201 protein-coding genes, 1 tRNA gene and 13 pseudogenes (2 of these 215 running past the window's edge) are annotated in these 225,625 nt (G+C 66.7%); 113 read left to right on the top strand and 102 right to left on the bottom strand.

Annotated features, from left to right (window positions below):
- The 8 genes and pseudogenes from ACVWZ8_RS07655 to ACVWZ8_RS07620 form a co-directional block, all read left to right on the top strand.
- A protein-coding gene (locus ACVWZ8_RS07655; RefSeq protein WP_426975394.1) for a LacI family DNA-binding transcriptional regulator crosses the window boundary here: on the top strand, positions 1 to 809 show its 3' portion. Its footprint begins 259 nt before the window's first position; the window shows 809 of its 1,068 coding nt (coding positions 260–1,068); its start codon lies beyond the left edge, outside the window; it ends in the stop codon at positions 807 to 809.
- Between the two features lie 410 nt (positions 810 to 1,219).
- The gene (locus ACVWZ8_RS07650; RefSeq protein WP_456504287.1) at positions 1,220 to 1,978 is read left to right on the top strand and encodes a LamB/YcsF family protein; all 759 of its coding nucleotides are present in this window, start codon (positions 1,220 to 1,222) and stop codon (positions 1,976 to 1,978) included.
- Positions 1,979 to 2,091: 113 nt separating this feature from the next.
- Positions 2,092 to 3,430 (top strand): annotated as a pseudogene (locus ACVWZ8_RS07645) (MFS transporter).
- Positions 3,431 to 3,476: 46 nt separating this feature from the next.
- The gene (locus tag ACVWZ8_RS07640; RefSeq protein ID WP_456504286.1) at positions 3,477 to 5,150 is read left to right on the top strand and encodes a 5-oxoprolinase subunit B/C family protein; all 1,674 of its coding nucleotides are present in this window, start codon (positions 3,477 to 3,479) and stop codon (positions 5,148 to 5,150) included.
- Entirely contained in the window at positions 5,150 to 6,904 is a 1,755-nt protein-coding gene (locus ACVWZ8_RS07635; protein WP_456504285.1) for an ATP-binding protein, read from the top strand. The genes ACVWZ8_RS07640 and ACVWZ8_RS07635 overlap by 1 nt, the downstream gene beginning before the upstream one ends.
- A 174-nt stretch (positions 6,905 to 7,078) precedes the next feature.
- Positions 7,079 to 7,990 (top strand): ATP-binding cassette domain-containing protein, encoded by a 912-nt coding sequence (locus ACVWZ8_RS07630; protein ID WP_456504284.1) that lies wholly within the window; start codon positions 7,079 to 7,081, stop codon positions 7,988 to 7,990.
- Positions 7,990 to 9,609: an ABC transporter permease gene (locus tag ACVWZ8_RS07625; RefSeq protein ID WP_456504283.1), complete on the top strand. Its 1,620-nt coding sequence runs from the start codon at positions 7,990 to 7,992 to the stop codon at positions 9,607 to 9,609. Before ACVWZ8_RS07630 ends, ACVWZ8_RS07625 begins: the two co-directional genes overlap by 1 nt.
- A 71-nt stretch (positions 9,610 to 9,680) precedes the next feature.
- Positions 9,681 to 10,961, top strand: coding sequence for a glycosyltransferase (locus tag ACVWZ8_RS07620; RefSeq protein WP_456504282.1), 1,281 nt, complete (start codon positions 9,681 to 9,683; stop codon positions 10,959 to 10,961).
- Positions 10,962 to 11,119: 158 nt separating this feature from the next.
- Here ACVWZ8_RS07620 and ACVWZ8_RS07615 read toward each other — a convergent pair.
- The 5 genes and pseudogenes from ACVWZ8_RS07615 to ACVWZ8_RS07595 form a co-directional block, all read right to left on the bottom strand.
- Positions 11,120 to 11,626: pseudogene (locus tag ACVWZ8_RS07615) on the bottom strand (Na+/H+ antiporter NhaA); the annotation flags it as partial.
- A gap of 65 nt (positions 11,627 to 11,691) precedes the next feature.
- A complete protein-coding gene (locus ACVWZ8_RS07610) occupies positions 11,692 to 12,981 on the bottom strand; it encodes an ArsB/NhaD family transporter (RefSeq protein ID WP_456504281.1) in 1,290 nt (429 codons plus the stop codon).
- On the bottom strand, positions 12,978 to 13,466 hold the full coding sequence (locus ACVWZ8_RS07605) for a hypothetical protein (protein WP_456504280.1): 489 nt from the start codon (positions 13,464 to 13,466) through the stop codon (positions 12,978 to 12,980). The genes ACVWZ8_RS07610 and ACVWZ8_RS07605 overlap by 4 nt, the downstream gene beginning before the upstream one ends.
- 292 nt (positions 13,467 to 13,758) lie before the next feature.
- On the bottom strand, positions 13,759 to 14,946 hold the full coding sequence (locus ACVWZ8_RS07600; protein WP_456504279.1) for an FAD-dependent monooxygenase: 1,188 nt from the start codon (positions 14,944 to 14,946) through the stop codon (positions 13,759 to 13,761).
- Between the two features lie 510 nt (positions 14,947 to 15,456).
- On the bottom strand, positions 15,457 to 16,173 hold the full coding sequence (locus tag ACVWZ8_RS07595) for a class I SAM-dependent methyltransferase (protein ID WP_456504278.1): 717 nt from the start codon (positions 16,171 to 16,173) through the stop codon (positions 15,457 to 15,459).
- Between the two features lie 27 nt (positions 16,174 to 16,200).
- Between ACVWZ8_RS07595 and ACVWZ8_RS07590 the strand changes: the two genes are divergently transcribed.
- The 4 genes from ACVWZ8_RS07590 to ACVWZ8_RS07575 all read left to right on the top strand — a co-directional run bounded on the left by ACVWZ8_RS07590 (position 16,201) and on the right by ACVWZ8_RS07575 (position 19,859).
- Positions 16,201 to 17,625 carry a dihydrolipoyl dehydrogenase family protein gene (locus ACVWZ8_RS07590; protein WP_456504277.1) on the top strand — a complete coding sequence of 475 codons (1,425 nt, stop codon included), beginning with the start codon at positions 16,201 to 16,203 and terminating at the stop codon, positions 17,623 to 17,625.
- A 339-nt stretch (positions 17,626 to 17,964) separates the two neighbouring features.
- Positions 17,965 to 18,276 (top strand): thioredoxin family protein, encoded by a 312-nt coding sequence (locus tag ACVWZ8_RS07585; RefSeq protein WP_456504276.1) that lies wholly within the window; start codon positions 17,965 to 17,967, stop codon positions 18,274 to 18,276.
- Between the two features lie 429 nt (positions 18,277 to 18,705).
- Positions 18,706 to 19,158 (top strand): hypothetical protein, encoded by a 453-nt coding sequence (locus ACVWZ8_RS07580; protein ID WP_456504275.1) that lies wholly within the window; start codon positions 18,706 to 18,708, stop codon positions 19,156 to 19,158.
- On the top strand, positions 19,155 to 19,859 hold the full coding sequence (locus ACVWZ8_RS07575; protein WP_456504274.1) for a Crp/Fnr family transcriptional regulator: 705 nt from the start codon (positions 19,155 to 19,157) through the stop codon (positions 19,857 to 19,859). The genes ACVWZ8_RS07580 and ACVWZ8_RS07575 overlap by 4 nt, the downstream gene beginning before the upstream one ends.
- A 190-nt stretch (positions 19,860 to 20,049) precedes the next feature.
- Here ACVWZ8_RS07575 and ACVWZ8_RS07570 read toward each other — a convergent pair whose 3' ends face one another.
- From ACVWZ8_RS07570 to ACVWZ8_RS07540, 7 genes are read right to left on the bottom strand one after another with little or no spacing between them, the layout of a single operon-like run.
- Positions 20,050 to 20,712 (bottom strand): TIGR04282 family arsenosugar biosynthesis glycosyltransferase, encoded by a 663-nt coding sequence (locus ACVWZ8_RS07570; protein WP_456504273.1) that lies wholly within the window; start codon positions 20,710 to 20,712, stop codon positions 20,050 to 20,052.
- Positions 20,712 to 21,377 carry a glycosyltransferase family 2 protein gene (locus ACVWZ8_RS07565; RefSeq protein WP_456504272.1) on the bottom strand — a complete coding sequence of 222 codons (666 nt, stop codon included), beginning with the start codon at positions 21,375 to 21,377 and terminating at the stop codon, positions 20,712 to 20,714. Before ACVWZ8_RS07565 ends, ACVWZ8_RS07570 begins: the two co-directional genes overlap by 1 nt.
- A gap of 57 nt (positions 21,378 to 21,434) precedes the next feature.
- Positions 21,435 to 22,439 carry an Rv1681 family radical SAM protein gene (locus ACVWZ8_RS07560; protein WP_456504271.1) on the bottom strand — a complete coding sequence of 335 codons (1,005 nt, stop codon included), beginning with the start codon at positions 22,437 to 22,439 and terminating at the stop codon, positions 21,435 to 21,437.
- Positions 22,433 to 23,245: an Rv1680 family SBP-like protein gene (locus tag ACVWZ8_RS07555; protein WP_456504270.1), complete on the bottom strand. Its 813-nt coding sequence runs from the start codon at positions 23,243 to 23,245 to the stop codon at positions 22,433 to 22,435. Before ACVWZ8_RS07555 ends, ACVWZ8_RS07560 begins: the two co-directional genes overlap by 7 nt.
- Positions 23,242 to 24,393, bottom strand: coding sequence for an Rv1679 family acyl-CoA dehydrogenase (gene fadE16, locus ACVWZ8_RS07550; protein ID WP_456504269.1), 1,152 nt, complete (start codon positions 24,391 to 24,393; stop codon positions 23,242 to 23,244). The genes ACVWZ8_RS07555 and fadE16 overlap by 4 nt, the downstream gene beginning before the upstream one ends.
- A complete protein-coding gene (locus ACVWZ8_RS07545; protein ID WP_456504268.1) occupies positions 24,377 to 24,787 on the bottom strand; it encodes an Rv1678 family membrane protein in 411 nt (136 codons plus the stop codon). The genes fadE16 and ACVWZ8_RS07545 overlap by 17 nt, the downstream gene beginning before the upstream one ends.
- On the bottom strand, positions 24,784 to 25,338 hold the full coding sequence (locus ACVWZ8_RS07540) for a DoxX family protein (RefSeq protein ID WP_456504267.1): 555 nt from the start codon (positions 25,336 to 25,338) through the stop codon (positions 24,784 to 24,786). Before ACVWZ8_RS07540 ends, ACVWZ8_RS07545 begins: the two co-directional genes overlap by 4 nt.
- 421 nt (positions 25,339 to 25,759) lie before the next feature.
- Between ACVWZ8_RS07540 and ACVWZ8_RS07535 the strand changes: the two genes are divergently transcribed.
- Positions 25,760 to 26,323, top strand: a complete 564-nt coding sequence (locus ACVWZ8_RS07535) for a dihydrofolate reductase family protein (RefSeq protein ID WP_456504266.1) — start codon at positions 25,760 to 25,762, stop codon at positions 26,321 to 26,323.
- Positions 26,324 to 26,453: 130 nt separating this feature from the next.
- On the opposite strand, the gene ACVWZ8_RS07530 is transcribed toward ACVWZ8_RS07535, so the two are convergent.
- The 5 genes and pseudogenes from ACVWZ8_RS07530 to ACVWZ8_RS07510 all read right to left on the bottom strand — a co-directional run bounded on the left by ACVWZ8_RS07530 (position 26,454) and on the right by ACVWZ8_RS07510 (position 29,808).
- Entirely contained in the window at positions 26,454 to 26,933 is a 480-nt protein-coding gene (locus tag ACVWZ8_RS07530) for an SDR family NAD(P)-dependent oxidoreductase (protein ID WP_456505915.1), read from the bottom strand.
- A gap of 450 nt (positions 26,934 to 27,383) precedes the next feature.
- Positions 27,384 to 27,538 (bottom strand): annotated as a pseudogene (locus ACVWZ8_RS07525) (aldo/keto reductase); the annotation flags it as partial.
- A gap of 35 nt (positions 27,539 to 27,573) precedes the next feature.
- A complete protein-coding gene (locus ACVWZ8_RS07520; RefSeq protein WP_456504265.1) occupies positions 27,574 to 28,458 on the bottom strand; it encodes an aldo/keto reductase in 885 nt (294 codons plus the stop codon).
- Between the two features lie 4 nt (positions 28,459 to 28,462).
- Positions 28,463 to 28,969, bottom strand: a pseudogene (locus ACVWZ8_RS07515) (FAD-dependent oxidoreductase); the annotation flags it as partial.
- Positions 28,970 to 29,214: 245 nt separating this feature from the next.
- A complete protein-coding gene (locus ACVWZ8_RS07510) occupies positions 29,215 to 29,808 on the bottom strand; it encodes a TetR family transcriptional regulator C-terminal domain-containing protein (protein ID WP_456504264.1) in 594 nt (197 codons plus the stop codon).
- 161 nt (positions 29,809 to 29,969) lie between these two features.
- Here ACVWZ8_RS07510 and ACVWZ8_RS07505 point away from each other — a divergent pair, with 161 nt between their 5' ends.
- Complete coding sequence (locus tag ACVWZ8_RS07505) at positions 29,970 to 30,722, top strand: MBL fold metallo-hydrolase (RefSeq protein ID WP_456504263.1); 753 nt, start codon at positions 29,970 to 29,972, stop codon at positions 30,720 to 30,722.
- A 466-nt stretch (positions 30,723 to 31,188) separates the two neighbouring features.
- Here ACVWZ8_RS07505 and ACVWZ8_RS07500 read toward each other — a convergent pair whose 3' ends face one another.
- The 5 genes from ACVWZ8_RS07500 to ACVWZ8_RS07480 form a co-directional block, all read right to left on the bottom strand.
- Positions 31,189 to 31,887 (bottom strand): response regulator, encoded by a 699-nt coding sequence (locus ACVWZ8_RS07500; protein WP_456504262.1) that lies wholly within the window; start codon positions 31,885 to 31,887, stop codon positions 31,189 to 31,191.
- On the bottom strand, positions 31,875 to 33,125 hold the full coding sequence (locus ACVWZ8_RS07495; protein WP_426975473.1) for a sensor histidine kinase: 1,251 nt from the start codon (positions 33,123 to 33,125) through the stop codon (positions 31,875 to 31,877). Before ACVWZ8_RS07495 ends, ACVWZ8_RS07500 begins: the two co-directional genes overlap by 13 nt.
- A 112-nt stretch (positions 33,126 to 33,237) precedes the next feature.
- Positions 33,238 to 33,624: a hypothetical protein gene (locus ACVWZ8_RS07490; RefSeq protein ID WP_426975475.1), complete on the bottom strand. Its 387-nt coding sequence runs from the start codon at positions 33,622 to 33,624 to the stop codon at positions 33,238 to 33,240.
- A 163-nt stretch (positions 33,625 to 33,787) separates the two neighbouring features.
- Complete coding sequence (locus tag ACVWZ8_RS07485) at positions 33,788 to 34,330, bottom strand: hypothetical protein (RefSeq protein ID WP_456504261.1); 543 nt, start codon at positions 34,328 to 34,330, stop codon at positions 33,788 to 33,790.
- 5 nt (positions 34,331 to 34,335) lie between these two features.
- Entirely contained in the window at positions 34,336 to 35,691 is a 1,356-nt protein-coding gene (locus ACVWZ8_RS07480; protein WP_456504260.1) for a DJ-1/PfpI family protein, read from the bottom strand.
- A 711-nt stretch (positions 35,692 to 36,402) separates the two neighbouring features.
- On the opposite strand from ACVWZ8_RS07480, the gene ACVWZ8_RS07475 reads away from it, so the two are divergent.
- On the top strand, positions 36,403 to 36,822 hold the full coding sequence (locus ACVWZ8_RS07475; protein WP_426975479.1) for an antibiotic biosynthesis monooxygenase family protein: 420 nt from the start codon (positions 36,403 to 36,405) through the stop codon (positions 36,820 to 36,822).
- 4 nt (positions 36,823 to 36,826) lie between these two features.
- Here the strand turns inward: ACVWZ8_RS07475 and ACVWZ8_RS07470 are convergent, their stop codons facing one another.
- Together ACVWZ8_RS07470 and ACVWZ8_RS07465 are read right to left on the bottom strand one after the other, a co-directional pair.
- The gene (locus ACVWZ8_RS07470) at positions 36,827 to 37,444 is read right to left on the bottom strand and encodes a DUF6919 domain-containing protein (protein ID WP_426975480.1); all 618 of its coding nucleotides are present in this window, start codon (positions 37,442 to 37,444) and stop codon (positions 36,827 to 36,829) included.
- A gap of 5 nt (positions 37,445 to 37,449) precedes the next feature.
- Entirely contained in the window at positions 37,450 to 38,001 is a 552-nt protein-coding gene (locus ACVWZ8_RS07465; RefSeq protein WP_456504259.1) for an SRPBCC family protein, read from the bottom strand.
- A 248-nt stretch (positions 38,002 to 38,249) separates the two neighbouring features.
- Here ACVWZ8_RS07465 and ACVWZ8_RS07460 point away from each other — a divergent pair, with 248 nt between their 5' ends.
- Complete coding sequence (locus ACVWZ8_RS07460; protein ID WP_456504258.1) at positions 38,250 to 39,242, top strand: ABC transporter substrate-binding protein; 993 nt, start codon at positions 38,250 to 38,252, stop codon at positions 39,240 to 39,242.
- A gap of 203 nt (positions 39,243 to 39,445) precedes the next feature.
- On the opposite strand, the gene ACVWZ8_RS07455 is transcribed toward ACVWZ8_RS07460, so the two are convergent.
- From ACVWZ8_RS07455 to ACVWZ8_RS07425, 7 genes are read right to left on the bottom strand one after another with little or no spacing between them, the layout of a single operon-like run.
- Positions 39,446 to 40,882 carry an NtaA/DmoA family FMN-dependent monooxygenase gene (locus ACVWZ8_RS07455; RefSeq protein ID WP_426975483.1) on the bottom strand — a complete coding sequence of 479 codons (1,437 nt, stop codon included), beginning with the start codon at positions 40,880 to 40,882 and terminating at the stop codon, positions 39,446 to 39,448.
- 10 nt (positions 40,883 to 40,892) lie between these two features.
- Positions 40,893 to 42,128, bottom strand: a complete 1,236-nt coding sequence (locus ACVWZ8_RS07450) for an LLM class flavin-dependent oxidoreductase (RefSeq protein WP_456504257.1) — start codon at positions 42,126 to 42,128, stop codon at positions 40,893 to 40,895.
- Positions 42,125 to 42,979 (bottom strand): DUF1684 domain-containing protein, encoded by an 855-nt coding sequence (locus tag ACVWZ8_RS07445; protein ID WP_426975486.1) that lies wholly within the window; start codon positions 42,977 to 42,979, stop codon positions 42,125 to 42,127. The genes ACVWZ8_RS07450 and ACVWZ8_RS07445 overlap by 4 nt, the downstream gene beginning before the upstream one ends.
- Entirely contained in the window at positions 42,963 to 44,063 is a 1,101-nt protein-coding gene (locus ACVWZ8_RS07440; protein ID WP_456504256.1) for an LLM class flavin-dependent oxidoreductase, read from the bottom strand. The genes ACVWZ8_RS07445 and ACVWZ8_RS07440 overlap by 17 nt, the downstream gene beginning before the upstream one ends.
- On the bottom strand, positions 44,060 to 45,088 hold the full coding sequence (locus ACVWZ8_RS07435; RefSeq protein ID WP_456504255.1) for a transporter substrate-binding domain-containing protein: 1,029 nt from the start codon (positions 45,086 to 45,088) through the stop codon (positions 44,060 to 44,062). The genes ACVWZ8_RS07440 and ACVWZ8_RS07435 overlap by 4 nt, the downstream gene beginning before the upstream one ends.
- 9 nt (positions 45,089 to 45,097) lie before the next feature.
- On the bottom strand, positions 45,098 to 45,958 hold the full coding sequence (locus tag ACVWZ8_RS07430; protein WP_456504254.1) for an amino acid ABC transporter ATP-binding protein: 861 nt from the start codon (positions 45,956 to 45,958) through the stop codon (positions 45,098 to 45,100).
- Complete coding sequence (locus tag ACVWZ8_RS07425; RefSeq protein ID WP_426975492.1) at positions 45,955 to 47,013, bottom strand: amino acid ABC transporter permease; 1,059 nt, start codon at positions 47,011 to 47,013, stop codon at positions 45,955 to 45,957. Before ACVWZ8_RS07425 ends, ACVWZ8_RS07430 begins: the two co-directional genes overlap by 4 nt.
- Positions 47,014 to 47,272: 259 nt before the next feature.
- On the opposite strand from ACVWZ8_RS07425, the pseudogene ACVWZ8_RS07420 reads away from it, so the two are divergent.
- From ACVWZ8_RS07420 to ACVWZ8_RS07390, 7 genes and pseudogenes are all read left to right on the top strand, one after another.
- Positions 47,273 to 49,233: pseudogene (locus tag ACVWZ8_RS07420) on the top strand (FAD/NAD(P)-binding protein).
- Between the two features lie 101 nt (positions 49,234 to 49,334).
- A pseudogene (locus tag ACVWZ8_RS07415) lies at positions 49,335 to 49,784 on the top strand (GNAT family N-acetyltransferase); the annotation flags it as partial.
- A gap of 86 nt (positions 49,785 to 49,870) precedes the next feature.
- Positions 49,871 to 50,482 (top strand): LacI family DNA-binding transcriptional regulator, encoded by a 612-nt coding sequence (locus tag ACVWZ8_RS07410; RefSeq protein WP_456504253.1) that lies wholly within the window; start codon positions 49,871 to 49,873, stop codon positions 50,480 to 50,482.
- Positions 50,483 to 50,609: 127 nt separating this feature from the next.
- Positions 50,610 to 51,287: a GntR family transcriptional regulator gene (locus ACVWZ8_RS07405; RefSeq protein ID WP_426975497.1), complete on the top strand. Its 678-nt coding sequence runs from the start codon at positions 50,610 to 50,612 to the stop codon at positions 51,285 to 51,287.
- A 209-nt stretch (positions 51,288 to 51,496) separates the two neighbouring features.
- The gene (locus ACVWZ8_RS07400) at positions 51,497 to 52,216 is read left to right on the top strand and encodes a DUF969 domain-containing protein (RefSeq protein ID WP_426975498.1); all 720 of its coding nucleotides are present in this window, start codon (positions 51,497 to 51,499) and stop codon (positions 52,214 to 52,216) included.
- Positions 52,213 to 53,184: a DUF979 domain-containing protein gene (locus tag ACVWZ8_RS07395; protein WP_456504252.1), complete on the top strand. Its 972-nt coding sequence runs from the start codon at positions 52,213 to 52,215 to the stop codon at positions 53,182 to 53,184. The genes ACVWZ8_RS07400 and ACVWZ8_RS07395 overlap by 4 nt, the downstream gene beginning before the upstream one ends.
- Before the next feature lie 27 nt (positions 53,185 to 53,211).
- Positions 53,212 to 54,246, top strand: coding sequence for a DUF2891 family protein (locus ACVWZ8_RS07390; protein WP_456504251.1), 1,035 nt, complete (start codon positions 53,212 to 53,214; stop codon positions 54,244 to 54,246).
- Positions 54,247 to 54,269: 23 nt separating this feature from the next.
- Here ACVWZ8_RS07390 and ACVWZ8_RS07385 read toward each other — a convergent pair whose 3' ends face one another.
- A complete protein-coding gene (locus ACVWZ8_RS07385; protein ID WP_456504250.1) occupies positions 54,270 to 55,277 on the bottom strand; it encodes a bile acid:sodium symporter family protein in 1,008 nt (335 codons plus the stop codon).
- 206 nt (positions 55,278 to 55,483) lie between these two features.
- Here ACVWZ8_RS07385 and ACVWZ8_RS07380 point away from each other — a divergent pair, with 206 nt between their 5' ends.
- Entirely contained in the window at positions 55,484 to 56,290 is an 807-nt protein-coding gene (locus tag ACVWZ8_RS07380) for an IclR family transcriptional regulator (protein ID WP_426975504.1), read from the top strand.
- Here the strand turns inward: ACVWZ8_RS07380 and ACVWZ8_RS07375 are convergent.
- Both ACVWZ8_RS07375 and ACVWZ8_RS07370 read right to left on the bottom strand, forming a co-directional pair.
- Complete coding sequence (locus tag ACVWZ8_RS07375) at positions 56,287 to 57,420, bottom strand: aromatic ring-hydroxylating oxygenase subunit alpha (protein ID WP_426975506.1); 1,134 nt, start codon at positions 57,418 to 57,420, stop codon at positions 56,287 to 56,289. The genes ACVWZ8_RS07380 and ACVWZ8_RS07375 overlap by 4 nt on opposite strands.
- Positions 57,421 to 57,490: 70 nt before the next feature.
- Positions 57,491 to 58,681: an NAD(P)/FAD-dependent oxidoreductase gene (locus ACVWZ8_RS07370; protein WP_456504249.1), complete on the bottom strand. Its 1,191-nt coding sequence runs from the start codon at positions 58,679 to 58,681 to the stop codon at positions 57,491 to 57,493.
- A 236-nt stretch (positions 58,682 to 58,917) separates the two neighbouring features.
- On the opposite strand from ACVWZ8_RS07370, the gene ACVWZ8_RS07365 reads away from it, so the two are divergent.
- The 8 genes from ACVWZ8_RS07365 (at position 58,918) to ACVWZ8_RS07330 (ending at position 70,371) form a co-directional block, all read left to right on the top strand.
- On the top strand, positions 58,918 to 59,268 hold the full coding sequence (locus ACVWZ8_RS07365; protein WP_456504248.1) for a bifunctional 3-phenylpropionate/cinnamic acid dioxygenase ferredoxin subunit: 351 nt from the start codon (positions 58,918 to 58,920) through the stop codon (positions 59,266 to 59,268).
- A 105-nt stretch (positions 59,269 to 59,373) separates the two neighbouring features.
- Positions 59,374 to 60,336, top strand: coding sequence for a formyltetrahydrofolate deformylase (gene purU / locus ACVWZ8_RS07360; RefSeq protein WP_456505914.1), 963 nt, complete (start codon positions 59,374 to 59,376; stop codon positions 60,334 to 60,336).
- Between the two features lie 77 nt (positions 60,337 to 60,413).
- Positions 60,414 to 62,921: a GcvT family protein gene (locus ACVWZ8_RS07355; protein ID WP_456504247.1), complete on the top strand. Its 2,508-nt coding sequence runs from the start codon at positions 60,414 to 60,416 to the stop codon at positions 62,919 to 62,921.
- Positions 62,922 to 62,980: 59 nt separating this feature from the next.
- Positions 62,981 to 64,726: a choline dehydrogenase gene (gene betA / locus ACVWZ8_RS07350; RefSeq protein ID WP_456504246.1), complete on the top strand. Its 1,746-nt coding sequence runs from the start codon at positions 62,981 to 62,983 to the stop codon at positions 64,724 to 64,726.
- Positions 64,723 to 66,252 carry an aldehyde dehydrogenase family protein gene (locus tag ACVWZ8_RS07345; RefSeq protein ID WP_456504245.1) on the top strand — a complete coding sequence of 510 codons (1,530 nt, stop codon included), beginning with the start codon at positions 64,723 to 64,725 and terminating at the stop codon, positions 66,250 to 66,252. Before betA ends, ACVWZ8_RS07345 begins: the two co-directional genes overlap by 4 nt.
- A complete protein-coding gene (locus ACVWZ8_RS07340; protein WP_426975515.1) occupies positions 66,249 to 67,283 on the top strand; it encodes a quaternary amine ABC transporter ATP-binding protein in 1,035 nt (344 codons plus the stop codon). Before ACVWZ8_RS07345 ends, ACVWZ8_RS07340 begins: the two co-directional genes overlap by 4 nt.
- Positions 67,283 to 69,316 (top strand): ABC transporter permease, encoded by a 2,034-nt coding sequence (locus ACVWZ8_RS07335; RefSeq protein WP_456504244.1) that lies wholly within the window; start codon positions 67,283 to 67,285, stop codon positions 69,314 to 69,316. The genes ACVWZ8_RS07340 and ACVWZ8_RS07335 overlap by 1 nt, the downstream gene beginning before the upstream one ends.
- A 77-nt stretch (positions 69,317 to 69,393) precedes the next feature.
- Positions 69,394 to 70,371 (top strand): ABC transporter substrate-binding protein, encoded by a 978-nt coding sequence (locus tag ACVWZ8_RS07330; protein WP_456504243.1) that lies wholly within the window; start codon positions 69,394 to 69,396, stop codon positions 70,369 to 70,371.
- Between the two features lie 24 nt (positions 70,372 to 70,395).
- Here ACVWZ8_RS07330 and ACVWZ8_RS07325 read toward each other — a convergent pair whose 3' ends face one another.
- A complete protein-coding gene (locus ACVWZ8_RS07325; protein ID WP_456504242.1) occupies positions 70,396 to 70,689 on the bottom strand; it encodes a DUF4287 domain-containing protein in 294 nt (97 codons plus the stop codon).
- Between the two features lie 150 nt (positions 70,690 to 70,839).
- On the opposite strand from ACVWZ8_RS07325, the gene ACVWZ8_RS07320 reads away from it, so the two are divergent.
- From ACVWZ8_RS07320 to ACVWZ8_RS07310, 3 genes and pseudogenes are all read left to right on the top strand, one after another.
- Positions 70,840 to 71,280: a protein-tyrosine phosphatase family protein gene (locus tag ACVWZ8_RS07320; RefSeq protein ID WP_456504241.1), complete on the top strand. Its 441-nt coding sequence runs from the start codon at positions 70,840 to 70,842 to the stop codon at positions 71,278 to 71,280.
- 313 nt (positions 71,281 to 71,593) lie between these two features.
- Entirely contained in the window at positions 71,594 to 71,878 is a 285-nt protein-coding gene (locus ACVWZ8_RS07315) for a DUF1540 domain-containing protein (protein ID WP_354238685.1), read from the top strand.
- Positions 71,879 to 71,914: 36 nt separating this feature from the next.
- Positions 71,915 to 73,640: pseudogene (locus ACVWZ8_RS07310) on the top strand (IucA/IucC family protein); the annotation flags it as partial.
- 71 nt (positions 73,641 to 73,711) lie between these two features.
- On the opposite strand, the gene ACVWZ8_RS07305 reads toward ACVWZ8_RS07310, so the two are convergent.
- Positions 73,712 to 74,818 (bottom strand): GTP pyrophosphokinase, encoded by a 1,107-nt coding sequence (locus ACVWZ8_RS07305; protein ID WP_426975523.1) that lies wholly within the window; start codon positions 74,816 to 74,818, stop codon positions 73,712 to 73,714.
- Between the two features lie 228 nt (positions 74,819 to 75,046).
- On the opposite strand from ACVWZ8_RS07305, the gene ACVWZ8_RS07300 reads away from it, so the two are divergent.
- From ACVWZ8_RS07300 to ACVWZ8_RS07250, 11 genes are all read left to right on the top strand, one after another.
- The gene (locus tag ACVWZ8_RS07300; RefSeq protein WP_354238681.1) at positions 75,047 to 75,838 is read left to right on the top strand and encodes an alpha/beta hydrolase; all 792 of its coding nucleotides are present in this window, start codon (positions 75,047 to 75,049) and stop codon (positions 75,836 to 75,838) included.
- A 61-nt stretch (positions 75,839 to 75,899) separates the two neighbouring features.
- Positions 75,900 to 77,291: a TrkH family potassium uptake protein gene (locus ACVWZ8_RS07295; protein ID WP_456504240.1), complete on the top strand. Its 1,392-nt coding sequence runs from the start codon at positions 75,900 to 75,902 to the stop codon at positions 77,289 to 77,291.
- A complete protein-coding gene (locus ACVWZ8_RS07290) occupies positions 77,284 to 77,979 on the top strand; it encodes a potassium channel family protein (RefSeq protein WP_426975527.1) in 696 nt (231 codons plus the stop codon). Before ACVWZ8_RS07295 ends, ACVWZ8_RS07290 begins: the two co-directional genes overlap by 8 nt.
- Positions 77,980 to 78,054: 75 nt before the next feature.
- Positions 78,055 to 79,416 (top strand): Na+/H+ antiporter NhaA, encoded by a 1,362-nt coding sequence (gene nhaA / locus ACVWZ8_RS07285; protein WP_456504239.1) that lies wholly within the window; start codon positions 78,055 to 78,057, stop codon positions 79,414 to 79,416.
- A gap of 153 nt (positions 79,417 to 79,569) precedes the next feature.
- Positions 79,570 to 79,872 carry a rhodanese-like domain-containing protein gene (locus ACVWZ8_RS07280; protein WP_456504238.1) on the top strand — a complete coding sequence of 101 codons (303 nt, stop codon included), beginning with the start codon at positions 79,570 to 79,572 and terminating at the stop codon, positions 79,870 to 79,872.
- Positions 79,873 to 79,906: 34 nt separating this feature from the next.
- A complete protein-coding gene (locus tag ACVWZ8_RS07275; RefSeq protein ID WP_426975531.1) occupies positions 79,907 to 81,271 on the top strand; it encodes an MBL fold metallo-hydrolase in 1,365 nt (454 codons plus the stop codon).
- A gap of 62 nt (positions 81,272 to 81,333) precedes the next feature.
- Positions 81,334 to 82,350 (top strand): carbohydrate kinase family protein, encoded by a 1,017-nt coding sequence (locus tag ACVWZ8_RS07270; RefSeq protein WP_426975533.1) that lies wholly within the window; start codon positions 81,334 to 81,336, stop codon positions 82,348 to 82,350.
- Positions 82,347 to 82,859 (top strand): YbhB/YbcL family Raf kinase inhibitor-like protein, encoded by a 513-nt coding sequence (locus ACVWZ8_RS07265; RefSeq protein ID WP_426975534.1) that lies wholly within the window; start codon positions 82,347 to 82,349, stop codon positions 82,857 to 82,859. The genes ACVWZ8_RS07270 and ACVWZ8_RS07265 overlap by 4 nt, the downstream gene beginning before the upstream one ends.
- 186 nt (positions 82,860 to 83,045) lie before the next feature.
- Entirely contained in the window at positions 83,046 to 83,864 is an 819-nt protein-coding gene (locus tag ACVWZ8_RS07260) for an HAD family hydrolase (RefSeq protein WP_456504237.1), read from the top strand.
- A gap of 117 nt (positions 83,865 to 83,981) precedes the next feature.
- Positions 83,982 to 84,230: a hypothetical protein gene (locus tag ACVWZ8_RS07255; RefSeq protein WP_456504236.1), complete on the top strand. Its 249-nt coding sequence runs from the start codon at positions 83,982 to 83,984 to the stop codon at positions 84,228 to 84,230.
- A 56-nt stretch (positions 84,231 to 84,286) separates the two neighbouring features.
- Positions 84,287 to 85,087: a glycerophosphodiester phosphodiesterase gene (locus ACVWZ8_RS07250; protein ID WP_456504235.1), complete on the top strand. Its 801-nt coding sequence runs from the start codon at positions 84,287 to 84,289 to the stop codon at positions 85,085 to 85,087.
- Here the strand turns inward: ACVWZ8_RS07250 and ACVWZ8_RS07245 are convergent.
- Positions 85,047 to 85,238 (bottom strand): hypothetical protein, encoded by a 192-nt coding sequence (locus ACVWZ8_RS07245; RefSeq protein WP_456504234.1) that lies wholly within the window; start codon positions 85,236 to 85,238, stop codon positions 85,047 to 85,049. The two genes, ACVWZ8_RS07250 and ACVWZ8_RS07245, sit on opposite strands and share 41 nt — an antisense overlap.
- Here ACVWZ8_RS07245 and ACVWZ8_RS07240 point away from each other — a divergent pair.
- Positions 85,237 to 86,361, top strand: coding sequence for a glycerate kinase (locus ACVWZ8_RS07240; protein ID WP_456504233.1), 1,125 nt, complete (start codon positions 85,237 to 85,239; stop codon positions 86,359 to 86,361). The genes ACVWZ8_RS07245 and ACVWZ8_RS07240 overlap by 2 nt on opposite strands.
- A gap of 57 nt (positions 86,362 to 86,418) precedes the next feature.
- Positions 86,419 to 87,932: pseudogene (locus tag ACVWZ8_RS07235) on the top strand (MFS transporter).
- Positions 87,933 to 87,976: 44 nt separating this feature from the next.
- Here ACVWZ8_RS07235 and ACVWZ8_RS07230 read toward each other — a convergent pair.
- Together ACVWZ8_RS07230 and ACVWZ8_RS07225 are read right to left on the bottom strand one after the other, a co-directional pair.
- Positions 87,977 to 88,639 (bottom strand): DUF6766 family protein, encoded by a 663-nt coding sequence (locus tag ACVWZ8_RS07230; RefSeq protein ID WP_456504232.1) that lies wholly within the window; start codon positions 88,637 to 88,639, stop codon positions 87,977 to 87,979.
- 60 nt (positions 88,640 to 88,699) lie between these two features.
- The gene (locus ACVWZ8_RS07225) at positions 88,700 to 89,200 is read right to left on the bottom strand and encodes a DUF6328 family protein (RefSeq protein ID WP_456504231.1); all 501 of its coding nucleotides are present in this window, start codon (positions 89,198 to 89,200) and stop codon (positions 88,700 to 88,702) included.
- A 380-nt stretch (positions 89,201 to 89,580) separates the two neighbouring features.
- Here ACVWZ8_RS07225 and ACVWZ8_RS07220 point away from each other — a divergent pair, with 380 nt between their 5' ends.
- Positions 89,581 to 89,994: a hypothetical protein gene (locus ACVWZ8_RS07220; RefSeq protein ID WP_456504230.1), complete on the top strand. Its 414-nt coding sequence runs from the start codon at positions 89,581 to 89,583 to the stop codon at positions 89,992 to 89,994.
- Between the two features lie 97 nt (positions 89,995 to 90,091).
- Here the strand turns inward: ACVWZ8_RS07220 and ACVWZ8_RS07215 are convergent, their stop codons facing one another.
- A complete protein-coding gene (locus tag ACVWZ8_RS07215; RefSeq protein ID WP_426975543.1) occupies positions 90,092 to 91,447 on the bottom strand; it encodes a uracil-xanthine permease family protein in 1,356 nt (451 codons plus the stop codon).
- A gap of 259 nt (positions 91,448 to 91,706) precedes the next feature.
- Here ACVWZ8_RS07215 and ACVWZ8_RS07210 point away from each other — a divergent pair, with 259 nt between their 5' ends.
- From ACVWZ8_RS07210 to ACVWZ8_RS07200, 3 genes are all read left to right on the top strand, one after another.
- Positions 91,707 to 92,312, top strand: a complete 606-nt coding sequence (locus ACVWZ8_RS07210) for a malonic semialdehyde reductase (protein ID WP_426975544.1) — start codon at positions 91,707 to 91,709, stop codon at positions 92,310 to 92,312.
- A gap of 263 nt (positions 92,313 to 92,575) precedes the next feature.
- A complete protein-coding gene (locus ACVWZ8_RS07205) occupies positions 92,576 to 93,088 on the top strand; it encodes a 2'-5' RNA ligase family protein (RefSeq protein WP_426975545.1) in 513 nt (170 codons plus the stop codon).
- Positions 93,089 to 93,270: 182 nt separating this feature from the next.
- Entirely contained in the window at positions 93,271 to 94,425 is a 1,155-nt protein-coding gene (locus ACVWZ8_RS07200) for a GGDEF domain-containing protein (RefSeq protein WP_426975547.1), read from the top strand.
- Between the two features lie 17 nt (positions 94,426 to 94,442).
- Here the strand turns inward: ACVWZ8_RS07200 and pgm are convergent, their stop codons facing one another.
- Positions 94,443 to 96,092, bottom strand: a complete 1,650-nt coding sequence (gene pgm, locus ACVWZ8_RS07195) for a phosphoglucomutase (alpha-D-glucose-1,6-bisphosphate-dependent) (protein ID WP_426975549.1) — start codon at positions 96,090 to 96,092, stop codon at positions 94,443 to 94,445.
- Positions 96,093 to 96,227: 135 nt separating this feature from the next.
- Between pgm and ACVWZ8_RS07190 the strand changes: the two genes are divergently transcribed.
- Complete coding sequence (locus tag ACVWZ8_RS07190; RefSeq protein ID WP_426975550.1) at positions 96,228 to 96,779, top strand: DUF4190 domain-containing protein; 552 nt, start codon at positions 96,228 to 96,230, stop codon at positions 96,777 to 96,779.
- Positions 96,780 to 96,813: 34 nt separating this feature from the next.
- On the opposite strand, the pseudogene ACVWZ8_RS07185 reads toward ACVWZ8_RS07190, so the two are convergent.
- The 6 genes and pseudogenes from ACVWZ8_RS07185 to ACVWZ8_RS07160 form a co-directional block, all read right to left on the bottom strand.
- Positions 96,814 to 97,338 (bottom strand): annotated as a pseudogene (locus ACVWZ8_RS07185) (mannitol dehydrogenase family protein); the annotation flags it as partial.
- Positions 97,339 to 97,447: 109 nt separating this feature from the next.
- Positions 97,448 to 97,570 carry a hypothetical protein gene (locus tag ACVWZ8_RS07180; RefSeq protein WP_426975551.1) on the bottom strand — a complete coding sequence of 41 codons (123 nt, stop codon included), beginning with the start codon at positions 97,568 to 97,570 and terminating at the stop codon, positions 97,448 to 97,450.
- A 4-nt stretch (positions 97,571 to 97,574) separates the two neighbouring features.
- The gene (locus ACVWZ8_RS07175) at positions 97,575 to 99,044 is read right to left on the bottom strand and encodes a peptide MFS transporter (protein WP_426975552.1); all 1,470 of its coding nucleotides are present in this window, start codon (positions 99,042 to 99,044) and stop codon (positions 97,575 to 97,577) included.
- A 167-nt stretch (positions 99,045 to 99,211) separates the two neighbouring features.
- Positions 99,212 to 100,324 (bottom strand): alcohol dehydrogenase catalytic domain-containing protein, encoded by a 1,113-nt coding sequence (locus ACVWZ8_RS07170; RefSeq protein ID WP_456504229.1) that lies wholly within the window; start codon positions 100,322 to 100,324, stop codon positions 99,212 to 99,214.
- 118 nt (positions 100,325 to 100,442) lie between these two features.
- Positions 100,443 to 101,882, bottom strand: a complete 1,440-nt coding sequence (locus ACVWZ8_RS07165; protein WP_456504228.1) for an amidase — start codon at positions 101,880 to 101,882, stop codon at positions 100,443 to 100,445.
- On the bottom strand, positions 101,875 to 102,729 hold the full coding sequence (locus ACVWZ8_RS07160) for a Type 1 glutamine amidotransferase-like domain-containing protein (RefSeq protein WP_426975556.1): 855 nt from the start codon (positions 102,727 to 102,729) through the stop codon (positions 101,875 to 101,877). Before ACVWZ8_RS07160 ends, ACVWZ8_RS07165 begins: the two co-directional genes overlap by 8 nt.
- A gap of 110 nt (positions 102,730 to 102,839) precedes the next feature.
- On the opposite strand from ACVWZ8_RS07160, the gene ACVWZ8_RS07155 reads away from it, so the two are divergent.
- From ACVWZ8_RS07155 to ACVWZ8_RS07145, 3 genes are all read left to right on the top strand, one after another.
- A complete protein-coding gene (locus tag ACVWZ8_RS07155) occupies positions 102,840 to 103,166 on the top strand; it encodes a rhodanese-like domain-containing protein (protein WP_426975557.1) in 327 nt (108 codons plus the stop codon).
- 18 nt (positions 103,167 to 103,184) lie between these two features.
- Positions 103,185 to 104,165: a prephenate dehydratase gene (gene pheA / locus ACVWZ8_RS07150; protein ID WP_456504227.1), complete on the top strand. Its 981-nt coding sequence runs from the start codon at positions 103,185 to 103,187 to the stop codon at positions 104,163 to 104,165.
- Positions 104,166 to 104,259: 94 nt separating this feature from the next.
- A complete protein-coding gene (locus tag ACVWZ8_RS07145) occupies positions 104,260 to 104,496 on the top strand; it encodes a hypothetical protein (RefSeq protein ID WP_426975561.1) in 237 nt (78 codons plus the stop codon).
- Here the strand turns inward: ACVWZ8_RS07145 and ACVWZ8_RS07140 are convergent.
- Positions 104,493 to 105,557, bottom strand: a complete 1,065-nt coding sequence (locus tag ACVWZ8_RS07140; protein WP_426975562.1) for a diacylglycerol/lipid kinase family protein — start codon at positions 105,555 to 105,557, stop codon at positions 104,493 to 104,495. The two genes, ACVWZ8_RS07145 and ACVWZ8_RS07140, sit on opposite strands and share 4 nt — an antisense overlap.
- Positions 105,558 to 105,635: 78 nt before the next feature.
- On the opposite strand from ACVWZ8_RS07140, the gene serS reads away from it, so the two are divergent.
- Both serS and ACVWZ8_RS07130 read left to right on the top strand, forming a co-directional pair.
- Entirely contained in the window at positions 105,636 to 106,916 is a 1,281-nt protein-coding gene (gene serS / locus ACVWZ8_RS07135; protein ID WP_456504226.1) for a serine--tRNA ligase, read from the top strand.
- Positions 106,917 to 107,021: 105 nt separating this feature from the next.
- A complete protein-coding gene (locus tag ACVWZ8_RS07130) occupies positions 107,022 to 107,891 on the top strand; it encodes an HAD family hydrolase (protein ID WP_456504225.1) in 870 nt (289 codons plus the stop codon).
- Between the two features lie 77 nt (positions 107,892 to 107,968).
- Here ACVWZ8_RS07130 and ACVWZ8_RS07125 read toward each other — a convergent pair whose 3' ends face one another.
- From ACVWZ8_RS07125 to ACVWZ8_RS07110, 4 genes are all read right to left on the bottom strand, one after another.
- Positions 107,969 to 108,568 carry a hypothetical protein gene (locus tag ACVWZ8_RS07125; protein ID WP_456504224.1) on the bottom strand — a complete coding sequence of 200 codons (600 nt, stop codon included), beginning with the start codon at positions 108,566 to 108,568 and terminating at the stop codon, positions 107,969 to 107,971.
- A gap of 116 nt (positions 108,569 to 108,684) precedes the next feature.
- Complete coding sequence (locus ACVWZ8_RS07120) at positions 108,685 to 109,440, bottom strand: DUF429 domain-containing protein (protein WP_456504223.1); 756 nt, start codon at positions 109,438 to 109,440, stop codon at positions 108,685 to 108,687.
- Positions 109,441 to 109,509: 69 nt separating this feature from the next.
- Positions 109,510 to 110,835 (bottom strand): carboxylesterase family protein, encoded by a 1,326-nt coding sequence (locus ACVWZ8_RS07115; RefSeq protein ID WP_456504222.1) that lies wholly within the window; start codon positions 110,833 to 110,835, stop codon positions 109,510 to 109,512.
- Positions 110,836 to 110,954: 119 nt separating this feature from the next.
- Positions 110,955 to 111,443 (bottom strand): inorganic diphosphatase, encoded by a 489-nt coding sequence (locus ACVWZ8_RS07110; RefSeq protein ID WP_426975572.1) that lies wholly within the window; start codon positions 111,441 to 111,443, stop codon positions 110,955 to 110,957.
- A gap of 142 nt (positions 111,444 to 111,585) precedes the next feature.
- Here ACVWZ8_RS07110 and dacB point away from each other — a divergent pair, with 142 nt between their 5' ends.
- From dacB to ACVWZ8_RS07035, 15 genes and pseudogenes are all read left to right on the top strand, one after another.
- Entirely contained in the window at positions 111,586 to 113,073 is a 1,488-nt protein-coding gene (dacB, locus tag ACVWZ8_RS07105; RefSeq protein ID WP_456504221.1) for a D-alanyl-D-alanine carboxypeptidase/D-alanyl-D-alanine endopeptidase, read from the top strand.
- Between the two features lie 110 nt (positions 113,074 to 113,183).
- Positions 113,184 to 114,302, top strand: a complete 1,119-nt coding sequence (locus tag ACVWZ8_RS07100; protein WP_426975575.1) for a zinc-dependent metalloprotease — start codon at positions 113,184 to 113,186, stop codon at positions 114,300 to 114,302.
- Positions 114,303 to 114,436: 134 nt separating this feature from the next.
- Positions 114,437 to 115,474 (top strand): tRNA lysidine(34) synthetase TilS, encoded by a 1,038-nt coding sequence (gene tilS / locus ACVWZ8_RS07095; RefSeq protein WP_426979781.1) that lies wholly within the window; start codon positions 114,437 to 114,439, stop codon positions 115,472 to 115,474.
- Between the two features lie 29 nt (positions 115,475 to 115,503).
- On the top strand, positions 115,504 to 116,055 hold the full coding sequence (hpt, locus tag ACVWZ8_RS07090; RefSeq protein ID WP_306907421.1) for a hypoxanthine phosphoribosyltransferase: 552 nt from the start codon (positions 115,504 to 115,506) through the stop codon (positions 116,053 to 116,055).
- Between the two features lie 210 nt (positions 116,056 to 116,265).
- On the top strand, positions 116,266 to 118,335 hold the full coding sequence (gene ftsH / locus ACVWZ8_RS07085; protein WP_426975577.1) for an ATP-dependent zinc metalloprotease FtsH: 2,070 nt from the start codon (positions 116,266 to 116,268) through the stop codon (positions 118,333 to 118,335).
- A gap of 9 nt (positions 118,336 to 118,344) precedes the next feature.
- Positions 118,345 to 118,993, top strand: a pseudogene (folE, locus tag ACVWZ8_RS07080) (GTP cyclohydrolase I FolE).
- A 9-nt stretch (positions 118,994 to 119,002) separates the two neighbouring features.
- A complete protein-coding gene (folP, locus tag ACVWZ8_RS07075; protein ID WP_456504220.1) occupies positions 119,003 to 119,920 on the top strand; it encodes a dihydropteroate synthase in 918 nt (305 codons plus the stop codon).
- 14 nt (positions 119,921 to 119,934) lie between these two features.
- Positions 119,935 to 120,294 carry a dihydroneopterin aldolase gene (gene folB / locus ACVWZ8_RS07070; protein WP_426975582.1) on the top strand — a complete coding sequence of 120 codons (360 nt, stop codon included), beginning with the start codon at positions 119,935 to 119,937 and terminating at the stop codon, positions 120,292 to 120,294.
- On the top strand, positions 120,291 to 120,830 hold the full coding sequence (folK, locus tag ACVWZ8_RS07065) for a 2-amino-4-hydroxy-6-hydroxymethyldihydropteridine diphosphokinase (RefSeq protein WP_426975584.1): 540 nt from the start codon (positions 120,291 to 120,293) through the stop codon (positions 120,828 to 120,830). Before folB ends, folK begins: the two co-directional genes overlap by 4 nt.
- The gene (locus ACVWZ8_RS07060; protein WP_426975586.1) at positions 120,827 to 121,354 is read left to right on the top strand and encodes a DUF3180 domain-containing protein; all 528 of its coding nucleotides are present in this window, start codon (positions 120,827 to 120,829) and stop codon (positions 121,352 to 121,354) included. The genes folK and ACVWZ8_RS07060 overlap by 4 nt, the downstream gene beginning before the upstream one ends.
- Positions 121,335 to 121,847 carry a PH domain-containing protein gene (locus tag ACVWZ8_RS07055; RefSeq protein ID WP_426975588.1) on the top strand — a complete coding sequence of 171 codons (513 nt, stop codon included), beginning with the start codon at positions 121,335 to 121,337 and terminating at the stop codon, positions 121,845 to 121,847. Before ACVWZ8_RS07060 ends, ACVWZ8_RS07055 begins: the two co-directional genes overlap by 20 nt.
- A gap of 39 nt (positions 121,848 to 121,886) precedes the next feature.
- Entirely contained in the window at positions 121,887 to 123,467 is a 1,581-nt protein-coding gene (locus ACVWZ8_RS07050; protein ID WP_456504219.1) for a PH domain-containing protein, read from the top strand.
- A complete protein-coding gene (locus ACVWZ8_RS07045; RefSeq protein ID WP_456504218.1) occupies positions 123,460 to 124,368 on the top strand; it encodes a Rossmann-like and DUF2520 domain-containing protein in 909 nt (302 codons plus the stop codon). The genes ACVWZ8_RS07050 and ACVWZ8_RS07045 overlap by 8 nt, the downstream gene beginning before the upstream one ends.
- Before the next feature lie 14 nt (positions 124,369 to 124,382).
- The gene (gene panC, locus ACVWZ8_RS07040) at positions 124,383 to 125,282 is read left to right on the top strand and encodes a pantoate--beta-alanine ligase (RefSeq protein WP_456504217.1); all 900 of its coding nucleotides are present in this window, start codon (positions 124,383 to 124,385) and stop codon (positions 125,280 to 125,282) included.
- 117 nt (positions 125,283 to 125,399) lie between these two features.
- Positions 125,400 to 126,887 (top strand): DHA2 family efflux MFS transporter permease subunit, encoded by a 1,488-nt coding sequence (locus ACVWZ8_RS07035; RefSeq protein WP_456504216.1) that lies wholly within the window; start codon positions 125,400 to 125,402, stop codon positions 126,885 to 126,887.
- 73 nt (positions 126,888 to 126,960) lie between these two features.
- On the opposite strand, the gene ACVWZ8_RS07030 is transcribed toward ACVWZ8_RS07035, so the two are convergent.
- Positions 126,961 to 127,794: an alpha/beta fold hydrolase gene (locus ACVWZ8_RS07030; RefSeq protein ID WP_426975597.1), complete on the bottom strand. Its 834-nt coding sequence runs from the start codon at positions 127,792 to 127,794 to the stop codon at positions 126,961 to 126,963.
- 60 nt (positions 127,795 to 127,854) lie between these two features.
- Positions 127,855 to 128,481: a thymidine kinase gene (locus ACVWZ8_RS07025; protein WP_426975599.1), complete on the bottom strand. Its 627-nt coding sequence runs from the start codon at positions 128,479 to 128,481 to the stop codon at positions 127,855 to 127,857.
- A 120-nt stretch (positions 128,482 to 128,601) separates the two neighbouring features.
- Here ACVWZ8_RS07025 and lysS point away from each other — a divergent pair, with 120 nt between their 5' ends.
- From lysS to dhaM, 11 genes are all read left to right on the top strand, one after another.
- Complete coding sequence (gene lysS, locus ACVWZ8_RS07020; protein ID WP_456504215.1) at positions 128,602 to 130,134, top strand: lysine--tRNA ligase; 1,533 nt, start codon at positions 128,602 to 128,604, stop codon at positions 130,132 to 130,134.
- A 2-nt stretch (positions 130,135 to 130,136) separates the two neighbouring features.
- On the top strand, positions 130,137 to 130,328 hold the full coding sequence (locus ACVWZ8_RS07015; protein WP_426975603.1) for a hypothetical protein: 192 nt from the start codon (positions 130,137 to 130,139) through the stop codon (positions 130,326 to 130,328).
- Between the two features lie 132 nt (positions 130,329 to 130,460).
- Positions 130,461 to 130,787, top strand: coding sequence for a histone-like nucleoid-structuring protein Lsr2 (locus tag ACVWZ8_RS07010; RefSeq protein WP_456504214.1), 327 nt, complete (start codon positions 130,461 to 130,463; stop codon positions 130,785 to 130,787).
- Positions 130,788 to 131,166: 379 nt separating this feature from the next.
- Positions 131,167 to 132,939, top strand: a complete 1,773-nt coding sequence (locus ACVWZ8_RS07005) for a PxKF domain-containing protein (RefSeq protein ID WP_456504213.1) — start codon at positions 131,167 to 131,169, stop codon at positions 132,937 to 132,939.
- 123 nt (positions 132,940 to 133,062) lie between these two features.
- Positions 133,063 to 135,555 (top strand): ATP-dependent Clp protease ATP-binding subunit, encoded by a 2,493-nt coding sequence (locus ACVWZ8_RS07000; RefSeq protein ID WP_426975609.1) that lies wholly within the window; start codon positions 133,063 to 133,065, stop codon positions 135,553 to 135,555.
- Positions 135,556 to 136,051: 496 nt separating this feature from the next.
- On the top strand, positions 136,052 to 137,254 hold the full coding sequence (locus ACVWZ8_RS06995; protein ID WP_456504212.1) for an IS30 family transposase: 1,203 nt from the start codon (positions 136,052 to 136,054) through the stop codon (positions 137,252 to 137,254).
- Between the two features lie 198 nt (positions 137,255 to 137,452).
- A complete protein-coding gene (locus tag ACVWZ8_RS06990; RefSeq protein ID WP_456504211.1) occupies positions 137,453 to 139,585 on the top strand; it encodes a prolyl oligopeptidase family serine peptidase in 2,133 nt (710 codons plus the stop codon).
- A 124-nt stretch (positions 139,586 to 139,709) separates the two neighbouring features.
- Positions 139,710 to 140,219: an amino-acid N-acetyltransferase gene (locus ACVWZ8_RS06985; protein WP_456504210.1), complete on the top strand. Its 510-nt coding sequence runs from the start codon at positions 139,710 to 139,712 to the stop codon at positions 140,217 to 140,219.
- A gap of 578 nt (positions 140,220 to 140,797) precedes the next feature.
- On the top strand, positions 140,798 to 141,799 hold the full coding sequence (dhaK, locus tag ACVWZ8_RS06980; RefSeq protein ID WP_456504209.1) for a dihydroxyacetone kinase subunit DhaK: 1,002 nt from the start codon (positions 140,798 to 140,800) through the stop codon (positions 141,797 to 141,799).
- Between the two features lie 2 nt (positions 141,800 to 141,801).
- Positions 141,802 to 142,428, top strand: coding sequence for a dihydroxyacetone kinase subunit DhaL (gene dhaL / locus ACVWZ8_RS06975; protein WP_426975617.1), 627 nt, complete (start codon positions 141,802 to 141,804; stop codon positions 142,426 to 142,428).
- Entirely contained in the window at positions 142,425 to 143,096 is a 672-nt protein-coding gene (gene dhaM / locus ACVWZ8_RS06970) for a dihydroxyacetone kinase phosphoryl donor subunit DhaM (RefSeq protein ID WP_426975618.1), read from the top strand. Before dhaL ends, dhaM begins: the two co-directional genes overlap by 4 nt.
- A gap of 46 nt (positions 143,097 to 143,142) precedes the next feature.
- On the opposite strand, the gene ACVWZ8_RS06965 is transcribed toward dhaM, so the two are convergent.
- Positions 143,143 to 143,841, bottom strand: coding sequence for a hypothetical protein (locus ACVWZ8_RS06965; protein WP_426975620.1), 699 nt, complete (start codon positions 143,839 to 143,841; stop codon positions 143,143 to 143,145).
- 141 nt (positions 143,842 to 143,982) lie between these two features.
- Positions 143,983 to 144,819 carry an A/G-specific adenine glycosylase gene (locus tag ACVWZ8_RS06960; protein ID WP_426979783.1) on the bottom strand — a complete coding sequence of 279 codons (837 nt, stop codon included), beginning with the start codon at positions 144,817 to 144,819 and terminating at the stop codon, positions 143,983 to 143,985.
- Between the two features lie 277 nt (positions 144,820 to 145,096).
- Between ACVWZ8_RS06960 and ACVWZ8_RS06955 the strand changes: the two genes are divergently transcribed.
- Positions 145,097 to 145,837, top strand: a complete 741-nt coding sequence (locus ACVWZ8_RS06955; protein WP_456504208.1) for a hypothetical protein — start codon at positions 145,097 to 145,099, stop codon at positions 145,835 to 145,837.
- Positions 145,838 to 145,863: 26 nt separating this feature from the next.
- Here the strand turns inward: ACVWZ8_RS06955 and disA are convergent, their stop codons facing one another.
- Positions 145,864 to 146,940: a DNA integrity scanning diadenylate cyclase DisA gene (gene disA, locus ACVWZ8_RS06950; protein ID WP_426975624.1), complete on the bottom strand. Its 1,077-nt coding sequence runs from the start codon at positions 146,938 to 146,940 to the stop codon at positions 145,864 to 145,866.
- A gap of 332 nt (positions 146,941 to 147,272) precedes the next feature.
- On the opposite strand from disA, the gene ACVWZ8_RS06945 reads away from it, so the two are divergent.
- Positions 147,273 to 148,886, top strand: coding sequence for a peptide chain release factor 3 (locus tag ACVWZ8_RS06945; protein ID WP_426975626.1), 1,614 nt, complete (start codon positions 147,273 to 147,275; stop codon positions 148,884 to 148,886).
- A 575-nt stretch (positions 148,887 to 149,461) separates the two neighbouring features.
- On the opposite strand, the gene ACVWZ8_RS06940 is transcribed toward ACVWZ8_RS06945, so the two are convergent.
- On the bottom strand, positions 149,462 to 150,664 hold the full coding sequence (locus ACVWZ8_RS06940; protein WP_456504207.1) for a PucR family transcriptional regulator: 1,203 nt from the start codon (positions 150,662 to 150,664) through the stop codon (positions 149,462 to 149,464).
- A gap of 99 nt (positions 150,665 to 150,763) precedes the next feature.
- Between ACVWZ8_RS06940 and ACVWZ8_RS06935 the strand changes: the two genes are divergently transcribed.
- Complete coding sequence (locus ACVWZ8_RS06935; RefSeq protein ID WP_456504206.1) at positions 150,764 to 151,846, top strand: ferredoxin reductase; 1,083 nt, start codon at positions 150,764 to 150,766, stop codon at positions 151,844 to 151,846.
- A 13-nt stretch (positions 151,847 to 151,859) separates the two neighbouring features.
- Positions 151,860 to 153,062, top strand: a complete 1,203-nt coding sequence (locus ACVWZ8_RS06930; protein WP_456504205.1) for a fatty acid desaturase family protein — start codon at positions 151,860 to 151,862, stop codon at positions 153,060 to 153,062.
- A gap of 172 nt (positions 153,063 to 153,234) precedes the next feature.
- Here ACVWZ8_RS06930 and ACVWZ8_RS06925 read toward each other — a convergent pair whose 3' ends face one another.
- Positions 153,235 to 153,996 (bottom strand): FadR/GntR family transcriptional regulator, encoded by a 762-nt coding sequence (locus tag ACVWZ8_RS06925; protein WP_456504204.1) that lies wholly within the window; start codon positions 153,994 to 153,996, stop codon positions 153,235 to 153,237.
- Between the two features lie 204 nt (positions 153,997 to 154,200).
- On the opposite strand from ACVWZ8_RS06925, the gene ACVWZ8_RS06920 reads away from it, so the two are divergent.
- The 5 genes from ACVWZ8_RS06920 to ACVWZ8_RS06900 all read left to right on the top strand — a co-directional run bounded on the left by ACVWZ8_RS06920 (position 154,201) and on the right by ACVWZ8_RS06900 (position 160,994).
- Complete coding sequence (locus ACVWZ8_RS06920) at positions 154,201 to 155,718, top strand: ABC transporter substrate-binding protein (RefSeq protein WP_426975634.1); 1,518 nt, start codon at positions 154,201 to 154,203, stop codon at positions 155,716 to 155,718.
- 48 nt (positions 155,719 to 155,766) lie between these two features.
- Complete coding sequence (locus ACVWZ8_RS06915) at positions 155,767 to 156,714, top strand: ABC transporter permease (RefSeq protein ID WP_456504203.1); 948 nt, start codon at positions 155,767 to 155,769, stop codon at positions 156,712 to 156,714.
- A complete protein-coding gene (locus ACVWZ8_RS06910; protein ID WP_426975637.1) occupies positions 156,714 to 157,595 on the top strand; it encodes an ABC transporter permease in 882 nt (293 codons plus the stop codon). The genes ACVWZ8_RS06915 and ACVWZ8_RS06910 overlap by 1 nt, the downstream gene beginning before the upstream one ends.
- A gap of 3 nt (positions 157,596 to 157,598) precedes the next feature.
- Positions 157,599 to 159,497, top strand: coding sequence for a dipeptide ABC transporter ATP-binding protein (locus tag ACVWZ8_RS06905; protein WP_456504202.1), 1,899 nt, complete (start codon positions 157,599 to 157,601; stop codon positions 159,495 to 159,497).
- A 72-nt stretch (positions 159,498 to 159,569) separates the two neighbouring features.
- The gene (locus ACVWZ8_RS06900; protein WP_456504201.1) at positions 159,570 to 160,994 is read left to right on the top strand and encodes an amidase; all 1,425 of its coding nucleotides are present in this window, start codon (positions 159,570 to 159,572) and stop codon (positions 160,992 to 160,994) included.
- A 75-nt stretch (positions 160,995 to 161,069) separates the two neighbouring features.
- On the opposite strand, the gene ACVWZ8_RS06895 is transcribed toward ACVWZ8_RS06900, so the two are convergent.
- The 3 genes from ACVWZ8_RS06895 to ACVWZ8_RS06885 all read right to left on the bottom strand — a co-directional run bounded on the left by ACVWZ8_RS06895 (position 161,070) and on the right by ACVWZ8_RS06885 (position 164,261).
- On the bottom strand, positions 161,070 to 161,858 hold the full coding sequence (locus ACVWZ8_RS06895) for a FadR/GntR family transcriptional regulator (protein WP_456504200.1): 789 nt from the start codon (positions 161,856 to 161,858) through the stop codon (positions 161,070 to 161,072).
- A gap of 105 nt (positions 161,859 to 161,963) precedes the next feature.
- On the bottom strand, positions 161,964 to 162,773 hold the full coding sequence (locus tag ACVWZ8_RS06890) for an SDR family NAD(P)-dependent oxidoreductase (protein WP_426975641.1): 810 nt from the start codon (positions 162,771 to 162,773) through the stop codon (positions 161,964 to 161,966).
- A gap of 39 nt (positions 162,774 to 162,812) precedes the next feature.
- Positions 162,813 to 164,261 (bottom strand): aldehyde dehydrogenase family protein, encoded by a 1,449-nt coding sequence (locus ACVWZ8_RS06885; protein WP_426975642.1) that lies wholly within the window; start codon positions 164,259 to 164,261, stop codon positions 162,813 to 162,815.
- Between the two features lie 282 nt (positions 164,262 to 164,543).
- Here ACVWZ8_RS06885 and ACVWZ8_RS06880 point away from each other — a divergent pair, with 282 nt between their 5' ends.
- Together ACVWZ8_RS06880 and ACVWZ8_RS06875 are read left to right on the top strand one after the other, a co-directional pair.
- Positions 164,544 to 165,260 carry a GntR family transcriptional regulator gene (locus ACVWZ8_RS06880; RefSeq protein WP_426975643.1) on the top strand — a complete coding sequence of 239 codons (717 nt, stop codon included), beginning with the start codon at positions 164,544 to 164,546 and terminating at the stop codon, positions 165,258 to 165,260.
- Positions 165,257 to 166,387: a 3-isopropylmalate dehydrogenase gene (locus tag ACVWZ8_RS06875; protein WP_426975644.1), complete on the top strand. Its 1,131-nt coding sequence runs from the start codon at positions 165,257 to 165,259 to the stop codon at positions 166,385 to 166,387. Before ACVWZ8_RS06880 ends, ACVWZ8_RS06875 begins: the two co-directional genes overlap by 4 nt.
- A 70-nt stretch (positions 166,388 to 166,457) precedes the next feature.
- Here ACVWZ8_RS06875 and ACVWZ8_RS06870 read toward each other — a convergent pair whose 3' ends face one another.
- Positions 166,458 to 166,763 carry a hypothetical protein gene (locus tag ACVWZ8_RS06870; RefSeq protein ID WP_456504199.1) on the bottom strand — a complete coding sequence of 102 codons (306 nt, stop codon included), beginning with the start codon at positions 166,761 to 166,763 and terminating at the stop codon, positions 166,458 to 166,460.
- A pseudogene (locus ACVWZ8_RS06865) lies at positions 166,747 to 167,109 on the bottom strand (aminotransferase class III-fold pyridoxal phosphate-dependent enzyme); the annotation flags it as partial. The gene ACVWZ8_RS06870 and the pseudogene ACVWZ8_RS06865, both read right to left, overlap by 17 nt.
- A gap of 262 nt (positions 167,110 to 167,371) precedes the next feature.
- On the opposite strand from ACVWZ8_RS06865, the gene ACVWZ8_RS06860 reads away from it, so the two are divergent.
- From ACVWZ8_RS06860 to ACVWZ8_RS06850, 3 genes are all read left to right on the top strand, one after another.
- Positions 167,372 to 168,805, top strand: a complete 1,434-nt coding sequence (locus ACVWZ8_RS06860; protein ID WP_456504198.1) for an FAD-binding oxidoreductase — start codon at positions 167,372 to 167,374, stop codon at positions 168,803 to 168,805.
- A gap of 83 nt (positions 168,806 to 168,888) precedes the next feature.
- Positions 168,889 to 170,250: an MFS transporter gene (locus ACVWZ8_RS06855; protein ID WP_426975646.1), complete on the top strand. Its 1,362-nt coding sequence runs from the start codon at positions 168,889 to 168,891 to the stop codon at positions 170,248 to 170,250.
- Positions 170,251 to 170,375: 125 nt separating this feature from the next.
- Entirely contained in the window at positions 170,376 to 172,250 is a 1,875-nt protein-coding gene (locus tag ACVWZ8_RS06850) for a helix-turn-helix domain-containing protein (RefSeq protein ID WP_456504197.1), read from the top strand.
- A 370-nt stretch (positions 172,251 to 172,620) separates the two neighbouring features.
- Here ACVWZ8_RS06850 and ACVWZ8_RS06845 read toward each other — a convergent pair whose 3' ends face one another.
- The 8 genes from ACVWZ8_RS06845 to ACVWZ8_RS06810 form a co-directional block, all read right to left on the bottom strand.
- Positions 172,621 to 173,190, bottom strand: a complete 570-nt coding sequence (locus ACVWZ8_RS06845) for a relaxase/mobilization nuclease domain-containing protein (RefSeq protein ID WP_456504196.1) — start codon at positions 173,188 to 173,190, stop codon at positions 172,621 to 172,623.
- 204 nt (positions 173,191 to 173,394) lie between these two features.
- Positions 173,395 to 173,985, bottom strand: a complete 591-nt coding sequence (locus ACVWZ8_RS06840; protein ID WP_456504195.1) for a class I SAM-dependent methyltransferase — start codon at positions 173,983 to 173,985, stop codon at positions 173,395 to 173,397.
- A 219-nt stretch (positions 173,986 to 174,204) separates the two neighbouring features.
- Positions 174,205 to 174,939, bottom strand: a complete 735-nt coding sequence (locus tag ACVWZ8_RS06835) for a maleate cis-trans isomerase family protein (protein ID WP_456504194.1) — start codon at positions 174,937 to 174,939, stop codon at positions 174,205 to 174,207.
- 7 nt (positions 174,940 to 174,946) lie between these two features.
- Positions 174,947 to 176,389, bottom strand: coding sequence for an amidohydrolase family protein (locus ACVWZ8_RS06830; protein ID WP_456504193.1), 1,443 nt, complete (start codon positions 176,387 to 176,389; stop codon positions 174,947 to 174,949).
- A gap of 10 nt (positions 176,390 to 176,399) precedes the next feature.
- Positions 176,400 to 177,218 carry an aspartate/glutamate racemase family protein gene (locus ACVWZ8_RS06825; protein WP_426975652.1) on the bottom strand — a complete coding sequence of 273 codons (819 nt, stop codon included), beginning with the start codon at positions 177,216 to 177,218 and terminating at the stop codon, positions 176,400 to 176,402.
- Positions 177,215 to 177,898: a GntR family transcriptional regulator gene (locus ACVWZ8_RS06820; RefSeq protein WP_426975653.1), complete on the bottom strand. Its 684-nt coding sequence runs from the start codon at positions 177,896 to 177,898 to the stop codon at positions 177,215 to 177,217. Before ACVWZ8_RS06820 ends, ACVWZ8_RS06825 begins: the two co-directional genes overlap by 4 nt.
- A 70-nt stretch (positions 177,899 to 177,968) precedes the next feature.
- Positions 177,969 to 179,309, bottom strand: a complete 1,341-nt coding sequence (locus tag ACVWZ8_RS06815) for an MFS transporter (RefSeq protein ID WP_426975654.1) — start codon at positions 179,307 to 179,309, stop codon at positions 177,969 to 177,971.
- Positions 179,310 to 179,802: 493 nt separating this feature from the next.
- Positions 179,803 to 179,946 carry a hypothetical protein gene (locus ACVWZ8_RS06810; RefSeq protein ID WP_456504192.1) on the bottom strand — a complete coding sequence of 48 codons (144 nt, stop codon included), beginning with the start codon at positions 179,944 to 179,946 and terminating at the stop codon, positions 179,803 to 179,805.
- A 259-nt stretch (positions 179,947 to 180,205) separates the two neighbouring features.
- On the opposite strand from ACVWZ8_RS06810, the gene ACVWZ8_RS06805 reads away from it, so the two are divergent.
- The gene (locus ACVWZ8_RS06805; protein ID WP_426975656.1) at positions 180,206 to 180,625 is read left to right on the top strand and encodes a VOC family protein; all 420 of its coding nucleotides are present in this window, start codon (positions 180,206 to 180,208) and stop codon (positions 180,623 to 180,625) included.
- A 57-nt stretch (positions 180,626 to 180,682) separates the two neighbouring features.
- On the opposite strand, the pseudogene ACVWZ8_RS06800 reads toward ACVWZ8_RS06805, so the two are convergent.
- Positions 180,683 to 181,138 (bottom strand): annotated as a pseudogene (locus ACVWZ8_RS06800) (hypothetical protein); the annotation flags it as partial.
- 401 nt (positions 181,139 to 181,539) lie between these two features.
- The gene (locus ACVWZ8_RS06795) at positions 181,540 to 182,991 is read right to left on the bottom strand and encodes a purine-cytosine permease family protein (protein ID WP_426975658.1); all 1,452 of its coding nucleotides are present in this window, start codon (positions 182,989 to 182,991) and stop codon (positions 181,540 to 181,542) included.
- A 140-nt stretch (positions 182,992 to 183,131) separates the two neighbouring features.
- Between ACVWZ8_RS06795 and ACVWZ8_RS06790 the strand changes: the two are divergent.
- Both ACVWZ8_RS06790 and ACVWZ8_RS06785 read left to right on the top strand, forming a co-directional pair.
- Positions 183,132 to 183,233: pseudogene (locus ACVWZ8_RS06790) on the top strand (LacI family DNA-binding transcriptional regulator); the annotation flags it as partial.
- A 28-nt stretch (positions 183,234 to 183,261) separates the two neighbouring features.
- A complete protein-coding gene (locus ACVWZ8_RS06785) occupies positions 183,262 to 184,134 on the top strand; it encodes a LacI family DNA-binding transcriptional regulator (RefSeq protein ID WP_456504191.1) in 873 nt (290 codons plus the stop codon).
- A 23-nt stretch (positions 184,135 to 184,157) separates the two neighbouring features.
- On the opposite strand, the gene ACVWZ8_RS06780 is transcribed toward ACVWZ8_RS06785, so the two are convergent.
- The 7 genes from ACVWZ8_RS06780 to ACVWZ8_RS06750 all read right to left on the bottom strand — a co-directional run bounded on the left by ACVWZ8_RS06780 (position 184,158) and on the right by ACVWZ8_RS06750 (position 192,286).
- A complete protein-coding gene (locus ACVWZ8_RS06780; RefSeq protein WP_456504190.1) occupies positions 184,158 to 185,204 on the bottom strand; it encodes a 2-hydroxyacid dehydrogenase in 1,047 nt (348 codons plus the stop codon).
- A gap of 20 nt (positions 185,205 to 185,224) precedes the next feature.
- On the bottom strand, positions 185,225 to 185,881 hold the full coding sequence (locus ACVWZ8_RS06775) for a histidine phosphatase family protein (protein ID WP_456504189.1): 657 nt from the start codon (positions 185,879 to 185,881) through the stop codon (positions 185,225 to 185,227).
- Positions 185,878 to 187,368 (bottom strand): FGGY-family carbohydrate kinase, encoded by a 1,491-nt coding sequence (locus ACVWZ8_RS06770; RefSeq protein ID WP_456504188.1) that lies wholly within the window; start codon positions 187,366 to 187,368, stop codon positions 185,878 to 185,880. The genes ACVWZ8_RS06775 and ACVWZ8_RS06770 overlap by 4 nt, the downstream gene beginning before the upstream one ends.
- On the bottom strand, positions 187,365 to 188,993 hold the full coding sequence (locus ACVWZ8_RS06765; RefSeq protein ID WP_426975663.1) for an FGGY family carbohydrate kinase: 1,629 nt from the start codon (positions 188,991 to 188,993) through the stop codon (positions 187,365 to 187,367). The genes ACVWZ8_RS06770 and ACVWZ8_RS06765 overlap by 4 nt, the downstream gene beginning before the upstream one ends.
- Positions 188,994 to 189,041: 48 nt before the next feature.
- Positions 189,042 to 190,298 (bottom strand): sugar ABC transporter permease, encoded by a 1,257-nt coding sequence (locus ACVWZ8_RS06760; RefSeq protein ID WP_426975664.1) that lies wholly within the window; start codon positions 190,296 to 190,298, stop codon positions 189,042 to 189,044.
- Positions 190,295 to 191,131, bottom strand: coding sequence for an ATP-binding cassette domain-containing protein (locus tag ACVWZ8_RS06755; protein WP_426975665.1), 837 nt, complete (start codon positions 191,129 to 191,131; stop codon positions 190,295 to 190,297). The genes ACVWZ8_RS06760 and ACVWZ8_RS06755 overlap by 4 nt, the downstream gene beginning before the upstream one ends.
- Before the next feature lie 75 nt (positions 191,132 to 191,206).
- Entirely contained in the window at positions 191,207 to 192,286 is a 1,080-nt protein-coding gene (locus ACVWZ8_RS06750) for an ABC transporter substrate-binding protein (protein ID WP_426975666.1), read from the bottom strand.
- 204 nt (positions 192,287 to 192,490) lie between these two features.
- Between ACVWZ8_RS06750 and ACVWZ8_RS06745 the strand changes: the two genes are divergently transcribed.
- Entirely contained in the window at positions 192,491 to 193,309 is an 819-nt protein-coding gene (locus tag ACVWZ8_RS06745) for a DeoR/GlpR family DNA-binding transcription regulator (RefSeq protein ID WP_426975667.1), read from the top strand.
- Here ACVWZ8_RS06745 and ACVWZ8_RS06740 read toward each other — a convergent pair.
- The 7 genes from ACVWZ8_RS06740 to ACVWZ8_RS06710 all read right to left on the bottom strand — a co-directional run bounded on the left by ACVWZ8_RS06740 (position 193,303) and on the right by ACVWZ8_RS06710 (position 199,697).
- Entirely contained in the window at positions 193,303 to 194,493 is a 1,191-nt protein-coding gene (locus ACVWZ8_RS06740; protein WP_426975668.1) for a cytochrome P450 family protein, read from the bottom strand. The two genes, ACVWZ8_RS06745 and ACVWZ8_RS06740, sit on opposite strands and share 7 nt — an antisense overlap.
- A complete protein-coding gene (gene bioD / locus ACVWZ8_RS06735) occupies positions 194,490 to 195,173 on the bottom strand; it encodes a dethiobiotin synthase (RefSeq protein WP_426975669.1) in 684 nt (227 codons plus the stop codon). The genes ACVWZ8_RS06740 and bioD overlap by 4 nt, the downstream gene beginning before the upstream one ends.
- Positions 195,170 to 196,339 carry an 8-amino-7-oxononanoate synthase gene (locus ACVWZ8_RS06730; protein WP_456505913.1) on the bottom strand — a complete coding sequence of 390 codons (1,170 nt, stop codon included), beginning with the start codon at positions 196,337 to 196,339 and terminating at the stop codon, positions 195,170 to 195,172. The genes bioD and ACVWZ8_RS06730 overlap by 4 nt, the downstream gene beginning before the upstream one ends.
- Before the next feature lie 8 nt (positions 196,340 to 196,347).
- Positions 196,348 to 197,715, bottom strand: coding sequence for an adenosylmethionine--8-amino-7-oxononanoate transaminase (locus ACVWZ8_RS06725; RefSeq protein WP_426975670.1), 1,368 nt, complete (start codon positions 197,713 to 197,715; stop codon positions 196,348 to 196,350).
- A complete protein-coding gene (gene bsaP / locus ACVWZ8_RS06720; protein ID WP_456504187.1) occupies positions 197,712 to 197,948 on the bottom strand; it encodes a biotin synthase auxiliary protein BsaP in 237 nt (78 codons plus the stop codon). Before bsaP ends, ACVWZ8_RS06725 begins: the two co-directional genes overlap by 4 nt.
- The gene (bioB, locus tag ACVWZ8_RS06715) at positions 197,945 to 198,970 is read right to left on the bottom strand and encodes a biotin synthase BioB (RefSeq protein ID WP_426975671.1); all 1,026 of its coding nucleotides are present in this window, start codon (positions 198,968 to 198,970) and stop codon (positions 197,945 to 197,947) included. Before bioB ends, bsaP begins: the two co-directional genes overlap by 4 nt.
- 349 nt (positions 198,971 to 199,319) lie before the next feature.
- Positions 199,320 to 199,697 (bottom strand): MarR family winged helix-turn-helix transcriptional regulator, encoded by a 378-nt coding sequence (locus ACVWZ8_RS06710; protein ID WP_354238499.1) that lies wholly within the window; start codon positions 199,695 to 199,697, stop codon positions 199,320 to 199,322.
- Positions 199,698 to 199,856: 159 nt separating this feature from the next.
- Here ACVWZ8_RS06710 and ACVWZ8_RS06705 point away from each other — a divergent pair, with 159 nt between their 5' ends.
- The gene (locus ACVWZ8_RS06705; RefSeq protein ID WP_456504186.1) at positions 199,857 to 201,275 is read left to right on the top strand and encodes an MFS transporter; all 1,419 of its coding nucleotides are present in this window, start codon (positions 199,857 to 199,859) and stop codon (positions 201,273 to 201,275) included.
- A gap of 211 nt (positions 201,276 to 201,486) precedes the next feature.
- Here ACVWZ8_RS06705 and radA read toward each other — a convergent pair whose 3' ends face one another.
- Positions 201,487 to 202,860: a DNA repair protein RadA gene (radA, locus tag ACVWZ8_RS06700; RefSeq protein ID WP_456504185.1), complete on the bottom strand. Its 1,374-nt coding sequence runs from the start codon at positions 202,858 to 202,860 to the stop codon at positions 201,487 to 201,489.
- 43 nt (positions 202,861 to 202,903) lie between these two features.
- Positions 202,904 to 204,031, bottom strand: coding sequence for an FUSC family protein (locus ACVWZ8_RS06695; RefSeq protein WP_456504184.1), 1,128 nt, complete (start codon positions 204,029 to 204,031; stop codon positions 202,904 to 202,906).
- A gap of 266 nt (positions 204,032 to 204,297) precedes the next feature.
- Here ACVWZ8_RS06695 and pstS point away from each other — a divergent pair, with 266 nt between their 5' ends.
- The 4 genes from pstS (at position 204,298) to pstB (ending at position 208,433) form a co-directional block, all read left to right on the top strand.
- Complete coding sequence (gene pstS, locus ACVWZ8_RS06690) at positions 204,298 to 205,419, top strand: phosphate ABC transporter substrate-binding protein PstS (protein WP_426975675.1); 1,122 nt, start codon at positions 204,298 to 204,300, stop codon at positions 205,417 to 205,419.
- A 141-nt stretch (positions 205,420 to 205,560) separates the two neighbouring features.
- Positions 205,561 to 206,493, top strand: a complete 933-nt coding sequence (gene pstC / locus ACVWZ8_RS06685) for a phosphate ABC transporter permease subunit PstC (RefSeq protein ID WP_456504183.1) — start codon at positions 205,561 to 205,563, stop codon at positions 206,491 to 206,493.
- Positions 206,494 to 207,603 carry a phosphate ABC transporter permease PstA gene (pstA, locus tag ACVWZ8_RS06680; protein ID WP_456504182.1) on the top strand — a complete coding sequence of 370 codons (1,110 nt, stop codon included), beginning with the start codon at positions 206,494 to 206,496 and terminating at the stop codon, positions 207,601 to 207,603.
- A gap of 50 nt (positions 207,604 to 207,653) precedes the next feature.
- The gene (gene pstB, locus ACVWZ8_RS06675; protein WP_426975678.1) at positions 207,654 to 208,433 is read left to right on the top strand and encodes a phosphate ABC transporter ATP-binding protein PstB; all 780 of its coding nucleotides are present in this window, start codon (positions 207,654 to 207,656) and stop codon (positions 208,431 to 208,433) included.
- A 99-nt stretch (positions 208,434 to 208,532) separates the two neighbouring features.
- On the opposite strand, the gene ACVWZ8_RS06670 is transcribed toward pstB, so the two are convergent.
- The 4 genes from ACVWZ8_RS06670 to ACVWZ8_RS06655 form a co-directional block, all read right to left on the bottom strand.
- Complete coding sequence (locus tag ACVWZ8_RS06670) at positions 208,533 to 209,618, bottom strand: ATP-binding protein (RefSeq protein ID WP_426975679.1); 1,086 nt, start codon at positions 209,616 to 209,618, stop codon at positions 208,533 to 208,535.
- A 168-nt stretch (positions 209,619 to 209,786) separates the two neighbouring features.
- Entirely contained in the window at positions 209,787 to 210,803 is a 1,017-nt protein-coding gene (locus ACVWZ8_RS06665; protein WP_456504181.1) for an anion permease, read from the bottom strand.
- A 1-nt stretch (position 210,804) separates the two neighbouring features.
- A complete protein-coding gene (locus ACVWZ8_RS06660; RefSeq protein ID WP_354238480.1) occupies positions 210,805 to 211,422 on the bottom strand; it encodes a DUF47 domain-containing protein in 618 nt (205 codons plus the stop codon).
- Positions 211,423 to 211,787: 365 nt separating this feature from the next.
- Positions 211,788 to 212,444, bottom strand: a complete 657-nt coding sequence (locus ACVWZ8_RS06655) for a hypothetical protein (RefSeq protein WP_426975681.1) — start codon at positions 212,442 to 212,444, stop codon at positions 211,788 to 211,790.
- Between the two features lie 211 nt (positions 212,445 to 212,655).
- Between ACVWZ8_RS06655 and ACVWZ8_RS06650 the strand changes: the two genes are divergently transcribed.
- Both ACVWZ8_RS06650 and ACVWZ8_RS06645 read left to right on the top strand, forming a co-directional pair.
- Positions 212,656 to 212,728 (top strand) — tRNA-Lys (locus ACVWZ8_RS06650).
- 298 nt (positions 212,729 to 213,026) lie between these two features.
- Complete coding sequence (locus ACVWZ8_RS06645; RefSeq protein WP_456504180.1) at positions 213,027 to 213,701, top strand: ScbR family autoregulator-binding transcription factor; 675 nt, start codon at positions 213,027 to 213,029, stop codon at positions 213,699 to 213,701.
- Here ACVWZ8_RS06645 and ACVWZ8_RS06640 read toward each other — a convergent pair.
- The 5 genes from ACVWZ8_RS06640 to ACVWZ8_RS06620 all read right to left on the bottom strand — a co-directional run bounded on the left by ACVWZ8_RS06640 (position 213,617) and on the right by ACVWZ8_RS06620 (position 219,602).
- Positions 213,617 to 215,197 (bottom strand): glycosyltransferase 87 family protein, encoded by a 1,581-nt coding sequence (locus ACVWZ8_RS06640; protein WP_456504179.1) that lies wholly within the window; start codon positions 215,195 to 215,197, stop codon positions 213,617 to 213,619. The genes ACVWZ8_RS06645 and ACVWZ8_RS06640 overlap by 85 nt on opposite strands.
- A 312-nt stretch (positions 215,198 to 215,509) precedes the next feature.
- The gene (locus tag ACVWZ8_RS06635) at positions 215,510 to 216,703 is read right to left on the bottom strand and encodes an ABC transporter permease (RefSeq protein ID WP_456504178.1); all 1,194 of its coding nucleotides are present in this window, start codon (positions 216,701 to 216,703) and stop codon (positions 215,510 to 215,512) included.
- On the bottom strand, positions 216,700 to 217,398 hold the full coding sequence (locus tag ACVWZ8_RS06630) for an ABC transporter ATP-binding protein (protein ID WP_426979786.1): 699 nt from the start codon (positions 217,396 to 217,398) through the stop codon (positions 216,700 to 216,702). The genes ACVWZ8_RS06635 and ACVWZ8_RS06630 overlap by 4 nt, the downstream gene beginning before the upstream one ends.
- 11 nt (positions 217,399 to 217,409) lie before the next feature.
- Entirely contained in the window at positions 217,410 to 218,600 is a 1,191-nt protein-coding gene (locus tag ACVWZ8_RS06625) for a hypothetical protein (protein WP_456504177.1), read from the bottom strand.
- Between the two features lie 675 nt (positions 218,601 to 219,275).
- Positions 219,276 to 219,602: a hypothetical protein gene (locus ACVWZ8_RS06620; protein WP_426975686.1), complete on the bottom strand. Its 327-nt coding sequence runs from the start codon at positions 219,600 to 219,602 to the stop codon at positions 219,276 to 219,278.
- A gap of 384 nt (positions 219,603 to 219,986) precedes the next feature.
- Here ACVWZ8_RS06620 and ACVWZ8_RS06615 point away from each other — a divergent pair, with 384 nt between their 5' ends.
- Both ACVWZ8_RS06615 and ACVWZ8_RS06610 read left to right on the top strand, forming a co-directional pair.
- Positions 219,987 to 220,367, top strand: a complete 381-nt coding sequence (locus ACVWZ8_RS06615; protein ID WP_426975687.1) for a VOC family protein — start codon at positions 219,987 to 219,989, stop codon at positions 220,365 to 220,367.
- 81 nt (positions 220,368 to 220,448) lie between these two features.
- Complete coding sequence (locus ACVWZ8_RS06610) at positions 220,449 to 221,135, top strand: haloacid dehalogenase type II (protein WP_426975688.1); 687 nt, start codon at positions 220,449 to 220,451, stop codon at positions 221,133 to 221,135.
- Between the two features lie 44 nt (positions 221,136 to 221,179).
- On the opposite strand, the gene ACVWZ8_RS06605 is transcribed toward ACVWZ8_RS06610, so the two are convergent.
- From ACVWZ8_RS06605 to ACVWZ8_RS06595, 3 genes are all read right to left on the bottom strand, one after another.
- Entirely contained in the window at positions 221,180 to 221,875 is a 696-nt protein-coding gene (locus ACVWZ8_RS06605) for a maleylpyruvate isomerase family mycothiol-dependent enzyme (RefSeq protein ID WP_456504176.1), read from the bottom strand.
- Positions 221,876 to 222,013: 138 nt separating this feature from the next.
- A complete protein-coding gene (locus tag ACVWZ8_RS06600) occupies positions 222,014 to 222,778 on the bottom strand; it encodes a YcnI family copper-binding membrane protein (protein ID WP_456504175.1) in 765 nt (254 codons plus the stop codon).
- Positions 222,779 to 222,897: 119 nt separating this feature from the next.
- A complete protein-coding gene (locus tag ACVWZ8_RS06595; protein WP_456504174.1) occupies positions 222,898 to 223,509 on the bottom strand; it encodes a hypothetical protein in 612 nt (203 codons plus the stop codon).
- Between the two features lie 314 nt (positions 223,510 to 223,823).
- On the opposite strand from ACVWZ8_RS06595, the gene ACVWZ8_RS06590 reads away from it, so the two are divergent.
- Together ACVWZ8_RS06590 and ACVWZ8_RS06585 are read left to right on the top strand one after the other, a co-directional pair.
- Positions 223,824 to 224,564, top strand: coding sequence for a response regulator transcription factor (locus ACVWZ8_RS06590; protein WP_456504173.1), 741 nt, complete (start codon positions 223,824 to 223,826; stop codon positions 224,562 to 224,564).
- Positions 224,561 to 225,625, top strand: the 5' portion of a protein-coding gene (locus ACVWZ8_RS06585) for a sensor histidine kinase (protein ID WP_456504172.1). The gene runs 84 nt beyond the window's last position; only the first 1,065 of its 1,149 coding nucleotides appear in the window; the start codon lies at positions 224,561 to 224,563; its stop codon lies beyond the right edge, outside the window. Before ACVWZ8_RS06590 ends, ACVWZ8_RS06585 begins: the two co-directional genes overlap by 4 nt.

Genomic DNA, 225,625 nt, shown 5'->3' with positions numbered 1-225,625 from the left:
CCAGGGGCATCACCGACACCGCAAAGAAGAGCGGCTTCAACGTCATCCTGATCAACACGGACGAGGATACGGCCGCGGAAGTGGATGCCGTCCGGGTCCTCCTGGACAAGCGCGTGGACGGCTTGATCGTGGCCCCGGCGTCCTCCGTGGACACACAACATTTACGCCGGGTTTACGAATCAGGCCGGCCGTTGGTGTTGCTGGACCGCAAGGCGCCGGGGCTGGGTGTGGATACCGTGGCGGTCGATATGGAGGGGATATCCCACGAGTCCACCAGCTACCTGATCCAGTCCGGGCACCGGCGGATCGCGTTCATCTCGACCCTCAAGGCGGTGGACGCCTACCGCGACGGGATGCAGCTGGACTCGTCCCAGATCTCGGACCGGCGGGACGGAATGAAACGCGCTTTCGAGGAAGCCGGACTGGTCCAGCCGGACGATCTGGTCCGGCTCAATGCCGGAGATGCCGAGTCGATCAAGAAGATCACACGCGGGCTCCTGCAGCGGCCGGACCCTGCGACTGCGATTATCGCCTCGGACGGGCTCATCGGCCTCAGCGTCGTGGAAGCCATCCAGGAGCTTGGACTGTCCATCCCGGAGGATGTCTCGTTCCTCATGTACGACGACTTTGCCTGGACGCGCCTGACGACCCCTCCGCTGACGGTGATCGCGCAGCCTGTCTACGAGATGGGCGTAGCCGCCGCGACGGCACTGATCCGGCAGATCGAAGGAAGGAAGGCGTCCGCGGCGGCGTCCGAATTCACGGCGACGCTGATCCGTCGAGGCTCGATCCGGGTTCGTCGCCCATAAAAAGTAACGCCCGATACCGCAGGCGGCTGCGACCCGGGTTGGCCCCCAAGAGGCCAACCCGCGTCGCTCATTTCTGCGCGTCGTGGGGCTGAATGTGCGTCGCGGAGCTTGCCCATCCAGCGAGCTCAGTCCCCGTGGACGGCGCTTTGCTTTCGCTTCCGAGCGGTCCAGGTACGCCAGCAGGGGCCCTCCGCCAGCTGCAGGCGAAGTTCGGCCGCCACTCGGTGGGCCACCGAGGGGACCGGCAAGCGCAGCCGGGCGGCTTCAGCCCGACCCCGGGCTCCTGCCCCGGAAGTCGTCACAGCGCCGAATCTACCCAATTGTTTCAACGTCGAAGCGACGGATTGTTGAACAATCTGCCAAAGTGATGCATCCTTATGTAGGGGGCTATCATGAGACGAGGATCACAAATGGCAACCATCGACCTTAACAGCGACGTCGGCGAGTCCTACGGACGCTGGACCTTGGGCGACGACACAGCGATGTTCCGCTCCGTGTCCAGTGCAAACGTGGCCTGCGGATTCCACGCCGGCGACCCCAGCGTCATCCGCCGGACCTGCCGCGAGGCGGTTGCCGCCGGCGTCATGATCGGTGCCCATGTCGGCTACCGCGACCTGGCCGGTTTCGGCCGCCGCTTCCTGGACATCGATCCGATCGAACTGGCGGACGACGTCGTCTACCAGATCGGTGCGCTGCAGGCGCTGGCCGCCGTCGAGGGCGGCAAAGTCAGGTACGTCAAGCCGCACGGCGGCCTGTACAACGCCATCGTCGCGCACACCGCCCAGGCGAAGGCCGTCGTCGACGCCGTGAAGTCCGTTGACCCGAACCTGCCGATCCTGGGCCTGCCAGGCTCGGAAGTGCTCCGGCTGGCCGAGGCCGCCGGACTCCGCCCGGTCACCGAAGCGTTCGCCGACCGGGCCTACAACCCGGACGGCACGCTCGTATCGCGTACGCTCCCCGGAGCCGTCCTGCACGACCTCGCGGAGGTCACTGAGCATGTGCTCCGGATGGCCTCCGATTCCGCCGTCCGCACCATCGACGGCTCCATCCTGAAAATCCGCGCCGAAAGCATCTGCGTCCACGGCGACTCCCCGGGGGCCGTCACGATGGCCGCCGCCGTCCGCGAAGCGCTCACCGCCGCGGGCATCACCACCGCCGCGTTCGTGTAGACACGGATTCGTCTCAACACGAGTCCAGGCAAGCCCGGCACCACCCGGGCTCACCGGGTTCACACGCACCTACATCCGAGCAACAGGCAGCACCCGCACACCTGGAGGAAACCATGACCACACCGCACCAGGCCACCCCGGCCGCCGCCAAAAAGAAGCTGCCGCCCGGCGCCCTCAAGGCCTACATCGCGAGCCTCACCGGCACCTCGCTCGAGTACTACGACTTTGCGATCTACTCCGTGGCGTCGGCCCTGGTGTTCCCCAAGAATCTTCTTCCCCGTCGGCGACGAGTTCGTCGGGCTCCTGCTCTCCTTCTCCACCTTCGCCGTGGGCTACCTCGCCCGCCCCATCGGCGGCATCCTCTTCGGCCGCCTCGGCGACAAGATCGGCCGCAAGCACGTCCTCGTGACCACCCTCTTGCTGATCGGCATCGCCACGGTGCTCATCGGCGCGCTTCCGGACTACGCGGTCATCGGCATAGCCGCCCCCATCATCCTCGTGCTGCTGCGCCTGGCCCAGGGGATCGGCGTCGGCGGGGAATGGGGCGGTGCCGTCCTGCTCTCCAGCGAATTCGGCGACGCCCACAAGCGCGGCTTCTGGTCCTCCGCCGCGCAGATCGGCCCGCCGGCCGGCAACCTGATGGCCAACGGTGTCCTGGCGGTGCTCGCCGCGACACTGAGCACCGAAGCCTTCCTGTCCTGGGGCTGGCGCGTGGCCTTCCTGGCGTCCGCCGTGCTGGTGGTCTTCGGCCTGCTGATCCGCCTCAAGCTTGACGAAACCCCGGTCTTCAAGGCCATCCTGGCCCACGGCGAGCAGCCGAAGGCCCCCATTAAGGAGGTCTTCACCAAGGAACCGCGCGCCCTCGTGGCCGCCGCCCTTTCCCGTGTCGGCCCGGACGTCCTGTACTCCCTGTTCACGGTCTTTGTGGCCGTCTACGCCACCAGGGAACTTGGTATGACCACCAGTAACGTGCTCGCTGCCATCCTGATCGGGTCCGCCTTCCAGCTGGTGCTCATTCCCGCGGCCGGCGCCCTCACGGACCGCATCAACCGCCGTCTCGTCTACGGCATCGCCGCCGTCGGCACCGCCGTCTACATCCCGCTGTTCTTCCTCATGGTCGAAGGCAAGTCCGTGCTCATGCTCACAGTGGGCGTAGTGATCGGCCTGGCACTGCATGCCTTCATGTACGGCCCGCAGGCCGCCTACATCACGGAGCAGTTCCCGCCGCGGCTCCGCTACGCCGGCAGCTCGCTGGCCTACACGCTCGCCGGGGTGATCGGCGGCGCCATCGCACCGCTGGTCTTCACGGCACTTTATGCTGCCTCCGGCAACTGGTACCTGATCGCGGGCTACCTTGCGGTCGCCTCGATCGTGACGATCATCGGACTGGCCCTCGGCCGGGATCCGCAGACCCAGGAAGAAGAGCGGCTCCTGCAGGATGCCCGCGCCTGAGCGGCGCGGATACTTTGACCGGCACCGGCAATGATGGAAGCAGCTGATGATTGAGACAGCGGGGGACACCTTGGCAGGACAGCAGGCGGAAGTTCACAAAGTGGGCTCGGTGCGGGCCGTGGGGACCCGTGCCATGCTCGCCGAGCTCTCCGGCACCCAGGACGTGCTTGCCCTGCAGGCGCTGCTCCTCGAGCACCCGCTGCCGGGCCAGGAGGACGTTCTGGCCGCGGCCGAGACGGTCCTGGTCAAGGCAGACTCGCCGGCCTCGGCACGGCGCATCGCCACACTCCTGCTGCGGCTGGACCTCACCGCGCCGGTGCAGCGGGACGGCGAGCTGGTGGTCATCGACACCGTGTACGACGGCGAGGACCTCGCCGAAGTGGGGAAGCTGACCGGCCTCGGAACGGAGGGCGTGATCGCCGCACACTCCGGCCAGATCTGGACCGTGGCCTTCGCCGGCTTCGCCCCCGGCTTCGGCTACATGGTGGGGGAGAACCAGGCGCTAGAGGTCCCCCGCCGGGCCTCGCCGCGCACCGCCGTCCCCGCGGGTGCGGTGGCGCTGGCCGGCAACTACTCGGCCGTATATCCGCGCAGTTCCCCCGGCGGCTGGCAGCTGATCGGCCACACCGGCGCGAAAATGTGGGACCTGGACCGCGAGCAGCCCGCACTGGCCAGCCCGGGGCACCGCGTGCAGTTCCGTGCCGTCCGTGATGTTGTGACCCTGGCTGCCGAACCCGCCGCGGTGCCCTCGGAGTCGCACGACGTCGCGTCCGGTCTCCGGATCGTGTCGCCGGGCATGCAGAGCCTGATCCAGGACCTTGGCCGGCACGGCCACTCGGCCCTGGGCGTCTCGGCTGCCGGGGCGCTGGACCGGGCGTCGCTGCGCCGGGCCAACCGCCTCGTGGGGAACGCGCCATCGGCCGCCGCCATCGAGACCGTCGCCGGCGGGCTCAGGGTCCAGGCCGTGCGGGACCAGGTTCTCGCGGTCGCCGGGGCGCCGTCGGAACTGAGCATCGAGTCGCCGCCGGACGTGGACTCAGAGCCGGTCCGCCGCACAGTGCCGATGGCCACCCCCTTTGCCCTGCTCGACGGCGAAACCCTGAGCATCGGTGCGCCGGAGAGCGGCTTCCGCAGCTACTTGGCCGTCCGCGGCGGCGTGGACGCCATGCCGGTGCTGGGCAGCCGCTCCACCGACACGATGTCCGGACTCGGCCCCGCACCGCTGGCCGCCGGCCAGCTCTTCGCCTCCGGCGGGGAAGCCGAGTCCGGCGTCGTCGGAGACCCCGAACTGCAGCCGGACTTCCCGGGCACCGGGGTGACCGTGCTCGACGTCGTCCCCGGCCCGCGCGCCGACTGGTTCGACGCCGAGGCCCTGGCGTCCTTCACAGGCCAGGACTGGGATGTGAAGCCGCAGTCCAACCGGGTGGGCATGCGCCTGGACGGTACCCCGCTGCAGCGCAGCCGCACGGGCGAACTGCCCAGCGAGGGCACCGTCGCCGGTGCCCTCCAGATCCCGCCCGAAGGGCTGCCTGTGCTCTTCCTGGCCGACCACCCGATCACCGGCGGCTACCCGGTGATCGCCGTCGTGGTCGATACCCAGCTGGACCTCGCCGCCCAGGTGCCGATCGGCGGCAAGATCCGCTTCCGCTGGGCCCCTGCCGAAACCACTGCACCCGCCACCACCGAACACATCACCCCCGAACGAAAAGCGAGCAACTGATGCGCAAGGTCCTGATCGCCAACCGCGGCGAAATCGCCGTCCGGATCGCCCGGGCCTGCGACGACGCGCAGCTGGCCTCCGTCGCCGTCTACGCGGACATCGACGCCGACGCCCTGCACGTCTCCGCCGCGGACGAGGCCTACGCACTGGGCGGCAATTCGCCCGCGGACACCTACCTGAACATCCGCAGGCTGCTCGGCGTCGCGGCCGAATCCGGCGCCGACGCCGTGCACCCCGGCTACGGATTCCTCTCCGAAAACGCCGAGTTCGCCCAGGCCGTCCTGGACGCCGGCTTGACCTGGATCGGCCCCACCCCGGACGCCATCCGGCTGCTCGGCAACAAGATCACCGCCCGCGAGGCCGCCGTCCGCGCCGGAGCCCCGCTCGTGGCCGGCAGCGACGGCCCCGTGGATTCCGCTGAGGAGGCCCGCGCTTTCGCCGAACAGCACGGCCTCCCCATCGCCATCAAGGCAGCCTTCGGCGGCGGCGGGCGCGGCATGAAGGTGGTCTGCGCCCTGGATGAGGTGGAGGAAGCCTTCGACTCCGCCGTCCGCGAGGCCGTCGCCGCCTTCGGCCGCGGCGAGTGCTTCGTGGAGCGCTACCTGGACCGTCCGCGCCACGTCGAGGCGCAGGTCCTGGCCGACGCGCACGGCAACGTAGTCGTCGTCGGAACCCGCGACTGCTCTCTCCAGCGCCGGCACCAGAAGCTCCTCGAGGAGGCTCCCGCGCCGTTCCTCAGCGAGGAGCAGACAAAACTGATCTACGACGCCGCAAAGGCCGTCTGCCGGGAAGCCGGCTACTCCGGCGCCGGCACGGTGGAATTCCTCGTCGCGGCCGACGGCACCGTGGCGTTCCTCGAGGTCAACACCCGGCTGCAGGTGGAGCACCCGATCACCGAGGAGACCACCGGGATCGACCTCGTGCAGGAGCAGTTCCGGATTGCCGCGGGGGAGCCGCTGCGCTTCGCCGAAGACCCCGCGCCGCGCGGCCACGCCTTCGAATTCCGGCTCAACGCCGAGGACGTGGGGCGCGGCTTCCTGCCCTCGCCCGGCACCATCGGCGAGTTCGCCGGCCCCACCGGCCCCGGCATCCGGCTGGACACCGGGGTCCGTTCGGGCTCCTTCGTCCCGCCGCAGTTCGACTCCCTGCTGGCGAAGCTGATTGTCACCGGCGCCGACCGCCAGCAGGCGCTGCGCCGCGCCCGCCGCGCCCTCGCGGAGATGAGCATCACCGGCGTGGCCACCGTCCTGCCGTTCCACCGGGCGGTGCTGGAGTCGCCGGACTTCACCTCCGAGAAGAGCCTGGGCATCCACACCCGCTGGATAGAAACCGACTTCGCGGACCGGATCCCGGCCGACCCGGACTACAGCACCGCCGCGCCCGACGGCGAACGCCGCACCATCACCGTCGAGGTGGACGGCCGCCGGATAGCTGTCGGCGTGCCCGCGGACCTGCTGGACGGCTGTGCCCGCTCCGGCGGGGCTGTTCCTCCTGGGGTTTCGCTGGATTCAGCGTCCGACGGCGGTGCTGCCGCGGCTGACCCGGCGGAGCTGCGCGCCGACATGGCCGGCACCGTGGTGAAATGGCTGGTCGAGCCCGGCGCCGAGGTGTCGGCGGGCGATCCCGTGGTTGTTCTCGAGGCGATGAAGATGGAAACCCAGGTCTCCGCGCACCGCGGCGGGACCGTCACGGACGTACGTGCCGAGGCCGGCGGCGTGGTCGCGGCGGGAGCGGTGCTGGCCTTGATCGGGTAGCTTTCTCGTGGGTCAAATGGGCCGTTTCCGCTGGGCGGAAGCGGCCCCATTGCCTTGCGCGCTCCCCGAAGGGCACGCTGACAGGATGACCAAACTGCAGCCCGCCGCCAACCGGCCGGATCACCCGTGGCAGCCCGCCTCGGGTGTTCGTTGCAACCAAGGAACGGACCGGCCATGCGCACTGAGTCATCTCCTGTCATTGAAACCACCGGCCTGGTGAAGAAATTCGGCCGGACCACCGCACTGGCCGGCCTCGATCTGGCCGTCAGGCAAGGGGAGGTCCACGGCTTTCTGGGCCCCAACGGTGCCGGCAAATCTACGACACTGCGGATACTTCTGGGCCTGATCCGCCCCACGTCAGGCACCGCCCGCGTGTTCGGCCTTGACCCGTGGGCTGACCCGGCCAGGGCACACCGGGACGTCGCTTATGTGCCGGGGGACGTGAGTCTCTGGCCGAACCTGTCAGGCGGTGAAGTCATCGACCTGCTCACCGGTCTGCGCGGCGGCGCGCAGGAACGGCTGCTCCGGGAACTGATCGGGGAGTTCGAGTTCGACCCGCGGCGGAAGTGCCGAACCTATTCCAAAGGCAACCGGCAGAAGGCGGCCCTCATCGCCGCGTTCGCCCGCCCGGCACGGCTATACCTCCTGGATGAACCCAGCGCAGGCCTGGACCCTGTCATGGACTCCGTTTTCCGGCGCCAGATCCGGCGCGTTACCGGCGACGGGGCGACCGTACTGCTCTCCAGCCACGTCCTGACCGAGGTCGAACAGCTCTGCGACAGGATCACCATCATCCGCTCCGGGACGGCCGTTGAAACAGGAACCCTGGCCGGGCTAAGACACCTGACCCGGACCCGTTTCCGGATCACCGCTGCGGCTCAACCGGCGGCATTGGCGGCCCTGCCGGGGGTGCATGATGTGCGCAGCGACGGCACCGGCACCGAGTTTGATGCCGACGCCTCGGATCTGGGCTCCGTCTTCGAAGGCCTCGCCGCGGCCGGCGTCACCACTATTAGCGCTGCCCCGCCGTCACTGGAGGAGCTGTTCCTGCGCCATTACAGCGACCGGAACGGCCAGGTCCGCTGATGCGCGGCGTCATCCGGCTGGCCTTGTTCCAGGCGCGCAGTGACCGCTGGCTCCTGCCGGTCTGGATCCTGGCAATCGCCCTCCTCGCCTTCGCCACGGCCGCCGCGGTGGCCGGGCAATTCGGTGCCGAGGGCGACCGGGCGGCCATCATCGCAGTCTCGGCGGTGAACCCGGCATTCCTTTTCCTCCGGGGCCTGCCGGACGGGACCGGCACCGGTGCTGTCGCGTTCTTCGGCGGATACGCCTTCACGGCGGTCCTGGCCGGGCTGATGAGCACTTTCCTCGTCATCCGCCACACCCGCATGGACGAGGAGCTGGGACGCGCGGAACTCATCGGCGCCGCTCCGCAGCCCCGTGCCGCGCCGCTGCTGGCGACCCTGGTCTTGGGCGTGGCCGCGAACCTGGTCCTGGCCCTGTCGGTGGCCGCCGCCTTCCTCGCCGCGGGACTGCCCGTCGCGGGCGCTGTTGTGGCAGGCGCTGCGGTGGGCGGTGTTGGTGTGTTCTTTGTCGCCGTCGCTGCGGCTGCGGCCCAGGTGCTCCCGTCCGGGCGGTCGGCCAACGGCGCCGCAGCCGGCCTTGTCGGTGCCGCTTACCTCCTGCGCGGTGTCGGGGATGCCTTCGGCATCCCGGATGCCGGCCTGTTGCACGTCACCCCGGCCTGGCCCTCACTGCTCTCGCCCATCGGCTGGGGCCAGCAGTCCCGGCCGTTCGTTACAGCCGACCCGATGCCCCTGCTGGCCCTGGTTGCCGCGGCGGCACTCCTGGGCGCTGGCGTGGTGCTGGTCCGCAACCGAAGGGATCTGGGCGCCAGCCTGCTGCCCCAGCGCCTGGGCAGGGCCCGGGCCGGGGCGGGCGGGATGTCGTTGCTGGGACTGGCCTTCCGTCTGCAGCGCTCAACCCTGGCCGGTTGGTGCGCCGGGGCCGCGGCCATAGGTGCCGTAGCGGGCGGTCTGGGCCCGCTGGCCAGTGAGGCGGTGGCCGGCAACGCGTCGCTGCAGGATCTGATCAGCCGGCTCGTGCCCGGCACGCCGGCGGTGGTGCTCGATCTGTTTATCACAGCCATGCTCGGTATCGCGGGCGTGCTCGCGGCGGCCGCGGGCATCCAGACGGTACTTCGGTTGCGCGCCGAGGAGGTTGAGGGCCGTGCCGAACTGCTCCTTGCCGCCCCGAGGTCCCGGGCGCGGTGGCTGAACGCGACCCTGGTCGTGGCGGTTACCTCCGTGCTGGCCGTCACGGCAACAGCCGGTGCTGCGGCCGCCATCGGCATCGGACTGTCCGGGGCAGGAAACGGACCGGCTGGATTGTTGGTGCCGGCGGCCCTGGCGCACGTCCCGGCCGCGGCAGTCTTCCTGGCCTTGACCGCGGTCGTGTTCGCCGCCACGCCACGGCTGTGCATTCCGCTGGGATGGGGATTCCTCGCCGCTGGCCTGATCCTGGGCGAGTTCGGCGGTCTTCTTGGCCTGCCGGTGTTGCTGCAGGACCTGAGTCCGTTCCGCCACTCCTCCGCCATGCCCATAGAATCCTTCGCTCCGGCGGGGGCTGTGGGCATGACCATCATCGCAGCCGCCGGGGCCGGACTGGCTGCCTATCTGATCCGGCAGCGGGACCTCACCGCTTAAGACATGAGCTGCGCAGGACGGGACTGCCGGCGGGCACACGCCCGCCGTCGCACCTGAGAGGAGACTCACCAATGAAAGTCCTGATCATGACACTGGGGACGCGTGGTGACGTCCAACCGTTCATCGCGCTGGCCCGCGGACTGCTCGTTGCGGGGCACGAAGTGGTGCTCGCGGCGCCGCACCGGTTCGCCGGGTTCGCCGCCGCGCATCGCGTGCCGTTCTCGGGCGTGGACGACGGCCCGATGCGGTTGATGGACGACCCGGCAAACGCCGGTGCGCTGATCGAAGGCGGGATCCGCGTCCGGCTGCGGCAGGCACGGACCATGCCGGCGATGTTCACCCAAGTGCTGGCCGACTGCTGGACCGTCGCTTCGCACGGCGCGGGCGCCGGAGCGGATGTCGTGGTGCACAACGGCCAGATCATCGCCGGGCAGCATGTGGCCGAGGCACTCGGTGTCCCGGCGGTGCTGGCTCTGCCGATACCGATGTACGTGCCGACCCGGGAGTTTGCCTGGCCAGGGGTGGACGTGCCGACGTGGCTGCCTTCCGCGGCCAACCGGACCACGTTCCTGGGGATGAAGGCCCCCGCTGCGATCTTCGGCCGGATCGTCGACCGGTGGCGCGAGGACACCCTCGGTCTCCCGTGCCGCCGCGGGCGGCACGACCCCTTGCGCCGGCCGGACAACGGCCGGGCCCCGGTGCTGCATGCGTTTAGTCCCGCGGTGCTGCCCCCGCCGTCGGACTGGCCGGACGCGGTGCACACCACCGGTTACTGGGTCCTGCCGTCCTCGGACGAGCCGCCGCCGCCGCACGTCGCGGACTTCCTCGGTGCCGGCGACCCGCCGGTGTTCGTCGGGTTCGGCTCGATGTCCGGCCGTGACCCCGCTCGCAGCACCGCTCTGGTCCTGGAAGCCGCACGCCTGGCAGGCAAGCGCCTGGTGATCGGCGCGGGATGGGGCGGACTGAACAGCACCCGAGGTGACGGCGTTCTGTCCGTGGAGGAGGTGGACTACCGGCGGTTGTTCCCCCACCTGGCTGCCGTGGTGCATCACGGGGGCGCCGGCACAACCGGCGCCGCATTCGCCTCCGGGCGCCCGCAAGTGGTGTGCCCGTTCGTCGCCGACCAGCCGTTCTGGGCCCGGCTGGCATACCGCCGCGGTGTCGCTCCCGCACCACAGCCGCAACGCCACCTCACCGCAGCCGGTCTCTCTGCTGCCATCACCGCGGCCACCACAGATGCCGGCATGGCCCGCGCCGCCGAACAGTTGGGCCGCCGTGTACGTGCCGAGGAAGGGGTATCGGCAGCGGTGGCTGCCCTGGAGCGCATTACCGCGGTACCCCAACGGGGTTGATCCGTCCCGTAACCGCTGAGCCCGCCAACCGGCACCGGAAACGAGGCTCCTTCCGTCCCCGGAATGGGCCTCGTTTCGTCCCTGTCGGGAATGGGTCACGTGCGTTGGTCGGTCTCGTAGACGGCCGGGATGCCGTCTTGGTCGGAGTCGACGGATTCCTAGGCTTCCGCGATGCGGTACTGGCGGTTTCTCGTGCTCAGCACGATGGAGGCCAGTGCGGCGGCCAGCAGCGAGGCCGTGAGGATGCCGACCTTGACGTGGTCATCGTGGGAACTGCCGTGTCCGAAGCTCAGTTCTGCCACCAACAGAGAAACGGTGAAGCCGATTCCGGCCAGCAGGGAAACGCCGAACACATCGATCCAGGTGAAGGGACTTGTCCAGGGATGCCCTGGTGGCCTTGGTGATGACCCAGGTCGTCCCGAGGATTCCTGCCGGTTTGCCCAGCACGAGCGCGGCAATGATGCCGACCGCCGGCGGGTCCGCAAGCGCGGAGCCCAGGCCGCCCCACCCGCCGACTGCGACGCCGGCGGAGAAGAACGCAAAGATGGGGACGGCGATCCCGGCCGATATTGGCCGGAAGCGGTGTTCGATGATCTCCGAGAGACCGGGCCCGGCGTCCGGCCCGCCGCTGCCTTTTTGGAACGGATCACGGGAATCGCAAATCCATTGTCAGAATCACCAGCAAACGACTGGCCAAGCAGGTTCAGGAACAGGCTCTTAGCGGACCGGTTCAGAACAGGTAGTACCGCAGGAGCAGGTAGGGCACGCACAAACCGATGGTGACGGCGGTGACCACCAGCCCGTATTTGGTGAACGTCCAGAACGAGATGGGGTGATCGTAGCGCTTCGCTATCCCGATGACGACGACGTTTGCACTGGCTCCCACTGCGGTGGCGTTGCCGCCGAGGTCCGCACCGAGAGCCAGTGCCCACCAGAGGGGCTTGGCTGCGGCGCCTCCTGCCTGCACAAGGTCATGGGTAATCGGAGCGAGTGTGGCCACGTAGGGGATGTTGTCAATGATGCCGGACGCGAAAGCCGAGCCTGTGAGCATTGCGACGGCGGCGACGTCGTAGTTGTCCCCGATGAGAGAAGCGGCGGCCGCTCCCACCGCGTCGATGACTCCAAGGTTGACCAGGGAACCGATCATGATGAACAGGCCCGCAAAGAACAGCAGCGTCTCCCATTCGACGTCCCCGAACACTTTTCGCGGTTCAAGCCGGGCGAGCAGGATGAGGAGGCCTGCGCCGAGCATCGCGACCAGGGACGGTGCGAGCCCCAGCACCGGCCGGGCAACGAAACCGATCAGCACCAGGCCCACCACCACGAGCGATTTGATCAACAATGACTTCTCCCCCAGCGCCTCCTTCTCGTTCAGGGCCATGACGCGCGCGGCACGGTCCGGATGGAAACGGAAGGCGGAGCGGAACATCCAGCGGCACAGTCCGATGAAGACGACGAGGAGCACCGCGACGATCGGCGCGAGGTTGATGATGAAGTCGTTGAAGGTCAGGCCCCCCCGGCTGGCGATGATGATGTTTGGCGGGTCGCCGATCAGCGTCGCCGTGCCTCCGATGTTGCTGGCCATCACCTCCGCGATCAGGAAGGGAACGGGCGGTGCCGCGAGCCGTTCACACACCAGGAGCGTGACGGGGGCGGTGAGCAGCACTGTGGTGACGTTGTCCAGAAGTGCCGAGAGCACGGCGGTGATGACCACCAGGATCACCATGATCCGGAACGGGTAGCCCCGGGCCTTCTTCGCCGCCCAGATCGCGAGGAACTCGAAGAGTCCCGTCTGCCGGAGGATGCCGACAATAATCATCATGGCCAGCAGCAGGAAGATGACATTCCAGTCGATCCCGCTCTCCGGCGAAAAAAACATTCCCGTGTCATTGGTGGCACCGATCAGCACCATTGCAGCTGCGCCGCCCAGCGCGGTGGTCATCCGCGGCAGTTTTTCGGTAGCGATCAGAACATACGCTGTGAGAAAGACACCGAGAGCAAGAATGACCTGGACCGTCACTGCTCCTCGCTCCGTGAGTCAGGGCCGCCGGCGCTGGCCAGGACGGCCTTGATGACGGCGGGAAGCGTGACAAACATCGGGGCATCCCGAGGCGAGTCGCGGACCAGGGCAATCTGGGTGCGGGCATCCACCATGCGCGCCGCGATCTCGACCAGGGTCGCGTCGGACTCGATGGTCAGGATCTTGCGGACGGCGACGCCCTCATCGTCAAGCATCTCCCCGACGGTCCGCTCGGCAAGATGTTCCCACAACTCAGCGGCCCCGGCCTCGTCGAACACGGCCGCCAGCGACACATCATCGAGAAGGTAACCGGGCACCATGAGCCGCAGCACGTCCACGGCCGAGACTATGGCAGTGGGAACTCCCAGCTTGTTTGCAATAACCAGCCCCACCAAACCGCTGTCCGCGATCAGGCGCCCGGCTTCCACCGCATTGGTCTCGCGGCGCACAACGGGTAAAGCAACTTGCAGGTCGGCTGCGCGCACAGCGGCTCCTCATGCCTCCGAAGACAGAACGTAGGCCCATCCAACCACCGATTCCCTGCGCTTGGCAGGGGTTGTCTTCGTGTTCAGCGATCAGGCCACCTGCCGAACCCGTTATTCTGCAGGCACAGCCCTGGACGTGGCTTTGTCGCTTGCCTGTCCAGAATTACTCTCAGGCGCGTGCGTTCCCTTCCTTGAGGGGAAAATGCGATCTTACCGGCCTCGATAGGGCCGGGCCAGAGGTGACTATGACCGTACCGATGCTACCCGTGTCGGTGAGAGCGGAGGTTGGTGGTTACTTTGCGATCCTGCCCACGATCTGGCGGGCCACCAGCCGATCGATGCCGGGCAGGTGCGTCCCCCGTATGATCCAGCGGCGCAGGAGTCGCTGGGTCCTGTTCGCGGGAAGGAACGACGACGACGCGCGCCTCCCCGCGGCCTGTGCTTCCTCCACGACCGGCCGCCAGCGCCGTTCGAACTCGGCCAGGGCCGGGTCGATCCCGGACGGAGAGTCCACGGGCCCGAGGAGGTCCCCCAGAAGCGCTGCCCCGGCTATGGCGAGGGAGCCGCCTTGGCCGGCCAGGAGCGAGACTGCCCCGCAGGCGTCCCCGATCAGAATGGCTCTGCCTTTGTGCCAGGCGGGCATGACGATTTGGGCGACGACGTCATCGTATGGGTGCTCAGGGCACAGCTCGAGCAGCCTGTCGATGGCGTCGCCCAGGCCGGCGAACTCCCGGCGGAGCCGCTCCCGGGTACTCTGAGGCTGCCCGTCCCCCTGTGCTCTGTTGGCGTCACGGTAGACGAGGAAGGCGGCCACCTCGTCGGTGCGCAGGCTGTAGAGCCCGGCCATCCGGTCGAGGGTGTCGGTGAGCAGGAAGCGGTTCGCGAAGCGGGCGTTCAGCCCGGGATCGGCCACGATGAAGGCGGCGGCGCGCATGCCCAAGGGGCGCAGGTAGTCCCCCTCGCGGCCGAGCACGTAGGCGCGCACCTCGGAATGGACGCCGTCGGCGCCGATGAGGAGATCGGCGCCGGGCAGCGGCACCGCTGAGGCGTCGGCGGCCACTCCCGCGCTGTCGTCGTCAGCCCAGGCGCCGGAGACCCGCGCCGCGTAGCGGACGCGGACCCGCCCGGAGGGAACGTCCTCGAGCGCGGTGAGGGCGGCGCGCTCCATGTCCGGGCGCAGCAGGCTCAGGACTTTCTCGCCAGCGAGCCGGGCGAACTGGTCGTAGTCCAGGCGCGCGGTCGGGCGTAGCTCGGCGTCGACGTACTCGACCGCTTCGACGTGGTAGGCGACCGCCGCCAGACGCGGGTAGAGGCCGATCCTCTCCGATGCCTCGACCCCGGGACCGAAGAAATCCATCATGTACCCGTCAGGTCGGGGGGCAGGGGATTTCTCCAGGACCTCGACCTCCCACCCCGCCAGGCCCAACTGGCGGGCTGCGACGAGCCCGGCAATTCCCGCCCCGGCGACTATGGCCTTCACGTCCCACCCCACTCCATCGGCTCGGCCCCAGAGAAGCCGCCGGCGCAGTGACGAGCACCCCGACGGCAGCTGTTGCCTCATTCTTGGACCCTCCAGGAGGCTCGTCAAGAGTGCAGGACACCCGCGAGGACCAGACGCGGATTCTGCTCGGTCCCTGGGGCAGGTCAAGGAGTCAAGCAAACAGTCCCAACAGCCAGCCGCCTAACTCCCGTTGGTACCGCTCAGCTTGAAAAATTCCGCGTCCGTCGTCTCGCTGGCCGATGCCATCGCTTCACCGTTCTGGCTGGAATCGCACACTCACATCGACCGGACGCGTTCCTGGACAGAATCAGCGACGAAGTCACCGACGGCTGGCGACCACGGGGTGCATTCGATCTCCTCCGGCGCTGGATGGACGAAGACTGGTTCCGGCATTCCGCGGATCAGAGACACTGGGGGTGTCCGCAGATACCGAAAAAGGGAACGGCTGGCGTCCTGGACGGAGCTCCCTGAAACCTTGAGTCGACCAGCTTACTCGTGGCGGTGTTGCAGGGTCCCTGCCCGGATCTGGAGGTGCCCTCCCCGTGCGGACCGGCTATCGACTCCGACGCAGTCTTCCTCCACGGCCAGCCAGGGGTGGGCGAAGATGTCTGCACCGCCAATCCTGCAGGCGAAACGGGCAAGCGGGGCAAGCCAGCGTGCGCTCCCGTACGGTTCTTGCATGTCGACAATACTGACCCGTGCATCCGCGCCCAACAGGTTCTGGATGTTCGCCCATGCGGTCCGCCAGGCCGGCATCAGCGACAGCGAATATGTGGCAATGATGCCGTCCGAGGCCGGGGTGCCTCCTTGGCCGCTAACCTGCTCCATGACCGCCGACGCATCGAGGCTGATGACGTCCGCCTGCACCAGAATGATGTTGTCCCAGCGGTGCAGCCGGGCACGGCGCTGTGCTTGGCGGAGCATTCCGGGGCTGCGGTCGATACCGATAATTGTCCCCGTGGGGCCGATCCTGTCTTGCAGGAGCGGGAAGTTCAGGCCGGTCCCGCAGCCGATGTCCAGGATCTGGTCCCCGGGCCGGGGGTCGAGGGCGTCGATGCCCAGGATCCGTCCTGCCCGGTATACGGCTCGCTCGCCGGAGAGCACGTCGTAGACCGGTGCATAGATGTTGTACTTGTCTTTGACGGTGCCCTCCCGTTCCAGTTGGCCACACTCGGCCGATGGTAGTGACCGGGGCCTGGGTGCCAAACTTACCCGACGACGGAGGGCACGGACATGGCGGACAGGGACGGGATTGTTGATTTGCTGGTGCTCGGCGGCGGCACCGCCGGGCTGGTCGGCGCGATGACGGCCGCCGGCGTCGGCGCCCGGACCGTTCTGGTCGAACGTGACCGGACCGGAGGTGATTGCCTGTGGACCGGCTGTGTCCCGTCCAAGACACTCCTGGCCGCCGCCGCCACGGCCCGCACCAGGGCAATGCTCACCGGGCAGGACCCGGACTTCTCCATCGTGCGCACAATGATCCGGGATGCCATCGCCACCATCGAGCCGGCGGATTCCCCGCAGGCCCTGGAGGCTGCCGGGGTGCGGTTCATCAGGGGCGCTGCCAGATTCGAGGCTCCCGGCGTAGCCACCGTTGACGGCCGGACAATCAGATTCCGGCAGGCTCTCATCGCCACGGGCGCGGCCCCGCATGTCCCCGAGGTTCCCGGGCTCGCGGGCCCTTCGGTGGTGACGTCCGAAACCGTCTGGGACCTCCCTGAAATTCCGGCCCGCCTGGCCGTCATCGGCGGCGGCCCCCTTGGCTGCGAACTGGGCCAGGCCTTCGCCCGGCTCGGATCCGAGGTCACGCTGATCATCCGGTCAACGATCCTGCCCAGAGAAGACCGCGAAGCAGCCGCGCTGGTCAAGACCAGCCTGGAAGCCGACGGCATCCAGGTCCTGGAACACACCCGTGTGGAACGGATCAGCCCCGCTAAACCCGGTTCCCGCCTGGAACTGGGAGATGGCACGGTCCTCACCGCCGACACCGTGCTGCTGGCGGCCGGCCGCACGGCGCGCACAGCCGGGCTCGGACTCGAACATCTGGACATCTCCACCGACGCCCACGGCCAGATCGTCACTGATCCCAGGATGCGGACCACGAACCCGTCCGTCTGGGCCGCCGGTGACGTCACCGCCCATCCCCGCTTCACCCATGTCGCCGGAGTACACGCCAGCATCGCCGCCCGCAACGCCGTTCTTGGCCTGAACCTCAAAATCAGCCCGGTCGTGCCACGGGTCACATACACATCCCCCGAACTCGCCGCCGTCGGCGCCACACACCCTCCCGGGACACACGCCATGGTCCGGACCATCCACCACACCCACGTGGACCGGGCGGTCACCGACAACAGCACTGACGGCTTCACCCGGCTGATCGCGGACCAGCGCGGGCACATCCTGGGCGCCACCATCGTCGGGCCGCGGGCAGGGGAATCTGTGGCAGAGGTCGTCCTGGCCATGGAACACCGGCTCAGGACCTCCGACATCGCCGCAGCCACGCACCCGTACCCCACCTACTCGGACGGGGTATGGAACGCCGCGATCGCCGACGTCCGTGCCCGCCTGCGCGCACCCGCCGCGGCCGCCGTTATCAAAACACTGCTGTTGCTGCGCCGGTGGCGGGCCGACCTGGACACCCGGCTGATCCGACGATAACCGGCCACATGAGCGCACCGACGCCTGCCCGGCGGCACGATGGAGGAAGTGAATACCGTTTCGCGTCCGGAGAGCGATCCCCACCAGGCAGCCCCTCAGACCGGGTATGTATGGGTCCTGTTTGAGCCATCTGCGACCAGGCCCGGGCTAAGGGCGCCACGGTCCTACGGTCCCAAATCAATGGCGCCGATCCTTGCCGATCCGAACACGCAGATCATGACTGACCCTGGGATCGGCACCGCCACGCCCCGGCACAGACCTGACGGCATTCCAGCCCGATAGGTTTTTCAGCTGCTGCCGTCCTCGCATGTCAGTGGGTTGGCGATGGAGAATATCTGCATGAGGGTAGAACTGCTGCACATCGATGAGTGCCCCAACTCGGCTGAAGCAGCCCAGCGCGTGGAAACTGCCCTGGCCGCTTTGGGCCATGGGGACACCGCAGTACACATGCGGCTGCTGGAGTCTGCAGCGGACACAGTGGGCACCGCCTTTGCCGGTTCTCCGACGATCACAGTTGACGGGGCCGACATTTTTCCCGGTGGGGCCCCGGCCAGCGACCTCGCCTGTCGGATCTACCGGACTTCAAGCGGCTTCGCGGGTCTGCCAACGGTCGATCAACTCAAAGAAGCGCTCAAAAACCATGGATTCTGACAGCGAATACACGTGCTCCTGTTGCGGCAGGACGATGCAGCGCAAAAAGCTGCATGCACTCGGCGCCGGACACACCTATATTTGCCGGCGCTGCGGCCTCTGGGTTGCACTTCGGCCTTGGAGGGATACGGCGCGGTCCGCCTGACTTGTCGCAGAGCCTCCCGAAGCGGGACGGTGTGATGTCGCTGCTGGGCACCAGCATCAAATCCACCAATGAGTCGGTGTAGTTCTTGTACCGCTGGAGAAACAGCAAGAACAACGAACCTTCATCCCGCTGCTGCTGGACTCAAGGTCCGCGCCCGATCAAGCACGGTGACCCCTGCCGGCCGGGACGGAAGCGTTCCGTTGTGTAGTGCAGATTACTGAACGCCTTCGGAGCCCGGCAATACCCTGGGGAGGTCAGCACAACTTCGATCAAAGGTGATTGCCATGAGCTCTGCATCAGCTGTTTCCCATCAGGGTTCCGTCTCGGGCCTGGGCCTGCGCGTTGCTGCCGGGGTCGCGGGAGGTATTGCCGGTGGTCTCGTGTTTGGAGTGCTCATGGCGATGATGGGCATGCTGCCCGTCATCGCCTCCCTGGTCGGTTCCAGCTCGGCAGTGGTCGGGTTCGGGGTGCACCTGGTGATTTCAGTGTTCATCGGGCTGGGCCTGACGGTGCTGTTCGGCAACCGGTTCCTGTCCGGGTACGGCCGCGGCGCTCTGACCGGACTCGGTTATGGGGCGATCTGGTGGGTGCTGGGGCCCCTGATGATCATGCCGGTCATGATGGGCATGCCCCTGTTCGCCGTTGACCTCACCGCGTTGATGAGCCTCATGGGCCACCTGATTTATGGCGTTATTCTGGCACTGGTGGCGGTCCGCGTTCTCAAGAGCCGGGCATGACCGATACGTGCCGGGTCGATGTGGCAGCCACCGTTTCCGGGGATCTGCGCCCCTGGTCCCCGGAGCGACGAGAGGCTGACCCACTGATGACAGGACCCGCTGACCCGTTCAGCTGTTTAAACGAAGTGGATCTGTTCGCTGACCTGAGCGCGCAGGAAATCGAGGCGATGAACCTGATGGCCCCGGCGCGGCTGTTCCGGCGCGGTGAGCTGCTGTTCAGCCAAAGCCAGCCCGTCAAGGCGCTGTTCATCCTCAAAGCCGGCAGGGTGCGGATCTTCCGCGTCGCCGAGGACGGCAAGGCCCTGACCATGGCGATCCTGGGACCAGGGGCCGTGTTCGGGGAGATGATGCTCGTGGGCCAGCGGATGTATGACAATTACGCTGAAGCCATCGAAGACGCAATGATCTGCCAGCTCAGCGTGCAGGAGGTCGAAAGGTTCCTGCTCTCGGATCCCCGCATCGCCATCCGCATCTCCCGGCTCCTCGGCGAACAGGTTGCCCGCCTCGAAGAACGTCTCACGGATCTTGCCCTGCGCCCGTTGGCAGCCCAGGTGGCATCCACCCTGCTGAAACTCGGTGACGCCGCGGCCGCTCCCCGCTTCGGACAGGCCCGGACCATCCACCTGACCCACGAACAGCTCGCCGGCCTGCTCGGCGCCTCCCTGGAGGCCACCAGCAAGACCATGAGGGGCGGCTTGTGAAAAAGGAGAAAATCCGACGCTAAGGCCGAGGGTGGGTTTGCTTGTACGATCGCGGTATGACCTCAGGCGGGGCACCCATCGGGGATATGTCCGAAAGCGTCTCGTTCACATCAAACACAATGACTGACGGTGCGTTGTTCATATGGTCTCTCCTTCGAAGCAGCCCGCAATGCCGGATTTCAATGGGGTCTCATGGTCTTCCGGCCGGGCGTTGTGCCAGTGCTGCCTGCAGGGCCCGGGTGAATCGGCTGTGGGGGATTTGTGCCGAGACTTGAGCCGCGGTGCCGATGGTGTCCACGTCGGTCAGTTGGGGGAGCAGACGGACCCGGTGGCCGGCCTGGAGTAGGCGTTCGAGCTGCCGGGCTCCGGTGGTTGGCGCGGACATGGGCACGCCGCGGATCAGGTCCCCGTCGGGGTTCCGCATAGCCAACGCCCAGAAGCCGCCGTCACCGGCCAGGCCGATCCAGCTGTCGACGCCAGGTGCCGGTCTGAGGCAGGCCGCAAGGTGATCGGCTCGAAGCTGGGGGGTGTCCATACCGATCAGGAGCGTCGTGCCCCATCCGCATCCGCGGGCGGCATCGAAGACCGCGGCGAGGCGCTGGTCGAGGTCGCCGTCCGGCTGACGAAGCAGTTCAAAGTCTGCAGCCAGGGCCGGGCGTCGGTCGGTGGTGTAGGCAAGGACCCGGCGTGCCACGGGCAGGGCCGCGACGGTGGCCAGTGTGTCATCCAGGCTCGCGGCGGCAACATCCGCGGCCAGGGCATGGCTCAGGGGCGGCGTCAGCCGGGTCTTGACCTGCCCGGGTATGCATTCCTTGGCCATGACGACGAGCGTGAGCCCGGAGGCCGGGTGCATTACCTGCTCCGCAGCTGGCGTGACATGTCGATCACGGCCGTGATGGTGCCCCGCACGGTGCCGGTGACCTTGGACCGTCCGGTGCGTGGCCGGTAAGCAACCGGGATTTCCTCAATCCTCCACCCGGCACGCGCGGCCTTGAGGACCATTTCCAGCGGGTACCCGCTGCGCCGGTCCTGCAGATCCAAGGCCAGCAGGCGTTGGCGCGAGGCCACGCGCATGGGGCCGAGGTCATGAATGCTGATATCCAGGCGCCGGCGGAGCCGGCGGGCCAGGACGGCGTTCGCCAGCCGGGCGTGAAAGGGCCAGGAGCCCCCGGCGGGCCGTCGTCGTCCCAGCACCAGGTCCGTCCGTCCCGCCAGCACGGGTGCGGCAACGCGGCGCAGGTCCTCCCCGCCCATCGACCCGTCGCAATCGCAGAATGCCACATAATCTGACGTTGCGGCGAGCAACCCGGCGTGGGCTGCCCACCCGAAGCCCGTCCGCGGCTCGAACACCACGGTGGCCCCGAGTGCGCGGGCAATGGCGGCGGAGCCGTCGGTGGACCCGTTGTCCACCACGATGGGGCGGAAGTTGGCTGGTAACCCGGCCAAAACACGCGGCAGCGCGGCGGCCTCATTCAAGCAGGGCAGGACAACGTCGATGCCCGGCCCCATTTCGGTCATGTTTTGACCCCTGTCCCTGAAGCGCGCACCGGGTGGCCCGGCGCACGGCTGGTGTGTTCAGGCGCAGGGAAACCATTGGCTGGCGGCGTCGGCGCGGGCCCGTTGGTCTGCGAACCGCCGGCGGACCTCGGCGATGGCCGTGGCCAGGGGGAAGATCTCGGCAGTTACCAACTGGTCTGTATCGTCGGCTCCGATCGGGTGCCAATAGACGCCCTCGGCGGTGACCGTGACTTCCGGGATCAGGGATTCAACCGTTAGTTCGATGCCGGCGTCGGCGTTGCCGCGATGGGCCAGTGCCCGGATGACCTGGTCGACGGGGTCGATACCGAGTGAGTCCAGGTACTTGTGGAACGGCTCGAGTTCGTGGGTTTGGGCGGCGGGCAGCGTCGCTGCCACCCTCACTCGGAAGCCCTCGTCCTGGGCGATCCGGATCCCGGCGACGGCGCGCTCCCACGATCCTTTGCCGCGGTGGCTGTCATGAACCTCCGGAGTAGCGGAGTCAAGGCTGATTTGCAGCGTCAGCCTGGTGCGGTCCATCCGGCGCAGCCGTTCGAGCCGGTGCCCGCGGAAGAGCATCCCGTTCGTCAGCAAGGTGGTCGGCAGCGCCGCGGCGCAGACGGCGACGAGTTCGTCAAGGTCCGGCAGCAGGAATGGCTCACCGCCGGTCAGGATGAGTTCGCTCACGCCCGATTCAACGGCCTCCGCCGCCAGCCGGCGGATGCGGTCGATTCCGAGGGCGCGCCGGGCGGTCTGTGGTGAGGATCTGGCGCAACAATAGTCGCAGGCCAGGTTGCAATCGAAGTTCGTGTACATCCACAGCCGGGTCCCGGGCAGCCGCCCGTCCTCCACTCCCGCGAGCGGGTCGGGGGCGCGACCGCGCCGGACGGTGACCGCACCGTCGCGGATGCCAACGAGTTCGTTGCCGGTCCGTGCGCACCAGGCAGACAGAGTGGGCGTTGCCTCGTCGTGGCCGCCGGGGCCAAGGGGTACGGTGACGGTGGAGCCGGCGGGCACGGCGGCGATCCGTTCCAGGATTTCCAGTATGACGACGGGATTTACCATCGGGACCCGATCCTTTGCTCCTGGACGGCGTCGAACAATACCTCGTAGCCTTCCAACCGGGGGGCCACCCAGCGGCGGAGTCCTTCCAATTCCAGGATCGGACGGTGTGACGGGTTGCCCCAGTCCATCGCGAACAGGTGCCCGGCCCATGCCGTGGCACGTTCCTCCGAGAGCGCGGGCAACGCCGTGAAGTTGCAGTGGCTGTAAACGGGCGACGCCCACAACACCTCGAAGGCGCCGGGCATCAACTCGTCGCGTCCAATTGCCTCCCAGGTGTTGATGCCGATCGCGGCGGCGTCGGCGCTGTCATCCAACACCGCCCGCAGGGCATCCAGTTCGCTGCGGCCCGTGTCTCCGTGCTTTCCGACATCGCTGTCCAGGCGCAACAGGTCCACCGTTCCATCGCCGAGCCCGGCCTGGGTTAGGAAATGGACCGGCAGGATCGCAGCCTGGGCGGAGTCCCGCGAGCCCAGTGCCAGCCGCCGCCCTCGCAGGTCCGCCAGCCCTGACATGCCGGAACCGGCACGGGTCACGAAGACGGTCCGGAAGACGGCGTCAGTGTCCCGCATGGCCAACGCGCGGCACCCGCCCTGGGTCTGTGCGACGGTACGCACCCACGCCAGGTTGGTGTTCCAGGCGATGTCGATGGTGCCCTCCAGCAGTGCGTCCACCTGGCGTCCGTAGTTGGAGAACAGCACGAAATCCATCTCGGCCGGCGTCCCGGCGAAATAGTCCCGGATCCCCTCCCAGACGGTGACCACGGTAGGTGTGTAGGCCACCGAGCCCACCATCATTGGGGCGCTCACGCCCGCTCCTTCACCGCGGCGGAGGGACTGTCGAACAGCGGCTGGCCGGTAATCGCCCTCCCGTAGAAGTCGTACAGCACATCGGCCGTCGGGGCCATCACGTGGCCGGCCCTGGCATCGCGGAAGTAACGGTCAATCTGAAGATGCTCGGAGAACGCCGCACCGCCGCAGACGCGCATCGCGGCATCGGTGATACTGAGGGCCGCGTCGTTGGCCGCTGCCTTGACGCCCAGCACATGCAGCATCGTGTCCTCCTGTGGCTCGGCAATCCGGCCCGCCGTCTGATGCAGGTAGGCCGTTGTGACGGCCAGTTCGATCGACATTTTCGCCAGCCGGGCGCGGATGGTCGGGAGCGCGGACAAGCTTTCGTCAAGGTGTTCGAGGCGGGCGGCGCTGGTGTGCCGGATTGCGGCTTCGACGGCGGCGCGTGCCAGCCCCACCGACACGGATGCGTTGCCAAGGTTGAACCACGGCAGCACAGTCTGCAGCATCAGGTCCATTCCGCCGCCTTCCCCGCCCAGCCGCGTGTCCTCGGGCACTTCGGCCGCGAAACGCATCGGCGTCGAGGCATTGCCCCGCAGCCCCATGCCCCGCCACGCGCCGGCCACCTCGACGCCGGGACAATCGGCGGGGACCGCGAACAAGTCCACGGTGTCCGCGCCGGGCGTCCGGGTCGAGGCGATGTACACATCGGCGTATCCTGCCGAGGTCACCCAGCTCTTACGCGCGTCGAGGACGATGCCGGCACTGTTCCGGCGTGCCCGCGAGACGGGGGCCCAGAAATGGGACCGGGACCCGGCTTCGGAAAATGCCAGCGATCCGAGGACCCGGCCGCTCGCCATGTCGGCCACCAGGCCCGGTGAACCCGGCGGCGGTGCGGCCGCCACGGGCATCGCGGCGCTGATATGCATGAGGTAGATCATTGCTGTTGAACCACAGGCGCCGGCGAGGGCACTCAGGACCTCAACCAGCTCGTGCGGTCCGCCCCCAAGGCCACCGGATTCCGGCGGCAGGGTCAGGCCGAGTAACCCGGAGTGGCGCAAGGCCTCGACTGCCTCGGCCGGGAACCGGGCCGCGGCGTCGACGTCGTGGGCGTTGGCGCCGGCAATGGCGAGTACCGGTTCAAGCCGCTCAGTCAGGTTTAGCATTTGCGGTCCTCTTCTGGTCACTAGACTCCGGATGTGCGGCAGATGAGGTTCGCGGCGTCAGCGTCACAGCCAGCAAACCGATTCCCAGGCCGCCCGAAAGCGCGACGGTGGAACCGTCCCCGGCGAGCCAGTTGATGCTCTGGCCGGCCTGCAGCAGTTGAAGCAGCGCGCCCGCCAACAGAGCGGCACCGGACGCGATCGCGAGCCAGCGCAGGCGCAGGATTCCGGCGATCACGGCGGCAACTCCGCAGATGAGCAGCAGGGCAAGTCCAGTCCCCCGGATGTGGACAAACTCGACCTGCGCCGGGCCGCCACTGGAGAAGGTAAACACACAACTCAGGAGGGCGGCGCCGCCCAGGGCGAGCACGGGCAGATCGAAGCGGCGCCCGGTCACGACAGCCTCGCCAGGAGCTTGTCGAAGCGTCGGGTCGATTTCTCCCAGCGGGGCCGGAGTACTCCGTCGACCCCGTAACAGCGCCCGGCCGCAGTCGCAAAAATGGCTATGTGGACCAGGATCATCAGATAGTAGGACCAGTGCCATTCATTCGGGGCGTTGAGGACGGACATGGTGATCGCCAGCGACTGGATCACTCCAACGACCGCCCAGAACCGGGTGGCAAGGCCGATCAGCAGGAACGCACCCAGACCCGCTTCGATTAAGATCGTCATCCACCCGAACAACGGGAAAGCTGGCAGAACTGTGTGTTCAATGAACCAGGTAAAAGGCGGAAACACCGGGTGGTCTATGGCGAAGCGGGTGAAAAGATAGAGTCCGGTGTTCTCGCGTTCGCCGAAGTCCGGCGGCACCTTCCACGCCACGTTCTGAATCCACAGCAACGCCACCCCGACCCGGACGACGAAGATCCCGCTGCGGGCCAGCCGGGAGTCCCCGCCCGCCTCAGCGGGGGCGGCCGTCGCAGCAGCCAAGACCGGCTCCGTTCCCATGGCTCCATTAAGGACCCGCGGCCGGGGACGCGCAACATCGAAGGCCTTACATATCCCGAACGGCCTCCATTACATACGGCAGTCAGGGTGCCGGGGCGTATGGGCGTACGGCGGCCGGGTCGACCAGGGGTCGGGGACCAAGGCGCGGCAAACTGGGCGCTAAAGCCGTTTGGGAGTGTCGGGTAACGATCGTTCGCAAGACACTCCTGGGCATGTCTGAAAAGTGTCATTTTCCGAAGTCGTCTGCACGAAATGTCCAAAGTCGTCTGCGCGGCCGACTACATGTCCGCATGGGGATCCTTTCCGTACGGAGCATCTGCTTGGCGTGGTGGTCAACTGGCCCTCGGTGTGGCCTGACCGATGACTTTTCCGCGCCGTGCTGGTCTGTACAACGAATACCGACTCACGGGAGACTGGCGCCATGCGCAAACTGACCTTCGGCATGAACCTGAGCCTGGACGGCTACATCGCCGCGCCCGGCGACGACCTCGGCTGGAGCGTACCGAGCGACGAGCTGTTCCAATGGTGGTCCGACCGGGTGGGGGCGACGGGCCTGGCGCTGTACGGCCGCAAACTGTGGGAGACGATGAGCTCGCACTGGCCGACCGCCGACCAGCAGCCTGGCGCCACACCGGCGCAGATCGAGTTCGCCCGCCGCTGGCGGGACATGCCGAAGGTGGTGTTCTCCTCGACGACCAGCACGGTCGACTGGAATACCCGCCTGGTCACCGGCGACGCGGTCACCGAGATCACCCGGCTCAAGGCCGACGACGGCGGCCCCATGGACATCGGCGGTGCCACACTCGCCGCGGCGGCCATGCGGGCCGGGCTGATCGACGAGTACGCGATCGTCACCCATCCGGTCCTGGTGGGCGGCGGCACGCCGTTCTTCACAGCCCTGGACAACTGGGTGAACCTGAGCCTGGTGGAGACCCGGACGTTTCCCGCCGGTGTGGTCCTTACCAGGTACGAGACCAGGAGCTGAATGCCCGACGTCGAATCAGCGCGGGCTTCGGGCCACCCAAGGATCTCGTGCCGCTGTGTTCCGAGGCGATCGTGACGTTCCTGCCGGATCCTGTTCTTCACTGCAGAGGATCCGTCCGGATAGGGATCGTCTACGAAACAGGCGACCCAGCGAGTTCGCATATCCAAAGCTCGCTTGATCGTACGCAGCGTCTGCTGCCGCCCCGATCGTCTCGTCTGAGCTGTCCGGCAGAGCGCTGAGGCTGTTCAAGCACTACGGCAGCGTGCGGGGCCAGCAGCTGCAAGGCCGACCACGTCGGCGGGTCCTCGGGGGGCGCCGGTCTCCTGATGACCCGGTCCCAAAGCTCCTCAGTCGTCTCAGCAAGCGTCGGGAATCCATCGTGAATACCGGCGTTGTTCACCAGCACATCCACACGCCCATAGGCTTCGATGACGGCGGCTCGGGCCGCGTCGACGGTATCCGCAGCAGCGATGTTCACGGCAACAGCCGTTGCGTCCCCGCCGTCATCGTGAATGCTTTCGACCGTGGCGGCCGCGGCGCTCGGGTTCACATCCAGCGCAGCCACTCTCGCGCCCTCGCGGGCGAATCGGACCGCAATGCTTCGCCCCATGCCGCTCCCGGCGCCAGTGACCACCGCTACCTTGCCTGCAAGCCTGCCAGCCATAATGCCCTTCTTTCCGGCGCCGCGCTCGGGCGCCAATCGATGAAACCGAATGGGGCGGGCCGCCGAACAGAGGCGGCCCGCCTGTGATGTGATGTGATGTAATGTAATGCTCCGGCCTCTTCGATGACGAAGCCGAAGCCGAGGCCTCGACGTCGAGGTTGTCGATGTCGAGGGCGTCACCAGTGTCCAAGGCATCGATCCGTTCCAGCTCACCGGTCGTCAGTTCGAGGACGACTACGTCAGAGTTGGCCGCGATGCGTTTGGCGTTGATGACGGCACGTCGATGACGTGTGGACCCGGGCAGACAGCCTCACTCGCACGACGTTTCTTTTGGGTTCGGGTTTGGGTGGTGAGGTCAGAGCGCTGGGTGAGTTGCTGTTCGTTCTGGTTTTGGATTGACGCGTCCGCGACATTGATCCCTGCATCAAGGGCACGGTGGATGATGCGGATGCTGTCGGCGCGGTCGTCGTTGCCCCAAGGGCCGAACATCATCGCACCGAGGCAGAGGGGCTGACTTTGGCTCCGGTGCGGCCAAGCGAGCGGTATTTCATGCTGCTTTCTTGTCTCTGGTCTGGTTCTGTCGTGCTTAGGCTTCGGGGATGGACAGGTCGAACCACTGGTCGTGGGAGACGTCGGGATCCGGGCCGTTGCGTACGCCGGTGTCCAACGCGTCGATGGCTGCAATCTCGTTTGAGGACAGTTCGAAGTTGAAAACGTCGAAGTTCTCATCGATGCGTGCCGGGTTGGTCGATTTCGGGATGGCTGAGCGGCCCTGCTGCAGGTGCCAGCGGAGCATGACCTGCGCCGGCGTCTTGCCGTGCGCTTCAGCTATCGCGGCGATGGCCGGGTCCTGCATGACGTTCTTCCGGTCCTCGGCGCCCCACCCGGGGTAGAAGGTGATGCCGCCGATCGGTGACCAGGCCTGGGTGATAATGCGGTGTTCGGCGTCGGCTGCCCGGACGTCCGGTTGGCTGAAGTACGGGTGCAGCTCCACCTGGTTCACGGCCGGGATCACGTCGCTTTCCGCGAGCAGTTGCTTGAGGTGGTGCGGCATGAAGTTGCTGACACCGATGGCCCGCACGCGCCCGTCGGCGAGCAGGGTCTCCAGCGCCTTGTACGCGGCGATGGTCTTCTCGAAGCGGCCCGGCATCGGCTGGTGCAGGATCAGCAGATCCAGGTAGTCCACTCCGAGCTTTCCGACCGCCTTCTCCCAGGCGTGCATTGTCTGCTCATAGCCGTAGTCACTGACCCATACCTTGGTCTCGATGAACACGTCCGACCGGTCCAGGCCGGAGCTGCGGATGCCTTCGCCGACCTCCCGCTCGTTACCGTACGCGGCGGCAGTGTCAATGTGTCGGTAGCCGGCTGCCAGGGCGGCCTCGACCGCAGCTGTTGTTTCTTCCGGTGGGCTTTGGAAGACGCCGAGCCCGAGGGCGGGCATGGTGACGCCGTTGTTGAGTGTGATTTTCATGAGGGCCCGAGGTGCCGAGCGGGTTGCGGTGGGACCAGGTGCCGGAAGCGTCGATGACCGCCGCAACGGTGTGGTCGCGGGTCTCGCCGTCGTGGTGTTCGACCCTGACGGTGAAGGGCGTGGTGTCGCGGTTCCGGACGTGGGTCTTGTCCAGGCCCAGCCGTGTCACGGCGACTACCCGGGCGCCGGTATGCAGCCGGGAGGCAACGACCGGGAGGGCGGCCAACGGCGTGAGGTAGTTGTCGATGAATTCCCCGCCGTACGGAAGCGCGGTGGGCAGGGGCGATTCCCAGCCGGCGCCTTCGAGCAGGCGGAGTGCGGCGGCGTCGATGTTGAACCGCCACGGTGAGAACAGCCGGATGTGACGCCAGTGCTCGATGGCCGCGCCCGCCGTCGGGCCTGCCTCGAAGACCAGAGGCTCCAGGCCCCGCTCGAGCAGGTGGGCCGCGGCGGCCAGGCCCACGGGGCCGGCGCCGATCACGGCAACGGGAAGGCTCTTTGTCGAATCCATGCTGTCCTCTTTCGCTGTAGCTGTAGCTGTAGCTGTAGCAGTTCAGTACGGGCCGGCCTGCCGGCGCCCATTGTTGGAAGAGCCCACAGGGAAAGACATCGCCTTGGTCGGGCGAATCCGTCACCGTGAAGGGACAAACCCGCCGAGAGACACCTGACGGGCGTAGAAAACTCTCAATGTCTTACTGCCTAGAAGATTCCCCGCCGGCCATCCTCAGGCGGAAGCCGGCTGGTGCGCGGTGTTGACTACCAATCCCCATAGATCCGGACCAGCGCGCGTTTCGCCGCGGTGTAAGACTCGGCCGAGCCGGTGAGGAGCGAACGCGCATTGGCAGCCTCCAGGAATGCCGTCGTCTCGAACACCAGTTGATTCACGTCGACGCCAAGAAGTTCTCCGGTGTCGGCTGCCGTCTGGATTTCCGAGGCCAGCAATAAGTGCCATTCAAGAACCACCTTCGCGACTGCTTCCCTCACCGGGCCGGATTTGGAATCCAACTCCGTGCTGGCGGCCGCGAAGAAACATCCGCCGACAAAGACCCGGCCGCGGCTGTAGGAAAGCCAAGCGTCAAGAAGGACGCGAAGTCTTTCCACACCGGGTTCGGCTTCGAGGGCGGGCGCTATGACTGCGGCGATGAAAACTTCTCGCGCCGCCTCGACCGTCGCGAGTTGAAGCTGCTCTTTCGAACCGAACAGTACAGCTACTCCGCTCTTACTAAGCGCTGCACGAGACGCCAGACCTCCGATCGAAAGTCCCCCGAGCCCTTCAACCGAGGCCATGTTCACCGCTTCCTCCATGACAATTTTTCTCGATTTCAGACCTCTGGCCGTTCTGCCATCCATATTGACCTCTCCTCCGTGCGCTTATTGACAATAATACTGTACGATCGTCCGTATAGTCGTCGACTCGCCTCATCGCCCGTCCAGGCTTGCCCCCATGGGTGGACCTGTCCGTGGCGGACAAAATGTCGGAACGTCAAAATTCGAGATTCTAAGGAAGACCCATGCAGACAACCCTGACGCATATCGGCACAGCAACGATGCTCATTGAATTTGCTGGTCTCACGTTCCTCACCGATCCGGTGTTCGACCCAGCTCCTACTGAGTATGTGTCGGGGCCGGTGGTCCTGCGGAGCACAACTGAGCCAGCCATACCCGCAAGCGATCTGCCGTCATTTGACGCCGTGCTGCTCAGTCACGACGAACATCCGGACAATCTCGACAATGCCGGCAGGAGGTTGCTGGAGGGGAAGCCCGTCATGACCACCGAAAGCGGTGCGGTACGGCTGGGCGGCCAAGCAGTTGGCATGGCGCCCTGGAGCAGTCACACGCTCGCTGTGGGAGAGGAATCCGTGATCATCACAGCGACGCCTGCGCATCATGGTCCGGCCGGTGACGTGGTTGGATTCATCCTCCGGGTCCCCGGGGAAGCGAAGGCCCTCTATATCTCCGGCGACACCACCTATGAAAGCGACCTTGACCAAATCGGCGAACTATTCTCGATCGGAGTAGCAGTGCTGCACCTCGGCGCGGCAAAGTTCGCCATACTCGGGGACCAGATGATCAGTATGGACAGCGCGAACGCAGCCAAGTTCACTGCCTCTCTCGCGGCCCACACGGTGGTGCCGATCCATTTTTCCTCGTGGGAACACTTCACAGAAACGGAAGACGAGATAACGGCTTCATTTGCCGGAGCCGGTCTGACTGACCGCCTGAAATGGCTCACCCCGGGTGTGCCACAGGTCCTTGAGGTCTAATTCCAAGAGGCGCACAGAACTGCCCTGATCGGCGGCTCGCCCTGATTCTGGCGGGGCTGGCGCCTAACCTGTACGTGTTCGCCGCCTGCCTGGTTTTGGCACCGCGCGGGCCGCGGTGCTGCGTCAGCCGGCATTCCTTCCGCTGGCGTACGTGTTCGTGCCAGTTTTCGAGATATAGACACACCGCAGGACCGGAATCTGCATGGAGCCTATTTGCGCCCGCAGTTCTGTGACCTGTATCGGAAGGGGGTCGTGATCCAAGTCTGGATTGAAATGCGGAAGGTCGCTGAGCCCACCGCAAGTGGTGGTTGCGAAAGGTGCCCCTACCAAATCGGCGACAGTCGCTATGACCGCCGCGTTGACCGAGCCGATCCTCACGCTTCCGCTGATCAGCAAGATCGGAGAAATCATGTCCCCCAGGCTACCGGTGCACACCAGAGTGACGCTTCGCCCGGTCGTCCGACAGTCATCCCGGCCGGCGGTGCCCGGTCAAGCCGTGTTCGTAGGCGAAGATAACGGCGTGCACGCGGTCGCGCAGCCCGAGTTTCATCAGGATGCGGCCCACGTGTGTTTTCACTGTTGATTCGGCCACGAACATTCGCTCCCCGATCTCTGTGTTGGTAAGTCCGCCGGCGATGGCCGAGAGGATTTCCCGTTCCCTCGGGGTCAGGGCCGCGACGGCTTCGTCGCCCCCGGAGGGCGGACCGGAGGGAAGCCTTTGGCTGAAGAGATCCAGCATCCGGCGGCTGACCCTGGAGGAGATGGCGGCGTCTCCTCCGGCGACGGCTCTGATGGACGCGAGCAGCTCAGCTGGTCCGACATCCTTGAGCAGAAAACCACTGGCACCGGCCCGGAGCGCCGCGAATGCATACTCGTCGAGATCGAACGTCGTGAGGACAACGACCCGTGAATCCGGGCACTCCTCGGCGATTAGCTCCGTCGCGGCGATGCCGTCCATGCCGGGCATGCGCACATCCATCAGCACCACGTCCGGTGCCAGGGTACGACACATGTCGATTCCCATCCGGCCGTCAGCGGCTTCGCCAACGACTTCCACCCCCTCATGGGCATCCAGCACCATGCGGAATCCCATTCGAACAAGGGTCTGGTCATCAATGAGCAGTACCCGGATCGGGCGAGTGGGCAGGATAGTTACCGTTTCCATGAGGCTCCCTCCTGCCGCGGGAACCGTGCGGTCACGGACCATCCCCGGCCGGCCAGAGGACCTGCCTGCATCGTGCCGCCATACAGTGCGACGCGCTCACGCATTCCCACGACGCCACGCCCGGTATGGTCGGGCGGAACGCCCTCGTGTTGCCCGTCGTCGGTCACCGAGACCATGATCGCCTGCGCGCTGAACTGCGTTCGGACAGTCACCGCTGTTGCTTCCCTCGCGTACTTAAGCGCATTGGTGAGCCCTTCTTGGATGACCCGGTAGATGGCGAGCTGGATCCCGGGATCGGCCGGAGGAACACCAGCCGACTGCAGGACCACCGGAAGGCCCGTAGCACGAAAAAGCTCCACCAGCGCCTGGACGTCCCCCACTCCGGGCGCAGGCGCTACCGCGCCGGCTGACTCCCCGGTGTTGCCTTCGTTCAGAACTCCGAGCATCCGGCGCATGTCCGCCACCGCCGTGCGGCCCGTCTCGGCGACCTGGTGCATGGCCTGGACGGCGCGGGCAGGATCAGTGGGGGCGATCTCCGACGAACCATGGGCCAGGGAAATCATCACTGCCAACCCGTGCGAGACTATGTCGTGCATCTCCCGAGCGATCGCGTTGCGCTCAGCGGCAGCGGCAATGCTGGCCAGGTGCTCCCGTTCACGCATCAGCCGGTCGGCACGGTCCACGAGGGCGGCCACGTAGCCGCGGCGCGTGCGTACGTTCAGGCCGGCCAACGCCGCGATCACGAGTACGACTATTGCCTGGCCGGCTTGGCCAAGGTCCACCATCGACCCGGGTAGGAGGACCGCGGCGAGAAGGAGGAGTCCGCTGGTCCCCAGCAGGGCAAAGACGGCGTGCCGGGCTGACCTGTAAACGGCGACGGCGTACAGGGCCATGGCTGTCGCCACCGCTGCGAAGCTCCCCGGGGCCGAGAACGTGATGAGCATGATGCCGGCCGTGGCAGCCAACGAAGACATCGGAGCCCGCCGGCGGAAAAGCAGCGCCGTGCCGGAAACCACCACCGCGAGCAACTGGAGAACGGCCCCCGGGCCCTCGGTCTCGTGAACGATAGCCGTTGCCGCCAGTGCCGGCCCCGTGTACGAGGCGGCGACCAGAAGATCTGCAATGAGCGGACGGGAGCGCAGTCCGCCTCGCGGAAGCGGTTCGCCGGGCGAGACCGGCGCCGTGAAGTCCACTTCCGGCAACGCCGCCAGGCGCTCAGTGCCCGCTTTCCCGGTCATGCTCCGGACTCTACCCGTCGTGGAGTGCATAAGGGTCCTCCGGTCTTCAGTTATGTAGGTGGATGGTACCGCTGAAGCACAGGTGGCCCGTACCGCAGCCCCCTGTTGAAGATCAGTGGAGTGCAAGGATCAGGTAGAGGGATGCGAGGGCAGCTGTGGCGGGGGTCATGATGAGGCGCTCGGGTTTGCTGCGGGAGATACCGTTCATGAGGACGCCGAGTACGAAGTATGCCGTCAGCACCCACATGGTGATCGAAGTAAAGGATTCGCTGACCAATGCCGGGACAAGGCCGGCCTTGGCCAGCGCGGCATAGGCGAAGAGGGCATACACGCCGATGGATACCGCGCTCCCGATTCTGAGGTTGGCCGGGAGGACACGGTGTTGTCCGCCCCACGCCATCCTCCCGAGCGGAGCCCCGGCGATAAGCGCACCTTGGAAGATCGTCAGGGCGGCCAGAAGCGCGCAGGCGAGTATTGCGGAAAGCTGATCCAACGACATTACAAAACCATCCTCTTGCCCAGTGCCAGGCCATCAATACCCCCGCTTGTGAGGGTGTTCTTCTTCCCGGGCCTGTGGGGGCCGTCCGTGATGCGACGCCTCAGCTGAAGTTGTCGAACGCGCGTGGGCAACAGGTGCCTTGCGGGTGCTGCGACGATGATCATTATTTCCCCCTGAGTTCGCGGATGTTGTGCTTCCTCCAGTTGCTGCCCTCTCCGCACCGTGCCCTGCGGTCGTGGCTGTAGCGGGCATATTCCCGAAAGCGGAGAATCATGGCAACCGCCATCAGCGGGATCATTGTTGCATGGCTGAGAAACATCATCGTCCCGGCTGTCATAGTCCCCAGAAGGTAGGGACCCATCGTGAGGGCTGCAGGAAGAAGCATCGCTGCCGACATTTCTCCGATGGCCCGCCGGGTGTGACGCTGACGCCGCATGTATAGGACCATCGGAATGCTCATGTTGAGCGCCATGACGATGTTCGAGAGCACGGGCAGCCGGCCCCACGGATCGCCGACTCCGGCAAGGGCCGCCAAAACCTCGTAGAGGGGCGCCAGAACGAACATTCCCGCGTACATCAACCCGACCATCACAGCGAAATGCTTGGCAAAGTAGAAGTATCTGGGCCGGAACTTCGGGACGGCGTGATCGCCCCCGCCCAGGGAATCGGCTGAGCGCGGGCGGAATTCCGGCATGTACGGCGTCATGTCGTCTACCCCTCTGCCCGGCGGCGTACAAGCATTCGTATGATCGCCGGCAGGAGACCGGCGAGAATGGCGAGCAACAGACCGAGCGCGAGCAGGACAGGAACCCGGACCGAGGCCTCTCCGGCCGGAAGGTTCAGATGCGCGGCGGGATAGTCGATCATCTTGGCTGCCGACAGGGCGGTGGCACGGTCAGTATGCCGTGCCAGATAATCGAGGGCGCCGTCGAATCCGAGCACTCCATCGGCGCCAGCAAAGGCATCGACCGACACGTCGCGGGACGCGGCCCAGTCCCTCAACTGCGGGTCAATATCCTGGTCCGCAGCCGCGCCGGGGGCGATGAACCGGTCCACCGGAGGAGCCTGCCGCTCCGGGACCGTCAGGAGAACCAGGCCGTGTTTGGTGGTGACGGTGTCCGTGGCGCCGACCGCGACTGCCCGGGCCGCGAAGGACATGTTGTAGACCTCGAATGCGCTGGCGACGTCGATTTCTCCTACTCCGCTGAAGAGCCCGACGGCGATCGTCGGCCGGAGCCACGGGATGATGGCGTTGAGGCCGACGGGAATGTCCGGGGCGGCGAAGGACTGGACGGGTATCGATGCTGACGCGGCGACCGACCAGCCCGGATAGTTCATCAGCCGGCCGACTCGTTCGGCTTCCTCAGCCCCTGCCAAGTCCTCCATGACTTTCAACGCGCCTGGGATACCGGACGTCACGCCGGCTGTGGTGGTGATCATGCCGTCCTGGACGTATCGCAGACCTCCCGTCCATTGGACCTCGGGATGGTTCTGCTTCAGAGCACCCAGACGTGACCAATGGCTTGTCGCCGTGCGCCCGCTCAAGAGTCCGGTCTCGGCTAATACGCTCGATCCGTTGCAGACGGCCAGGATGCGGGCCCCGCGACCTGATTGTTCCATGATCCAGTCCCGCATCGAGGCTTCCTCCGGGCCCTCCGGGGCGCCGACGGCCGGGACGACGACGACGTCCGGCTGCCGTGCCCTGCCCGATCTGATGTTCTCGAACGTGTAGGTGGGCACTATCGCCGGGCCTCCGTCAATGGCGGCCGGGCCTGACTGCACCGCGATTGTGTAGACGGAGAAATTCGGGGAGCTGGCAAATACTTCGTAGGGAGCTAGAACGTCGCTCCCGACGGTGCCCGACGAGCCCAGGACCACGGCGACAACAATCGCGCCGGAAGAGGAGGGCAAATTCGCAGGGAGTTCTTTCCGGCCTTGGATGGGCGGTGCGACGTGGCTTTCTGCCTCCGCCACCTCTGCGCCGGCGAAGGCGAGTGCGACTACCGTGAGGAGGGATAACCCGACCGAGAGGGCGGCGTAAATAACGCGTTTTGAACGGGAAGCCATGGATGAGTCTCGATTCCGTGGAAGGTGTGGGGCCATCAACCTGTGTGGCTGGTTGCTCTTTCACGCTACGGATTGCCGCCCGCACATCCATCAGCCAGCGGGACATTCCGCAGCAGGTACAACCGGTACCCAGGTACTACACGATCGCCCACTAACCGGCACCCCTACGGCCATCGACCGCAGCCCTAATTCGCGGCTCTGCCGTGCCGTTCCGCCTTCGCGCGCGGCTGATCTTCGGCCGGCAGAGTGGGGGACCTGTTCGGCCGCTCACACTCTTCAACTCGGCGCCTTGCTGTTCACCCGAAAGGCCGCCAGTCTCGGAAAACAACAGTTTGATAAGACACTGGGCCAGGAGTTCCGGCCCGGGGCTTTGACAGTCTTCTGGTGTCATTTTCCGAAGACGTCTGCACGAAATGTCCAAAGTCGTCTGCACGGCCACTAACGGCCACTACAGGTCCGTAAGGGGAACCTGCGGGAATCCTGGCCGCTAAAGTCTACCGATGCGCTGTAGAGGTCGCGGATGTGAAAAGCAGACTTGAGGTTCAGCTGGCGCCGCGGCTGGCTTTCCTTGAGGCTGTCGATAAGAACGGATGCTCCGACCCACGTCGCTGTGGAGAGCCCGGGCAGAGCGACGAATCCAACTGACGCCGACTCCGCCCACTTCGTCCAAGCCGAGCAGCCAGACCTCGTCGCGGAAGGGATGGGCGCTAAGTGACCCCGCGTTTCCTGGGGACGCCGCCGGGCAGTTGGACCCTACCGCCGCCCGGGGGACAGGCCCATAATCGGGCGTATCAACCCGTGCAGAAAATGGAGGCGGTCGACGTGTCGGTCTATACGCTTGGAATCTGGCTGGTTCACCCCGGCCGCGAGAACGATTTCGTGCAGGCCTGGCGGGATCTGGCCAGGAAGACGAAGGAAGATTTCCCGCACGCGAAGGCAGTGCTGATGCACGACCATGACGTGCCCAATCGGTTCATCAGTACCGGACCGTGGGAATCGATTGAACAAATCGAGCAGTGGCGGGCCTCAGCGGTGTACAAGCAGGGCGTGGAGGCCATGCGTGAACTCCTGGAACACTTCGAGCCGCACACCCTGGACGAGGCCGCCAGCATCGGCTGGGATACGCCCTAGCCGGCTATCGGTTTGCGGGCTCCCCGTCTGCCAGCGCCCCGAGTACCGCGGGCAGGAGCACGCCGTTCCGTCCCCAGACCGGGTCGAAGACCTCGACGTACCAGGCGTCTGCCAGCACGAGCGCCAGGCTCTCATTGGCCTCCTCGGACCAGTCGCGGAGCTGATCGTCGCCGACAGGAACCTCGCTGCTGCCTAGCACCGTCACCACCTCGCCGCCCCGCAGGGTGACGGGAATGGACGCCTGGCTGGCTTCGCCGGGGGCGTGAGCCACGGTCACCAGATCAGTACGGCCGGACAGCTCCAGGAGTGCTGCCGCTGACTCCACACTGCAAAAGCCCGTCACATAGGCGCGTTGGGAATGCCCCTCGGTCAGCACTCCCGGCTGCGATTCCTTGGTGAACAGCCCGTTGCGGTTCAGCTCCGCGAGATCGAGGGCGATCGCCCGGGTTTCGTCGTCGATTCGCGGCGCAAAGGTTCCCGGCTGGTACTCGCTGTGGCCTTCCAGCCAGCGTGCGGTCAGCTCGCCGGCGGCCGGAATGGTCCCGGCCTGACGCCAGATCTCGCGGTCCGCGAGGAGCCGCCCGAAGGTGTCCCGTTCCGTGGTGAACCTGTCTTCCGCCATCGGATTTACGCTTCCCTTGCGGCAGACGGCACGGCTGAGGGTCCACCGGGACCGACGCCCGCCGGTGCGACGGTGGTCCCGATGTGCTGTTGAAGCAGCAGCGTTAGTCGCTCGCAGCTCAGGCGCAGCGCCTCAAGTTCACGCCGGCTGTACTCGTCGAGGCTGCGGTGGATCAGCTCGGCGAGTACCCCGGCATCATTGTCCACCTCGAACTCATGATCCAGCGTGACCTCGGAGGACCCCTCGGAACGGCGGATCGCCCAGCCGCCGCCGAGACGCAGCAGCGGAGATTCCAGCCCAAGCTGACGGAACTCGGCGCGGAGTTCCGCGGCATCAAAAATCCGATGGCAGTGGCTCGAGTTCAGGGAACCGTTGGACACCACCGAGGTCCGCAGCTCATGGTTCGAATCGTCGCCGCTGACCCGCTCGGAGTACACCGTGAGTCCCTCCAGATACGGCCAGTGCGAGGAGTCCCGCAGCATGCGGAAGATCAGCTCGCCTGGGGCATCGATGATGAGCCGGTGAGTTGTCCGGCGCGTTGTCTGCGGCAAGTCCACACCTCCTGTAATCAGCGGGCTTACTTAGCAGGCTAGGCCAGCAGCGCCCCGCCGCGCAGAAAATCTTCCCGCCGCGTCACGCTGGGCAATGTTGGGTAACACTGAGCCTCCCGGTTCATCTCCGCGGCCCCCTCATGAAGCACCGTGACCCCCGGTATCCCTTGGTTTCGCGGCACTTTGACCGGCTTCTGGCGGCGCCGGATAGTTGCTGGCACCAGCACGAATCCGAGACTTCCAAGGGGAGAACAATGTCCAGCACCACACTCACATCCGGCGTCAGCGCGGCGCTCGCCGCCACCACCACCCTGCTGGCCCTCACGGCCTGCTCCGATCCCGGCGCGTCCGCTGCCGCCGGCGCCAACCCGGCGGCGTCGTCCTCGTCGTCCGCCGCGGTCAAGCAGTTCAACCTCTCGCCCCAGCAGGACCGGGTGAAGGTCACCGTCAGCCCGGAAGCCGCCGCCCTGGTCCCGGACGCAATCAAGCAGGACGGCAAGCTGACCGTCGCGGCCAGCCCCTTCGCGGCCCCGCTGGCCGTGTACGCGACCGATAACAAGACGCCGGTGGGCAACGAGGTGGACATCGCCGTCGCGCTGGCCCAGTCGCTGGGGCTGGAAGCGGAGATCGTCCCGACCGCCTGGGCGGACTGGCCCCTCGGCGTCGACTCCGGCAAGTACGAGGCCGTGCTGTCCAACGTGACCGTGACGGAGGAGCGCAAGCTCAAGTTCGACTTCGCCAGCTACCGCGACGACAAGCTGGGCTTCTACGCCAAGGCCGACAGCTCCATCGGCAAGGTGGAGGCGGCCGAGGACGTGGCCGGCAAGCGCGTCATCGTGGGCTCGGGCACCAACCAGGAATCCATCCTGCTGCGCTGGGACGAGGAGAACAAGAAAAAGGGCCTGAAGCCGGTCGAGTTCCAGTATTACGACGACGACTCGGCCTCCCAGCTGGCCCTGCAGTCCGGCCGCGCCGACCTCACTTTCGGCCCCAACGCCACGGCAGCGTTCAAGGCCGCCACTGACGCCAAGACCAAGCTTGTGGGCCTGGTCGACGGCGGCTGGCCGCTGAAGGCCAGCATCGCCGCCACCACCAAGAAGGGCAACGGCTTTGCCGCCGCGGCTGCGGCCGGTCTGAACCACCTGATCGAGGACGGCAGCTACGCCAAGATCCTGGACCGCTGGGGGCTGAGCTCCGAGGCCGTCACGAAGTCCGAGCTGAACCCCGCGGGCCTGCCCAAGAAGTAGCCGCACCGAGGCACAAAGAATCCCCGCCGGAAGGTGTCCGGCGGGGATTCCTTGTGCCTGTGTGGTGATGAGCGGGCCGGGATCCTCTAGAGATACTGCTGCCAGAGCGTCAGCTGCAGCCGGATGGTGCCGGAGCTGCCGATGGTGCTGCTGTCCGTTCCGGTGTTTCCCACGGCCGTGCCGGATTCCGAATCGCTCATCGTCTAGGCCCGCGCCGCTGCGGCGTCAGAGGCGCCGGGACCGGTCACGACAACGTCGCCGCCGGGACGGACCGGGGTGGCCAGTCCGAGGTTTTCCCGCAGCGTGGTGCCGGCGTATTCCGTCGGGTAGATGCCGCGCTCCTGCAGGGCAGGAACCAGGTGGTTGACGATGTCATCCAGCCCGCTCGGGATGAGCCACGGCGAGATATTGAACCCGTCGACGGCGCCGGTGCGGGCGTACTCCACCAGCCGGTCCGCCACCTCCGTGTAGGAACCCGTGAAGGTGGAGTCCCCGCGGGTGGTCTTGGCGGAGACGAACTGGCGGATGGAGAGGCCCTTTTCCTTGGCCTCGGCACGCCACTGGTCCGCCAGCTGCCGGGCCTTCGCACCGTGGAAACCGCTGCCACGGGTTTCCGAGGTTTCCTCCACCACGGGATCGATGACCGGCAGCGGGCCGTCCGGGTCAAACTCCTGCAGCTCCCGCCCCCAGAACTGCTCCAGGTAGGCGACGGCCTGCTGCGGACCGATCTGCAGGCTCCGCACCCACTCCTTCTTCGCCAGGGCCTCCTGCGGGGTGGCGGCCAGGATGAACTCGCTCGCGGGCATGATTTTGACGTCGTTGGCGCCCCGGCCGGCCTTGAGCGTGCGTTCCACAATGTCGCGGCGGAACGCCAGGGCGTCATCGAGCTGGGGGTGGGCGGAGAAGATCACGTCGGCCTGGCGCGCGGCGAAGTCCCGGCCGTCCGGCGAATCGCCGGCCTGGAACAGGACCGGCCGGTACTGGGCGCTGCGCGGCAGCCGCGGCGTGACGTCCACGGTGTAATGCTTGCCGGCGTGCTGCACCCGGCGGACCGCACCGGGAACGGCCCAGCGGGCAGCGGCCGGGGAGGACGCGACGGCGCCGTCGTCCCAGGCATCCCAGATCCGCTTGGCGGTCTCCACGAAGGCTTCGGCGTGGACATAGCGGTCCGCGTGGTCGAGGTAGCCGCCGCGGCGGAAGTTCGCCCCGGTCCAGGCGTTATCCGTGGTGACGATGTTCCAGGCGGCGCGGCCGCCGGAGATCAGGTCCAGGGAGGAGAGCCGGTGGGCGAGGTCGGCGGGATCGTTGTAGGTGGTGTTCTGCGTGGCCACCAGCCCGATGTGCGAGGTCACGGCGGCGAGGGCCGCAAGCGCTGTCTGCGCGTCGGGCCGGCCGGCGACGTCAAGGGCGTGCGGCCGGCCGAGGTGTTCGCGCAGCCGCAGCCCCTCGCCGAGGAAAAACGCGGAGAACAAGCCGCGCTCGGCCGTCTGGGCGATGCGCCGGAAAGACTCGAAGTCCGTCTGGGAGCCCGACTCGGCCGTCTTCCAGATAGTTCCCGAGTTGACGCCCTGGAAGAAGACCCCGAGGCTGAGCTGCCCGGAAGGCCTGAACTCCGGGCCCGGATTTACAGTGTGGCTCATGGTTCTCTCCTTAGGATCGTGCGCTGGAAGCGGCGGATGCGGAAGCGGCGGCGTAGCGGCTGATGGGCCGGGCGAGTCCCAGCTGCTCCCGGAAGGTGGCGTCCCGATCCGCTGGCGCCAGGACTCTCCGTCGGCGCAGTTCGGGAAGGACCCGCCGGGACAGTTCTTCCAGCTCGGTGTCCAGCACGGCCGGATGGAGGCGGACCCCCTCGGCCACGGTCAGGACTTCGGCCAGAAGGTCGGTGAGCTCCGCGGCCGTCCCCACAAACCGCGCACGCGGGCTCTGCCACGGGGCATAGCTGTCCAGTTCGGCGAGCCGCCCGGCGGCGCTCTGCCCGCGGGAGTCCAGGGCGACGTCGAGTTCCGCGATCAGCGCCGGGGTGTGCGCCGCCGCGCCGAAAATGGCGCCGAGGGTTGCGCGTGTTTCTGCGAGTTCGGCAGCGAGCAGATCCGGCGTGGGGGCGGAGACCAGGAGTGCATCCACGGCGCCGGCGGCCAGTGCCTCGGGATTCAGCAGGCCGGCCGGCGCGAGCACGGGAAGCTGGCCCTGCAGCGGCCGCGGAATGATCGACGGGCCTTTGACGGAGTAGCTCCCGCCCTCGAAGTCAAAATAGTGAAGCTTGTCCACGTCCAGGTAGCGCCCGGTGGGGACGTCCCGGATCACCGCATCGTCCTCCCAGGAGTCCCAGAGCCGGCGGCTCACCTCGACCGAGTCACCGGCTTCCTGCGCCAGCCGCTCCTGCTGCACGGCGGTGCGTCCGACGGCTGCGGCGTCGGCGGCGCTGGCCGAGGCGCCCACGAGCCACCCGGCCCGCCCGCCCGAGACATAGTCCAGGCTGGCGAGCTGGGTGGAGACGTGGAAGGGCTCCGTGTAGACCGTGTCGAGTTCGGGGATCAGGGCGATGGAGCGCGTGATGGGTCCGGCGAAGGCCGCGCGCTGCAGGGCGTTGAGCCGTGCGGCGGCGTCCGCGCCGTCGTTGTCCGTGCCGTCGTTGTCCGTGCCGTCGCTGTCCGCCAGCGGGATGTCGCTGAACGTGGCGGCGTGGAATCCGGCGGTTTCGGCGGCCAGCACCACCGCGCGGAGCCGGTCCGGGGTCAGCACCGCGGCGGGAGCTGTCCGCACGGCCCGCCAGGCGGCGGGGTGGCTGCCGGCGGCGTCGAGTTCCAGCAGCAGGAGGCCGCGGCCCTGCCTGCCGAGTTCCGGGCTGGAGTTGAAGGGCTCCCGGGGTTCGGGTGCAGTGCTCATGAGGCGTCCTGACGTTCGAAAGGGATCTGTTCTCCGGCCGCGATGGCAACCGGCAGCCGGTTTTCCGCGGGCGGCAGCGGGCATGTGGCGAGGTCCGTGTAGGCGCAAGGCAGGTTGACGGCCCGGTTGAAGTCGAGCGTGACCGTGCCGTCCGCGACGGGGGCCGCAACGCTGAGCGCTCGGTTCGCCGCGTAGGTGGTCCTGCCCGAGGTCGCGTCGGTGAACAGCACGGACAACGTGCCCGGCGCGTGGCCGTTGAACGCCGTGAGGACCAGGTCCTGGCCGCCCAGCCGGAAGCGCAGCTCGCCGGGCGCCTCGTAGACGTGCTGGATTCCTTCGACCGCGGCACCCACGGTGGTGCTGCGCGGCTGCTCAAAGGGGACGAATATGCCAGAAACGGAATATTCAGGATTGGGTGCGTAGGCGGAGGTTCCCCGGTAGCCGGCCAGCAGACCGTTGCCCGGGTGCCGGGGACGGACGATGTACACGCCGCCGCGCTTGGCGAGCTCGATCACGGTGTCGCCCGAGACCAGGTCCAGGCCGCCGCGTTCCTCGATCGGTTCGAAGATCACGGTGGCGCCTGCACCGTCGGGGTTCAGTTCCTGCCCGTCGCGGAGGACGCGTTCGCCTGCCCCCAAGACCAGGCGGACGGCGTCGTCCTCGACGCTCCAGGTGCCGGGCGCACCGTCCAGGCGGGCCGGCTCGGCCCCGAGCCAGTGCAGGTGGTTGACGGCGAGGAACCCGTGCGGGGCCGCGCGCTGGCGTTCGTGGGCGGCGTGCCATGCGGCCCAGTCCGCGGCGAACGCTTCGGCACTCTCGGCGGGGGCGGCAGTTTCAGTGGGCGTAGGCATTCGAGCTCCTGTGGTTGGCGTGGTCGGTGGCGACTCGGGCTGCGGCGTCGGGTTCGGTGGCGTCTGCTATGCCGGCGGGGATGACCTCGAGCGCGAACCGCTCCAGGATGTCCAGCTGCTGCCCGAACGGCAGCGTGGTGGGCAGGGAAATGGACTGCAGGTCGTGGCCGTAGAGCTCGTGGTAGCTGAGGATCTTGTCGATCACCTGTTCCGGGCTGCCCACGAGGGCCGGACCTTCGGCGACGGCGTGGTCGATGTCCCGGTACGGCGAGTTGTTGCCGGGGACGTTGCGGCCGGCGGTGAGTGCCTCATAGACCGGGCCGAACTGGCGCTTGGCTTCCTGCGTGGTGTCCGCGATGAACACCCCTCCCGCGCCGGCGCCTGAGCCCAGGTACTGGTGCCGCGGGTCGTGGCCCTGGCGTTCGTATTCCTCGCGGTAATGGTCGATCAGCACCTTGTAGTTTTCGCGCGGCTGGATCGCATTGGCAGTGAACAGCGGATCGCCCCACTGCGCCGCCAGCGCCGCGGAGGTCAGGCTCGTGGCCGAACCGTGCCACACCCGCGGTGCGCCCGCGAACGGCCGCGGCGTCGTGGTGGTGGGCTCGGTCAGCGCCGGGCGGAACTTCCCGGACCACGTAACGTTCTCCTCGGTCCAGAGCCGCCGCAGCAGCCCGTACTTTTCCGCCAGCAGCTCCCACTGGTCCTCAAGGTCCAGTCCGAACAGCGGGTACTGCAGCACCTCGTTGCCCTTGCCGATCACGAGTTCCAGCCGGCCGCGGCTCAGCTGGTCGATCGTGGCGTAATCCTCCGCCACCCGCACCGGGTCCAGGACGGAGAGCACCGTCACCCCGCTCTGCAGCCGGATTCGACTTGTCACCGCGGCAATGGCGGCCAGCACGGTGGTGGGGGAGGAGGAGATGAACTCGCCGGCATGCCGTTCCCCGACCGAGAAGCTGTCGTAGCCCAGTTCCTCGGCGCGTTGCGCCGTTTCGAGCACCCGGTTGAGCCGGTCAGCGGTGGAAACGATCTCCCCGGTCACCGGGTTCTTCAGGTGCGGAATGATGTCCAGGACTTGGAATTTCACTGTGTTTCCCCTGCCAGGGGGGTCCCGAAGTTCGTCTCGGTGACAGTCGTGGATTCGGGCAGAGCTTCCTCGGCGAGCCCCCAGCGTTCCAGCACCTTGCCGTAGGAGCCGTCCTTGATCGCGGAGTTCAACGCGTCCGTGATGGCCGGGGCCAGGCCGTTGCCCTTGAGCGTGGTCGCGGCCACGAGGGTCTCAGAGGGCCAGCCGGCGTTGACCTTGCCTACCACCTTGAGGTCATCACGGGTGTTCTCCCGGTAGGTCACGGACGGGAAGGGGGCGATGTTCAGGTCGGTGCGGCCGGAGGACAGCGCCAGAATGGTGTCGGCGTCGGAGGAGTAATACTGCAGCACGGCGGGGGCCTTGCCCTTGGCTTCGAGTTCCTGGTTCCAGGCAATCAGGATCTTCTCCTGGTTGGTGCCGGAGCCCACGGAGATTTTTCGGCCGGAGATGTCGTCCGAGCCCTTGATGTCGTACGTGGAGCTCTTCTTGGCCTCGAAGCCCATGTAGGCGGCCCGGTAGCTGGAGAAGTCGAAGAGCTTCACCCGGGCGGCGTTGATGCCCACGTTGGAGAACACGGCCTCGAAGTCGCCGGACTGGGTCTTCAGCGGCCAGTTCTCCCAGGAGGTCACCTGGACGTCCAGTTCCAGGCCCAGTTTGTCTGCGACCAGCTGGGCGATGTCCAGCTCGACGCCGATCGGGGTCTTGTCGTCGCTGGCGTGGAAGGACAGCGGGATGGATCCGGCGGTGGTGGCCACGGTCAGTTTGCCGTCCTTGTTGATCAGCTCGGGGACCTTCGCGGCCAGGGCCGGGTCCTTCTCCGCCCGGAGGCGCTGCTGGTCCGGTGAGGTGTTGTAGACGACGCCGTTGCGGGCCGCCGTCGTTGCTGGCTGTGCGCCGACCGCCGCGGCGCCGGGATCGGAGCAGCCGCTGAGTGCCAGCGTGCCGGCCAGGGTGCCGAGGAGGACGACGGCGGGAAGCGCCGGGAGTCTGCGGAGACGGACCGTGGGGGTGCTGAGGGTTGCCATGGGTGTTCCTTAGATGTTGAAGGCGGGTTCGATCACCTTGGAGAAGAAGCTCCGGGTGCGTTCTTCCTGCGGGTTGGTGAAGATGTCTTTGGGGCTGCCCTGTTCGACGATCTGGCCCTGGTCCATGAAGATCACGGTGTCCGCGACGTCGCGGGCGAAGCCCATTTCGTGGGTGACGATGATCAGGGTGGTCCCGGACGTGGCGAGCTCTCGGATGACATCGAGGACCTCGTTGACCAGCTCCGGGTCCAGGGCGGACGTGGGTTCGTCGAAGAGCAGGATCTTGGGGTCCAGTGCCAGCGCGCGGGCGATCGCCACGCGCTGCTGCTGGCCGCCGGAGAGCTGGCGCGGGTAGGCGCCGGCGCGGTCCTTCAGGCCGACGCGGTCCAGGAGTTCCAGGCCGCGCTCGCGGGCTTCCGCCTTGGAGCGGCGCTGTTTTCCGGAACGCTGGGCGACGACGGGTGCCTCGGTGACGTTTTCCAGCGCGGTCAGGTGCGGGAAGAGGTTGAAGTTCTGGAACACCATGCCGATTTCGGTGCGTTGCTTCAGGATGTCCTTTTCCCGCAGCTCGTGAAGCCTGCTGCCACGGACCTCGTAGCCCACCAGCGTGCCGTCGATGGCGACGAAGCCGCCGTCGACCTTTTCCAGGTGGTTGATGGTCCGCAGCAGGGTGGACTTGCCGGAACCGGAGGGTCCGACGATCACGGCCACGCCGCCCGGTTCCACGGTCAACGTGATGCCCTTGAGGACCTCCACGGCGCCGAAGGACTTCCGGACCTTGGTGATTTCCACGAGGCCGCGGGTGGCCCCGGCGCCTTTGGTGGCATTGGTAGCCGGGACGGTGGGGGTTTCGGCGGCAACGGTGCTCATCGGGTTACCTTCGCTGAGTTGTCGGCAGACAGGGCGTGGGTGGACAGGAATTTGCGGGCCTTCTGCAGCGGGGTCAGCGGCAGGGTGCGGACCGCTCCGCGGGAGTAGTGCCGCTCGATGTAGTACTGGAAGACGCTCAGCACCGAGGTGATCACGACGTACCAGAGGGTCGCCACGAGCAGCAGCGGCAGGACCTGCTGGGTCCGGTTGTAGATGACCTGGACGGTGTAGAAGAGCTCGGAGTATGCCAGCACATAGACAATGGACGTGCCCTTGACCAGGCCGATGATCTCGTTGAAGGCCGTGGGCAGGATGGCGCGCATTGCCTGTGGCAGGACGATCCGGGTGGAGCGCCGCCAGGCCGGGATGCCGAGCGCCGCGGCGGCCTCCAGCTGGCCCTGGTCCACAGACAAGATGCCGCCGCGGATGATCTCGGCCGAGTAGGCCGCCTGGTTCAGGGTCAGGCCGAGGACCGCCGCCGCGAACTGGCTGATCAGCGTCGTGGTCTGCACCTCGAAGAACCGGACGTCCGTGAAGGGGATGCCCAGGCCGATCTTCTCGTACAGGTACCCGAGGTTGTACCAGAGCAGCATCTGCACCAGCAGCGGGGTGGAGCGAAAAATCCAGGAGAAAGTCCAGGACACGGACACCAGCAGCGGGGATGCGGACAGGCGCATGATGGCCAGGATGAAGCCCAGCACAAAGCCGAGGATCCCGGAGATGGCGGTCAGTTTGAGCGTCTCCAGCAGGCCGTCCACGATCGACTTCGCGGTGAACCACTGCGCCACGACGCCCCACTCCCAGCGCGGGTTGGTGGCAAGGGACCATGCGATGCCGGCGACGCCCAGGGCCACGACGGCGGTGCCCACCCAGCGCCAGGGGTGGCGGGCCGGGACCACCCGGTATTCGGCGTAGTCGGTGGCGGGGCGGCGGGGTCCCGGGTGGGATCCGCCGTTGCGGTCCTTGCCGCTGTTGGCGGGCGCCGCACCGGCAGGGGACTCTGTGACCACCGGCTCGGGTGCAGACTGCGTCACCGTGGCTGTTGTTGAACTCATGCGCCACCTCGCTTCCAGTTGCTTCGTTGGGGTTCGGTTGGCTGCAAATCTAGGGGTGCCTCGAAAGCCCGGCAAGGCGGCAAGTTGCATTGGTTCACGGGGCTACGCGCTGCGTCATGAGACGGTTTCTTGCGCCTTTTGACGCGCCGTTACGCGGGGTGAACCGCCGTGAACGGAGCCTCGCCCGCCGCCCGTTCCGGTGCCTAGCATGAGGGCCCTGAGCCACCCGGAATATGTGCCGCCCTGAATAGGAGTCCCCATGCCAGCGAGTCCGCCGTCCGTGGTCTTTGTCGGCGGCGGCCCGCGCACCGCCGGCATCCTGGAACGTCTGGCCGCCAACCGGCCGGAGCTCTTCAGCGGGAGCATGGACATCCACGTCGTGGAGCCGCACACCGCGGGCTCCGGGCGGATCTGGGGCTACCGGCAGCACCCGGGCCTGATGCTGAACTCGGCCGCGGCGGACGTCACCATGTTCACGGACGCCTCGGTGCAGTGCGAAGGACCAGCCGCGGAGGGACCTGCGCTGGCCGATTGGGCCGCCGGAGTGCTGGACGGCTCAGTTGCGGACGTCCCGGAGCTCCCGGCCGGCTTGCGGTGGCAGCTGAAGGAACTCTCCGGCACCACGTTCCCCACACGGCAGCTCCAGAGCGCCTATCTCGAGTGGTTCTTCCGGCGCGCCGTCGCCCAGCTTGCTCCCGGCGCTCCGGTCACCGTCCATCGGGACACCGCCGTCGGCCTCGAAGCTGTCACTGAGGACGACGCCGGCGGGTACCTTGTGCGGCTGGCCGGCGGCACGGCGCTGCGCGCCGACGTCGTGGTCACCGCACTGGGGCACACGGATTCGCTGCCCGATGCGGCATCCGCGGCCTGGGCGGACTTCGCCGCCCGGCACGGGGGCTTCCATGCGGCGCCCAGCTACACGAGCGACGTCGACTACTCGCCGATCCGTGCGGGACAGGACGTGATTGTCGCGGGCATGGGGCTCGCGTTCGTTGACCTGCTGGTCCTGCTGACGGAAGGCCGGGGCGGCCGCTTCGAGGACACCCCCGACGGCGGCCTGAGGTACCTCACGTCCGGAGCAGAGCCGCGGATCTGGGCCGGGTCCCGGCGGGGCGTGCCCTACCACTCGAAGATCTCCTCCACGCTGCGCGGCGAGCCCGCCGGGGCGCCGCGGTTCTTCACCGCCGGGGCAATCGATGCCCTCCTGGCGGACCACGGCGAACTGGATTTCCGCACCCAGCTCTGGCCGCTCATCGCCAAGGACGCCGGCTACGGCTACTATCGTGAGCTGTTCACCGGCTACCCGGAGCGGGCCAGCATCGGCTGGGACGAGTTTGCCGGGCGCTTCGCAGCCGTGGACTGGTACAGCCAGGAACGGCGCCGGCTGGTGGCCGAGTCCGTACCCGATCCGGAACTGCACCTGGACCTCGAACAGCTGGATCACCCCTTCGCCGGCCGGAGTTTCTCCGGACTGGACGAGGTCCAGGACGCCGTGACCGGCTACATCGAAAACGACCTGCGGCTGCGCACCGGGCCGGACCACTCCGAAACCCTCGCGCTTTTCACCGCCCTGCTCAAGGTGTACATGGACCTGGGCCGGCTGGTGCCGCCGGAGCGGCTGACCTCCCGCTCGCAGCAGGACGTCCATGGCTGGTGGCACGGCTTCTTCAGCTTTGTGGACTCCGGCCCGCCGCCGCGCCGGCTGCGCGAGATGCTGGCCCTGCACCGGGCGGGCGTCCTGCGGTTCCTCGGCCCGAGGCTGCAGGTCTCGGCGGAGGAGAAATCGGGCGCTTCGTGGCGCGCCAGGCCCGCTCCGGGGCTGGCGACACCGGCTCCGGCGTCACCGTGGCGGCCACCGCCTTCATCGAGGCGCGGCTGCCGGCACCGTCCGTGGACCGCTCGGCGAACCCGCTGTTGCGCCAGCTGCACCGCGCCGGGATCGGCGCCGGACAGCAGTTGCTCAGCGCGGACGGACTGCACTCCACCGGGCGGCTCCTCGTCTCGGAACACAACGAGCTGCTCAGCTCCGTGGGGGAGCGGCAGCCGAGGCTGTTCGGCGTGGGCCCGGGAACCTCCGGCTGGGGCGCCGGGGCATTTGCCCGCCCAGGCACCAACGCCGCACCCTTCCGTGAAAACGATGCCCTCGCCCGGCGTATCCTGACTATCCTCGCGGGGGACCAGGTGCGCCAGCAGGGGGCCACCGCCGGCAGAAAGGCCTGACCATGCACCACCCAACGATCCCGGCGGCATCGCCGCCGAGCACCCCAGCGTTGACGGCGCCGGAACTGAAAGCGCCGGAACTGACGGTGCTGAACCTGCCGATGAGTGATCCCCGCGTGCGGCCGCTCCTGGACGAACTGGCCACGGAATACGACACCCGGTACGGGAACCTCTTCGGCCGGGGAGCCGCCGCGGAGGAGCTCAACCGCTACCCGGCCGGGGAATTCGCGGCTCCCGGCGGGGCGCTGCTGATCGTCCAGGAAGGCGGTGAGTCCGTGGCCGGCGGCGCGTTCCGGCGTCGTGGTCCGCAGACGGCCGAATTCAAGCGGATCTGGACGCACTCCGCCCACCGGCGCCGCGGGCTGGCACGGTTCGTGCTTGGCGAACTCGAGGCGCTCGCGGCCCGGCGCGGCTACCGCAAGGTCTACCTGACCACCGGCCCCCGCCAACCCGAGGCCAAGCACCTCTACCTCAACACCGGCTATGAGCCGCAGTTCGACCTTTCCGCCGATCCGGAAACCGTCGGCCCGCTGGCCTTCACCAAGAATCTGCGGCGGCTTCGGGCTAGAGTTCAATCCGGAACAGCGTTTTCAGAACCGCCGCGTTGTCGCGGCGGCGAACTACCCGGGAGCAATCAGTGCGGCAAGGATCCACGCCCACCATCCGCGACGTCGCGGAGGCTGCAGGGGTGTCCCTGACCACCGTCTCCTACGTGCTCTCCGGCCGGCTCGGCGGGACCACCCGGATCAGCCAGCCCACCCAGGACCGCGTGCACTCCGCAGCCCGCGAACTCGGTTACGTTCCCAACCGGGCGGCCCGCGGGATGCGGCGCGGACGGACGGACGTCGTGGCCGTGGCCATCACGGATCTCGACGATTCCTGGGACCGGGCACTGGCCACCGCCGCGGCACGGATCCTGCCGCGGCACGGCTACCAGCCGGTCATCCTCCTCGGCGAAAGCTGGCGGCAGTTCATGCTCTCCGGCGGGGCCGACGGCGTCATCCTCGGCTCCGTGCCGGCGGACCGCAACCCCGGCGACCTCGCGACGCTGGCAGAACTCGACACGCGCGGCGTGGCCCAACTGGTCTTCTCGGACACCCTGCAGCCGGCGGGCTTCGATGTCCTGGCACCCGGTGCGGGATCGGCGTCGGGCGCGGAAGTCTGGGCGGAACACGCCGTGGCCCTGTTGCAGGACCGGCTGAACGGCCAGATCCCCGCAGACGGCCTGCGGGCCGACGTCGGGGATTGAACGGTGGCGGCAGCCGTGCTGCCGCACGACGACGGGCCGGCCGCATGGTTCCTGCCATGGTTGCGGGCACGGGCTTTGCAGTTGTGCTGTGCTCCCCGGCTTCGAAGACGGGCCTAGGCTGGTGGTCATGACTTTTGAGGCGGTATTGGAAGAATTGCGCCAGCTGGCCAGGGGTGCAACCCATGCCCACACCGGCCTGTGGGTCTCGGCCCAGCTGCGCCAGCGGATTTCGGCCGGCCAGCTACCCCCGGGCACAAAACTGTCCGAGGAAGCCCTGGGCGAGGCGCTCGGCGTCAGCCGCAATACCCTGCGCGAGGCTTTCACGGCCCTGCATGCCGAACACATCATCACCCGCATTCCGAACCGGGGCGTGTTCGTCGCCCAGCCCAACGCGGAGGACGTCCGCGAGATATACCGTGTGCGGCGCTTCCTCGAGCCGGCCGCCATCATGTGGCAGGCTCCGGCGTCCGTCGACGAGCTGCGCGACATTGTGGCTGCGGGCCAAATGGCCAGATCCCGCGGTGATATTCCCGGCATGGCAGCCGCCAACCAGGAATTCCACCGCGCCGTGGTGGCACGGGCAGCCAGCGAGCGGCTGAACGCACTCATGGCGCAGGTGCTGGCCGAGATGCGCCTGGTGTTCCACGCGATGGGGTCCGATCCCGCCTTCCATGAACCCTACCTGGCCGACAATTTGCGCCTGATCGAGCTTGTGGCCTCCGGGGACAACGCCGCCGCGGCGGAGTTCATGCGCCAGTACCTGGACCGTGCGGAGGCCCAATTGCTGGCGGCAATGGCCCCGTAGCTGTATGCCCGCGGCGCGGACCGGCGGGAGCGCGGTTAAATCCCGCGCGCCGTACGCCTTGTCAGATTGTTGAACAAAAGCTTATGCTGTTGGTCACAGTGACGGGCACCACTGTCCGTGGACAGTTGATCCGCGACAGGCCGTTGGCCGTGCCTCACCAACTACAATCGACCGCTGACCGGCCCTGGCCCATGCGGGAACGGATAAATATGCTCGTACTCATCGGGGTCTTGCTGGTGATCGTTGGCTTCGCCATCCGCCTGAACCCACTGATCGTTGTCACAGTCTCCGGCATCGTCACAGCCCTCCTCGGCGGTCTGTCGCCACTCGAAATCCTCAATGCGTTCGGCTCCGGCTTTGCCAGCAGCCGTTCCGTGACAGTCTTTGTCGTGGTGCTGCCGGTGATCGGCATCATCGAGCGTTACGGCCTGCAGGAGCAGGCCAAAGCGCTGATCTCCAAGCTAGCCAAGCTGACGGCCGGCCGGGTGCTGCTCGGATACCTGCTCGTCCGCCAAGGTACGGCGGCGCTGGGTCTGAACAGCATCGGCGGCCATGCCCAGACAGTGCGTCCGCTCGTCTTCCCGATGGCGGAAGGCGCCGCTCTCCGCCGCTACGGCAAGGTCTCAGAGAAGGTCAAGGAAAAGATCAAGGGACACTCCGCCGCCGCGGACAACGTGGGCGTGTTCTTCGGCGAGGACATCTTTGTCGCCGTCGGTTCCATCCTGTTGATCACCACGTTTGTCGACACCACCTATGGCCTTCACCTGGAGCCGCTGGAGCTCGCCGTGTGGGCCATCCCCACCGCAATCATCGCCTTTCTGATCCACGGCTTCCGCCTGCTGCGCCTCGACCGGCAGCTGGACAAGGATGCCCGCCCAGTAGAAGAAGAGAAGACCCTGCAGACCGTCACCGCCGGAGGAAACGCATGATCAAGGTTGAAGCCGTCTACTGGCTGATAGGCCTGCTTTTTGTCGCCTGGGCATTCCTGATCGCCCGGGACACGAGCCACCCCAAACGCTGGGGCAGCTCCACCTTCTGGGGCCTGCTGGGCCTGTGTTTCTTCTATGGCACCTGGGTCCAGGCCGGCACGGCGCCGCCGTGGGTCCTCGGCATCGCCGTGCTGGTTCTGGTCGCACTGGCAAGCACCGGTCTGCTGGGTGACGGCAGAGCCAAGACCACCAGCGTGGACAGCCGCACCGAGGCCGCTGCCAAGTTCGGCAACAAGCTGTTCATTCCGGCCTTGACCCTGCCCGTGGTCACCGTCATCATCGTGCTGCTGGCTCCGGTGTTGAACATCGGCGGCCAGCCCTTGTTCGATCCAAGCAACACCACGCTCGTGGCGCTGGCCTTGGGCGCCGTGGTGGCCGCGGTCGTCGCGGTGGTGCTCCTGCGCCCCCAGCAGAAGCTGGCCCCGGTATTCGAGGGGCGCCGCATTCTTGAATCGATTGGCTGGGCCGCGCTGCTGCCTCAGATGCTTTCCACCCTCGGCATCCTGTTCACCAAGGCCGGCGTGGGGACGGCCGTCGGCACTCTGGCCAAGGGCATGCTGCCCGAAGGCTCGCTGCTCGCCGCGGTCCTTGTCTATTCCGTGGGAATGTTCCTCTTCACGGTGCTGATGGGCAACGCCTTTGCCGCGTTCCCCATCATGACTGCGGCCATCGGCTGGCCGGTTTTGGTCCAGACCTTCCATGGCACCCCGGCGATCATCTTCGCGATCGGGATGCTCGCCGGTTTCTGCGGCACGCTCTGCACGCCGATGGCGGCCAACTTCAACCTGGTCCCGTCGGCGCTGCTGGAAATGAAAAACAAATACGGCGTGATCAAGGCACAGATCCCGACCGCCATCCCGTTGCTGGGCGCCAACATCGGGCTGATGTACTTCCTGGGCTTCAACTAGCCTGCAACCGAAACGCAAGGAGAACGCATGAATGCCACCACCGTCCACGCTTCCGTCGAGATGGACACACTCGCCAGGCAATACGCGGATATTGTCCTGGAGAACCTGTCCAGGCCATACCCCTACGCCTCGCACCATGTGGAAAAGTCTTTGGCGGACCGCCCCAGCCCGCAGGAATTGCACCCGGCGTTCCACACGTCCTTCGATTGGCATTCCTGCGTGCACATGACCTGGCTGGGCGTGAGCCTGCTCGAGCACGGTCTCGACGCCGGGCGGGACGCGGCACTGCGGACCGCGCTGGAGGCCAACCTCACGGCGGAAAACCTGGCGGTGGAGGGCGCCTACCTGTTGGCCAACCCCAGCTGGGAGCGCCCGTACGGCTGGGCCTGGCTGGTGCGCCTGGCCGCCACTGCCGCCAGCTCCGAGGATGAGCAGGTCCTCCGCTGGGGAGCCGCCCTGGACTCGCTGGTGGACATCGTGGCATCCCTCGTGGCCGGCTGGATAGCCAAAGCCGAGTTCCCGGTACGGCACGGACTGCACACGAACGCGGCCTTCGGACTGGGCATGATGTTGGATTCCTTCCGCCTGCTGGGCCGCGACGACGCCGCAGCAGTATGCGAACAGACTTCCCTGCGCTGGTTCAGGAACGACGCCGGCTGGCCGGGGGAGTGGGAACTGAGCGGCCAGGATTTCCTGTCCGCAGGCCTCAGCGAGGCTGACCTCATGGCGCGGGTGCTGGAGGCCGACGACTTTTCCCGCTGGTTTGACGCATTCCTGCCCGGCCTGTCCGTGGATGCCCGCATCCTGGCCAAGGCCACCGTGACGGATGAGTCCGACGGCTACCTGGCCCACCTCAACGGACTGAATCTCACGCGTGCCGGCCAGATCATCCGCATCCGGAAAGCCCTGGCGGCAGGCGGCGCCACCAGTGCCGTGGATGTCCTGGACGAGGCGCTGGAGCCGCTGCTCTCGGCCGGCCTGAGTTCGGTCGTCACGGAGGAGTTCATGTCCAGCCACTGGCTTGCCAGCTTCGCCTGGGACGCGCTGGTCTCCGCGCGGTAGTCAGATCGGTCCAGCGCCGAACCCTAAGCGTCCTCCAGCGGGCGCCGCGCCAGCCAGGCCGCGACGATCGCGCCGGAGATGTTGTGCCACAACGAGAACACTGCTGACGGCAGCGCGGTCAGCGGGCTGAAGTGCGCGGTGGCCAGGGTCGCGGCCAGGCCCGAGTTCTGCATGCCGACCTCGAAGGCCAGCGCCCGGCGGGCCTTGTCATCCAGGCGCCCCAGCTTGCCGGCGAGGTAACCCAGGCCCAGGCCGAAGCCGTTGTGCAGCACTACGGCGAGGAACACGATCCCGCCGGCGGCGACGATCTTGCTGGCGCTCCCGGCGACCACGATCGCCACGATCAGTGAAATCACGACGGCGGAGGCCCAGGGAAGGGCCGGCAGCAGCCTGGCGACGAGCTGCTTGAGGAACAGGCGGGCCAGCAGACCGGCGATCACCGGCAGGAGGACGGTCTTGACGATGTCCAGCACCATGGCGCCGGCGTCGATCTGCAGGTAGGACCCGGCCAGGAACAGCACCAGGAGCGGCGTCACGATCGGGGCAATCAGGGTGGACACGGAAGCGACGGCGACCGAGAGGGCGACGTCGCCCTTGGCCAGGAACGCCATCACATTGGAGGCCGTGCCGGAGGGGGCGCAGCCGACCAGGATCAGGCCCACAGCCAGTTCCGGCTGCAGGTTCAGGGCGACGGCGATCAGCCAGCCGGCGCCGGGCATGATGACGTAGTGCGCCACGATGCCCAGGACCACGGCCCAGGGGCGCTTGGCGACCGAGGCGAAGTCGGGCGGCGTCAGGGTCAGGCCCATGCAGAACATGATGATGCCGAGCAGGTACGGCACGCTGGGGCCGAGGGGCTTGAAGGCCCCCGGCAGCAGGTATCCGGCGACGCCGGCGGCGACGACCAGCAGCGGGAAGACGGTGACCGCGATGCGGGCGATCTTGGCCTCGGCGGCGAGAGCGGGATTGACCGGGACCGCGCCAGCGCTGGTCTCCGGGGCGGACTGGGGGGATTTGGTTGCCTCAAGCATCCAAGCATGGTGACACCGCGGCCGCGCCGGAGCCAGTTCATGACCGGCCGGCGGAGGAATATGTCAGATTTTTTGGACGAGCTGCCACGTCCAGCGGGGGGAGGCCCGAAGGCCGGGCGGGCGGAAGCAGTCGGCACGAAGTGCGGCACGCTGCCCCGACGGCGGGGTCCCTGCGGCCCTTGACCTCGTTTGAGACGATGGCTTCTATGATGGCCGACGACTTCTCCCCGCTTGACCCCGAATCCGGCTCGCAGCATGGCGGCGTGCAGTCCGTGGACCGCGCTATCACGGTCCTGGAAATCCTGGCGCGCACCGGCGATGCAGGCGTCAGCGAGATCGCGGAGGAAATGGGGGTCCACAAGTCCACGGCGTCCCGGCTGCTCAGCGCCCTGGACGCCCGGGGCATGGTGCAGCAGAACAATGATCGCGGAAAATACCAGCTGGGTTTCAACATCCTGCGGCTGGCCAGCGCCATCCCCGCCCGGCTGAGCGTGGTCAAGGAAGCCAGGCCGGAGCTGGAGGATCTCGTGGAAAAGTTCGGCGAAACCGTGAACCTTGCGGTGCTGCGCTCCCACTACGCGGTGAACGTGGACCAGGCCATGGGCCCGTCCACCCTTGCCACCCAGGACTGGATCGGCGGACTGACTCCGCTGCATGCCACCTCCAGCGGGAAGGTGCTGCTTGCCGCCCTGGCCGCCGAGGCGCGCAACCGCGTCCTGGCCGAAGCCGGACTGGAACCCTATACCCAACGGACCATCACCTCCCGGGACGAACTGGAAAGGCAGCTTGCCGGCATCGCGGACGCGGGTTACGCCACGGTGTATGAGGAACTGGAACCGGGCCTGAACGCCGTCGCCGTCCCGGTGCGGAACCACCGCGGTGCAGTGGTTGGTTCGGTGAGCATTTCCGGGCCGGCGTTCCGTTTCGATCCGGAGCGGATACCCGGCCTGATTGATGAGCTCAAGCAGGCCGGGCATTCCATCAGCGCGAAGATGGGCTACATCGACGCTTAGGCCGTTCCGGCGCCGCCGATTTTTTCCGTCACCCACCGGTGGAAAGCTTGGATGTGGTGCTCGCTGGGCACCAGCACCCCGCCCTTGGCGTAGATCTTCGATCCCATGGCCGGCTGGCAACGTTCGCAGGCATCAAAGTCCTGCTCATTGACACGGTGGAACAGTTCAACCGAGGCACTGATGTCCTTGCCGCTGTCCACCACGCTGGGCAGGTACAGCCAGTCGCATTCAACAATGGTCCGGTCCGCCGCCATCGGGAACATCCGGTGGATGATCACGTGGTCCGGCACGAGGTTCACGAAAACCGTGGGCTTGATGGTGACGGCGTAGTAGCGGCGGTCCTGATCGTCGCCCACCCCCGGGATCCGGTCCAGTCCCTCGGAGCCGTCAATGGTGAAGCCCTTGACGTCGTCTCCGAATTCGGCGCCGTGGCCCACGAAGTACTGCGCGGCCAGGCCGTCCGCGAACTCCGGCAGCACCTCCGTCAGCTCGGGGTGGATGGTGGCGCAGTGGTAGCACTCCATGAAGTTTTCGATGATGAGTTTCCAGTTGGCCTTGACGTCATACTTGATGCGCCGGCCCAGGCTCAGGTTGGCGATGTCGTAGTCATCCACCGCGCGCAGGTCGCCGAGCCGTTCCGCGATGGCGCCCATAACGTCCGTTTCAAAGGACGGCGGCTCATCAGCCAGGCACACCCAGACATACCCGAGGTATTCACGGACATGAACCTTCACCAGCCCGTATTCGTTCCGGTCGATGTCGGGCATTTTCGTCAGGTTGGGAGCCGCGATCAGCTTTCCCTCGAGGTCGTAGGTCCAGGCGTGGTACGGGCACTGGAAGGAGCGGTTGGCCTCGCCGGATTCCTCCATGCAGAGCTTGACGCCGCGGTGCCGGCAGATGTTGTAGAACGCCCGGACCTCGCCCTTTCTGGTGCGGTTGATGAGCACGCTCTCACGGCCCACCTGCACGGTCCTGAAGGATCCGGGCTTTTCGAGGTCGGCGGTACGCACGGCGCAGAACCACATCTGTTCAAAGATGCGCTCCTGTTCCGCGCGGAAGATTTCCTCGCTGACGTAGGTGTGGCCCGGCAGGGTGGGGATGAGACTCGGCGAGGCTACTTCGGTGGTCATTAATGCTCCTCTGCGGTGACGGACGTCGGGGTGGTCATTCGGGTAATCACGCAAGTGGTGTGTCAGTTTTTCAAGCGGGTGCCAGGCAGGCTGCGGCGTTGAGCCGGCGGCGCCACCGGGTGAAGAGCCGCGGCTGGTTGGCGCCCAGCACAGCCACGGGATCAGCGCCGCGGTAGTAAACAGCCAGGAAGCTGTGTTCCGCGGGATCGCCGGCCTCGATGGCCACGCGGTCCGCGTCCCGGGCGTGCCCGGCGAACTGAAGCTTGACGTTGTATTGGTCGGACCAGAAATACGGCAGGCTCACGGGGCGTTGCGGGGTCTCCGGGTCGAGGACGGCAGCCACGGCCAGCGCGGGCCGCTCGGCGGCGGCACTCCAATGTTCCACGCGGTGATGCCGGGCAGACCGCCCGTCCCACCATGCGGCGCAGTCACCCACGGCGACCACTCCCGGTACGCCGGTCCGGCCCATCCCGTCGCACAGGACGCCGTCGCCGAGCTGCAGGCCCGAGCCTGCCAGCCAGCCGGTGTTGGGTGCGGCTCCGATTGCCACCAGCACGACGTCGGCGGGCAGGTAGCGCCCGTCGGCAAGCCGCACTCCGGTGACGTTTCCCTCACCGCTGTAGTAGGAGTCAATGCTCGCGTCACACACCAGCTCCACCCCGTTAAGGCCATGGAGCCTGGCCATGACCGCACCCATTTCGGCTCCGAGGGGGCCGGCCAAGGGGACCGAGGAGGAGCAGATCACTGTGACCTCCATTCCGAGAGCGCGCGCGGTGGAGGCCACCTCCGCGCCGATGAACCCGGCCCCCACGATCACCAGATGGCCACCGGGCAACAGCTGGGGAGCCAGGTCCTGCGCATCCTGCAGGGTCCGGAGCGTGAAGACATTGTCCAGTCCGGCGAGTTCGGGCAGGGTCCGGGCGCGGGCCCCGGTGGCGATCACGACGCCGTCGGCCGGGACGGCCCGGCCGTCACTGAGGAAGACGGTCCGGGACTCCGCATCCAGCCGCACGGCCTTGGCGCTGAGGATCCATTCGGCCTGCAACGGTTCGGCGTCGGGCCCTATCCCGGGGGCTTCCAGGAACAGGTGATCGCCGTGGAGTTTGCCTGCCAGGAAATCCTTGGACAGCGGCGGCCTGTCATAGGGCCGATGTGGCTCTTCACCGATGATGACGAGCCTCCCGTTGAAGCCCTGCGCCCGGGCTGCCCGGGCGGCGGATATTCCGGCGAGCGATGCCCCCACGATTGCCAAAGTCCTCATGGCTGCCTTCCCGTTAAATTAATTGCAACCAATTGCGTATAGCGCAACAACAGTCTTCTGGTAGACAGCGTGACTTACGCCACTCGCCAGTGTCAATAGCCCCGGGCTGTTAAGCCCGGACCCTTGACAAGGCCGAGTGGCATAGATCACTCTGTTGCGTATTGTGATTGCCGTTGACGATGGCACAACCCTCCAGGGGGCCAGGCCCGTCACCAGTGAAAAAAGAGGTTCATTCAATGCACAACGTATGCCCACTCAGCGCACTGGCTCCCGGAGAGGCACTCCGGCTCGACACATCCCCGCCCATCGCCGTTTTTCACACCGAAGACGGCGAACTCTTTGCACTCGACGACACGTGCACCCATCAGGACGCCTCACTGGCAGACGGCTGGGTGGAAGGGTGCGAGGTCGAATGCCCACTGCACGCCTCCAGATTCAACCTGCGGACCGGGGCCGTGGACGCCCCGCCGGCAAAACTCCCCGTCCGCGTCCACACAGTGACGGTGGTGGACGGCCAGATCATGGTCCAGGAGTCCGAAGACGCTCCCAACCTTCCTCCCGGCCTCACGGTTGACGGACACGCCTAAGGCCTTCGCAGCACTAAACCAAACTCCAATCCAGGCAAAGAGGGGAAGACCTTGACGCTACAACTGAGCAATGAGCTCCAGGAGTTCGCAGCCCCGCCGGCACACATCCCGGCGGCGCAGACCACGGCAGCACCCGGGCGGCAGGCGACGCCGTTCGTCCTGACAGTGGCCTGTCCCGAGCGCCGCGGAATTGTCCACGCCGTCTCCAGCTTCCTGGCTGTGCGGGGCTTCGACATCGCGGAGCACCAGCAATTTGACGACCATGTGAGCAACACGCTGTTCCTGCGCACCGCCTTCACGGGAACTCTCTCAGCCATCCCCGCCCCCGGCCCGTCGGGCTTCGCCGGCTCGCCCGATCCCTCTTCCGGCAGCATCGGGAACGAAACCAACAGCACCGCAGCTTCCCTCGCCGCTGACTTCGCCGCGGTCGCCGACGAATTCGGGATGACATTCCGCTTCCATGACGACCGGCCGCAGCGGGTACTGGTCATGGTCTCAAAATTCGGCCACTGCCTCAACGACCTGATTTTCCGCTGGAAGGCCGGGAGCCTCGGCGCGGACCTCGTCGCCGTCGTATCCAATCATGAGGACCTGCGCGCCATGGCGGAAGCAGCAGGCCTGCCGTTCATCCATGTCCCCGTTACGGCGGCCACCAAGCCGGAGGCCGAAGCCACGTTGCTCAGCCTCGTGGACGAGTACCAGGCAGACCTCGTCGTACTGGCCCGCTACATGCAGATCCTCACCGACGAACTGTCCGGGTCACTCCTCGGCCGGGCCATCAACATCCACCACTCCTTCCTCCCGGGGTTCAAGGGCGCCAAGCCCTACCACCAGGCCTACGACCGGGGGGTCAAGCTGGTGGGCGCCACCGCGCACTACGTCACCGTCGAGCTCGACGAAGGCCCCATCATCGAGCAGGAAGTCTTCCGCGTGGACCACAGCGCGGATCCGGATTCCCTGGTCACCACCGGCCGGGACGCCGAGGCCATCGCGCTCTCGCGGGCAGTGAAGTGGCACTGCCAGCACCGGGTGCTCCTGAACGGTTCCCGGACCGTCGTCTTCCGCTAGATCCCCGCCACAGCCGCGAGCCCTTAGCGGGTGCGCCGACCTGCAGCATGCCGTATGTCAAGAACAGGAGCTTCCGTATGAGGGCTACACCCCGCGTCGTGATCATCGGTGCCGGCATTGTCGGTGCAAACCTGGCGGACGAACTGTCCACCCGTGGTTGGACCGATGTGACAGTGGTCGAACAGGGTCCGCTGAACCTGGCCGGCGGCTCCACGTCGCACGCGCCCGGCCTGGTGTTCCAGACCAACCCGTCCAAGACGATGGCCGAGTTCGCCACCTACACGGTCAACAAGCTCCTGTCCCTCAGCGATGAAGGCGTCTCCTGCTTCAACCAGGTGGGCGGGCTGGAGATCGCCACCACCCCGGCACGGCTGCAAGACCTCAAGCGCAAACTGGGCTACGCCACCTCCTGGGGGATCGAAGGCCGCCTCATCGATCCCGACGAGTGTTCCAAGCACTATCCGCTGCTGGACCAGGGCATGGTGCTCGGCGGACTGTATGTTCCCTCCGACGGCCTGGCCTCGGCAGCCCGCGCAGTCCAGCTGCTCATCCGCAAGGCCACGGCCGCGGGCGTAACGTTCCTCGGGTCGACGGCCGTCACCGGCGTCGAGCAGTCCGGCGGACGGGTCACCGGGGTCCAGACGCCCGACGGCGTGATCCCGGCGGACATCGTGGTGTCCTGTGCCGGGTTCTGGGGGCCGAAGATCGGTGCCATGGCAGGAATGGCCGTGCCGCTCCTGCCCCTCGCCCACCAATACGTGAAGACCACCGCGGTGCCCGAACTCAGGGGCACCAACCTGGGCACCAACCCCCTGGACCCGGCCAATGGAGCCAGGATGCCCATCCTCCGGCACCAGGACAAGGACCTGTACTTCCGTGAGCACGGCGACAGGGTGGGCATCGGCTCCTATGCCCACCGGCCCATGCCCGTGGCGCTGGACACGCTCCCGGAAGTCACCGCCGGGCAGATGTCCGAGCACCGCATGCCGTCGCGGCTGGAGTTCACCGAAGCAGACTTCCTGCCCTGCTGGGAGGACAGCAAGCAGCTGCTCCCGGCCCTGCGCGGGGCGGAAATCGCCGACGGCTTCAACGGCATCTTCTCCTTCACCCCCGACGGCGGCCCGCTGATCGGCGAGTCCCCCGACGTCGAGGGCTTCTACGTCGCCGAAGCCGTCTGGGTGACCCACTCGGCAGGCGTGGCGAAGGCCGTGGCGGAGCTGCTGATCGAGGGCCAGTCCCGGACGCCGCTGCACGAATGCGAGGTTTCCCGCTTCGAGAAGGTGCAGACCTCCGAGAGCTACGTCAGCGAAACATCGCAGCAGAACTTCGTGGAAATCTACGACATCCTGCACCCGCTGCAGCCGCGGCAATCCCCGAGGGAGCTGCGGGTCAGCCCGTTCAACTGCCGGCAGCGGGAACTTGGCGCTTACTTTCTGGAGGCCGGCGGCTGGGAGCGTCCGCACTGGTTCGAAGCCAACCGCGCGCTCCTCGCCGAACTGCCGGACGAATGGCGGGCCCCGGAACGCGAGCCCTGGGCCAACATGTTCCACTCGCCCATTTCCGCAGCGGAAGCGTGGAAGACGCGCACCGGCGTCGCGCTCTATGACATGACGGCGCTGAAGCGGCTGGAGGTTTCGGGCCCCGGCGCGCTGGCACTGCTTCAGCGCCTGAGCGCGGGCCAGATCGACAAGAAACCCGGGGCAGTCACCTACTGCCTGCTGCTCGCGGGCGACGGCGGGGTACGCAGCGACATCACCATTGCGCGGCTGGATGAAACCACCTTCCAGGTGGGCGCCAACGGCAACATCGATGTCGGCTACCTCACCCGGGAGGCCCGGACGCAGACGTCCCAGGATGTCAGCCAGTGGGTCCAGGTCCGCGATATCACCGGCGCCACCTGCTGCATCGGGCTCTGGGGCCCGCTGGCCCGGGAGGTCATCGCGAAGGTCAGCACCGACGATTTCAGCAACGACGGCCTGAAGTACTTCCGCACCAAGCAGGTCCGGATCGGCGGCATCCCCGTCACCGCCATGCGGCTGTCCTACGTGGGCGAACTCGGCTGGGAGCTCTACACGTCCGCCGACTACGGGCTCAAGCTCTGGGACCTCCTGTTCGCCGCGGGCCAGGAGCAGGGCATCATTGCCGCCGGCCGCGGGGCCTTCAACAGCCTGCGCCTGGAAAAGGGCTACCGGCTCTGGGGCACCGACATGACCCCCGAGCACGAGCCGTACCAGGCCGGGCTTGGCTTCTCGATCGGCAAGAACAAGGAGCACTTCGTGGGCTCCGCGGCCCTCGCCGCCCGCCGCGGGCAGCCGGCCACCAAGCAGCTGCGCTGCCTGACAGTCGACGACGGCACCTCGGTGGTGCTGGGTAAGGAACCCGTGTACTTCAACGGCGAACCCGCCGGCTACGTCACCAGCGCCGCCTACGGCTACACCGTGGGCAAGCCGATCGCCTATGCCTGGCTGCCGGCCCACACCGCCGAGGGCGACACCGTCGAAATCGAATACTTCGGGACCCGTATCGCGGCCACCGTGACTGCAGAACCCCTGGTTGATCCGGGGATGGAGCGCCTGCGCGGCTGAACCGATTCCATCCAGGCTCTTCAACGAATCCCGAGACCACGCCCAAGGAGATGTACACCATGACCAACGAGAGCTACGACTACGTGATTGTCGGCGGGGGAAGCGCCGGATCCGTGCTGGCCGACAGGCTCAGCGCCGACGGGACGCACACCGTGCTGGTGCTGGAAGCGGGCCGGAGCGACTACCCCTGGGACCTGTTCATCCAGATGCCCGCGGCCCTGACGTTCCCCAGCGGCAACAGGTTTTACGACTGGCGGTACCGCTCCGACCCCGAACCGCACATGCACGGACGCAGGATCGCCCACGCCCGCGGGAAGGTGCTGGGTGGCTCCAGCTCCATCAACGGCATGATCTTCCAGCGCGGCAACCCCCTGGACTACGAACGGTGGGGTGCCGATCCCGGGATGGAAGCCTGGGATTTCGCGCACTGCCTGCCGTACTTCAAGCGCATGGAAACCGCCCTCGCCGCGGACCCGTCCGACGAGCTGCGCGGCCACGCCGGGCCCCTGGTGCTGGAACGCGGCCCGGCCCGCAACCCCCTCTTCCGGGCCTTCTTCGCGGCGGCCCAGGAAGCCGGGCACGCCAGGACCGACGACGTCAACGGGTACAGGCAGGAAGGGTTCGGCCCCTTTGACCGCAACGTCCACAAGGGCCGGCGGCTCTCGGCATCACGCGCCTACCTCCGGCCGAACCGGCGCCGGCCCAACCTGACCGTCCGCACCCGGGCGCAGGTGACCCGGATCAACTTCACCGGCACCGTGGCCACCGGGGTCAGCTACCGCAGGAACGGCCGGCTCCGCAACGTGGACGCCAGGGAAGTGGTCCTGTGCGGCGGCGCCATCAACACCCCCCAGCTCCTGCAGCTCTCCGGCGTGGGCGAGGCCGGGCACCTGAAGTCGCTGGGAATCCAGCCCGTGGTTGACCTTCCCGGTGTGGGCGAAAACCTGCAGGACCACCTGGAGGTCTACGTCCAGCATGCCTGCACCCAGCCCGTCTCCATGCAGCCCTACCTCAGCCTCTGGCGCTATCCGCTGACCGGCCTGCAGTGGCTCCTTGGCAGGACCGGCCCGGCCGCCACGAACCACTTCGAGGGCGGAGGGTTCGTCCGCTCCAACGAGGACGTCTCCTACCCCAACCTGATGTTCCACTTCCTTCCGGTGGCCGTGCGGTATGACGGCCAGAAGGCCGATGCCAAGCACGGCTACCAGGTCCATGTCGGCCCCATGTATTCGGACGCCCGGGGAAGCCTGAAGATCACGTCCACCGATCCGTCGGTGCACCCGTCCCTGCAGTTCAACTACCTGTCCACGGAGCAGGACAAGCGCGAATGGGTGGAAGCCATCCGCGTCACGCGGGACATCCTGGGCCAGCCGGCCCTGGCTCCGTACAGCGGAGGCGAACTCTCACCGGGCGCGTCCGTGCAGACGGATGCGGAGATCCTGGAGTGGGTGGCAAAGGACGCCGAAACCGCCCTGCACCCCTCCTGCACGGCGAAAATGGGACCGGCCGCGGACCCCCTGGCCGTGGTTGACCCGCTCACCATGAAAGTCCACGGCACCTCCGGCCTGCGGGTGGCCGATGCCTCGGCCATGCCGTATGTGACCAACGGCAACATCTACGCCCCGGTCATGATGCTGGCCGAAAAGGCCGCCGACCTGATCCTCGGCCGTGAGCCCCTGCCGGCGGAAGAAGCCGGGTTCTACCGGCACCGGGCCGTGCAGCCGGGGGCCGGCGTCGGGATCCCGGACCCTGAAGGTGAACCGTTAGCGGCGGCCGGGCCCGCTACCAGCGTGGGCCGCGCATGAACGCCGTGCAGCTCTCCGAAACGGTCAACGGGACGGTCCGCGGCGCGTACGTCAACGGCCGCTGGACCCCGCCGGTTGACGGCAACACCAGGACCATCATCTGCCCCGCGGACGGAAGGACCGTGGCCGAGGTGGCCGAATGCACCGCTGCGGATGCCGAGGCGGCTGTCGCCAGCGCCCGCACGGCATTTGACGACGGCGTGTGGCCGGGAACCAGCGAAAAGGAGCGGGGCCGGGTCCTGCTCCGCACCGCAGAACTGCTGGAACGGGACAAGGCCGCGTATGCGAGGGCGGAAGCCCTGGACACCGGCAAACGCTACGTGGAGGCCGAGTACGATATCGACGATGTCGCTGCCTGCTTCCGGTACTACGGCGGCATCGCGGGAACGGATGCCGGACGGGTCATCGATACCGGCGTTCCGGGCACCATCAGCCGGGTGGTCCACGCCCCGGTGGGCGTCTGCGGCCTCATCACCCCGTGGAACTACCCGCTCCTGCAGGCCTCCTGGAAGGTGGCACCCGCGCTTCTGGCCGGCAACACCTTCGTCCTGAAACCGAGCGAGCTGACGCCCTCAACCTCCATCCTGCTCATGGATACGCTCCGTGAGGCGGGACTGCCCGACGGCGTGGCCAACCTGGTGACAGGCGCCGGACCCGCCGTCGGGTCGGTCCTGAGCGATGACCCCCGGGTGGATCTCGTCTCCTTCACCGGGGGGCTGCCCACCGGAAAGACCATCATGAAAGCTGCCGCTTCCACCGTGAAGCGGGTGGCGTTGGAGCTCGGCGGAAAGAACCCGAACATCATTTTTGCCGACGCCGGCCGGGAAGCGGCCATCGACAACGCCCTGACGGCCGTATTCCTGCACTCCGGCCAGGTGTGCTCGGCGGGAACCCGGCTCCTGGTCGAGGAGTCGGCGCACGACGAGGTGGTGGCGGAACTGGTCCGGCGGGCACGGACCATCAGGCTCGGCGGGCCTTTCGACGAACGGGCCGAAACGGGGCCGCTGATCTCCGCCGCGCACCGCGACAAAGTCCATGCCTACGTTCAGGCCGGCATCGCCGAAGGCGCCACGCTGCTGTGCGGCGGCTTCATCCCCGACGCCGGGCCGCTGGCCGGGGGCAGCTACTACCCACCCACCATCCTGGACGGGTGCCGCAGCGGGATGCAGGTGGTGCAGGAGGAGTCGTTCGGGCCCGTGCTCACCGTGGAAACCTTCACCACGGAGCACGAAGCCGTCCGGCTCGCCAACGATACGGTGTACGGCCTCGCCGGCGCGGTGTGGACCTCCGATGCCTCCAAGGCCCAGCGGGTCGCCGGAGGAATGCGGCACGGGACGGTGTGGATCAACGACTACCACCCCTACGTGCCGCAGGCCGAGTGGGGCGGCTTCGGCCAGTCCGGCAACGGCCGCGAACTGGGCCTGCAGGGCCTCGCGGAGTACCGCGAAACCAAACACATCTGGCAGAACATCGACCCCAAGCCCAGCCACTGGTTCGAGCCTTCAGAGGCAGGAGTGCAGCAATGAACAGTCCCGACATATCAGTGCGCAACCTTTGGAAGGTCTTTGGACCCGGTGGCGACAAGATACCCAGCAATCCAGAACTCTCAGCCCTCAATTCCGCGGAACTGCTGGAACGTACCGGCTGCGTGACCGCCGTCCGCAACCTGAGTTTCGACGTCGCCAAGGGCGAGGTGTTTGTGGTCATGGGACTTTCCGGCTCCGGGAAGTCCACCCTGATCCGCTGCCTGACCCGGCTGATCGAACCGACCTCCGGGCAGGTTCTGGTGGACGGCAAAGACGTGCTGCAGGCCGGGACCGCGGAGCTGCGCGAACTACGCCGGCGGAAGATGTCCATGGTGTTCCAGCACTTCGGCCTCCTCCCGCACCGCACCGTCCTGGACAACGTCTCCTACGGCCTGCAGATCCGCGGTGCCGCCAAGAATGAGCGCTACGCCCGGTCCCGGGAAATCATCGAACTGGTGGGGCTCAAAGGGTACGAGCAGCACTTTCCGGACCAGCTGTCCGGCGGCATGCAGCAGCGGGTCGGCCTGGGCCGCGCCCTTGCGGGCGACCCGGACACAATCCTGTTCGACGAACCGTTCTCCGCCCTGGATCCGCTCATCCGCCGGGACATGCAGGCCGAGATCATCCGCCTGCACAAGGACATGGGCAAGACCATGGTGTTTGTCACCCACGACCTCTCCGAGGCCCTGAAACTGGGCGACCGCATCCTGATCATGCGCAACGGCGAGACCGTCCAGTGCGGTACCGGCGACGAGCTCGTGGGGTCCCCGGCGGACCAGTACATCGAGGATTTTGTCTCCGAAGTACCCCGCGCCGACGTTCTGACGCTGAAATGGATTACCCGGCCGGTGGAACCCGGCACTCCTGCCGATGCCCCTGTCCTCAGCGGCGGCACCATCATCCGGGACGCCATTCCCACCGTGATGAAGTCCTCCTGCCCTGTCCTGGTGGAGCACGCCGGCAAGATTACCGGCCAGATCGACCGCGACAGCATCCTCTCGGTGCTCCGCAGCCCGGAAGCGGCGGCCTAATGTCCACCCTCGTCCGTGACAGAGCCCCGGTACAGGCCGGCGGCGTCCCCGTCCGTGAACCCCGCCGCAGGCCCAGCCGGCGCACCATGCTGCTGGCTGGCGCAGGGGTCCTCTGGCTCCTGGGCTTCCTGATCCTGCACGGCACCGGCACCTTGACGCTGCCGGCGTCGGAGCTGACCGACCTGCACCGCTCCCTTAACCAGTTCAACGCCTGGGTTGCGGCAAACCGGAGCGGCAACCCCGTCTTCCTATTCGTACTTTCCCCCCTCCGGGCCGCCGTCGACGCGGTCGCGAACGTGTTCATCACGATTTTCGCTGCCAGCGCCACCGGCCTGCGCCTCCCTGAAATCGGCTGGCTGGGAACCGTGGCATTGCTGAGCTGGATCGCCTATGCCGTCGGAAACGCCCGGGTGGCGCTGCTGACGGCGGCCGTGTTCATCTTCTTCGGCCTGCAGGGGCTCTTCGTCGAAGCCTCGTACACCTTCGCCCTGGTCATCACGGCGGTGCTGCTGACCCTCCTGATCGGCATCCCCGTGGGTGTGATGGCGGGAGTCAACGGACACGCGGCGAAAGCCGTCACGCCCGTGCTCGACTTCATGCAGACGCTCCCGACGTTCGTGTACCTGGCTCCGTTGGCCCTGATCTTCCTGATCGGCCCCGCTTCCGCCGTGATCGCCACCGTGATCTACGCGGCGCCGCCGGTGATCCGGCTGACGGCGCACGGGATCCGGTCCATTCCGGCCGATACCCGGGAGGCGTCGGACTCGCTGGGCACCACCGGCCTGCAACGGCTTGTCACGCTCCAGCTGCCGATGGCCCGGCGCACCATCGTGATGGGCATCAACCAGACCACCATGGCCGCCCTGTCAATGGTCACCATCGCGGCCCTCATTGCGGCTCCGGGGCTCGGCCAGGTGGTGGTCCGGGCGCTGCAGTCGCTCGACGTCGGCACCGCGGTCAACGCGGGACTGTCCATCGTCCTGCTCGCCATTGTGCTGGACCGGGTGACCACGGCGGCCAGCCAGCGGGCAGAGCCGGGGGCATGGCAGCGCAGCAGGATGCCGCCCCGCACCCGGCTTGTGCTCCTTGCCGTCACGCTGGTGCTCGCGGTGGTGCTGGTGCAGCTGTCCCGGACCATGCTCTGGGCCGCAGCTTTCCCGAAGGACTTGAACATCGGACCGGCTATTGTCAGCGGAGTGACGGCCGCCAGCGAATGGCTGCAGACCCATCTGTCGCTGTTTACGGTCTCATTCCGGGAAGCCGTGACCACCGGCATTCTCAATCCGTTCCAGTCGCTGCTGACCGACACCCCGTTCTTTGTCCTCGTGGCCGTCATCGCCCTGGCCGCCTATGCGATCGGAGGCTGGAAACTTGCCACCCTGACCACATTCTGCCTGGCCGTGATCATCTTCCTCGGGCTGTGGAGCGACGCCATGGTCACGCTCGCCGGCACCCTGGTGGCCACGATGGTGGTGATGGTCCTGGGAGTGGTGTTCGGCGTGGCGATGGGCCGGTCCAACAGGATTGACCAGTTCATGCGGCCCATGCTTGACGCCGCCCAGACCATGCCGGCCTTTGTCTACCTCGTCCCGTTCCTGGGGCTTTTCGGAGCCACCCGGTTCACGGCTATCGTCGCCGGCATCATCTACGCGGCACCGGTGGCCATCAAGATCACGGCAGACGGAATTGCCGGAATCTCCCCCACCGTGGTGGAGGCCGCAGTAGCCAGCGGCTCGACGCCGTGGCAGGTCATCACCAAGGTGCAGCTGCCCATGGCCCGGCAGTCGCTTGCACTGGCCGCCAACCAGGGCCTGATCTACGTCCTCGCCATGGTGGTGGTGGGCGCCCTGGTAGGGGCCGGCGGCCTGGGTTACGACGTCGTCGCGGGATTCGTCCAGAGTTCGCTCTTCGGCAAGGGGCTCGCGGCCGGCCTGGCCATCGTTTTCCTGGGCATCCTGCTGGACCGCATGACACAGGCGGCCGCCGCCATTCCCGTACGCAGGATCCCCACATCCACATCACCCGCACCATAAACGCCTCAAGCCCAAACGCGACAGGCCGAAGGAAACGCACGCTTTCCAAACCCGCACCAGAACAAGGAGATGTACCCATGAACAGAGCCGGACAGCTATTGAAACGAACCATTCCCACGGTTGCCGGGACCATAGCGGCCGGCTTGCTGCTTGCCGGTTGCGGCGGTGCCACGGTCAACCAGGCAGCCGCCGCCCCAGGCGCAGCGGAGGCACCCTGCGGAACCGTCAACGTGGCACTCAACGCCTGGGTGGGATATACGGCGAACGCGGCCGTTTACAGCTACGTGGCGAAGAACAAGCTCGGCTGCACCGTGGTGCAAAAGGACATTTCAGAACAGATTTCCTGGCAAGGCTTCGGTTCCGGCGAAGTGGACGTGATCATGGAAAACTGGGGCCACGACGATCTTGCGAAACAGTACATCACCGAGCAGGCTGTCGCCGTTGACGCGGGGCCTACAGGCAACTCAGGAAAGATCGGCTGGTACGTACCGCCGTGGATGGCAGAAAAGTACCCTGATATCACGGACAGCCAGAACCTGAACAAATACGCCTCGCTCCTGACAACGTCCGAATCAGGAGGCAAGGGCCAACTCCTGGATGGCGATCCAGCCTTTGTCACCAATGACGAGGCCCTGGTCAAGAACCTCGGTCTTGACTACAAGGTGGTCTTCTCCGGTTCGGAGGCGGCGCTGATCCAGTCATTCCGCACGGCAGAGAAGAACAAGACGCCGATGCTGGGGTATTTCTACGATCCGCAGTGGTTCCTCGCCGAGGTTCCACTGGTAAAAGTCAACCTGCCGAAATGGACCGAGGGCTGCGATGCGGATCCGGAGAAAGTGGCGTGTGACTACCCTGATTACAAGCTGAACAAGATCATCTCGAAGAAGTTCGCGGACAGTGGCTCACCGGCGGCCAAGCTGGCGAAGTCCTTCACCTGGACCAACGAAGACCAGAATTCGGTGGCCACGGACATCCAGGCCGGCAGCACGCCGGAAGCCGCTGCCCAGAAGTGGGTGGAGGCCCACCCGCAGGCGGTGGAGGCGTGGCTCAAATAAAGGCCCTTGTCCGGGCCGCTCCCTCTAGCTCGCGGGCTTCGTCGCCTGGCCGTCGAGCCAGAGCACGTCCGACTCGTCGCTGTGCGCGCCGGTGGCCCCCACATGCTTCAGGCCGATGTCGGGTCCTTTCTTGATGACATGGACGAGTGCCATGCCATGGCCGCGCCCCAGCCCGTAGTCCTTCTTCAGCCAGTCGAGGATCGCGCCGGCCTTCACTGACGCGTCAGCGAAGCCCTTCTGCTGGGCGATCTCAAGGAGCTGGCGGGGGGTCAGGCCGGTCTTGTCCTCGATCGTGTCGAGGTACGCCTGGAATGACATTCGTGGCTTCCTTTCAGCGGAGGGCGTCCCTTGGACACTCTAAGGAGCACGTTCCGTTACCGCCAGAGTCTCCCGGCCGAAATTCAGGCGCAATCAGCCCCCGGGTCCCACCCCTTCGATGCCGCCGACGGAACGACTACGCTCGGAATCATGACGCAGACGTGGGAGCCAGGTCAGGCCGGTGTGCTCAGTCTTCCCTCCGGGCGGACCATCCGGGGCCGGGCCCTGCTGGCGCCGTTTCCAGCAGGGCCAGGGCCCGAGTTCGGACTCTACCTGCTGGGCAAACGTCCGCGGCCGGTGGACTGGGCGTCGCGCTGGGTCCGCTGGCGGGACCTGCGCTTGCCCGCTGATGACCTCGACGCCATGGACGCCTTCAAGGAGGCCTGGCGCCGCGCCGAAACCGAGCGTGTTGAGGTCGCCTGCTGGGGCGGCCGCGGCCGCACCGGCACCGCCCTCGCCTGCATCGCTGTCCTTGACGGTGTCCCGCCCTCCGGGGCCGTCGCCTTCGTGCGGCAGCATTACCGCCGGGGCGCAGTGGAGACGCCCTGGCAGCGGAGCTACGTCGCGCGCTTCCGTGCACCGGGCGAATGACCGGCACATTGACTCACGACCCGCATACGCGCTCAGGCCATCGGCGTGAGCACGGCAATCTGGTACCCCACGGGTCCGTCGATGAGCTGGTAGCAAAGGTGCTCACGCGGACGGCCGTCGTAGGTCCACGCGACGTCGGCCCAGACCAGGTCGGGGCGTCAAGGGCGAGGCAACGGTGCCGTCCGGCGCCGGCTGTCACCGAGACCCTGGAAATACGTCACGCGATTGGGTCTTTTTGATTGCCTTGGCGCGGCCTACCGTGGGACGCAAGGAGCCGCCCAGCCCGGGCGACCGAAACCGCGAGGACCTTCCGATGACGACGCACGTAGCCGACTGCAGCGTAACCAACTGCTCCTTCAACGACCATTCCGCCTGTAATGCCGCCGCCATCACCGTCGGCGGCGCCGAAGATCATGCCTCCTGCGCCACCTTCATCGATATCGGCGTCCACGGCGGCCTGCCCAAGGTGCTGGCCGACGTCGGAGCCTGCCAGCGCTCCGAATGCACGCATAATGACCATCTGATGTGCAAGGCCCCCGAAGTGCATGTCGGTCCCGGCGTCGACAACGCCGATTGCCTGACCTACGCACACAGGTAGGGTCACACAGCGGGAGAGCCGGGTCCCGGCGGGCCGGCGGACTACCGCGTCGTGAGCGACGACGGCTCCGTGGAGTACCGTTTCGCCGCCCGGAAAATGGAGCTCGACCACTGGTCCATCGCGGACATGTCCATTTGCCGCCTCGACGCCGGCGCATGTTCCGACATGTCCAGGCCACGGGCTGAAGAAGGGACATGTCCCCCGGGGGAGGGGCTTGAGCTGGATGCCCTGCGCTTCATCACGGAATTCCGGGACACCCTGGGAATCCGCGAGGAGATGCTCCCGGTCTATCTCGAGGAAATCAGCAGCACGCTTGCCAGCCACGCGTACAAGCAGTGGATGGGGCAGCCGTCGGCCGCGGAGCTGGCAGCCGGAGTGACCCGCGGGGCCGACGTCGCCGTCGACTTCCAGACCATCGAGCGCAGCATGACCGAGGGCCACCCCTGCTTCGTGGCCAACAACGGCCGGCTGGGCTTCGGGATCGCCGACTACCGCGCCTTCGCACCCGAAGCCGGCGCCCGTGCAGCTGGAGTGGATTGCGGTCCACCGGAGCAGAGCCGTCTTCACAGCCAGCGAGGGGCTGGGCTTCCGCGGCCATCTGGAGGCCGAACTGGGGGCGCCTGCCCTCTCCTACTTTGACGCCGAACTCGGCGTCCTGGGCCTGGATCCGGCGGAATACTTCCTGATGCCGGTCCACCCGTGGCAGTGGGACAACAAGCTCACCGTGACGTTTGCCGCCGAAATAGCGCAGCAGCACATCGTCCATCTGGGGATCGGAGCGGACAGCTACCAGGCCCAGCAGTCCATCCGGACGTTTTTCAACACCGTCTCGCCGGAGAAGTGTTACGTCAAGACGGCGATGTCGGTGCTGAATATGGGGTTCATGCGGGGGCTGTCGCCGCAGTACATGAAGGCCACTCCAGCCATCAACGACTGGCTCGGCGAGCTGATCCTCAACGACGAAGCCCTGCAAAAGCGCGGGCTCAAGGTCATCCGGGAAGTCGCCGCCATCGGGTACCACAACGGCTACTACGAGGCGGCGGCAGTCAAGGATTCGCCGTACCGGAAGATGCTGTCCGCGCTCTGGCGGGAAAGCCCCCTGCCGTTGCTGGAACAAGGGCAGCAACTGACCACCATGGCGTCACTCCTGCACGTTGATGCTGCAGGCAGGCCGATGGTGTCGGCGCTGATCGAACAGTCCGGGCTGGCACCTGCGGAGTGGTTGCGCCGGTACTTTGAGGCCTACCTCGTCCCGCTGGCGCACTGTCTTTACCGATACGAACTGGCCTTCATGCCGCACGGAGAGAACGTGATCCTGGTGCTGGAAAACGGGGTTCCCGTCAGTGCCGTCATGAAAGACATTGCCGAGGAAATCGTGGTCATGGGCGACCGGCTGGACCTGCCGGAGGAGATCTCACGGATCAAGGTCGACATCGCCGACCATGAGAAGGTCCTGGCCATCTTCACCGATGTCTTCGACTGCATCTTCAGGTTCCTCAGCGCCCTGCTGGAGGAAGACGGCCAGCTCAGCGGCGAGGAGTTCTGGCGCACTGCCGCGGCCGTCCTCCGGGAATACCAGGCGGAGCACCCCGAACTTCAGGAGCAGATCGCCCGGCATGAGCTGTTCGCACCGGATTTCGAGCTGTCCTGCCTGAACCGGCTGCAGCTGCGCAACAACCAGCAGATGCTGGACCTCACGGACCCGTCCGGCGGCCTGCAGATGGCCGGCCGGCTGCGGAACCCGCTGGCCCGCTTCGCCTGACACGGACGCACAGGCTCTCGACGCGCAGTCTGCCTCTCGGTTCAGGTTCGTGACGAGGCGCTCCCGGCCAGCTACCCCTGCGTCAGCCGGTACCGCTCGATCTGCTTGAGCCGCCGCAGCAGGCTGTCCCGGCGGGGGTGCGGGACGGCGTCGGCCGGTTCCGCGGTGAGGTCGATGTGTTCGGTGCCGTACTGCCAGAGCAGCAGGTCATCCAGCAGCCGGTCCGGGCCGGGGGAGTAGCGGTGGTCCAGGGCCTTGCGGACCTCGGTGATCCGGTTGGCGTTGAGCAGCCCCGCGAGCTGGACGGTCTGGTTGAGGCCGTGGGCGGCCATGAGTTCGGCGGCCCAGCCCCAGTCGTCGTCGACCTTCCGGTCCACGTGCGGCAGCAGTGTCCGCCAGACGTCCCGGATCCGGTTCGGGGTGAGCTGCGCGGCGCCCTCGCCGTCCAGGTCCCAGTAGCTGCGGACCTCCTCGTAGCGTTCGTGCAGGTCAGCGAACGCGCCCTCCACCGTTTCCAGCATCGCGGCCGTGGCGGTGAACTGGCGGTCGAAGTGCGGCGTCCAGGCGCGCGGGTCCTCGGCCTTGAAGCGGATGTCGTGCTCGATCTCGCTCCAGGCGTGCGCGAACACGGTGCGGATCTGGCATTCGAAGAAGTAGCTGCCGTTCGGCGGGACCTCCGGATTGAAGGCCTGCTGGTACTCCTTGACCGCCTCGTTCTGGATGGTGCGCAGGATCAGGTGCCGGCTGGAGTAGCCGTAGGTCCCGGATTCGATCGAGCCGATGTCCTTCTCGCGGTCGCCGCGGCAGTCAAAGAGCTGGCGCTGGCGCTTGATCAGGTTGGCCACCACGGCGTTTTCCGCCGGCAGCTTGGTGATCACGCGGATGCCCACCATGTCATTGAGCGTCCGGAACGGGTCCGGAAATTTCAGCACCGGGGGGCCGCCAGGTTCCAGGGGCTCCTCGGTGCGGGAGATCTTCTCGCGGAAGGATTCCACCGTCTTGGTGCGGCCGGTGACGAACAGCGGCGTCACTTCGGTGCCCTTGAGCATGGTCCGCAGCGTGAGCAGGACCTCGCGCGTCACCAGCTTCAGGGCAGGGCGGAGCCGCTCGTAGAGTTCCACGTTTTCCTGCACGGATTCGCGCAGGCTCGGGTCCAGCCGATCCCAGTTGCTCGCCATGGGTCCAGCTTACGGCGGAGGTACGACGGCGGCGGAGGTGACACCCCGCGGCCGCCCGTCTCGCGAACATCGCGCACCGCGCCGTGATCACGAAGCCAGCCCCGCCGTGCCCAAGGTAGGCTCTTGCACATGGCTGATGTGCGGCGTCGGGCTTTCATCGCGGCCGCAGCGACGGTGACGTTGGGGGCAATCTCCGCCGCCTGTTCACCGGGCCCTAAGGAGGACACTGTGAAGCGGCACAAGTACAGCTACGGCGATGACCCGAGCCAGTGGGGCGAGCTTTTCCTGCCGGAGGTGGCCGCGCCCAAGGGGCTGGTGGTGGTCATCCACGGCGGTTACTGGCGTTCCCAGTACGGCGCCGAGCTCGGTGAGCCGCTGGCCAGGGACCTTGCGGCGCACGGCATGGCCGCCTGGAACCTCGAGTACCGCCGTGCCGGCAACGGCGGCGGCTGGCCTCACACGTTTTCCGACGTGCTGGCCGGGATCGACAAACTGCGTGAGGTCGCCGGCGAGCACAGCCTCGGGCTGGACAGGGTTGTCGCCCTGGGGCACTCCGCCGGCGGGCACCTGGCTGTCTGGGCGGCCGGCCGTGACCGACTCGGCCAGATCGGCGCCCCGGATGCGGACCGCCAGCTGCTCCGCAGGGACGACGGCGCGGTGCGGCTCACCGGCGTCGTCAGCCAGTCGGGGGTGCTGAACCTGGCCTCGGCCGAGCGGCTGAACCTCAGCAACGGCGCGGTCAGCAACCTGCTGGGCGGCTCCTCTGAGAAATACCCCAAGCGGCATAAATATGCGGACCCGATGAGTGCGGTGCCCCTGAACGTCCCGGTCTACGCGGTCCACGGGACCGAAGACGACACGGTCCCGATGAGCCAGTCCGAGACGTATGCCGCAGCGGCGAAATCCGCGGGGGCGCCCGTCCAGCTCCTCAAGGTTCCGGGTGACCACTTCGCGCTGATCGACCCGAAGGCGGCCGCCTACCGGAAATGCCGCGAGCTTGTGCAGTTGCTGCTGGCCTGAACGGCCCGGCGGGCGCTGTTCCGGCCTTCAACGAGTGATATCGAGTGATAGCGTGACGCGTATGCACGTTGAAGTTCCCGCAGTCCTGCGCGCCCTGGCGGCGGGCTTCACAAAGTTCATCAGAGCGTTCGCGCCACGCCACCCGGCGCAGGTGATCGTGCTGGGTTTCGCCGGTGCGGTCGCGGCGGGAACCGGGTTGCTCCTGCTTCCGGTGGCCAAGGCCGGCGGAGGCGGCGCCACTTTCCTGGAGGCATTGTTCACCGTCACCTCTTCGGTGTGCGTGACAGGCCTCATTACCGTTGATACTCCGGTCTTCTGGAGCGGCTTCGGCCAGGTGGTCATCCTGGTGCTGATCCAGATCGGCGGCTTCGGCGTGATGTCCTTCGGCGCCCTGCTCGGGGTGCTGACCGCGCGCCGGCTCGGCCTGAAGTCCAGGCTCTCAGCAGCCGCCGAAACCAAAAGTGACGGAGTGGGCGATGTCCGCCGGGTGCTGCTCGGCGTGCTCCTGATCAGCCTGGCAGTTGAGGCCGGCTTGGCCCTCATCCTGACGGCCCGGTTCATGGCCGGCTACGGCTACCCGCTCGGTGAGGCCCTGTGGCACGGCGTATTCCACTCCGTTTCCTCCTTCAACAACGCCGGGTTCGCACTGTACTCCGACAACCTGATGGGTTTCGTCGGCGACGCGTGGCTGTGCCTGCCGATAGCCGCCGCCGTGATCATCGGCGGGCTCGGGTTCCCGGTCCTCTTTGAACTGGGCCGCCAGTACCGGCGTCCGATCCACTGGAGCATGAACACCAAACTCGTCCTGGTGGGTTCAGCCGTCCTGCTGGGAGGCGGCACCGTCTTCCTCACCGCCGTCGAATGGTCCAACCCCGCGACGCTCGGCGGCCTTCATCCTGCGGAGCGCGTGCTGGCAGGTTTTTTCCAGTCCGTCATTACCCGGACTGCAGGCTTCAACAGTATTGACATAGCGCAGATGCGCCCCGTCTCCTGGATGGGGATGGACATCCTGATGTTCATCGGCGGCGGCCCGGCCGGTACCGCCGGCGGCCTGAAGATCACCACGTTCGCCGTGCTGTTCTTCATCCTCTCCACCGAGCTGCAGGGTGGCACGGCCGTGAACGTCTTCGGCAAGCGGCTGTCCCGGGCGGTGCACCGCCAGGCCATCACCGTGGTCCTGCTGGCGATCGCGCTCGTCACCGGGTCGACGATGTTCCTGATGATGATCACGGACTTCGGGCAGGAGCGGATCCTGTTCGAGGTCGTCTCCGCCTTCGCCACCGTCGGACTGTCCACGGGCATCACCGCCGGGATCCCTCCTGCCGGTCAGCTGGTGCTGATTCTGCTGATGTTCGTCGGAAGGCTGGGCCCGGTCACGCTGGGCGCCGCCCTGGCCCTCCGTGAACGCCCCATGCTTTACGAGTACCCCAAGGAAAGGCCGCTCATTGGCTAGGAATATCTTCTCCACGCGCCCCGCTGGCACCATCGCCAAGGCGTCATCCGTGGTGGTCATCGGCCTGGGCCGCTTCGGCGGTTCGCTGGCGCTGGAGCTGGAAGCCCAGGGTACCGAGGTGCTGGGCATCGACGCCAACGAGGAGATTGTGCAGTCCTTCAACGGCCGGTTGACCCATGTGGTCAAGGCCGATTCCACCAAGGAGGAAGTGCTCCGCCAGCTCTCGGTCCACGAGTTTGACCGGGCCGTGGTGGGCATCGGCTCGGACCTTGAGGCCAGTATCCTCACGACGTCGAGGATTCTGAAGTTCCGCCGTCCGCAGATCTGGGCCAAGGCCATCAGCGAACCCCATGCCGAAATCCTCGGCCAGCTCGGCGTCGAACACGTCATCCGCCCGGAACATGACATGGGAAAGCGCGTCGCCCACTTGGTCCTCGGCTCGATCCTTGACTACGTGGAGTTCGAGGACGACTTCGTGATGATCAGGACCAGCCCGCCCGCCAGCGTCCGCGATCGCCCGCTCGGCGTGCTCGGACTCCGGGAGAAGTACGGTGTCACGATCGTGGCAGTCAAGCGCCCCGGCGGGACGTGGGGCCACACGACGGCGCAGACCGTCCTCTACGACGACGACCAGATCATCGTCCAGGGCAGCAAGGCGAAAGCCGAACGGTTCAGCACCATGCCCTGACCCCCTAGACTGGATGCAGGTGCGCCGGGAAGTCTGGTCGGCATAGTTCTGTCGACCCAACTTTTAGGACCCCGCATGAGCACCACACCGCGTTCCACACCGTCTCCCGTCCCGCCGCGTTCCACCATCTTCGGCCGCGGCAGCTACGCCGAATCCCTGCGGATCGGGGAGATCCTCCGTAAGGAAACAGTGGGCGGCGCCCTGCTGGTGGCGGCGGCCGTGATCGCCCTGATCTGGGCCAACTCGCCGGCGTCCGGCGGCTACTTTGCCCTCCGGGACTTTAAGATCGGCTACGAGCCCTGGCACCTGGAACTGAGCCTGGGGGCCTGGGCCGCCGATGGGCTGCTTGCCATCTTCTTCTTCCTGGTCGGGCTCGAGCTGAAGCGGGAGTTCGTGGCAGGGGACCTGCGGCAGCTGAACAAGTCAATCGTTCCCATCGCCGCGGCAGTCGGCGGAGTGGTTGTCCCGGCGCTCATCTACGCCGCGGTCAACCTCGCCAGCCCGGAGACCCTCCGCGGCTGGGCCATTCCCACGGCCACCGACATCGCCTTCGCCGTCGCGGTCCTGGCCATCATCGGTTCGCACCTGCCGAGTGCCCTGCGCATTTTCCTGCTGACCCTCGCCGTCGTCGATGATCTGCTCGCGATCAGCATCATCGCGGTGTTCTACACGAGTGAACTGCACCCGATGCCGCTGCTGCTGGCGCTGATCCCGCTGGGCCTCTACACCTTCCTGGCGCAGAAGTACCGGCGCTTCTTCGGGACCAAGCCCGCTGCGGCCTGGCTGATCCTGCTGCCCCTCGGCGCGGCCACGTGGGCGTTGGTTCACGCCTCCGGCATCCACGCCACGGTGGCCGGCGTCCTGCTCGGTTTCGCCATCCCGGTGATCCGTTCCAAGGCCAGCGGCGGACCGGAAGCCGGACCTGGCCTGGCGGAGGTATTCGAGCACAGGTTCCGGCCGATCTCCGCCGGAGTGGCCGTTCCGATCTTCGCCTTCTTCTCGGCCGGCGTCGCGGTGGGCGGCTGGGAAGGGCTCGGTTCGGCGCTGACGGATCCCGTGGCCATCGGCATCATTCTTGCCCTCGTTCTGGGCAAGCCGGCCGGCATCCTCGGAATCACCTGGCTGCTCACCAAGGTCACAAGGGCGCGGCTGGATGATTCGTTCAAATGGATCGACGTCTTCGGAGTCGCGCTCCTGGCCGGCATCGGCTTCACGGTGTCGCTGTTGGTTGCAGAGCTGAGCTTCGGCCAGGGCAGCAGCCACGACGACCACGCCAAGGTGGGGATCCTCGCGGCGTCCCTGCTGGCCGCACTGCTGGCCGCCGTGGTGTTGCGGACCCGGAACCGGCAGTACCGGAAGGCAGAGGAAGACGAGAAAATCGACTCCGACCATGACGGCATCCCGGACGTCTACCAGCAGAACAGCTCTCAGGGATAGCCCGGGTGGCCGCTCCGCCCCGTGCGGACGCGGGAGGCTTGCATCCTGCCGTCCAGGTCTTCTGCCGCCCCACTCCGGGGCTTGTATTCATACCCTCGGGGGTATCATGGGTGTAGAGAGTCGCCGGGTTTCCGGCACCGCGAAAGGACAACCATGACGAGCATCTCCGTCAAAGAACTGGCAGCTATGGGACAGGACGCCGCAATCGTCGACGTCCGCGAGGATGACGAGTACGCGGAGGTCCGGGTGGCAGGCACCAGGAGCATCCCGCTTTCCCGCTTCGCGCAGTCCCTGGCCGAGGTTCCTGCCAGCGGCACCGTCTACGTGATGTGTGCAGCCGGCGGCCGGAGCGCCCAGGCTGCCGCCTACCTCGAGGACCAGGGATACGACGCCGTCAACGTCGCCGGCGGCATCAACGAGTGGCAGCTCGACGGCCTCCCGGTCGTTCGCCGCTGAGCAGACCCGCTGAGCAGACCCGCAGGAGTGGACCATGGATGTCATTGTCATCGAGACCCGGCAACTGGGGAACCGCAGCTACCTCGTCCATGACGGTTCGGTGGCGCTGGTCATAGATCCGCAACGGGACACGGACCGGGTCGAAGCGGCCGCCCGGGACGCCGGGGTGACCATCACGCACGTGGCCGAGACCCATCTGCACAACGACTACCTCACCGGGGGCTTCGAGCTGGCGAAGGCGCACGGCGCGAGCTACCTCGTGAACGCCGCGGACCCCGTGAAGTTCGAGCGCCAGCCGATCACGGACGGCCAGACCGTCCGGGTGGGTTCGCTCACGGTCAAGGCCGTCGCCACGCCGGGGCACACGCACACGCACCTTTCCTTCATCGTGGACGACGGCGTGAAACAGGCCGTCTTCTCGGGCGGCAGCCTGCTCTACGGCTCGGTCGGCCGCACGGACCTCGTTGCGGCCGCCGACACCATCGGTCTCACCCGCGAGCAGTACTCCTCGGTGCGGCGCCTGGTCCAGGAGGCCGCAGCGGACGCTGCCCTCTTTCCGACCCACGGCTTCGGCTCCTTCTGCTCCTCCGGTCCGGCCAGCGGTGCGGGATCCTCGACCATCGGCGAGCAGTTGACCACGAACCACGCCCTCACGGACCCGGATGAGGACCACTTTGTCCGCGAACTCCTGGCCAACCTCACGGCCTACCCGTCCTACTACGCCCACATGGCCGTGACCAATGCCGGCGGCCCCGGCCCGGCGGAGTTGGCCGTGCCGGAATCGCTCGACCCCGCGGAGCTCACCCGGCGCCTGGCGAACGGCGAGTGGGTGGTGGACCTGCGGCGCCGCGTGGCATTTGCCAGCAACCACCTGCAGGGCAGCGTGAGCTTCGAGTACGGCAACAGCTTCAGTACCTACCTGGGCTGGATCCTGCCGTGGCAGGAGCCCCTGACTCTGGTCGGACCGCACGAGGACGTGGAGCACGCCATCCGCGACCTCTCCCGGATCGGAATCGACTCCCCGGACGCCGCCGTCGGCACTGACCCGCACACGCTGGCACCCCGGACCGCCGTCGCCTCCTATCCGCGGGTGGGCTGGGACGGCGTGCTCGCGGGCCGAAATCCAGCAGACACCGTCCTGGATGTACGCCGGGCCGACGAATACGCCGCGTCGCGGGTTGCCGGCGCCGTGAACGCCCCGCTCCATGAACTGCTGCCGCGCCTGGACGCACTGCCCGCGGGGAAGCTGTGGGTGCACTGCGCCTCCGGGTACCGGGCCGGCATTGCCGCCAGCCTCCTTCACCGCGCCGGCAGGGACGTGGTCCACATCGACGCCCGGTTCGGCGACGCCGGGGCCGCCGGCGTCCCGATGGACATGTCCCACGCGCACCGCGGCTGAGCGAACTGCGGAGCCGGCGAAACACAGGGGCGCCGGGCCGCGTTCTCTGGCAGAGTATGACCATGCTCACAGTAATCGGCGAGGGCCTTGTTGACGTGGTCCAGCAATCCTCCGGTAGCCAGGCCCACGTGGGCGGAAGTCCCCTCAACGTCGCGGTGGGCTTGGCCCGGCTGGGCCATCCGGTGCAGTTCATCGGCCGCTACGGCCGGGACGCCTACGGCGAAGCGCTGGCGGCGCACCTCAAGACCAGCTCCGTGCTGCTCCCGTGGGGGCCCGATAAGCTGCCTACCAGCGTGGCCACCGCCCTGATCGACGACGACGGCGCCGCCGGCTACACCTTCGACCTCGCATGGGAGCTGCCCGGCCTCGCGGACCGGCTGCCGTTCATGCTGCAGGGCACCACCTTGCTGCACACCGGCTCGATCGCCACGATGCTGTCGCCCGGTGCCGCGGAAGTGCTGGCCGCCGTCGAGCATGCCCATCCCTCGGCCACCATCAGCTTCGATCCCAACTGCCGGCCCAGCATCATCACGGACGTGGACTACGCCCGCCGGCAAACCGAAAAATTCGTCACCCTCGCGGACGTGGTCAAGGCCTCGGATGAGGACCTCGAATGGCTCTATCCTGGTGAGGATCCGCTGGATTCAGCCCGCCGCTGGCTGTCGCTGGGCGGCTCGGAAGGCCCGGCCATGGTGGTGGTGACACGCGGCGCGGAAGGGCCCTGGGGTGTCAACGCTTCCGGCGAAGCGCACTGCCCCGCTCCCGCGGTGACCGTGGCGGACACGGTGGGCGCCGGGGATTCCTTCATGGCGGCGCTGCTGTCCGGCGTGGTGGATCTGGGCCTGGACGGGGCCCAGAACCGCAAGGACCTCCGGGAGCTCTCCGCCGGAAGCCTCCGCGAACTCCTGTCCCACGCAGCGTGGGCGGCCGCGGTGACGGTCTCCCGCGCCGGCGCGAATCCGCCTACCCGGGCGGAACTGAACCGGATGGAACTGGGGGCGCAGGCTCCGCTTCCCGCGGATTCCGAGTCCGCCGATCCGGAAAGTGCCGATCCCCCAACAATTGAAAGGCAGCCATGACACGCCAGGACGCCCCGACCTTCCACGTCAGCAGCGAGTCGTTCCAGGACGGCGCGACCCTTCCGCCGGCCCAGCGCAGCGGCAAGATGCGCGCCGGCGGGCAGGACGAGTCCCCGCAGCTGGGCTGGAGCGGCGCCCCGGCCGGAACCCGGAGCTACGCCGTGACCATGTTCGACCCGGATGCCCCGGGCCGCGGCGGCTTCTGGCACTGGGCCGTGCTGGACCTTCCGGCCGAGGTCACCTCGCTGCCGGCGGGGGCGGGCGCGGAGGGCGGCCGGCTGCTCCCGCCGGGGGTCAAGCAGTTGAAGAACGACGCCGGTTTCCACGGCTATCTGGGGGCCGCGCCGCCGCCCGGCCACGGCCCGCACCGCTACATCGTCACCATCCATGCCCTCGACGTGGAGCACTCCGGACTGGAGGCGGGCACCTCCCCGGCCAGCCTCGAATCCAGGCTCGCGCGGCATACCCTGGCCCGGGCCACCCTCACCGGAATCTTCGAACGCCACTAGCTACCTGGGCGGCGCCGGGCCCGTGGTGGCCTCCCGCCGCCCGCCCCGTTTCGACGCACTCACCCCTCCCGCGCCCCGAAATCGCCGGAGGCCTGCGGATTCGCCGTAAGCCTCCGGCGAATCCGCAAGCCTCCGGCGAAGTCGACGCCGCCCGCCCCGCCCGCGCCGCCCACGTAGACTGGCAGTATGCGGCTGGTAGCAAGTGACATTGACGGAACGATTCTCGGCCACGACGGCAAGATCAGCGACCGCACCGTGCGCGCGTTCCATGCCTGCCGCGAAGCCGGTGTCGTACTCGTGTTCGTTACGGGACGCCCGCCTCGCTGGCTGCGCCCGCTGCAGGACCGGCTGGGGCACACGGGGACCGTCATCTGCTCCAACGGCGCCGTCGTCTGGGACCTCGAAGCGGACCGCATGGTCTCGGCCCGGGCCCTGGAGCTCGACGCCGTGTTCGAGGCCCGCCGCATCATCCAGCGCCTCCGCCCCTCGGCACTGTTCGCCGCCGAGACCCTGACCGGCTTCCACCTGGAGCCGGGGTTCATCGAGAACGGCTCCAGCGAGCTGCTCGCCGAGTTCACCCCGGCGCCGCTGCACAGCACCCTCACCGCGTCGGACGCGGTGGTGAAGTTCCTCGCCGTTGTCCGGGAGGGCACCGCCGACGAGTTCCTCGCCGAAGTGTCGCCGGCTGTCGCGCACCTGGCCGCGGCCACGCACTCGGCGCCGAACATCGCCCTCCTGGAACTGTCCCTGCCCGGCGTCAACAAGGCCGTCACGCTCGCCGAATACGCTGCGTCGCTCGGCGTCGAGTCCGGCGACGTGGTGGCCTTCGGGGACATGCCCAACGACATCGAGATGTTGCGCTGGGCCGGCCACGGGTATGCGATGGCCAGCGGCCACCCGGAAGCCATCCGCGCGGCCGGCCAGCAGGCGCCGCACTTCGACGACGACGGCGTGGCCCAGATCCTCGAGGCCAAGCTCGCAGCCCTGGGTGTCCGGCTTCCCTGACCGGACTGCCCGCCGGTGTCCGGTCACCGGATTCCCAGCTTCCGGTCAACTCGCGTTCACCTTGGCCTCCTAGGCTGAGAGCTCGCGACGGATCGTTCAACTGATGGTGGGGAAATTATGGCCAGGTACCGCATTGAAAGCACTTACGAACAGCCACTGCGCAGGGTCGAACCGGACACCCGTTGGAAGAGCCTGCGCCAGGGCGACAGGGTCAGCGTCCGGATGGCTCCCGGCTACGAGACCGGCGGCCTGATCGAGGCCGTCACGGAGGATCACTCGGCTGTCTGGGTAGACCTCGACGGCGGGCGGGGACGCGCGCTGCTGCACTGCAGCGACGGCGTCGAAATCCTCCCGCCCGCCTCCTGACCAGCCTCCTGACCCGGTCACCGCCAGGGGCGCCGGGGCTCCGGTACGCTTCAGGAGTGACGACGTCCCACCCGTATTTTTCCGCCGGCGGAGCCCCCGACGCGCCCCTCGCCATGGCTCACCGCGGCTTCTCCCAGGCCGGCCTGGAAAACTCCATGGTCGCCTTCGGCGCCGCCGTCGAGCTCGGGTTCCGGCACCTGGAGACGGACGTCCACACCACCGCCGACGGCGTGCTGGTGCTGTTCCACGATGCAACATTGGACCGGGTCACGGACGGCAGCGGCCGGATCTCAGAACTGCTGGCGGAGACGGTCGCCCGGGCCCGGATCGGCGGCGCGGAGCCGATCCCGCTGTTTGCGGAACTCATCACGGCCTTTCCGGACGTCCGGCTGAACCTTGATGTCAAGGATTGGAACTCCGTCGACTCCCTGGCCGCGGCGATCGAGCGGTACGGGCTGCATGACCGGGTGCTGATTGCCAGCTTTTCGGACCGCAGGCGCCGCGCCGTGCTGAAGCGGCTCAGCCGTCCGGCCGCGAGCTCTGCGGGAATCGTGTCCACCGGCCTGTTCGTCCTGCTGGGCCCGGTGTTGCCTGGCCCGCTGATGCGGCTGGTCGCGGCGCGTGTGCTCCGCGGCGTTCACGCGCTGCAGGTGCCGGTCAGCTACGGCGCCGTGACCGTGGTGACGCCAGGCTTTGTGCGGCGCGCCCACCGCCACGGCCTGCAGGTGCACGTCTGGACCATCAACGAGCAGGCCGAAATGCACCGGTTGCTGGACCTCGGCGTGGACGGGATCGTCACGGACCGCGCCGACCTGCTCAAAGCGGTGCTGCAGGAACGCGGCGAGTGGCGGCGCTGACGCCCGCGCCTCGATGCAGGCACCGGGCTCCGGCGGACAGCTCCGCCATCAGCGGCGCGAGCTCCTCGACGAGGTCGCGGACGAAGTAGCCCAGCCCTCCCAGCCGGCCGCCGGCACCGGTCCCGCAGCCGGGCTGGCAGGATAGAGCCATGCGCATCCTCATCGCCCCGGACAAATTCAAGGGCTCGCTCACCGCCATCGAAGCCGCCGCCGCCATCGCCGAAGGTGCCTTGCGCGTCTACCCCGACGCCGAGACCGTCCAGTTTCCGATCGCCGACGGCGGCGAGGGAACCCTGGAGGCCGCCGTCGCGGCCGGGTACGAGGAGCGGCTCAACGCCGTCGTCGGCCCCATCCTGGCGCCCATTGGCGCCGCCTGGGCCCTCCGCCTGGATGCGTTCGGCGGCGGCACCGCCGTGATCGAAACCGCGCAGGCATCCGGCCTGGCGCACATGGAGCCGACCCCGGCCAACGCCCTGCGCGCCCACAGCTACGGCTGCGGCCAGCTGATCGCCGCTGCCCTGGATGCCGGCGCCACGGAGATCGTGCTGGGCGTGGGCGGCTCGGCGATGAGCGACGGCGGCAGCGGGGCGCTCCGGGCCCTGGGCCTCAAGCCGCTGGACGCCGCGGGCAACGTGGTGCCCCTGGGCGGCGGCTCGCTGGCAGATGTCGCCTCCGTGGATGTCAGCGGACTCGATCCCCGGCTGGCCGCGGTCAAGTTCCGGATCGCCGTCGACGTGCAGAACCCATTGTTCGGAAGCGACGGAGCGGCGCACGTCTTCGGCCCGCAGAAGGGCGCCGACGAGGACGCCGTGGAGATGCTCGACGCGGGGCTGCGGAACTGGGCCTCGGTGCTGCGCCAGGCCACCGGCCGGGACGTCAACGTTCCGGGGGCCGGGGCGGCGGGCGGATTCCCGGCGTCGTTCCTGGCCTTCAGCAACGCCGCCCTCGAAGGCGGCTTCGAGCTGGTGGCCGGACTCACCGGCCTCGGAGAAAAACTCGCCCAGGCGGACCTCGTCATCACCGGGGAGGGGTCGCTGGATTCGCAGTCGCTCACCGGGAAGGCGCCGATTGCGCTCGCCGACGCCGCCCGGGACCTCGGCATCCCGGTGATCGTGGTGGCCGGCCGCATCCTGGTCACCCCGGAGGACCTGGCGCAGCACGGTGTGGTGGCCGCCGCGCAGCTGCTGGACCTCGCGGGAAGCCCGGACGACGCCGTCGCGAACGCCGCGAAGTACCTCGCCTGGGCCACCAGCCAGGTCCTGGAAGGCGCCTGAGGCCGGCGTTCGCCGTCGGCCGCGAGCTCTGGAAGGCGCGTAGCCACGCGGACACTCATACCGCGGCGGTTGAAGGTTCACCACATCAACATCGTCGATCGCCCGATGATGCGTAAGGCCTGGGCGGCACCATCGTGGGCAACACCATGGAATGGTACGACGTCGGCGTGTTCGGCTACCTCATCACCACCATGGGCCTGGTCTTCCTGCCGGAGGCCGACAAGACCGTGCAGAACCTGTTCCTGCTGGGGACCTTTGCCGCGACCTTCATCGCCCGTCCGCTCGGCGGCGTGTTCTTCGGCTGGCTGGGTGACAAGATCGGCCGGCAGAAGGTGCTGTCCATGACCCTCATGATCATGGCGGCGGCCACGTTCGTCGTCGGCCTGCTCCCGGGGTACTCGGTCCTGGGAATATGGGCTGCCGTGCTGCTGGTGGCGACCAAGCTCGTTCAGGGCTTCTCCACCGGCGGCGAATATGCGGGCGCCACGACGTTTGTCAGTGAACATGCCCCCGACAGCCGCCGCGGCTTCTTTGCCAGCTTCCTTGACCTCGGAAGTTATATGGGCTTCGCCCTCGGCGCTGCTCTGGTTTCCGTGCTGCAGGTCACGCTCGGCCAGCCCGCCATGGAGGGCTGGGGCTGGCGGATCCCCTTCCTGATCGCCGGACCGCTTGGGATCGTGGCCATCTACTTCCGCCTGAAGATTGAGGAGTCTCCCACGTTCCAGGCCACCCTTGACGCACGGACATCAGCGGAGGCTGAAGGGGCGGTCGAGGCCAAGGGTCCGGTGGCAATTATTGCGTCCCACTGGCAAAGCATCCTGTTGGCGATAGTCCTGGTCGCGGCCGCCAACACGGTGGGCTACGCGCTGACATCCTATATGCCGACTTATCTGACCGCGACCAAGGGCTATGACGAATTGCATGGGACGCTGCTGACGATTCCGATCCTCGTCGCGATGGCTGCGGCCATTCCGCTCACCGGCCGGCTCTCGGACCGGATCGGCCGCCGCCCGGTGCTGTGGATCGGTTCGCTCGGGACCGTGATCCTGGCGGTCCCGGCCTTCATGTTTATCGGCGTGGGGGAGATCTGGTCCACCCTCCTGGGGCTGGCTCTCGTCGCGTTTCCGCTGACGTTTTATGTGGCGAATCTGGCCTCGGCGTTGCCGGCGCTGTTCCCCACGGCCAGCCGCTACGGCGCCATGGGCATTGCCTACAATTTCGCCGTCGCCATTTTCGGCGGTACGGCCCCGTTCATCATTGCGGCGCTCATCGCCTCCTCGGGAAATGACATGATGCCTGCCTACTATCTGGTGGGCACCTCCGCGATCGGCGCCGTGGCCGTTTTCTTCATCAGGGAGACTGCCGGACGCCCGTTGCTCGGTTCCACGCCCAGCGTGGATTCGCTGGAGGAGGCCCACGAGCTGGTCGCGAGCCAGGACTCCAACGAGAACCTGGATCTTAGCAAGATGCCCTTCGATCACACCTACGAGTCACCGGCCCAGGCCGACGAGCGGCAGGCCGGCGAGCGGCAGAACAGAGCAGGAGACCGGAAGACCGGCACGCCGGACTAGGGACGCGCCGTAGGACAGCGAGCGTCCGAGCGGACCGGCCCGGCTCAGGTGCCGGTCTCATAGTGCGGCTCGGCCACCGGCTTGGACTCCGGGGAACCCTTCTCGCGGAGGTAAACCGAGGCGCCCACCAGCACGGCTACGGCCAGGAATTCGCTCTGCCAGTTCTGGAAGGACTCGAACCAGAACCGGCTCGTCGCGAGATACCCCAGAACGGTGACCGGCGGTTGCCCGTGGCTTTGCTGCTCTTCGCTGTACGCTTCACTGCCGCCCACCGCGTGAAGGGCGATGGACATGAGGAACAGCAGCAGGAACATGATCGACAGGGAGTGTTCGTAGAGTCTGAGGACCCAGCCGCCGCGCCGCACCGGCCACGGCGTGGCTGACTTGAGGGCCGCATCCCGGGGGTCCGCGTCCTGCGGCGCCGTGCGGCCCATCGGCTTCGACTCCGATGATCCTTTCTGGAAGAGGAACACCGTCAGGATGACGTACATGCCCATCTGCAGGAACTCGGACTCCCAGTTCTCAAAGGTCGCCTCGAGGAATGCCCCGGTCCCGAGGTACTCAAGGACCGAAACGGCTGATTCGCCGTGGGTCACCTGATCCTCGCTGTAGTCGGCGGCCCCGCTGAGGATCATCCCGCCGAAGAAGACGAGGAAGAGTCCGATGTTGGCCAACAGCAGGCCGCGTTCCCTGACCCACTTGCTCATGGTTCCTCCTTGCTCATAGTTCCTCCTGAAGGTGTGCTGCGTTGTGGCTTGCGGTGCTCGTCATGTGATTTCCCGTTTGTTTGCCTGCCGGCGGAGCCTGCCCGGCACAAAGACCAGCAGGATGAGCAGGGCCGCCAGCAGCACCGCCCCGGCGGTGAAGCCCGCCGTCCGCCCCGCCGTGACATCGAAGACCAGCGCGGAGGTGCCGACGCTGAGGAGCGCGACGCCGGCCAGGGCCACCTTGGCTATCCGGTCGGCGCTGGACACCAGGGTGGCCTTGAGGCGCAAGCGGAACAGGCGGCGGTGCACGCTCACCGGCAGCAGGATCAGCGCGGTGGTGAGGGCGGCCAGCGCCACGTTGGCAAGGTAGAGGGTGATCTGGACGTCGTCCAGCGTCTCGAACCTCGACTGGAACGGCAGGGTGAGCAGGAAGCCAGCGAGGATCTGCACTCCCGTCTGCAGCACCCGGAGTTCCTGCAGGAGCTCCATCCAGTTGCGGTCCATTTTTTCCTCGACGGACTCGTTTCGTCCGTGTCTGGTGGACTCTTCTGGACCGGGCACTGGCGCACCTCCGGGTGAATGCGGATCGGACTGCGGGGGCAGTTAACACTCAACCTAGGCTTGAGGCCTGCTAAATTCAAGCTGGTACTAAGTCTGCTGATTATTTTCCGGGTAGGCTGGAACTGTTTACTTCGCTGGGATGGTTTCGAGGGGCCGGTTTCGCGCCGGCGGCCGAGGGCCAGCCCGCGGAACTCGCCCCCGGCAAGGGCCTCCGAGCGGCCGTGGGTCCGGGCACATTTCAAGCAAGGTCATCCAGCAAGTCCGTTTCCACAACGATTCCAACAGCAGGAGGAATGACATGACTCAGGACAACCAGCAGGACCCGATCGAAGAAGCCGGCGGCTATGGAACCCCGACGGCGGAGCAGGAAATGCCCGGCGATGACGCGAAGAAGTTTCGCACAGCCCCGGGAGGACGAGGCGTTCGACGCCGCAGGCCTGAGCCAGGACAGTCCGGACGGTGAGACCTACCCGGCCGGAGCGCTGGACCTCAGCGAGTTCGGCCCAGAAGACCAGGACAGTGCAGGAGAACCCGGAGCCGGACGCTTCGGAGGAACGGAGGAACAAATGAGTTCAGAAAACGCCAGTTCAGAGCCCGGATTCGACGCCGAAGTGCCTTCCTCGGAGGCCGAGATGGATGGTGCCAACACCGAGCAACCCGACGCCTGGCGGCCGTTCTCCTCGGAACCCGGCCAGGACGCCGCGGGGCTGCCCGACGGTTCCGGCGAGGACCTGCCGGAGAGCAAGGCGCCGAAGGGCAGCGGCGACGATGAGGAACCGTTCGACGCCGGCTAAACCGCCGTCGACAAGTCGCTGCCATCGGCGAAAAAGGCCGGCGCCCTGCCACCATCCGGTGGCCCGACGCCGGCCTTTCGCTTGGTTGCTGCTGGCGTTAGCGCCGCTTCTTCGGCGCGCGCTTCGCGGCGGCGTTCGTGGCGGCCCTGACCGCAGCCACCGTCGCGGGCTCCTCGGCTTCCGGCTCCGCGACCGTGCCGCGGGCCTTCGCGATGGCCTTCATGCCGTGGTAGATCACCAGCGCCGCGGCGGAACCCAGTGCGATGCCGGTGAACTTCAGGTCGCCGATGGTCCAGGTGTAGTCCGCGATGCCGACAATAAGCGCGACGGCGGCCGTCGTCAGGTTCACCGGGTTGGCAAAGTTCACCTTGTTCTGGACCCAGATCTTCACGCCGAGGACGCCGATCATGCCGTACAGCATCGTGGCGGCGCCGCCGAGCACACCGGCCGGGACAGTGGCGATGAGTTCGCCGAACTTCGGCGAGAAGCTGAGCACCACGGCGAAGCTGCCAGCCACCCAGTACGCCGCCGTGGAATAGACCTTCGTCGCAGCCATGACGCCGATGTTCTCCGCGTAGGTGGTGGTGCCTGAGCCGCCGCCCAGGCCGGCGAGCACGGTCGCCGCGCCGTCGGCCATCAGCGCGCGTCCGGAGACGCCGTCGAGGTTCTGGCCGGTCATCGCGGACACGGACTTCACATGGCCGATGTTCTCGGCGACCAGCACCAGCACCACCGGGACGAACAGGCCGACGACGCCGAGGTGGAATTCGGGGGTCTGGAAGTGCGGCAGCCCGATCCACGCCGCGCCGTCCATCTTGGAGTAGTCCACTTCGCCGCGGATCATCGCCACGATGTAGCCGACCACCACGCCGACAAGGATGCTCAGCCGGCCCAGGATGCCGCGGAAGAAGACGCTGACGAGGATGATCGTGGCGAGCGTGATCAGGGCCGTGACCGGGGCGGCGTCGAAATTGTTCTTCGCGGCGGGCGCGAGGTTGAGGCCGATCAGCGCCACGATGGCGCCGGTGACGATCGGGGGCATCAGGCGGTTGATCCAGCCCGCCCCGAATTTCTGCACGACGGCGCCGATGATGGCCAGCCCGACGCCGGCCAGCACCACGCCGCCGAGGGCTCCCGGAACGCCGTACTGCTGCTGCGAGGCCATGATCGGGGCGATGAAGGCGAAGCTGGAACCGAGGTAGCTGGGTACCTGGCCCTTGGTGATGACGAGGAACAGCAGGGTCCCGATGCCGGAAAAGAACAGGGTGGTGGCCGGCGGCATGCCGGTGATGATCGGGACCAGGAAGGTGGCGCCGAACATGGCGACGACGTGCTGCATACCGACGCCGATGGTCAGCGGCCAGGCGAGGCGCTCATCCGGCTTGACGACCCCGCCGGGGCGGATGGACCTGCCGTTGCCGTGGAGCTTCCATTTGGTACCGAGCATGCTCATTGCCGGAGCCTTTCAGAGAATGTGTGGCGGGGCGGGAAGGAATCTTCCGGAGCAACTTTACCGCGCCGGTCTTGCCCGCCCGCTCCGGCGGTGCCGCTGTGCCGGACGTCCTGTGTGCCGGACGTCCTGTGTGCTGGACGTCCTGTGTGCTGGACGTCACGGGGCGCCACGGGAAGCAGACTGCATCAGTTGAAGTTGCAACTATGGACAGCACAAACGCCCTGCTCCCAGGCCGGGCAGGCAAGCGAAAGGGACGCGAATGACGATCGCCCATGATGAAGCAGTAATCGACGCCGCCGCGGTGGACGCCATCTTTGCCGAGGCCCGCACGGCCAACGCCTTCACCGGCGAGGTCACCGATGAACAGGCCCGGGCCATCTACGAGCTCACCAAGTTCGGGCCGACCGCCTTTAACTCGCAGCCGCTGCGCGTGAGCTACGTCCGCTCCGCCGAGGCCCGCGCCACCCTCGTCGACGCCCTCTCGAACGGCAACCGTGCCAAGACGGCGTCGGCACCCCTGGTCGCGATCCTCAGCTACGACACCTCCTGGCAGGAGCAGTGGGACAACTTCCTTCCCGGCTTCAACGCCCCCAAGGCCATGTACGACGCCGCCCCGGACCTGGCCGCGGCCACGGGCAACAACAATGCGCATCTGCAGGCCGGCTACTTCATCCTGGCGGTGCGCTCGCTTGGCTTCGCCGCGGGTCCCATGACGGGAGCGGACTTCGCCGCGATTGACGAGGCGTTCTTCCCCGATGGCAGCCAGAAGAGCTTCCTGGTGGTCAACATCGGCCGGCCCGCTGCCGACGCGTGGGGTGCCGCGAAGCCGAAATTCGCCTACGAGGACGTCGTCCGGACGCTCTGACGCCCTGGCCCTGCGCATTTTGTGGATGCAGGGTGCCTCCGGCACGCCGGGACGCAGGGTTCCTCCGGCTCGCCATGACGCGGAGGTGCCTCCGGCACCATGGGGGACAGGCCGGAGGCACTCGGGACGCATTCTGCGGGTGAGCGCAAGGCCGCATCCGTGCCCACTTCCCAGTCTAGTCCGCATCGGGGCCGATACCACAGGGCGTTTCGCAGGTGGGGTGCCGCCGTCCCTTGGCCCGGCTGCCGTGGCAGACTTTCCCCATGCGGAACCTGATTGTGGTGGCTTTCCTGGAGCCCGTCACCGAGGGGCTCGAATTTCCCCGCGATGACTGGCCGCTGCACGTCACACTGGCCAAGTTCGAGGTAGTGGGTCACGCAGGCGCGCCGGCGTCGGTCCCCGATGCGCTGGCCGAGAGGATTGCCGGACTCATGGCGGCCCCCGTCGCCGCGGCGCTCGGCATCCGTCTGACTGCCGGCGGGGAAGCAGGGTTCGGCAGGTCCGGCTTGATCCCGGTCCGCCTGATCGAGCCCAGCGAACCGCTGCAGGCGCTCCATGAATCGCTGGTGCGGATGGTGGCGGCTGTGCCCGGCAGGATCGCGGCTCCCGCCTACGCCCTGGCGGGCTACCGGCCGCACGTCTCGCACCGCGGTGACAGGCGTGTGCGGGACGGTCAGGTGGTGGTCCTGGACCGGATCGCGCTGGTGGATATGGCGCCCGGCGGCGGGCATGCGACCCGGCGGGTCCTCAAGCTCTGGACCCTTCCAGCGGCATGAGCAGCGTCCCGCGGCCGGTGTCTGGTTCCGCGGCGGTCCCGGCGGTCGATGCCGCGGGTGGCTCGAGGCGAGTCACATCCTCAGCACGCACCATGAAATCCGGCCCGGGGGTGCCATACTTGGGTCACGCGACGCTGCGTCCACAAATGTGGGGCTATTAGGTGCGGACCGGGGGCCACAACATGATGCTTGACACCCTGACCTTGCGAGTCGCTTTGGCGGTGGTTGATTTGACCCTGCTGCTGCTTTTTTATTTCATCACCTTCCGCCGCACCCGATCCACTTACAGCGGCTGGTGGTGCATGGCCCTGTTCCTGTTCTTGACCGGCAATGCAGCGTATCTGTTAGACGGCACCGCCCATCAGGTGTGGGCCAACCCCGGAGGAAACGTACTCCTCGTCGCAGGAGCGGCCAGTATCTGGGCCGGCGCCCGTTCGCTCCGGACCGCGGTTCCCAAGGCATGGCTTCTTGCCGCCGGTCCCGCCGTCACCGCCGTCGCGTCGGTGCTGGACCAGCCGGCCACGAACGTCTGGGCGGGGGGCCCGGCCTATCTGGCGTTCATGGGCGTCCTGATCGGCCTCGCGTGCCGTGAGCTCTTCCTGCTCGACCACAATTTTTCGCGCGTGCACCGCACGCTCGCCGTCGGCTCCGGCATCTTGGCCGTGTTCTACCTGGGCCGCCTTGTTGCCTTTCTGGCGGACGGGCGCGAGGGCCCGGTGTTCCTCTCGATCTTCGGATCAGCGACGACGACCATCTTTTCGGCCGTGATTCTGGTCGTGGCGTCCTTCACCATGGCCGAATTGAGCAATGAGCAGCTGACCCAGGATTTACGGGCGCGGGCGACGGTCGATGGCCTGACCGGTCTGCTGAACCGGACGGCATTCCTTGACCTGGCCGAACACGAACTCAGCCGGACCAGGACCATCGGCTCCTTGGTCCTGGCCGATCTCGACCATTTCAAGGCCATCAACGACGACTTCGGCCATTCGGCAGGCGATGCTGCGCTCAAGGCCTTTGCGGACGCGTGCACGTCCACTGTCCGGTCCACCGACCTCGTGGGCCGGTACGGGGGCGAGGAGTTCATCCTGCTGCTCCCCGGGGTGACGCCGGAGGTGGCCAGCGGAATTGCGGCGGACATCAGCCGCCGCCTGGAGGCGTTGCGGTCCAGCACGATTCCGCGACTCCCGACGGTGAGCTACGGCATCGCGGCCACCGGCCCCGGAAGGGCGGAACTCCCGAAGATGGTGGCCGCAGCCGATGCGGCCCTCTACCAGGCGAAATCGCTGGGCAGAGACCGCTCGGTGCTGGCCAGCCACCTTGAGGAAAAGTCGGCCTGACCGCTACGGCCTGACCCTTAGGAAATGACGCCGTCGACGAGGGCTTTAGCCTCAGCCTGGACCTGCTTGAGGTGATCGGCGCCCTTGAAGGACTCGGCATAGATCTTGTAGACGTCCTCGGTGCCGGAAGGCCGGGCAGCGAACCAGGCGTTTTCGGTGACCACCTTGAGGCCGCCGATCGCCGCGCCGTTGCCCGGTGCTTTCGTCAGCTTGGCGGTGATGGTCTCCCCGGCCAGTTCCGTGGCAGTGACGTCCGAAGGCGACAGCTTGCCGAGGGCGGCTTTCTGCTCGCGGGTGGCAGCGGCGTCGATCCGGGCATAGACGGGGTCGCCGAACTGCTCCGTGAGGCCCTTGTAGAGCTGCGACGGCGATTTGCCGGTCACCGCGGTGATCTCCGAGGCCAGCAGGGCCAGCAGGATGCCGTCCTTGTCAGTGGTCCACACGCTGCCGTCCATCTTGTTGAAGGACGCGCCGGCTGATTCCTCGCCGCCGAAGGCGCCTTCGCCGGACAGCAGGCCCGGGACGAACCACTTGAAGCCCACAGGGACTTCCACCAGCTTGCGGCCCAGGCTTTCTGCCACCCGGTCGATGATCGAGGAGGAAACCAGGGTCTTGCCGATCACGGACTGCGGATTCCAGCCGGTGCGGTGGCGGTAGAGGTAGTCGATTGCGACGGCGAGGTAGTGGTTCGGGTTCATCAGCCCGCCGTCCGGAGTAACGATCCCGTGGCGGTCGGCGTCCGCGTCGTTGCCGGTGGCGACGTCGAACTTGGCGCCGTCGGACATGCGGTTGATCAGGGACGCCATCGCCGACGGCGAGGAGCAGTCCATCCGGATTTTCTCGTCCCAGTCGAGGGTCATGAACGCCCACTGCGGGTCGACAGTGGGGTTGACCACGGTGAGGTTCAGGTGGTGGCGCTCGCCGATCTCTCCCCAGTAGTCCACGGACGCGCCGCCCATGGGGTCGGCGCCGATCCGGACGCCGGCCTCGCGGATCGCGTTGAGGTCCAGGACCGAGGGGAGGTCGTCCACGTAGCTGCTGAGGAAGTCGAACTTGCCGGTGGTGCCGGCGCTGAGGGCATCGGCGACGGGAATCCGCTTGACCCCGCGCAGTCCGTTCTCCAGCAGTTCGTTGGCACGGTTGGCGATCCAGCCGGTGGCGTCGGTGTCCGCGGGTCCGCCGTGCGGGGGGTTGTACTTGAAGCCGCCGTCGCCGGGCGGGTTGTGGCTGGGGGTGACCACGATGCCGTCAGCCTGCGGCGCCCCGGCGGGGGAGTTGTTGTTGTGGGTGAGGATGGCGTGGCTCAGGGCCGGGGTGGGTGTGTAACCGTGGCGGGCGTCGATCAGAACGTTCACGCCGTTCGCCGCGAGCACTTCCAGGGCGGAGTTTTGGGCCGGCTCGCTGAGCGCATGGGTGTCCTTGGCCAGGTACAGGGGGCCGGTGATGCCTTGGCCAGCCCGGTATTCCACGATCGCCTGGGTGATGGCCAGGATGTGCGGCTCGTTGAAGGAGGCCTTCAGGCTGGAGCCGCGGTGACCGGAGGTGCCGAACGCCACCCGCTGTCCGGGGTCGCCAAGGTCCGGCGATACGTCGTAGTACGCATCCAGGAGCGCAGTGAGGTCAACAAGGTCTTGGGGTTGGGCAACAGTGCCCGCGCGGCTAGCCATGGCACCAGCATGCCAGACGGGGGGCGGACCACAACACGATTTGTAGGGAATCCGGCCCCTGTGACGCAGAATTTCCTGATCGTCGGAACCGGGCGGCGGTAGTCTGGAGCCAGGGACTTTCAAAAGGGGACTTCCATGACTGACCAGCCGACATCGGGCAAGGACGAGACGCCGCACGGCTACCAGCCGCCGTCGTACACCCAGCAGCCGGGAGACGAGATCTCCGCTACGCAACCAGTACCGCAATCCGACCCGGGCTACGGCCAGCCGCAGGGCCAACCGTACGGTGCGCCGGGCCAGCCGTACGGTGCGCCGGGCCAGCCGGGCGGCCCCTACAACGCGTACGGCCAGCCGGGCGGCCCCTACAACGCGTACGGCCAGCCGGGCGCAAGCTACAACGCCTACGGCCAGCCAGGCTACTACGGGATGCCGCCCGAGCCCAAGGGCCTGAGCGTAGCGAGCCTTTGCTGCGGCATAGCCGTGTTCGTGGGGTTCGGGTTTTTTATCCTTCCGCAGATCGCGGCGGTCATCCTGGGTCACCTGGCCCTCACGAGGGAGCCGTCAGGCAGGGGCATGGCCGTCGCGGGTCTGGTGCTGGGGTACGTGGGCATCGCACTCACCATATTGGTCATCGTGATTCTTGCGGCCGTGTTCGGCAGCGCACGCTACAGCGGTTACGGGGTCTAAAGAGGCACTGACAGGCGCCTCCGGCCGGCTTTTCCTAGGCGACCTCTGACCAGAGGCGCCTTACGCTGGATGCCACCGCCGCGCGGGAGTCAGCGTGGGCGGACACCTCCTCGGGGAAGATCGAGTTGAGTGACAGGAGTCTGTCCGCAAGTCCAGCCTCGGATCCGGCGGCTGCCTCGCGCAGGGCATCTGCCATCGGGTCATCGAGGGCCAGGGCCTTCCCGTTGACGTCGCGTCCGCGGTAGATGAAAACCATCCAGGCGGCAAGCAGCAAGGCTGCGGAATAGGGCACGTCACCGGCCCTGAGCCGGTCCGCCACGGTGCCGAGGACGCGGACTGGCAACTTCTGGGATCCGTCCATGGCGACCTGGATGGTGGTGGGGCCAAGGTTCGGATTCGCGAACCGCGTGAGGATTGATTCGCCGTATTCGTAAAGATCGAGTCCGGCCGGCGCTGTCTGCGTGGGGATCACGTCATCGCGTTGGAGTTTCCGGGCTTCCCGGACCAGGGCGTCGTCGGCGACGGCGATCGTCGGATATCCCCGCAGCGCGCCGAGGCGTGCGGAGCTGGAGCTGCTGGACGCCGCGGGACCCGTGAGCCGCTGAGGGACCGTCTCCGTCTGGCCTTCTCCGTCCGGGCGGTCAGCCCCTGGACGGTGAGGGCTGCCGTCAGCCGCCCGGCGTCACACCGTCGGTGACATCGCCCGCCGGCATGAGTTCGACGTCGGACGCCTCGCCGGGGGCGGGGACGTAGACGCACGACTCAACCGGCGGGCGATGCTTGGTGCTCATCGGGTCAGCGTACGCCGCCCATGAGCTTCTTGATTGCCGGCGAGGCCGCGGCGAGGCCGACGGCCAGTAGCATGGCGGTTCCGCCGATGCCGGTGAAGTACGGCAGCTCGTCCTTCGGGTTGTACAGGCCGGACAGGATGCCGGCCAGCGTGGTGCCGAGGGACACCGAGAGGAAGAACAGCGCCACCATCTGCGTGTGGAAGGCCTTGGGTGCCAGCTTGGTGGTCACCGACAGCCCGATCGGGGAGAGGAACAGTTCCGCGAGGGTGAACAGGAACAGGATCCCGACCAGGGCGAGCAGCGGCGTCTTGCCCCCGCCGGCCAGCGGGATGAAGGCTAGGAACGCCAGCCCCATCACGAACAGGCCGATCGAGAACTTCAGCGCCGAACCGGGCTGCTTCCGGCCCAGCCGGGTCCACAGTGCAGCCATGACGCCGGCGAAGATGATGATGAACACCGGGTTGATGGACTGCACCCAGGCCGCCGGCATTTCCCAGCCAAACAGGTTGCGGTCCAGCTTCTCCTCCGAGTACACGGCGATGAAGGTGAACTGCTGCTGGAACAGGGCCCAGAAGGCGGCCGAGGCGATGTACAGCGGAATGAACGCTGCAACGCGCTGGCGCTCGGTGCCGGAGACCTTCTTGCTGCTGAAGATCAGGACGAAGTAGAGGACGGACGCGCCGATCGCGGCGTAGGCCATGGACATGGCCAGGTTCCCGGCATTCACGGTGCCGGTGGCGAGCAGCACGGCGATAGCGGCCGCGATGCCGGCGAAGATCGCGCCGTACTTGGTGCGCTCCGGGGCGGGCAGCGGGTTGGGCACCCGGTGGGCCTCGTCGGGGAGCCTCTTGCGGCCCGCAGCGTAAATCCCCAAGCCCAGCGCCATGCCGACGGCGGCGGCGCCGAAGCCCCAGTGGAATCCGTGGCTTTCCTGCAGCCAGCCGGTGACCAGCGGGCCGATCAGGGCGCCGGCGTTGATGCCCATGTAGAAGATGGAGAAGCCGGCGTCGCGGCGTTCATCCTTCTCGCGGTACAGGCTTCCCACCAATGCGGTGGCATTCGCCTTGAGGCCGCCGGAACCGACGCCCACCAGCACCAGGCCGGCGATCAATCCGGGAATGCCCGGAACCAGGGCCAGCGCGATGTGGCCGGCCATGATCATGACGGCGGAGCCGAACAGCACGCGCTCGGAGCCGAAGAGCCGGTCCGCGAGCCAGGCACCGAGGATGGTGGAGAGGTAGACGCCGCCGCCGTAGGCGCCGACCAGGCTGGCGGCCAGGCCCTGCTCAATTTCCAGGCCGCCCTGAGCAGCCGTGAAGTACATGTAGTAAAGCAGGATTCCCTGCATTCCGTAGAAGGAGAAGCGCTCCCACATTTCTACGGAGAAGAGGCTGGCCAGCATCTTTGGGTGGCCAAAAAAGGACGTATCGCCCGGCGTTGTAGCGGGGGGATTGGATAAATGAGTTGTGCTCATTTACTTAATGCTGACAGTGTGACGCGCGATTGTCACATTCGCGGGGCCCGGGGCAAGTCCTTCGCCCGGCGTTTTGTCCCGGGCCCACCCGCCCTTTGACCTATCAGCAGATGTCGCTATGGACCCGGAATAGCAACTACAAGTGACAGCGCAACCTGGATGAGGGGCTACCCGGCGTCGAAGATGATGACCTGGCGGACGGCTTTTCCGTCGGCCAGCTGGTCCATGGCCTGGTTGATGTCTGCCAGTGCTATGCGGGCTGAGATCAGCTCCTCGACTGGCAACTTCCCTTCGCGCCAGAGCTGGGCGTACTTGGGGATGTCGCGGGAAGGCACGGCGGAGCCGAGGTAGCTGCCCACGATGGTGCGGGCTTCGGCCGTGATGGTCAGCGGGGAGATCGCGGCCCGGGCCTCGGGCGAGGGCAGGCCCGCGGTGATGGTGGTTCCGCCGACGGCGGTGGCCGCGAAGGCGGTCTCGAAGGCACGCGGATTTCCGGCGCATTCGATCACATACCTGGCCTTGACGCCCTGCTCGAGGACCTGCCGGGGGGTGTACGTCTCGTGGGCGCCCAGCCGGCGGGCGTGCTCGAGTTTCTCCTCGAGGGTGTCCACCGCCACGATCCGGGAGACGCCCTGGGAGACGGCCGTGATCAGGGCGGCCATGCCGACGCCGCCGAGGCCCACGATCATGATGCTGTCCTTCGGTTCCGGCCGGGCCGCGTTGAGGACGGCCCCGCCGCCGGTCAAGACGGCGCAGCCCAGGACCGCGGCGATGTCCGCGGGAATGTCGTCGCCGACCGGCACGGCCGAGGCCCGGTCCACCACGGCGTGGCTCGCGAAGCCCGAGACGCCCAGATGGTGATAGACCTTTTCGCCCCCGCGGCTCAGGTGCGTGGAGCCGTGCAGCAGCGTCCCTTCCCCGTTGCTCTTCGAACCGGCGGTGCAGGGCAGCCGGCCGTCCGCGGCGCAGTTCCCGCACGATTCGCAGCGGGGCAGGAAGGACATCACCACGCGCTGGCCCGGTTCCAGGTCTGTGACCTCGGAGCCGACCTCGACGACGCGGCCCGCCGCCTCGTGGCCGAGCAGCATCGGGACCGGGCGCACCCGGTTGCCGTCAACAACGCTCAGGTCGGAATGGCAGATCCCGGCGGCCTCGAGCCGGACCAGGATCTCAGTGTGCCCGGGACCGTCCAGCTCCAGTTCCGAGATGGTGATGGGCCTGGAGTCCGCGAACGGGCGCGGGCGGCCGATTTCCTCAAGTACTGCACCGGTGATCTTCATCGATCCCTCTCATGTCGTTTCAAGACGGTGTCGCCTCAGGTCATGTCGCTTCAAGCCATTCGCTTCAGGTCATGTCGCTTCAGGACGAGGCATGTCCACCGTACAACCGGAACCGGCGCTAGAACCCCAGCTGCGCGGCCACCTGCAGCAGCAGCGCCTCGGACCCCATCGGCCCGATCAGCTGGATTCCCATCGGCAGGCCGGCGCCCGGGGCGCCGCCGGTCCAGTGCACCGGGATGGTGATGGCGGGCAAGCCGCATACGTTCACCATCGAGGACCACGGCGCGAACTCGCACTGCTTGCGGTAGTCGCCGTCGGCGTCGCCCGTCCACTCGGACGCGGGCCAGTAGCCGTCGCCGTGGGCGGCGCCGGTGAACCAGCCCACCGGCCGGGGAGTCTGCGCCAGCGCAGGCATCAGCATGAGGTCCCAGGCTGCGTACTGGACGATCGTGTCCCGCTGGAACAGCCGCAGGAACCCTAACGACTCGTTGAGTTTGGCGGCGCTACGCTGCTGTGCCCGACGCCGGAACGTGCGGGTCAGCGGCGACAGGAGCGCCTCGCGGTGGGGCGCGATCCGGGCGCTTCCGACGGCGGCGGTCCAGGCGGTGGTGAACGCGTCCGGGTAGCGGTTGTCGTAGCGGACCGTGGCTTCCGTTGTTTCATGGCCCGACGCCTCCAGCATCCTGATGCCTGCCGCCAGCGCGTCGCGGGCCTCCTGGCCAGGGGTGAAGGGGAAGATCGTCTGCCACGGACTGTCCAGGCTCACCCCGATCCGGAGCCGGGCCGGTTCCTGAGCGGCGAGTTCGAGATAGCTGGGCGCGGCATTTCCGTGCGGACCCAGTTCCGCCGGGACGAGCGCATCGAGCATCAGCGCCGCATCCGCTGCGGAGCGGGCCAGCGGGCCGGTAGCAACCAGTCCCGCGGGATCACCGGAGCTTTCCCCTGCGGGCACCAGGCCACGGCCGGGCTTGAGTCCAACGAGCCCGCAGGCGGCCGCCGGGATGCGGACCGAGCCGCCGCCGTCGGACCCGGGGGCAAAGGGCAGCAGCCCGGCGGCCACGGCGGCAGCGCTGCCGCCCGAGGAGCCGCCCGAACTGCGGCTGAGCGCGTACGGGTTGCGTGACGGCGGTGCGATCCGGTTCTCGCTGTAGGCCGTCAGGCCGAACTCCGGAACCTGGGTCTTGCCCAGGGAAATGGCGCCGGCACCCTTCAGCAGGGATGTGAGCGCGGCGTCGGCCAGGGCGGGCTTGTGGTCCAGGGCGGCGCTGCCGTGGGTGGTGACCACGCCGGCGACGTCCGTCAGGTCCTTGAACGCCACGGGCATCCCGTGCAGCATCGGCAGCCCTGCCCGGTCGCGCGCCGCGCGGGCATGGCGCGCGTCCGCCGCGGCGGCGTCCTTCAGGGCCTGCTCCGCCGTGACAGTGATGAACGCGCCGAGGTGCGGGTTCTCGGCCCCGATCCGGTCGAGGAAATGCCCGGCCGTTTCGCGGGCCGAGACTTCGCCGGAGCGCAGAACATCGCGCAGCCCCACGGCGGAAAGTTCGTGGATTTCAGCCAAGGAAACGCGGCTCCAGCCGTTCCTCGGCTGCGACGGGCTCCCCGCCCGGGGGACATGCCCATTCATGGGACGCAGGAGTGGACATCGTGGCATCATGCCCAGTCCTAGCGTCGAGGGGAGGGCATGTCCGCGGGTGGGCGCTGGACATGTCCCCCCGCGCCCCGTCCCGCCGGGTCACGATGTAGGCACCCTTGCCCCTGGTCTCGCTCACGGCCTCCACCAGCTCGGTCCCCACGTAGACCAGTCCCACGCCGTCGTCAGAGCAATGCGTCTCGCCAAGGGTGCCGTCGGCCACGAGCCGGTGCACGAGGGGGCGCCGGCGTGCCTCGGAGTCGTAGTGCACCCCGTTGGCGTACGGCAGCAGCGCCAGGCAGTTGGTCACGGCCGCCAGTTCGGGGCCGAAGGAGTCGGTGGCGCCGCCCTGGAACCAGCACAGGGACCCGGCGGAGACGCCTGCGAGGACCACGCCCTGCTCCCACACCCGGCGCAGGACGGCATCGAGTCCGTGCGCCCGCCAGACGGCGAGCAGGTTCACCACCGAGCCGCCGTTGACCCAGACGACGTCCTGTTCCATCAGGTGCGCCTCGGGGTCCGGATGGTTGGGCATAGTGAAGAGGTTGAGATGGCTGAAGTCAAAGCCCGCAACCCGGGCGGCCTCGTCCAGCTCGGCATTAAACCAGCGCTGATCTCCCGACGCGGTCCCGATGTGCGTGATCCGCGGTGCGCGCCCGCTCACCCCGGAGAGTTCAACGGCGTGATGCACCAGGCGGTCGAACTCCAGCCGGGTCCGGTTCCCGGCTTTGTAACCGCCGGAGGTTGCCAGGATGGTGGGCCGGTCAGCTGCCATGGGATCTCCTTTGCGCCATCCCAGAAGCGTAACGTGCCGCCCGTTGGGGTGCGCTCTTAGCGGCTGGCGATAGGCTGGTGGCAGACCTTGATTGCTGCGAAAGGACCAACGTGAGCGACTTCGACACCGTCACCGTGTCTGACATCCCTGAAGAGGCCAGAATCCTGGACGTCCGCGAGGACTATGAGTGGGTTGCGGGCCACGCGGAAGGTGCCCTGCACATTCCGCTGGACCAGCTCCCGGCACGGATCGACGAAGTGGACCCGGATGAGGACCTCTACGTCATCTGCCGTACCGGCGGACGCTCATTCCGGGCCGCGCAGTGGCTGGTGGGCCAGGGGTATTCCGCCCTGAACGTGGCCGGCGGCATGGACCAGTGGCTGGAAACCGGCATGCCGCTGGTGTCCGACAACGGGCTCAAGCCAGTCATCCTGTAAGCGAAGAAAGAAGAGCCGATGCCCGCATCTCCCGTCACCTACACCTTCCTCGGGCCCGAGGGCACCTTCACCGAGGCTGCCCTGATGCAGGTGCCGGGCGCGGCGCAGGCCATCCGCATCCCGGCGTCCAATGTGAATTCTGCGCTCGACAAGGTCCGGGACGGCTCAGCGGACGCGGCGATGGTGCCGATCGAGAACTCGGTTGAGGGCGGTGTTACGGCAACCCTTGACGCCATCGCCACGGGGCAGGAGCTTCGCATCCTCCGGGAGGCCCTCGTGCCAATCAGCTTTGTCCTGGTCGCCCGCCCCGGCGTCCGCATTGAAGACGTCCGCCGGATCTCCACCCACGGCCATGCCTGGGCGCAGTGCAGGCTCTGGGTCGACGCTAATATTCCCAATTCGGAATACATCCCGGGTTCCTCGACAGCGGCGGCAGCGATGGGTCTTCTCGAGGACGGCGCCCACTATGACGCCGCGATCTGCGCCCCGATCGTGGCCGCGGAGCAGCCAGGGCTGGCTGTCCTGGCCGAGAACATCGGGGACAACCCCGGTGCCGTCACCCGCTTCGTCCTCGTGGGCCGGCCGGGTGCCCTGCCCGAGCCGACCGGCGCGGACAAGACCACCGTGGTGGTTCCCCTGCCGGAGGACCGGCCGGGCGCCCTGATGGAGATCCTGGACCAGTTCGCCACCCGTGGGGTGAACCTGAGCCGGATCGAATCCCGGCCCACCGGCCAGTACCTGGGTCATTACTTCTTCAGTATCGACGCGGACGGCCACGTTGCCGATGCGAGGGTCGCCGATGCCCTCGCCGGCCTGCACCGGATCAGCCCGGCCACCCGCTTCCTGGGTTCCTACAGCCGTGCCGACGGTCAGCGGACGCTCGTGGCCCCGCATACCTCGGACCAGGCATTCCGCGCGGCACATGCATGGGTGAAAAATATTCTGGCAGGAGCATCTCTGGTGCCGGAATATACGCCGAGGGCTTCGCCCAGGGCGTAGACAAAAGCCGCACCGGGCACTTCCACGCCTAGGAAACTGTGCGTATGCTTGCCTGATCCATATTGGGGAAGTCCTCTAACGGAGGGAGCAGGTCATGTCGAGTACCAGCACAGAAAATGACGGCCAGGGAATGATTGTGAATCCCAAACCGACCGCTGACAACCAAGACTGGGACGGTGACGACGCCGACCGTGCTGACCGGCTGCGCTTCGAAGAGGAGCAGGCCATGATCCGCGAGCAGTCCGAGGCGCGTGCCGCGAAGGCCGCTGCGGAGGCGAAGAAGTCCGCGGATGCGGCAAATACTGCTTCGAAGAAGGAAGCCAGTGCCTAGTCTTCCTCGGTGCCGTTCCTGACCCGTACCAGCAAGGATCCGGGTGCCACCTGGACGGTCACCGTTGTGGCCTCGCCGGAGGGATCGCCGTCGACCTGGGTGGCCATGGGTTCCGCGCACCGGATGGTCACCTTCCCTGAGCGGTAGTAGCTCATCACCGGCAGATTCCTCTTGTGCTTCAGGACTATCTTTGTGTACATCGCCAGCCAGCCGATGGCGCTGCGCGGGCTCATGACCACCACGTCCAGCATGCCGTCATCGATCATGGCCTGGGGGATGAAGTCGATGCCGCCGGGGATCAGCCCGCAATTGGCGAACAGCACACTGCGGATTTTCCTGGACTGCTCGGGCTGGTCATCGAGGGCGACGGAGATCTTCTTGCGGCGCCCGGGAAGATGCCGGACACCGGCTTCCGTATACGCCAGCCAACCCACGGCCTTCTTCAGCCCGTCATTGGTGTCGCCCACGATTTCGGCGTCCATGCCGATGCCGGCGATCACGAGGAAGGTGTGCTCCGACGACTGACCGGTCCTGGAGTTTTCAACCCGCATGCGCGCCGTATCGATGAACCGCTGGTGTCCGAAGAGGGCAGCCTGTACGCTGCCGTGCACGTCATTCACGTCAAGATCTATGTTGCGCGCCAGGAGGTTGCCGGTGCCGAGCGGGATCAGGCCCATGGCGATGTCCGTGCCGGCCAGGATCTCGGCCACGACGCGCACCGTCCCGTCACCTCCGCCCGCCAGGACGACGTCGGCACCGTACTCCACCGCAGCCCGCGCCTGGGAGAAGCCGGCGTCCTCGGCAGTGGTGTCAAAGAAGCGCGGCGGCTCCCAGCCGGCTGAGGCGCATGCACTCTCGATCAGCTCCCGGGCTTCGGCAGATTTGGCCTTGATCGGGTTCATCACCACGGCCACCTTCTGCTGTCCCAGGCCTGGGCTGTGCGTTTGTTCCCAGACGGCGCTGCGGGTGTGCTTGGCTTTCAGCCTGCGCACTCCCCACCAGCTGGAGACGGCGAACGCCAGAACTCCAGCGATGATGAGGTACAGCAGCCAGTCGCGCATTGTGCTCCAACACTATCCCGCCGCTGCCATGCGGCCGGATAGCCAGGCAACGCCTACCGGATTGGATAGTCTTATCCGGTGATCGATGTAAAAGACCTCAGCGAAAATCCGGACAAGTTCCGTGCCAGCCAGCGCGCCCGCGGCGCCGACGAATCAGTGGTGGACGCGATCATCGCCGCGGACTCGGCCCGTCGCGCGGCGCTGATCCGCTTCGAGAACCTGCGCGCCGAGCAAAATGTTTACGGCAAGAAGGTGGCGCAGGCCAAGGGCGAGGAAAAGCAGGCCCTGCTGGCAGAGGTGAAGGTTCTCGCGGGCTCGGTCAAGGCCGCCTCCGCCGAAGCCGACATCGCCCAGGCTGCCCACGAAGAGCTGCTCCGCGTGGTCCCCAACCTCATCGAGGATGGCGTCCCCGCCGGCGGCGAGGACGACTACATCGTGGTCAAGACCGTCGGCACGCCCCGCGAATTCACCGATTTCGAGCCCAAGGACCACCTGGAGATCGGTGAGCTGATCGGCGCCATCGACATGGAACGCGGCGCCAAGGTTTCCGGCTCGCGGTTCTACTTCCTGCGGGGTGTCGGCGCCCGGCTGGAAATGGCACTCCTGCAGATGGCCATGGAGCAGGCAGTCGACGCCGGCTTCGTGCCCATGATCACTCCCACGCTGGTCCGCCCCGAAATCATGCAGGGAACCGGTTTCGACGTCAAGCACGACGCCGAGATCTACCGTCTCGCCGAAGACGACCTTTACCTTGTGGGCACCTCGGAAGTGGCCCTCGCCGGCTACCACTCGGACGAGATCCTGGACCTCTCCGCCGGCCCGATCCGCTATGCGGGGCAAAGCTCCTGCTACCGCCGCGAGGCCGGGTCGCACGGCAAGGACACCCGCGGCATCATCCGTGTCCACCAGTTCAACAAGGTGGAGATGTTCATTTACACCACCGTGGAGGAAGCGGCCGCTGAACATGCCCGCCTGCTGGCCTGGGAAGAGGAAATGCTGGCCAAATGCGAGCTGCCGTACCGAGTGATCGACACCGCGGCGGGAGATCTGGGCAGTTCCGCCGCCCGGAAGTTCGACTGCGAGGCGTGGGTCCCCACCCAGGGCGCCTACCGCGAGCTGACGTCCACGTCCAACTGCACCACCTTCCAGGCACGCCGGCTCAACATCCGCGAACGCGTGCTGAACGAGGACGGCGCACCCAAGGGAACCCGCGCCGTCGCCACGCTGAACGGCACGCTGGCCACCACCCGCTGGATCGTGGCGATCCTGGAACACCACCAGAACCCGGACGGCTCCGTCAACGTCCCCGCGGCCCTGCAGAAGTACCTTGGCGGAATGACGGTCTTCCCTGTCCTTTAGCGGTCCGCACCCGACCCCCGACGCCCCGCAGCGTTCACGCCGAGTTCACCGCGCGCTGTGGCGTGGATCCTAGCGGCTGTCGGGGGCGTCTGCTCTACTAGTTGGATGACAACATTGACTGAAACCTCAGTCGCCGGCAACGATGACCGGCGAAATAGCAACCAGAACAACCAGAACAACAACGGCCACAAGCTGATGATCGCTCTCGACGTCGACGGCACACTGGTCGACCACGACGGCCACATGTCCGTCCCGGTCCGCGAGGCAGCCCAGGATGTCGTGGCCGCCGGCCACCACGTCATGATCGCGACGGGCCGCTCACTCAACGCCACCCTGCCCATCATCGAGCACATCGGCATCGAGAACGGCTATGCCGTGTGTTCGAACGGCGGGGTGACCCTTCGTCTCGATTCCAGCCTGTCCGCAGGCTACGAGGTTCTCCACAAGGCAACCTTCGACCCGGGTCCGGCCCTCCGCGCATTGCGCAAGCGGCTGCCCTCGGCCAAGTACGCCCTGGAGGACGAAGACGGCAACTTCCTCTCCACCGAGCGCTTCCAGGACGCCAGCTTCGGCGTGGAGGCCATCGGTGTCGACTTCCAGACCATGCTGGAGGCCACCGCGGTGCGTGTGGTGGTGTTCAGCTCGGAAAACACGCCCGAGGAGTTCAACACGGCCATCCGCCACATCGGACTGGCCGGCGTGACCTACTCGGTCGGATGGACAGCCTGGCTGGACATTGCCGCCGCCGGAGTCACCAAGGCCAGCGCCTTGGAGCAGCTCCGCGGCCGGCTGGACATCGAGGCACACCGCACGATCGCCGTCGGCGACGGCCGGAACGACATCGAGATGCTCACGTGGGCCGCCCGCGGGGTGGCCATGGGACAGGCACCGGAGGAGGTCATCGCCGCCGCGAACGAGATCACCCACTCCGTGTACGACGACGGCGCCGCCCACGTGCTGCGCAGCCTCCTTTAGGAAACTGCCGCCCTGGACTGGGGCTGTGCTATACGAGGAGTGTCCCGCGCCCCCGGCCCTGCAGCCGCCCGAACCGGTCAGCGGACCTCCAGGATGAGGCCCAACAGCCGTGCGGCGGCGGGCCGTGCGGCGTGTTCCTCGTTCCACTGTGCCCGGGCCACGGCCTTGCTGACCGCCTGCGTCGTGATGCCGAGTTCCATCGCGACGGCCTTCTGCTGTCCACGGACGCCCGGAGTCAACAGGTCCAGGACCCGCCATTCAGCCTGGCTCCGGCCGTGAACAATATGGCCCAGCAGCCGCAGCACGGCCTCTGATTCCGCCGCGAGGTCCGCCAGTGGGCCTTCAACCGCCACCGGGACCCGGTCCTTGCCGTTGCGCAGCCGGTCAACGGCCCGCCGTGCATAGATCAGCCCGTGGCCGGAAGCATCCTTGATCTGGTTGGGCAGCGGTTCGTTCACCGGCCCCACCCCGATTCCGACGTACCAGCTGCCGCTGCGCAGTGCGATCATCGCAGCTTCCACGGCCTGGTGCGGGCAGTCCACAATGCCCTGGACCTCGTCCTCCACCGAGCGGTCGAAATCGAGGCGCGCCGGTATGTGCCGCAGGTCCTTGAGGAGCTGCGGCACGCGGTCGCCGTCGCGCCGGCTGTCGGTTTGGTTGATGGTCAGCGTGAACATTCTGGATCAACACTACCCGCTGGTAAATCGGAGGCAAGAGAGGTCCGGGACCAGCCGACGCCTCGCACCACTGCCGCCGCGGAACCTCTGAGGCTTGAGTAACCACGCCGTCGTGTCTAAGCGCCGTTGAGCTCGTGGAGCCCGCCAGTGGGCAGATGGATCCAGCCCTCGGTCCGGGCAGCCTTGGCATGGCCGTCATCGGGGCGCATCGTCCTGCCCAGGGCAACGGCGCGCGCGGTCAGCGAGGCGATGAGCGCGTCGAACATGTCATCGGAGCCGGCCAGCCGGTCATCGTATCCGGCCAGGTCCAGCCAGGGGGCTGCCGCGGCCAGCCCGTCAAGGATCAGGGCCAGCCGCTCAGTTTCCGCTCCGCCCCGCCCCTTGTAACCGCGAGCGGGCAGGCCCCAGGATTTCAGCGAAGCCGCCGGGTAGACCTCGGCAAGCCGGCCGCTGCCGTCCCTGGCCTGCGGCCCGTGGTCCCGTGCGATCTTTGCCTGGATGACGGCGCAGCGCATCGCCGGGTGGGCCAGCCGGTCCGCGGAGACGCTGAGCGGGATCAGGCCGGTTTGACGGGTGACGAACCTGTCGGTGTCCCGGTAGGCCAGCAGCCGGCGGCCTTCGATCCCGTCATGGTCCAGCACGGGGTGCGCGTCGAAACTCAGGTGCCCGGCAAGGAAGGGAAGGAAGGCGTCCGGCCAGCCCACGGGGCAGTCGATCCCCGTCATGTCGCAGCTGCCGAAGCGCCGGACAATGTCCGCGTCGCTCACGTCCAGGGACAGTGCCACCAACCGGGCGCCGCCGCCAACCCAGTCCAGGACCGCCACTGCTGTTTTCTTGGTCCCGGCGGCAAGGTCGACGCCGAGGGTCCTCACCGGGATCCTCCCGGGATGGTGGTCGGGGGCCAGAACGAGAACACAGGAGAAATCTACTGGACGCGGGGTTCAGACCGCGCGGTACCGGAGTGCGCCGGGAATCCCGCCCCGGCTACCCAGGCCGTCCCCGGAGGCAAACCGGGCCCAAACAGCGCGGAGGGCCCGGCCCTGGGCGTTGATTTCCTCCCAGGTGGCGCCCGTAAGCAGCCCTGCACCTTCCCAGGTCCGTTGGTCACCGAACAGCAGCGGCAGGTCAACGGTGTGCGCGGCCCCGTAGATATTTCCCGGCGCGCCCCAGGTCAGCACGTAGCTGTAAGCCTTGCCTCCGGCCTGGGCGTGCCGCCGGGCGAACCTCCTGGCTGATCTGCCGTAGACCGCTTCCGTCACGGCCCAGCTGATGGCCTTGAGGATGGCGGCGCCAAGGACCGGTACCTTGGCCAGGCGGCTAACAAGGGGGCTGCCTGGCAGGAACAGGCGGGCCTCGTCGGACGTGTGCCCGATCAGGACCTCGATCTCCGGGGCCGCCGTGTTCCAGGCGGCGTCGATCCCGGATTCGGCCGGCAGGGGTGAGTGCCCGTATTGCGTGCCGAAGGGCATGGCAGCCATCAGGCCGAACCTTCGGGCCACCTGTGCAACATTGTCCTCAATGGCGACGACGTCCAAGGCAGGCGTGTCATCGGTGACGGCTTCCGCTGCGATCCCCATGGCGGTGTTCATCTTTTGCCTTCCCCTTGAAATGCCCAGGGGTGCACTTTGAATGATGGCGCGCTGGAACAGTGATGGTGCGTCCGCCGTCGCCATGAGGTGGGCTACGGCGTCGCCTCCTGCGGACTGTCCGAAAGCGGTGACGCGTCCAGGATCGCCGCCGAAGGCGCCGATATTGCGCTGCACCCAGCGGAACGCCTCAAGCTGGTCCAGGAGGCCGAGGTTGGCGGGCCGGCCCGTGCCGGCTGCCAGGTATCCGAATAAGCCCAGGCGGTACGTCACGGAAACCACGATGACCCGGTTTTCGGCAACCAGGGCCTTGGCGTCGAAGATTGCCAGGTCCCCGGAGCCGGACGTATAGGACCCGCCGTGCAGCCACACCATGACCGGCACCCGCTCATCTTTATCGATGTCCGCCGGCAGCGTGATCGAGAGGCGCTGGCAGTCCTCACTCCCGGGGAGTTCACCGTAACGGGTGCCCAGGACATCGTCCAGGAAGGGTACCGGGGCCTGCGGGCAGGCGGGTGAGAGTGAGGTGGCGGTGAGCACCCCGGTCCACCCAGGGGCACTCACCGGAGCCTGGAAACGTCCAGCTGTGGCGTAGGGAATACCCGTGGCACGCACCACGTCACCGTCCCGCCATCCGGTGATCGGACCGCAGAGCGGATCAAAGGCCGGGTCGGTGTTCATAGGCCAACGATTTCACAGATTCCGGGCGCGCCACTGAAAACCGCCGAACGGACACTTGAGGCCCCTAAATCCTTGGATTCGGGGCCTCAAGTGACCGTTCGCGCTTTGGCGGGCGAAGGTTAGTGCGTGTGCGGTACGTAGCGCTTGATGGAAGCCTCGAGCTCGGCTTCGGCGGCGGCACGGTCGCCCCAGCCCTCGGCCTTGACCCACTTGCCCGGCTCCAGGTCCTTGTAGCGGGTGAAGAAGTGCTCGATCTCCTTGATCAGGAACTCGCTGATATCGCCGATCTCGTTGATGTGGTCGAAGCGGGCATCGGCCGGAACGCAGAGGACCTTGGCGTCGCCGCCGCCGTCGTCGGTCATGTTGAACACGCCGATGGGGCGCGCCTCAACGATCACGCCGGGGTGCAGATCGAAGTCCTGCAGGAGCACCAGCGCGTCCAGCGGGTCGCCGTCTTCACCCAGGGTGTTCTCGAAGAACCCGTAGTGGGTGGGGTACTGCATCGAGGTGAACAGGACGCGGTCCAGGCGGACGCGGCCGGTCTCGTGGTCGATTTCGTACTTGACGCGTGATCCCTTGGGGATCTCGATGGTCACGTCATGCTTCATGGAATGCTCCTCGACGGATTCAGGGGGTGCGCGGCACACAAAAAGGACTGCCGGTGCCGCCGACTACTATTGAGGATATAGCGAGAGGCCCTGGTTTCAGGAACTAGTGGGGACATTTCAGGACTAAAGGACCAGCAGCAGCATGAAACGCAGAACCGGCCGCGCAGGCACGGACCAGATGCCCGGCCCGCTGCGGCGGAGCCTCCCGATGCTGCTCCTGACCCTCCTGGTCCTGGCGCTCGCCGTTCCCGCTGGCCTCACCATCGCCCCGGCTTTCCTTGGCCACAATGGCGCCGCGGAAGCCGTCGCGTCCGCCCCGCCGTGGCAGCAGCCGCCGACTGCCCTGGCCGCCCGCGGCGGCGCCGGGATTGAACCGCTCAGCGCTGCCGCGCCCGTCCCGGAGCCGGGGACCCTGGCCGCCCAGCTCAATGAAACCCTGAAGACCGACGGCGCCGGAACCTTCACCGGGCTAGTGCAGGACGCCACCACCGGAAAGCTGCTCTTTGACCGCTCCGCGGGCGAGGCCAGGGTTCCGGCCTCCAACATGAAGCTGCTGACGGCCAGCGCAGCACTGCGGACCCTCGGCCCGGAACGGCGGTTCAGCACCCGGGTCCTGGCCGGTTCCGCACCAGGCACGGTCATACTCGCCGGCGGGGGAGACGTGCTCCTGGGTGCGGGCGACTCCGCCCCGGAGGCCGTCCTGGGCCATGCCGGACTCGCCACGCTCGCGCAGTCCACCGTCAAGGCCCTCCAGGAGGACGGCGTCTCCGGCACCGTGAACGTGCTGCTGGATGATTCCCTCTTTACCGGCCCGTCCCTCAACCCGGCCTGGAGCCCGGAGGATGTTGCAGCCGGCGAGATGGCCCCGCTGTTCCCGCTGGCGCTGAACTCTGCCCGGTTCGACCCTGCCAAGAGCACAGGGCCACGCCCCCAGGACGCCGCCATGACTGCCGCCGAGGCGTTTTGGGCGCAGCTTTCGGCGGCCGGAGCGCCGGCCGGGCTCACGGTGGCGCCCGGCGTCGTACGGGCCCCCACCATAACGGCCGGATCAGCGGGGGAGGCCAAGGTGCTGGCCGAGGTCCGGTCGGCCACGGTGGGCCAGCAGGTGGATCTGCTGTTGCGGACCTCCGACAACTACCTCACCGAGGTCATGGGCCGGATGACAGCCCTCGCCGCCGGCAAGCCCGCCAGCAACGACGGCGCCACCGCGGCCGTGCTGCAACAGCTCGGCGAGCTCGACGTCGACACGGCCACGCTCCGCGCCGCCGACGTGTCCGGCCTGGCGCTTGCCAACCGGGTCTCCGCCCGCCAGCTGGCGGGGGTGGTCCGCGCCATCACTTCCGGAACGGACACCCGGCTCCGGGCCGCCCTGGCCGGATTCCCCGTCGCCGGACTCACCGGCACGCTCGGGGACCGCTACACCGACGCGACCACCGCGCGGGGGGCGGGCCTTGTCCGCGCCAAAACCGGGACGTTGAACACCGTGATCGCCCTCAGCGGCTACGTGGTCGACGCCGACGGCCGGCTCCTGGTGTTTTCGTTCATCGGCAACGGCCTCGCCCCGGGCGCAGCCAACAAGACGGCACTGGACCGCACGGCGTCCGTCCTGGCAGGCTGCGGCTGCCGCTGACAGGAAGCGCTGACAGGAAGCGCCGGTTCCGTCCGCCCGGGCGTCCCCTGCCGTTCGCCGCCCGACGAATTTAAGGCGGACAGTCGGGGCCTTGTGATCTGATGGACCCTATGGAGTCCTCTGCACGCGAGACGTCTGCCCAAGCCCAAGCCCTGATCAACTGGGAGCTGGCCGCCGCCACCGCCGCGAGGCTGGCGCCCGCCGGTCCCACGCTGGGAGCGGCCGAAATCGGCGCCGCGGTTGAGAACCTGCGCCACCTGGCGGACCTATCAGTGCCCCACGTCCATGACATCACCGGCCTCGAGGCTGCCAGGGACCTGCGGGATTCCTCGGTCCTCGTCGTGGACCGGGCCTCCTGGGCCAGGGCCAACACGCAGAGCTTCGCCGTCATGCTCAAACCCGCGATGGAAAAAATGCTCGAGAGCCACCGCGGCACCCTGAACCCCGGTGCTGCCAGCGTCAGCGGCGCCATCACCGGCAGCCAGCTCGGCGCCATCCTGGCGTTCCTCTCCAGCAAGGTCCTCGGCCAGTACGACCCTTTCTCCGCCCTCGCCGAGAACTCCGCTGCCCCCGCCGGGGGGCGCCTGCTGCTCGTGGCGCCCAACATCATCTCGGTGGAACGCGAGCTCAACGTCGAACCGGAGGACTTCCGGCTCTGGGTCTGCCTGCACGAACAGACCCACCGGGTGCAGTTCGCCGCGGCGCCCTGGCTCCGGCACCACATGCTGGACGAGATCGAAAACCTCAGCGGACTGCTCCTCGGCAACGTCGATTCCCTGATGGAGCGTGCCTCGGCGGCGGCGAAATCGCTCAAGGACCGCACGGCAGCCGGCGCCGGCGCCAGCCGCGGAGCCATCCTGGACCTGCTGCAGAACCCGGAGGAAAAGGCGGCGCTCTCCCGCCTGACGGCACTGATGAGCCTGCTCGAAGGCCACGCCAATGTGGTGATGGACGCCGTCGACGCCAGCATCGTGCCGTCCGTGAAAACCATCCGGCAGCGCTTCAACTCCCGGGACAAGGACCGCGGCGTGATTGAGAAGTTCATCCGCAGCCTCCTGGGCCTCGACGCCAAGATGCGCCAATACAGCGACGGCGCGAAGTTCGTCCGGGAAGTGGTGGCAGTGGCCGGCATGGACGGCTTCAACGGGGTCTGGGAGTCCGCCGGCCAGCTGCCGACCGAGCCGGAAATCCACGATTCCAAGCTCTGGCTCGAACGGATGGGACTCTAATTTCCGTGGCAGCAGTTCCCGTGCCGGGCGGCGATCCCGCCTGGGTTAATCCCCGCCCCGCCGATTCTCCTTCCGCTGCCAGCGGACGACGCCGGCCCGGGCGGCTGGCCCCCGTCGTCGGCGCCGCGCGGAAAATGCTGCAGGACGCCCTGGCCGAAGCGGGCTACCCGGAACGGGTACTCGTCGCCTGCAGCGGGGGACCGGACTCGCTGGCCCTGGCCGCCGTCGCCGCGTATTTCGCCCGCCGGGGGCACGTTGAGGGCCACCCCGTCTCTGTCGGCGCGGTCGTCGTTGACCACCAGCTGCAGCCGGGCTCCGCCGGGGTCGCCGCCACCACGGCCGAGGTGCTGCGCGAACTGGGACTCGCCCCCGTCGAAATCCGGACCGTCGACGTCGCCGCCGCCGGCATGGGCCCGGAAGCGGCCGCCCGGGAAGCCCGGCACGCCGCCCTGGAAGCCGTAGCCGATGACACCGGTGCCGGCGCGATCCTGCTCGGGCACACCCTCGATGACCAGGCCGAACAGGTCCTGCTGGGCCTGGCCCGGGGCTCGGGCACCCGGTCACTGGCCGGGATGCGGCCAGCCCGCGGACGCCTGCTGCGGCCCTTCCTGGGCCTCCGGCGCGCCGACACCCTGGAGATCTGCGCCGTCGAAGGCCTGGAACCCTGGCACGATCCCAGCAACGCCGACCCCGCCTACGCCAGATCCCGGACCCGCGTTGAAGTGCTGCCCGTGCTGGAGGAAAAGCTGGGCCCCGGCGTCGCGGAGTCGCTGGCCCGGACCGCCGCCATCCTGCAGCTCGACGCCGACTACCTCGAGGACGTGGCGAACGACACCTTCGCCCGGCTGCAGGAGCGGTCGGCAGCCGGCATCAGCCTGCCGGAGACAGCCTTACGCGAACTGGCTCCGGCCGTGAGGTTCCGGGTCATCGCCAAGGCGGCCGCCGCCGTCGGCGGTCAGCAGCCCAGCTACCGGCGCCTCCTCGCGGCGGAAGCCTTGCTGCGCCGGCACGGATCGGCGGGTCCGGTGGAGCTCCCCGGCGGGGTCAGCGTCTACCGCCTGTCCCTCGCCCAGCTGCTCGCCGAGGACCAGTCCGCACCCTCCGGTGTTCACCGGGAAGGCGCCCGCTGTGGGAAGCTTGTATTCCGGCCTCAAAAACCGCCCCAAATATAGTCGCCCCCGCATCTACACAGGAGTCATTGGTGGATTCAACCGACGTCCAGGCAGACCTCAAGCACGTTCTGTACTCCAAGGAGCAGATCCAGTCCCGGATCACCGAACTCGCTGCCCAGATCGACAAAGACTACGAAGGCCGCGATCTGCTGATCGTCGGCGTGCTCAAGGGCGCTGTCATGGTCATGGCCGACCTCGCCCGCGCACTGCACAGCCACGTCTCGATGGACTGGATGGCCGTCTCGTCCTACGGTTCCGGGACCCAGTCCTCCGGCGTGGTCCGCATCCTCAAGGACCTCGACACCGATCTGATGGGCAAGGACGTCCTGATCGTCGAGGACATCATCGACTCCGGCCTGACCCTGTCCTGGCTCAAGACCAACCTGGAATCACGCGGCACGGCATCGGTGGAAATCTGCACCGCCTTCCGCAAGCCCACGGCGGCCAAGGTCAAGATCGACGTCAAGTACGTCGGCTACGACATCCCCAACGAGTTCGTCGTCGGCTACGGCCTGGACTACGCCGAGAAGTACCGCAACCTGGACTTCGTCGGCACCCTCGCGCCGCACGTCTACGAGTAGGAAGCTCCCGCCCCGGCGCGATGCCGGGCCTTTCCTGGGCCTCACCAGAGCCTTCCCTGCGGCCCCCCGCTACGCCGACAGGGAACTTTTGATCTCCACCGTGCGTGAGTCACTGCAACGGTGTATAGCTAGAAGCTGACGCAGCACCACACGCGCGCAGATCGCTCGCCGTGCAGCACTACCAGGAGGGACGGGGCCAGCCCCGAACAGATGAAAGCTAAGAGTTTCTTCAAGGGCCCGGGCATCTGGATTGTCGTTGTTGTCGGCATGCTCCTGCTGGCCTTTGCCACCCTTGCGCCTGGCGGCTCCGCCCGGATCGACACGGACAAGGGCCTCGCGCTGTTGGCGGACAACGGCAAGATCGAACAGGCCAAGATCTTCGACGCCGAAAACCGGGTGGACCTGGTCCTCAAGGACAGCCTGCAGGTGGACGGGCAGGACAAGGGCAAGAACGTCCAGTTCTACTACGTCAACGCCCGAGCCGCCGACGTCGTGAAGGCTGTCACGAATGCCAAGCCGCCGAGCGGCTTCACCGACCAGCCGCTCGAAAACAACTGGTTCACCGGGCTGTTCTCCCTCCTGATCCCCGTGCTGCTGCTCGGCGTCCTGTTCTGGTTCCTGCTCTCCCGCATGCAGGGCGGCGGGTCCAAGGTCATGCAGTTCGGCAAGTCCAAGGCCAAGCTGGTGAACAAGGACATGCCGCAGGTCACCTTCAGTGACGTTGCCGGTGCCGACGAGGCCGTCGAGGAACTCGAAGAGATCAAGGAGTTCCTCGCGGAGCCGGCCAAGTTCCAGGCCGTCGGCGCCAAGATCCCCAAGGGCGTGCTTCTCTACGGCCCGCCAGGTACCGGTAAGACCCTCCTCGCCCGCGCTGTCGCCGGCGAGGCAGGCGTGCCTTTCTTCTCAATCTCCGGCTCTGACTTTGTTGAAATGTTCGTCGGCGTGGGCGCTTCCCGTGTCCGCGACCTGTTCGAGCAGGCCAAGGCCAACGCGCCCGCCATCATCTTCGTGGACGAGATCGACGCCGTCGGCCGTCACCGCGGCGCCGGCATCGGCGGCGGCAACGACGAGCGCGAACAGACCCTCAACCAGCTGCTGGTTGAAATGGACGGCTTCGACGTCAAGACCAACGTCATCCTGATCGCCGCCACCAACCGCCCCGACGTCCTTGACCCGGCTCTGCTGCGCCCGGGCCGCTTCGACCGCCAGATTGGCGTCGAGGCCCCCGACCTGATCGGCCGCGACCAGATCCTGAAGGTCCACGCGAAGGGCAAGCCGATGGCTCCCGGCGTCGACCTGAGGGCCGTGGCTAAGAAGACGCCCGGGTATACCGGCGCGGACCTGGCCAATGTGCTCAACGAGGCCGCGCTGCTGACCGCCCGCTCCAACGCCAACCTGATTGACGACCGCGCCCTCGACGAGGCCATCGACCGCGTCATGGCCGGCCCGCAGAAGCGCAGCCGCGTCATGAAGGAACACGAACGCAAGGTCACCGCCTACCACGAGGGCGGCCACGCCCTGGTGGCAGCGGCCCTGCGCAACTCGGCTCCGGTCACCAAGATCACCATCCTGCCCCGCGGCCGCGCCCTGGGCTACACCATGGTGGTCCCGGAGAACGACAAGTACTCCGTGACCCGCAACGAACTGCTGGACCAGATGGCCTACGCCATGGGCGGCCGCGTCGCCGAGGAGCTCGTCTTCCACGATCCGTCCACCGGCGCGTCCAACGACATCGAAAAGGCCACCGGGATCGCCCGCAAGATGGTGACCGAATTCGGCATGAGCGAACGCGTCGGCGCAGTGCGCCTCGGCCAGGGCGGCGGCGAGCCCTTCCTGGGCCGCGACGCCGGCCACGAGCGCAACTACTCTGACCAGATCGCCTACATTGTCGACGAGGAAGTCCGCCGCCTGATCGACGGGGCCCACGATGAGGCCTACGCCATCCTCACCGAGAACCGGGACGTGCTGGACGAGCTCGCCCTTGAGCTGCTGGAACGCGAAACCCTGAACCAGGCCGAAATCGCCCAGGTCTTCACGCACATCCGCAAGCGCGACTTCCGCGAGATCTGGCTGTCCAAGGAGACCCGCCCGATCCGGGACGCCGGCCCGGTGGAGTCCCGCCTGGAGAAGGCCGAACGCGAAGCCCAGGAAGAGGCCAAGGAGGCCCGGCTCGAGGAGCCGCTCGACGCTCTGCCCCCGCACGCCCAGGGTGTCGTCTCCGGACAGGAGCCGTTCCAGGGCGGTGTGACGGATCGCGGGCCTGATGGCCGTCCCGGCTAGGCTTCTGCTGTGACTTCTTTCATTAACGACGACGACGCTCCCGCCACCGACGCTCCCGCGGCGGCGGGAGAACCCGCCAAGCACACCGGCACCAAGGTGGACCGTCCCCGGATCGAGGCAGCGGTGCGTGAGATCCTGCTGGCCATCGGGGAGGATCCGGACCGGAGCGGCCTCGTGGACACCCCGAAGCGGGTCGCCAAGGCCTACACGGAGATGTTTGCCGGCCTGCACCATGATCCGGCGGAGATCCTGGCGACCACCTTTGAGCTGGACCACGAGGAACTGGTGCTGGTCAAGGACATCCCGTTTTACTCCACCTGCGAGCACCATCTGGTGCCGTTCCACGGGGTGGCGCATGTGGGCTACATCCCGTCGCACGACGGCAAGGTCACCGGCCTGAGCAAGCTGGCGCCGGGTGGTGGATATGTTCGCCAAGCGCCCGCAGGTGCAGGAACGGCTGACCACCCAGATCGTCGAAGCCCTCGTCACCCACCTCAAACCGCGCGGCGCGATCGTCGTCGTCGAATGCGAACACCTCTGCATGTCCATGCGCGGCATCCGCAAGCCCGGCGCCAAGACCGTCACCAGTGCGGTACGCGGGCAACTGCATGACCCGGCCACCCGTGCCGAAGCCATGAGCCTCATACTCGGAAGGTAAGAACAGACTATGGACTCCCTAGCCGCAGCCCCCGGAACCGGCCCCGCAACCTCGCCCCTGCCACTGCTGCGCAAACCGCGCCCGGCGGCGAGCTTCGAAGACCTCCCCTCGGACCGGACGCTGGTCATGGGGATCCTGAACGTTACCCCGGACTCGTTCAGCGACGGCGGCCAGCACTCGACCACGGACACCGCCATTGCCGCGGGCTTGCGGATGTTCTACGCCGGCGCGGACATCATCGACGTCGGCGGCGAATCAACCCGCCCCGGCGCGGTCGAAGTCAGCGTTGACGAGGAACTGAAGCGGGTGCTGCCCGTGATCCAGGCGCTGGTCAAGGCCGGTGCCCTCGTCAGCATCGACACGACGCACACCGCTACCGCCGCCGCGGCGCTCGGGGCCGGCGCCACGATCATCAATGACGTCTCCGGACTAACCATGGAGCCGGAGATGGCGGAACTCGTGGCCCGCAGCAAGGCGCCCTACATCCTCACCCACCGCCGCGGCAACGCCAGCACGATGGACTCGCTGACCGACTACGGGAACGTGGCAGAAGACGTCGCCGCGGAACTCGCCGGCATCCGCGACAAGCTCTACGCGGCCGGCGTCGCCCCGGAACAGATCATCCTGGATCCGGGTCTGGGCTTCTCGAAGAACGAGGGGCAGAACTGGGAACTGCTCCGGCACCTGGACGTCCTGCAGGCCATGGGCCATAAGGTTCTGGTCGCAGCCTCCCGCAAGCGTTTCCTCGGCAGCCTCCTGACGGTCGCCGGCAAGGCGGCACCGCCGGCGGAACGCGATGCCGCCACGGCCGCCGTGACGTCCATCAGCGCCTTCCGCGGTGCGTGGGCCGTCCGCGTGCACGACGTCGGTGCCAGCCTCGACGCCGTGAAGGTCGCGGCGCGCATGGCCCGGGCCGGCAACAACTGATCCGGCAAGCGAACATGGACCAGATCACGCTGAGCGGCGTCACCGCCGTCGGCCACCACGGGGTGTTTGATTTTGAGCGCCGGAACGGCCAGCCGTTCGTCGTCGATGCCGTGCTGCACCTGGACTTCGGCAAGGCCGCCGCCTCCGATGATGTCCTGGACACGGCGCATTACGGCGAAGTCGCGGAATGCATCCGGGGCTGGATCACCGGGGAACCGCTGAACCTGATCGAGGCCCTGGCCGTGCGGATTGCCGACGACGTGCTGCGGAAGTTCGGCGTCGCCGCCGTGGACATCACCGTGCACAAGCCGAAAGCCCCCATCGAGGTGGACTTCGGCGACGTGGCCGTCAGCGTGCACCGGGAGCGGCCATGAGTCCGTTGTACACCCGCGCCGTGATCGCACTCGGAAGCAACCTGGGGGAGCGGAGCGACACCCTCTCGTCCGCCGTCGCCGACCTGGTCGACCCGCCGGAAGTCCGTCTCCTGGCCATCTCGCCGATCGTCCAGACGAAGGCCGTGGGCGGGCCGCCGGGCCAGCCGGATTTCCTCAACATGGTGATCGCGGTGGAAACCAGCCTGCCGCCGCTGGAACTGCTGCGGCACTGCCACGCCGTGGAACAGAAGCACCTGAGGGTGCGCGAGGTCCGGTGGGGTCCGCGGACCCTGGATGTGGACATCATCAGGTACGGGGACATCGTGAGTTCCGACCCGGAGCTGACCCTGCCCCATCCCCGGGCGGCGGAACGGGCGTTCGTGCTCTATCCGTGGTCGCTCATCGACCCGGCCGCGGAGCTGAACGGCGAACGGATCGGCGAGCTCGCCGCCAGGGCCGCGGACTTTTCCGACCTGGTGACGTTCGACGGCTTCCAGGACGTCAACGGCGCGGCCGGTGCGGTGGAGCGGCCGTGAAGCTGACCAACCCCCTGCTCCTCCTCGTCATCGGCGTAGGCGTGGCCGTTGCGGGCTGGTTCGCTACGGTGCTGACCACGCGTTACAGCCTGGCGACGCCGGTTCTGCCGCTGACCGGGCTGCTGACCATGGGCGTGATCGTGGTCCTCACCCTTGTGCTGGGCATCCGCGTGCTGCGCTGGCGCAACGGCAAGAAGAAAAAGAAGATGCTCAACCCGATCCTGGCCGCGTGGACCCTGGTCCTCGCCCAGGCCTGCGCGTACACGGGAACTGTCCTGCTGGGCTGGCATGCCGGGATCTTCATGGACCAATTGCGGCTCTGGAACCTGCGCAGCAACCAGGGCATCACGTGGCAGGCACTGGCCATGGCCGGCGGCGGCCTGATCATGATCGTCGTGGGCCTGGTGGTGGAACGTTTCTGCCGGATCCCGCCGGAGGACGGCGACACCGACGGCGCCGCTGGCGTCCAGGAAAAGCGCGGCAAACCGAAGGCGGAGGGCGAATATGCCTACCGAGGCGATTGACCCGCCCGGCGTCACCTGGCTGCGGGTTTCCCCCAGGTACGTCACGGTGCGGATCGCGGGCTGGGCGCTCGGGAACCTGATCGTGGTGGCGGTGCTGTCACTGCCGCTGGTCCTTGTCCTGAGCGGCTGGTGGAAGGCGCTGCCGCTCTGGCTGGGCGCCGCCTTGCCTGCGGCGATGGTGCTCCTGGCGCTGTGGCGGCTGCTGCTCATCCCGCGGCAGGTCCGCGCGATCGGCTATGCCGAGCGCGAGGACGATCTGCTCATCCGCAGCGGCATCTTCTTCCAGCGCGTTCTCGTGGTGCCCTACGGGCGCATGCAGTACGTGGATATCGGGGCCGGGCCGGTGGAACGTGGCCTCGGCCTGTGCACGCTGAAACTGCACACCGCTTCCGCCGGGACCAATGCCGAGATCCCCGGCCTGCCCGCCGCGGAGGGAGCCCGGCTGCGCGAGCAGCTTTCCGCCCGCGGCGAAGCGCGGCTGGCCGGGCTGTGACGGGCCAGCTGTGAGGATTGCACCGGGAAAGGGAGCGCCGTGAAACCGGGCGGTACCGGGACGGCCCCCGAAGCGACCGCCGGAGCCGAGGCGGAACGGCCCGACGGCGGCTGGCTGCGCGTGCATCCGGCCTCGCCGTTTGTCCGCGGCTGGGTGGCGCTGGCCGCCATCGGATTCTTCTTCGGCCGGGATACCTTCGAGCGGATGCTCCAGGGCGGTCCCCTGATCGATGAGCAAGTCGCCGGCCGGGCACCCTGGCTGCTGCTCGGCGGCGGCACGGTCCTGCTCCTTACGGTGGCCGGCTACATTCTGAGCTGGTACTTCACCCGCTACCAGGTGGCGGAAGGCTACGTCCGGGTCAATACCGGATTCCTCTTCAGGCAGCAGCGGCAGGCCCGGCTGGACCGGGTCCAGGCGATCGACATCGTGCAGCCGCTGCTGGCCAGGATCTTCGGACTGGCCGAGCTAAAGTTCGAGGTGGCCGACGCCGGCGAGTCCGCGGTGCGGCTCGCCTACCTCCGGATGGGCGAGGCCCGGCAACTCCGGGCCACCATCCTGTCCCGCGCCGCCGGGGTGGTGCCGGACCCCGCACGCCCCGGGGCGGCCGCCACGGAGGCGCCCGAATACGCCGTGCTGACCGTGCCGCCGCCGCGGCTTGTCGGTTCGCTGCTCCTGAGCGAACAGAGCGCCTTCATCGCGCTCGGCGCCGTCGCGTCCGTGCTGCTCTCCGCCGTGACCGAGAACCGCAGCTTCTACCTCTACCTGATCCCGGCCGCGCTGGGACTGGTGGCCGCCTACTGGAACTCCTTCAACAAGGGCTACAACTTCACCGCCGCCATTTCCCCGGACGGCATCCGGCTGCGCTACGGGCTGCTGGACACGCAGGCGCAGACCCTGCCACCGGGGCGGATCCAGGCCCTGCGGGTCAGCCAGCCTCCGCTCTGGCGGATCTTCGGCTGGTACCGGATGCAGGTCAACGTGGCCGGCTACGGCGCCGCCGGAAACAACGGCGAGGGCTCGTCCCGGACCACACTCCTGCCCGTGGGCACCCTTGCTGAGGTGCTCACCATGCTGTCCCTGATCCTGCCGGACCCCGGAACCGCCGAACCCGCGCGGATCTTCACGGCAGGCCTCACCGGCCTTGCGGGGGAGTCCGGTGCCGGCGGGGCCTCAGCGGCGGAGCGCGACGGCGGCTTCGTCACCACGCCGCGCCGCGCGCGGCTGCTGGCGCCGCTGGGCTGGCGGCGCAACGGCTTTACCGCCACCGACACGGCCCTGCTGATCCGTTCGGGGCGCTGGTGGCGGCAGCTGGTGGTGGTCCCGCACCAGCGCACGCAGTCGATGGCGCTGCAGCGGGGTCCGCTGGCCCGGCGTTTCGGTGTGGTGGACCTTGTCCTCCACACCACCGCCGGCCCCGTCTCCCCGAGACTGATCCAGGCCGGCATCGCGGAAGGCAAGGCGCTGCTCGACGCGCAGGCCGCACGCGCCCGGGCCGCGCGGAAGCGCCAGACCAGCGAGCACTGGCTGGACCAGGTGAAGCCGCTCCTGGTTGGGCCCGGTCACCCGACCGGCGCCGTTGACCCCGAGGCAAGCGAAAAGGAAGGCCCGCAGCATGGCTAAGCCAGGACGCCTCGGCGTCGGAATCATCGGTGCCGGCAAGGTCGGCGCTGTCCTGGGGGCCGCGCTGCGCGGTGCCGAGCATGCCGTCATCGGGGTGTCCGCGGTCTCGGACGCCAGCCGGGAACGCGCGGAGACCCTGCTTCCGGGTGTGCCGGTGCTGGATGTGCAGGACATCGTCGAGCGCGCCGAACTCGTGCTTCTGGCCGTCCCAGATGATGCGCTCGGCCCCCTCGTGGAAGGGCTGGCGAAACTCCGCGTCTGGCACCCTGGACAGCTCGTGGCGCACACCTCGGGCCGCTTCGGCGTCGGCATTCTGCACCCGGTCCGCGCCGCTGGCGCCGTGCCGCTGGCGTTGCATCCCGCGATGACCTTCACCGGCATGAGCCTGGACCTCACGAGGCTGCTGGACTGCACCTTCGGGGTCACTGCCGACACCGCGATGCTGCCCATCGCGCAGGCCCTCGTTGTCGAGATGGGTGCCGAGCCGGTCGCCATTGCCGAAGCCGACCGCACGCTCTATCATGCAGCCCTCGCGCACGGTTCGAACCACCTCGTCACCCTCGTGGCGCAGGCCTCGCAGCTCCTGCGGGAAGTCGGCGTCGAAGCCCCCGAACGCATGCTGGGCCCCCTGCTGCGCGCCACCCTGGAGAACGCCCTCGCCTCGGGCGAATCGGCGCTGACCGGTCCCGTGGCCCGCGGCGATGCGGGCACCGTGGCCGCGCACGCCGAAGCCCTCCGGGAGCACGACGCCGGCTCCGGCGGCGATATTCTGGAGGCGTACCTGGCCATGGCCCGGGCGACGGCCCGCCGGGCGGGAAGCCGCGGCCTGCTGAAACCGGACCAGCTCGAGGGCGTCAACCGTGCCCTTGAAGACCCGGATCAGGGTGGCCCGGAATCCTAAGGAAGGACCCTAACTTGGCGATCCAACTCGTGACGACGGCCGCGCAGCTCCGCACCGAAAGCGCCCGCCTGCTGACGCAAAAGGGCGGCACCTCGCAGGGCCTGGTGCCCACCATGGGCGCCCTGCACGAGGGACATGCCCAGCTGGCGCGCACCGCCGTCGAGCAGAACGACGTGGTGGTGGCCAGCATCTTCGTGAACCCGCTGCAGTTCGGCCAGGCAGTTGACCTGGAACGGTACCCCCGGACGCTGGAAGCGGACCTGGCCGTCCTGGACGCCGAGGGCGTGGACCTCGTGTTCGCGCCGGGCGTCGACGAGGTCTACCCCGACGGGGAACCGATGGTGCGGATCACCGCGGGGCCAATGGCAGGGAAATGGGAGGGGGCCTCCCGCCCCGGGCACTTCGACGGCGCCCTGACCGTCGTCGCCAAGCTGCTGCACTACGGAATGCCCGGGGCGGCCACGGGCGCGGCGCTGCCGGCGTACCGGGCGTATTTCGGCCAGAAGGACGCCCAGCAACTGGCCCTCGTCCGACGCATGGTGGCGGACCTCAACTTCCCGGTGGAGATCGTCCCGGTACCGATCGTGCGCTCCCCGGACGGGCTCGCACTGTCCAGCCGCAACCGGTTCCTCTCCGCCGGGGAACGCGAAGCAGCCCTGGTGCTGTCCCGGGCGCTGCGTCTGATCGAGGACCGGGCCAACGCCCACGAGCCGCTGGACCTGGAATCCGCCAAGGCGCTGGTGGAATCGCAGCCGCTCGTGGAACTGGACTATTTCGAGGTGGTGGATCCGCGCACCCTGGAGCCGCTGGCCGAGAACTGCAAGGACACACCCTTCCGCGGTGAAGGGCTGGCCCTCATCGCGGCCAAAGTGGGCCCGGTCCGCCTGATCGACAACGTGCCGCTGGACTCCTGACGGACGGCAACCCGGGTTCTCCCTCATCGCGGGAATTAGCTCCGGGAATACACTGTTGGAACCAGCAGCAGCGCCGACGCTCGCCGGACACCATTTCGCACTCCCTGAGGGAACCCCATGTCAACAGACGTCTCTTCCAACGCCCACGGCGACCCATTGCAGACTCCAGCCGCACCGACTGAAGCCCCGGCGGGGGCGCCTGTTTCGGCGCCGGCGAAGATCTCCCGGGAATCCGTCACCATCATCGTCACCTTGCTGGTGGCCACGTTTGTGGTCATCCTCAACGAAACCATCATGAACGTCGCCCTGCAGCGGCTGATGGTGGATCTCCGGATCGACGCCCCGACCGTGCAGTGGCTGTCCACCGGCTTCATGCTCACCATGGCCGTCGTGATCCCCACAACGGGCTTCATCCTGCAGCGGCTGTCCACCCGTGCCGTCTTCATGCTGGCCATGGGACTCTTCTCCGGCGGCACCCTGCTCGCGGCGCTGGCTCCGGGCTTCGAAGTCCTCCTGCTCGCCCGGATCGTCCAGGCCGGCGGCACGGCAATCATGCTTCCGCTCCTGATGACCACCATCCTTACCCTGGTCCCCGTGTCACGCCGGGGCGCCGTGATGGGCAACGTCAGCATCGCCATCTCGGTGGCGCCGGCCTTGGGCCCCACAGTTTCCGGCCTGATCCTCGAACACTTTTCCTGGCGCTTCATGTTTGTTTTTGTCCTGCCGATCGCCCTTGTCGCGTTCGCCATCGGTGCCAAGTACCTGACCAACATCGGCGAAACGGAGAAGACGCGGCTTGATGCCCTGTCCGTCCTGCTGACGGTTCCCGCCTTTGGCGGCCTCGTGTACGGGCTGAGCCAGATCGGCGGCGGCCAGGGCGGTCCTGGTTCACCTGCCGTGATTGCCCTGGCCGTCGGGGTGGCGGCCATGCTGGGGTTCGTGCTCCGGCAGTTGAAGTTGCAGAAGTCCGCGGCGCCCCTGCTCGACCTGCGCGCGTTCAACTTCCGTATGTTCACGGTGTCCGTGCTGCTGCTCGTGGTGGCGATGATCGCCCTGTTCGGCGCCGTGATTCTGTTGCCGCTGTACCTGCAGGAAATCCGCGGGCTGAAGTCGCTGGAGACAGGCCTTGCCCTGCTGCCCGGCGGCCTCGCGATGGGCCTGCTGGGTCCTTTCATCGGCCGGATCTTTGACAAGGTTGGCCCGCTTCCGCTCACTCTCGCGGGCTCGGCCATGCTGGTGCTGTCCCTGTTCCAGTTCTCCCTGCTGGACGCGGACACGCCGGTCGGGTGGATCATCGCACTGCACGTGGGTCTGAGCCTGGGCCTTGCCTTGCTGTTCACGCCGGCCTTCACCACCGGGCTGAACCCGTTGCCGCCGCATCTCTATTCGCACGGTTCGGCCATCATGAGCACGCTGCAGCAGGTGGCCGGCGCCGCCGGCACGGCGCTCCTGGTCTCGATCTACGCCGTCGTGTCCGCCGCCTCGGGACTCGTCGCGGGCATGCACGCGGCGTTCCTGACGGCGGCAGTCATAGCCCTCGCCGCCGTCGTGCTGTCCGCGATGATGCGCAAGACCGCCGGAACGGACCAGCCGGCGGCCCACTAACTCAACGCGGGGTCACCTGGCGCCCATACGTCCGGAATGGGCGCCAGGTGACCCCGCGTTGCCGTGGTTGGGCTCAGCCGGCGAAGAATTCACTCAATTCGGTGATCAGCTTGTCCGGCGCCTTGTTCACGCCGTCGTGCCCCATGCCCGGCAGGATCGTGTAGCTGGAGCCGGAGAGCACGTCGTGGATCTGGGCGCAGGCCACGCCGAAATACGCCGGGCTCTTCTCGCCCACGACGATCAGCGTCTCCAGCGGGAGTTCCAGGAACGGTTCGGCCGGCATGTCGGCGGCGATGATGGCCTTGATCTCGCGGACACCGGTCTGCATGAGCACGCGCAGCTGCTTGCCCACCGGGGTGCCGGCGGCGAGCTTGTTGGCCAGCGTCAGCATGGACAGCGGCATCCGGGACAGGGCGCTGCCGGTTTCGAGCCCCTTGAGCAGGACGGCGAGGGCGCGGTCGTCGTCGCCGGCCGCCGTCGCCCGCTCATATTCGGCGGTCCAGTCCGCGGTGACGCTGTGGTTGACGGACACTGCGGGGTCATAGACGGCGAGGCGCTCCACCGGCAGGGTGCGGGCGGCGTGCAGGGCGACGGCGCCGCCGAAGCTGTGCCCGAAGACGTCCGTGCTGGAGGTGTGCTTCATGACCGCGTCCAGGTCGCGGATATCCACGTCCAGGGTGTAGTCCTCCGGCTGCGGGGAGGAGGAACCGCGCCCGCGCCGGTTGAAGGTGTGGACCGGACGGCCCAGCGCAGCGCTGAGCTTCTGTGCGAAGCGGCCGTAATCGGCGGCAGTCACCATCGAGGCCGGCACGACGACGACGCCGGAACCCGCCGAGGCCAGCTCGGCACCCGTGCTGAAAAGCTCGATGGTTCCGCCGTCGGTGGTTCTGATGTTCTCGCGGGTCATGCTCCGAGCCTAGCCGAGGCTGCAGCTACGGCGTAGTAGGTACCGGGCGCCGGGGGGCGGTCAGCCGCCCAGCCGCCCGCCGGAGGCCTCGAGGTAGCAGGAACCGCACAGCGATTCGTACCAGATGTCCTGGCCGTCGATGGCGACCTGGTCGCCGTCGAACACCACCTGGTTGCCGACCCGGCGGGTGTTGAAGATGGCCTTGCGGCCGCAGCGGCAGATCGTCTTGAGTTCCTCGAGGGTGTGCGCGACCTCCAGGAGCCGGAGCGAGCCCGGGAACGCCCGGGTCCGGAAGTCGGTGCGGATGCCGTAGGCGAGCACCGGGACCTGGTCCAGGACGGCGATGCGGAAGAGATCGTCCACCTGGGCCGGTTCAAGGAACTGCGCCTCATCCACCAGCAGGCACGCCACCGGCTGGGTGTCGACATGCTCCAGCAGGGCATCGGGATCGTCGCCGTGCGCGCGGGCGGTGAACAGCCCGCGGGCGGAGGCCCCGGCCGGGATCAGGAAGTCCACCGGGCGGGTCATGCCCAGGCGGGACACGACGTCGGAGTCGCCCTTGGTGTCGACGTCGGGCTTGGCGAGCAGCACCCGCTGGCCCCGTTCCTCGTAGTTGAACGCGGCCTGGAGCAGTCCCGTCGACTTGCCGGAGTTCATGGCGCCGTAGCGGAAGTAGAGCTTGGCCAAGGGGGTCCTTTCGAAAGGGTCGCCCCCCGATTGTAGAGGCCTGTCCTTCAGCGCCCCATTCTCAGCTGGCCGCGTCGACCGGAACCCGGGCGGGAGGAACTCCCGGTAAACTTGGGGATTGTGACTTCCCAAAACACCCCCGCCCCGCACACCGCAGCCGAGCCCCACGACGCCAGCGAGCAGACGCGCATCCGGATGGAGAAGCGCGCCAGGCTGATCGAACGCGGCATCGAGGCGTATCCGGTGGGTGTCGGGCGCACACATTCGCTGAATGATATCCGCGAGAAGTACGCGCACGTGCAGGCCGACGAAACCACCGGCGACACCGTCGGCGTGACCGGCCGCATCGTGTTCATCCGCAATACCGGCAAGCTCTGCTTCGCCACCCTCCAGGAGGGCGGCGCCGACGGCAAGGCCGTCCGGCTGCAGGTGATGCTGAGCCTGGCCAACATCGGCGAGGAGGCGCTGGCGGACTGGAAGTCCCTCGTGGACCTGGGCGACCACGTCTTCGTCAAGGGTGAGGTCATCTCCTCACGCCGCGGCGAGCTTTCCGTCATGGCGGAATCCTGGTCCATGGCGTCCAAGGCGCTGCGCCCGCTGCCGGTGCTGCACGCCGGGCTCAACGAGGAAACCCGCGTCCGCCAGCGCTACGTGGACCTCATCGTCCGCGACGAGGCCCGCGAAATGGTCTACACCCGCGCCGCGATCACCCGTTCCATCCGCGAGACCCTGCACCGCCAGGGCTACGTCGAGGTGGAAACCCCGATGCTGCAGCTGGTCCACGGCGGTGCCACCGCCCGCCCGTTCCAGACGCACATGAACGCCTTCGACCAGAAGATGACGCTGCGCATCGCCACCGAGCTGTACCTCAAGCGCACCGTCGTCGGCGGGATCGACCGTGTCTACGACATGGGCCGCGTGTTCCGCAACGAGGGTGTGGACTCCACGCACAGCCCCGAGTTCACCACCCTCGAGAGCTACGAGGCCTGGGCGGACCAGTTCGTCATGGCGGACCGGATCAAGGAAATCATCCTCGACGCCGCGGATGCCGCCGGTGTGGGCCGCGTACTGCAGACCGAGGCCGGGGAGATCAACCTCGACGGCGACTGGGCCTGGCTGGCGGTGTACCCCGGACTTTCGGAAGCCGTGGGCCGGGAAATCACCCCGGAGACCCCGGTTTCCGAGCTGCTGGCGCTCGCCGCACAGCACGAGGTCAAGGCCGACGCCGGCTGGGACGCCGAAAAGCTGGTAGTGGAGCTCTTCGGGGAACTCGTGGAGCCGACCCTGATTAACCCCACCTTCGTCTACGACTATCCGCCGTCCGCGCAGCCACTGGCCCGCCAGCACCGTGAGGATGACCGCCTGATCGAGGCCTGGGACCTCATCATCGGCGGCATGGAGCGGGGAACGGCCTTCTCCGAGCTGATCGACCCCGTCATCCAGCGCGAACGGCTCACCGAGCAGTCCCGGCGCTCCGCGGCCGGCGACGTGGAGGCCATGCAGCTGGACGAGGACTTCCTGCGGGCCCTGGAATACGGTGCACCGCCCATGGGCGGGATCGGACTGGGAATTGACCGGCTCGTCATGCTCTTCACCGGAGCTGGCATCCGAGAGACCATCTTGTTTCCGCTGCTGAAGCCCGAAGGACACTGACCGTGGAGTACATCGCCGTATTGCTACCCTCCGTGGTGGTCGGCCTGATTTTCTGGTTCGCGATGAAATCGATCTTCAATGCGGACAAATCGGAGCGCCAGGCTGAGGCGCGAGCCCAGGCTGAAGCCGAGGAAAAGGCCCGGGCGGGCGATACCGGTCCCGACGACGGCCATTCTCCCGGAATGGTCAAATAGGGCCTATTCGGTCCTGTGGATTTCCTTTAGAAAAACTCCGTCCGCTTTGACTCGCCGCGGCAAAGCGGAGGATACTTATTACAGATACATCCTGCTTTTCTAAATACTCGTTCTTTTGGAAAGAGAGTCTTTGTGGCACAGAAAGTAAAAATCATCCTGGTAGATGATCTGGATGGGGGATCCGCGGACGAGACTGTCCGGTTTGGCCTTGACGGGGTCAGTTATGAAATCGACCTGTCGTCGAGTAATGCGGCAGAACTCCGTTCTGCGGTTGAGCGCTTTGTCTCCCATGCACGCAAGACGTCCACCGGGCGCGCCACGCGCACCAAGGTCATGAGCGGCCGCAACCAGGACTCTGCGCAGATCCGTCAGTGGGCCCGGGACAACGGCTACACGGTAAACAGACGCGGACGTATCCAGGCCGAAATTCAGGAAGCGTACCAGAAGGCAAATTCCTAGAACTTCAGGACTTCCGCTGTACAGGCCCGGCCTCCGCAACAAGCTGCGGAGGCCGGGCCTTTTCACGGGCATTTCGGACCGTTTGCCGCAACGACTCCCTGCGCCCTTCCGCATGCTTGAGCCTTGCCGATTGACCCGACGCAGGAGTACCGTGGGCGCACATTGCCGGCGCGTCGTTAATACGATGCGCCGGCAGTTGGGGCTTGAGCTCCGGCCTGGAACGCCCGCTCGATTTCCCCGCTCGAATCGATTCTTGGCGGGAGATTCTATGTCTGATATTCAGTTCTTGAACGGGACGTTTGCGGAGCGGGCTGGTTCTTGGGCCAATTCCTACCACCGGCGACGCCGGTTCAGGCTTGCCGGGCTACTGGCGGCGCTCATGTTGCTGCTGGCTGTGCCCCTGGCGCCCCCCGCTTCGGCAGACGAGGGACGGGTGGACGTGGGCGTCATCCTGGACTCCTCCGAGCTGCTGGAAATGATCAACGGCGGCGGGGCACCCGCGACTCCTGTGACGTTCGACGTCCTGGCCGCCGGCAATGCGTCGTCGGTGGTGGCATCGGCAACATCCGGCGACGCCTTTGTTCCCGTTTCGTTTGTCCTCGCTGATGGCGAGTACAAGATCCGCGCGACCGCACCCGGATTTCTGGACGGCTGGTTCTCCGCCACGTCCGGAGCGACCGGCGACTCGGTCCTGGAGATGTTCGGCTACCAGTCCAGGCGGGACTTCGCGTCCGCAGACGTGATTGTGGTGGATTCGTCGGCACGGGGCGCCTCAACGTGGACCTCGACCGGGTGGACGGTTCTCCACCGGTCCGCCAGTTCCGTCTCAGGGGCAGTGGCCAATGACGCCTCCGGGCAGTCAGGATCCCTGCTGGAGGGCGTGGGCGTGGAACTCCACGAGGCGGCGGCTCTCCCCGGGAGCGCTCCCGTGGCCGGGACGACGACCGACCGGAACGGGTACTACTCCTTCGATAACCCGCCGCCGGGGGACTATAAGGTGCGATTCTCCAACGGCTCCGCGGAAAAGTGGTGGCCCGAAACCAGCCACCGCGCCGAGGCCGAGGTGATCTCTCTCGACGGGGCCAAGTATTACAACCTCGCCTACGCCACATTCCCCTCCGCCGCCGTGCCGGTGGACCCGCAGCGGACCCTCACACTCACCGGGGCCCCCGCAACCGGAGCGACGCTGACCGCTGTGCCCGACTTCGTGGAAACAGGGGGGCTCCTTGCGGACTGCCTACAGCGGTACACATGGTTTGTTGACGGCAATCCGGTGGCCGGTGCGTTCGGCCCCGGCTTCGTGGTGCCGCTCGCCGCGGCCGGCAAGCAGGTTACGGCACGGCTGGACATCGCGGGACTGGGCTGTGCCTACACGGCGTTACTGAGTGAGCCCATAGGGCCGATTGACCCGCGGCTCACCATCGCGGGCCCCGGCGTGAAGGTGGCGCCGCCGGACGAGTCCGGCAATGTCAGCGCCACCCTGACCTTTGATTCCGTGACCGCTTCCGGGACTACTTCCCTGACCCTCCTGGACATCGGTGACGCGCAGACTCCGGCTCCCACGGGATTCTCCTTGCAGACAGACCCGCCGCTCATCTACGAAATAACCACCACCGCCGCGTTCGAAGGTTCCGTCGAGGTCTGTTTCTCCGTTCCTGCCGCCGGAGCCACAGGCGCCGAGCGTATGTACCACCATGAGAACGGCAGCTGGAAGGACATTACGACGTCGTACCTGGGCGGGCTGCTGTGCGGTGTCACCGATTCGTTCTCACCGTTCGCCGTCGGCCAGCCTTGGTGGCCGTTCAAGGGCTTCCTGCAGCCGGTTGAGAACGGCAGCACCCTGAACACGATGAAGGCCGGGGCAGCGGTGCCGATCAAGTTCAGCGTGGGCGGCGACAGGGGTCTGGGCATTCTGGCACACGGCGCCCCGTGGTCTTCCGCGGTCAGCTGCGGCGGCAGTGCCGGGCTGGGCAACATCGAACAGGCGGTTGCGGCTGGCGGAACCTCGCTGAGCTATCACGCAGGCTCTGCCGCGTACACCTACGTATGGAAGACCCAGAAGTCCTGGGCGGGCACCTGCCGGCAGTTCATATTGGTGTTGAAGGACGGCAGCAGCCACCGCGCGCTGTTTGACTTCAGGAAAGCTGTTTGACTTCAGGAAATAGCAGAACTTACGGACAATCGCCCCCCACGGTTTCCCCTGTGGCGAACAAGCCCCAAATCTCGAACGGGGCCACGTAGCATCAAAGTACGTCGTAGCTAGGAGTGTGGCGAAATGTTTGAGCGATTCACGGACCGTGCCCGTCGCGTAGTTGTGCTTGCCCAAGAAGAGGCACGCATGCTGAACCACAATTACATCGGTACCGAACACATCCTCTTGGGTCTGATCCATGAGGGTGAAGGTGTTGCCGCCAAAGCCCTCGAGTCCTTGAGCATTTCGCTCGACGGAGTCCGCGAGCAGGTGCAGGAGATCATCGGTCAGGGCCAGCAGGCCCCGTCCGGCCACATCCCCTTCACGCCGCGAGCCAAGAAGGTGCTGGAGCTCTCGCTGCGCGAGGCCCTGCAACTGGGACACAACTACATCGGCACCGAGCACATCCTGCTCGGCCTCATCCGTGAGGGTGAAGGCGTAGCCGCCCAGGTGCTGGTCAAGCTCGGCGCGGACCTGAACCGCGTCCGCCAGCAGGTCATCCAGCTGCTCTCGGGCTACCAGGGCAAGGAGACCACCGGCGCCGGCGTCGGCCCCGGCCAGGCCGAAGGCACCCCGGCCGGTTCCGTCGTCCTGGACCAGTTCGGCCGCAACCTCACGCAGGCGGCCCGCGAGAACAAGCTGGACCCCGTCATCGGGCGCGAATCGGAAATGGAACGCGTCATGCAGGTCCTTTCCCGCCGCACCAAGAACAACCCGGTCCTGATCGGCGAGCCCGGCGTCGGCAAGACAGCCGTCGTCGAAGGCCTTGCGCAGGCGATTGTCCGCGGTGATGTGCCCGAGACCATCAAGGACAAGCAGCTGTACACCCTGGACCTCGGGTCCCTGGTGGCCGGCTCCCGTTACCGCGGTGACTTCGAAGAGCGCCTCAAGAAGGTCCTCAAGGAGATCCGCACCCGCGGCGACATCATCCTGTTCATCGATGAGATCCACACCCTGGTGGGTGCCGGTGCTGCCGAAGGTGCCATCGATGCGGCTTCGATCCTGAAGCCCATGCTGGCCCGCGGCGAGCTCCAGACCATCGGCGCCACCACGCTGGATGAGTACCGGAAGCACATCGAGAAGGATGCCGCCCTGGAACGCCGTTTCCAGCCCATCCAGGTCAAGGAACCATCTGTCGCGCACGCGATCGAGATCCTCAAGGGCCTGCGGGACCGGTACGAGGCGCACCACCGCGTCACCATCACCGACGGCGCCCTCGCCTCCGCAGCAAGCCTTTCCGAACGCTACATCTCGGACCGGTTCCTGCCGGACAAGGCGATCGACCTGATTGATGAGGCCGGCGCACGGTTGCGCATCCGCCGGATGACCGCCCCGCCGGAGCTCAAGGTCATGGACGAGAAGATTGCCGCCATGAAGCTGGAGAAGGAATCCGCGATTGACGCGCAGGACTTCGAAGGCGCCGCCTCGCTGCGCGACAAGGAGCAGAAGCTCATTGCCGAGCGTGCCGAGAAGGAACGCCAGTGGAAGACCGGCGGCATGGATGACATCTCCGAGGTTGATGAGGACCTCATCGCCGAGGTGCTGGCGAACTCCACCGGCATCCCGGTCTTCAAGCTCACCGAGGAAGAATCCTCGCGACTGCTGAAGATGGAAGATGAGCTGCACAAGCGCGTTGTCGGCCAGGATGAGGCCATCAGGGCCCTGTCCCAGGCGATCCGCCGCACCCGTGCAGGGCTCAAGGATCCGAAGCGCCCGGGTGGCTCGTTCATCTTCGCCGGCCCCACCGGCGTCGGCAAGACCGAGCTGGCCAAGGCCCTCGCCGAGTTCCTGTTCGGCGAAGAAGACGCACTGATCACCCTGGACATGTCCGAGTACTCGGAGAAGCACACGGTGTCGCGTCTCTTCGGTGCCCCTCCGGGCTACGTGGGCTACGAGGAGGGCGGTCAGCTGACCGAGAAGGTCCGCCGTCGTCCGTTCTCCGTGGTGCTTTTCGACGAAGTGGAGAAGGCGCACGCCGATCTCTTCAACTCGCTGCTGCAGATCCTGGAAGACGGCCGCCTGACCGACTCCCAGGGCCGCGTGGTGGACTTCAAGAACACCGTGATCATCATGACCACGAACCTCGGCACCCGGGACATCTCCAAGAGCGTTGCCACCGGCTTCCAGTCCGGCACGGACACGCAGACCGGCTACAACCGGATGCGGGCCCGCGTCACGGAGGAGCTCAAGCAGCACTTCCGCCCCGAGTTCCTGAACCGTGTTGACGACGTTGTGGTCTTCCCGCAGCTGACCCAGGACGAGATCATCGAGATCGTGGACATGTTCGTGGGCCGGCTGGAGAAGCGCCTCAAGGACAAGGACATGGGCATCGAGCTCACGACGGCGGCCAAGGTGCTCCTGGCGACCCGCGGCTACGATCCGGCGATGGGTGCCCGGCCGCTGCGCCGCACCATCCAGCGTGAGATCGAGGACCAGCTCTCCGAGAAGATCCTGTTCGGCGAACTGCACGGCGGCGACATCGTGGTGGTGGATGTGGAAGGCGAAGGCGACGACGCGAAGTTCACGTTCGCCGGCAACGCCAAGCCGCGCATCCCGGAGATCGCTCCGAGCGTCTAAGCACCAAGAGCAAAGGCCCCGTCTGCTCCGAAAGGAGGGCGGGTTCTAGCGGTCGTTGCAACACCCAGAATTTTTGGGAGTTGCAACGACCGTGTCGTCTTTAACGAAGGAAGCTGCCAGCCGGAGGAAATACACGCCGGAGCAGAAGGCTCAGTTCTTTTCGGTGTTGGACCGGTGTGGGAGTGTGAGCGCGGCCGCGGCGGAGCTCGGCTTCAATCAGATGACGTGCTACCAATGGGTCCATAAATCTCGGCTCCCTGAGCGGGTCCCACGGAATCGGGAAGCTGGGCAGAGGAAATACACGCCTGCGCAGAAGGCTGAGTTCTTCGTCGTGTTCGACCGCGTCAAGAGCACGACGCAGGCCGCACGGGAGTTGGGACTGAATCCCGCAACTTGCGCCGGTTGGGTCCGTAAAGCCGGGCTGAAAAGCCATGGCAAAACGGGGACGGGTCCTCACCCAGGCCGGGATGAGTACTTCCGGCTGCGCAAGACCGGCGTGAGTCGGCGCAAAGCTGCCGCAGCGGTCGGGATACATCTCCGGACCGCCGAAGAGTGGGACCAGGGAATCCGTAAGTCCGGCGGCCGACGCATTTACCCGGATGGCCGAATCGTCGACTACAAACGTGGTGTGACCACCATGACCCCTCCCGCCGGCACGACCGGAACGACCCTGGTCCCCGTACCGGTTTCAGCGTTGGAGAAATCTATCGATCCGCGGTTCCTGACCGTGCAGGAACGGGAGCTGATCCGGGACCTGCAGGCCGCCGGCTCTTCGATCAGGGCGATCGCCCACGCCCTGGGACGATCGCCTTCAACGATCAGCCGCGAGCTGGCCAGGAATACCGATTCCCGGATGGGCTACCTGCCGCACGGGGCGCATCGGAAGGCCGCTGCCCGGCGGGCGCGGCCCAAGACGGCCAAGCTCGCTGCGGAGTCGGAGCTGCGTGACTATGTGAAGGACAAGCTGCTCCTACGCTGGTCTCCGGAGCAGATCAGCCACACGCTGGTCGAAGAGTTCCCCGACAACCCGGAGATGCGTGTGAGCCCAGAGACGATTTATCAAGCCCTCTACGTCCAGGCGAGAGGCGGCCTCAAACGCGAGATACAGGCAGCGCTGCGCACCGGCCGGACCCGCCGCAAACCGCACCGCACCGGCGAGCAACGCACCCCCAGGTTCGTGGACCCGATGGTCATGATTTCCGAGCGCCCGCCCGAGATCGAGGACCGCGCCGTGCCAGGCCATTGGGAAGGGGACCTCATTACCGGCGCCTATAACCAGTCAGCGATTGCGACCTTGGTCGAACGGACCACCCGCTACGTGATGCTCGTCCACCTGCCACATGACCACACCGCCGAAACCGTCCGCGACGGCCTCGTCAAGACCATGGCCACCCTGCCCGCGCACCTGCGAGGATCCCTGACCTGGGACCAGGGCGCGGAAATGGCCACCCACAAATCCTTCACCCTTGCCACCGACATGCCCGTCTATTTCTGCGATCCCGCCAGCCCCTGGCAACGCGGCTCGAACGAGAACACCAACGGGCTGCTGCGCCAGTACTTCCCGAAGGGCACCGACCTGTCCGTCTACGGGCCTGAAGACCTCGAACACGTCGCGCAGGAACTCAACGGACGCCCACGCAAAACGCTCGGCTGGAATACTCCAGCCGAGCGTTTACGTGATTTACTACTAACCACCTAACCAACAGGTGTTGCAACGATCCCTAGAATCCAAGCAGTTGGCGGGGCCTTCGTTTTGTCCGGGCTCGCCTGCGGAGGCGGGGCCGGCGCTGCCGGGCGTCACCGGGCGGGCCTCGCCTTTGCTGAGGAGTATGAAAGCAGTGTTTCACTCTTAGTGAACTTGGTGTGATCAGGGGCACGGGGGGTGTTGAATCGGGGCATGGCTTCCACTGATTCAGAGACTCTGAGCGAAAAACCCGAGACACCCTTTCACGACCTGGACTATTATCTGGCGATTCCCAGGGTCAGTGGCCTGGCGTTGAGCCCTGACGGTGGCCGGCTCGTCACCACCGTGGCCACCCTCAACTCCAAGGGCACCGAATACGGCACCGCCCTGTGGGAGCTGGATCCGGAAGGGCACGAGCAGGCGCGCCGGATCACCCGCAGCGCCAAGGGCGAGGCCGGAGCCGTGTTCGCTGCCAACGGCGACCTCTATTTCACCTCCGCCCGCCCCGATCCGGAGAGCCCCGAGGCTGAGCCCGTCAACGCCCTGTGGATGCTCCCGTCCGGCGGTGGAGAGGCCCGGGTGGTGCTCGCACGCGCCGGCGGCGTCAGCGGAGTCGTGGCCGCGAAGGAGGCCGGCGCCGTGTTCATCGCGGCCTCCGTGCTGGCCGGCTCCACGGATGAGGACAGCGACGAGGAACGCCGCAAGGCACGCAAGGACAACAAGGTCACCGCCATCCTGCACAGCGGGTACCCCGTGCGCTACTGGGACGCCGACCTGGGACCGGCCCAGCCGCGGCTTTTCGCCGTCGAACCGGGAGAGGAGCTGGAACCGGGCAGGCCCACCACGGTTGACGCCGTCGCCCCACTCAAGCTGCGCAACCTGACGCCCGACGCCGGGAACGGGCTCCGCGACGCGGATTTCGTCGTCAGCCCGGACGGGAAGACCGTCTACAGCAGCTTTGAAAAAACGCTCGCAAACGCTGATTCGCGTTCCATGCTGGTCGCGATCCACGTCGCTACCGGCACACGCACGGTCCTGCTGGACACCAAGGGCATGAGCTACTTCCCGGGGCCGGTCAGCCCGGACAACAGGACCCTCGTGGTGCTCAGTGAAAGTGACACCACGCCGGTTGACGCCCCGCGGGTCTTGCTGCACCTGCTCGACGTCTCCGGCGGTGCCCCCGGAACTGGGGAGGCAAACGAGGCCGCGCTGACGCCGCTCGCCCAGGACTGGGACCGCTGGCCCCGTCCCGCGGCCTGGCTGCCGGACGGATCCGCCATCCTCGTCACCGCGGATGAGGACGGAGCCTCGCCGGTCTTCCGGATCAGCGTCTCCGGCAGCGATAACGGCCTGGTCACCCGCCTGACGTCGGACGCGGCGGCGTACACCGACGTCGTGGTTTCCCCGGACGGCCGCAGCGCCTACGCGCTGCGCAGCTCCTACGAGTTCCCTGCCGAAGCTGTGCGGATCGACCCCGCCAGCGGCGACGTGGTCCGGCTCCCCGCGCCCGCCGAGCGCCCGCACCGCAAAGGCTCGCTGGAACGTGTAGAGACGACGGCGGCAGACGGTTCCCGAGTACCGGCGTACCTGGCTCTTCCCGACGGCTCCTCCGCCGGGTCTCCGGCCCCGCTGCTGCTCTGGATCCACGGCGGCCCGCTCGGGTCCTGGAACGCCTGGACCTGGCGCTGGAATCCCTGGCTGCTCGTGGCCCGCGGTTACGCCGTGCTGCTGCCGGATCCGGCGCTCTCCATCGGCTACGGCCAACAGCATATCCAACGTGGCTGGGGTGAATGGGGCAAGGCTCCCTTCACCGACCTGATGGCCATCACCGACGCCGTGGTGCAGCGGGCGGACATCGATGAGACGCGCACCGCAGCCATGGGCGGCTCCTTCGGCGGTTACATGGCCAACTGGGTGGCCGGCCAGACAGGCCGGTTCAAGGCGATCGTCACCCATGCCAGTCTCTGGGCCCTCGACCAGTTCGGCCCGACCACGGACTCCGCGCAGTACTGGCTGAAGGAAATGACGGCCGAGATGGCGCTGGAGAACTCCCCGCACCTGCACGTCGGGAACATCAGCACGCCGATGCTCGTCATCCACGGCGACAAGGACTACCGCGTTCCGATCGGCGAGAGCCTGCGGCTCTGGTACGAACTGCTCTCGAAGTCGCAGCTCGCGGCCGACGAGAACGGCGAGACCGACCACCGCTTCCTCTACTTCCCGGACGAGAACCACTGGATCCTGCAGCCGCGGCACGCTAAGGTCTGGTACGGCGTAGTCGAGCACTTCCTCGCCAAGAACCTGCTGGACAAGGACTTGCCTGTTCCTGCCGAATTGGGGCTCTAGGTCCAGCCCGGGCACACCCAACTGACCCGCATTTGTTGTCGTTTTGACCGCTGAAAACGACAACTACTGCGAGTCAGTTGGGTCTAAACCGAAGCGCAACAGGGCAGCGCCGTAAGATTGGGCTGTGACTGAGACGATCCGCATCCGCCCTGCCCGCACTGGCGATGTCGCGGCCATCAAGACGCTCGTGGCCCCGCTGGCGGACCAGCGGATCCTCATGGCCAAAGAGACTGTGGCGTACTACGAAAGCCTGCAAGAGTTTCTGATTGCCGAAGCGGGCGACGGCGAGGTGATCGGTTGCGGGGCGCTGCACGTTATGTGGGAGGACCTGGCGGAAGTGCGTACGCTTGCCGCATCGGATGGCTGGCGCGGGAAGGGCGTGGGACACCTGCTCGTGGAACGCCTCCTGGGAAAGGCGCGGGCGCTCGGGGTTTCCCGGGTCTTCTGTCTTACCTTCGAAGTGGACTTCTTCAAAAAGCACGGCTTCGAAGTCATGGCGGACCAGAGCGCCGTCGACCCGGTGGTGTATTCGGAACTGCTGCGCTCGCATGACGAGGGCGTTGCCGAGTTCCTGGACCTCGCACGGGTGAAGCCCAACACCCTGGGCAACACAAGGATGATCAAGGTTCTGTAGCCCACCGCCTGTAGCCCACCGCCGGGCCGCGATCGAACCGGCCCGCCGGAAGCGCCTGCTGGAACGCGCCGCGCATCCGCGCCGGGCCCAGCTCTTCCTTTCAATAAATTTGATGGATAAACTGATCCCGGCCCAGGGGGTGGGCCGCCCCAGCTTCCGGAGGCAAGAGATTGCACAATCGCGTGATTTTTCCAGATTTCTCCGCATTCCAGATGATCATCGCAGGCGCACCCGCAGCGCCCCGTACAACGGACCAGGCACCCGAGGGCGATGCAGCCCCCGGACCCGCGCCAGGACAACGCGCTGACCAGGGCGGGGACGCCGGAACCCAACATCACCGCGTCACGGCGCCGCCGTTTTCGTGGCTGGGAATCGACGCCTGGCCGAATTTCCCGGCCTGGGCGGATAGACGGCCCTGACACGGCGTCACTGCCAACGCGCGCAGATCCGGTGGCCGCGCGGCGGCGGCGCGGCGCGGAGAGTCCGTGCCGGCTGTTCCAGACCGGAGCCTTTCGCTGGCTGGGCCCCGGTAGTAGGGTCTTAGCAAGCAGCCAGGACACCATCCAGGGAGCACAGCCATGAAGAAGCTCATCAATGATCCCCGCGCCGTGGTCGACGAGTCAGTGGAAGGGTTCGGGCTTGCCCATGCCGACCTCGTGACCGTCTCTTCGGACCCGAAGTACATCGTGCGCAAGGACGCGCCGGTGGCCGGAAAAGTGGGGCTGGTGTCCGGCGGAGGCAGCGGCCATGAGCCCCTGCACGGCGGCTACGTCGGGATGGGAATGCTCGACGCCGCGGTGCCGGGTGCGGTGTTCACCTCGCCCACCCCGGACCAGATCCTTCCGGCCACGCTCGCCGTCAACTCGGGCGCCGGCGTCGTTCATATTGTGAAGAACTACACGGGCGACGTACTCAACTTCGAAACGGCAGCGGAACTTGCGCAAGCCGAGGGTGTGGAGGTCCGCACGGTGCTCGTCAACGACGACGTCGCGGTGGAGGACTCGCTGTACACCGCCGGACGGCGCGGGGTTGGCGGCACGGTGCTGGTGGAGAAAATCGCCGGTGCGGCCGCCGAGCGCGGGGACAACCTCGACGCAGTCGCAGCCATCGGTGACCGGGTCAACCAGAACGTCCGCAGCATGGGCGTGGCGCTGACGGCCTGCACCGTCCCGCACGCCGGGGCGCCCAGCTTTGTCCTTGAGGAAAACGAAATCGAGATCGGCATCGGCATCCATGGCGAGCCCGGCCGGCACCGCATCGCGATGGAAAACGCCGACGGCATCACGGACCGCCTCCTGGAGCCGGTGGCCAGCGACCTCGGCCTTGCCTCCGGGGACAAGGTGCTCCTGTTCGTGAACGGCATGGGCGGCACACCTCAGAGCGAGCTGTACATTGTCTACCGCCGGGCCGCGCAAGTGCTGGCCGAGAAGGGCATCACCGTGGCGCGCTCGCTGGTAGGCAACTACATAACATCCCTCGAGATGCAGGGTTGCTCCATCACGGTCCTGCGCCTGGACGATGAAATGACGGCGCTCTGGGACGCGCCCGTCCACACGCCGGCCCTCCGCTGGGGCGTCTGACCGTGGGGCTGGACGTCGGCTGGGCCCTGCGGTGGCTGGCGCTGTCAGCGCAGGCCATGGCGGAACACCGGGAAGAGCTCATTGAACTGGACCGGCCGATCGGCGACTCGGACCACGGCGAGAACATGGACCGCGGCTTCAAAGCGGTGATCGTGAAACTTGCCGAGACGCCCCCGGAAACACCCGGGGCCGCCCTCAAGCTGACGGCCATGACCCTGATGTCCAAGGTGGGCGGGGCGGCCGGCCCGCTCTACGGCACCGCCTTCCTGCGCGCCGCCACGGCACTGGGGGACACGGCGGACGTGGACGCAGCCACCCTGGCCACGGCCCTGCAGGCCGCCCGCGACGGCATCGTAGCCCGCGGAAAGGCCGAGCCCGGGGACAAAACCATGGTGGACGCCTGGACGCCGGCCATCGAGGCGGCCGCCGCCGCAGCAGCCCACGGCGACGTCCGAAAGGTGCTGCTCGCCGCCGCGGAAGCGGCCGAGGCGGGGGCCGTGTCCACCGACCCGATGCTGGCCCGGAAGGGACGCGCGAGCTACCTGGGGGAGCGCAGCATCGGCCACCGGGACCCGGGCGCCGTCTCCAGCGCCCTGATCCTGAGGGCCGCCGCCGGAGCGTCCGAATGACGGTGGGGCTCGTCGTCGTCTCCCACAGCGAGAAGATCGCCGACGGCGCCGTCGAACTTGCCGCCCAGATGGCGCCTGACGTTCTGATCATCCCCGCCGGAGGCACCGACGACGGCCGGATCGGCACCAGCCTGGAGCGGGTCCTGGCGGCGCTGGAACAGGCTGCCGGCGGCGACGGCGTTGTGGTCCTGACCGACCTCGGCTCGGCGGTGATGACCGCGGAATCGGCCGTGGAATTCGCGGCCGACCCCACGTCCGTGCTGCTGGCTGATGCGCCGCTGATCGAGGGGCTTATCGCTGCTGCCGTGGCCGCCCAGGTCGGTGCCGACAAGGAGGCGGTCAAGGAAGCCGCCGAAGCCGTCTACCGGCCCCCGGCCGCGCCGGAGCACGTGCACGAGCACCGGCAACCGCCCGAAGCGTCAGGGGATTTCGAGCTCGTGAACCAGGCCGGAATGCACGCCCGTCCGGCAGCAAAGATCGCGGGCGGTCTGTCCGGCATGGACGCCGAAGTGACAGTCAACGGCGCCGACGGCGCGTCCATGACAGAGCTGATGATGCTCGGGGCCGGACGGGGCACGGTGCTGCACATCGAGGCCAGCGGCCCGGATGCTTCCAAGGCCGTGGATTATCTGGGCGGCCTGATCAAATCCGGCTTCGGTGAAGCGTAGGCGCCCAGTCACTGGCCCTTGGTCCCCAGCCGATGATCATTGGTCCCTACCCTCCGCCGGTTCCGGCGGCGGCCCGGTCTAAAGCTCTTCGGCCCTCCCGCGTCACGTTCCACGCAATCCAGCCGCCGGCACCCGCCGCGAGCAGCGCCCCGGCGGTCTGGGTGGGCAGGCTGCTTCCTGTCGTCGCCTGCCCCAACACCACGCCCAGGACGTAGAAAAGCACGGCGCCGGCCACCCAGATCGCCCCTGCCCAGCGCGGCAGGGTCCGGGAGTGCCACACGGCAATCCCCAGCAGCACATTTCCGAGGAAAGCCAGCAGGAGTCCCAGCAGAAACGACCCCGACATGGCGGCGGGGAACTCGAGCTGCATGACGTCCTGATTTCCTCCGAGATATGCCTTCCCGATCGCGGGGGTGGCGAAGGTGGAGACCGCCGCGGGAACCAGCAGCAGGGCGGTCCCGGCGACGGTGACGACCATCGCTGCCAGTGCCAGGCGCCCCACCCGGCTGTTAGCCAGGCTGCAGCCGAGGGCGAACACGCCGAAGATCGCGAGGACGGTGCCTCCGGTGCTGCCGAGCAGGTGGCTGAGCTGGTACGAGTCCGAGCTGACAAACCGGGCCCAGGCATCCGGGTCCCGCTCCTGGTCCGGCTGCGGTTCGCGCGTGGCCCAGGCGGTGATCAGTCCGGAAAGGGGCAGGGTCCACAAGCCCGCGAGGATCCAGTGCCTGATGTTCTGCGCGTTCATGGGTACCCCTTTCTTGGCGTGGACTAATCCGCCTGCCGGAGGCCGTCCGCGTCGCCGCGTACTTGCGCATGCTTCAGGGTAGTTCCGGGAGGCGTGTCCAGCTAGGGCCTCGGGATTCAGCCCATCGGAGTCAGCCCATGCTCAGCCAGGGAGCCGGAGTCCGCCGAGGTGCAGTTCCGCCAGTCCGTCACTCAGCAGGCCAGCCAGTGCGCGTTCAATCTGCTCGGGCGCGGAATTGAGCCGATGCAGGGCGGCCAGCGGAATGCCGATACCCTCCGGTTCGAAGCCGAGGTCGGCCGGCGCCCGCTGGAACAGCTCCGGCGCCACAGGGGCGTCGGCCAGGCGGAGCACGGCCAGCACGGCACCGCGTACTTGGCGGTCGGTGCCGTGCCACGGCTGGCCTTTCGGCGTGTAAGTCGGCGGCGGCCCGCCCGCAGCGAGCCAGGCGCAGGAGCTTCGCACCGGGCACTCTGCGCACTTCGGCGCCCGAGCGGTGCACACCAGCGCGCCGAGCTCCATCACGGAGGCGTTCCACCGCACGGAGGTGCCGACGTCGTCCGGCATCACCTGCGCCGCCAGCCGCATCTCGGCGGCCGTGAGCGACTGCGAGGGCAGGGCGGCGCCGGAAAACAGCCGCGCATGGACCCGGCGGATGTTGGTGTCCACCACTGTTTCGCGGCGTCGGAAGGCGAAGGCGGCGACTGCCGCGGCCGTGTAGCTTCCCACTCCGGGCAGCCCCAGCAGTTCAGGATACGTGGCGGGAACCATCCCGCCATGGCTGTCCCCGATCGCGACGGCAGCCGCGTGCAGACGCAGGGCCCGCCGCGGGTAGCCGAGCCTGCCCCAGGACCGTACGGCCTCGCCCGAGGTCTCCCTGGCCAAATCGGCCGGCTCCGGCCAGCGCCGCAGCCATTCCTCCCAGACCGGCAGGACACGAACCACCGGGGTCTGCTGGAGCATGATCTCGCTGACCAGCACGCCCCACGGAGTGCAGCCGGCAGCCCTCCAGGGGAGGTCACGGGCATGGGACTCGAACCAGGTGTCCAGGGCCGCATGCAGGCTGGCCAGCGGAACGCCGGCAAGCGGCGGGCGGACGCCGGGAACGCCGCCCGGCAGGTTTTCCGGGGGTGCTGCCAACGGGAGGGCGGGGGAATCGGCTAGAGCTTTGATCCAATCAGCGTAATAGACGCGGGCCGTGGCCCGTCCCGCGGCGTGGTGGGTCCCCATAGTCTGCGCTGTTCTCTAGCCTAGAAGGATGGGCAGGCAAGGCAACTCAGGAACGAACGGTTCACGACCGAAGGCTTCCGGCAGCGGACAATCCGCGCGCAGGCCCGCAAAGAAACCTGCCCGTAAGCCGGTACGTAAACCGGGCAACGCCGTCTACCGCCGCCGTCGGCTGTTCGTCGGTGCCTCCCTGCTCCTGGTCGTCGCCGTCGCCGTGGGTGGCTTCATTGCTGTCTCGAGTGCCATCAACGGCCCCCGGCAGCCTGCTGCGGAGGCGGGCGGAACCGCTGCTGGGAGCCCCGGGACCGGACCGAGTGGCGGCCCGGAGGGGGCCACTGCGACGCCCACCGCCAGCCCCTCGGCAACCCCTTCGCAGGGCAATGGCTGCCAGCAGAACCTCGTGACTGTCACGGCAGCAACTGACAAACCCGCCTACGAGGACGGCGAGGAGCCGCTGCTCAGTCTCAAAGTCACGAACGGCAACAAGGTGCCGTGTGAGGTCAATATGGGGACTTCGCAGATGGAGTACCAAATCACCAGCGGCTCGGATCGGATCTTCTCGTCCCAGGACTGCCAGGCAGACAGCACGGAGCTGATGAAGACCATCGCCCCGGGCCAGAGCGAGACGGCGAATTTCCCCTGGCCGCGCAACCGCAGCGTCCAGGGCTGTGACCCCATTGCGGCAAAGCCCGGAGCGGGCGGGGCTTACTACGTCTTCACCGCGCGGCTGGCGAACAAGACGAGCCCGAAGGCTGTGTTCCAGCTCAACTGAGTCCGACGGCGGCCGCAGACGAAGTTCTAGAGGAACCTGTCCAGCAGGCTGGCCTCCGCCATCCGGCTCAGCCCTTCGCGGACCGTGCGGGCACGCTGGTCGCCGATGCCGTCCACGGTCATGAGGTCATCGATGGTGGCAGCCATAAGGAACTGCAGGCCGCCGAAGTGGTCCACGAGCCGGTCGGCGACGGCTTTTGGAACGGCCTTGAGCCCTGACAGCAGACGGTAGCCGCGCGGCTGGACGACGGCGTCGAGGTTGGCCTCTCCGCCGGCGAAACCCACGATGCCCGCGATCTTGCTCAAATCGATCAGCTCCGTTGGACCCAGGTTCACGAGAGCCTTGACGGCCTTGTCGATGACCTCGCTGGAGGTGTCCGGGCCGGAGTAGTCGCGGATGATCACATCGCTGCCGGGGCCGCGGCCGACGGTCAGCTCGTCCAGCTGCAGTGACAGCAGGCGGCCGTCTTCGCCAAGTTCCAGCACGTACTGCGAGATCTCCTCGGAAATCCGGCGCACCATTTCCTGGCGCTGCAGGGTCACCGCGACGTCGCGGACGGTCACCATGGCCTCGATTTCCAGCGCCGAGAGCGAGCTGGTCACCTGGTCCAGGCGCGAGCGGTAGCGTTCCAGGGTGGCCAGGGCCTGGTTGGCGCGGGCCAGGACCTTCTCGGAGCCCTCCAGCACGTGGCGCAGACCGTTCACGTACAGCGCGATGATCTGCATCGACTGGCTGACCGAGATGACGGGCACGCCGGTCTGGATGGCCACGCGTTCCGCAGTGCGGTGCCGAGTGCCCGATTCCTGGGTTTCGATGCTGGAGTCCGGCACCAGCTGGACGGCGGCGCGCAGGATGTTGCTCGCGTCCTTGTCGCAGATGATGGCGCCGTCCATTTTGGCCAGTTCCCGCAGCCGGGTAGGGGAAAAGTCGATGCCGATGTCGAAGCCGCCGGAGCAGATGGATTCGATGGTCCGGTCGATCCCCAGCACGATCAGGGCGCCGGTCCGTCCGCGGAGGATGCGTTCCAGGCCGTCGCGAAGGGCAGTGCCCGGTGCCACCCTGCCCAGAGTCGCCTTGAGTGAATCTTCAGGGCTCCGGGCCATAGATTTTCCCTTCAAAGGTGCAGGCTACCGCCCGCAGGTGCGCCGGTTTCCAGTGTTTGCCGGCAGGATCAAAAGTACTCGGTTCCCCGCTCTCATCATGATAGAGGTAAACGTGGCCCGGAACCGCACGGGCAAGCCTTAAAGTGGCCCATTCGGACCCGTCATCCAAGCCCTGCGGAATGGCCCCGCCGCCCTCCGTCCAGGAGCGCACTTTGGCCCCGGCGCGGACCCGCTTCGCGTCAGCTCGGCGGCCTGCGATAAACTGGAGGCCGTGGGTGTACCGCGGGCTCTCCGCGCAATTCCCCTCCCAACGCCGCAGCGAAAGTAGCACCGTGTCCCAAGAAGTCCTTAGCCCCGCACGAGTCCAGGAGATTCACAAGCAGGCGGCCCGGCGTCGGACTTTCGCGGTCATCTCACACCCTGACGCCGGAAAGTCCACGCTGACCGAGGCGCTTGCCCTGCACGCCAAGGTGATCGGCACCGCCGGTGCTTCCAGCGGCAAGGCGAACCGCAAGGAAACGATCTCCGACTGGATGCAGATGGAAAAGGACCGCGGCATCTCCATCAGCTCTGCCGCCCTGCAGTTCTCCTACCGCGACACCGTGATCAACCTGTTGGACACCCCGGGCCACGCCGACTTCTCCGAGGACACGTACCGCGTGCTGGCCGCCGTCGACTGCGCCGTGATGCTGGTGGACGCGGCCAAGGGCCTGGAAACACAGACCATGAAGCTGTTCGAAGTCTGCAAGCAGCGGAACCTGCCCATCATCACGGTGATCAACAAGTGGGACCGGCCCGGCCTGGACGCCCTGGCGCTGATGGACGAGATCACAGAACGCACCGGCCTCCTGCCCATGCCGCTGACCTGGGCCGTGGGCATTTCGGGTGACTTCCGGGGCGTGTGGGACCTCCGCAACGACCGCTTCGCCAAGTTCCAGCGCAACAATTCCGGCGCCAACATCGCCCTCACCGAGTACTTCACGCCGGAAGAGGCCGCGGCCAGCCAGGGCGATGACTGGTCCAACGCCGTGGACGAGGCTGGGCTCGTGGTCGAATCGAACCTGGAATTCGACGTCGAGTCCTTCCACGCCGGCAAGGCAACGCCGATCCTCTTCAGCTCGGCGGCCCTGAACTTCGGCGTGAAGGAAATCCTCGATGCCCTCGTGGACTTCGCCCCGCCCGCTGCGCCCCGGCCCGACGTCGACGGCGCCGCCCGTCCCGTCGACGCGCCCTTCGCCGGCTTCGTCTTCAAAGTCCAGGCCGGCATGAACAAGGCGCACCGCGACCACGTCGCCTTCATCCGCGTCTGCTCCGGCATCTTCGAACGCGGCATGGTGGTGACCCAGGGCCGGACCGGGAAGTCCTTCGCCACCAAGTACGCCCAGCAGGTGTTCGGCCGCGAACGCGAGGTCATTGACGAGGCCTTCCCCGGCGACGTCGTGGGCCTGGTCAACGCCTCCTCGCTGCGGGTCGGCGACAGCCTCTTCCTTGAGCAGCCGGTGGAGTTCCCTGCCATCCCGCTGTTCGCCCCGGAGCACTTCCAGGTGGCGCGGTCCAAGGACCCCAGCCGCTTCAAGCAGTTCCGCCGCGGCATCGAACAGCTGGAGCACGAGGGTGTCATCCAGGTCCTCCGCTCCGATATCCGCGGCGACCAGGCTCCGGTGCTGGCTGCCGTCGGGCCGATGCAGTTCGAAGTGGTTGAAGACCGAATGGCGCACGATTTCAGTGCGCCGATGCGGCTGGAGCGGCTTCCGTATTCCATTGCCCGGATCTCGACGGCGGATGCCATGCCCGCGCTGGCCAACGTGCCCGGCGCGGAAGTGCTGCTGCGCTCCGACGGCGAGTACCTGGCGCTGTTCAACGACGTCTGGGCCCTGCGCCGGATCGAGAAGAACCACCCGGACCTGACGCTGCTGCCGATCGGCACGCACAACCCCGCCAAATAGCGGCGCTGTCACGCGTCGCTGCCATCATGGGGCTAACGCCGCGCCTGCCTGGTGGTTATTTTCGTTAATTCGTCGGGGGTTGACGCCCAGTCTTCGCGCCCGGGAGGACATGCTCAGTCTTCGCGCCCGGGACCGGGCATGACCGGAATATGTCCGTCGGCCGGCCCCGGCGCCGGGCATGTCCTGACCCGGGAGCACGTGCAGTGCTCCGCTGGGGGCGTCGGGCCACTTCCCCGGGAGGACATGTCCAGTCTTCGCCCCGGGGACCGGGCATAACCGGAATATGTCCATCGGCCGGCCCCGGCGCGGGGCATGTCCTGTCCGGTGCTCATTTTCGCTGAGGACGTCGGGGTCAGGCTGCCGGTGCCTGCTCGTGGCTGCTCAGGCGTAGCAGCTAGTCGCTGACGCCGTTGGTGCATTCCGGTCGACCCGGCCGGCTGGCCGAGGCCCTTGAAACCGCCGCCGGTGATGGCCTGGCGCGACACCGCCCGCGGCCTCTACCCCAACGACCCCACCGCCTGGACCTGACCCCCGACGAAACTAACGAAAATGCCCACTAACGCCCCTGCGCTTGCTTAACGCCTGCCGGCGTGGAGCGCCAGCTCCAGCTCGAACCGCGCCTTCGGGTCCTCCAGGGTGTCACCGAACAGCTCGCGCAGCTGCGCCGCCCGGTAGCCGACGGTCTGCGGATGGATGCCCAGCTCCGCCGCCACCGGGGCGCGCTGGCCCCAGTGGCGCAGCCAGGAGAGCAGCGTTTCCGCGAGCCGCTCGCGCTGGGCCGGACGCAGCCCCTCCAGGGGCGCCAGCCGGCGGCTGGCCAGCTCGGCGATGGCAGAGGGTTCCGCGCCGAGAATCACCTGCGCCAGATGGTCGTCAGCCCAGATGGGCGGGTCCTCCGGGCCGTCCCGCGGCGGCACCACCGACGCCGCGAGCACGGCGAGCCGCAGTGAATCGGGGACCTTCTCCCAGCCTCCGGCCGGCCCCACAGAGGCGCCGCGCCCCTGCAGCGCCTTTTCCAGGTTTGCCCGGGTGGTGCTGGACTGCTGTGCGGGAACCAGGGCGACGGCGTCGGTCTCGCGTTCGATCACCAGTGTTCCGGGCCCCAGCCGCAAACGAAGCCCGGCCGCCCGGTCCAACGGCAAGGTCACCACCACCATCCGCTGGGGCAGCGACCAGTCCGCCAGGGCTGCCTTCTGGCGCAGGGCTGCCTCATCCGCCTGGCCCAGCAGCAGCAGATCCAGCAGCTCGGTGCGGCGCCGGTCCACCGCACCGGCTCGCTCGGACTGCTCAAAGGCGTAGGCCTCGGCGCTGACCGCGGACAGTTCGTCGATGTAGGCGAGGATCGACTCGCCCAAGTCAACCACGACGCTCTGGCCCAGGTGATGCTCCACGGATACCCGGGACATCTCCCGGAACGTCACCCGGGCGCCCATGCGGTAGGCGCTCAGCAGCGCGTCCATGCTCCGGCCCTGCCGGAACTCGCCGCTTCCCAGCCCCGCCACGAGCTGGCGGCTCTCCTCCGACAGCGCCGGCAGCCGGGTCCCGGGCAACTGCAGGAAGCGGTCCAGCGCGGCTGCCACGCCGCGCCGGAGGCCGCGGCCGAAGCGGCCCTCAATGGGCCGGGCATAGGCGGGCACCAGTTGCGGCACGGCGTCGATGATGGCCTCGACAATGCCCGGCATCATGGGCCGGAGCATATCGCTGACTTCCCGCGGCAGGGCCAGCCATGGCGGGTCATAGGCGGGGGTGGCGGGCTGTTCCGTTGAGGAAGCGTTCATGTGCCACATCCATGAGGTTGTTGCGGACAGACAGTTTCTTAGACTCGATCGTATGCCTTGGGTGAAGAACTATGGCGCAATCTGACATAAGCTTGATGAATGATCCGGCTCCGTAAGCTGGCGCGCGCCGCATCTCTACTGACCACCCCCTTAGCTCCAGAAGACATTCTGGCGCTGTTCAACCCCGTGTTCTCCGCCCGCCAGTTGCGCGGCGTGGTCACCAGGGTGGTTCCAGAAACGGCCGATTCCGCCACCATTTTCTTCCGTCCCGGCCGCGGCTGGCAAGCACACCTTGCCGGCCAGTGGGCCCGCATCGGCGTCGAACTCGACGGCGTCCGCCACTGGCGGTCCTACTCGCTCAGCGCCCCCGCGGGCCAGGACCCGGCCATCACCGTCACGGACATGGGCGCCGTCTCCGGCACGCTGGTGCGCAGCACCAAGCCCGGCGACGTGCTCTTCCTGGCACCCCCGCAGGGCGACTTCGTCCTGCCGGAACACCCGCGGCCGCTGCTGATGCTCACCGCCGGCAGCGGCATCACCCCGGTAATGTCGATGATCCGCACGCTCGTGCCGCACCGGCCCGACTCCGACGTCGTGCTCATCCACACCGCCCGGACTCCGGCGGACGCCATCTTCCGCGAGGAGCTTGCCGAACTCGCGGACCAGTTCCTCAACTTCCGCGTCACCCACTGGTTCACCGGGGAACGCGGACGGCTGGACTTCACGTCAGCCGACGCACTTGAACAGCTCTGCCCCGACTGGCGCCAGCGGGCAGCCTACGCCTGCGGCCCCGAAGGCTTCCTTGACGATGCCGAGGCGCTCTGGGAAGCCGAAACCAAGGAGTCCTCAGTCGGCGACGCCCAGGCGGCAGCCACCCTGACGATCGAACGCTTCAGCACCAAGCTGGCCGGCGGCGAGGGGCACGACGGCGGACTCGTCACCTTCGAGGCCTCCGACCGCGAGGTTGAGGCGGACGGCGACACGCCGCTGCTCGACGTCGGCGAGGATGCCGGCGTGCTGATGCCCAGCGGCTGCCGGATGGGCATCTGCCACAGCTGCCTGATCCCCCTCCGGGCCGGCCAGGTCCGTGACCTGCGCACGGACGAAGTCCACGGCGAGCCTGGCCAACTAATCCAGACGTGCGTTTCGGCAGCCGCCGGACCCGTTAACCTCGACCTCTAAGGAGTACCACCGCATGACGATTGTTTCCGACAAGCCGGACGTTTCCGGGGACGCTGCCAAGGGTGACGCCGCCACGGCCAAGGTGACCGCTGCTGCGAGGACGCGGCCCGGCGCCCTCGCCGAGTCCGGCCACCCGTTGGTCCGTCCGGACGCCGCGGCGCACCTCTCTGACGAGCAGGTGGCCGAGCTGGGCCGCGAGCTCGACGCCATCCGCGACGAGGTCCTCGCCAAGCGCGGGTCCAGCGACGCCGCCTACATCCGCCGGGTGATCAAGGTCCAGCGCGGGCTCGAGATCACCGGCCGCGCGACGCTTCTGGTGAGCAAGCACAAAGCCGCCTGGGTCGCCGGCACGGCGATGCTCAGCTTTGCCAAGATCCTGGAAAACATGGAACTGGGCCACAACATCCTGCACGGCCAGTGGGACTGGATGCGGGACCCGGACATCCACTCCACCACCTGGGACTGGGACTTCGTCACCCCCACCCGCTCCTGGCAGCACACCCACAACGATCTGCACCACCGCTGGACGAACGTCGTGGGCAAGGACAATGACATCGGGTACAACCTGCTGCGCATGGATCCGTCCCAGGAATGGAAGCCCTTCAACCTTGGCAACCCGCTGTACAACGCAATCCTGGCACCCGTGTTCGAATGGGGGATCGCGCTCTACGATCTTGAGTTGCCCGACTACAAAGAGGGCAAGAAGAGCAAGGAGGCCATGACCAGGGACCTCAAGGCGCTGGGGCTCAAGGCCCTGAAGCAGTTCGCCAAGGACTACGCCGCCACACCCGCGGTCGCCATGCTGACCGGCTCCGGCAAGCAGGCGCTTTATGGCACCCTGACCGCCAACGCGGTCCGGAACGTCTGGGCGCATGCGATTATCTTCTGCGGGCACTTCCCCGACGGCACCGACACCTTCACCGAAGAGATGGTCGAAGGCGAGACCCGCGGCGACTGGTATGTCCGCCAGATGATCGGATCCGCCAACATTTCCGGGTCCAAGTTCATGCACCTGATGAGCGGTAACCTCTCGCATCAGATCGAGCACCACCTCTTCCCGGACCTGCCGTCCAACCGCTACGGCGAGGTGGCCCCGAAGGTGCGGGAGATCTGCAAGCGCTACGGGCTGCCCTACACCACCGGGCCGCTGCTGAAGCAGGTCGGCTCCACCTGGGCCAAGGTCTTCAAGCTGGCCCTGCCGCCCAAGAAGGCATAGCGGCCCGGGACTGCGTCCCGGCGCCACAATTTCAGATCGAGGAGGAGGCGCCTGCCAGTGCGGCAGGCGCCTCCTCTTTGTGCGCCGCTGTGGGCCTCGGTCGCAGCGGCGCCGTGATCATCATTACCAAGCCGTCCGGGGAGGCCTCCCATGCAGAGACCGGGCTCAATGGTTAGTCGATCACAGCGCCCAGGGCCTGAAGACCCCTCGCGCCGTCTTCGTTCAGGTACTGCTCGAAATAGGAGGCGATTGCGTTGCGCGCGGAGTCGCCTGCACCGGCGCTGTTGCCGTCCGCGATGGCGGCAAAGATGGCCAGGTCGCGCTCTAAGGATTCCTGCATGGCCCGGCTCTTGTCCGCGGCACGGTCCATCCGGTCGTCCATGAGCTTCAGGATGGAGCCGGAGACCGCCTGGCCGCAGATCTGCAGCAGGTCATTATGGCTCGCCGCCCAGATGCTGGCGTGGAAGTCCAGATCGGCGCGGTTGAAGCTGTCCGAGCCGTTGGCCACCTCTACTTCCATCCTGCCGATCGCATCGCGCATGGCGGAGAGTTGCTCAGGTGTGTGCAGGGCGGCCGCGAGTTGGCAGGCCGAACTTTCCAGCACGATGCGGAACTGGACCAACTCGGAGAGGGAAAGCGACGCAACGCGGGCCATCGTCGTGAAGGACCGGGCCAGGGTTTCGGGTGAGGGTGCCAGGACCTCTGGCCCGCCACGCCCGCCCGGTTTGGAGGCGATCAGTCCCTGGGCCTGCAGGACCCGTAGGGCCTCCCGGATCGTGGGACGGCTGACGGAGAACTGCACCATGAGCTCGCGTTCACTGGCGAGCCGCTGGCCGGGTCTTATATCCCCGGAGACTATGGCGTGCTCGATCTGCTCCACGACCCGTTCGTAAGTCAGGACAGCAACGGCAGGTCTGAATGTGACATTGTTCATTGGGATCCTTCGGCAAGGCCACCTCGGGTGTGGCCTGAGAAAAGCATACGGCTCACCCAGACCTAAGTTGGCTCAGATTAATTTGTTAACAGAGATGACTGGTCAGACCAGCAAACGAGGTAGTAATGTCGTTAGTGCTGATGTTATGTAGGTCACACTATTTTTTCCACCGCGGAATACCGCTATAGCCGATGGAGAACCCGTATGCGCAGCTCGAAGCGTTTCAAAACGGCTGCCGCCGTCCTTGTGGCAGCCTCCATGTCCCTCACTGCGTGTTCCGCAGGCTCCAGCGCGGGGTCAACGAACAAGTCAGAGGTCAAGAACTCGCTGACCGTTGCGCTCACGGGCGAACCCAGCAACTTGGATTTCACGAAGACGGCGGGCGCCGCAATCCCGCAGGCGCTGATGGCGAACGTCTACGAGGGTCTCGTGAAGATCGATCAGGAGGGCAAGATCCAACCCGCGCTGGCAGAGTCCTGGACTCTGAGCGATGACCGAAAGAGCTACACCTTCGCGCTGCGCAAGGATGTAAAGTTCTCGAACGGTGAGGCCTTCACAGCTGCGGACGTAAAGTTCAGCCTGGAGCGGGTCAAGTCTGCGTGGGTCTCCAGCCTCAAGAAGAAGATGGACGTCGTGGACGCTGTCAACGTCGTGAGCGACACCGAGGTGACTGTGGTCTTGAGCAGGCCGAGTAACGCCTGGCTCTTCGATCTTGGCACCCCAGTAGGCGCCATGTTCGATCCCTCAGGTGTGGCGGACCTGGCCAACACTGCGATCGGCACGGGACCGTTCGCCATCGACTCTTGGAAGCGGGGAGAAGCCATCAAGATGGCCGCCCGGGACGGTTACTGGGGGACCGCCCCAAAGGTTAAGACCGTCACCCTGCGCTACTTCGCAGATGCCACGGCCACCACGAATGCCCTGCGCTCGGGCGACGTGGACGTCGTCTATAACATGCAGGCACCCGAGCTTCTGCCCACCTTCGAACAGGACAAGGGCTTCCAGATCCTGGACGGCACCTCCAACGGCAAGGTGGAGCTAACCATGAACAACAAGGCGGCACCCTTCAACGACGTGAGGGTCCGCCGGGCCGTCATGTACGCGATCGACCGCAAGGCTGTTCTGGACACCGCCTGGAGCGGGTACGGCACCCTGCTGGGTGCGCCGGTTCCGCCGACCGACCCATACTATGAGGATCACAACGACGCCTACCCCTACGATCCGGCCAAGGCCAAGCAGTTGCTTAAAGAAGCCGGCGCGGAAAACCTGAAGATCACCTTCACTGTCCCCACCCGGCCTTACGCGAATGCAGTCTCCCAGATTATTGTGTCCCAGCTCGCCGAGGTCGGTATCAATGCCACGATCGAGACGGCCGAATTTCCCGCCGTATGGCTCGACAAGGTCTTCACTAAGCACGAGTACCAGATGTCCGTTGTGCTGGCCGTTGAAAGCCGCGATCTGCTGACCGTCTTTAACAACCCGGACTACTACATCGGTTACGACAATTCGAAGATCAAGGATGTCGCCGCGGCGGCTGACACTGCGGATCAGGCGGGTTATGTGGCCGGCATGAAGCAGGTGGTCCGCACGATCACCGACGATGCCCCCGCCAACGTACTCTTTCTTTTCCCGAACCTGGTGGTGGCCAAGGCCGGCGTGACCGGCATTCCCGCCAATTCCGTCACCGAGGCGCTAGACCTGACCGCGACGGGTTGGAAGTAACCGCCGGACGTCCGCACCACACGGTAGAGCACTAGAAAGGGGGCCGGAATGGTCGTACGGCTAATGGTTAACGTGAGCAGGTTCATGGTGACCTTTGTTGTGGCCACGGTGGCGGTGTTCCTGCTGATGCGCGCTATCCCGGGCGACCCCGCCCAGATTGCGCTCGGCGTCAATGCCTCACCCGAGCTTCTCGCGGAGACCCGAAGGCAGCTCGGCACCGACCGGCCCCTCCCGGTGCAGTACGTCGACTGGGTCATGGGCCTGCCGCAGGGCAGCTTCGGCGTCTCTTACGTCACGCGGCAGGACATCAGCCCAATGATCGCGGACCGGGTCCAGGTCAGCCTGATCCTGGTGGTGCTGTCCATGATCGTGGCCCTGCTCATCGCGATTCCCTTCGGCACTCTGGCCGCCGTACGGCACCGCCAGCCGAGCGGTGTCCTGATGAGCGGCCTGAGCCAGCTTGGTGTTGCCATTCCCGGCTTCCTCGCTGGCATCCTGCTGGTGGTCGTCTTCGCCGTCGGGCTGGGCTGGTTCCCCTCCAACGGGTGGGTCCCTCCCGGGGAGGACTTTGGCGACTTCCTTCGTCGCATCGTCCTTCCCGTCGCGGCCCTGGCCTCCGTCCAGGGAGCAATCCTGACCCGGTATGTGCGCTCCGCGGTGCTGGAGGTCATGAGCGAGGACTATCTGCGTACGGCCCGGGCCAAGGGCCTGGGGAGGTTGGAGGCCTTGGTGCGCCACGGCCTGCGCAACGCCTCGATCCCCGTTTTGACAGTCACCAGCGTGCAGCTTGCCGCGCTCATCGTCGGGGCCGTGGTCGTGGAGCGAGTCTTCGTCATCCCCGGTCTGGGCTCCATGCTGCTGGACGCCGTGGGTAATCGCGACATGCTCACGGTCCAATCGGTCGTCATGGTGCTAGTGGCGATCACGCTCATCATCAATCTGGTGGTCGACCTGCTCTACACGGTCCTGGACCCGCGAATCCGGAAGAAGGCCTAATGTCCCAATCAATCGGCTCTGCATCACTTCCCGGCGAGTCGCCGGCCGTCGTCAGGCGCCTCCGTCACAGACTTTCGGCGACCTTGACGGTAGGAATCATCATCGTGGTCATCGTCGTCCTGGCCGCGCTGGTCTCCCTGTTCTGGACCCCATACGACCCCGTCAAAGCCTTCCCCACGGACCGGCTACAGGGCTCCAGCGCTTTGCACCTAATGGGCACCGACAAGTTCGGCCGCGACATCTTCTCGGGCATTCTCTACGGCGCGCGAATCACACTCATGGTGGGACTCATCTCAGTGGGAATCGCAGTGGTGATCGGCACGCCGCTCGGCATCCTCGCCGGCATGCGGGGCGGCACGACCGAGGAGGTCACGATGCGCGGGGCCGACATTCTGCTGGCCTTCCCGGCGCTGTTGCTTGCAATCATGTTCGGAGCCGTCTTCGGCGCGAGCACGACGACGGCGATGATCGCGATCGGCATCGGTTCGATCCCGGGCTTCGCCCGGGTGGCCCGCAGCGGCACCCTCCAGGTCATGAGCACTGAGTATGTCCTCGCAGCGAGAGCCTCGAGCCAGAGCGCCTTCCGCATCGCCCGCCGCCATGTGCTGCCAAACATCGCGGGCATGGTGGTGGTGCAATGCTCCGTGACCTTCGCCCTCGCCGTCCTGGCCGAGGCCGCGCTGTCCTTCCTGGGACTCGGCACCCCGCCGCCGGTGCCATCCTGGGGGCGCATGCTGCAGGAATCGCAGCAGTTCCTGGGAACTTTCCCCATGCTTGTCGTCTGGCCGGGCGTCGCGATCGCGGTTGCGGTGCTGGGGTTCAACCTGCTGGGCGACGGCCTGCGGGACCGCTTTGATCCGAAGCTGAATGGAGAACGGTAAGCCGTGAGCACCCCGAAAAACCCAGGTACCGGACCGCTGCTGCAGGTGACCGGACTCAATATTGCCACCAAGGACCGTTCCCTGGTGCGGGACTTCAACCTGACAATGGACCGCGGCGAACGGGTAGGGCTCATCGGTGAATCCGGCTCCGGCAAGTCCATGACCACCACGGCCCTGATGGGCCTGCTGCCACCAGGAGTCAACGCCACTGGCTCCATCCAGCTGGCCGGGCGGGAGGAGGACCTGGTCACGGCCACAGACCGGCAGATGTGCCGGATCCGCGGCAACGACATGACCATGGTCTTCCAGGAGCCGCTCACCGCCCTGAATCCGCTCATGAAGGTTGGTCCTCAGGTTGCCGAGGTCATGCTCAAGCACAAGACCGTGCCCGACCGCCGTGAGGCAAGGGACAAGGCCGTACAGTTGCTCGCCAGCGTCCGGCTGCCGGACCCCGCCGAGGCCGCCAAGGCATACCCGCACCAACTCTCCGGAGGTCAGCGCCAGCGCGTCATGCTGGCAATGGCCCTGGCCAACGACCCCGAGCTGCTGCTCTGCGACGAGCCGACGACGGCACTGGACGTCACGGTCCAGCGCCAGGTGCTGGACCTGATTCTGGAATCGGTTCAGCAGCGCGGCACAGGGCTGCTGTTCATCACACATGACCTGTCGGTGGTGGCCAACGTCTGCGACCGGGTCCTGGTCATGAACCGTGGCATTGTGGTGGAGGAGGGCTCCGCGGAGGACGTCTTTACACGCCCACAGCACCCCTACACACGCGGATTGCTCGCGGCCTCGGACTTGGATGCCTCGGATGAGAATGGCCGGCTGTTCACGGTGACCTCCGCCGCGGCCTATGTGCCGCCCACCGTCCAGGAAGTACTGTCAATGGTTCCGCACAGCGTACTGCGGCTCAAGACCCCCGCCGTCGCGGGCGAGTCTGCGGCCGAGGAGTCCCACCCCGGCGGGACCGGCGTCGACGAATGCACGCCCACCGCTGGCCGGCTGGACGGCTCCGCGTTGGACGAGCAACCGACCGACCGGGGACCTGCCGTGTCAATGGGCTCGGCGGCTGCCAGCGAGCCCGTCATCAGCGTGAAGGATCTGGTGCGCAATTATGAACGCGGCCGGACGTCCCTGTTCAAGAAGCCCGGCGAGGTCAGGGCACTACGAGGCATCTCCTTTGACGTGCAGGCCGGGCAGCGTTTCGGGGTGGTGGGGGAGTCCGGTTCCGGCAAATCCACCTTGCTGCGAATCCTGGCCGGGCTGGACCGGCCGAGCGCGGGCAGCGTGCGGGTGGCCGGCAACGAAGTGGCAGGCGCGCGCGAGAGCCAGCTCATTGAGCTGCGCCGCGAGCTCCAAATCGTCTTCCAGGACCCCATGGGTTCGCTCAACCCCAGAATGCGGGTCCAGGACATCATCGCCGAACCGCTGCTGGCCCCGGGCCAACGTGTCGACACCGCGCTCCAGCGCAGGCTCGTGCGGGAAATGCTCGCCGCTGTGGATCTGCCGGCCGATTCTGCGGAGCGTTTCCCGCATCAGTTCTCCGGCGGTCAGCGCCAGCGCATCTCGATCGCCCGCGCGCTGATCTGCAGACCTCGGGTCCTCGTCGCGGACGAACCGGTCAGCGCCCTGGACGTCTCCGTCCGCGCCCAGGTGCTGAACCTGCTCTCCGACTTGGTGGATCAGTACCAGCTGACCCTCGTCTTCGTCTCCCACGATCTGGGCGTGGTCCGGCACATCTGCGACAACGTGGTGGTCATGCGGTCCGGGGAGATTGTGGAGAGCGGGAGCACGGAGCAGATCTACGAGCGGCCGCAGCACGAATACACCCGCACACTGGTGGGTGCCTCCATGTCCCTCCGAGCTGAAATGGCCGCCCGGGAGGCGGCCCTGCAGCACTAGACAAGCCAGCAGTCAGTGCCGGCGCCGTTCCACAACGAACGCCCGGCCGTGAACGAAGTGAAGGAACCAACCATGGCCGCCACGCTTTCCACCGAAATCCACCTTCTCAGCGCCCGGGAACTCGGCGCGGCGTACGCCGCAGAAGAGCTTTCTCCCGTGGAAGTCTGTGCTGCTGTGATCCGCCGCATTGAGGAGCGAGAGCCGGTGCTCAACGCGCTCTTCGTGTTCAACCCCGAGGAAGCGCTGCAAGGTGCGCGGGCAAGCGAGCGTCGCTGGAGCATCGGCAGCCCGCTGAGCGCGCTGGACGGAGTGCCCACCACGGTCAAGGAAAATGTGGCCCGCGCCGGCGTGCCGATGCCCGGCGGCACTGCCCTGCCCGGCCCTCGGGTGCCAGCCGCCAACGCGCCCATCACGGACCGTATCCTCGAGAGCGGCGGTATCATCATGGGCTCCACCACGATGCCGGACTGGGGCATGCTCTCCTCCGGCGTATCGAGCCTGCACGGCGTGACGCGCAGTGCCTGGAATCCCGCTTGGACAACAGGCGGCTCTAGCGCCGGAGCCGGTGCCGCCGCTGCGGCGGGCTATGGCCCCCTGCACGTCGGAACGGACATCGGCGGGTCCATTCGTCTGCCCGGAACCTGGCAGGGTCTGGCCACGATCAAACCGAGCGCAGGCCTCATCCCGCTGGACGTGCCGTATCTCGGCCGGACCGCAGGCCCGATGGCCCGCACGGCAGCGGACGCGGCGCTCTTCATGACTGTGCTGGCCCGCCCCGATATTCGCGATTACACGGCCCGCCCATACCCTGCGATGGACTGGCTGGACCCCGATGGCGGGATTGGCCGACCGGACATCAGAGGCATGAAGGTGGCCCTCCAGACCGGTGCGGGGGCGGGTGCGGACGTCGACCCGGAAGTTCTGGCCGCGGTGGAAGCCGCCGCGGAGGTCTTCGCCATGGCTGGCGCGGAGGTGACCCACCTGGACGCATTCATCGACCAGAACATGCTCGACGGGCTCGACAACTTTTGGCGAACCCGTTCGTGGGCGGACTACAGCGCCCTGCCGCCAGATCATCAGCATCTGGTGCTGCCCTACATCATCCGATGGTGCTCCCGCGGAGCCAGCTTCGACGGCGCCGCGACCATACGCCACTTTAATTGCATCGACCAGATGCAGAAGGCGACCATCGCAGCCACGGCAGGGTTCGACGTCGTTCTCTCACCAGTAGCGCCAATGCCCGCCTTTGCCGCCGAGCAGCCCATGCCTGTCGACGATCCCGACAGCACCATGGCGCACATCGCTTTCACTGTGCCGTTCAATATGTCGGGACAGCCCGCCGCCACGGTCAATTGCGGCTTCACCCCCGACGGCCGTCCCATCGGGGTGCAGCTGGCCGGCCCGGTGGGCGCGGACGCCAAGATCCTGCGCGCGGCAGCCTGGTACGAATCCGTGCGCCCGGCTTCCGCGGTGCCAAACTGGGCGGCGCTCGACTAGTTTCGCGGCGGATGGCAGTCGGGACCATCCGGGCAGCCCCCGCCGCACCGGCGCGCGTCCGGCAACGCCGAATGGTTAGTCGGTGCCAGCGGCGTCGGGAGTCGGTGCGCCGAAGGATGCCAGCGCGGCCAGGGCCGCGCGGTCGTCTTCAGCAAGCAGTTGGCCGTAGTACTCGAAGAGGCTGCTGCGGGCGAGATATTCGGCGCGGTGCGCGTCCCGGTCCCGGATTGCGGCGAAGACGTCCGCGTGGTGGGAGAGCGTGCGCAGCATCAGTTCTTCGTCATCACCGCTACCGCGGATCGAACTCTCGATGAGCGTTTCGATGGAGTCCCGGACCGCCTCGGCCGAGACCTGGATCATGGCATTGCCGCTGGCCCAAGCAACCACGTCATGGAAGTCGAGGTCCGCACGGCTGAATTCGTGTCGTCCTAGGGCCATGCACTGGCGCATCCGTGCCATGGCCTTTTCCAGCTTGAGCAGATCGGCTTCGCTGCGACGCGAGGCCGCCAGTGAATTGGCGGCCGACTCCAGCGTCATGCGGTAGATGAGTAAATCGGCGAGGCTGCTGCTCGAGGAGACTGTAAGCCGGGTCATGAGCTTGCTGAGCGGGGCGGCAGTAGGGGCCAGGATGACCGCCCCGCGCGGGTCCCCGGGCCGGGACGCGATGAGGCCGCCGCTTTCCAGCACGCGCATGGCCTCCCGCACCGAGGAGCGCCCCACCTCAAAGCGGGTGACCAACTCCCGCTCGCCGGGAAGCCGGTCTCCGGCCTTAAGCTCGCCGTGGAGGACGGCCTGTTCAACGTGATCGACGACTGCCTCGAAGGCGCGTTTGGCGCGGGGCGCAGCGGGTACAGCATCGGCCACGGTCTAACTCCCTTAGCTGGTGCGCATGGTCTACTGCTGTCATTCTAGAAGATGCCGCCCCGGCGGCGATCCGGGCCCGGCCTGGGGGCGGCCGAACGGGCCCGTCTAGGCATTTGGCGGATCGAAGCGGCCGTCCACGGCAGTCCAGCCGCCGTCGACCGTGAGAACAGACCCTGTGACAAAGCTGGAGGCGTCGGAGGCCAGGTAGACGACGGCGCCCGCCAGCTCCTCCGGCCGGGACCAGCGGCCCAACGCGCTCTTGCTGGCGTAGGCGTCGTACCATTCTGTGTTGTTCTTGATCTGGGCGGTCAGCGGAGTCTCCACAACCCCCGGGGAGATGGCGTTGACGCGCACGCCGGACGGACCATATTCGGCCGCGGCGGTGCGCAACAGCTGCACCAGGCCCGCCTTGGTGGCCGCGTAGACGCCCTGCCCCGGTTCCACCGTGACCGCACGGATCGAGGCGAATCCGATGATGCTGCCGCCGCCGTTCGCGGCCATGGCGGGCGCAAAGGACTGGATGAGGCTGAAGGAGGCGCGCAGGTTAAGATTCACGACACGGTCAAACTCGTCCAGGGTATAGTCCGCGATGCGTTTGCGCACATTCGTGGCCGCGGTGAAGACGAGCGCGGCAATGTCACCGAACTGCAGCGCAGCGGCGCCCACGGCCTCATGGTTCAGCACGTCCAGGGTGGTGGAACTGGCGTTATCCCCGATCATCGCGGCGGTGTCGGCTGCTGCCGCGCCGTCGCGGTCCGCACAGACCACGGCCGCGCCGTGCGCGCCAAGGGCCAGGGCGGACTCGCGGCCGATGCCGCTGCCGCTGCCGATCACCATGACGCGGCGGCCGGAAAAGTGGAAAAGCTGGGTGTAGTCCAAGGCACGACTCTCTTCGCTGGGTTGGGTGGCTCGCATTCGCCTGACGGAAGCTTGGCGTGTCGCCAAAGGTACTGACTAGGGGCGGATCATGGCCATGCGGGTCACGGTGAATTCCTCAATGGCGAAGCGCGGACCCTCGCGGCCGATCCCGGAGTCCTTGACGCCCCCGTAGGGCATGATGTCGGAGCGGAAGCCGGGAATCTCGTTGACCACCACGCCGCCGACGTCGAGCTTGTTGATGGCCTCGAACGCCGACGCAAGGGACTTAGTGTAGATGGCGGCCTGTAGCCCGTAGCGCGATTCGTTGACCAGCTCGATCGCGGTCTCCACATTCGGCACGCGGCGCAGGCAGACCACGGGGCCGAAAATCTCCTCGCGCCACAGCTCGGCGCAGTCGGGCACCTCTGCTATCACGGTGGGGGCGATGCTGCGCCCGATCAGGCTTCCCCCAGTCAGCAGACGGGCCCCGTCCTTCAGGGCCGCCTCGATCCAGCCGGTGATCCGGCGGGAGGAACTCTCGTTGATGACCGGGGCCACCCGAGTGCTCTCCTCCCGGGGGTCGCCGACACGCACCTCGCCCATCCGTGCCAGCAGGGCGAGCTCGAACTCCTCGGCGATGGATTCGGTTAGGACCACGCGCTGAACCGAGATGCAGGCCTGGCCGTTGGCGTAGAAGCCGCCACGGATCACCGCGTCGACGGCGTCGGCAATCACCGCGTCGTCCGCGACGATGAGAGCGGCGTTGGAGCCGAGTTCCAGGATGGACTTGCGCGGTGCGGCGTCCCGAGCTATCTGGTGGCCCACGGCGGCGGAGCCGGTAAATGAGACGACGGCGGTGCGAGGATCGGCCACGAGGCTGGCGCCTACCTCGACGCCGCCCGTGACCAGCTGCACGGCGGCGGCGGACACCCCGTGCGCGGTCAGGACCTGACGGATCAAGTGCACTGCCCAGAGCGAGGCCAGCGGCGTGTTCGGTGCAGGTTTGACGATCATGGGGCAGCCTGCGGCGAGTGCAGGGGCCAGCTTGTGGCTCGCGAGCAGCAGAGGATAGTTGAAACCCGTAATGCCGACGACGACGCCGGCCGGTCGGCGGGTCCAATAACCAATCATGCCTTCGCCGAGCGGCTGCAGATCCAGCGGGACGGTCTCCCCGTGCATGTGCGACACCTCCTCGGCGCTGGCGGCCCACGTGGTCAAAGACCTGGCCAGCTCGGTGTTGCAGTCGATGCGTGGCTTGCCGGTTTCCAGAATCAGCAGCTCGATGAGCTCGGGGCCGTGTGCGGCCAGAGCATCATGGATCGCCATCAGGAGGGCGCGCCTGGCGCCGGTGCTCAGGGCCGCTACTTCGCTGCGCACAGCGGCCGCGGCGTCCATGGCACGGCGGGCGTGATCGACGCTGCCCACGGGGGAGTCCGCCACAAGGGAACCATCGTACGGGAAGACGACCTTCTGATGGTCCGGACAGTCGGCCCAGCCCTCGCCTATGGGGAGTCCGTCCGGGTAGGGAATCGTGAAGGTGGACATGGTGCCCGCTTCCTTAGTGGTCTGACCAGTAACAGTCTTAGGGTAGACGTGGGTAGAGCCCGCGGTCAACGATTCGGCCGAAGCTCGGGAAGACAGAGCCTCAATTCGTGGGCGCTTATTGACAATCACCGACTTCACGCGGCAAGGTCGCAGTGATGAACCGGAATGGGATCCCACGCGGGGCAACCCGCCGGCGTCGGACCGGTTCGCTGTCCTGGCCGCCGGCCATCCCGTGGCCCGTCCCATGCGCTAACTGAGTACGAATCGAAAGAGGCGGTGTAGATGGCCCAGCCGGCGGCCTGGCGCAGCGCAGTGTCGCTGGTGGAAGAGACGGCCGCCTTGTTGCGGGAACGCATCTTCGATGGGCGCTATACGCCGGGGGAGCGGCTGCCCCAGGCCGAGCTCTCCGCTGAGCTGAGCGTTAGCCGGACACCCCTGCGGGAGGCGTTGCGATTGCTGGAGGAACAGGGTCTAGTCCGCACGGACAACCGCGGCGGGGCACGGGTGTCCACGATGGGCCCTGAGGAGGTGCTCGCCGCACTTGAATTTCGCGAGGCCGTGGAGGGCATGGCCGCCCGGCTTGCCTGCGATCGGTTTGCCGCTGTCAGCCGAATCTCATCGACCGAGCCGCCCGCCCTGGCGGAGCTTCGCGAGCTTGCCGCGGCGGAGGCCCGGGAACTGCTGCCAGGCCGCGAGCGGCGCTTTGCGCTGCTCAGCGGCAGATTCCATGAGCGCCTGTTGCGGGCCTCGGGCAACAGTTTCGTGCAGCGGCAAAGCGCCGTCGTCCGGCTGACCGAGCAACTCTTCAGACCGCCCGTCCTCTCCACGCCCGAGGCCGCCGCCGCCGCACAGGCCGGACATGCCGCTCTCGTCGTCGCGCTGGAAACCGGAAATGCTGACGACGCCGAACGGCTGGCCCGCGAACGGCTGCGCGCTGCCGCCGCCCTGATCCGCCGCGACATGACCTCATCCGCATCATCAGAGCAAGGAGCCCCATGAGCACCCACAAGATTGCCGTCATCCGCGGAGACGGGATCGGCCCGGAAGTCATCGAGGCCTCGCTGGCCGTCCTCGACGCTGCCGAATCCGCCTTCGGCTTCAGCACTGAGCGGATGGAGGTGGCCGCAGGCGCCCAGCACTATCTGCGCACCTCAGAGCTGTGGACGCCGGATCTGCAGCTGCGGCTGCGTAGTCAGGACGCAGTCCTCTTCGGCGCCATGGGAGACCCAGCCGTGCCCCCGGGAATTCTCGAGCGCGGCTTCATCCTGGAGATGCGCCGGACTTTCCAGCAGGCAGTGAACCTCAGACCAGTGAAGCTCTATCCCGGGGTCAAGACGCCCATCTCCGGGTTAACGCCCGAACGATGCGACATGGTTATTGTGCGGGAAAACACCGAGGGCGCCTACGTGGGTCGGGGCTCCACGGTGCATGCCGGCACGCCATACGCCGTGGCCGTGCAGGAATCGGTCAACACCCGGGTCGGAGTGGAGCGGGTGGTGGACTTTTCCTTCCGGCTGGCCCAGAAGCGGCGCGGCAAACTGACACTCTGCCACAAGACCAACATCCTGGTCGAAGCTGGAAAGCTCTGGCAGGACACGGTCAACGACCTCAGCAAGCGGTACCCCGACGTTGAGTTGGACTACGTGCACGTGGATGCGATGTGCTTCCATCTTCCGCTCTCGCCCGAGCGCTTTGACGTGGTGGTCACTGACAATCTGTTTGGTGACATCATCACGGACCTGGGCGCCGTCATCCAGGGCGGCCTGGGCGTTGCCTCGAGCGCCAACCTTAATCTGGATGGTTCTGCGCCCAGCATGTTCGAGGCCATTCACGGCTCCGCCCCGGATATTGCGGGCAGGGGCTGGGCCAATCCTGTCGGCTCCATCCTCTCCACCGCCATGATGTTGGCACATCTGGGCGAGAAGGCAGCGGCCCTCGCCGTAGAGGCTTCCGCCGTGCACGTGCTGGCCCAACTCCCCGCGCCCTCCGGCGCGGGGATGGGGAGATCCACGCTGGAACTGGGTCTGGAGATCGCGGCGCTGGTGAGCGCTAAAGGGTCCGTGCCGACTGTGCCCGGACGGTCTCTCATGGCGGAACTGGCGGAACTGGCGGGGATGCGGGGTTGAGGCCAGAGTGACGACTCTGGCACTCGTGCCCCATCCAAAATCGTGGCCTGCTCGTTGAGGCCCGCCGCGCTCACGAGGACTTGGTGGCAGGCAGGCACTTCCGGGGAGTGGATCGGGCCACTCCCCGGACGTGCATAAGGCCTGCCACCGATGGACGCTTACAAAGGACGCGTTTCATGATCGTTGTGAGTGTCCCGCCATCAATTCGAGGACCCGGAGTATACGCGTCGGCGATGTCCAGGACTTCGTCGAGGATGGCGAGGCCGGTCTTCGTGTTTTCCACGCTGGTGTTGCAGGGCGGGACCACATGGATGCGGTTGAAGTTGGCGAACGGCAGCAGGCCGCGGGACTTGCAGGCCGCCTCCAGCCGGTTCATTTCCGGAGTTCACGCCTTTGGCGAAGGTCAGCAGGTCGGGGGACGACGTCGAAGTGCTCGACGGCGAACCACTTGCCGGTCCTGCCGAAGCCGGCCATGACCTCGTCGGCGATGAGGACGATGCCGTGCCGCGTGCACAGTTCACGCACACCCTGCAGATATCCGGGGGTGGCATGTAAATGCCGGCGGTCCCGGGAATGGATTCCAGGATCAGTGCCGCGATCGTGGACTCGAAACTGATCAGCTGCTCCAGCTGCTCCAGCTGCTCCAGCTGCTCCAGCTGCTCCAGGTGCTCGAGCGCCCGCGGGCTTTCCTCCTCCTGCGTCGTGGAGTGGAAAGCCGTGCGAGGCCATGACGCCGTAGTCCCGTGTCTGGCGTTAGTAGTTGCCGTACTCGGGCGTGTGGGGCGGATCGACTCGGTGATGGAGGCAACGGCTTGGGGACGTTTGGCAGAGTATGATGCGCCCTTGGGTGCGCATGGACTAAATATCCGTAACTGACGCTATTTTATGGACACATTCTGCATTGTTGTGACCTGAGTCTCCCGTTACCGTTGACTCTGGGCCAATTCTCACTAGTCAGAGGGCGGACGGTAAAGGAATTGCAAAATGATCAGGACAACAATAATTTCAAACCATTTGGCGGAAGATTTGGCGGCGTTGGTGCAAAAGGGGATGGTCCTCACCGACGACGATTCCCTTCAGACGTACAGCCATGACGACGCTGAATGGGCGCCGTTCGAGACACCTCTCGCAGTAGTGCTGGCGGGCACCACATCAGAAGTGGCCAACGTCGTCCGCTATGCCGATGAACGCGGAATCCACGTAGTTCCCCGAGGTGCGGGAAGCGGGCTCTCTGGTGGTGCGAATAGTGTCGGAGATTGCATCATCCTCTCGCTGGAGCTCATGAATGATGTCGTTGAGATCAACGCCGATGAGCGCTTTGCCGTCGCACAGGCCGGCGTCATCAACGATGCCCTCCGGGACGCTGCGGCCGCCGTCGGACTCTGGTACCCGCCGGACCCGGCAAGCTCAGGCATCTCCACGATCGGCGGCAATGCCGCCACCAACGCGGGCGGCATATGCTGCGTCAAGTACGGCGTTACACGCGACTACGTGCTCGGCATGACCGTGGTCCTCGCCGACGGGGAGATTGTCCACCTCGGCCACCGCACCGCAAAGGGCGTCACGGGCTATGACCTGACCGGTCTGATGGTCGGCTCGGAGGGAACTCTGGGCATCATCACTGAGGTGATCGTCAAGCTCCTGCCGCTGGCAGGGCGTGAGGAACAGGGCATTGTCGGATACTTCCCGTCCTTGAGGGCAGCGGGCGTCGCTGTAGCTGCGATCTCGTCTGAAGGGATCGTTCCTGCCGCCCTGGAACTCATCGACCGTACCTGCCTGCGAGCGGTAGACGAGTGGCTGGATCTCGGTCTTCCGGCGGACGTTGACGCTCTCCTTCTTGCCAAGATCGATGAACGAGGAACGGCTGGCCGCGAGCTGGCCCACCGCGTCGCAGCGATCTTCAGGGATTCAGGCGGATCGAACGTTGAGCAATCTGTCGATCCCGCAGACGTCGGCCGGCTGTTTCTGGCCCGGCGCATGGCCTACCCGGCGCTCGAACGCCTCGGTCCGGTTCTGACGGAGGACGTTTGTGTACCGCGCTCAGCCGTTCCTGAGATGCTCTCCCGGATTCAGGCGTCGGCGGCGAGGCACGACGTTGTCATTGCCAATATTGCTCACGCCGGCGATGGAAACCTGCACCCACTCATTATTGCCCCCATGGGCGACATGCCGGCGAAGGCTCGGGCGAAGGCCGCCTTCGACGAGATAGTCGATGATTGCCGCGCCCTGGGCGGTACGGTCACCGGGGAACACGGCGTGGGCCTGCTCAAGCTGTCCGGAGCCGCTGACGAACTGGAACCAAGGGTCATCAGCATGCACCAGTCGGTCAAGGACGCGCTCGACCCCCATGGAACGCTCAATCCCGGCAAGGCATTTCCACACAACGATGTCGTAGGCCAACGGGCCGAAGCTGGATAACCCAGAGCTGCCGGCGAACGCGGCGACCCTGGCAATGGTGCCAACGCGTCGCCTTGTACTCAATCAACTCAACGAGGAGCCCCATGAAGACGATCAACCGGCATCAGGCAGCGGATCCGGCGATGCGCAAACGCGTGCTGCGCAAGGTGGCCTTTCGGCTGTCCCCATTTCTCGGGTTGCTGTACTTCATAAACTATCTGGACCGGACCAATCTCGCCTTCGCTGCACCCCACGGGATGAACGCGGCACTGGGTCTAACGGCCACTACCTTTGGCTTGGCTTCCGGCCTGTTCTTCATCGGCTATCTCATCCTTGAAGTTCCCAGCAACCTGGCTCTCCACAGGTTTGGGGCCCGCCGCTGGATAGCCCGGATTATGGTCAGCTGGGGAATTATCGCCACCGTCATGGCTTTCGTCCCGAACGCAGAGACCCTGTATGTATTGCGTTTTCTGCTTGGTGTCGCCGAGGCCGGATTTTTCCCTGGCATCATCTTTTACCTCACCTTCTGGTTCCCCAAGCGTGAGCGGGCCAAAGCCATAGCCCTGTTCATTCTTGCCGTGCCGCTGTCCGCCGCGATTGGCTCGCCAGTGTCGTCCTGGCTGATTACTGCCGGCGACCAGATCATGCTTGGTCTGGACGGCTGGCGGTTCATGTTCCTGGTCGAGGGCCTGCCGGCTGTCATTCTGGGCGTGGTCTGCTGGTTCTATCTGACTGAGCGGCCGGCCGACGCCAAGTGGCTCGCCGACGACGAACGGGCCTGGCTGCAACATGAAATGGACACTGATTCCGCACATACCGCGGCTCGCCCCCACGTATCCATCAAGCAGGCCCTGACTCAAGGACGTATCTGGGCGCTGGCCTTCGTCTATTTCGGCATCGTCTATGGCCTGTATGCCATCAGCTTCTTCCTGCCAACGATTGTCGCGGGTTTCAAAAAGGAGTTCAACACCGATTTTTCGGTGATGCAACAGGGCTTTATTGTCGCAATTCCGTTCGTGTTTGGCTGTTTCTCCATGTATTTCTGGGCCAGACACGGAGACAAGACGGGTGAACGAATCTGGCATGTTGCCGTCCCGACCATCATCGGCGGCATGGCGATCCCGATCGCGCTCTACCTCGATTCACCGTTTGCGGCCATGGCCGCAATCACCGTTTGCACCATGGGAATCTGCGCAGCCCTGCCCACCTTCTGGCCGCTGCCATCCCTGTATCTCTCCGGGGCGGCCGCAGCCGCCGGCATTGCGCTCATCAACTCCGTTGGCAACCTGTCCGGCTTCATCGGCCCCTACATCACCGGCCAGCTAGCGGAGCTAACCGGGTCCCAGCAGGCGGGCATGTGGGTGGTCGGCGCCGTCATGGTCCTGGCTGGGGTGGTAGTCATCGCAATGAAATCCACGCTGAAGCAGGACGCCGCCGAAGCGTTGGAGCAGGGCCTGGGCGAGTAAAACGCATCGTGCAATACTGAAACGTGCCTCCAATCGATGCAAACGACGCTTCCGCTGGACTGAAGAGGTCGAGCCATCCTCCGAACTTAGGGGGCTGGCTCGACCTCCTTGCCGGTGATGGACAGATGTCCGAGGCAGAGAGCTACCGGAAGCGGCTCTTGGACGAATCCCCGGAGTCCATGCATGAGGAGATTGAGCGCCAAACCGGGAAGGTATTGGCAATCATGAAGCGGCTCTCGGAGCGCCGGCAGCACGCCGATGAACTCACCGTGCTCAATGCCCTTGCCCGCAGGCTTGCCTCCCTGCGCGAACCACGTGACGTGCTCCAGGAGGTCGCCATGCAAACCCGGCGCCTCCTCGCCACCGACGTTGCCTACCTCATGCTTCGTCATGAGAGGGACAGCCTGCGCGTCGAGGTCTCGGACGGCTCAATGGGTTCTGTGCTGGGGGGCATTGAAATCGGTCCCGGCCAAGGACTGGGCGGCGAAGTCTTGCGCGCCGGGAAGCCGCTGTGGACGGAGGATTACCTGAAGGACAGCATGATCGACCACGTTCGACATGTAGACGATGCCGCATCCAGTGAACATCTCGGTGGCATTCTCGGAGTGCCCTTGATTGTCGGCAACGAGGCCCTAGGGGTGTTGCTAGCCGCTAACCGCAGCCCCCGTAAATTCACGGAACGTGAGATCGAGCTCCTGGCTGCTCTCGCCGCGCATGCATCTGTGGCAATCCGCAATGCCACGCTGTTCGAGCAGCAACAACGCTCCGCCGAAGCCCTGCGCGGCGCCATTGCGGCCCTGAAGAAAACTGATGACACGCGCCAGCGCGCATTCGAGCTGCGGGAGAGACTCACCGGGATCGTGATCAGCGGCGGCCGGCTCACGGACATACTCCACGAGGTTGAACAGGCCGCCGGGGTGCCAGTGAGGTTCGAAAATGCCGAGAATCCCGAGTTTTCATCTCTCTTCTCCAATTCAACGTCTGCCGTTCCGCTCAGAGCCAGCTCAAAAGCAACCTCCCGGGTCGCAGTCCCTGTCCTGCTGTCGGCCGGATATGGCGGTTGCCTTGTTGCGGAAAGCCAAGTACCGCTCGACGAAGAGTCCGTTCGGCTGCTCTCAATCGGCTCGACCGCCGTCGCCATCATGGTTGCCTCCGAGCGTTCGCTTGCCGAAGTCGAACTTCGCACTCGCAGCGAGTTCATCAACACATTGCTCTGGAGCCAGGCGGATGAAGAAAGCGTGGCCCGACACGGGGCATCCGTGGGCATCGATATCGACAAAGTGTCAGCGGTTGTGGTGGTGTCTGCCGACCCCGGAACCGGTGACGCGGAGGAGGCGCGCCGCCTGGCCTTCCTTCTGGCGCAGGAATTCCACGGCTGGTCGGGACAGCACGCCGAGCAAATCGTTATTCTCTTGCCCGGGGCACCGGTGGAGGCGGTGAAGCAGTGCGTGCAACGCCTCGCGGACGGGAACTATCCCGGGGCGATAGGCATTGCGCCGAGCATGAGTGGCGTTCGTGCTGTGCGGTCAGCCCACGAGGCAGCGCAGCAGACCACGACAATGCTCAACGCACTTGGACGTTCGCACGACATCGCAGAGGTATCAGAGCTCGGCATCTATCGCTCGGTGTTCAGCCAGGCAGGTCGCAACCAGCTCGCTGTCTTCGTCAGACAGACAGTTGGTCCGCTGATCAGCCACGACCATGATTATGGGCGAAACCTGGCTACGACGCTGTCTACTTATCTGGAACTGTCGCAACACCACGCCCGCACGTGTGCGGCCCTGCATATCCACGCGAACACGCTCTACCAGCGGCTCGAACGAATCACCGCGCTCATCGGGCCCGGGTGGAAGGAACCATCCCTCAGCCTCGACGTTCAACTCGCGTTGCGTTTGAACGGTTTGATGAATTCGATAACGCAGGTCGCCCCTGCAAGCAGGCATAAGGCGGAATGGGATAGAAATGTCGATGAGGCTTCCCGGTCAGGGGCAGACGCCTGAAGCGATGGATCGAGAGCTCTTGCTGCTGGCGAATTCTTAAGGAATTACCAGTGGCAGGGCCGGCTACGGGAATGTCTCGCTTACAGCAGGATCGCTTAATCTTGGCCGCCCCCGCCGCACAATGCGACGGCTGCGCGGCCAGATCTGACGCCTAGCACTGTTTGTGCCTCGTACTTGGCTGGTCCAACTCACTGACCATCGACTGTTGTAGGCTGGCGAGAGTAAGGCTGACCTTGGCCTGAATCCACACGTCAAAGCTAACGAAGCCACCTCGCTGACCCAGGGAACCGGCGCCTGGGCAGCGATCGGCAACCCCGCCCTGAACACCCCGTCCAACAACACCGCATCGGAGGATGCCCGATGAGCCCCGTCACGACGCTCCACACCGCCGCTGCCGGCCGCGTAGCGGGGGCGTATGAGCACTCCCTCCTGGCGTGCGCGGGAGGACGAACTCTGCTTCATCAACGGTTGCTGCCGCGCACATGCGGACCTTCCGCGCGAGGCTGTGGCGCTCTACCTCCGGAAGCCCCTGCCGGATGGCCTTGGACTGTTCTGCCGGGGTGAATCCACGCCCGGCACGGAGATCTCCAAGCTGGTTGAGGCCGTACTTTTTCTCCAGTGTCCGGGCGACCTGCTGGGACTTGTATTTGATCTTCCAGCTGTTCCATTTGGTGCCGTCATCGCGGACCATGCTGGCCGCGATGTGGATGTGGATGTTGCCGTTCTTGCTCAGTCCGTGGCGCACGGCAACCCGCCGGGACGGGGCCTTTCCGCCGTCCTCGGTGAAGTCCATGTCCTTCATGAAGTCGTTGGCGATTGCTCCCCATTGCTCTCGGTGAGCTGGCCTTTTTCTTCGGCCAGGCTCAGGGAGCAGTGGAAGACGTGGCCGCTGTCTACTTCCGTGTCGAAAACTGCTTGGCCCGGTCCAGGGGGTTGGCAATATCGAGGCCTGCGCCGCAATTCAGTTGGTTGGCGTCGTGCCCCGCCAAGAGCGCGGAATCGCCGGGAACAAGGTGCGGCTCTTCGTGTTCGTTCGCACGCCCCGGACCGGCAAGGGAGATCAGCGGACGGCCTAGGGGATGCCGCTTCGATGCCGTAACGGCTCTGCACGTGCTCGCGGATCTCCTCCGATGCCTCGGCAGCCTTATGCCCAGGGTTTGGCCGCCGCCCCGAGAATGTGGGCCACCCGCGGGTTGCCGGGGAGGGCTGAAAAGCCGAAGCGCTCCAGATCCCGCATGGTGAGGCCGGCCCCGGCGATCGTGGCGGCGGTGTCGCGGTTCGGGTGGCATCCGCCTGCCATCCGGCTCCACAGCGGCGTGACCAGGTCTTCGGCCGCCGCAAGCACACGGTGCGCCGAGCGGACGTGTTCATAGAACAGCAGCAGGCCGCCGGGTCGGAGTACCCGGATCGTCTCCGCCAGGACGGTGGACTGGTCCGCCACGCTGCAGAGCACCAGGCTGGAGACGACGACGTCGATCGAGGCATCCGCCGCCGGCAACGATTCCGCCACGCCGTTTTGCACGGTGATGGGCACCGGGGCCCTGGTTGCGGCGGCCAGCGCCAGCTCCCGGAGCGTTGGGTCGGGCTCGAGCGCTAGCACGCTCGTCACCGCGGAAGTGTAGAACGGGAACGTAGCCCCGTAACCCGCCCCGATTTCGACGACGGCACCGTGCGCCACTTCCACGAGACGCCGGCGGTGCGCCGCTGCCCCGCGGGCGTCCATGCGCGGGCCCACACGGGCGAAGTGTGGCCCGAATGATGGATAACGGGGGTTGGAGTCTGGCATGGCGGCGCCCTTCCGGTCAGCGGGCCTCGGCGGGGTTGCGGCTTCAGCCGTCGCAGCAGCCGGGCGTTGAGGGCCACCACGATTGTGGAGGCGGACGTCAGCACGGCGCAAGCGACAGAGAGGACGACGCCGGCGAAGGCGAGCACCCCGGCAGTCAACGGCGCGGAATTAGAAGGCGTCGGCCAGCAGCCTGCCCCACCTTGGTGCCAGCAAGGGGGAACCGGCAAGTTTGAGGCAATGCCACAGGGTGACGGCTACCGAGTCCAGCACGGGGACTCCCGTGCCGGCCTCGATTTCCGCCGCGACGTTGGCACCGTAGAGGTTGGTGCATAGGTAGACCAGGGCGTCCGGTTTCGACACCGCAAGCTCCAGCGATCCCGGCCGCATCTCGTCATCCGTGACCCGGGCGAACGACTCGTTTTCGCTCAGCCCCAGGAACCGGTGATCCACCGTCTTGATGCCGTCGCGTTCGTAGGACGCCACGATGGCTTGGTTCACGTCCTCGGTGTAGGGGGTGAACAGGCCGATCCGTTCGGTGCTGAACGACTTGAACGCCTCCATGTACGCAAGCGTGGATGTGGTGGCTGGGATACCTGTGGCGTCACGAATTTCGCTGACGAGTGAGCGGTCGTGATCCGCTCCGAGCCATGAGCCCGAAGTGCCGTTCCAAGCGATGACGTCCACGTCTGCGGTTGCCAGCAGCTCTGCGGCAGACCGCATCACACTCGAATCGAATTGTTTGTCGGACGAATCGTCAAGGGCAATCCTTGTGACCGGGATCCGGGTGAAGTGGATCGTGACGTCGTCGCGGTCGCCAAGGATTCGGTAGCTTTGAGGTTCGAGGCAGGTGTTGGAGGACGGCACGATCATGCCGATGCGGGTCTTGCGTGTGGCGGATGGCATGTCGCTCCTAGAGGGTCGCCGGTACGGCGGGTGTGCTGTCTGCGGTGGCGGCCTGATGCGCTCGGAAACCGTTTCGGGGCGCAAAGCGGCCAACAGCCCCGGGGTCATGGAAACCGGCGTCGTCCAGCACCACACGGCCTGCGGAGACGACGACGGCGGGCCAACCGCTCAGCGTCTTCCCTTCGAAAGGCGAGAAGTCAGTACCCATGTGGAGAGCGCCGCCGTCGACCGTGCGTTCCTCGGCGGGATCGAAGATGACGAGGTCGGCGTCGAAGCCGGCGGCGATGGTTCCTTTGCCGGGGACGGCGTTGATCCTGGCGGGTCCGGCGGCGAAAACCTCCACGAAGTCCTCCACCCGGCCCTCTCCGCCGCTGGCCGAATCCATCATGGCCGTGAACGTGACAGGCATCCGGGTTTCCACCCCGGGCAGGCCGTGGGGCATGGCACGGATGTCGTCCGTGCGCTCGCGCTTTTGGGAGAGGTCGTAGCACGAGTGGTCCGAGGCGATGGTGTGGATGGCACCGGCGGCCAGCCGGTCCTTGAGCGCGGCCACGGTTTCGGCGCTGCGCATCGGCGGGCAGCACGCGTACCACTCGGGAAACGCGCTGCCGTAGACGGAGTCGTCCAGCGTGAGGTAGTGCGGGCACGTCTCGGAGTAGGCTTCCTGGCCGCGGCTGCGGGCTTCGGCGACCAGATCAACCGCACCCGGTGTCGACTGGTGGACAAAATAAACCGGCGCCTTGGTGTACTCGGCCATGGCCAGAGTTTCCTTGACGGAGATTTCCTCGGCCAGCTCCGGCCGGGTCTGGTGCAGGTGCTCAATCCCGATCCGGCCGTCGTCGGCGTGCTGCTGGGTGCAGTCCGAAATGATGGGGTCGTGTTCGGCATGGATGTAGGTCAGTCCGTCCAGGCGCACCATTTCACGCATGACTCTAAGGATTGTGTCCCCGTCTGCCATGGTGGTGCCGCGGTTGGTGGTGTACATCTTTACCGAACGGACACCCTCGGCTGCCAGCTGCTCCAGCTGCCAGGGCACAGTTTCATCCCAGCTGACCACCGAGCCGTGCAATGCCACATCGCAGCGGGAGTCCCGGGCCAGTTCCTTCTTATGGAGCACTGCCGCCAGCGGAGTTTCCTGGGCGTCACGGGGGATACCGAAGTCGATAATCGTGGTGGTGCCACCCCAGAGGGCGGCAGTGGACGTGGTCCGGTAGTCATCGAGTGTCCGGAACCGCCCGGTCACCTGCGCCACGTGGCAGTGCCCGTCCACGCCGCCGGGGATCACCAGGCGGCCGTTTGCGTCGATGGTACGTGCAGCATCAGGGGCCGGTTCCGTGGCCTCGATCAGTTGTTCGATCCGGCCGTCCCGCACCACTACATGGGCGTGCTGGCGGCCGAAGCTGTTGACGATGATTCCGTTGGCAATAACGAGATCTGGTTTGCTGGACATCGTTGTCCTCCTAAAGTGATGAAGCAGCGGTGCGCTGCTGGGCAGGTGCCTTCTGCGCTGACTGGCCAGACTGCGCGGCGGTGAGGGCGGCGTCGAGGTTTTCGGATAGGCCCTTGCGGGTCTTGGCGGGCGGCGCGGCAAACGAGCCGGCCCGGTGCTGGCCGGACTGCAGCCCGACGACAGCCTCCGCCATGCGGATACCGGCCGAGATGCCGTCCACCACAGGCACGGGGATCTGGCCCTGAAGCTCGCGGGCCAGGCCGGCGAGCGGCGCACCTGCCAGGATCACGACGTCGGCCCCATCCTCTGCGACGGCCTGCCGGCTGAGTGCCAGCAGCGTTTCTTTGAAATCCTGTTGCACGGCACCGATGCCGTTGAGGCTTTCGTTGATGGAACGGATGGAAGCCAGCCGGCCGCCGAGGCCGAAGCGGTCCACGCAATCCTGATACCAGGGCCGGATCCGGTCCGAGATGGCGATGATGGAGAAGCGGTGACCCAGGAGAGCCGCTGCGCACAGGGCAGCCTCCGTGATGCCGATGACAGGGACGTCGGAGAGTTCCTTCAGCGCGGGCATGCCGGGATCACCGAACGCGGCGACCACCACACCGTCCACCCGCCCGGAGGCCGGGCTGCCGCTGTATTCCGCGATGATTTCCGCAACGGCACCGGCGGCGATCAGGGATTCGAAGCGGGTTTCAATGTACTCAACGCCGTGGCCTGCGGTGCGGACCACCAGTTCGGTGCCAGGGGCAGCGGACCTCAGGGCCTCCGATTCGATCAGTGCGGTGACGTCCTCGCTGATGTTGGGATTGATGACAAGCAGTTTCATTTTTTCTTCCGATGGAGGGTGGGTTCGGTTTTCTGGAAGTCCTCCGGGAACTGCTCACGGTATTTGCCGATGTGCGACGCCGATTGGCCGGCGGCGCGCTCGGGGTCGCCGCTGGCGATCGCTGCGTAGAGTTCGCGGTGTTCCTGGATGAGCTCCGGCAGGTCGCTGACGTGGCGGAAAAGCCAGTGCATGCGGCCCTGCAGGGGTTCCAGCGCGGACTTGAGGAAGCCGTTGTCCGCGATCCGGGTGATTGAGTCGTGGAATTCGCTGTTGGCGCGGTGAGCCTCCATGATGGCGCCTTTGGCGAGGCAGCGAGTGGCCTCATCCAGCAGGCCGTCAAGCTGTTCCAGGTCCCGGGGTGTGGCGCGCACAGCGGCGAGCCGGCAGGCAAGAACCTCGAGCGACTGCCGGACATCGAACAGATCCTCGACGTCCTTCGGGCTGAGGCTGCTGACCTCTGCGCCGCGGGAAGCCCGATCACTGATGAGGCCTTCCTGGCGCAGCATCCGCAGTGCTTCCCGGATGGGGAGGCGGGAAACGTTGAACTCGGCAGCGAGGTCGCGTTCCACCAGCCGGGTGCCGGGAGCGTAGTGCCCTTCAAAAATCCTGGTGCGGAGCGCATCCCGGACAGCCTCACGGAGGGGGCGTTCTTTGTCCTGGGTTTCTTCTGCGGCAAGCATGGTGCTCCATTCTGGTTTCTTGGATGGCATTGCGCTCCCGGCGCCGGGAGCAGGTACTGCGTGGCTGCGGTTAGACCGGCAGCCGTTTGTTGTAGTCCAGCACAAGTACCGAGGCTCCCATGATGATGGCGGATCCCACGAAGTACAGCAGTGCCCAGGTGTAGGAGCCGGTGGCGCCCACAATCAGACCTACCACAATCGGAGTGACGAAGCCGGAGATATTGCCGCTGAAATTCATGGCGCCACCCAGCACGCCGGCGTTTGTCCGGCCGCCCAGGATGGACGGGATGCTCCAGAACAGGCCCACCCAGCGCAGGAAGAACATCACCACGGAGAGCAGGACGACGGCGGTGGTGGAGTCGGCCACAACGGTGACTCCGATGAGCCCTCCGATGACCACAACACTGGAAATGCCAAGGAGAGTGCGCATAACGCGGTTGGCCGAGGCTCCGCTGTTGCGCCATTTGTCGGCGATGGTGCCGCCCAGGATTTCACCGACGAAGCCGGCGCCGAAGATCACAAATGTGGACCAGCCGATGGTCTTCAGGTCGAAGCCCTTGGCCTGCGCCAGATAGAGCGGGCCCCAGGTGAGGAGGCCGTAGAACACGCCGTTGAAGCCCAGCCAGCCGAAGCACATGGCCCAGAAGGAGCGGAACTTCAGGTAGGGGAGGAGCGCACGCTTGCCCTTGCTGCCACCCAGCTCGGCCTCGGCGTCCTCTTCGGCATGCGAGGACTCGATGTAGTCTGCTTCGGCGTCATTGACGGCCCGGTGCTGACGCGGGTTGTCCCGGACGTACCACCAGACGGCCAGGCCCATGAGGACCGTGGCTGCGCCGGCGATGATGAACGAGTAGCGCCAGCTGCCGGTGGATGCGATGAGCCAGGTGATGAGGATACCGCCAAGGCCTGCACCCAGCGGGGCGCCGGCGTCGAGGATGGTGGCGCCGCGGCCACGTTCCTTCTTGTGCATCCAGATGGCGTTGAGCTTGCCGCCGGCCGGCATGACTCCGGCCTCCGTGACGCCGATGCCCAGGCGGGCGATGAACATGCTGAGGAAGCCGCCGGCCAGGCCGGAAGCGGCAGTCGCAGCCCCCCAGCCGATGCACGATGCGGTGACCACTTTGCGGGGGCCGAATTTGTCGATCAACCAGCCGACGGGGATCTGCATGAGGGCGTAGGTCCAGAAGAACGCTGAGAGCAGCAGGCCCACCATCTCTGGTGGGAGGTTGAATTCCTTCTGAATGATGGGGAGGGCAACCGAGATGGAGCCCCGGTCGATGTAGTTGACGGAGACGAGAACCAGCAGGAGAAGGAACAGTTTCCAGCGGACGTTGGTGCGCCGTTGCACGCCGCCCTTGCCTGTCTTACCTTCAGCGGGCGTTACTTCAGTTTCGGTATTTTGGAGAGACACAGCTTCTCCTTCAAGGGGAGGAAGATTGCGGGCGGGGGAGAGAATCTGGTCGTTCGCAGGAAGGGAGGCCGAGTTGTGGGGGCGCCCTGTTCCTGATCCGGAAGGTGACCCAGCCCATGGAACTGGGCGAGGGATTATGGTCCGGGGAGTCGATTCATTTGGGATCCCGTTTTGGGATCCCAAAATTTAGAATAGAAGTGACGTGTGCCACTGTCAAGGGTTTTGTTGCCGAAGCCGCGAGAGACCTGAAAATTACCGATTGTGTCCGTCCACATCAGGCTGGGGAGCCTGGAGGCCGGGTAGCCTCACGTCATACCAGCCACGGCGGCCACCAAGCCCATAGCTTCGAGCGCGCGGACGTGCCGCAACATCGGTACGTGCTGCCAAGCCGCGCCAATCCAGGGGCACCATGCAGACGCTGGTCGCCGCCAAGGCGATGCGCGTCCAACGGCTCTGGAGTCTCCGTAAGCAGCGTTCGATGGTCATCCGCCGGTCAGCTGGATATACTCGTGCCGGTCTGATACGTAACGTGCGGTTCGTTTTCGCCGTCTTCCTGTTGCCATGCGGTGAATTCCGCCAGCGACATGAAGCAGTAGTAGTCGGTGTACCGCAGGTTCTGTTTCTCCGCCTTGCTCATGAAAGTGATTCGACACCCGCGTCTTCACGGATGGTCTCCCAGCTCACGGCGCCGGGGTCTGCGGGCATCCCGTCCCGGCGCGGCTGCCAGTCGCAAGCTCACTGGCCCAGCGCAGCGCGATGGTGACCAGCTCCCACCTGCTCCAGTGATCCGCCAAAGACACTGCCGGGTGTCGCGGTGGGGGACCGGCGTACGACGCGTCCGACACACTGAATTTGAGTGTGTCTACCGCGACTAGCATTCAACCCTGGAACAACAATTGCACTTCATCACGTTCGCGACCGAAAATCTCGACCGCGCCCGCGCGTTCTACAAGGACGCGCTCGGCTGGGATCGGCTGGCAGATGTTCCCGGCGAAATCATATTCTTCCAAGTCGCGCCCGGACTGGTGCTTGGGTTGTTCGAGGCGAAGAAGTTCGACGAAGACCTGAATAACCAACACCGAACTTCTGGTGTGAGCGGCGTCACCCTCTCGCACAATGTCGCTAGCGCGGCCGAAGTGACCGTCACCATCGAGAAACTTGCGTCAGCCGGCGCCACCGTACTGAAGCCAGCACAGGCTGGTGCGTTCGGCGGCATCTTCCACGGTCACGTTGTCGATCCGAACGGCATTGTTTGGGAAATTGCGCACAATCCTGGCTGGCGTATCGATGAGGACGGCAAGGTGGCTTTCGGCTGAGTTGCCCGAGCTCATAGAGCGGTGAGCTCGTCGGACATTTTGATGTCGTGGCCAGAGTCAAAGTTGATGTTGCCCCGCCGCGGCTTCTTCAAGCATCGCCGTCACGGACAAGCGTGGAAGTGGGCAATCCGCCGTCGGCGGTGGCGTTTTGTTCAGTCGGATTGGGTGAGTGCTGCGTAGCTGTCGGGGCGGCGGGTTGCCAGGAGGGGGCGGCGGGTTGCCAGGAGGGGAGGCGGTCGAGCCAGTCGCGGCGCTGGTCAAGGTCAAGGTCGGCGATGAGGACGGCATCACGATCCCGTGGGCCGAGACGAGGACACGGCCGTACGGATCGGAGATGAGGGGGTCGTTGTAGTCGATGACGGGGTAGGGATTGGCTGCGGCCGGCCCCGGACGGAAGTAGCGGTCCTCGTAGTATCCGGCTTTTTTGGGGATGTGGAGCTTTCGGATTCTGGCCAGGAGTGTTCCGTCCGGGGCCGCCAGGATCGCTTTGTTGTAGCCCAGCCCATCCGGGCCATCGGCTCCGTCAGCTTTCTCGAAGACCGAGGCGTGGACCGTGACACCGGTTCGGCGGCTGCCTTCGCGGCGAAGACGTGAGTGGGTCCGCCGGGAAGCTGTTCCGCGGGGGCGTTGGGTTCGTTCGCCGGACGTTCGTCGGCTATGTAGCGGGAGAGCGTGAGCTCTTGAAGGAAGACGATCCGTGCTGCGGCTTTGGCTGCGGTGCGGATGCCGTCCAGGAACGTGGCTTCGTGGTCAGCAGGATCGGGCTGCCAGCGCGCCTGCACCCGCGGCTACGCGCAGGGGGTCCGGCTGGGGGCGTCAACCCTTGCGGGGGACAGGAGGGGCTGGGCGGTGAAGAGTTCCATCGTGTGTCCTTTGTGGGGCGTGGTCGGAGGCGCGGCTGACGGTGGTTGGACTCAGTGACGCATGTGGCCCTCGGCCTCGCTCATCTCAAATTCCTTGCTCAGATCCGATGTCCGGTGCAGGAGGAGGTAGGCGACGGCCGCGACCGGCAGGCCTACAAAGACGGAGTAGTCGACGGCGCCGGCGGCGGCGGCGATGAATCCTGTAAACGGTGCCGTGACCATGAAAGGGACCATCGCCAGCAGAGCGATGAGGTAGGAACTTATGCCCCGCCAGCCCCAGCGGCCGTAAATGCCGTCGGGATTGAAGATTTCGGAGACGACGTAGCGGCCCTTCCGGACGAAAAAGTAATCGATGAGATTGATGGCGGTCCAGGGAGTGAACAGGTATGCGAGGAAGATCAGGACGTTGCTGAAGAACGCGTTGAAATTGTCGATCCCGACGAACTGGCTGATGACGAAGACGATGGTGCCCATGACCAGAATCGAGAGCACACGGATGGCCCGGGTCGGCCGGATACGTGTGAATGAGTCAACGATCGAGATCAACGCGAGGCTTCCGCCGTACTGGTTGATGACCATGATCGACAGGACGCCAAGGAACAGAACCGAAACGCCTATGACGCCGAACCCGGGGAAGAGCCTGTCACCCAGGGCGATGAAGGCGCTGACAGGGTCAGAACCCGGAGAAACGGCAGCCACGACGGCGCCAAGAACGAAAACCCAAACTGAAGAGATCACGCTTGGCGCGTAGGTCCACCAGAAGGTGGCTTTGACGCCGACGGTCGCCGGCAAGTAGCGCGAGTAGTCGGAAACGTAGGGTGCCCAGCCCAGCTGGAATCCGGCCACGATCACGAAGACGGTCATGAACGGGGCCAGCTCGAAGTTGCCCGGCGCCAAGACCTCCACAGGGAGTGCATTCGAACCCAAAGCTATGCCGGTGAATACTACTAGAACGGCGACCATGGGCCAGGTCAGCCACTTGTTGATGCGGTGGATCGCCTTGTAGCCGTAGATCGCCATCACGGCGGCGACCGCTGTTGCTATGAGATACCCCGCCGTCGCGTTGATGCCGGTTATCTGCTGGGCGGCGCCGCCGGAAAGAAGTGCGTCCGACGTGTTGTACGCGACGTAGTTGATGAACGCGAAGATCAGCACCGTTACGGCCGAGCCCAGGTATCCGAACTGCGGGCGGGACTGCACCAGCTGCGGCAACCCGAGCTGAGGTCCCTGAGCGGAATGAAGGGCCATAAAGAAAGTACCGAAGAGCGAGCCCAGCACGGTAGCCATGATTGTCCAGAACAGCGACGCTCCGATGGACAACGTTGCCACCCCGGTGGCTATGCCTACGAGGTTGACACTGCTCACAAACCAGATGGGTCCGAGGTCGCGGACCTTGCCGAAGCGCTCGGAATGCGTCACGAAGTCTATGGAGCGGGTCTCGATCTTGGAGCCCGGCTGAGTTAGAGCAGTCGCCACTGACTGCGGGGAAGTTTTGATTGCCATGGAAGAACCTCTTCAGAAATCTGCGGGGAACGATTCCGCAATCATGGCGGTGCGGGAACGATTCCGCAATAGTTTTGGCCAAAATTACCCTGCGGCCAAGGTGCCTGTTCGGGCCGGTTCTGACTGCTAAAGTCCCAAGTATGCAATCGCGTCCGGCCGTGACCATCCTCGACATCGCCCGGGAGGCGAAGGTTTCCCGCACCACCGTTTCAGCCGCACTTGGCAGCACGGGCCGGGTGTCCGGAGCGACGAGGGGAACATGTCCGGGCGGTGGCCACGCAACTCGGATATGCCCCGAACCAGGCGGCACGGAATCTCCGCCGCAGCCGGACCGGAGCGATCGGCCTGCACCTCCCCGAAAAGGTGACCGGCCTCGCGTATTACATGGACTTCACCTTTGGAGTGGTGGACAGAGCCAATGAGGATGACGTCGCCGTCGTCCTGACGTCCTCGTCGGCTCATTCGTCCGCGCTTACGGCAAAGATTACGGACGGAATCGTCGCCGTGGATCTCATCGACGGGGACCCCATTATCGGGGACCTTGAATCCCGGAATATCCCTCTTGTGACAGGCGAACACGGGCGCCAGGCGGTCGGCAGAAATGGCGGAACAGTCTGGTCGGACCACCGTTCCAGCATGCTGGAGCTGCTGGACCACCTTTACCTTAGGGGCAGCAGGCGTCCGGCTTTCCTCGGGCCGGGAAAATCCAGTGACTGGGGCCGCTCCCTCCACCGCGGCTACCTGGAGTGGTGCACAAGACACGGGGTCCAGCCCAATGCGGCCGATCTGGCCTTCAACGCGACCGCTGCCGACACGCGGGAAAAATCCCTGAAGCTGCTGCGTGTCGATCCGCGCCCGGACGCAATAGTCTGTGCACCGGACGGCTCGGCGATCGGGGTCCTGACAGCGGCGGCCGAATGCGGCCTGACCCCCGGCGAAGATCTCCTGGTCGCATCCTGCGTCGACAGCTCGGTTATGCAAATGGCCAGCCCGCAAATTACATCAATAGAGCTTTCCCCGCGCGAGATGGGACGGCGCTGTGCGGACATGCTCATGCGCCTGATCCAGGAGCCAGGTACCGGCCCCTGGGACGAGGAGCACCCCACAATGCTCAACGTCAGAGCTTCCACACGGCCCATCTGACGACGAACACTTTTGGGGCGCTGTTATCTGTTGGCTGGGCGGAGGGCGTCGGGGTTGGCGCAGTGGGCCAGGGGTTCCCCGCGGAGGTACCGTCCGACGTCTCCGGCGACGATCGTTGCGGCTTTGGCAGCCGTTTGTTTACTGGCGCCGGCCAGGTGGGGGGTCATGACGATGTTGCGGGTGGTGAGGAGGCGCGAGCCTGCGGGGATGGGCTCTTCGGGAAATACGTCGAATGCGGCCCCGAACAGGTGGCCCGAGTCGAGGGCATCGCACAGGGCGTCGTAGTCCAGCAGTGCCCCGCGGGCACAGTTGATGATGATGGATCCTGCCGGCATGGCGGCGATCTGTGCGGCGCCGATCATTTTGGTGGTCTCCGGGGTAACGCGGGCGTGCAGGCTTACCACCAGGCTGCGGGAGAGCAGTTCGTCCAGACCCACCTTTTCGGCGTTACCTGCCAGGAGGTCGGCGGTGACGTAGGGGTCGTGGACCAGGACCTCAGCGCCGAAACCTTTGAGCATGCGCGCTACGCGGCTGCCGATGGCGCCGTAGCCCACGAGGCCGATTGTGCTGCCCTCCAGCTCGGGACCGACGTTGTCGTACGTGTAGTAGTCGCCCCGCCAGGTTCCGGCGGACAGATCGGCGTTGGTCTGGGGGATGCGGCGGATGGCTGCCAGCATCATGCCCAGGGTGTGTTCGGCGGTGGCGGCAGCGTTGCGTCCGGGTGCGGAGGTGACGGCAACCCCGTGGCGGGTGGCTGCTTTCAGATTTGCGTTGACCGGTCCGCCGCGGCTTATGCAGAACAGTTTCAGATCCGGGCAGGCCTGGAGGACCTTTTCGGTCAGCGGCGCCATCTGCGTGATGCAGATTTCGACGCCGCGGAGCGACTCGATCAGCTGTTCTTCGGTTCCGGAGGCTTCGTCCACTTCGGCGACCGGGCCAAACGGGGTCAGCGGCCACGGAAGCGTCATTTCGGTGAATTCGACGCCGTCCGGCACTTCGCGTTCTACGGCGTCGATGAGGAGGCGGTTCAGGACGAAGTGGTCTCCTGCGGCGAGGATGCGGGTTGTCATGTGGAACTCCTAGGTTCTGGTCAGGATGCCGGGGACGCAGCAGGCGGTCTGGCTGCGGATGGTTCAGTCAGCGGCCCGGCGGCTGCGTTGTATTCGAGGAGGCCGGCCTGTTGGCCCTGAAGACGGATCGTGGTCAGGGCGCAGTTGCCGAGGGAGGGGAAAACCCGCCGGTATTCGCCGAGGGGGATACCCAGGAGCCGGCAGAGAGTGAGCCGGATGGCCGTGGTGTGGGCGACGACCAGGACGCGGCCGTCCGGCTGTTCCTCCGCTATGTCGTACAGACACTGCACGAACCGTTCAGCGGCCTTGAAAGGGTCTTCGCCGCCGGGCAGCGGGGACGCGGCGGGGTCGGTTTGAAAGGCTTTGCGGGCCTCGGGGAATTTGGCTTCCATCTCGGCACCGGTCATGCCCTCTCCGTCGCCGAAGTCGAGCTCGCGCAGCCGCGGGTCGATCTTAAGTTCGTGGCCTGTGGCCTCGGCACAGCCTTCGGCGGTCCGGCGGGCCCGGCTGAGGTCCGAGGCCCAGATACCTGTCAGTCCCGCGGTTTCCGCCCAACGGGCGAGTCGGGAGGCCTGTTCCAGACCGCGGGGCGTCAGGTCGACGTCGCTGCGGCCGGCGTACCGGTTTTCGGCGTGCCAGACGGTCTCGCCGTGCCGGACGAGGATGAGATCGGTCATGCGTTTGTCCTTTCACGTGCGTGTGCGGCTACGGCTTCCGGGAGCCAGCCGCGTTGTTCGAGCTCCCCGACCAGGTTCAGGTAGGAGGCGTCGTACGTGCCGGTGGATCCGTCACGGGGATCGATGGTCCGGCGCATCCGCACCATCTCCGCGGCCACGTCGGCGGTCTGCCGCCCCGGGGAGGCCGCGAGGACGGCCATGCCCAGCGCCGGCTCCGCGTTCTGCGGCAATGTCACGGGACGGCCCAGGATGTCGGCGCGCAGCTGGCACCAGTACTCGCTTTTGGTGGCTCCGCCCGTGAGGATCAGCTCGCCGTGCCGGGGCGCGCCCAGGAGGTCGAGGTAGTCGAAGCAGAGCCGTTCGATGTAGGCGATGCCCTGCAGGACTGCGGCGTACCGTTCGCCGTCGGTGGCGGGGGTCCCGAGGATGAATCCTTCCGCTCCGGGGGCGAGGAAAGGGAAGCGTTCACCGCGGGACACGAGCGGGTAGGCGAGGACGCCGGCGGGTTCATAGGTTCTGGCCTGAGGCTCAAGCTGGGCCAGGTCCTGGCCGGAGAAGTCACGGCTGATGGCGCCGGCTCCGGTGCTGGAGGCGCCCCCGGGGAGCCAGTCGCCGTTGGGGGCCTTATGTGAATAGACGACGCCCAGGGGGTCCTGGATCAGGTCCCGGGTGACGCCTTTGAGTACCAGTGTTGTGCCGAGTACGGAGTTCCAGCTGCCGACTTTCAGTGCCCCGGCGCCGAGCTGCGCGGCGCAGCCGTCGGTGGCACCGGCGATGACCGGGGTGCCTGCGGGGATGCCGGTGGCCGCGGCAGCCGCGCTGCTGACGGACCCGATCCGGGTGCCCATGCGGACGAGGTCCGGGAGGATCGTCAGGGGGACACCGAGGTTCTCCATAAGTTCCTCGGGCCACTTTTCCTGAATGAGGTGTGCCCCTGTTTTGAGGGCATTGCTCAGGTCGGTGGGGACGTCATGGCCGGTGAGCTGGCGGTTGATGAAGTCGTTCTGATGGGCCAGCCGGGCGCCGGGGACTTTGTCCTGATGCTCGCGCAGCAGCCAGAGTAGCTTCGGCAGGGCCCACGCCGGCTGCATCCGCTGGTAGCCCAGTTCGCCCCAGACGTCGGCCCCGGCATTGTTGACGCGGGCGGCCTCCGCTGCGGCGCGTCCGTCGTCGTACATGAGCCCCGGCGTCAGTGGCCGGCCGTCCCGGTCCATGAGCAGGATGGTGCCGGAAGTCGCGTCGACGGCAACGCCCCGTACCGCCGATGCGGGTGCGTCCCGGAGCGCCTCAGAGGAGGCGCCGGCGACCGCCTCCCACCATTGTTCCGGGTTCTGCTCGTGGCGGGCGCCGTCCCGGTGGCTGGTGAGCGGGCGGCTGCCGGAACCGAGCACCGTACCGGATCCGGTGACGGCAAGGACGCGGACGCTTTGGGTCCCCAGATCGATTCCGACCCACACGTCGTCGATGGCGTTTGGTTGGTCTTTCATATGCTTCTCTCTGGCCCGTGACTGGTTCGCGGCTGGATGGTTCGCGGCGCGGCGACGGGGGGCGGTGGGGCCCCGGGGGAGTCGCCCGGGGGCGCGGGGTTGTGGGACGGTACCGTGTCCGGCCTGTTGTTTTCCGTGGAGCGCTGCCGCATCATGGCCAGCCGGGGCCAGGCCTGCCTGGTCACGTGCCGCAGGGCCAGGAAGTCTTCGTAGAGTTCGCTGTAGAAGGCCGCCCGGGACGGTTCCGGTGTGAAAGTGTCCCGGATCCGTATATACTTGGGGGCTGCTTCCTGCACGCTGCCGGCGCGGCCGGTGGCGACGAGTCCGATCAGGAATGCACCTTTGGCTCCCACCTCGGTGTCCGTGGACCTCAGCACCGGGATGCCGGTGACGTCGGCGATCATCTGCAGCCACAGCGTGCTGGCTGCTCCTCCGCCGCATACCCGCAGTTCCGTGGGGGAGTCTCCGGAGGCGGTGAGGCAGTCCCGGATGACCAGGGTGAGTCCTTCCAGGACAGCCTTGGCGATGTGTTCGCGCCGGTGTTCGAAGGACATCCCCAGGAACGTCCCCCGCGCCAGCGGATCCAGGAATGGCGCCCGCTCGCCCGCGGGGGAGAAATACGGCAGGAACATCAGCCCCCCCGCGCCGGGACCGCACGTGGAGGCTAATTCCGTGAGCGCGTCCGGGTCCGCGATTCCCAGCAATTCACAGGCCCATTGGATGACCTCGCCGCCGGCGAGTGTGGGGAAGGAGCGCAGGATCAGTCCCGGCAGTCCCGGGGCAATGTTCAGGCCGGCGGCAGGGTCGCTGATCCGGACCTGGTCGGTGATGATCTCGGTGCACAGTGTTGTGCCCAGGATGCAGCAGGCCTGGCCGGGAGTGACGGCGCCGACGCCGATAGCGGTGGAGGCTATGTCGTATGAGGACATCACGACCGGCAGCCCGGCCGGAAGGCCGAGAAGTGCCCCGGCGTGAGCGGTGAGCTCCGCCGCTCGGTGGTGGTCGTCGCGGATGGGCGGCAGCAACGCCTGTGCCCATTCCATGTCGTAGAGGCGCAGCAGCTCCGGGGAGTACTGGCGTGTGTGGATGTCCATGAAGGGGGCGGCCGCGTCGGACTCGTCGATCGCGAATTCGCCGGTCATTTGGGCGAAGATCCATCCTCCGCAGGTCAGGGACGCGTGCGAGCGGTCGAGCCGGTCCGGATCGTTTTGCCGCAGCCAGCTGAGGATGACGTTGGGCATTCCCGAGGATGTCAGCGAACCGTTGATGGGGAAGGCCCGTTCAAGGACCCCGGCGTGAGTCCAGGCGGAGAGGATGTCCACGCCGCGGCCGTCGTTCCACAGGATGGCCGGACCCGTGGGCGCCCCGTCGGAGGCGACGAGCCACGCGCCGTCGCCCTGGGCGGTGATGGCCAGATAGTCGACCTCGGATTGGAGCCGGGCGGCGACGCCGCGGACGGTGAAGACCACGGCGTCCCAGACCGATTGCATGTCCTGCTCCGCCCAGCCCGGCTGCGGGCGGGCCAAGGCTGTGGCCTGGCGGACGACCGCGACCTCGATCCCGTCCTCGTCGTACCCGACTGCTTTGATCATCGTGGTGCCGGCATCAACGCAGATGACCGCCATGTCCGATCCTTCCTTCGTGCTGTGGATGTGTGGCCCGCAGGTTGCGGGTCAGGCCCTGCCGTGCGAGGTGCGGGAGCGGCGGGAGACGGAGTCGAGCATGACGGCCAGCAGCAGGACGACGCCGGTGACCATGAAACGGAACGAGGAGTCCAGGTTCAGCAGGGTCAGTCCGCTGGATATTGACTGGATGACGACGATGCCCAGAAGTGCGGAGAAGGCGCTTCCCCGGCCGCCGAAGAGGCTGGTGCCGCCGATGACGGCGGCGGCGATGGCGTTGAGGTTGACGTCTCCGCCGCCGCTGCCCTGGTTGGCTGCGGCCAGGCGTGCCGCGGCCAGCAGTCCGCCGACGGCTGCCAGGGTGGAGCAGGTGACGAAGACCGAGGTGTAAACGGCTTTGACGTTGATGCCCGCCCGGCGGGCCGCTTCGGCGTTGCCTCCGACTGCGTAGACTGACCGGCCCCATTTGGTCCGCTTCAGCAGGTAGTTCATCGCCAGTATCAGGGCGATGAAGAAGACGAACATCCAGCCCACACCCCGTGTCTGGTTCAGGTACCAGACGACCAATCCCAGGACCAGCAGCAGCAGGACGCTGCGGGGGATCATGCTCTGCAGCGGCATCGATGACAGCCCAGCGGTCCGCCGGGCACGGGCGTGGAGGTAGTCGGTGGCGAACAGGCCGCCGGCCGCTGCGGCGACGAGGACATAGGAAAGCCACGGCGGCACGAAGGCGAGCTGGGCGAAGTAGACGAGGGCCGAATCGAAGGGAAGGTTGATGGAGCCCTTGGCTCCGAGAACGTACAGCTGCAGGCCAAGGAACCCCAGCAGACCGGCGAGGGTGATGACGAAGCTGGGCACACCGAAGCGGTTGAAGATCTGTCCGTAGACCCAGCCGATGACCGCGCCCAGGGCCACCGTGGCCAGAACGGCGAGCCAGACCGGCCAGCCCAGGTTGACGACGGTCACGGCGACGACGGCCGCGGACAGTCCGCTGACGGAACCGACGGACAGGTCGATCTGCGCGACGAGGAGGACCCCGACGATGCCGAGCGCGATGATTCCGACCGCGGAGCTTTCCATGCTCAGGTTCACCAGGTTGGCGCTGGAGAGGAAGATCGGGTTCAGGCTTTGAAGGATGGCCCAGATGACGATGAGCCCCGCCACGACGGGCAGGACGCCGAGGTCTCCGGATCGTGTCCTGTCCACGAAGGCCTTGAGTTGTCCCTTGAGTCCGGTGCGGTCCTGAAGCCGTTCGTCCTGCAGGTCCAGCGGCCGGATCTGGGGCGTGGGTGCGGTTTTGCTGTTCATTGTGCCAGGTTCTCCTCGCTGGGTGTTGCAGGTCCGGGTGTTCCGCGTGTGGCGGACCGGCGGGAAACGACGTTGTCCGTCGCACCGGTAATGGCGGCGATGAGGTCTTCCGTTGAGACGTCGCTGACGCGGAAGTCGCCGTTGTTGCGGCCAAGCCGGAGCACGGCGACGCGGTCGGCGACCGCCTGCACATCGGCCATGTTGTGACTGATCATGATGACGCCGTGCCCTCTTTCGCGCAGCCGCTCCACCAGGTTCAGCACTTCAGCGGTCTGGGCTACGCCGAGGGCGGCGGTGGGTTCGTCCAGGATGACTATTTTGGGCTCCCCGAGAAGTGACCGCGCGATGGCCACGGTCTGGCGTTGCCCGCCCGAAAGGGAGGCGACCTGTGTGCGCAGCGAGGGAATCTTGGCGGAGAGCTGCTTCAGCAGCTCCCAGGACCGGGTTTCCATTTCGACTTCGTTCAGCCGCAGCGGTGAGATCTCGCGGCCAAGGAAGAGATTGTCGACGACGGTGAGGTTGTCGCAGAGGGCAAGGTCCTGGAAGACGGTGGCGATGCCCAGGTGCAGGGCGGCCATCGGTGTCGGGATGGTTACGTCGCTGCCCTCGAAGGCGATGGTCCCCGAGTCGGGGGCATGCACTCCGGAGAGCACTTTGACCAGTGTTGATTTGCCGGCACCGTTGTCCCCGACGATGGCCACGACCTCTCCCGCAGCCACGTCCAGATCGATGTCCATGAGAGCGGCGACGGCGCCGAAGGATTTATTGATGCCGCGCAAAGCCAGAAGGGGGGCTCCGGTCCCGTCACCGGGTGAGTTGGGTGTTGAAGACATGTGATCCTCTAAGCAGTAATCGTTGTTCGTACGGTGGACCGGTGCCCCGCCGGACGGGCGGGGCACCTTTCCCTGTTATTTGATGCCGGCCTTGGCGCAGGCTGCAGCGTAGGTCGGTGTGCAGAGGTCGGAGACCTTCAGGATCCCGCTCGACACCAGGGCCTCGTTGAGGTTGTCGATCGTGACCACGGTCGGGACGAACAGCTCCGACGGGGTATCAAACAAGGTGGCCTTGCCCTCGGGCTTTTCACCCTTGGCAAACTTGTAGGCGATGTCCGCGGCCGCTTCGGCAACGATCTTGATCGGCTTGGAGATGGTGTTGTACTGGTCCCCGGCGATGATCCGCTGGGCGGCTGCAAGCTCGGCGTCGTTGCCTGTCACGGGCGGTACCGGGTTGACTCCGGCGGCCTTGAAGGCGGCAATCGCGCCGCCGCCGGTGCCGTCATTGGCAGCCACAACGCCGGCGATCTTTCCCGGGAACTGGGTGATCTGTCCGCTGACCCAATCCTGGGCCTTGGTCGGTTCCCAGCCCGGGGTGTCGAATTCGGCCAGCAGCTTCAAACCGCTGGCGTCCACCGCGGTGTGGATGCCCTTCTTGATCAACCCTGCGGCCGCATCCGTGGGGGAACCGTTGACCTGAAGCAGCCCGCCCGTGGCATTGGTCTTCTTCAGGTGGTCCACCAGGGACTGGGCGATGAGGGAACCGATCTTCTCATTGTCAAAGGACACGTAGTAGCTGGCCGGAACCGAAGGGACTGGCCGGTCATAGGCGATGACCGGAACGTTCTGTGCCTTGGCTGTGTTGACGATGGTGGCCGCCGCCGCCGAGTCAACAGGGTCGATCACGATCGCCTTTACCCCCTGGGCCAGGGCTGAGTTTGCCTGCTCCTGCTGCTTAGCGGCGCTGGCGTTGGCATTGGAATAGATGACCGAACAACCCGAACACAGGGACTTGATCTTGGCCTCGAACAGCGGCTTGTCGAACAGTTCATACCGGGTCGAGGCGATGTCCGGCATCAGGAACGCGATCTTGGCGTTCGACGCGTCACCGCCGGCGCCGGTGGTGCCCTGGGGTGTGGAACAGCCCGCCAGGGCCGCCACAGTCGCCACGACAGCCACGGTGACGGCGGCTGCACGGGTATAGAAGTTCTTCATTGAATTCCCTTTCTCGGGGTGAGATGTACGGCGTGCGATCATCCCGGCCGCTGCCGATGTGATAAGAGTAACAGAAATAATGTGAATTCGACCACAAAAGTTGGTACACTTTTCACAACGGCGGACGGGATATCCTGAACGGATGCCCAGCCGCAATGAACCCCGACAGGTGCCGGGAACGATATCCAAGGCGAAGGCGAGCCGATGACCGATACAAATGCGTTGAAGAAACCCCGGGCACGCCGCCAGCAGAAACTCGTCGAGCACGTGGTCGGAGCGGGGTTCGCCACTGCCGCCGAACTGGCAGCCCTCGCCGGCGTCAGCCTCATGACCGTTCACCGCGACATCGACGACCTTGCCGGGCGCGGAGTTCTACGCAAAGTCCATGGAGGAGTTTCCGCGCTGCCGTCAACCGTGTTCGAAGCCAGCTCCGAAATCCGCATGCAGATGCAGGCCCAGGCCAAAACAGCCCTGGCCCACAAGGCGCTGGAGTTCGTAGAGGCCGGCATGTCCGTCATGCTCGACGACTCCACAACCGTTCTCGCGCTGGCACGCCTGCTGAACAAGACCGGCCCCCTGACCGTCCTCACGAACTACCGACAGGCCCTCGAAGTCCTGCGCGAGAATGACGACATCCGTCTCATCGTCATCGGCGGCCAGTACTCCCGGACACACGACTCGTTCATCGGACTTCCTACCGACAGCTCCGTGAACTCCTACGCCGTGGACATAGTGTTCCAGTCAACCTCGACCATGGGGTCCGAGATGACCTACCACCAGGAACAGGACATTGTCTTCATGAAGCGCGCCATGCTCAAAGCAGGCACCAGGCGAATCCTCATGATGGACGGAAGCAAAGTGGGCAGGACGTCCCTGCACCATTTCGTCCCCGTCAGCGATTTCACAGACGTCATCCTGACCGACGACGTACCGGCCCAGGACCGGGACGCCATAGCAGCGAACTGTAAGGTGCATATCGCCCCCCTCGCCCCTCACAGGCCGGCGCACTCAGAAGTTCAGTAGGGACACCATACGCTGACCGTCCGAGGGGCCTGGAAAGACAAGAGCCGGATCCATTGGGGCTCGCGGTCCCGCAACCGTATTCCGGGCAGCGCGGCTGCCGTCTCCTGGACAACGATGGCCGCCTCCAGTTCTGCCAGCTTGGCCCCGAGGCAGCGGTGGATGCCCGAGCCAAAAACCAGACCATGTGAGGTTGACGGTCTGTGCCGGGCCGATTGCATTGGTAGGGGCAAACCCTCGGGCGCGGCTGATCGCGTGCCGTGATTGCCGGTCAGCTCGAGGAGGATCTCGGCTCCGGTCGGGATCAGCTCGCCACCAAGCCGCGTGTCCTGCGCTGCCACGCGGCGCCAGGTTGGCACTGATGATTCGGTGGCAAGCACGTGCCTGACCATGGATCGGGAGCCTGCCTCGGATGCCGCGTCGTCCCAGCCCACGGGCGCGGATCCCTCGAGGAGCCGGAACAGGCTCGTGCTGATCAGCTGGGTGGTCGTTTCCTGTCCAGCGATGAGCAGGAAATAGCCAAGCGAACAGAGCTCAGGTGTTGACAAGCCGTGTTCGGCCAGTGACTTGAACAGATTACGACCGGCCGCGGGCACGGATTCCTCTACAAGCTGGCGCAGCCAGACGTAGAAATCGGCGGCACTCTGGGCGAGTTCGAGTTGCCGGTCCTCGTCGGGCCAACCCCAGAACAGTTCCATGGAGTCAAGGCCCCAGCACTTGAGCCTCGCCAGATCCCGGACGGGCAGCCCAAGGAGTTCAAGCATGATGACGGCGGGAGGGAACGCCGCTACCGTCGGCAAGAGGTCCACGTGGCCCAAACGTTCGAGCTGCTCCGCTGCGTTCGCCGCCGCTTCCTGCGCGAGTTCGCGGATACGCGGCTCCACGGCGGTGACCCTGGCCGGCGTGAAATAGCCCGCCACGACCTTACGGATCCCCGCATGCGTGTCAGTGTCATTGCTGGCCAGGACAGGCGGCAACGCGAAGCGCACGCGCTGCAGCACCCGCAGGGCAGGCCCCGCAAGGGGCGTCACCGCGACCAGGGCATTGGCGGGGCTGAAGTCGCCCGGCCGGTGCAGAACTTCCCGGACGGCATCCGGGTCACGGACCACAATGTATGGGCACCGGTCCGGTCCAAGGTTCTCCGTCTGCGGTTCCGAGGGTCCTGTGGTCGCTGGTGCCTGGTTCATGCGGGCAGGCCGTTCAGCCAGGCCGCTGCCTCAGCACGGAAAACGGCCGGGGTCAGTTCCGAGGCCTGCTCGGGAATGGCGCCGATGAAGGGAACCCGCAACGATTGGAGCACCTGCCGGTTGCTGAGGTGCACGAAGCCCGGGTTGCCTGGCCAGCTTCCGAGCACGACGCCCAGCACCTGAAGCTCGCGGGCTTCCAGCGCTTCGAGGGTCAGCGCGCTGTGGTTCAACGTTCCGAGGGCCGCACGCGCAACGAGCAGTAAGGCCGCGGCGGGTGCCAGAAGCACTGCGAGCTCGGCCAGCGTCCCGCCGTCGGAGTCCAGCTCAACCAGCAGACCGCCCGCGCCCTCGACCAGAACATGATCGTGAGACCCGGCGAGCTCGCGGATCCTGCCCGCGTGCACCGCCAGCGGCGGGAGTGCCGTTCCGTCGACGGCGGCCGCCGCGACGGGCGCCAACGGCTCCCACAGCACCACGCCGGTTTCGGCTGTCATTGCGCCGGTAAGCCGGACAATCTCGGCGGTGTCAGAGTCGCCGGCGGAGGCTCCAGACTGGCAGGGTTTGTAGACGGCGACGCTGCGCCCCAGCCCCTGGAGGACGGCGGCGAGGGCCGCCGTCGTTATGGTCTTGCCGACTCCGGTGTCTGTTCCCGTGACCAGGATGATGGCGGGCAGGTTCATGGAAGGTCCTCCAATATGCCGCGCAGCACTGCGCAGCTGTGTTCAATGTCCTCAGGTGTTAGGCTGGCGCGAGCGGTGAGCCGAAGCCGCGAAATCCCGTCAGGGACGGACGGCGGCCGGAAGCAACCGATCCGCACGCCGGCGGTTCGCGCGGCCAGGGTGGCCTTCAGGGCCGATTCTGCGGAGGGCATGGCAATGGACTGAACCGCCCCCGCCCCCGCCCCCGCCGACGGTTCGATGGTGGTCCCGCGGACTGCTAGCACCGAAGCCAGCCCCGCGGCAAGCGCCGCAGCGTTGTTCCGGACGGATCCCGCGCGCCAGGGCTCGTCGCGGATGATCCGCACCGCGGCGAGGGCGGCAGCGACGGATGCCGGGGCCAGTCCGGTGTCGAAGATGAAGCTGCGGGAGCGGTTGATGAGGTGTTCGCGCAGCAGGGGAGAGCCGAGGACCGCGCCGCCCTGGCTGCCCAGGGCCTTGGACAGTGTGGCGGTGACGACGACGTTCGGGTGGCCGGCAAGGGCTGTCCCGGCCACGGAACCGTGTCCCCGGTAGTGGCCGGTGCCTGTGACGCCGAGGCTGTGCGCCTCGTCAACCAGCAGCACCGCGTCGTGCTGCTCGGCCAGCGTGAGCAGCTCCTCGAGCGGGGCCTCGTCGCCCAGCACGCTGTAGACGGATTCGACGGCGATGAGTGCGCGCGGTTCCGTCCGGCCGGCGAGTAGCCGGCCGGCTTCCTCCACGCTGTTGTGGGCGAAGGATTCCGTGCGGGAGCGGCTCAGCCGGAATCCGTCGATCATCGAGGCGTGGCAGTGCTCGTCCGCCACGAACAGGGTCCCCGGGCCGCCCATCGCCGTGATCACACCCATATTCGCCAGATAGCCGGAGGAGAACACCAGCGCAGCTTCCATGCCGGCCAGCCGGGCCAGTTCCTGCTCCAGGTCCAGATGCAGCTGAGTGGTCCCGGCCACCAGGCGCGAGGATGTGGCGCCGGTACCCCACAGCGAAGCGGCTGCCGCGGCAGCGTCCGCAAGCCGGGGATCTGAGGACAGGCCCAGATAGTCGTTGCTGGCCAGGTCGATGAAGCGTTCATCCGCGGCCCGGGGGAGGGGTCGTCGGACCAGACCTCGGCGATCCCGGACCGCGGCCTGCCGCTCGAGCCACTGCGTCATCGAGGCGCTCATGCCGCGTCTCCGCGCCGGACGGCGGCGTGTTCATGGACTTCGGCGACGGCCGCGGTCATGCCTGCGGTGATCTGTTCAATGTCCGCCGCGGTGCTGACATAGGGGGGCATGGTGTAGACGAGATTCCGGAACGGCCGCACCCAGACGCCGCGCCGGATGGCCTCACTGGTGACGGCGCGGACGTCGACGGCATCATGCAGCTCAATGACTCCGACTGCACCAATGGTGCGGACATCCGCCACGGCCGCAAGTTCCCGGGCGGGGGCGAGCCCATTGGCCAGCCCGGAGCCTATCCGGGCCACGTCGGAGCGCCAGCCGCCACCGTCGATGATGCCGAGACTGGCATTAGCCACCGCACACGCCAGCGGGTTCGCCATGAACGTCGGGCCGTGCAGCAGCGCCCCGGCCTGGCCGCCGGATACCGTCGCAGCCACGTCGCCGGTGCAGAGCATGGCGGCGAGGGTCAGGTATCCGCCGGTCAGGGCCTTGCCCAGGCACATGATGTCCGGAACGACGCCGGTATGGCCGGCCGCGAACAGCTCACCGGTGCGGCCAAAACCGGTGGCGATCTCATCGAAGATCAGCAGCAGCCCGTGCCGGTCCGCCACCCGGCGCAGCGCCGTCAGGCATGCGGCCGGATACGCGTACATGCCGCCGGCGCCCTGGAGCAGCGGCTCGACGATAATCGCGGCCAGCTCTTCGGAGTGTGCAGCCGTGATGGCCTGGACCTCCGATGCCCACGCCTGAACGGATTCCGGGGTCGCAGAAGCCGCGGCCGGCGGACGGGGAGCAAACACGTTGCCCGCGAGCAACCCCGGGAATGCCGCGTGCATGCCGTCCACGGGATCACAGACCCCCATCGCCCCGAAGGTGTCGCCGTGGTACCCGCCGCGGATACTCAGGAACCGCTGCCGCCGGGGATGCCCGGACGCGGTCTGGAACTGCACCGCCAGCTTCAGCGCAACCTCCACGGCAACCGAGCCTGAGTCAGCGAGGAACACCCGCTCCAAACGCGACCTGCCAGCAGCTGCCGGCGCCATGTCCACCAGCCGCTCAGCCAGTTCAACCGCCGGGGCATGCGTCAGGCCGCCGAACATCACATGGCTGAAACCGTCCAGCTGCCGCTTCGCGGCGGCGTCCAGCACGGGGTTCCGGTAGCCGTGGATCACCGACCACCACGAGGACATGGCATCCAAAACCTCATGCTGCGTGCCGTCTTCGCCGCGGAGCCGCAGCCGCACGCCCTCGGCCGCCTCGACCTCCCACAGCGGAAGATCCGGGGAAGCCGGCGCGTACGGGTGCCACAACCGTGCGCGGTCCCGCTGGATCAGGCTTAGCGGCGCCGAAACCGGAACCTGTGTCATCTGACAAGTACCCCGTGGCGGGAGCACTCTGCGGTCCAGCCCAGCGGCGTGACCTGGACCTTCATCCGCCTGCGGCAATGCTCGCAGTACCGTGGCGGTTCCAGCGCCAGCTGCTCCCGGCAACGAAGGTGAGTGTCCAACGTCGGCAGCTCACCGCCGTCGGATGTGCCGCCGCAGTGACCGCAATAGTCGGTGGGCCCGGAGGGATCCGGCTTCTGGATGGAAGATTTCACAGTGTCTTCTGGAATTCCTTGATGGGCATGTTCAGTTCCACCAGGAGATTCAGGTCGGCATCGGCGGGCCGGCCCAGGGTGGTGAGGTAGTTCCCTACGATCACGGCGTTAATGCCGCCCAGCAGGCCTTCCCGGGTGCCCAGATCACCGAGGGTGAGTTCGCGGCCGCCGGCATAGCGCAGCACGGTCCGGGGCATGGCCAGGCGGAACGCGGCAATGGCGCGCAGGGCGTCCTTGCCGTCCATGATCCCCTGGTTCTCGAGTGGAGTGCCGGGCCGCGGGTTCAGGAAGTTGAGGGGGACCTCGTGCGGTTCGAGGGCTGCGAGCTCGGCTGCGAGCTCGGCCCGCTGTTCCAGGGATTCGCCCATACCGATCAAAGCCCCGCAGCACAGCTCCATGCCGGCCGCCTTGACCATGGTGCAGGTTTCGAGGCGCTCCTCGTAGCTGTGCGTGGTCACGACTTCGGGGAAGTAGCTGCGGGCGGTCTCGAGGTTGTGGTTGTAACGGTGCACGCCCCACTCTGCAAGCTGGTCCACCTGCCGCTGGGTGAGCATGCCCAGCGAGCAGGCGATGTTGATGTCCACTGCCTCGTTGATCCGGTCGATCGCGAACTTGATCTGGTTCATCAGCTTGATGTCGGGTCCTCGGACGGCCGCCACGATACAGAACTCCGTGGCTCCTGTGGCCGCGGTTTCCTTCGCCGCCTTGACCAGTTCAGGAATGTCCAGCCACACGCCGCGGACGGGCGAGTCGAAGAGTCCGGACTGGCTGCAGAAGTGGCAGTCCTCGGGGCAGCCTCCGGTCTTGATGGAGACGATGCCTTCCACCTCCACGTCCTCGCCGCAGTGCCTGAGCCGCACCTCGTGGGCCAGCTGCAGCGCAGCGGGAAGGGCCTCATCGGGCAGTCGCAGCACGTCCACCAGCTGGTCCTGCGTCAACCCGCGTCCCTCTTCAAGGACATGTTTGCGAGCGGTTTCGAGAATTTCGTACCGGGTAGTCTCCGGATGTGCCTGAATCGTCATTGATCGTCCTTTGCGCTGGCTGGCTGCGGATATGCCTCACAGCTGACGCTAGTTTCCTGTTGACGCCAGGATTTTGTTGGGTGTCCACAAACTGGCGGCCTGGGCTTTGGTCCCGACCATGTAGGTCATGCAGCCCGGCGGGGCCGTGCCCGGCATCGGGCAGCTCATAAACGTCCGCTATCGGGAATCTGCCGATGGAAAGGTTGACCCCAAATAATTGGTCCTTGGAGCTCCTACCCTGGGACCCAACCACTGTCTCGTCTCCTACTCAGAAGCGATTCCCTCCGCCTGAGTCTGGTCCTGCCGCAAGAGGCCGATGCGCGGTCGTCTTGTCAGCCTGACGGCGGTCTCAGGCCAGGTTCTCCTTGAGCAGGGCGCGGTGTTCGACGGCGGCTTTCCCGTGCAGGGCACGGCCCGCGTCGGTGAGTTCCAGAAACAGTGAGCGCCGGTCATCTTCGCAGGAATGGCGGCAGATGAGTCCGGCTTTCTCAAGCCTGTCCACCACCTTGGACATGGCACTCTGGGTCATGGGCGTCCGCTCCCCGAGCTGCTTCATCCTGCACGCCGAGTCCGCGCTGTCGGCCACGAGGTCCAGGATTTCAAACTCAGTCAGGCCGATGCTGAACCGCGACTCCAGGGCACGGTCGATCGCGCCCGCGGTACGGAAGTAGGTGGTCTGGATGCTGCGCCATTGCTCAACCAGCTGGCGGTCCTGCGGTGTTGCCATGCAGCGATTCTAGTTCATGACGGATTCAAAGTCCACGTCATAATATTCCTTGTCATTCAATGACACGTCATGTAAGTTGAGGCCATGACTTCATCTTCCACGCTTGAAAGATCTGCCGGAGAACGGCTTATACCTGTCCGATGGACCCGTGCGCAGTGGATGCTGCTCCTGGTCCTGTGCACCGTTCTGGCGCTCGATGCGCTGGACGTCTCCATGGTCGGTGTGGCACTGCCCTCGATTGGCGCCGAACTCCACCTTGGAACCGAATCCCTCCAATGGATCGTCTCCGCCTACGTGCTCGGCTACGGAAGTCTTCTCCTGCTGGGCGGCCGGATGGCGGATCTCCTCGGCCGGCGCCGCATCTTCCTCATTGCCCTCAGCGTCTTCGCTGCCGCGTCCCTGCTCGGCGGACTGGTGGACGACCCCGCCCTGTTGATCGCCACCCGCTTCGTCAAAGGACTGGCCGCGGCGTTCACGGCTCCTGCCGGCTTCTCCATCATCACCACCAACTTCCCGGAAGGGCGCGAACGAAACCGCGCCGTGTCCATCTTCACCACCTTCGGCGCAAGCGGCTTCTCACTCGGCCTGGTCGTCGGGGGTCTCATGACTGCCATGAGCTGGCGCTGGACCTTCCTGGTCTCGGTACCGGTGGCAGTCGCCGTCGTGATTCTTGGCCTGAAGTACATCCCCCGGGACAACGCCGCCGGCCAGGCCGAAGGCAGGGATCAGGACAGCGGGCATGACGTCTGGGGCGCGGTCACGCTCGCCGCCGGCATGCTGGGGCTGGTGTACACGCTGGTTTCGGCACCCGGGAACGGCTGGGGATCTGTGGCAACTATCGCCGGATTCGTGGCCTCTGCAGCGGTGCTGGCAGCGTTCGCCGTAATCGAAAACCGCGTCAGGCACCCGCTGATCCGGTTCAGCATCCTCAGGGAAGGCTGGGTTGCCCGGGCCAACCTCAGCGCGGTGGGGCTGTTCGGCTCGTATTTGAGTTTCCAGTTCATCCTCACGCTCTACCTGCAGTCCGTGCTGGGATGGAGCCCGCTGGGCATGGCTCTGGCACTTCTTCCCACTGGCCTGCTGGTGGCCTCGAGTGCACCTTTCGCGGACCGGCTCATTGAAAAGTTTGGCGCCCCGCGGCTCATTCTGACCGGCCTGGCGTCGTTGGCGCTCGGCTATGTGCTGTTCCTGCGGGTGGGCACCTCGCCCAACTACGTGACGGACATCCTGCCGTCGGTCCTGCTACTGGGCATCGGCTTCGCCCTCGCCTTCCCGTCCATCAACGTCCAGGCCACCGCGGGCATCCGAAATTCGGAACAGGGCCTGGCGGCCGGCCTGATCCAGACCAGCACGCAGGTGGGGGCCGCCCTGGTTCTGGCGGTCACCACGGCGATGGTCAGCGGTCACGGCAGCGCGTCCGACGGCGGCGCCGGCGTGAATGCGGCGGCAATGCTGGAGCAGTACCGTCCCGGCCTGATCCTGAGCGCAGCCGTGGCCATTGCGGCCCTGGTCATTGCCGCGACACCGTCCCGTCGCCGGAACCGGTCGCGGCAGACCACTGAGCGGCCTCAGCCGTGACTTCGGCCGAGGCGGGCGTTTACCAACGTCCGCCTCGGCCGAACCGTTACTCAGCTCCAACGGGGGATGGAGGTCCTCGGCAATGCCGGCATATCCCTTGTCGAGCTGACCTTCCTCCACGGTGCCGGCCGACACCGTGGTGTCCGCCCTGGCCTCGCCGTATTCCCGTCCGTTGGTGCTGAAGCGCATCATGCCCGCGCCCGGCCGTCCGTCAGCTGATCAGCAGCCCCAGCGCCTCGGTCAGGTGCCCGACCTCCCGGACTGAGAACCCGGTGGGGACCGGCCCCGGTCCGTTGGGGCTCGCCGGAACCACCGCATGGGTGAATCCGAGCCGGTGGGCCTCCTGGATGCGCTGGTTGATGCCGGGCACCGGGCGGACTTCGCCAGCCAGGCCCACCTCACCGAAGGCAATGAGACGCTGCGGCAATGGTTTCTTGGCCTTCGCCGAGGCCACGGCCAGCGCGACGGCGAGGTCCGTGGCGGGCTCGCTGAGCCTCACGCCGCCCACGGTCGCCACGTACGAATCATCCTTATGCAGCAGACAGCCCGCCCGCTGCTGCAGCACGGCCAGCAGCATGGCAACCCTGGAGCTGTCCAGCCCGCTGGTGGCCCGGCGGGGCTGGGAGCTGGAGCTTTCGGCCAGCAGGGACTGCACTTCGGCCAGCAGCGGCCGGCGCCCTTCCAGGGTCACTGTGATGCAGGTGCCGGACACCGGTTCCTTGGTCCGCGAGACAAACAGCCCGCTGGGGTCGGCCAGGCCCACGATCCCGTCCTCGTTCAGGTCGAAGCAGCCGACGTCGTCGGTGGGCCCGTAGCGGTTCTTGACGGCGCGGAGGAGCCTTAGGCGCGAATGGCGCTCACCCTCGAACTGGCAGACCACGTCCACGAGGTGCTCCAGCAGGCGGGGCCCGGCGATGGAACCGTCCTTGGTCACGTGCCCCACCAGCAGCGTGGTCATGTTGCGGCGCTTGGCCGAGGCAATCAGGGAGGCGGCAACCTCGCGCACCTGGGACACGCCGCCGGCGCTGCCCTCCACATCGGCGCTGCTCAGCGTCTGCACCGAGTCCACCACCAGCAGCCGCGGCTCGAGCTTCTCCACCTGCCCCAGGGCCTGGCCGAGGTCGGTTTCGGCAGAGAGGTACAGGGATTCGGCGACGGCGTCTATCCGGTCCGCGCGGAGCTTCACCTGCGCCGCGGATTCCTCGCCGGTGATGTAGAGGACGTCCTGTGCGGTGCGGGCAAACTTGGCTGCGACGTCCAGCAGCAGCGTCGACTTGCCCACGCCGGGTTCGCCGGCGAGCAGGATGACGGCGCCGGGGACCAGCCCACCGCCCAGCACGCGGTCAAGCTCGTCCACACCGGTGGGCAGGAAGGCGGCCGTGGTCGCGTCAACCTCGGCGATCCGGCGGGCCGGCTCCAGGACGGTGGTGGCCGCCGTCGTCCGGGCCACAGCGCCACCGGTCTCCTCCACGCTGCCCCACGCCTGGCACTCGCCGCAGCGGCCCACCCACTTGGCCGCGGTCCAGCCGCATTCGGCGCATTTGTAGCCCGGCGCCTTGGAAGCCCGGGAAGTCTTGGTAGCCATTGCTCCACCCTATCCGCGGCCGGCGACATCCACGGGCCGGGAGCTACAGCGGCGGCAGGATCTCCCGGGCCTCCTGGGGATCCACGCCCGCGGCCTCGAGCAGGTCCACCATGAGCGGGCGGAAGAGCATGACCACCGTCTCGCCCTCGAGCCTCTGGACGTCCAGCAGCCGGGGGTGCAGCCTGCCGGCAATCTCGCTGAGGTCCGTCCTGGCCGTCCGCAGGTGGGCGCGCCGGACGCCGTCATGGACTTCGGCCAGGCCCAGGGACAGATCGTCGACGGCATCGGCGGTCTCCCGCAGGACCTCGGCGATGTTCTGGGTGGCCTCGTCCGAGAGCGCCGCATGGTTGATGGCGCTGGTCAGGCGGCGGGCAAAGACCCGGCTGTTGCGCAGCGCGAGGTCGATGTAGTCCAGCGACTGCTCCATCCGGTCCAGCTCGTCCCGGTACCTCCGGTAGGCGGGCGCCAGGGTGGCCACCTCGCCGGAGGCGCGCAGGGACTGGCGCATGGCGTCGACCAGGGGCTGGCAGTTCCGCCCGCGGATGAGCGCATGCCAGGCCTGGGTGGAGTCGCTGTAGCTCAGGGCGGAGGCGCATTCCCGCAGCACCTCGGCGAGCTCGTGCAGGAGCTTCTTGACGTCATTGCGGGGTTCCCGGCGCGGGTCCTTGGGAATGAGGATGGTCACCAGCAGTGCGAACACGCCGCCCACGACGGCGTCGATGCTGCGGGTGAACGGCCCCCCGGCCGGCGCGGGCAGGAGCACCACCAGCAGGGACTGCAGACCCAGCTGGGTGGTGAAGATGGTGCCGCTGTCCAGGAACCGCGCCAGCAGGATGGAGAAGAGCAGCACGACGGCGGCCTGCCAGATTCCGGCGCCCAGCCAGTGCAGCAGCAGGTCCCCGACCACGATCCCGATGGTGCAGCCCAGGCCGACTTCCACGACGCGGCGCAGCCTGGGATCGCGGGAGAAGCCGAGGGCAATGAGGGAGGAGGTGGCCGCGAAGAGCGGTCCGGTATGGCCCAGGACGTATTCGGCGAAGGCGTAGGCCCCCACGGCGCAGGCGGTCATCTGCATGGCCGGCAGGAGCGAGTTCCGGCTCCGGACGATGCCGGTGCGGATGCGGCCGCGCAGGAATCGTGCGCTTGCGGAAAGTCCAGTCGCGGTGGCCATGCCGTCCAGTCTATTTGCTGGCAGCGGCGGCACGTGCCGCCGGCTGCGAGTACGACTGCCAGTACGGCTGCGGCGCAGGGAGCGCAATGGCAACCCGGCAGATGTAAGCCAAGGTACCGGCGTCGTTAACCCCCCGTTCACTTTGGACGGCAATTCTCTTCATCTGGGGCACCTACCTTCGATAGAGGTACAAACCGTACGCATCCTTGTGTCCGGGGCTTCTCCGGCCCGGCACGAATAGAAAATCCCTGGAAGGGGTACATCCAGTGAAGGCACTCCGCTTCGGCCGCCACGCGGCTATCGCTGTCATCGCAGCCGGCGCACTCGCGCTCACCGCCTGTGGTTCCGACAACGCAACGGGCACTGCCGCAGGCACGCAGTCCGCTGCAGCAGGCACCAAGGTCACCGGCACCCTGACCGGCATCGGCTCCTCCGCCCAAGGTGCAGCCATGGACGTGTGGAAGACCAACTTCGCCTCCGCAAACCAGGGCGCCAACGTGCAGTACTCCCCGGACGGCTCCGGTGCCGGCCGCAAGGCCATCCTGGACGGCTCCGCGCAGTTCGCCGGCTCCGACGCTTACCTCAAGGACGATGAGTACGCCAGCTCCATGGCGAAGTGCGGCCCCGAGGGCGCCCTCAACATCCCGGTCTACATTTCCCCGATCGCGGTGGCCTTCAACCTGCCCGACATCAAGGAACTGAAGCTCGACGCCGCCACCGTCGCCAAGATCTTCCGCGGCGAGATCGCCAAGTGGAACGACCCCGCCATCGCAGCCCTGAACCCGGACGCCACGCTGCCGGACCTCAAGGTCACCCCGGTGAACCGCTCGGACGATTCCGGCACCACCTCCAACTTCACCGATTACCTTGCCGCCGCTGCCCCCGAGGCCTGGACCGACAAGTCCGCCGGCATCTGGCCCGCAGCCCTGAAGGGCGAGAACGCCAAGGGCACCTCCGGCGTGGTGAAGACAGTGACCGACACCCCGGGCGCCGTGACCTACGCCGACGACTCCGCCGTCAGCGGCAAGCTGGGCATCGCGCAGATCAAGGTCGGCGATTCCTTCACGAAGATCTCCGCCGACGCCGCTGCCAAGGCAGTCGACGCCGGCAAGCCGGTTGAAGGCCGCAACGCCAACGACCTGTCCATCAAGCTGGACCGCACCACCACCATCACGGGCGCCTACCCGATCGTGCTGGTCTCCTTCCACGTTGTCTGCAGCACCTACGACAAGCAGGAAACCGTCGACCTCGTGAAGGGCTTCGATAAGTACGTGGTTTCCGACGCCGGGCAGAAGGCAGCCGCCGACGCCGCCAAGTCCGCCCCGCTGTCCAAGACCCTGCAGGACAAGGCCCTCAAGTCCATCGAGTCCATCAAGGTCAAGTCCTAGGGATACCTTGCGCTGACAGGCATAGTGGAAACACCAGCCTGATCCAGGTTCCCTGTCCCGGTACGGCCGTCACCGACGGCCGGCCGGGGCAGGGAACCGACGTGTTTGTCCGAAGTACCCAAAGATCTGAAGGATCGTGAAGTGACCACCACCTCCCTGACCACGTCCCGGGGCGCAGGCCGCACCGGAGACAAAGTCTTTTCCGCAGCCACCTTGGCCGCAGGGTGCCTGATCCTGGCCGTGCTCTTCGGAGTGGCGCTCTTCCTCGTCATCCAGGCCATCCCCGCCCTCGTGGCCCCCCCGGACAAGATCCAGGGCGGCGAAGGCTTCTTCGCCTACATCTGGCCGATCGTCATCGGCACCCTCATCGCAGCCGTCATCGCCCTCGTGATCGCCACCCCGGTCGCGATCGGCGTCGCGCTCTTCATCTCGCACTTCGCCCCGCGCCGGCTCGCGTCCGGCCTGGGCTACGTGATCGACCTGCTGGCCGCCATCCCCTCGGTGGTCTACGGCGCCTGGGGCGCCGCCTTCCTGGCCAAGGAAATCACCCCGGCCTACAACTGGCTGGCCAACAACATGGGCTGGCTGCCGATCTTCCAGGGCCCGGCCTCGGCCACCGGCAAAACCATCCTCACCGCAGGGATCGTGCTGTCCGTCATGGTCCTGCCCATCATCACCTCCCTGACCCGTGAGATTTTCCTGCAGACCCCCAAACTCCACGAGGAGGCCGCGCTGGCGCTCGGCGCCACCCGCTGGGAAATGATCCGGATCGCCGTGCTGCCGTTCGCCCGCCCCGGAATCGTGAGTGCGGTGATGCTGGGCCTCGGACGCGCGCTCGGCGAGACCATGGCCGTCGCGCTCGTGCTGTCCTCCGGCGCGCTCACCGCGAGCCTGATCCGCTCCGGCAACCAGACCATCGCCGCCGAAATCGCCCTGAACTTCCCCGAGGCCAGCGGGCTGAAGGTCAGCACGCTGATCGCCGCTGGTCTGGTGCTGTTTGTCATCACCCTCGGCGTGAACATGATCGCCCGCTGGATCATCACCCGGCACAAAGAATTCTCGGGAGCCAACTAAATGACCTCCACCCTGACCCCCGTCCAGAAGCGCTCGGCCCTCACCAAGGGCCAGTTGCCGAAGTGGGCCTCCTATCTGGTGCTCGGCATCGCCCTGATTCTCGGTGCTGCCATCCTGGCCCTGATCGGTTTCAACGCCTTCGGCTGGGGAATCGTCTCCGCCATCCTCTTCGCCGCCGGCCTCGTCGGCTGGAGCGCCGTCGTGGAGGGCTCACGCCGGGCCAAGGACAAGCTGGCCACGTGCCTCGTCGTGGGCGCCTTCCTGGTCGCCCTGCTGCCGCTTATTTCCGTGATCTGGACCGTGCTGGTGAACGGCCTGCCCGGACTCACGGACCCCGGCTTCCTCACCACGTCCATGAACGGTGTCACCGGCGCCTTTGACAACAAGAGCGTCGAGGAAGGCGCCCCGGTGGTCGGCGGCATCTTCCACGCCCTGATCGGCACCCTGCAGATCACCCTGCTGGCGACCGTCATCTCGGTGCCCGTCGGCCTGCTGACCGCCATCTACCTCGTGGAGTACGGCAACGACCGTCCGCTGGCCCGCGCCATCACGTTCTTCGTGGACGTCATGACCGGCATCCCCTCGATTGTGGCCGGACTGTTCGCGGCGGCCTTCTTCTTCGCCGTCGTTGGGCCGGGGACCAAAACCGGTGCCGTCGCCGCCGTCGCACTGTCCGTGCTGATGATCCCGGTGGTGGTGCGCTCCAGCGAGGAAATGCTCAAGATAGTCCCCAACGAACTCCGCGAGGCGGCCTACGCCCTGGGCGTCCGCAAATGGCGGACCATCCTGAAAGTGGTCATCCCGACGGCGATCTCCGGCATCGCCTCGGGCGTCACCCTCGCGATCGCCCGGGTGATCGGCGAGACCGCCCCGATCCTCGTCACCGCCGGCTTCGCCACGTCGATCAACAACAACGTGTTCGGCGGCTGGATGGCCTCGCTGCCCACCTTCATCTACACGCAGATCCTGAACCCCACCTCGCCGTCCAACCCGGATCCGTCCTCCCAGCGCGCCTGGGGAGCCGCCCTGGTGCTCATCGTCCTGGTGATGCTGCTCAACCTCGGCGCCCGCCTGGTTGCCCGCATGTTCGCCCCCAAGACCGGCCGCTAGCCCGGCGCGCCAACTCTTCAGCCCGTACCTCCAGCAAGTGAAGGAACATCATGTCTAAGCGCATCGACGTCAAAGACTTGAACGTCTACTACAGCAAATTCCTCGCCGTCGAAGACGTCAACATCAACATCGACGCCAAGTCCGTCACCGCCTTCATCGGCCCCTCCGGCTGCGGCAAGTCCACTTTCCTGCGCACCCTGAACCGCATGCACGAGGTGATTCCCGGCGCCCGGGTTGAAGGCGAAGTGCTGCTCGACGGCGACAACCTCTACGGCCCCGGCGTGGACCCGGTGACCGTCCGCTCGCAGATCGGCATGGTGTTCCAGCGCCCCAACCCGTTCCCCACGATGTCCATACGCGACAACGTGCTCGCCGGCGTGAAGCTGAACAACCAGAAGATCTCCAAGGGCGAGGCCGATGCCCTGGTGGAGCGCTCCCTGCAGGGCGCCAACCTCTGGAACGAGGTCAAGGACCGGCTGGCCAAGCCCGGCTCCGGCCTGTCCGGCGGCCAGCAGCAGCGCCTCTGCATCGCCCGCGCCATCGCCGTGGAACCCCAGGTCATCCTGATGGACGAGCCCTGCTCGGCGCTGGACCCCATCTCCACGCTCGCCATCGAGGACCTCATCAATGAGCTAAAGGACCAGTACACCGTGGTGATCGTGACCCACAACATGCAGCAGGCCGCGCGTGTTTCGGAAAAGACCGCGTTCTTCAACATTGCCGGCACCGGAAAACCGGGCAAGCTGATCGAATACGGTGACACCCACACCATCTTCAGCAACCCGACGCAGAAGGCGACCGAGGACTACGTCTCGGGCCGTTTCGGATAAACACCCGATATGCCAATAATGGATCATCGGTCGGTCGGTCGGCCGATTCGCTTCACCGCCGCTGGTGCACGGATCGCCGCGGCAAGCTTCAGCTGGCAGCTATCCTCGAAGGTGTTGACGAAGGCCGGGGATGGCGAAGTCGACCTTGCCATAGCCGGCTGATTCGATCAGGCCGGCTGCAATCAGTCTGTTTCGGTACTTGGACACCACGTTGGGTTTGGATTTGATGATGAGCCCGATCTGGCTGGCTGCTGATGGGCCGTCCTGCTCGGCCATGGCATGAAGGAATTCACGGTCCTTGTCGGAGATGTCCGATAGCGCGGACTCCACGACAACCAGGGTGTTCCGTCGCTGCGCGGCGGCGACGGCGGTGCGAACGCTGTTCTGGTCCAAGGTCCAGTCGGCCTTGTCGGCTTCCATCCAAAGGTAGTAGCCAACGAGCTGAATGAGGAAAGGGTAGCCCTCAGTGGCCTCCGCTGCCTCGTTAACCAGCTCCGGAGAGACGTCGATGCCCCCTTCGCTGAAAAGTTCCCGGTAGGACGCGGTGACCTCGGCGATTGCTGCCTCGTGAAGGTTAATCCTGTCGGCTCGCCGCAGGAAGGTGGCCACACCTTCGTTAAGCAGATCGGACACGGCCGACGGGAGGCCAGCGAAGATCAGGCCGATGGGCAGCCCGTCGCGGATGAAGTGCTGCACGTCGGCGGCGAGCTGTGAAATTTCAGTCCGGTCGACGGCATGGATTTCATCAATCGTGATGACCAGGCCTGTACCTTTGGCTTCCAGCAGCCGCAGCAATTCCTCCCCGGTCCGGCGCCAATCCGGAATGCGTTCCTGGGCGAGTTGGGTGGTCAACCCGAACCCTGCCGCCGAGAAGGCGGTGATCTTCCGTGTGGGCGGGCCGTCCCCGAGCTCGTCGACAAGGCGGAGCATGTCGTCGCCGATCTTAGCCAGGAAACCGGGATTGGCTGTCCGGGAGATCACGGCCCAGCCGTGGTTTCTCGCGATCGCTTCTGCAGCGCTCAACATGACGGTCTTGCCGATGCCCCTGGACCCGGTAATGATGGTGAGGAGTCCGGGAGCGCCCGAGCCCTGCTGCAGGCCGTACTCGAATTCGTCCAGGAGCCCGGCCCGCCCGATCAGGTCCGGCGGGGTGGCTCCGGCGGTCGGTTTAAAGGGGTTCTGCACCGGGGCCTCCGGGGTGAAAGTAGGTGAAACTGGTGAACGTGGTGAAACTTCGCCCAGCGTACCACTCGGCGTTGGCCGCCTGTGCCGCGAGGCGCCTCGGCCGCGATCTGTTCCTCGTTGCGGGCGATCTTCGCCGGATCCGCGTCGGTGGCGGTCAGCAGTCCACTCCTAAAGTCCCGCGAGCGGCGAGAGCGAGAGTTCCAGCACGAACGCGACGGCTGCGGTGACGATCGGCGTGAGCACCCAGAAAGCCAGGATGCGCATCACGAGCCGCCGGTTTGTGGCGGGGAATCCCTGGTTCGTGCCGGCCCCCAGCACGGCAGTGGTCACGGTGTGTGTCGTGGAGATGGGCCAGTGCAGCCCGATCGCGCCGACGAGCAGGATCACCGAGCTGTAGAGCTGGGCGACGAACCCGCGCAGCGGATCCATCCGGATCAGCCGGTAGCCCACGGTGTAGGAAATCCGCCAGCCTCCGGCCAGCGTCCCTGCCGTCAGCATGGACGCGGTGAGCAGCGCCACCCAGATCGGCACGGAGCCGACGTCGGACAGCCCGGCGGCCAGCAGGGCAAGGATCAGCACGGCGCCGGTCCGCTGTCCGTCCTGCAGCCCGTGGGCGAACGCGACAACGCCGGCGGCGATGGCCTGGGCCCGGCGGGACCGGCTGTTGACGACGTTCGTGGGTGTGTAGCGCGCGGCCCAGGTCGCGGGCCACACCAGCAGATAAGCGCCCGCGAACGCAATGGCCGGTGACAGCAGCAGGGGCAGCACCACCTGGAACAGCAGGGAATTATCCACACCGGCGACCGAATGCCCGCCCACCGCGACGCTTGCGACGCCGGCGCCGGCCAGGCCGCCCACCAGCGCATGGGTCGAAGAGGACGGGATCCCGCGCCACCAGGTGTAGACACCCCAGGCGACGGCGCTGGCGAGGCCCGCCATCAGGATGGTCAGGCCGTTCCGCCCGGCCGGCAGCTGGATCCAGCTCCGGCTGACTTCCAGCGCCAGGGTGGCGCTCAGGCCCGCCCCGACGAAGTTGAACAGACCGGCCAGCAGCACCGCGACGGTGGGGGTCAGGGCCCGTGTCCGCACCGCCAGGGCCACGGACGTGGAGGCGTCCCTGAAACCGTTCAGGAAGGCAAACGCCCCGGCGAAAATCACCACCAGGGCAAAGAAGAACCCCGTCACCTCAGGATTCCTTGACGATGATGCTGCCTACCTGGGTGGCAATCCGCCGCATATCCTTGGTGACTTCCACGAGCTGGTTGGCGATGTCGCGGTTGCGCGCGTACTGGGCCGACTTCATGTCATTGAGCATGTCCGCCACCCAGACTCGGTGGGTCCGTTCCGCGCGCTTGGCCAGCCGAAGGATCTCGATCCAGTAGTCCTCGAGGTCGTCCAGGTTGTTGAGCCTGCGCATGGCGTCGACGGTGAGCTCGGCCTGCCGGCTGATGATCTCCAGCTGGTCCGCGGCCCGCTTGGGCAGGCGGTCCAGCTTGTACAGGGACACGAGCTCGGCCGCGGCGTCGAGTTTCTCCATTGCCTCGTTGAGGTAGCGGGAGAGCGCGTACATGTCTTCGCGGGGGAGCGGGTTCACGAAACTGGTCCGCATGTGGGTCAGCAGGGCAAAGTGCAGCTCGGCGGACTTGGCCTCGTGGTTGTGCATGTCCTCCACGAGCCGGCCGTGTTCGCTTGCCGGGGCGCCGAGGATTTCCGAAAGAGTGCCGGTGGCGAGCACAATCTGCCGTGCCAACAGGGAAAGTAGGTTCAGCCCGGCGGGCTCCTGGGGAAAAAGGCGCAGCTTCACGTGGGGTCACCGGTCTTCGGGAGGGAGATGCTGGGGTGTTGTCTGCCGGCCGTGTGACTTGACGATGACCCGCGCATGAGGATTACTTTACCGGCAGCGTTGCGGGGGCCGGGAAACCGTCAAAAGAGGCTCGGGGAATGTGACGCCGGCCAGCAAAAGGGCAGAAAAAATGGTGCCGAACCGGATACGCCTCTCGGCGGTAGGCCGCTCTAGGCGGCTAGATGTTGAAGCCCGGGGGTTTCGCGGTTCGGCACCGCTTTTAGTGTTCTACGACAGTTGCACCAAGTCAACGTTGACAGTCCGGCGTCGGCGTGTGTACGGGGCCGCGGCCGGTGTCAGTCCGGTTCGCCTCAGTCCGGTTCGCGTCAGTCCAGTTCGCCCAGCCGCCAGGCATTGGCGGCGTGTTCCAGGTCCTCGGCGGTCTTGACCAGGAGGTGCGAATTGCGTGTGAGCTTGCTCGCGTGGTTCTCATTGCTGTGCTCGGCACCGTCGGCGAGGGTTGCCTGGCCCAGCGCCACGACGCGGCAGAAGGCTGCGGAACGTTCCAGCGCGACGTCGAACTCGCCGTCGAACGCTCCGGAGAGGATGGCATCCGCCATCGACTTCATTTCATCCGCCCCCGGCGGCTCGGCAGCGCCGGCCACCACATGGGAAACCTGCGCCGTGTCCTTGCCCGCCTTGAAGTAGACCGAAATGCGCTCCGGGTCCTGGATGGTGGCGGCGCGAAGGGCGTACAGGCGCCACAAGGCGCCCGGGAGCGAACGTGCCGGGCTTTCGGCCCACATCTCGGCAATGGCGTCCAGTCCCTGCTCATCGGCGAGTTTCACCAGCCGCTTGGTGATTGTGGGGTCATCGCTGTCGCGTCCGCGGCGGACGAGCGCCTGCGCAGCGAGGTGGGCTGCCTCGGAGATGCGGGCCGGATCGGCGCCGCCGGCGAAGGGCTCAAAGTCGATCGGCGCGAAGGGCTTCGGCTTGTGGTGCCGGTGCGGTCCGGGGCTGCTGGATGCTGCTTGCTCGCTCATGCCACCACGCTACTCCTGTGCTGTGCGGGAATCGACCATGGGGCCGGCCACCGGCACGGGGCAGCTGGGACAGTGACGGCACGACGGCGGCGCACCGCCGTCGTGCGCAAATCCGGCTCCGGTCTGGGGTACAGTGTTAACGTCCAGAAATGGACTGGGCTGATCGGCTCCTGAGCCGCGGATTGATCCGCGATTCAAGGGCTGTTGGCTGGGGCCTTTAGCTCAGTTGGTAGAGCATCGGACTTTTAATCCGTGGGTCGTGGGTTCGATCCCCACAGGGCCCACCCCGTCGCAGGTCAGAGACAATTTGCCTCTGACCTGCTGTCGTTTAAAGCCGGCGACCCCACGGAGACGCAACGCTTTCATTTGATCATTCCGTGCATGCGGGCTTCCTTCCCGCCGTCTTGCTAGGATTCAAACAAGGACGCCGTCCCGTGCCCGGAGCGCCTGAAAGTCCCGGCGAGCAATGAAACCGACGGCTCCGATCAGCAGGATCTCCGTCGGCAAGGATGCCTGCTTGCTACAGGCCGCGAATGAGTGAAATCCGGGAGCCAGACCGAATTGCAGAGTTGGGGTTCATTTATGGTCCTTCAGGATCGCGCCAAGGCCACCCGTGAGGCGATAATTGCCGGAGCTGCAGCGGTCTTTGAGGAGCACGGCTACGGCAGCGCCAGTCTGACCCAGGTATCCGATGCGGCCCAGGTGACCAAGGGGGCGCTCTACTTTCACTTCCAGTCCAAGGAAGATCTGGCCCGAGCGGTCATCGAGGAGCAGCACCGGATCGTCGTGGCTGAGAGCGAAACTCTCCTCGCCGAGGACCGGCCCGCCCTGCCCGCCATGATTCTCCTGTGCCGCGTGTTCGGGCTCAAGCTGGTGCACGAACCTGTCGTCAGGGCAGGCATCCGTCTCACGCTGGAAGCAACAGCATTTGGCCAGCCGGTGCAAGCCCCGTACGAGGACTGGATAGCGGTCATGAAGCAGCTGACCGATCGGGCCAAGGGAGAGAAACAGGTACGATCCTCCGTCGACTCCGTGGCTCTTGCCAGATACATTGTTGCATCGTTCACCGGGGTTCAGATGGTCTCCGGCGTCCTGACCGGGCGCGCTGATGTCATGCAGCGGATTGAAGAGATGTGGTCCATCCTGCTTCCCGGGATCATGCATGAAGATTTTCACGAGGACCCGCAGACCCTGTCCAGACTGGTTGCCACCGAAATTCCCGTGCCGCGAGGGGCGAGGATGGATTCCTCGGCGTGATGCCTGCGACTGCCCGCAGCAGCCTTGCGGCGCCCTGCCGCGGAACCTCTAGTTCTGGCTGGCCATAGCTTGGACGGGGCGCTGTCCCCGTGGAGGTCGAAGGCCGGCGCCAGCGAGCCCCGGCGGAGGGCGACGAACCAGCACACCAGGATGGCGAGGGCGCAGAAGACTCCGGCGCTCGAGGCCATGATCCAGAGCCCGGGCGTCTGGATGTCCAGGTTCTCCGCGCCCAAGGCGGTGCCGATGGTCTTCGGCGAGAACAGGAACACGAGCACGGAGATGCCCAGAACCCCGCCCATCAGCCAGCGCGTGACCGGGTAGCGCCCCGGCGTCTCGCGCAGGGTCCAGGCGAAGGCCGGCAGGACGGCCGCGACCCACACCCAGTGGTGGGACCACGAGACCGGGCTGATCAGCAGCATGGTGAGCGCCGTCGTCGAGATGGCAACCACCCGGGCACCCTGGTCGCTGGCGGTCTTGATGATCACGGCGGCCAGCACCACCACCACCAGCAGGCTCAGCGCCAGCCACGGCACGGTGACGGCTGCCGCGGGGACGCCGAAGTGCAGCAGGGCACCCTTGAGGGACAGGTTGTCCACGTAGCCCGCGCCGCCGATCCTTGAGGTGTCCGGCAGGATTTCCAGCCAGAACTGCAGGGATTCGGCGGGGCGCAGCAGAAACCCGGCCAGCACGGTGGACGTGAATCCCGCTGCCATGTTCAGCAGTCCGCGCCAGTCCTTGCGCATCAGGAAGTAGAGCCCGAAGACCAGGGGTGTGAGCTTGATGCCCGCCGCGACGCCGACCAGGAAGCCGCCGCCGGGGAAGCCCCGGGTCCAGCGCGGGTTGCGGGCCAGCAGGTCCGCGGCCATCAGGCCCATCAGCAGGATGTTGATCTGGCCGAACGCCAGGGTCTCGCGCCACGGGCCGAGGTTCAACACGGCCAGGACCATCAGGGCCGCAGCCAGACGGTTGCCGGTGGAATGGAATGTTCTACGCCAGTCCGCCTTGGCACTCCAGTAGCGGACGCCGCGCACCGCAACCCAGAGCGCAACCAGGACGCCGGCGGTGTTGAAGAGGTTCAGGGCGAGCTTTTCCGGAAGCTGGGCCAGCAGCCCGAAGAACAATGCGGCGAACGGCGGGTAGGTAAAAGGCAATCCTGGACCGCCGGCCCAGGCAACGGAGGGTCCGTAGAGGCCTGACGCCGCCGGGCCAGCCTCATTGAGGATCTTGCCGCCGTGCCAATAGACGCTGAAGTCGATCCCCTGCTTTGACCAGACGCCGAGCCAGATAACCACCAGGGCCACCAAGCCGGCAAGGGCCAAGGGCGCAGTCAGCCGGTTGGCGAGCGGAGGCAGGGCCGGGAGGCCCCACGACCGGCGCCCCGTCCAGCTCCAGGTCCTGCCGGGCCGGCCGGGCCGGTCCGGGCTGGAGTCCGGCACGGCCTCAAGAGAGGGCACGGCAGACGGTGCGTTCGTTTCTTCGGCGTCGAGCAGTGCCATTCGTGTATCCCCCAATTTTGACTGCCGATCCGGCACGTCCTCGAAGCCCCCGGCCTATCGGTCGCTACTAAACCGGACAACCGTCTTGTTTCATCCTACCGAAGCCAGATCAAGACGCCGTATCCGGCGGCGCGCCGTCATGATTGTTCTTGTCCATCCTTTTCCTGAGGCGGCCGGCCAGGCGGCGCTGGGATGCGGCTGTTTCCAGCCCGAACCCACCCCGGGCCCACAGATGCGCAAGTTAGCGGCGTAAGCCTGAGTGGTGCGGCTGAGTGCCCTGTGATGCCGCCCAACTGGCGGCCGCCGCGTCTCCTAGAAGCGGATAGCGTCGATCACCTTGACGCGGACAGCCACGAACGCCGGTATCGCTCCGGCTATCGCACCGACGAGGACGGCTGCCCCCAGGCCCAGCATGGCAGCCTCGATCGGAAACGCCGGGTATTCACTCAGGCCGGGAGCGATTTTGGACTCGATCCATGGGTTCTTGACCACGGCAACGGCCAGCATCACTCCGGCCATCCCGGCCACCGCCGTTGCCACGACAGACTCCATCATGACGCCAAGGAAGATCCGTCGGGAGGTGGCCCCAAAACTTCGTCTTATGCCGATCTCGCGCACCCGGTACCGCACGGTGACCATTGAGATGTTCAGCATGCCGACAGCTCCCAGGAGCAGAACGAGCCCGGCGATGCCGCCCACAGCCAACTGCACTGTCGCGAATGGGTCTCCCTGGCTGGCGTAGTCCATCCGCTCGACCTGGGCCTGCATACCCGGGAACTGCCGTTGAAGGTCTGACGTGATGGCCGCCTTGAGCGCATTTGCCTGGCCGTCCTGGACCCAGAGTTTGAACTGCCCGAATCCTCCCCCGGAGCCGGCGGAGACCCCGGCCCGGTCCGCGGCGCCCGTCAGCATAAAGGCAGTCGGCGGTGACTCCGGGTACGGATCCGGAACCACGCCGATCATGACCGCCGTGGTCTCCTGGGCGGCGAGCACTTTCACCTTCGGGTTTGTGGTCAGGTTTGGCCGTCCAGCGGCATTGTAGAACGCCTCGGAAACGACCAGCGCTGGGGCAAGACGTTCCTCGTCTTGAGCCGCGAACCAGCTTCCTTGCCTGACGTCCAGCCGGTGAATGACGCCGTAGCCGGGATCCACGACCTGGAGCTGAACTTGCTGCACGCCGCGAGGAAACTGGAACGGCTGCTGCGCCTGGGCCAAATGTGTGTAATGCGTTATCCCGTAGCGCTGGATGATGCCCCGGTAGGCTTGCTCGAGTTTCTGCGGATCCGGCTGACTGGGGCCGAAGACGCCGATGCCAAGCGTCGCCGACCGGCCGCCGTTGCGTTCGGAGCTCGCTGTGAACCCCTCACGCGCCAGATTTCCCACACCGACCACGGAGGTCAGGGCTGCAACCGAAAGAGCCACTCCCAGCAGTGCCAGAAGTATGCGTGTCTTGTTGATCCACAGTTCCTGCCACGCCTCCACCAGGGCCGAGGCCACCCCGGTCATGCTGGCATCACCGCCGGGACCTCGGCCGGGGTCAGAACGCCCGATTCCAGGCGGTAGCAGGCTCGCGCCAGGGCCGCGACATTGACGTCGTGGGTGATGGTGATGAGGGCGGCTCCAGATTCCGTCGCCACGGTGTCGAGCAGGGCCATGACCGCCTGTCCCGTGTCCACGTCAAGCGCCCCTGTGGGTTCGTCCGCCAGGATCAGCCGCGGCCGGCGGACGAGGGCCCGGGCGATCGCCACTCTCTGCTGTTCACCGCCGGAGAGCATATTGGGGTGGGTCTGCGCACGCGCGGCGAGACCCACCCGGTCCAACATATCCATGGCGATTTCCCGGCGGCGCCAGAATGTGGCCCCGCGGGCGTACAGGAGGGGCGTGATCACGTTGTCCAGTGCGCTGCGGCCCGGCAGAAGATTGAACTGCTGGAACACGAAGCCTACCGACGAGCCCCGCAGCTTGGCCCTTGCGTTGCCCCCGAGCTGCTGCACAGGAGTTCCCAGGAAGCAGAGTTCGCCGCTGGTGGGCAGGTCCAGTAGTCCGAGCAGGTTCAGCAAAGTTGACTTGCCACACCCGGATCGCCCGATCACTGCGGTGTGGTCGCCGCTGAAGACGGCGAGATCCACGCCCCGGAGAATGTGCAGCTCCTGATCATCGGGCAGCCGGACGGTCCGTGTCACGCCCTTGAGGGTCACCAGTTCCTCCACAGTCAACCTCCGGCCGGGAAAGAGCCGGGCCCGGCGAAGCCCGGGCCCGGCTGCACCTGCGCCGGTGCGCCGGGAATGAACTCGAGGACAGATTCCCCTTCGGCCAGGCCGGAGACGATCTCCACCACCGAGCCGTCGTTGAGGCCCAGCTGAACCTTGCGCTGTTGAGGCTGCCCGGCACCGTTTCCTGCGGGCTGTCCTGGAGCGGCGCCCGGGGCTGCGTCCGGGGCTGCGCCTGCGGTAGCAAGCCAGACCGATCCTTCCTTCACGCTCCCCTCCACAGAAGTAAGCGGCACGGTGATGACGTCGTTTGCCTGGCCGGCTGTCACTGTCATCGTCGCGCCCAGTCCCGCGAACACCTCCACCCCGGCAGGGACGGCGCAGCTGATGGTTCCGGTGGGTGTGCCACCCTGTTCGGGGGCCCCGCCTCCGCCGGGGATGGCTGCGGCGTAGGGGACGGACCGGGCCGCGCCTCCGGAAATTCCGCCCGAGCCGTTCCCGCCGGCGCTCCCTGCGCTGCCGCTGTCCGCGCTCTTCAACACCACGGAGGAACACTCGAAAGGAGCGGGGCCTCCCACGACGGATATCCGTGCGGAACCGGGCTTGGCCAGCAGCCGGTACTGTTGTGCGGCGTCGACTGATCCGCCGACGGTGAAGGTCCCTGGATTGACGGTCCCGGTAGATTCGCCCACGCCCACCTGCTGGTCAATGAGGACCGTAAGGGTCTCCAGTTCACCGGACGAGGGAGCGAACACATCCGTGTACGTATAAGTGGGACGGGCAATCGTCCGGGCAGGCCGGGCAGTAGTCCCGCCCGGTTGGGCCGACGCAGACGTGCTAGTGACGGCCTCCGCCGTCGGCTCAGCGGGAACTTCAGTACGGACCTGGTATAGCCGTTCCCCCGAGTTCACCTTGGTCCCAGGGGATAGAAAAATGTGGGCCACCACCCCGGCGGCTGTGTTGCGGACACCGACCGGTGCGTCGCTTTGGATGGTTGCCTTGATCTGAACCGTATTGGTGACGGTAGCCCGGGTGGCCTGGACCACCGGAATTGTGACTTCGGCCTGGGGCCCGACCACCGCGGGGCCTGGCTTCATCCCGTCGACGAAAGCGATCTTGACCAGTGCCACGGCTATAACGGCGAACACTGCCAGCCATGCCACCGGCATGACGACGCGCCTGAAAACCCTCATCTCTGCCCCATTCGGTAACTCCCCACAGAACCGCTCTGCGAGAGATGTGCTCACAGCCTATAGGCACTCGCCGCCGGGGCGTGGATATTCAGCAAGCCGCCGCGGACGCAGTCGGTGTTGTCAGCCAATCAGTTCGAGCTAGGCGGCATTGGCCGGCCCGTTGCGGCGGCCGTCCGCTTGCTGCCTGCGGTGTTATGTCCGTTCCCGGCGGGCCGGCCGTCCCGTCAATTGCCGTCGGCACTTCGAGCTGTCCCTCGCGCAGCGCTTGGTGGGATTCGCGGCACGCTCAGCCCCGGCCTGGTGGGGTCGAAAGTCCCATACACTCCGATCGGAGCATGACCTACACTTCCGGGCAAGGGACTCTGGGGTTTCTGGCTCTACTCATCCGGCGAGTGCATTGAGCGCCCCGACCAGAGAGTGAACATCATGGACCCTCCAACCATCCCATCCCGTCTCCTGCCTGGGTCCAGGCCATGAAGGCGACCAGGAGGACGCGCTGCACCAGGCCTTTCCACTCGGACAGTCCGCTCCCGGGCTGCTGGCTCATCTTGAGCAGGACGACAGCGAGGCTGAGGAAAGCACCGGTGGCCAGTGTCCACCCCGCCAGCGGGCGCCAGGCCGGTTCGCTGCGGAAGCGCCGGTAGAAGACGAAGCAACTGAGGGGCGCCGGGACGGTCAGGCCGCCAGACCAGCCATCCCCGTGGTGGTGCAAGCATTCCCGGGCGCCAGGACGCTGAGCCTGCAGTCGGCCTGGAACGGATCAATATGCGCGGGCAGGTGATGGGACTGCGAGCAGGCGCGCAGTTGTTCCATGGCGGCGGGCTCGACGCTGGCGCGGGTCATGTCGATTTCCACGGCGAGGCCTTCCATCAGCGCGTTGGCACGTTTGACGATGACGTAGAGGGCCTGAATGCTTTGCGCCGTCACGCGGCCCTGGGCCGCGATCTGGGCGTGGGCGCAATCGAGGTCCACGCGGACCAGGACGCTGAGCTTGTCTGTCATGGTACTCCTTACCCTTTGTGGACGGCCGCGACGCTGCGGCCGCCCACGCAAGCGTAGGCACGAACTGTGACGAACGCAACAGGGATATTGGGTATGACGTGCTCACATGCAGAGCGGCGAAGGCGATTGGCACCGTTCTTGGAGTCGCCATGAACGGGTTCCGCATTCGCTGTATCCGTGGAGGCCAATTTGCGTTCATAATGGCGAAATGAAGGCTGTGGAGACTCCTCGGGCCAGCCCGCGCTGACACGGCACTGAAGAGCTCCCCGGCGGCCGCCCCGGGCGTCGCCGACAAGCCGGATGGGCCCCGGAAAGCGCGGATGAAACGCGAAGACCAGGTTCGGGGGAGAGCACCGCCATCACTGCCAAGAAGGAGATATCAGCATGCTGAAGGAACTCGACATCATCGCGGTCCTGCCGGCGAAGGACATGGCCAGGGCGAGAGGATTTTATCGGGACGTGCTTGGGCTCGAGCCCGCGGACGCCATGGACGAGGAGAATCTGCTCTACCGCTGCGGGAACGGAACAGCCTTCCTGCTCTACAAGACCGACAATGCGGGCACCGCAAAAAATACCCAGATGGGCTGGGGGACCGACAACATCGAGGGGGAGATCGAGGAACTGCGGGGCCGCGGCGTCGTCTTCGAGGAGTACGACATTCCGGGCCTGAAGACTGAGAACGGCATCGCGACGACCCCGGTGGGGAAGGCCGCCTGGTTCACCGATACCGAAGGCAACATTCTCAACCTCTTCCAGCGCCAGTAACCGCACCGTTGAGGTCTGGGTCAACCGGGCCTCGTTGGTGGCCAAAGAGCCGGGCAACACTTACCTGCGCAAGGAGAAGCTGTGACCACTCCGCCGTCCGTCATTGTGTTCGATGTTAATGAAACTCTCTCCGACATGTCCCCCCTCGGGGCACGGTTCTCCGACGTCGGTGCCCCTGCACCGCTGGCCACGCTGTGGTTCGCCACTCTGCTGAGGGACGGGTTCGCCCTTACCGCGGCCGGGGACAACGGCCGGTTCGCCGAGATCGGGGCCGAGGTTCTGCGCGGAGTCCTCGGCCGGCTGGCTCTGGACGGGGGCCTGGATCAGGCGGTAGAACACGTCATGGCCGGCATGGCAGAACTGGGGCTGCATCCTGACGTACCCGAGGGCGTCCGGGCACTTAAAAGCGCCGGGTACCGGCTGGTGACCCTGACGAACGGGTCCACTTCGGTTGCTGAAGCGCTGTTCACTCCGGCCGGGATCCTTGGCGAGTTCGACCTCCTGCTCTCCGTCGAAGACGCTTCGGGCTGGAAGCCGGCCCGGGCAGCCTACGAGTACGCAGCCGCCGCCTGCGAGGTGGCGCCGGAGCAGATGATGCTGGTCGCCGTCCACCCCTGGGACATTCACGGCGCCGCCCGTGCGGGGCTGGCCACCGCGTGGATCAACCGGTCCGGGAGTGCCTACCCGGGCTACTTCGCTGGGCCGGACCACACCGCGGAATCGATCGGCGACCTTGCCGTGGTTCTGGCGCGGGCAGCCATGCCGTAGTCCACGCCATGCGCCAAAGTTAGTATGGTGCTGATCGTGCCAGCTCACGGTGTGAGTGGGCCTTGAAGGACGCGGAGTGCAAGGGCAGCATCACCTTCGATGATTGCGGTATCTGCGAGATTGGAGCGGCCCCAGAGACCGAGGTACATTCCGTGTACGTGGGCGGTAACCGATGCCGCGGCGGCACCCTGGCCGAGAGCCCAGCTGGTGCCCCCGGGTACGTGGAAGGTCACGGCCTCTTCTGGGTGCGGCATCCGTTCGAGCCGCAGCTGACGTGGGGCGAACATTGCCAGGACCTCATCAATACCGTCGAGCATGAAGTCCTCTCCGAGGGCTGGGCCTTCCAGATCTGACGCTTGGCAGGCGTCGACGAGGTGGATGGCGTGTTCGTGTGCCTGGCGCCGGAGCCAGAACCCGGCCGTGCGCGGGGGCGGGCCAAAGTTCCAGCACTGAGCCTCCGGGTCAAGCGCCGACATGGTCCCGAGGAACGCGTCAGCGCCTTCAAGGAACCATGCCGCGGCGCCCTCGGCCGGCGGGGCCGGTTCCTCGACGAACGTCCCCTCACGTACCACTGCGGCCGCCCACCGTTCGATCGAACCGAGGTGGCCGAAAAGCTCAACGAGTGTCCAGCCCGGACAGGCCGGAACAGATCGGGCCAGCACTTCGTCCGGCTGGCGTGCCAGCGCCCTCAGACGCTCGAGGCTGCTGGTCAGCTCAGCAAGGTAGCAATCGGGCCACATGAGTTGAGCATAACTGGCCACCGGGGAAGCTATCCGGGATCTACGGACGGGCCGCGGCAGGCACCGTCGACAGGGCTGCACGAAGCTACCCGCGGCGGAGGACCCGGCGCGGGTAGCTACGGGTGTGGCCAGTGGCGGTCAGTTGGCCTTGGCTGGGCGGGTTCGGGCCAGGGCCGTCACGCCGGCGGCGAGGCCGATCAGTCCCGCGGCCAGTCCGAACCAGCCGGCGGTGGAGCCAGCATCACCGGATGCTGTCGTTGCCGCGGCCGGGGCAGCAGACGGAGCCGGGGACGCGGAGGTCGCAGTGGTGGCGGGGGCCGCGGCTGCGGCCGAAGCGGCTGAGGAGGGGGCGTCCTTGGCTGTGGTCACGAACGACGGGGCCGGATGTTCGGGTTCGGCCTGGCCTTCGACGGTCTTCTCGTCCCACTTCACCACAGTGCCGTCGGTGTAGGTCTGAGCCGTGGGAAGTGTCACCGTGGTCCCGGCATCGGGGAGGACGCCGACGGAGAGCGAGAACGCCTGGTATTCGTTCTGTCCGATCTGGTGAGCGGCGTCGGCGGTCCACACCACGGAGCTTACGGCTTTGGTGATAGTGGCCCCGGCGACTGTGACCGGCTGGGGAAGGTCGCTGGTGGTGACCTCGGCCTTCCAACCCTCGACGGGTTTTACGGACACCGACGTGAATGGGGTGTCGGTGGGCACTGTGACTTCGAGTTTGCTGGTCTTGGCCGTTGCGGATTCGTTGGGGACGTTGAAGGTCAGGTGCGTGTAGCCGCCCGCGGCCGGGTCATCCGGGTCGACGTGGACGTGGGCCGAGGCTGCAGCGCCGCCGGCGGCGAGCAGGCCGGCGGTCATCGTGGCGGCTGCGGCGGTCTTGAGGGTACGGCGAAGGGAGGTCTTCATGGCAATCGTGCCTTTCACAAAAGAAAAATCGGAGCAGGAACCGGCCGGAACAGCATCCGTCCGGTGAAAGCGGCGGGTGGCCGCCTGCGGTCCCTGTCCGTGTGTGAAAAGGGTTCGTCTCAGGCGGCAGGCACAAGAGCGGGCGGGCCCCGCCGGGTCGGCAGCCGCCAGCCGGCCCGGTCCATAGGGCGGCTTGGGGTGGCTGCGCAGGGTCCGGGGACGCGCACGGGCACGGTGGTGAGAGGTTCGGGCTGCTGCACCAAGGGGCGCAGCCACTCGGAGAGCGCGGAAAGGGCCAGTTCCCCGCGGGCCAGCAGCACGGCGGTGCCCAGCGTCGCCACCGCGTGGGCGGCGAACATGGCCCCGTCCATGCCCGCCGCAGTAGCCGGCATGGCTTGGCTGAACAGCTCGGGGGCCAGACCCGCAGCCGTATTCCCGGCATGGCTGTGTGTCCCTGCCTCCGGAAACGTCGCGGGCGCAGCGGCGGACAGGGCGCCGAAGGACCAGTGAAGCCAGGCCTGCCCCGCCCCGAGCAGCCCGGTCAGGACGAGAAAGGACAGCCGGAAGCGTGTCAGGACCGCGACCGGGATCATCGCCACGGCACACAATGCCGTCAAGATCGCCGGCTCGGGCAGCCGACCGGCGCCGGCCAGGTGTCCGCCGGCGGCCAGCCCCAGAATGATGGATCCGATCAGCCCGGTGCGGAACAGCCGGAAGGAGGCTCGCGTCATCGTGGGCGGTCCCCTCCGGGTTCCAGGGGCAGGCTGGGATTCATTTGGAATTCTACGGGCCGGCCGGCCTCGGTGCGCACGAGGGGAGTTCATGACACCGGGCCGTCCGCGTCGTGTCCGGACAGGCGGCGGCGGACGTGAAATGCTGTCCCGGCCAGTCCCGCCGCCATTACGGCACCGCCGCGCTCTCGCCGTCTGTGTCGTAGGCGGAACCGGGACGGATTTGCGACGGCAATCATTACGAATTACCGACGTGTTCCTGCCGGGGCCGTTGGGCTCTCGCAGCTTGGACGGAGGCGACATAAGGTGGGTACATGGCGCAAACCAGAGGTAGTCTGCGGCACCTTGACGGGGATCTGCGCGACCGTCGGGTCCTCGTGGTCGAGGATGATCCGACGGTCAGGGAGGTCGCGTGCGACTACCTTCGCTCGGCCGGCCTGATAGTTGACCAGGCCATCGACGGAATCAGCGCCTTGACTGCTGCGGAGCGCACGCGGCCGGACCTGATTGTGCTGGACCGGATGCTTCCCGGTATCAACGGGGCGGAAGTCTGCAGAAGGATCCGGGCCCGTGCTTCGACACCGATCCTCATGCTCACCGCTCTCGGCTCCACCGAGGAGCGCATCGAGGGACTCGAAGCGGGCGCCGACGACTACCTGACCAAGCCTTTTTCGCCGCGGGAACTCGTCCTTCGTGTGCAGTCAATCCTGCGGCGCAGCGTCACTGACATCACCCCCGAAGCCCCCTTCGTCCTGGATGGCTTCAGGGTGGATGCGTCCAACCGCAGGATTTTCCAGGACGGCCGCTTGCTGGTCCTGGCGGTCCGCGAATTCGATTTGCTTGCCTTCCTGCTGAAACATCCTGATCAGGTCTTCAGCCGGGCGCAGCTGCTGAAAGAGGTGTGGCGTTGGGATTTCGGGGACCTGTCGACTGTCACGGTCCATGTCCGCCGGGTCCGCGAGAAGATCGAAGTCGACCCGACGAAACCGCGGTTCCTGACCACCGAGTGGGGCGTCGGGTACCGGCTGAGCGTCCCGGGGACCGGTGAGTCATGATCGGGCTGGCCGACTTCGGCATCATCCTCCTCACCGCGGTGGCGGCAGCGGCCGCCGTCGCGGTCCTCGCGGGGGTTGCGCTGCGGCTCGCGCGGCACAAATCGATGCTGTTTCGGCTCCTGATTGTCGTAGGGGCCACGGTTGCATCGATGGCGGCGGCGACCATCGCGATCGCTGCCGAGATGTATATCTCGGATCACGATCTCCTCGTGTTGTTCTGGATGATGGGGGTCACGGCAGCTATTAGCCTGGCCGGCGCCGCGGTGATCGGCGTCGGCATCACCCGTACGAGCGACCGGCTGCGTTCCACGGCCAGGGCAGTCGGGGACGGCCAGATCGTTGTGCCCGAGGATCACGACGGGCTGGAGTTCGCCGCCCTGGCCCGCGAACTGGCCGATACTTCGCAGCGGCTCGCCCGGTCCCGGGAGGAGGTGGCCACCCTTGATGAATCACGACGCCGCCTGGTTGCGTGGATCTCGCACGATCTGCGCACCCCGCTGGCCGCGCTGCGGGCGATGGCCGAGTCCCTTGAGGATGGCGTCGCCGAAGACCCTGCCCGCTACTACCGGCAGATCCGTCTCCAGACGGAAACCTTGGGCAGTATGGTCGAGGACCTGTTTGTACTGTCCAAGATCCAGACGGGAACGCTGTCCCTGCATATGGGGCCTGTGTCGCTGTTTGATCTGGTCAGCGATGCTGTGGCAGACCTGCACCCGGTCGCCGCATCACGATCGATCACGCTCAAGGAGTCGCGGACCGGAAACCTGACCCTTTTCGGCGACGCGCGGGAGCTCTCCCGGGTCATCGACAACCTTCTGATGAACGCCATCCAGCACTCCCCGGCGAACAGCGAGATCCTCATCTCGGCCCGCGAGACCGGGGACGAACACGTGGCGCTGAGCGTTGTGGACGCCGGCGGTGGAATCCCGGAAGAAGACCTCGGCAAGATCTTCGACGCCGGCTGGCGCGGCACGCCCTCCCGGACACCCTCGACTGCCGCAGGGATGTCTGCAGGGGCCGGCCTCGGGCTTGCCATCGTGGCGGGCATCGTTGAAGCCCAC

This window comes from Arthrobacter sp. UYCu723, assembly GCF_054059215.1.
Note: the sequence above shows the minus strand (reverse complement) of the source record. Positions and strands in the feature narration are given on the sequence as shown.

What these genes read in the sequence shown, in the direction of transcription:
- ACVWZ8_RS07650 (WP_456504287.1), top strand. Translation starts at nt 1,220, where the DNA reads ATGGCAACCATCGACCTTAACAGCGACGTCGGCGAGTCCTACGGACGC.
- ACVWZ8_RS07640 (WP_456504286.1), top strand. Translation starts at nt 3,477, where the DNA reads ATGATTGAGACAGCGGGGGACACCTTGGCAGGACAGCAGGCGGAAGTT.
- ACVWZ8_RS07635 (WP_456504285.1), top strand. Translation starts at nt 5,150, where the DNA reads ATGCGCAAGGTCCTGATCGCCAACCGCGGCGAAATCGCCGTCCGGATC.
- ACVWZ8_RS07630 (WP_456504284.1), top strand. Translation starts at nt 7,079, where the DNA reads ATGCGCACTGAGTCATCTCCTGTCATTGAAACCACCGGCCTGGTGAAG.
- ACVWZ8_RS07625 (WP_456504283.1), top strand. Translation starts at nt 7,990, where the DNA reads ATGCGCGGCGTCATCCGGCTGGCCTTGTTCCAGGCGCGCAGTGACCGC.
- ACVWZ8_RS07620 (WP_456504282.1), top strand. Translation starts at nt 9,681, where the DNA reads ATGAAAGTCCTGATCATGACACTGGGGACGCGTGGTGACGTCCAACCG.
- ACVWZ8_RS07590 (WP_456504277.1), top strand. Translation starts at nt 16,201, where the DNA reads ATGGCGGACAGGGACGGGATTGTTGATTTGCTGGTGCTCGGCGGCGGC.
- ACVWZ8_RS07585 (WP_456504276.1), top strand. Translation starts at nt 17,965, where the DNA reads ATGAGGGTAGAACTGCTGCACATCGATGAGTGCCCCAACTCGGCTGAA.
- ACVWZ8_RS07580 (WP_456504275.1), top strand. Translation starts at nt 18,706, where the DNA reads ATGAGCTCTGCATCAGCTGTTTCCCATCAGGGTTCCGTCTCGGGCCTG.
- ACVWZ8_RS07575 (WP_456504274.1), top strand. Translation starts at nt 19,155, where the DNA reads ATGACCGATACGTGCCGGGTCGATGTGGCAGCCACCGTTTCCGGGGAT.
- ACVWZ8_RS07570 (WP_456504273.1), bottom strand. Translation starts at nt 20,712, where the DNA reads ATGCACCCGGCCTCCGGGCTCACGCTCGTCGTCATGGCCAAGGAATGC.
- ACVWZ8_RS07565 (WP_456504272.1), bottom strand. Translation starts at nt 21,377, where the DNA reads ATGACCGAAATGGGGCCGGGCATCGACGTTGTCCTGCCCTGCTTGAAT.
- ACVWZ8_RS07560 (WP_456504271.1), bottom strand. Translation starts at nt 22,439, where the DNA reads ATGGTAAATCCCGTCGTCATACTGGAAATCCTGGAACGGATCGCCGCC.
- fadE16 (WP_456504269.1), bottom strand. Translation starts at nt 24,393, where the DNA reads ATGCTAAACCTGACTGAGCGGCTTGAACCGGTACTCGCCATTGCCGGC.
- ACVWZ8_RS07540 (WP_456504267.1), bottom strand. Translation starts at nt 25,338, where the DNA reads ATGGGAACGGAGCCGGTCTTGGCTGCTGCGACGGCCGCCCCCGCTGAG.
- ACVWZ8_RS07535 (WP_456504266.1), top strand. Translation starts at nt 25,760, where the DNA reads ATGCGCAAACTGACCTTCGGCATGAACCTGAGCCTGGACGGCTACATC.
- ACVWZ8_RS07530 (WP_456505915.1), bottom strand. Translation starts at nt 26,933, where the DNA reads ATGGGGCGAAGCATTGCGGTCCGATTCGCCCGCGAGGGCGCGAGAGTG.
- ACVWZ8_RS07520 (WP_456504265.1), bottom strand. Translation starts at nt 28,458, where the DNA reads ATGAAAATCACACTCAACAACGGCGTCACCATGCCCGCCCTCGGGCTC.
- ACVWZ8_RS07510 (WP_456504264.1), bottom strand. Translation starts at nt 29,808, where the DNA reads ATGGATGGCAGAACGGCCAGAGGTCTGAAATCGAGAAAAATTGTCATG.
- ACVWZ8_RS07505 (WP_456504263.1), top strand. Translation starts at nt 29,970, where the DNA reads ATGCAGACAACCCTGACGCATATCGGCACAGCAACGATGCTCATTGAA.
- ACVWZ8_RS07500 (WP_456504262.1), bottom strand. Translation starts at nt 31,887, where the DNA reads ATGGAAACGGTAACTATCCTGCCCACTCGCCCGATCCGGGTACTGCTC.
- ACVWZ8_RS07495 (WP_426975473.1), bottom strand. Translation starts at nt 33,125, where the DNA reads ATGACCGGGAAAGCGGGCACTGAGCGCCTGGCGGCGTTGCCGGAAGTG.
- ACVWZ8_RS07490 (WP_426975475.1), bottom strand. Translation starts at nt 33,624, where the DNA reads ATGTCGTTGGATCAGCTTTCCGCAATACTCGCCTGCGCGCTTCTGGCC.
- ACVWZ8_RS07485 (WP_456504261.1), bottom strand. Translation starts at nt 34,330, where the DNA reads ATGACGCCGTACATGCCGGAATTCCGCCCGCGCTCAGCCGATTCCCTG.
- ACVWZ8_RS07480 (WP_456504260.1), bottom strand. Translation starts at nt 35,691, where the DNA reads ATGGCTTCCCGTTCAAAACGCGTTATTTACGCCGCCCTCTCGGTCGGG.
- ACVWZ8_RS07470 (WP_426975480.1), bottom strand. Translation starts at nt 37,444, where the DNA reads ATGGCGGAAGACAGGTTCACCACGGAACGGGACACCTTCGGGCGGCTC.
- ACVWZ8_RS07460 (WP_456504258.1), top strand. Translation starts at nt 38,250, where the DNA reads ATGTCCAGCACCACACTCACATCCGGCGTCAGCGCGGCGCTCGCCGCC.
- ACVWZ8_RS07455 (WP_426975483.1), bottom strand. Translation starts at nt 40,882, where the DNA reads ATGAGCCACACTGTAAATCCGGGCCCGGAGTTCAGGCCTTCCGGGCAG.
- ACVWZ8_RS07450 (WP_456504257.1), bottom strand. Translation starts at nt 42,128, where the DNA reads ATGAGCACTGCACCCGAACCCCGGGAGCCCTTCAACTCCAGCCCGGAA.
- ACVWZ8_RS07445 (WP_426975486.1), bottom strand. Translation starts at nt 42,979, where the DNA reads ATGCCTACGCCCACTGAAACTGCCGCCCCCGCCGAGAGTGCCGAAGCG.
- ACVWZ8_RS07435 (WP_456504255.1), bottom strand. Translation starts at nt 45,088, where the DNA reads ATGGCAACCCTCAGCACCCCCACGGTCCGTCTCCGCAGACTCCCGGCG.
- ACVWZ8_RS07430 (WP_456504254.1), bottom strand. Translation starts at nt 45,958, where the DNA reads ATGAGCACCGTTGCCGCCGAAACCCCCACCGTCCCGGCTACCAATGCC.
- ACVWZ8_RS07425 (WP_426975492.1), bottom strand. Translation starts at nt 47,013, where the DNA reads ATGAGTTCAACAACAGCCACGGTGACGCAGTCTGCACCCGAGCCGGTG.
- ACVWZ8_RS07405 (WP_426975497.1), top strand. Translation starts at nt 50,610, where the DNA reads ATGACTTTTGAGGCGGTATTGGAAGAATTGCGCCAGCTGGCCAGGGGT.
- ACVWZ8_RS07400 (WP_426975498.1), top strand. Translation starts at nt 51,497, where the DNA reads ATGCTCGTACTCATCGGGGTCTTGCTGGTGATCGTTGGCTTCGCCATC.
- ACVWZ8_RS07395 (WP_456504252.1), top strand. Translation starts at nt 52,213, where the DNA reads ATGATCAAGGTTGAAGCCGTCTACTGGCTGATAGGCCTGCTTTTTGTC.
- ACVWZ8_RS07390 (WP_456504251.1), top strand. Translation starts at nt 53,212, where the DNA reads ATGAATGCCACCACCGTCCACGCTTCCGTCGAGATGGACACACTCGCC.
- ACVWZ8_RS07385 (WP_456504250.1), bottom strand. Translation starts at nt 55,277, where the DNA reads ATGCTTGAGGCAACCAAATCCCCCCAGTCCGCCCCGGAGACCAGCGCT.
- ACVWZ8_RS07380 (WP_426975504.1), top strand. Translation starts at nt 55,484, where the DNA reads ATGATGGCCGACGACTTCTCCCCGCTTGACCCCGAATCCGGCTCGCAG.
- ACVWZ8_RS07375 (WP_426975506.1), bottom strand. Translation starts at nt 57,420, where the DNA reads ATGACCACCGAAGTAGCCTCGCCGAGTCTCATCCCCACCCTGCCGGGC.
- ACVWZ8_RS07370 (WP_456504249.1), bottom strand. Translation starts at nt 58,681, where the DNA reads ATGAGGACTTTGGCAATCGTGGGGGCATCGCTCGCCGGAATATCCGCC.
- ACVWZ8_RS07365 (WP_456504248.1), top strand. Translation starts at nt 58,918, where the DNA reads ATGCACAACGTATGCCCACTCAGCGCACTGGCTCCCGGAGAGGCACTC.
- ACVWZ8_RS07355 (WP_456504247.1), top strand. Translation starts at nt 60,414, where the DNA reads ATGAGGGCTACACCCCGCGTCGTGATCATCGGTGCCGGCATTGTCGGT.
- betA (WP_456504246.1), top strand. Translation starts at nt 62,981, where the DNA reads ATGACCAACGAGAGCTACGACTACGTGATTGTCGGCGGGGGAAGCGCC.
- ACVWZ8_RS07345 (WP_456504245.1), top strand. Translation starts at nt 64,723, where the DNA reads ATGAACGCCGTGCAGCTCTCCGAAACGGTCAACGGGACGGTCCGCGGC.
- ACVWZ8_RS07340 (WP_426975515.1), top strand. Translation starts at nt 66,249, where the DNA reads ATGAACAGTCCCGACATATCAGTGCGCAACCTTTGGAAGGTCTTTGGA.
- ACVWZ8_RS07335 (WP_456504244.1), top strand. Translation starts at nt 67,283, where the DNA reads ATGTCCACCCTCGTCCGTGACAGAGCCCCGGTACAGGCCGGCGGCGTC.
- ACVWZ8_RS07330 (WP_456504243.1), top strand. Translation starts at nt 69,394, where the DNA reads ATGAACAGAGCCGGACAGCTATTGAAACGAACCATTCCCACGGTTGCC.
- ACVWZ8_RS07325 (WP_456504242.1), bottom strand. Translation starts at nt 70,689, where the DNA reads ATGTCATTCCAGGCGTACCTCGACACGATCGAGGACAAGACCGGCCTG.
- ACVWZ8_RS07320 (WP_456504241.1), top strand. Translation starts at nt 70,840, where the DNA reads ATGACGCAGACGTGGGAGCCAGGTCAGGCCGGTGTGCTCAGTCTTCCC.
- ACVWZ8_RS07315 (WP_354238685.1), top strand. Translation starts at nt 71,594, where the DNA reads ATGACGACGCACGTAGCCGACTGCAGCGTAACCAACTGCTCCTTCAAC.
- ACVWZ8_RS07305 (WP_426975523.1), bottom strand. Translation starts at nt 74,818, where the DNA reads ATGGCGAGCAACTGGGATCGGCTGGACCCGAGCCTGCGCGAATCCGTG.
- ACVWZ8_RS07295 (WP_456504240.1), top strand. Translation starts at nt 75,900, where the DNA reads ATGCACGTTGAAGTTCCCGCAGTCCTGCGCGCCCTGGCGGCGGGCTTC.
- nhaA (WP_456504239.1), top strand. Translation starts at nt 78,055, where the DNA reads ATGAGCACCACACCGCGTTCCACACCGTCTCCCGTCCCGCCGCGTTCC.
- ACVWZ8_RS07280 (WP_456504238.1), top strand. Translation starts at nt 79,570, where the DNA reads ATGACGAGCATCTCCGTCAAAGAACTGGCAGCTATGGGACAGGACGCC.
- ACVWZ8_RS07275 (WP_426975531.1), top strand. Translation starts at nt 79,907, where the DNA reads ATGGATGTCATTGTCATCGAGACCCGGCAACTGGGGAACCGCAGCTAC.
- ACVWZ8_RS07270 (WP_426975533.1), top strand. Translation starts at nt 81,334, where the DNA reads ATGCTCACAGTAATCGGCGAGGGCCTTGTTGACGTGGTCCAGCAATCC.
- ACVWZ8_RS07265 (WP_426975534.1), top strand. Translation starts at nt 82,347, where the DNA reads ATGACACGCCAGGACGCCCCGACCTTCCACGTCAGCAGCGAGTCGTTC.
- ACVWZ8_RS07260 (WP_456504237.1), top strand. Translation starts at nt 83,046, where the DNA reads ATGCGGCTGGTAGCAAGTGACATTGACGGAACGATTCTCGGCCACGAC.
- ACVWZ8_RS07255 (WP_456504236.1), top strand. Translation starts at nt 83,982, where the DNA reads ATGGCCAGGTACCGCATTGAAAGCACTTACGAACAGCCACTGCGCAGG.
- ACVWZ8_RS07240 (WP_456504233.1), top strand. Translation starts at nt 85,237, where the DNA reads ATGCGCATCCTCATCGCCCCGGACAAATTCAAGGGCTCGCTCACCGCC.
- ACVWZ8_RS07245 (WP_456504234.1), bottom strand. Translation starts at nt 85,238, where the DNA reads ATGGCTCTATCCTGCCAGCCCGGCTGCGGGACCGGTGCCGGCGGCCGG.
- ACVWZ8_RS07230 (WP_456504232.1), bottom strand. Translation starts at nt 88,639, where the DNA reads ATGAGCAAGTGGGTCAGGGAACGCGGCCTGCTGTTGGCCAACATCGGA.
- ACVWZ8_RS07220 (WP_456504230.1), top strand. Translation starts at nt 89,581, where the DNA reads ATGACGCGAAGAAGTTTCGCACAGCCCCGGGAGGACGAGGCGTTCGAC.
- ACVWZ8_RS07215 (WP_426975543.1), bottom strand. Translation starts at nt 91,447, where the DNA reads ATGAGCATGCTCGGTACCAAATGGAAGCTCCACGGCAACGGCAGGTCC.
- ACVWZ8_RS07210 (WP_426975544.1), top strand. Translation starts at nt 91,707, where the DNA reads ATGACGATCGCCCATGATGAAGCAGTAATCGACGCCGCCGCGGTGGAC.
- ACVWZ8_RS07205 (WP_426975545.1), top strand. Translation starts at nt 92,576, where the DNA reads ATGCGGAACCTGATTGTGGTGGCTTTCCTGGAGCCCGTCACCGAGGGG.
- ACVWZ8_RS07200 (WP_426975547.1), top strand. Translation starts at nt 93,271, where the DNA reads ATGATGCTTGACACCCTGACCTTGCGAGTCGCTTTGGCGGTGGTTGAT.
- pgm (WP_426975549.1), bottom strand. Translation starts at nt 96,092, where the DNA reads ATGGCTAGCCGCGCGGGCACTGTTGCCCAACCCCAAGACCTTGTTGAC.
- ACVWZ8_RS07190 (WP_426975550.1), top strand. Translation starts at nt 96,228, where the DNA reads ATGACTGACCAGCCGACATCGGGCAAGGACGAGACGCCGCACGGCTAC.
- ACVWZ8_RS07180 (WP_426975551.1), bottom strand. Translation starts at nt 97,570, where the DNA reads ATGAGCACCAAGCATCGCCCGCCGGTTGAGTCGTGCGTCTACGTCCCC.
- ACVWZ8_RS07175 (WP_426975552.1), bottom strand. Translation starts at nt 99,044, where the DNA reads ATGAGCACAACTCATTTATCCAATCCCCCCGCTACAACGCCGGGCGAT.
- ACVWZ8_RS07170 (WP_456504229.1), bottom strand. Translation starts at nt 100,324, where the DNA reads ATGAAGATCACCGGTGCAGTACTTGAGGAAATCGGCCGCCCGCGCCCG.
- ACVWZ8_RS07160 (WP_426975556.1), bottom strand. Translation starts at nt 102,729, where the DNA reads ATGGCAGCTGACCGGCCCACCATCCTGGCAACCTCCGGCGGTTACAAA.
- pheA (WP_456504227.1), top strand. Translation starts at nt 103,185, where the DNA reads ATGCCCGCATCTCCCGTCACCTACACCTTCCTCGGGCCCGAGGGCACC.
- ACVWZ8_RS07145 (WP_426975561.1), top strand. Translation starts at nt 104,260, where the DNA reads ATGTCGAGTACCAGCACAGAAAATGACGGCCAGGGAATGATTGTGAAT.
- ACVWZ8_RS07140 (WP_426975562.1), bottom strand. Translation starts at nt 105,557, where the DNA reads ATGCGCGACTGGCTGCTGTACCTCATCATCGCTGGAGTTCTGGCGTTC.
- ACVWZ8_RS07130 (WP_456504225.1), top strand. Translation starts at nt 107,022, where the DNA reads ATGACAACATTGACTGAAACCTCAGTCGCCGGCAACGATGACCGGCGA.
- ACVWZ8_RS07125 (WP_456504224.1), bottom strand. Translation starts at nt 108,568, where the DNA reads ATGTTCACGCTGACCATCAACCAAACCGACAGCCGGCGCGACGGCGAC.
- ACVWZ8_RS07115 (WP_456504222.1), bottom strand. Translation starts at nt 110,835, where the DNA reads ATGAACACCGACCCGGCCTTTGATCCGCTCTGCGGTCCGATCACCGGA.
- ACVWZ8_RS07110 (WP_426975572.1), bottom strand. Translation starts at nt 111,443, where the DNA reads ATGAAGCATGACGTGACCATCGAGATCCCCAAGGGATCACGCGTCAAG.
- dacB (WP_456504221.1), top strand. Translation starts at nt 111,586, where the DNA reads ATGAAACGCAGAACCGGCCGCGCAGGCACGGACCAGATGCCCGGCCCG.
- ACVWZ8_RS07100 (WP_426975575.1), top strand. Translation starts at nt 113,184, where the DNA reads ATGGAGTCCTCTGCACGCGAGACGTCTGCCCAAGCCCAAGCCCTGATC.
- tilS (WP_426979781.1), top strand. Translation starts at nt 114,437, where the DNA reads ATGCTGCAGGACGCCCTGGCCGAAGCGGGCTACCCGGAACGGGTACTC.
- ftsH (WP_426975577.1), top strand. Translation starts at nt 116,266, where the DNA reads ATGAAAGCTAAGAGTTTCTTCAAGGGCCCGGGCATCTGGATTGTCGTT.
- folP (WP_456504220.1), top strand. Translation starts at nt 119,003, where the DNA reads ATGGACTCCCTAGCCGCAGCCCCCGGAACCGGCCCCGCAACCTCGCCC.
- folB (WP_426975582.1), top strand. Translation starts at nt 119,935, where the DNA reads ATGGACCAGATCACGCTGAGCGGCGTCACCGCCGTCGGCCACCACGGG.
- folK (WP_426975584.1), top strand. Translation starts at nt 120,291, where the DNA reads ATGAGTCCGTTGTACACCCGCGCCGTGATCGCACTCGGAAGCAACCTG.
- ACVWZ8_RS07055 (WP_426975588.1), top strand. Translation starts at nt 121,335, where the DNA reads ATGCCTACCGAGGCGATTGACCCGCCCGGCGTCACCTGGCTGCGGGTT.
- ACVWZ8_RS07045 (WP_456504218.1), top strand. Translation starts at nt 123,460, where the DNA reads ATGGCTAAGCCAGGACGCCTCGGCGTCGGAATCATCGGTGCCGGCAAG.
- ACVWZ8_RS07035 (WP_456504216.1), top strand. Translation starts at nt 125,400, where the DNA reads ATGTCAACAGACGTCTCTTCCAACGCCCACGGCGACCCATTGCAGACT.
- ACVWZ8_RS07030 (WP_426975597.1), bottom strand. Translation starts at nt 127,794, where the DNA reads ATGACCCGCGAGAACATCAGAACCACCGACGGCGGAACCATCGAGCTT.
- ACVWZ8_RS07005 (WP_456504213.1), top strand. Translation starts at nt 131,167, where the DNA reads ATGTTGCTGCTGGCTGTGCCCCTGGCGCCCCCCGCTTCGGCAGACGAG.
- ACVWZ8_RS07000 (WP_426975609.1), top strand. Translation starts at nt 133,063, where the DNA reads ATGTTTGAGCGATTCACGGACCGTGCCCGTCGCGTAGTTGTGCTTGCC.
- ACVWZ8_RS06990 (WP_456504211.1), top strand. Translation starts at nt 137,453, where the DNA reads ATGGCTTCCACTGATTCAGAGACTCTGAGCGAAAAACCCGAGACACCC.
- dhaK (WP_456504209.1), top strand. Translation starts at nt 140,798, where the DNA reads ATGAAGAAGCTCATCAATGATCCCCGCGCCGTGGTCGACGAGTCAGTG.
- dhaM (WP_426975618.1), top strand. Translation starts at nt 142,425, where the DNA reads ATGACGGTGGGGCTCGTCGTCGTCTCCCACAGCGAGAAGATCGCCGAC.
- ACVWZ8_RS06965 (WP_426975620.1), bottom strand. Translation starts at nt 143,841, where the DNA reads ATGAACGCGCAGAACATCAGGCACTGGATCCTCGCGGGCTTGTGGACC.
- ACVWZ8_RS06955 (WP_456504208.1), top strand. Translation starts at nt 145,097, where the DNA reads ATGGGCAGGCAAGGCAACTCAGGAACGAACGGTTCACGACCGAAGGCT.
- disA (WP_426975624.1), bottom strand. Translation starts at nt 146,940, where the DNA reads ATGGCCCGGAGCCCTGAAGATTCACTCAAGGCGACTCTGGGCAGGGTG.
- ACVWZ8_RS06940 (WP_456504207.1), bottom strand. Translation starts at nt 150,664, where the DNA reads ATGAACGCTTCCTCAACGGAACAGCCCGCCACCCCCGCCTATGACCCG.
- ACVWZ8_RS06935 (WP_456504206.1), top strand. Translation starts at nt 150,764, where the DNA reads ATGATCCGGCTCCGTAAGCTGGCGCGCGCCGCATCTCTACTGACCACC.
- ACVWZ8_RS06930 (WP_456504205.1), top strand. Translation starts at nt 151,860, where the DNA reads ATGACGATTGTTTCCGACAAGCCGGACGTTTCCGGGGACGCTGCCAAG.
- ACVWZ8_RS06925 (WP_456504204.1), bottom strand. Translation starts at nt 153,996, where the DNA reads ATGAACAATGTCACATTCAGACCTGCCGTTGCTGTCCTGACTTACGAA.
- ACVWZ8_RS06920 (WP_426975634.1), top strand. Translation starts at nt 154,201, where the DNA reads ATGCGCAGCTCGAAGCGTTTCAAAACGGCTGCCGCCGTCCTTGTGGCA.
- ACVWZ8_RS06915 (WP_456504203.1), top strand. Translation starts at nt 155,767, where the DNA reads ATGGTCGTACGGCTAATGGTTAACGTGAGCAGGTTCATGGTGACCTTT.
- ACVWZ8_RS06910 (WP_426975637.1), top strand. Translation starts at nt 156,714, where the DNA reads ATGTCCCAATCAATCGGCTCTGCATCACTTCCCGGCGAGTCGCCGGCC.
- ACVWZ8_RS06900 (WP_456504201.1), top strand. Translation starts at nt 159,570, where the DNA reads ATGGCCGCCACGCTTTCCACCGAAATCCACCTTCTCAGCGCCCGGGAA.
- ACVWZ8_RS06890 (WP_426975641.1), bottom strand. Translation starts at nt 162,773, where the DNA reads ATGCGAGCCACCCAACCCAGCGAAGAGAGTCGTGCCTTGGACTACACC.
- ACVWZ8_RS06885 (WP_426975642.1), bottom strand. Translation starts at nt 164,261, where the DNA reads ATGTCCACCTTCACGATTCCCTACCCGGACGGACTCCCCATAGGCGAG.
- ACVWZ8_RS06880 (WP_426975643.1), top strand. Translation starts at nt 164,544, where the DNA reads ATGGCCCAGCCGGCGGCCTGGCGCAGCGCAGTGTCGCTGGTGGAAGAG.
- ACVWZ8_RS06875 (WP_426975644.1), top strand. Translation starts at nt 165,257, where the DNA reads ATGAGCACCCACAAGATTGCCGTCATCCGCGGAGACGGGATCGGCCCG.
- ACVWZ8_RS06870 (WP_456504199.1), bottom strand. Translation starts at nt 166,763, where the DNA reads ATGAACCGGCTGGAGGCGGCCTGCAAGTCCCGCGGCCTGCTGCCGTTC.
- ACVWZ8_RS06860 (WP_456504198.1), top strand. Translation starts at nt 167,372, where the DNA reads ATGATCAGGACAACAATAATTTCAAACCATTTGGCGGAAGATTTGGCG.
- ACVWZ8_RS06855 (WP_426975646.1), top strand. Translation starts at nt 168,889, where the DNA reads ATGAAGACGATCAACCGGCATCAGGCAGCGGATCCGGCGATGCGCAAA.
- ACVWZ8_RS06850 (WP_456504197.1), top strand. Translation starts at nt 170,376, where the DNA reads ATGTCCGAGGCAGAGAGCTACCGGAAGCGGCTCTTGGACGAATCCCCG.
- ACVWZ8_RS06835 (WP_456504194.1), bottom strand. Translation starts at nt 174,939, where the DNA reads ATGCCATCCGCCACACGCAAGACCCGCATCGGCATGATCGTGCCGTCC.
- ACVWZ8_RS06830 (WP_456504193.1), bottom strand. Translation starts at nt 176,389, where the DNA reads ATGTCCAGCAAACCAGATCTCGTTATTGCCAACGGAATCATCGTCAAC.
- ACVWZ8_RS06825 (WP_426975652.1), bottom strand. Translation starts at nt 177,218, where the DNA reads ATGAAACTGCTTGTCATCAATCCCAACATCAGCGAGGACGTCACCGCA.
- ACVWZ8_RS06820 (WP_426975653.1), bottom strand. Translation starts at nt 177,898, where the DNA reads ATGCTTGCCGCAGAAGAAACCCAGGACAAAGAACGCCCCCTCCGTGAG.
- ACVWZ8_RS06810 (WP_456504192.1), bottom strand. Translation starts at nt 179,946, where the DNA reads ATGAGCAAGGCGGAGAAACAGAACCTGCGGTACACCGACTACTACTGC.
- ACVWZ8_RS06795 (WP_426975658.1), bottom strand. Translation starts at nt 182,991, where the DNA reads ATGGCAATCAAAACTTCCCCGCAGTCAGTGGCGACTGCTCTAACTCAG.
- ACVWZ8_RS06780 (WP_456504190.1), bottom strand. Translation starts at nt 185,204, where the DNA reads ATGACAACCCGCATCCTCGCCGCAGGAGACCACTTCGTCCTGAACCGC.
- ACVWZ8_RS06775 (WP_456504189.1), bottom strand. Translation starts at nt 185,881, where the DNA reads ATGACCGATCTCATCCTCGTCCGGCACGGCGAGACCGTCTGGCACGCC.
- ACVWZ8_RS06770 (WP_456504188.1), bottom strand. Translation starts at nt 187,368, where the DNA reads ATGAAAGACCAACCAAACGCCATCGACGACGTGTGGGTCGGAATCGAT.
- ACVWZ8_RS06765 (WP_426975663.1), bottom strand. Translation starts at nt 188,993, where the DNA reads ATGGCGGTCATCTGCGTTGATGCCGGCACCACGATGATCAAAGCAGTC.
- ACVWZ8_RS06760 (WP_426975664.1), bottom strand. Translation starts at nt 190,298, where the DNA reads ATGAACAGCAAAACCGCACCCACGCCCCAGATCCGGCCGCTGGACCTG.
- ACVWZ8_RS06755 (WP_426975665.1), bottom strand. Translation starts at nt 191,131, where the DNA reads ATGTCTTCAACACCCAACTCACCCGGTGACGGGACCGGAGCCCCCCTT.
- ACVWZ8_RS06750 (WP_426975666.1), bottom strand. Translation starts at nt 192,286, where the DNA reads ATGAAGAACTTCTATACCCGTGCAGCCGCCGTCACCGTGGCTGTCGTG.
- ACVWZ8_RS06745 (WP_426975667.1), top strand. Translation starts at nt 192,491, where the DNA reads ATGACCGATACAAATGCGTTGAAGAAACCCCGGGCACGCCGCCAGCAG.
- ACVWZ8_RS06740 (WP_426975668.1), bottom strand. Translation starts at nt 194,493, where the DNA reads ATGAACCAGGCACCAGCGACCACAGGACCCTCGGAACCGCAGACGGAG.
- bioD (WP_426975669.1), bottom strand. Translation starts at nt 195,173, where the DNA reads ATGAACCTGCCCGCCATCATCCTGGTCACGGGAACAGACACCGGAGTC.
- ACVWZ8_RS06730 (WP_456505913.1), bottom strand. Translation starts at nt 196,339, where the DNA reads ATGACGCAGTGGCTCGAGCGGCAGGCCGCGGTCCGGGATCGCCGAGGT.
- ACVWZ8_RS06725 (WP_426975670.1), bottom strand. Translation starts at nt 197,715, where the DNA reads ATGACACAGGTTCCGGTTTCGGCGCCGCTAAGCCTGATCCAGCGGGAC.
- bioB (WP_426975671.1), bottom strand. Translation starts at nt 198,970, where the DNA reads ATGACGATTCAGGCACATCCGGAGACTACCCGGTACGAAATTCTCGAA.
- ACVWZ8_RS06710 (WP_354238499.1), bottom strand. Translation starts at nt 199,697, where the DNA reads ATGGCAACACCGCAGGACCGCCAGCTGGTTGAGCAATGGCGCAGCATC.
- ACVWZ8_RS06705 (WP_456504186.1), top strand. Translation starts at nt 199,857, where the DNA reads ATGCTGCTCCTGGTCCTGTGCACCGTTCTGGCGCTCGATGCGCTGGAC.
- radA (WP_456504185.1), bottom strand. Translation starts at nt 202,860, where the DNA reads ATGGCTACCAAGACTTCCCGGGCTTCCAAGGCGCCGGGCTACAAATGC.
- ACVWZ8_RS06695 (WP_456504184.1), bottom strand. Translation starts at nt 204,031, where the DNA reads ATGGCCACCGCGACTGGACTTTCCGCAAGCGCACGATTCCTGCGCGGC.
- pstA (WP_456504182.1), top strand. Translation starts at nt 206,494, where the DNA reads ATGACCTCCACCCTGACCCCCGTCCAGAAGCGCTCGGCCCTCACCAAG.
- pstB (WP_426975678.1), top strand. Translation starts at nt 207,654, where the DNA reads ATGTCTAAGCGCATCGACGTCAAAGACTTGAACGTCTACTACAGCAAA.
- ACVWZ8_RS06655 (WP_426975681.1), bottom strand. Translation starts at nt 212,444, where the DNA reads ATGAGCGAGCAAGCAGCATCCAGCAGCCCCGGACCGCACCGGCACCAC.
- ACVWZ8_RS06645 (WP_456504180.1), top strand. Translation starts at nt 213,027, where the DNA reads ATGGTCCTTCAGGATCGCGCCAAGGCCACCCGTGAGGCGATAATTGCC.
- ACVWZ8_RS06640 (WP_456504179.1), bottom strand. Translation starts at nt 215,197, where the DNA reads ATGGCACTGCTCGACGCCGAAGAAACGAACGCACCGTCTGCCGTGCCC.
- ACVWZ8_RS06635 (WP_456504178.1), bottom strand. Translation starts at nt 216,703, where the DNA reads ATGACCGGGGTGGCCTCGGCCCTGGTGGAGGCGTGGCAGGAACTGTGG.
- ACVWZ8_RS06625 (WP_456504177.1), bottom strand. Translation starts at nt 218,600, where the DNA reads ATGAGGGTTTTCAGGCGCGTCGTCATGCCGGTGGCATGGCTGGCAGTG.
- ACVWZ8_RS06620 (WP_426975686.1), bottom strand. Translation starts at nt 219,602, where the DNA reads ATGACAGACAAGCTCAGCGTCCTGGTCCGCGTGGACCTCGATTGCGCC.
- ACVWZ8_RS06615 (WP_426975687.1), top strand. Translation starts at nt 219,987, where the DNA reads ATGCTGAAGGAACTCGACATCATCGCGGTCCTGCCGGCGAAGGACATG.
- ACVWZ8_RS06605 (WP_456504176.1), bottom strand. Translation starts at nt 221,875, where the DNA reads ATGTGGCCCGATTGCTACCTTGCTGAGCTGACCAGCAGCCTCGAGCGT.
- ACVWZ8_RS06600 (WP_456504175.1), bottom strand. Translation starts at nt 222,778, where the DNA reads ATGAAGACCTCCCTTCGCCGTACCCTCAAGACCGCCGCAGCCGCCACG.
- ACVWZ8_RS06595 (WP_456504174.1), bottom strand. Translation starts at nt 223,509, where the DNA reads ATGACGCGAGCCTCCTTCCGGCTGTTCCGCACCGGGCTGATCGGATCC.
- ACVWZ8_RS06590 (WP_456504173.1), top strand. Translation starts at nt 223,824, where the DNA reads ATGGCGCAAACCAGAGGTAGTCTGCGGCACCTTGACGGGGATCTGCGC.